This is a genomic window from Pseudodesulfovibrio sediminis, from assembly GCF_020886695.1.
Taxonomy (GTDB): Bacteria; Desulfobacterota; Desulfovibrionia; order Desulfovibrionales; family Desulfovibrionaceae; genus Pseudodesulfovibrio; species Pseudodesulfovibrio sediminis.
On the sequence record NZ_AP024485.1, the window covers coordinates 2852672 to 3083357 of the forward strand.

The 230686-nt window shown below is 54.0% G+C and carries 207 protein-coding genes and 3 tRNA genes (2 of these 210 cut by a window edge); 108 read left to right on the forward strand and 102 right to left on the reverse strand.

Annotated features, from left to right (window positions below; genetic code table 11):
- Both SRBAKS_RS13575 and SRBAKS_RS13580 read right to left on the reverse strand, forming a co-directional pair.
- Positions 1-857: the 5' portion of an AMP-binding protein gene (locus tag SRBAKS_RS13575; protein WP_229591425.1), read on the reverse strand. The gene continues 784 nt to the left of window position 1, outside the view; only the first 857 of its 1641 coding nucleotides appear in the window; its start codon is at positions 855-857; its stop codon lies beyond the left edge, outside the window.
- 9 nt (positions 858-866) lie between these two features.
- Entirely contained in the window at positions 867-1427 is a 561-nt protein-coding gene (locus tag SRBAKS_RS13580; RefSeq protein WP_229591426.1) for a helix-turn-helix domain-containing protein, read from the reverse strand.
- A 213-nt stretch (positions 1428-1640) separates the two neighbouring features.
- Here SRBAKS_RS13580 and SRBAKS_RS13585 point away from each other — a divergent pair, with 213 nt between their 5' ends.
- The 4 genes from SRBAKS_RS13585 (at position 1641) to SRBAKS_RS13600 (ending at position 4548) form a co-directional block, all read left to right on the forward strand.
- Entirely contained in the window at positions 1641-2489 is an 849-nt protein-coding gene (locus SRBAKS_RS13585) for a tetratricopeptide repeat protein (protein WP_229591427.1), read from the forward strand.
- A 3-nt stretch (positions 2490-2492) separates the two neighbouring features.
- Entirely contained in the window at positions 2493-3146 is a 654-nt protein-coding gene (locus SRBAKS_RS13590; RefSeq protein WP_229591428.1) for an ABC transporter ATP-binding protein, read from the forward strand.
- Complete coding sequence (locus SRBAKS_RS13595) at positions 3143-3925, forward strand: ABC transporter permease (RefSeq protein ID WP_229591429.1); 783 nt, start codon at positions 3143-3145, stop codon at positions 3923-3925. The genes SRBAKS_RS13590 and SRBAKS_RS13595 overlap by 4 nt, the downstream gene beginning before the upstream one ends.
- Before the next feature lie 128 nt (positions 3926-4053).
- A complete protein-coding gene (locus SRBAKS_RS13600) occupies positions 4054-4548 on the forward strand; it encodes a hypothetical protein (protein ID WP_229591430.1) in 495 nt (164 codons plus the stop codon).
- A gap of 66 nt (positions 4549-4614) precedes the next feature.
- Here the strand turns inward: SRBAKS_RS13600 and SRBAKS_RS13605 are convergent, their stop codons facing one another.
- From SRBAKS_RS13605 to SRBAKS_RS13615, 3 genes are read right to left on the reverse strand one after another with little or no spacing between them, the layout of a single operon-like run.
- Positions 4615-5178, reverse strand: a complete 564-nt coding sequence (locus tag SRBAKS_RS13605) for a YbhB/YbcL family Raf kinase inhibitor-like protein (RefSeq protein ID WP_229591431.1) — start codon at positions 5176-5178, stop codon at positions 4615-4617.
- Positions 5179-5233: 55 nt separating this feature from the next.
- The gene (locus tag SRBAKS_RS13610) at positions 5234-6118 is read right to left on the reverse strand and encodes an AraC family transcriptional regulator (protein WP_229591432.1); all 885 of its coding nucleotides are present in this window, start codon (positions 6116-6118) and stop codon (positions 5234-5236) included.
- Between the two features lie 42 nt (positions 6119-6160).
- Positions 6161-6844 carry a DUF554 domain-containing protein gene (locus SRBAKS_RS13615; protein WP_229591433.1) on the reverse strand — a complete coding sequence of 228 codons (684 nt, stop codon included), beginning with the start codon at positions 6842-6844 and terminating at the stop codon, positions 6161-6163.
- Between the two features lie 405 nt (positions 6845-7249).
- Here SRBAKS_RS13615 and SRBAKS_RS13620 point away from each other — a divergent pair.
- Positions 7250-7336 (forward strand) — tRNA-Leu (locus SRBAKS_RS13620).
- 124 nt (positions 7337-7460) lie between these two features.
- Here the strand turns inward: SRBAKS_RS13620 and SRBAKS_RS13625 are convergent.
- The 6 genes from SRBAKS_RS13625 to SRBAKS_RS13650 all read right to left on the reverse strand — a co-directional run bounded on the left by SRBAKS_RS13625 (position 7461) and on the right by SRBAKS_RS13650 (position 16169).
- The gene (locus tag SRBAKS_RS13625; RefSeq protein ID WP_229591434.1) at positions 7461-8381 is read right to left on the reverse strand and encodes a restriction endonuclease; all 921 of its coding nucleotides are present in this window, start codon (positions 8379-8381) and stop codon (positions 7461-7463) included.
- Positions 8382-8409: 28 nt separating this feature from the next.
- A complete protein-coding gene (locus SRBAKS_RS13630) occupies positions 8410-9135 on the reverse strand; it encodes a M48 family metallopeptidase (RefSeq protein ID WP_229591435.1) in 726 nt (241 codons plus the stop codon).
- A 1-nt stretch (position 9136) separates the two neighbouring features.
- Positions 9137-12217: a type I restriction endonuclease subunit R gene (locus SRBAKS_RS13635; protein ID WP_229591436.1), complete on the reverse strand. Its 3081-nt coding sequence runs from the start codon at positions 12215-12217 to the stop codon at positions 9137-9139.
- 188 nt (positions 12218-12405) lie between these two features.
- The gene (locus SRBAKS_RS13640) at positions 12406-13539 is read right to left on the reverse strand and encodes a Fic family protein (RefSeq protein ID WP_229591437.1); all 1134 of its coding nucleotides are present in this window, start codon (positions 13537-13539) and stop codon (positions 12406-12408) included.
- A gap of 16 nt (positions 13540-13555) precedes the next feature.
- Positions 13556-14692 carry a restriction endonuclease subunit S gene (locus SRBAKS_RS13645; RefSeq protein WP_229591438.1) on the reverse strand — a complete coding sequence of 379 codons (1137 nt, stop codon included), beginning with the start codon at positions 14690-14692 and terminating at the stop codon, positions 13556-13558.
- The gene (locus SRBAKS_RS13650) at positions 14685-16169 is read right to left on the reverse strand and encodes a type I restriction-modification system subunit M (protein WP_229591439.1); all 1485 of its coding nucleotides are present in this window, start codon (positions 16167-16169) and stop codon (positions 14685-14687) included. The genes SRBAKS_RS13645 and SRBAKS_RS13650 overlap by 8 nt, the downstream gene beginning before the upstream one ends.
- Before the next feature lie 128 nt (positions 16170-16297).
- Here SRBAKS_RS13650 and SRBAKS_RS13655 point away from each other — a divergent pair, with 128 nt between their 5' ends.
- Positions 16298-16504: a hypothetical protein gene (locus tag SRBAKS_RS13655; protein ID WP_229591440.1), complete on the forward strand. Its 207-nt coding sequence runs from the start codon at positions 16298-16300 to the stop codon at positions 16502-16504.
- On the opposite strand, the gene SRBAKS_RS13660 is transcribed toward SRBAKS_RS13655, so the two are convergent.
- Positions 16501-17157 carry a recombinase family protein gene (locus tag SRBAKS_RS13660; protein ID WP_229591441.1) on the reverse strand — a complete coding sequence of 219 codons (657 nt, stop codon included), beginning with the start codon at positions 17155-17157 and terminating at the stop codon, positions 16501-16503. The two genes, SRBAKS_RS13655 and SRBAKS_RS13660, sit on opposite strands and share 4 nt — an antisense overlap.
- 188 nt (positions 17158-17345) lie before the next feature.
- Here SRBAKS_RS13660 and SRBAKS_RS13665 point away from each other — a divergent pair, with 188 nt between their 5' ends.
- The 3 genes from SRBAKS_RS13665 (at position 17346) to SRBAKS_RS13675 (ending at position 26315) form a co-directional block, all read left to right on the forward strand.
- Entirely contained in the window at positions 17346-22433 is a 5088-nt protein-coding gene (locus SRBAKS_RS13665; protein ID WP_229591442.1) for an alpha-2-macroglobulin family protein, read from the forward strand.
- Between the two features lie 6 nt (positions 22434-22439).
- A complete protein-coding gene (gene pbpC, locus SRBAKS_RS13670; protein WP_229591443.1) occupies positions 22440-24761 on the forward strand; it encodes a penicillin-binding protein 1C in 2322 nt (773 codons plus the stop codon).
- 603 nt (positions 24762-25364) lie between these two features.
- On the forward strand, positions 25365-26315 hold the full coding sequence (locus SRBAKS_RS13675; RefSeq protein WP_229591444.1) for an AEC family transporter: 951 nt from the start codon (positions 25365-25367) through the stop codon (positions 26313-26315).
- A 196-nt stretch (positions 26316-26511) separates the two neighbouring features.
- On the opposite strand, the gene SRBAKS_RS13680 is transcribed toward SRBAKS_RS13675, so the two are convergent.
- From SRBAKS_RS13680 to SRBAKS_RS13695, 4 genes are all read right to left on the reverse strand, one after another.
- The gene (locus tag SRBAKS_RS13680; protein ID WP_229591445.1) at positions 26512-27912 is read right to left on the reverse strand and encodes an alanine/glycine:cation symporter family protein; all 1401 of its coding nucleotides are present in this window, start codon (positions 27910-27912) and stop codon (positions 26512-26514) included.
- Positions 27913-27996: 84 nt separating this feature from the next.
- On the reverse strand, positions 27997-29109 hold the full coding sequence (gene ald / locus SRBAKS_RS13685; protein WP_229591446.1) for an alanine dehydrogenase: 1113 nt from the start codon (positions 29107-29109) through the stop codon (positions 27997-27999).
- Between the two features lie 457 nt (positions 29110-29566).
- Positions 29567-31189 carry a sigma 54-interacting transcriptional regulator gene (locus tag SRBAKS_RS13690; RefSeq protein WP_229591447.1) on the reverse strand — a complete coding sequence of 541 codons (1623 nt, stop codon included), beginning with the start codon at positions 31187-31189 and terminating at the stop codon, positions 29567-29569.
- Between the two features lie 671 nt (positions 31190-31860).
- Positions 31861-32994 (reverse strand): glycosyltransferase, encoded by a 1134-nt coding sequence (locus SRBAKS_RS13695; protein WP_229591448.1) that lies wholly within the window; start codon positions 32992-32994, stop codon positions 31861-31863.
- A gap of 89 nt (positions 32995-33083) precedes the next feature.
- Between SRBAKS_RS13695 and SRBAKS_RS13700 the strand changes: the two genes are divergently transcribed.
- The 6 genes from SRBAKS_RS13700 (at position 33084) to SRBAKS_RS13725 (ending at position 39386) form a co-directional block, all read left to right on the forward strand.
- Positions 33084-34196, forward strand: a complete 1113-nt coding sequence (locus tag SRBAKS_RS13700; protein ID WP_229591449.1) for a glycosyltransferase family 4 protein — start codon at positions 33084-33086, stop codon at positions 34194-34196.
- Positions 34197-34328: 132 nt separating this feature from the next.
- Positions 34329-35357, forward strand: coding sequence for an autotransporter outer membrane beta-barrel domain-containing protein (locus tag SRBAKS_RS13705; protein WP_229591450.1), 1029 nt, complete (start codon positions 34329-34331; stop codon positions 35355-35357).
- Positions 35358-35474: 117 nt separating this feature from the next.
- A complete protein-coding gene (locus SRBAKS_RS13710) occupies positions 35475-36197 on the forward strand; it encodes a glycosyltransferase family 2 protein (protein ID WP_229591451.1) in 723 nt (240 codons plus the stop codon).
- Positions 36184-36570, forward strand: a complete 387-nt coding sequence (locus tag SRBAKS_RS13715) for a DUF2304 domain-containing protein (RefSeq protein ID WP_229591452.1) — start codon at positions 36184-36186, stop codon at positions 36568-36570. The genes SRBAKS_RS13710 and SRBAKS_RS13715 overlap by 14 nt, the downstream gene beginning before the upstream one ends.
- Positions 36571-36594: 24 nt before the next feature.
- A complete protein-coding gene (locus SRBAKS_RS13720) occupies positions 36595-37434 on the forward strand; it encodes an alpha/beta fold hydrolase (protein ID WP_229591453.1) in 840 nt (279 codons plus the stop codon).
- Positions 37428-39386, forward strand: coding sequence for a hypothetical protein (locus SRBAKS_RS13725; protein ID WP_229591454.1), 1959 nt, complete (start codon positions 37428-37430; stop codon positions 39384-39386). Before SRBAKS_RS13720 ends, SRBAKS_RS13725 begins: the two co-directional genes overlap by 7 nt.
- Here SRBAKS_RS13725 and SRBAKS_RS13730 read toward each other — a convergent pair.
- Complete coding sequence (locus SRBAKS_RS13730; RefSeq protein ID WP_229591455.1) at positions 39383-40123, reverse strand: FecR family protein; 741 nt, start codon at positions 40121-40123, stop codon at positions 39383-39385. The two genes, SRBAKS_RS13725 and SRBAKS_RS13730, sit on opposite strands and share 4 nt — an antisense overlap.
- Positions 40124-40504: 381 nt before the next feature.
- On the opposite strand from SRBAKS_RS13730, the gene SRBAKS_RS13735 reads away from it, so the two are divergent.
- Positions 40505-40741, forward strand: coding sequence for a hypothetical protein (locus SRBAKS_RS13735; protein ID WP_229591456.1), 237 nt, complete (start codon positions 40505-40507; stop codon positions 40739-40741).
- A 47-nt stretch (positions 40742-40788) separates the two neighbouring features.
- Here SRBAKS_RS13735 and SRBAKS_RS13740 read toward each other — a convergent pair whose 3' ends face one another.
- Together SRBAKS_RS13740 and ercA are read right to left on the reverse strand one after the other, a co-directional pair.
- On the reverse strand, positions 40789-42066 hold the full coding sequence (locus SRBAKS_RS13740) for a PAS domain-containing sensor histidine kinase (RefSeq protein ID WP_229591457.1): 1278 nt from the start codon (positions 42064-42066) through the stop codon (positions 40789-40791).
- Positions 42056-43225 (reverse strand): alcohol dehydrogenase-like regulatory protein ErcA, encoded by a 1170-nt coding sequence (ercA, locus tag SRBAKS_RS13745; RefSeq protein WP_229591458.1) that lies wholly within the window; start codon positions 43223-43225, stop codon positions 42056-42058. Before ercA ends, SRBAKS_RS13740 begins: the two co-directional genes overlap by 11 nt.
- 267 nt (positions 43226-43492) lie before the next feature.
- On the opposite strand from ercA, the gene SRBAKS_RS13750 reads away from it, so the two are divergent.
- Positions 43493-44146, forward strand: coding sequence for a nitrite/sulfite reductase domain-containing protein (locus SRBAKS_RS13750; RefSeq protein WP_229591459.1), 654 nt, complete (start codon positions 43493-43495; stop codon positions 44144-44146).
- Positions 44147-44222: 76 nt separating this feature from the next.
- On the opposite strand, the gene SRBAKS_RS13755 is transcribed toward SRBAKS_RS13750, so the two are convergent.
- The 9 genes from SRBAKS_RS13755 to SRBAKS_RS13795 form a co-directional block, all read right to left on the reverse strand.
- Entirely contained in the window at positions 44223-44606 is a 384-nt protein-coding gene (locus SRBAKS_RS13755) for a carboxymuconolactone decarboxylase family protein (protein WP_229591460.1), read from the reverse strand.
- Positions 44572-44958 (reverse strand): MerR family transcriptional regulator, encoded by a 387-nt coding sequence (locus SRBAKS_RS13760; RefSeq protein WP_229591461.1) that lies wholly within the window; start codon positions 44956-44958, stop codon positions 44572-44574. The genes SRBAKS_RS13755 and SRBAKS_RS13760 overlap by 35 nt, the downstream gene beginning before the upstream one ends.
- A gap of 203 nt (positions 44959-45161) precedes the next feature.
- Complete coding sequence (locus SRBAKS_RS13765) at positions 45162-46154, reverse strand: GGDEF domain-containing response regulator (protein WP_229591462.1); 993 nt, start codon at positions 46152-46154, stop codon at positions 45162-45164.
- 2 nt (positions 46155-46156) lie between these two features.
- Positions 46157-46744 carry a chemotaxis protein CheB gene (locus SRBAKS_RS13770; protein WP_229591463.1) on the reverse strand — a complete coding sequence of 196 codons (588 nt, stop codon included), beginning with the start codon at positions 46742-46744 and terminating at the stop codon, positions 46157-46159.
- 3 nt (positions 46745-46747) lie between these two features.
- Entirely contained in the window at positions 46748-47587 is an 840-nt protein-coding gene (locus SRBAKS_RS13775) for a CheR family methyltransferase (protein WP_229591464.1), read from the reverse strand.
- Between the two features lies 1 nt (position 47588).
- Positions 47589-51761, reverse strand: a complete 4173-nt coding sequence (locus tag SRBAKS_RS13780) for a response regulator (RefSeq protein ID WP_229591465.1) — start codon at positions 51759-51761, stop codon at positions 47589-47591.
- A gap of 198 nt (positions 51762-51959) precedes the next feature.
- Entirely contained in the window at positions 51960-53006 is a 1047-nt protein-coding gene (locus SRBAKS_RS13785) for an FUSC family protein (RefSeq protein ID WP_229591466.1), read from the reverse strand.
- A gap of 406 nt (positions 53007-53412) precedes the next feature.
- Positions 53413-53670 (reverse strand): hypothetical protein, encoded by a 258-nt coding sequence (locus SRBAKS_RS13790; RefSeq protein WP_229591467.1) that lies wholly within the window; start codon positions 53668-53670, stop codon positions 53413-53415.
- An 11-nt stretch (positions 53671-53681) separates the two neighbouring features.
- The gene (locus tag SRBAKS_RS13795; RefSeq protein ID WP_229591468.1) at positions 53682-54350 is read right to left on the reverse strand and encodes a YkgJ family cysteine cluster protein; all 669 of its coding nucleotides are present in this window, start codon (positions 54348-54350) and stop codon (positions 53682-53684) included.
- A gap of 375 nt (positions 54351-54725) precedes the next feature.
- Here SRBAKS_RS13795 and dsrA point away from each other — a divergent pair, with 375 nt between their 5' ends.
- The 7 genes from dsrA to SRBAKS_RS13830 all read left to right on the forward strand — a co-directional run bounded on the left by dsrA (position 54726) and on the right by SRBAKS_RS13830 (position 61185).
- Positions 54726-56042 (forward strand): dissimilatory-type sulfite reductase subunit alpha, encoded by a 1317-nt coding sequence (gene dsrA, locus SRBAKS_RS13800; protein WP_229591469.1) that lies wholly within the window; start codon positions 54726-54728, stop codon positions 56040-56042.
- Positions 56043-56060: 18 nt separating this feature from the next.
- Complete coding sequence (gene dsrB, locus SRBAKS_RS13805) at positions 56061-57206, forward strand: dissimilatory-type sulfite reductase subunit beta (protein ID WP_229591470.1); 1146 nt, start codon at positions 56061-56063, stop codon at positions 57204-57206.
- Between the two features lie 68 nt (positions 57207-57274).
- Positions 57275-57523, forward strand: coding sequence for a dissimilatory sulfite reductase D family protein (locus SRBAKS_RS13810; RefSeq protein WP_229591471.1), 249 nt, complete (start codon positions 57275-57277; stop codon positions 57521-57523).
- A 70-nt stretch (positions 57524-57593) separates the two neighbouring features.
- On the forward strand, positions 57594-58994 hold the full coding sequence (locus SRBAKS_RS13815) for a cobyrinic acid a,c-diamide synthase CobB (protein ID WP_229591472.1): 1401 nt from the start codon (positions 57594-57596) through the stop codon (positions 58992-58994).
- Between the two features lie 72 nt (positions 58995-59066).
- Complete coding sequence (locus tag SRBAKS_RS13820) at positions 59067-60197, forward strand: DegT/DnrJ/EryC1/StrS family aminotransferase (protein WP_229591473.1); 1131 nt, start codon at positions 59067-59069, stop codon at positions 60195-60197.
- Positions 60198-60200: 3 nt separating this feature from the next.
- Positions 60201-60584: a hypothetical protein gene (locus tag SRBAKS_RS13825; protein ID WP_229591474.1), complete on the forward strand. Its 384-nt coding sequence runs from the start codon at positions 60201-60203 to the stop codon at positions 60582-60584.
- Positions 60585-60687: 103 nt separating this feature from the next.
- Positions 60688-61185, forward strand: coding sequence for a peptidylprolyl isomerase (locus tag SRBAKS_RS13830; RefSeq protein ID WP_229591475.1), 498 nt, complete (start codon positions 60688-60690; stop codon positions 61183-61185).
- A 150-nt stretch (positions 61186-61335) separates the two neighbouring features.
- Here SRBAKS_RS13830 and SRBAKS_RS13835 read toward each other — a convergent pair whose 3' ends face one another.
- The 7 genes from SRBAKS_RS13835 to SRBAKS_RS13865 form a co-directional block, all read right to left on the reverse strand.
- On the reverse strand, positions 61336-61944 hold the full coding sequence (locus tag SRBAKS_RS13835; protein WP_229591476.1) for a hypothetical protein: 609 nt from the start codon (positions 61942-61944) through the stop codon (positions 61336-61338).
- Positions 61945-62144: 200 nt separating this feature from the next.
- Positions 62145-62882: an ABC transporter ATP-binding protein gene (locus SRBAKS_RS13840; protein ID WP_229591477.1), complete on the reverse strand. Its 738-nt coding sequence runs from the start codon at positions 62880-62882 to the stop codon at positions 62145-62147.
- A complete protein-coding gene (locus SRBAKS_RS13845) occupies positions 62879-63646 on the reverse strand; it encodes an ABC transporter ATP-binding protein (protein WP_229591478.1) in 768 nt (255 codons plus the stop codon). Before SRBAKS_RS13845 ends, SRBAKS_RS13840 begins: the two co-directional genes overlap by 4 nt.
- 9 nt (positions 63647-63655) lie before the next feature.
- Positions 63656-64726: a branched-chain amino acid ABC transporter permease gene (locus SRBAKS_RS13850; RefSeq protein WP_229591479.1), complete on the reverse strand. Its 1071-nt coding sequence runs from the start codon at positions 64724-64726 to the stop codon at positions 63656-63658.
- A 12-nt stretch (positions 64727-64738) separates the two neighbouring features.
- Positions 64739-65656, reverse strand: coding sequence for a branched-chain amino acid ABC transporter permease (locus SRBAKS_RS13855; RefSeq protein WP_229591480.1), 918 nt, complete (start codon positions 65654-65656; stop codon positions 64739-64741).
- A 125-nt stretch (positions 65657-65781) separates the two neighbouring features.
- Complete coding sequence (locus SRBAKS_RS13860) at positions 65782-66963, reverse strand: ABC transporter substrate-binding protein (RefSeq protein ID WP_229591481.1); 1182 nt, start codon at positions 66961-66963, stop codon at positions 65782-65784.
- A gap of 295 nt (positions 66964-67258) precedes the next feature.
- Positions 67259-68992 (reverse strand): long-chain-fatty-acid--CoA ligase, encoded by a 1734-nt coding sequence (locus SRBAKS_RS13865; protein WP_229591482.1) that lies wholly within the window; start codon positions 68990-68992, stop codon positions 67259-67261.
- 511 nt (positions 68993-69503) lie between these two features.
- On the opposite strand from SRBAKS_RS13865, the gene SRBAKS_RS13870 reads away from it, so the two are divergent.
- From SRBAKS_RS13870 to SRBAKS_RS13880, 3 genes are all read left to right on the forward strand, one after another.
- Positions 69504-70151 carry a winged helix-turn-helix transcriptional regulator gene (locus tag SRBAKS_RS13870; protein ID WP_229591483.1) on the forward strand — a complete coding sequence of 216 codons (648 nt, stop codon included), beginning with the start codon at positions 69504-69506 and terminating at the stop codon, positions 70149-70151.
- Between the two features lies 1 nt (position 70152).
- Positions 70153-71244, forward strand: a complete 1092-nt coding sequence (locus SRBAKS_RS13875) for an N-acetylneuraminate synthase family protein (protein ID WP_229591484.1) — start codon at positions 70153-70155, stop codon at positions 71242-71244.
- 162 nt (positions 71245-71406) lie between these two features.
- Entirely contained in the window at positions 71407-72357 is a 951-nt protein-coding gene (locus SRBAKS_RS13880) for a chemotaxis protein (protein ID WP_229591485.1), read from the forward strand.
- Between the two features lie 126 nt (positions 72358-72483).
- On the opposite strand, the gene SRBAKS_RS13885 is transcribed toward SRBAKS_RS13880, so the two are convergent.
- Together SRBAKS_RS13885 and SRBAKS_RS13890 are read right to left on the reverse strand one after the other, a co-directional pair.
- Positions 72484-73065, reverse strand: a complete 582-nt coding sequence (locus SRBAKS_RS13885) for a class I SAM-dependent methyltransferase (protein WP_229591486.1) — start codon at positions 73063-73065, stop codon at positions 72484-72486.
- Positions 73066-73212: 147 nt separating this feature from the next.
- Complete coding sequence (locus SRBAKS_RS13890) at positions 73213-73494, reverse strand: DUF2325 domain-containing protein (RefSeq protein WP_229591487.1); 282 nt, start codon at positions 73492-73494, stop codon at positions 73213-73215.
- 327 nt (positions 73495-73821) lie between these two features.
- On the opposite strand from SRBAKS_RS13890, the gene SRBAKS_RS13895 reads away from it, so the two are divergent.
- Positions 73822-74031, forward strand: a complete 210-nt coding sequence (locus SRBAKS_RS13895) for a TOBE domain-containing protein (RefSeq protein ID WP_229591488.1) — start codon at positions 73822-73824, stop codon at positions 74029-74031.
- A 280-nt stretch (positions 74032-74311) separates the two neighbouring features.
- Here SRBAKS_RS13895 and SRBAKS_RS13900 read toward each other — a convergent pair whose 3' ends face one another.
- On the reverse strand, positions 74312-75658 hold the full coding sequence (locus SRBAKS_RS13900; RefSeq protein ID WP_229591489.1) for a right-handed parallel beta-helix repeat-containing protein: 1347 nt from the start codon (positions 75656-75658) through the stop codon (positions 74312-74314).
- An 8-nt stretch (positions 75659-75666) separates the two neighbouring features.
- The gene (locus tag SRBAKS_RS13905; RefSeq protein ID WP_229591490.1) at positions 75667-76224 is read right to left on the reverse strand and encodes a tetratricopeptide repeat protein; all 558 of its coding nucleotides are present in this window, start codon (positions 76222-76224) and stop codon (positions 75667-75669) included.
- 155 nt (positions 76225-76379) lie between these two features.
- On the opposite strand from SRBAKS_RS13905, the gene SRBAKS_RS13910 reads away from it, so the two are divergent.
- Together SRBAKS_RS13910 and SRBAKS_RS13915 are read left to right on the forward strand one after the other, a co-directional pair.
- On the forward strand, positions 76380-76682 hold the full coding sequence (locus SRBAKS_RS13910) for a hypothetical protein (RefSeq protein ID WP_229591491.1): 303 nt from the start codon (positions 76380-76382) through the stop codon (positions 76680-76682).
- The gene (locus tag SRBAKS_RS13915) at positions 76682-77338 is read left to right on the forward strand and encodes a hypothetical protein (RefSeq protein WP_229591492.1); all 657 of its coding nucleotides are present in this window, start codon (positions 76682-76684) and stop codon (positions 77336-77338) included. The genes SRBAKS_RS13910 and SRBAKS_RS13915 overlap by 1 nt, the downstream gene beginning before the upstream one ends.
- 81 nt (positions 77339-77419) lie before the next feature.
- On the opposite strand, the gene groL is transcribed toward SRBAKS_RS13915, so the two are convergent.
- Positions 77420-79006, reverse strand: a complete 1587-nt coding sequence (gene groL, locus SRBAKS_RS13920) for a chaperonin GroEL (RefSeq protein WP_229591493.1) — start codon at positions 79004-79006, stop codon at positions 77420-77422.
- A 173-nt stretch (positions 79007-79179) separates the two neighbouring features.
- Positions 79180-79440, reverse strand: coding sequence for a co-chaperone GroES (locus tag SRBAKS_RS13925; RefSeq protein WP_229591494.1), 261 nt, complete (start codon positions 79438-79440; stop codon positions 79180-79182).
- Between the two features lie 208 nt (positions 79441-79648).
- Between SRBAKS_RS13925 and SRBAKS_RS13930 the strand changes: the two genes are divergently transcribed.
- Positions 79649-81133: an alpha,alpha-trehalose-phosphate synthase (UDP-forming) gene (locus SRBAKS_RS13930; RefSeq protein ID WP_229591495.1), complete on the forward strand. Its 1485-nt coding sequence runs from the start codon at positions 79649-79651 to the stop codon at positions 81131-81133.
- 137 nt (positions 81134-81270) lie between these two features.
- Here the strand turns inward: SRBAKS_RS13930 and SRBAKS_RS13935 are convergent, their stop codons facing one another.
- Entirely contained in the window at positions 81271-82083 is an 813-nt protein-coding gene (locus SRBAKS_RS13935) for a hypothetical protein (protein WP_229591496.1), read from the reverse strand.
- 190 nt (positions 82084-82273) lie between these two features.
- Here SRBAKS_RS13935 and SRBAKS_RS13940 point away from each other — a divergent pair, with 190 nt between their 5' ends.
- From SRBAKS_RS13940 to SRBAKS_RS13950, 3 genes are all read left to right on the forward strand, one after another.
- Positions 82274-82507 (forward strand): hypothetical protein, encoded by a 234-nt coding sequence (locus SRBAKS_RS13940; protein WP_229591497.1) that lies wholly within the window; start codon positions 82274-82276, stop codon positions 82505-82507.
- A 60-nt stretch (positions 82508-82567) separates the two neighbouring features.
- Positions 82568-83017 (forward strand): hypothetical protein, encoded by a 450-nt coding sequence (locus SRBAKS_RS13945; RefSeq protein WP_229591498.1) that lies wholly within the window; start codon positions 82568-82570, stop codon positions 83015-83017.
- A gap of 194 nt (positions 83018-83211) precedes the next feature.
- A complete protein-coding gene (locus SRBAKS_RS13950) occupies positions 83212-84537 on the forward strand; it encodes a DUF697 domain-containing protein (RefSeq protein ID WP_229591499.1) in 1326 nt (441 codons plus the stop codon).
- On the opposite strand, the gene SRBAKS_RS13955 is transcribed toward SRBAKS_RS13950, so the two are convergent.
- Positions 84534-85022: a C40 family peptidase gene (locus SRBAKS_RS13955; protein WP_229591500.1), complete on the reverse strand. Its 489-nt coding sequence runs from the start codon at positions 85020-85022 to the stop codon at positions 84534-84536. The two genes, SRBAKS_RS13950 and SRBAKS_RS13955, sit on opposite strands and share 4 nt — an antisense overlap.
- Before the next feature lie 41 nt (positions 85023-85063).
- Positions 85064-85615, reverse strand: coding sequence for a BON domain-containing protein (locus SRBAKS_RS13960; RefSeq protein WP_229591501.1), 552 nt, complete (start codon positions 85613-85615; stop codon positions 85064-85066).
- A gap of 151 nt (positions 85616-85766) precedes the next feature.
- Between SRBAKS_RS13960 and SRBAKS_RS13965 the strand changes: the two genes are divergently transcribed.
- Both SRBAKS_RS13965 and SRBAKS_RS13970 read left to right on the forward strand, forming a co-directional pair.
- Positions 85767-86195: a hypothetical protein gene (locus SRBAKS_RS13965; RefSeq protein ID WP_229591502.1), complete on the forward strand. Its 429-nt coding sequence runs from the start codon at positions 85767-85769 to the stop codon at positions 86193-86195.
- A gap of 10 nt (positions 86196-86205) precedes the next feature.
- On the forward strand, positions 86206-86760 hold the full coding sequence (locus tag SRBAKS_RS13970) for a hypothetical protein (protein ID WP_229591503.1): 555 nt from the start codon (positions 86206-86208) through the stop codon (positions 86758-86760).
- A 6-nt stretch (positions 86761-86766) separates the two neighbouring features.
- Here SRBAKS_RS13970 and SRBAKS_RS13975 read toward each other — a convergent pair whose 3' ends face one another.
- From SRBAKS_RS13975 to SRBAKS_RS14015, 9 genes are all read right to left on the reverse strand, one after another.
- Entirely contained in the window at positions 86767-87666 is a 900-nt protein-coding gene (locus tag SRBAKS_RS13975; protein ID WP_229591504.1) for a pseudouridine synthase, read from the reverse strand.
- Positions 87667-87740: 74 nt separating this feature from the next.
- Entirely contained in the window at positions 87741-88103 is a 363-nt protein-coding gene (locus SRBAKS_RS13980; RefSeq protein WP_229591505.1) for a YdbL family probable chaperone protein, read from the reverse strand.
- On the reverse strand, positions 88093-88302 hold the full coding sequence (locus SRBAKS_RS13985) for a hypothetical protein (protein ID WP_229591506.1): 210 nt from the start codon (positions 88300-88302) through the stop codon (positions 88093-88095). The genes SRBAKS_RS13980 and SRBAKS_RS13985 overlap by 11 nt, the downstream gene beginning before the upstream one ends.
- A gap of 13 nt (positions 88303-88315) precedes the next feature.
- Positions 88316-90691 carry an intermembrane phospholipid transport protein YdbH family protein gene (locus tag SRBAKS_RS13990; RefSeq protein WP_229591507.1) on the reverse strand — a complete coding sequence of 792 codons (2376 nt, stop codon included), beginning with the start codon at positions 90689-90691 and terminating at the stop codon, positions 88316-88318.
- 60 nt (positions 90692-90751) lie between these two features.
- Positions 90752-92155: a hypothetical protein gene (locus tag SRBAKS_RS13995; protein WP_229591508.1), complete on the reverse strand. Its 1404-nt coding sequence runs from the start codon at positions 92153-92155 to the stop codon at positions 90752-90754.
- Between the two features lie 58 nt (positions 92156-92213).
- Entirely contained in the window at positions 92214-93515 is a 1302-nt protein-coding gene (locus SRBAKS_RS14000; protein WP_229591509.1) for a TRAP transporter large permease, read from the reverse strand.
- Positions 93515-94003, reverse strand: coding sequence for a TRAP transporter small permease (locus SRBAKS_RS14005; protein ID WP_229591510.1), 489 nt, complete (start codon positions 94001-94003; stop codon positions 93515-93517). Before SRBAKS_RS14005 ends, SRBAKS_RS14000 begins: the two co-directional genes overlap by 1 nt.
- 57 nt (positions 94004-94060) lie before the next feature.
- Positions 94061-95071, reverse strand: coding sequence for a TRAP transporter substrate-binding protein (locus SRBAKS_RS14010; protein ID WP_229596981.1), 1011 nt, complete (start codon positions 95069-95071; stop codon positions 94061-94063).
- A gap of 59 nt (positions 95072-95130) precedes the next feature.
- Complete coding sequence (locus tag SRBAKS_RS14015; protein ID WP_229591511.1) at positions 95131-96777, reverse strand: FG-GAP repeat domain-containing protein; 1647 nt, start codon at positions 96775-96777, stop codon at positions 95131-95133.
- Between the two features lie 213 nt (positions 96778-96990).
- On the opposite strand from SRBAKS_RS14015, the gene SRBAKS_RS14020 reads away from it, so the two are divergent.
- The 3 genes from SRBAKS_RS14020 (at position 96991) to SRBAKS_RS14030 (ending at position 98653) form a co-directional block, all read left to right on the forward strand.
- Positions 96991-98274, forward strand: coding sequence for a class I SAM-dependent methyltransferase (locus SRBAKS_RS14020; protein ID WP_229591512.1), 1284 nt, complete (start codon positions 96991-96993; stop codon positions 98272-98274).
- 182 nt (positions 98275-98456) lie between these two features.
- Positions 98457-98532: transfer RNA gene (locus SRBAKS_RS14025), tRNA-Val, on the forward strand.
- 44 nt (positions 98533-98576) lie between these two features.
- A tRNA-Asp gene (locus SRBAKS_RS14030) sits at positions 98577-98653 on the forward strand.
- A gap of 16 nt (positions 98654-98669) precedes the next feature.
- Here SRBAKS_RS14030 and SRBAKS_RS14035 read toward each other — a convergent pair.
- The 3 genes from SRBAKS_RS14035 to SRBAKS_RS14045 form a co-directional block, all read right to left on the reverse strand.
- Positions 98670-99764, reverse strand: a complete 1095-nt coding sequence (locus SRBAKS_RS14035) for a tyrosine-type recombinase/integrase (RefSeq protein WP_229591513.1) — start codon at positions 99762-99764, stop codon at positions 98670-98672.
- A gap of 155 nt (positions 99765-99919) precedes the next feature.
- On the reverse strand, positions 99920-101179 hold the full coding sequence (locus SRBAKS_RS14040) for a hypothetical protein (protein WP_229591514.1): 1260 nt from the start codon (positions 101177-101179) through the stop codon (positions 99920-99922).
- A 163-nt stretch (positions 101180-101342) separates the two neighbouring features.
- The gene (locus SRBAKS_RS14045; RefSeq protein WP_229591515.1) at positions 101343-102194 is read right to left on the reverse strand and encodes a hypothetical protein; all 852 of its coding nucleotides are present in this window, start codon (positions 102192-102194) and stop codon (positions 101343-101345) included.
- Positions 102195-102508: 314 nt separating this feature from the next.
- Between SRBAKS_RS14045 and SRBAKS_RS14050 the strand changes: the two genes are divergently transcribed.
- A complete protein-coding gene (locus SRBAKS_RS14050) occupies positions 102509-103204 on the forward strand; it encodes a hypothetical protein (RefSeq protein ID WP_229591516.1) in 696 nt (231 codons plus the stop codon).
- A gap of 39 nt (positions 103205-103243) precedes the next feature.
- Here the strand turns inward: SRBAKS_RS14050 and qatD are convergent, their stop codons facing one another.
- From qatD to SRBAKS_RS14070, 4 genes are read right to left on the reverse strand one after another with little or no spacing between them, the layout of a single operon-like run.
- Positions 103244-103972: a Qat anti-phage system TatD family nuclease QatD gene (gene qatD / locus SRBAKS_RS14055; protein ID WP_283816564.1), complete on the reverse strand. Its 729-nt coding sequence runs from the start codon at positions 103970-103972 to the stop codon at positions 103244-103246.
- Between the two features lie 9 nt (positions 103973-103981).
- Positions 103982-105244: a Qat anti-phage system QueC-like protein QatC gene (gene qatC / locus SRBAKS_RS14060; RefSeq protein ID WP_229591518.1), complete on the reverse strand. Its 1263-nt coding sequence runs from the start codon at positions 105242-105244 to the stop codon at positions 103982-103984.
- A 1-nt stretch (position 105245) separates the two neighbouring features.
- The gene (locus SRBAKS_RS14065) at positions 105246-105995 is read right to left on the reverse strand and encodes a hypothetical protein (RefSeq protein WP_229591519.1); all 750 of its coding nucleotides are present in this window, start codon (positions 105993-105995) and stop codon (positions 105246-105248) included.
- A gap of 12 nt (positions 105996-106007) precedes the next feature.
- Positions 106008-107861 carry a KAP family P-loop NTPase fold protein gene (locus SRBAKS_RS14070; RefSeq protein WP_229591520.1) on the reverse strand — a complete coding sequence of 618 codons (1854 nt, stop codon included), beginning with the start codon at positions 107859-107861 and terminating at the stop codon, positions 106008-106010.
- Positions 107862-108027: 166 nt separating this feature from the next.
- On the opposite strand from SRBAKS_RS14070, the gene SRBAKS_RS14075 reads away from it, so the two are divergent.
- The 3 genes from SRBAKS_RS14075 (at position 108028) to SRBAKS_RS14085 (ending at position 110647) form a co-directional block, all read left to right on the forward strand.
- Positions 108028-108684: a hypothetical protein gene (locus SRBAKS_RS14075; protein WP_229591521.1), complete on the forward strand. Its 657-nt coding sequence runs from the start codon at positions 108028-108030 to the stop codon at positions 108682-108684.
- 4 nt (positions 108685-108688) lie between these two features.
- The gene (locus tag SRBAKS_RS14080) at positions 108689-109450 is read left to right on the forward strand and encodes a hypothetical protein (protein ID WP_229591522.1); all 762 of its coding nucleotides are present in this window, start codon (positions 108689-108691) and stop codon (positions 109448-109450) included.
- Positions 109451-109960: 510 nt separating this feature from the next.
- Positions 109961-110647, forward strand: coding sequence for a polymorphic toxin type 44 domain-containing protein (locus SRBAKS_RS14085; RefSeq protein WP_229591523.1), 687 nt, complete (start codon positions 109961-109963; stop codon positions 110645-110647).
- 606 nt (positions 110648-111253) lie between these two features.
- Here SRBAKS_RS14085 and SRBAKS_RS14090 read toward each other — a convergent pair.
- The 3 genes from SRBAKS_RS14090 to SRBAKS_RS14100 form a co-directional block, all read right to left on the reverse strand.
- A complete protein-coding gene (locus SRBAKS_RS14090) occupies positions 111254-111562 on the reverse strand; it encodes a tyrosine-type recombinase/integrase (RefSeq protein WP_229591524.1) in 309 nt (102 codons plus the stop codon).
- Positions 111495-112409, reverse strand: coding sequence for a hypothetical protein (locus tag SRBAKS_RS14095; RefSeq protein ID WP_229591525.1), 915 nt, complete (start codon positions 112407-112409; stop codon positions 111495-111497). Before SRBAKS_RS14095 ends, SRBAKS_RS14090 begins: the two co-directional genes overlap by 68 nt.
- A gap of 313 nt (positions 112410-112722) precedes the next feature.
- Positions 112723-113487 carry a hypothetical protein gene (locus SRBAKS_RS14100; RefSeq protein WP_229591526.1) on the reverse strand — a complete coding sequence of 255 codons (765 nt, stop codon included), beginning with the start codon at positions 113485-113487 and terminating at the stop codon, positions 112723-112725.
- A gap of 303 nt (positions 113488-113790) precedes the next feature.
- Here SRBAKS_RS14100 and SRBAKS_RS14105 point away from each other — a divergent pair, with 303 nt between their 5' ends.
- From SRBAKS_RS14105 to SRBAKS_RS14125, 5 genes are read left to right on the forward strand one after another with little or no spacing between them, the layout of a single operon-like run.
- On the forward strand, positions 113791-114663 hold the full coding sequence (locus tag SRBAKS_RS14105; protein WP_229591527.1) for a hypothetical protein: 873 nt from the start codon (positions 113791-113793) through the stop codon (positions 114661-114663).
- Between the two features lie 12 nt (positions 114664-114675).
- Positions 114676-115368, forward strand: a complete 693-nt coding sequence (locus SRBAKS_RS14110; RefSeq protein ID WP_229591528.1) for a hypothetical protein — start codon at positions 114676-114678, stop codon at positions 115366-115368.
- Position 115369: 1 nt separating this feature from the next.
- Positions 115370-116656, forward strand: coding sequence for a DUF4350 domain-containing protein (locus SRBAKS_RS14115; protein ID WP_229591529.1), 1287 nt, complete (start codon positions 115370-115372; stop codon positions 116654-116656).
- A 17-nt stretch (positions 116657-116673) separates the two neighbouring features.
- A complete protein-coding gene (locus tag SRBAKS_RS14120; protein WP_283816565.1) occupies positions 116674-117594 on the forward strand; it encodes an AAA family ATPase in 921 nt (306 codons plus the stop codon).
- A 32-nt stretch (positions 117595-117626) separates the two neighbouring features.
- Positions 117627-118910 (forward strand): DUF58 domain-containing protein, encoded by a 1284-nt coding sequence (locus SRBAKS_RS14125; RefSeq protein WP_229591530.1) that lies wholly within the window; start codon positions 117627-117629, stop codon positions 118908-118910.
- Here the strand turns inward: SRBAKS_RS14125 and SRBAKS_RS14130 are convergent.
- Positions 118907-119905, reverse strand: coding sequence for a stage II sporulation protein M (locus SRBAKS_RS14130; RefSeq protein WP_229591531.1), 999 nt, complete (start codon positions 119903-119905; stop codon positions 118907-118909). The two genes, SRBAKS_RS14125 and SRBAKS_RS14130, sit on opposite strands and share 4 nt — an antisense overlap.
- A 32-nt stretch (positions 119906-119937) precedes the next feature.
- Here SRBAKS_RS14130 and SRBAKS_RS14135 point away from each other — a divergent pair, with 32 nt between their 5' ends.
- The 3 genes from SRBAKS_RS14135 to SRBAKS_RS14145 all read left to right on the forward strand — a co-directional run bounded on the left by SRBAKS_RS14135 (position 119938) and on the right by SRBAKS_RS14145 (position 124123).
- Positions 119938-120753: an RDD family protein gene (locus tag SRBAKS_RS14135; RefSeq protein ID WP_229591532.1), complete on the forward strand. Its 816-nt coding sequence runs from the start codon at positions 119938-119940 to the stop codon at positions 120751-120753.
- Positions 120754-121046: 293 nt separating this feature from the next.
- Entirely contained in the window at positions 121047-122387 is a 1341-nt protein-coding gene (locus SRBAKS_RS14140; RefSeq protein ID WP_229591533.1) for a hypothetical protein, read from the forward strand.
- 725 nt (positions 122388-123112) lie between these two features.
- A complete protein-coding gene (locus SRBAKS_RS14145; RefSeq protein ID WP_229591534.1) occupies positions 123113-124123 on the forward strand; it encodes a hypothetical protein in 1011 nt (336 codons plus the stop codon).
- 213 nt (positions 124124-124336) lie between these two features.
- Here SRBAKS_RS14145 and SRBAKS_RS14150 read toward each other — a convergent pair whose 3' ends face one another.
- On the reverse strand, positions 124337-125365 hold the full coding sequence (locus tag SRBAKS_RS14150; RefSeq protein WP_229591535.1) for a GNAT family N-acetyltransferase: 1029 nt from the start codon (positions 125363-125365) through the stop codon (positions 124337-124339).
- Between the two features lie 257 nt (positions 125366-125622).
- Between SRBAKS_RS14150 and SRBAKS_RS14155 the strand changes: the two genes are divergently transcribed.
- The 4 genes from SRBAKS_RS14155 (at position 125623) to SRBAKS_RS14170 (ending at position 128745) form a co-directional block, all read left to right on the forward strand.
- Positions 125623-125958: a zinc ribbon domain-containing protein YjdM gene (locus SRBAKS_RS14155; protein ID WP_229591536.1), complete on the forward strand. Its 336-nt coding sequence runs from the start codon at positions 125623-125625 to the stop codon at positions 125956-125958.
- A 241-nt stretch (positions 125959-126199) separates the two neighbouring features.
- Positions 126200-127009 carry a ZIP family metal transporter gene (locus tag SRBAKS_RS14160; RefSeq protein ID WP_229591537.1) on the forward strand — a complete coding sequence of 270 codons (810 nt, stop codon included), beginning with the start codon at positions 126200-126202 and terminating at the stop codon, positions 127007-127009.
- 247 nt (positions 127010-127256) lie between these two features.
- Entirely contained in the window at positions 127257-127919 is a 663-nt protein-coding gene (locus tag SRBAKS_RS14165) for a carbonic anhydrase (protein ID WP_229591538.1), read from the forward strand.
- Positions 127920-128214: 295 nt separating this feature from the next.
- On the forward strand, positions 128215-128745 hold the full coding sequence (locus SRBAKS_RS14170; RefSeq protein ID WP_229591539.1) for a DUF2087 domain-containing protein: 531 nt from the start codon (positions 128215-128217) through the stop codon (positions 128743-128745).
- 136 nt (positions 128746-128881) lie between these two features.
- Here the strand turns inward: SRBAKS_RS14170 and SRBAKS_RS14175 are convergent, their stop codons facing one another.
- The 7 genes from SRBAKS_RS14175 to SRBAKS_RS14205 all read right to left on the reverse strand — a co-directional run bounded on the left by SRBAKS_RS14175 (position 128882) and on the right by SRBAKS_RS14205 (position 137459).
- A complete protein-coding gene (locus SRBAKS_RS14175) occupies positions 128882-130477 on the reverse strand; it encodes an N-acyl-D-amino-acid deacylase family protein (protein WP_229591540.1) in 1596 nt (531 codons plus the stop codon).
- 42 nt (positions 130478-130519) lie between these two features.
- Positions 130520-131713 (reverse strand): YgeY family selenium metabolism-linked hydrolase, encoded by a 1194-nt coding sequence (locus SRBAKS_RS14180; protein WP_229591541.1) that lies wholly within the window; start codon positions 131711-131713, stop codon positions 130520-130522.
- Positions 131714-131721: 8 nt separating this feature from the next.
- Positions 131722-133197: a pyridoxal-phosphate dependent enzyme gene (locus SRBAKS_RS14185; protein WP_229591542.1), complete on the reverse strand. Its 1476-nt coding sequence runs from the start codon at positions 133195-133197 to the stop codon at positions 131722-131724.
- Positions 133198-133241: 44 nt separating this feature from the next.
- Complete coding sequence (thrC, locus tag SRBAKS_RS14190) at positions 133242-134507, reverse strand: threonine synthase (protein ID WP_229591543.1); 1266 nt, start codon at positions 134505-134507, stop codon at positions 133242-133244.
- 64 nt (positions 134508-134571) lie between these two features.
- A complete protein-coding gene (locus tag SRBAKS_RS14195; RefSeq protein ID WP_229591544.1) occupies positions 134572-135606 on the reverse strand; it encodes a TRAP transporter substrate-binding protein in 1035 nt (344 codons plus the stop codon).
- Between the two features lie 27 nt (positions 135607-135633).
- A complete protein-coding gene (locus SRBAKS_RS14200; RefSeq protein WP_229591545.1) occupies positions 135634-136917 on the reverse strand; it encodes a TRAP transporter large permease in 1284 nt (427 codons plus the stop codon).
- Complete coding sequence (locus tag SRBAKS_RS14205; RefSeq protein WP_229591546.1) at positions 136914-137459, reverse strand: TRAP transporter small permease; 546 nt, start codon at positions 137457-137459, stop codon at positions 136914-136916. The genes SRBAKS_RS14200 and SRBAKS_RS14205 overlap by 4 nt, the downstream gene beginning before the upstream one ends.
- Positions 137460-137844: 385 nt before the next feature.
- On the opposite strand from SRBAKS_RS14205, the gene SRBAKS_RS14210 reads away from it, so the two are divergent.
- A complete protein-coding gene (locus tag SRBAKS_RS14210; RefSeq protein WP_229591547.1) occupies positions 137845-139599 on the forward strand; it encodes a sigma 54-interacting transcriptional regulator in 1755 nt (584 codons plus the stop codon).
- Between the two features lie 114 nt (positions 139600-139713).
- Here the strand turns inward: SRBAKS_RS14210 and hydA are convergent, their stop codons facing one another.
- From hydA to SRBAKS_RS14235, 5 genes are read right to left on the reverse strand one after another with little or no spacing between them, the layout of a single operon-like run.
- On the reverse strand, positions 139714-141114 hold the full coding sequence (hydA, locus tag SRBAKS_RS14215) for a dihydropyrimidinase (protein ID WP_229591548.1): 1401 nt from the start codon (positions 141112-141114) through the stop codon (positions 139714-139716).
- 18 nt (positions 141115-141132) lie between these two features.
- The gene (locus SRBAKS_RS14220) at positions 141133-141918 is read right to left on the reverse strand and encodes an ABC transporter permease (protein WP_229591549.1); all 786 of its coding nucleotides are present in this window, start codon (positions 141916-141918) and stop codon (positions 141133-141135) included.
- On the reverse strand, positions 141918-142805 hold the full coding sequence (locus SRBAKS_RS14225) for an ABC transporter permease (protein ID WP_229591550.1): 888 nt from the start codon (positions 142803-142805) through the stop codon (positions 141918-141920). The genes SRBAKS_RS14220 and SRBAKS_RS14225 overlap by 1 nt, the downstream gene beginning before the upstream one ends.
- Positions 142802-143926 carry an ABC transporter ATP-binding protein gene (locus tag SRBAKS_RS14230; protein ID WP_229591551.1) on the reverse strand — a complete coding sequence of 375 codons (1125 nt, stop codon included), beginning with the start codon at positions 143924-143926 and terminating at the stop codon, positions 142802-142804. The genes SRBAKS_RS14225 and SRBAKS_RS14230 overlap by 4 nt, the downstream gene beginning before the upstream one ends.
- Before the next feature lie 3 nt (positions 143927-143929).
- Positions 143930-145006: an ABC transporter substrate-binding protein gene (locus SRBAKS_RS14235; RefSeq protein ID WP_229591552.1), complete on the reverse strand. Its 1077-nt coding sequence runs from the start codon at positions 145004-145006 to the stop codon at positions 143930-143932.
- A 629-nt stretch (positions 145007-145635) separates the two neighbouring features.
- On the opposite strand from SRBAKS_RS14235, the gene SRBAKS_RS14240 reads away from it, so the two are divergent.
- Together SRBAKS_RS14240 and SRBAKS_RS14245 are read left to right on the forward strand one after the other, a co-directional pair.
- On the forward strand, positions 145636-147513 hold the full coding sequence (locus SRBAKS_RS14240) for a sensor histidine kinase (protein ID WP_229591553.1): 1878 nt from the start codon (positions 145636-145638) through the stop codon (positions 147511-147513).
- Positions 147514-148001: 488 nt separating this feature from the next.
- Complete coding sequence (locus tag SRBAKS_RS14245) at positions 148002-148427, forward strand: hypothetical protein (protein WP_229591554.1); 426 nt, start codon at positions 148002-148004, stop codon at positions 148425-148427.
- Between the two features lie 125 nt (positions 148428-148552).
- Here the strand turns inward: SRBAKS_RS14245 and SRBAKS_RS14250 are convergent, their stop codons facing one another.
- From SRBAKS_RS14250 to SRBAKS_RS14270, 5 genes are all read right to left on the reverse strand, one after another.
- Complete coding sequence (locus tag SRBAKS_RS14250) at positions 148553-149728, reverse strand: hybrid sensor histidine kinase/response regulator (protein ID WP_229591555.1); 1176 nt, start codon at positions 149726-149728, stop codon at positions 148553-148555.
- A 107-nt stretch (positions 149729-149835) separates the two neighbouring features.
- Complete coding sequence (locus tag SRBAKS_RS14255) at positions 149836-150819, reverse strand: ABC transporter permease (RefSeq protein WP_229591556.1); 984 nt, start codon at positions 150817-150819, stop codon at positions 149836-149838.
- The gene (locus SRBAKS_RS14260) at positions 150820-151863 is read right to left on the reverse strand and encodes an ABC transporter permease (protein ID WP_229591557.1); all 1044 of its coding nucleotides are present in this window, start codon (positions 151861-151863) and stop codon (positions 150820-150822) included.
- On the reverse strand, positions 151860-153335 hold the full coding sequence (locus SRBAKS_RS14265) for an ATP-binding cassette domain-containing protein (RefSeq protein WP_229591558.1): 1476 nt from the start codon (positions 153333-153335) through the stop codon (positions 151860-151862). The genes SRBAKS_RS14260 and SRBAKS_RS14265 overlap by 4 nt, the downstream gene beginning before the upstream one ends.
- 3 nt (positions 153336-153338) lie before the next feature.
- Complete coding sequence (locus SRBAKS_RS14270; protein WP_229591559.1) at positions 153339-154574, reverse strand: BMP family ABC transporter substrate-binding protein; 1236 nt, start codon at positions 154572-154574, stop codon at positions 153339-153341.
- 342 nt (positions 154575-154916) lie between these two features.
- On the opposite strand from SRBAKS_RS14270, the gene greA reads away from it, so the two are divergent.
- The 6 genes from greA (at position 154917) to SRBAKS_RS14300 (ending at position 164281) form a co-directional block, all read left to right on the forward strand.
- On the forward strand, positions 154917-155411 hold the full coding sequence (gene greA / locus SRBAKS_RS14275) for a transcription elongation factor GreA (RefSeq protein ID WP_229591560.1): 495 nt from the start codon (positions 154917-154919) through the stop codon (positions 155409-155411).
- A 61-nt stretch (positions 155412-155472) separates the two neighbouring features.
- A complete protein-coding gene (locus SRBAKS_RS14280) occupies positions 155473-156255 on the forward strand; it encodes a hypothetical protein (RefSeq protein WP_229591561.1) in 783 nt (260 codons plus the stop codon).
- Positions 156252-156887 (forward strand): RluA family pseudouridine synthase, encoded by a 636-nt coding sequence (locus tag SRBAKS_RS14285; RefSeq protein ID WP_229591562.1) that lies wholly within the window; start codon positions 156252-156254, stop codon positions 156885-156887. The genes SRBAKS_RS14280 and SRBAKS_RS14285 overlap by 4 nt, the downstream gene beginning before the upstream one ends.
- A 432-nt stretch (positions 156888-157319) precedes the next feature.
- Positions 157320-159503 (forward strand): glutamine synthetase III family protein, encoded by a 2184-nt coding sequence (locus tag SRBAKS_RS14290; protein WP_229591563.1) that lies wholly within the window; start codon positions 157320-157322, stop codon positions 159501-159503.
- Between the two features lie 176 nt (positions 159504-159679).
- Positions 159680-161404: a bifunctional metallophosphatase/5'-nucleotidase gene (locus SRBAKS_RS14295; RefSeq protein ID WP_229591564.1), complete on the forward strand. Its 1725-nt coding sequence runs from the start codon at positions 159680-159682 to the stop codon at positions 161402-161404.
- A gap of 189 nt (positions 161405-161593) precedes the next feature.
- A complete protein-coding gene (locus tag SRBAKS_RS14300) occupies positions 161594-164281 on the forward strand; it encodes a PAS domain-containing hybrid sensor histidine kinase/response regulator (protein ID WP_229591565.1) in 2688 nt (895 codons plus the stop codon).
- A gap of 42 nt (positions 164282-164323) precedes the next feature.
- Here SRBAKS_RS14300 and SRBAKS_RS14305 read toward each other — a convergent pair whose 3' ends face one another.
- Entirely contained in the window at positions 164324-165313 is a 990-nt protein-coding gene (locus SRBAKS_RS14305) for a Gfo/Idh/MocA family protein (protein ID WP_229591566.1), read from the reverse strand.
- Between the two features lie 114 nt (positions 165314-165427).
- Between SRBAKS_RS14305 and ppnP the strand changes: the two genes are divergently transcribed.
- The 10 genes from ppnP (at position 165428) to SRBAKS_RS14355 (ending at position 175227) form a co-directional block, all read left to right on the forward strand.
- Positions 165428-165742 carry a pyrimidine/purine nucleoside phosphorylase gene (gene ppnP / locus SRBAKS_RS14310; RefSeq protein ID WP_229591567.1) on the forward strand — a complete coding sequence of 105 codons (315 nt, stop codon included), beginning with the start codon at positions 165428-165430 and terminating at the stop codon, positions 165740-165742.
- A gap of 12 nt (positions 165743-165754) precedes the next feature.
- Entirely contained in the window at positions 165755-166168 is a 414-nt protein-coding gene (locus SRBAKS_RS14315) for a hypothetical protein (RefSeq protein ID WP_229591568.1), read from the forward strand.
- Positions 166169-166256: 88 nt separating this feature from the next.
- Positions 166257-167030, forward strand: a complete 774-nt coding sequence (locus tag SRBAKS_RS14320) for a substrate-binding periplasmic protein (RefSeq protein WP_229591569.1) — start codon at positions 166257-166259, stop codon at positions 167028-167030.
- A 287-nt stretch (positions 167031-167317) separates the two neighbouring features.
- Complete coding sequence (locus tag SRBAKS_RS14325) at positions 167318-168367, forward strand: UDP-glucose--hexose-1-phosphate uridylyltransferase (protein WP_229591570.1); 1050 nt, start codon at positions 167318-167320, stop codon at positions 168365-168367.
- On the forward strand, positions 168367-169683 hold the full coding sequence (locus SRBAKS_RS14330) for a galactokinase (protein ID WP_229591571.1): 1317 nt from the start codon (positions 168367-168369) through the stop codon (positions 169681-169683). Before SRBAKS_RS14325 ends, SRBAKS_RS14330 begins: the two co-directional genes overlap by 1 nt.
- Positions 169680-170735 (forward strand): aldose epimerase family protein, encoded by a 1056-nt coding sequence (locus SRBAKS_RS14335; protein WP_229591572.1) that lies wholly within the window; start codon positions 169680-169682, stop codon positions 170733-170735. Before SRBAKS_RS14330 ends, SRBAKS_RS14335 begins: the two co-directional genes overlap by 4 nt.
- A 36-nt stretch (positions 170736-170771) precedes the next feature.
- The gene (locus SRBAKS_RS14340; RefSeq protein WP_229591573.1) at positions 170772-171869 is read left to right on the forward strand and encodes an ABC transporter ATP-binding protein; all 1098 of its coding nucleotides are present in this window, start codon (positions 170772-170774) and stop codon (positions 171867-171869) included.
- A gap of 76 nt (positions 171870-171945) precedes the next feature.
- Entirely contained in the window at positions 171946-173202 is a 1257-nt protein-coding gene (locus SRBAKS_RS14345) for an ABC transporter substrate-binding protein (RefSeq protein WP_229591574.1), read from the forward strand.
- Positions 173203-173332: 130 nt separating this feature from the next.
- Entirely contained in the window at positions 173333-174397 is a 1065-nt protein-coding gene (locus SRBAKS_RS14350; RefSeq protein WP_229591575.1) for a carbohydrate ABC transporter permease, read from the forward strand.
- A 2-nt stretch (positions 174398-174399) separates the two neighbouring features.
- Positions 174400-175227: a carbohydrate ABC transporter permease gene (locus SRBAKS_RS14355; RefSeq protein ID WP_229591576.1), complete on the forward strand. Its 828-nt coding sequence runs from the start codon at positions 174400-174402 to the stop codon at positions 175225-175227.
- A gap of 73 nt (positions 175228-175300) precedes the next feature.
- Here SRBAKS_RS14355 and SRBAKS_RS14360 read toward each other — a convergent pair whose 3' ends face one another.
- From SRBAKS_RS14360 to SRBAKS_RS14380, 5 genes are all read right to left on the reverse strand, one after another.
- Positions 175301-175465 (reverse strand): hypothetical protein, encoded by a 165-nt coding sequence (locus SRBAKS_RS14360; protein WP_229591577.1) that lies wholly within the window; start codon positions 175463-175465, stop codon positions 175301-175303.
- Positions 175466-175568: 103 nt separating this feature from the next.
- On the reverse strand, positions 175569-176297 hold the full coding sequence (locus tag SRBAKS_RS14365; protein ID WP_229591578.1) for a tetratricopeptide repeat protein: 729 nt from the start codon (positions 176295-176297) through the stop codon (positions 175569-175571).
- A 213-nt stretch (positions 176298-176510) separates the two neighbouring features.
- Positions 176511-176975 (reverse strand): TadE/TadG family type IV pilus assembly protein, encoded by a 465-nt coding sequence (locus SRBAKS_RS14370; RefSeq protein WP_229591579.1) that lies wholly within the window; start codon positions 176973-176975, stop codon positions 176511-176513.
- Positions 176976-176987: 12 nt separating this feature from the next.
- The gene (locus SRBAKS_RS14375; RefSeq protein ID WP_347339432.1) at positions 176988-178322 is read right to left on the reverse strand and encodes a vWA domain-containing protein; all 1335 of its coding nucleotides are present in this window, start codon (positions 178320-178322) and stop codon (positions 176988-176990) included.
- Positions 178222-178614, reverse strand: coding sequence for a TadE/TadG family type IV pilus assembly protein (locus tag SRBAKS_RS14380; RefSeq protein ID WP_229591580.1), 393 nt, complete (start codon positions 178612-178614; stop codon positions 178222-178224). Before SRBAKS_RS14380 ends, SRBAKS_RS14375 begins: the two co-directional genes overlap by 101 nt.
- Positions 178615-178881: 267 nt before the next feature.
- On the opposite strand from SRBAKS_RS14380, the gene SRBAKS_RS14385 reads away from it, so the two are divergent.
- From SRBAKS_RS14385 to SRBAKS_RS14445, 13 genes are all read left to right on the forward strand, one after another.
- Positions 178882-180267, forward strand: a complete 1386-nt coding sequence (locus tag SRBAKS_RS14385) for a sigma-54-dependent transcriptional regulator (RefSeq protein WP_229591581.1) — start codon at positions 178882-178884, stop codon at positions 180265-180267.
- Between the two features lie 453 nt (positions 180268-180720).
- Positions 180721-180900, forward strand: coding sequence for a Flp family type IVb pilin (locus SRBAKS_RS14390; protein ID WP_229591582.1), 180 nt, complete (start codon positions 180721-180723; stop codon positions 180898-180900).
- 147 nt (positions 180901-181047) lie between these two features.
- Complete coding sequence (locus tag SRBAKS_RS14395; protein ID WP_229591583.1) at positions 181048-181596, forward strand: A24 family peptidase; 549 nt, start codon at positions 181048-181050, stop codon at positions 181594-181596.
- Between the two features lie 13 nt (positions 181597-181609).
- Positions 181610-182428 carry a Flp pilus assembly protein CpaB gene (gene cpaB, locus SRBAKS_RS14400; protein WP_229591584.1) on the forward strand — a complete coding sequence of 273 codons (819 nt, stop codon included), beginning with the start codon at positions 181610-181612 and terminating at the stop codon, positions 182426-182428.
- A gap of 11 nt (positions 182429-182439) precedes the next feature.
- Complete coding sequence (locus tag SRBAKS_RS14405) at positions 182440-183855, forward strand: type II and III secretion system protein family protein (RefSeq protein WP_229591585.1); 1416 nt, start codon at positions 182440-182442, stop codon at positions 183853-183855.
- A gap of 16 nt (positions 183856-183871) precedes the next feature.
- Positions 183872-184150, forward strand: coding sequence for a hypothetical protein (locus tag SRBAKS_RS14410; RefSeq protein WP_229591586.1), 279 nt, complete (start codon positions 183872-183874; stop codon positions 184148-184150).
- The gene (locus SRBAKS_RS14415; RefSeq protein WP_229591587.1) at positions 184150-184311 is read left to right on the forward strand and encodes a hypothetical protein; all 162 of its coding nucleotides are present in this window, start codon (positions 184150-184152) and stop codon (positions 184309-184311) included. Before SRBAKS_RS14410 ends, SRBAKS_RS14415 begins: the two co-directional genes overlap by 1 nt.
- 17 nt (positions 184312-184328) lie before the next feature.
- Positions 184329-185522, forward strand: a complete 1194-nt coding sequence (locus tag SRBAKS_RS14420) for a CpaE/TadZ family protein (RefSeq protein WP_229591588.1) — start codon at positions 184329-184331, stop codon at positions 185520-185522.
- Positions 185519-186895, forward strand: coding sequence for a TadA family conjugal transfer-associated ATPase (locus SRBAKS_RS14425; RefSeq protein ID WP_229591589.1), 1377 nt, complete (start codon positions 185519-185521; stop codon positions 186893-186895). The genes SRBAKS_RS14420 and SRBAKS_RS14425 overlap by 4 nt, the downstream gene beginning before the upstream one ends.
- Positions 186896-186898: 3 nt before the next feature.
- Positions 186899-187870: a type II secretion system F family protein gene (locus SRBAKS_RS14430; protein WP_229591590.1), complete on the forward strand. Its 972-nt coding sequence runs from the start codon at positions 186899-186901 to the stop codon at positions 187868-187870.
- Between the two features lie 10 nt (positions 187871-187880).
- On the forward strand, positions 187881-188837 hold the full coding sequence (locus SRBAKS_RS14435) for a type II secretion system F family protein (RefSeq protein WP_229591591.1): 957 nt from the start codon (positions 187881-187883) through the stop codon (positions 188835-188837).
- 23 nt (positions 188838-188860) lie between these two features.
- Positions 188861-190207: an SPOR domain-containing protein gene (locus tag SRBAKS_RS14440; protein ID WP_229591592.1), complete on the forward strand. Its 1347-nt coding sequence runs from the start codon at positions 188861-188863 to the stop codon at positions 190205-190207.
- Between the two features lie 186 nt (positions 190208-190393).
- The gene (locus tag SRBAKS_RS14445; RefSeq protein ID WP_229591593.1) at positions 190394-192538 is read left to right on the forward strand and encodes a hybrid sensor histidine kinase/response regulator; all 2145 of its coding nucleotides are present in this window, start codon (positions 190394-190396) and stop codon (positions 192536-192538) included.
- 1530 nt (positions 192539-194068) lie between these two features.
- Here SRBAKS_RS14445 and SRBAKS_RS14450 read toward each other — a convergent pair.
- Complete coding sequence (locus SRBAKS_RS14450; RefSeq protein WP_229591594.1) at positions 194069-196603, reverse strand: ABC transporter ATP-binding protein/permease; 2535 nt, start codon at positions 196601-196603, stop codon at positions 194069-194071.
- A gap of 282 nt (positions 196604-196885) precedes the next feature.
- Here SRBAKS_RS14450 and SRBAKS_RS14455 point away from each other — a divergent pair, with 282 nt between their 5' ends.
- The 5 genes from SRBAKS_RS14455 to SRBAKS_RS14475 all read left to right on the forward strand — a co-directional run bounded on the left by SRBAKS_RS14455 (position 196886) and on the right by SRBAKS_RS14475 (position 204059).
- A complete protein-coding gene (locus SRBAKS_RS14455; RefSeq protein WP_229591595.1) occupies positions 196886-199360 on the forward strand; it encodes a SpoIIE family protein phosphatase in 2475 nt (824 codons plus the stop codon).
- Positions 199361-199379: 19 nt separating this feature from the next.
- A complete protein-coding gene (locus tag SRBAKS_RS14460) occupies positions 199380-199712 on the forward strand; it encodes an STAS domain-containing protein (protein ID WP_229591596.1) in 333 nt (110 codons plus the stop codon).
- Between the two features lie 154 nt (positions 199713-199866).
- Positions 199867-200805: a zinc dependent phospholipase C family protein gene (locus SRBAKS_RS14465; protein WP_229591597.1), complete on the forward strand. Its 939-nt coding sequence runs from the start codon at positions 199867-199869 to the stop codon at positions 200803-200805.
- Position 200806: 1 nt separating this feature from the next.
- Positions 200807-201220 (forward strand): hypothetical protein, encoded by a 414-nt coding sequence (locus SRBAKS_RS14470; protein WP_229591598.1) that lies wholly within the window; start codon positions 200807-200809, stop codon positions 201218-201220.
- 157 nt (positions 201221-201377) lie between these two features.
- Entirely contained in the window at positions 201378-204059 is a 2682-nt protein-coding gene (locus SRBAKS_RS14475) for a cobyric acid synthase (RefSeq protein WP_229591599.1), read from the forward strand.
- Positions 204060-204082: 23 nt separating this feature from the next.
- Here the strand turns inward: SRBAKS_RS14475 and SRBAKS_RS14480 are convergent, their stop codons facing one another.
- Positions 204083-205747, reverse strand: a complete 1665-nt coding sequence (locus tag SRBAKS_RS14480) for a bifunctional diguanylate cyclase/phosphodiesterase (protein WP_229591600.1) — start codon at positions 205745-205747, stop codon at positions 204083-204085.
- A gap of 501 nt (positions 205748-206248) precedes the next feature.
- Here SRBAKS_RS14480 and SRBAKS_RS14485 point away from each other — a divergent pair.
- The 8 genes from SRBAKS_RS14485 (at position 206249) to SRBAKS_RS14520 (ending at position 215385) form a co-directional block, all read left to right on the forward strand.
- Positions 206249-206905, forward strand: coding sequence for a CBS domain-containing protein (locus SRBAKS_RS14485; protein ID WP_229591601.1), 657 nt, complete (start codon positions 206249-206251; stop codon positions 206903-206905).
- A 114-nt stretch (positions 206906-207019) separates the two neighbouring features.
- A complete protein-coding gene (locus SRBAKS_RS14490) occupies positions 207020-207817 on the forward strand; it encodes an ABC transporter ATP-binding protein (RefSeq protein ID WP_229591602.1) in 798 nt (265 codons plus the stop codon).
- 57 nt (positions 207818-207874) lie between these two features.
- On the forward strand, positions 207875-209788 hold the full coding sequence (locus tag SRBAKS_RS14495) for an AMP-binding protein (protein WP_229591603.1): 1914 nt from the start codon (positions 207875-207877) through the stop codon (positions 209786-209788).
- Positions 209789-210676, forward strand: a complete 888-nt coding sequence (locus SRBAKS_RS14500) for a branched-chain amino acid ABC transporter permease (protein WP_229591604.1) — start codon at positions 209789-209791, stop codon at positions 210674-210676. It abuts the gene before it with no gap.
- A gap of 2 nt (positions 210677-210678) precedes the next feature.
- On the forward strand, positions 210679-211725 hold the full coding sequence (locus SRBAKS_RS14505; RefSeq protein WP_229591605.1) for a branched-chain amino acid ABC transporter permease: 1047 nt from the start codon (positions 210679-210681) through the stop codon (positions 211723-211725).
- Between the two features lie 93 nt (positions 211726-211818).
- Positions 211819-213048 (forward strand): ABC transporter substrate-binding protein, encoded by a 1230-nt coding sequence (locus SRBAKS_RS14510; RefSeq protein ID WP_229591606.1) that lies wholly within the window; start codon positions 211819-211821, stop codon positions 213046-213048.
- Between the two features lie 181 nt (positions 213049-213229).
- Positions 213230-214030, forward strand: coding sequence for an ABC transporter ATP-binding protein (locus tag SRBAKS_RS14515; RefSeq protein ID WP_229591607.1), 801 nt, complete (start codon positions 213230-213232; stop codon positions 214028-214030).
- Positions 214031-214146: 116 nt separating this feature from the next.
- On the forward strand, positions 214147-215385 hold the full coding sequence (locus SRBAKS_RS14520; RefSeq protein ID WP_229591608.1) for a phenylacetate--CoA ligase family protein: 1239 nt from the start codon (positions 214147-214149) through the stop codon (positions 215383-215385).
- 185 nt (positions 215386-215570) lie between these two features.
- Here SRBAKS_RS14520 and SRBAKS_RS14525 read toward each other — a convergent pair whose 3' ends face one another.
- The 5 genes from SRBAKS_RS14525 to SRBAKS_RS14545 form a co-directional block, all read right to left on the reverse strand.
- Positions 215571-216218: an isochorismatase family protein gene (locus SRBAKS_RS14525; protein WP_229591609.1), complete on the reverse strand. Its 648-nt coding sequence runs from the start codon at positions 216216-216218 to the stop codon at positions 215571-215573.
- Positions 216219-216474: 256 nt separating this feature from the next.
- The gene (locus SRBAKS_RS14530) at positions 216475-216789 is read right to left on the reverse strand and encodes an IscA/HesB family protein (protein WP_229591610.1); all 315 of its coding nucleotides are present in this window, start codon (positions 216787-216789) and stop codon (positions 216475-216477) included.
- A gap of 806 nt (positions 216790-217595) precedes the next feature.
- A complete protein-coding gene (locus tag SRBAKS_RS14535; RefSeq protein ID WP_229591611.1) occupies positions 217596-217937 on the reverse strand; it encodes an IscA/HesB family protein in 342 nt (113 codons plus the stop codon).
- Between the two features lie 292 nt (positions 217938-218229).
- Positions 218230-218571: an iron-sulfur cluster biosynthesis family protein gene (locus SRBAKS_RS14540; protein ID WP_229591612.1), complete on the reverse strand. Its 342-nt coding sequence runs from the start codon at positions 218569-218571 to the stop codon at positions 218230-218232.
- A gap of 257 nt (positions 218572-218828) precedes the next feature.
- Entirely contained in the window at positions 218829-219176 is a 348-nt protein-coding gene (locus tag SRBAKS_RS14545) for an IscA/HesB family protein (RefSeq protein ID WP_229591613.1), read from the reverse strand.
- 170 nt (positions 219177-219346) lie between these two features.
- Here SRBAKS_RS14545 and pyrR point away from each other — a divergent pair, with 170 nt between their 5' ends.
- The 4 genes from pyrR (at position 219347) to SRBAKS_RS14565 (ending at position 221425) form a co-directional block, all read left to right on the forward strand.
- Entirely contained in the window at positions 219347-219889 is a 543-nt protein-coding gene (pyrR, locus tag SRBAKS_RS14550; RefSeq protein ID WP_229591614.1) for a bifunctional pyr operon transcriptional regulator/uracil phosphoribosyltransferase PyrR, read from the forward strand.
- A 1-nt stretch (position 219890) separates the two neighbouring features.
- Positions 219891-220427 carry a homoserine kinase gene (gene thrB, locus SRBAKS_RS14555; RefSeq protein ID WP_229591615.1) on the forward strand — a complete coding sequence of 179 codons (537 nt, stop codon included), beginning with the start codon at positions 219891-219893 and terminating at the stop codon, positions 220425-220427.
- Positions 220424-221026: a hypothetical protein gene (locus SRBAKS_RS14560; protein WP_229591616.1), complete on the forward strand. Its 603-nt coding sequence runs from the start codon at positions 220424-220426 to the stop codon at positions 221024-221026. The genes thrB and SRBAKS_RS14560 overlap by 4 nt, the downstream gene beginning before the upstream one ends.
- A gap of 144 nt (positions 221027-221170) precedes the next feature.
- On the forward strand, positions 221171-221425 hold the full coding sequence (locus SRBAKS_RS14565; protein WP_229591617.1) for an Ada metal-binding domain-containing protein: 255 nt from the start codon (positions 221171-221173) through the stop codon (positions 221423-221425).
- A 5-nt stretch (positions 221426-221430) separates the two neighbouring features.
- Here the strand turns inward: SRBAKS_RS14565 and SRBAKS_RS14570 are convergent, their stop codons facing one another.
- The gene (locus tag SRBAKS_RS14570) at positions 221431-221787 is read right to left on the reverse strand and encodes a hypothetical protein (protein ID WP_229591618.1); all 357 of its coding nucleotides are present in this window, start codon (positions 221785-221787) and stop codon (positions 221431-221433) included.
- 177 nt (positions 221788-221964) lie between these two features.
- Between SRBAKS_RS14570 and SRBAKS_RS14575 the strand changes: the two genes are divergently transcribed.
- Positions 221965-222807 carry a methyltransferase domain-containing protein gene (locus tag SRBAKS_RS14575; protein ID WP_229591619.1) on the forward strand — a complete coding sequence of 281 codons (843 nt, stop codon included), beginning with the start codon at positions 221965-221967 and terminating at the stop codon, positions 222805-222807.
- A 45-nt stretch (positions 222808-222852) separates the two neighbouring features.
- Here the strand turns inward: SRBAKS_RS14575 and SRBAKS_RS14580 are convergent, their stop codons facing one another.
- The gene (locus SRBAKS_RS14580; protein ID WP_229591620.1) at positions 222853-223686 is read right to left on the reverse strand and encodes a WcbI family polysaccharide biosynthesis putative acetyltransferase; all 834 of its coding nucleotides are present in this window, start codon (positions 223684-223686) and stop codon (positions 222853-222855) included.
- Between the two features lie 142 nt (positions 223687-223828).
- Here SRBAKS_RS14580 and cobT point away from each other — a divergent pair, with 142 nt between their 5' ends.
- Entirely contained in the window at positions 223829-224896 is a 1068-nt protein-coding gene (gene cobT / locus SRBAKS_RS14585; protein ID WP_229591621.1) for a nicotinate-nucleotide--dimethylbenzimidazole phosphoribosyltransferase, read from the forward strand.
- A gap of 113 nt (positions 224897-225009) precedes the next feature.
- Here cobT and SRBAKS_RS14590 read toward each other — a convergent pair whose 3' ends face one another.
- The 4 genes from SRBAKS_RS14590 to SRBAKS_RS14605 all read right to left on the reverse strand — a co-directional run bounded on the left by SRBAKS_RS14590 (position 225010) and on the right by SRBAKS_RS14605 (position 226819).
- Complete coding sequence (locus SRBAKS_RS14590) at positions 225010-225207, reverse strand: hypothetical protein (RefSeq protein WP_229591622.1); 198 nt, start codon at positions 225205-225207, stop codon at positions 225010-225012.
- A gap of 134 nt (positions 225208-225341) precedes the next feature.
- On the reverse strand, positions 225342-225602 hold the full coding sequence (locus tag SRBAKS_RS14595) for a helix-hairpin-helix domain-containing protein (RefSeq protein ID WP_229591623.1): 261 nt from the start codon (positions 225600-225602) through the stop codon (positions 225342-225344).
- A 7-nt stretch (positions 225603-225609) separates the two neighbouring features.
- Positions 225610-226542 (reverse strand): hydroxymethylbilane synthase, encoded by a 933-nt coding sequence (gene hemC / locus SRBAKS_RS14600; protein WP_229591624.1) that lies wholly within the window; start codon positions 226540-226542, stop codon positions 225610-225612.
- 25 nt (positions 226543-226567) lie between these two features.
- Complete coding sequence (locus tag SRBAKS_RS14605; protein ID WP_229591625.1) at positions 226568-226819, reverse strand: FmdB family zinc ribbon protein; 252 nt, start codon at positions 226817-226819, stop codon at positions 226568-226570.
- Positions 226820-227058: 239 nt separating this feature from the next.
- Here SRBAKS_RS14605 and SRBAKS_RS14610 point away from each other — a divergent pair, with 239 nt between their 5' ends.
- The gene (locus SRBAKS_RS14610) at positions 227059-228006 is read left to right on the forward strand and encodes a tetratricopeptide repeat protein (protein WP_229591626.1); all 948 of its coding nucleotides are present in this window, start codon (positions 227059-227061) and stop codon (positions 228004-228006) included.
- A 333-nt stretch (positions 228007-228339) separates the two neighbouring features.
- On the forward strand, positions 228340-229299 hold the full coding sequence (locus SRBAKS_RS14615; RefSeq protein ID WP_229591627.1) for a tetratricopeptide repeat protein: 960 nt from the start codon (positions 228340-228342) through the stop codon (positions 229297-229299).
- Between the two features lie 66 nt (positions 229300-229365).
- On the opposite strand, the gene lon is transcribed toward SRBAKS_RS14615, so the two are convergent.
- Positions 229366-230686, reverse strand: partial view of an endopeptidase La gene (gene lon, locus SRBAKS_RS14620; protein WP_229591628.1) — the 3' portion only. It continues 1214 nt past the right edge of the window; 1321 of the gene's 2535 nt are visible here — the last part of the coding sequence; its start codon lies beyond the right edge, outside the window; it ends in the stop codon at positions 229366-229368.

The window sequence follows — 230686 nt, forward strand, 5'->3', positions numbered from 1 at the left end:
ACGCCGTACACGGCGGTACAGTTTTCCACGTCAATGGCGTGCATGACCTCAAGGGGAACGAAGTCCTCTTTTATGACCATGGTCACGCCGTGGTTGATGCAGGCGAGCACGCCGAGCACGCAGCCGAAACAGTGGAAGAGCGGCACGGTGAGACAGAGCCTGTCCCCGGCCTGAAATGCCTGGTTCTGGCCGATCCAGTACCCGTTGTTGCCGATGTTGTAGTGGGTCAGCTGGACCCCTTTGGGGAACCCGGTGGTACCGGAGGTGTATTGCATGTTGACCACGTCATGCGGAGTGAGTTCTGCCTGACGGGCGGCGTAGTCTTCATGGGTAACCATGGAGGACATGGCCTGGAGTTCCGGGATGGAATACAGGCCGCGATGTTTTTCATGGCCGAGGTAGAAGACACGTTTGAGCTTGGGAAACTTGTTGGTCTTGAGCTGGCCCCGTTCCTGAATCCTGAGTTCGGGGACAAGGTCGTACACGGTCTGGAGATAGTCGTGGTTCCGGTATTCGCCGATGATGAACAGGTTTTCGGTCTCGGAATGCTCCAGCAGATATTTGAGTTCATGGGACTGGTAGTGCGTGTTGACCGTGAGCATGATGGCCCCGATCTTGGCCGTGGCGAATTGCAGGGCCACCCAGTAGGGGACGTTGTTGGCCCAGACCGCGACCTTTTCACCTTTCTGGACGCCGAGGCCCATGAGTCCCTTGGCAATGGTGTCCACCAATTCACCGAACTCCCTGTATGTCAGGCGAAAGCCGCGGTCCACATAGACGACCGCTTCCTGATCAGGGTGTTTCTCGATTGTTTCATCCAGGATCTGGCCGAGAGTCATCTCGCGAAGTGCTGTCATGTTCACCGCCTACACCGGGAAATAGAGGACAGCGTAGATTTCGGCCTTTTCGTCTCCGCCGCAGGCCACGTTGTGGGGCACGATGGAATTGAAATAGATGGAGTCACCCGGTTCGAGTACGGATTCTTCCTGGCCGTAAGTGACACGCACCTTACCGCTTTGACAGATGATGAACTCTTCACCTTCATGCGAGGACAGCGAGACGTCCTTGGCAGATTCGGGCATCAGTTCGACAAAAAAAGGTTCCATGTGGCGGTCGGTCTTGCCTTTGCCCAGAGAGTGGAACTTCATGCCCGGCTCCTTGCCGTCGGGGTGCATGGTCAGTTCCTCTTCGCGTTCGGCCAGCTTGATGATAAGCGGGTCACTGGAAACATGGTCGTCCATGAAGGTGCCCAGTCTTACGCCCAGAGCGCGGGCCATTTTCACCAGCGGTTGCAGCGAAGGGTACATGTCCTCTTCTTCAACGGCCTCGATGAAGTCCTGATCCAGGGTCGTCCGATTGGCCAGATCTTCAATGCTGAGATTTTGTTTTTCCCGGTAGGATCGGATGCGTTTTCCGATAGTGCTCATGATTCTTCTCCATAACAGTGTGAGACGGTGTTTCGGTGGTTCAGGGACAGGCGAAAATGCGATTTGTGATCGCCGTCCATGGCTTTATATAATATATGGTGGATTGTCACCTGCATGAGTCCGTTTATTGTGTCTATGAGATGAGTTGCCTTCGTTTCCGGCCCGGTGTATCTTCATACCCTCATTACTACGAGTTCAAAACGAGGAAAAACAGTGACCCAAGACGAAAATCGGCCAGACGAAAAGCCCGCTCCCCCGGGTGGACAATCGGCTTCCAAGGTGGAGCAGGACCCGCTTCCGTCAGTGGATATCCCCGGTGACGTGGAGATCGAAAAAATTTCCGGTGCGTTTTCCTCTCAAACCGTGTCCAAAGTCGGTACAGGGACCACCCAGCGCAAAGCCGTGCAAAAAGCCTTCTGGTATGCCGAGGAAGGGGAACCTGACGCGGAAGGAAATCGCTTGGTACTGGTACAGCCGCTGAACAACAACAATGTGCCGTCCGGTCCCAAGGAATCCGTGCCTTTGGTCGACTTTCTGGAACGGTACAACCCGGAAATCGAATATTATCAGGAGCACGTCTTTCCGCGTATCAAGGAGATGAACTCCACACTGAAGCGCGCCGAAGCGCAGCGGGAGCAGGGGGCGTTGTATTCCGCCCAGTTCGAGTTTGAAGCGGCACTCAGTTTTGACGAGAAGAATGTGCGGGCCAACTTTGGTCTGGGCCTGACATATATGGAGCGTGGCGAATCCGAAAAAGCGGGTGATATTTTCGAGCGGCTCGTTTCTCTGGACGCGGCGTTTTCCCCCGAACACAAGCACCTTTTCAACGAGTTCGGCATCAACCTGCGCAAATCAAAGCTGCTGGATCAGGCCGTGGACTATTATTCTCGTGCCCTGGAAATTACCGAAGACGACGACAATCTCTACTACAACGTCGCCAGAGCCTACTTCGAGCGGGGTGACCTGGATGAGTGTCGTGAGAGCCTGCGCAAGGCCCTTGCACTCAATCCGACGCATGAGGCCGCCACCAAGTTCATGGCATACCTGGACAAGGATGCCTGATCAATGTGTCTGACCCTCGACACCGTCTCCTTTGCCTACGATCGAGGGCCGACCATTTTGCGAGAGACCTCACTGACATTCGAGCAGGGTGGTTATTATCTTGTGCGCGGCCCGTCCGGGTCGGGCAAGTCAACGCTGCTCCGGCTGCTCTGTCGGCTGGAGGAATCCACCGGCGGCACCATCCGGTACAAGGATTGTGACATCAGCGACATGGCCCCGCACGTACTGCGTCGATGCGTTGCCTATGTCCAGCAGATGCCCACACTGCTACCCGGCACGGTGCGCGACAACCTCCTGCTGCCGTTCTCTTTTCAGGCGAACAAGATTCTTTCCGTTCCTTCCGATCTGGAACTTTCCGCATTCCTCGACTCCTTTCTGCTCAATGGCGTGCGCCTTGATTCCGCTGCGGACAGACTGTCCGTGGGCCAGTCGCAGCGCATCTGTCTGATCCGCAGCCTGCTGCTCAATCCCGAGGTCATATTGTTGGATGAACCCACGGCTTCGCTGGACGCGAAAAGCGCGGAAGTGGTGCTGCACAAGGCGCAGGCATTGAGCGACAAAGGAGTGACCGTGATCATGATATCCCACACCGAGACCGTGCCCGAAGGGGTGACCGATATCGTCACCATCAACGATTTGCGGCTGGTGCGCCAATGACACAACCCATCATCGAAATAGGGCCGCTGCAACTCGCGCTCTGCCTTGGCTTCGTGCTGCTCGCGGGCGTCACGTCCTTCTCGTATAAGCTCAAGCTGGAAAAGGACCTGTTCATCGGCACGGTCCGTACCTTTGCCCAGCTTTTTCTCATGGGCTATGTGCTCAAGTTCGTGTTCGAAGTCCATGTGAGTTGGCTGGTCCTGCTCATGTTTATCGGCATGGTGGCCGCCGCGGTCCACATCATCCGGGGGCGTGTGTCCGAGCGGAGCATCCCGTTCGTGATCCCGACCTTTGTGTCCATGATCATCTCCTACACGCTGGTGACCATGCTTGTGACCGGCGTTGTGGTAGGAGCCAGGCCGTGGTGGACGCCGCAGTATTTCATCCCGTTGGCAGGCATGATCGTGGGCAATTCCATGACCGCCATCTCCATCTGTCTTGATCGGTTGTTTTCCGATCTCAAGGCGCGCCGTACCGAGGTGGAGATGAAGCTTGCGCTCGGCGCGGACTATCGCGAGGCGTCGCAGGATATCCTGCGTGCGGCCATCAAGGCGGGCATGATCCCCTCCATCAACTCGCTCATGGCCGTGGGGCTGGTCTCCCTGCCGGGAATGATGACCGGTCAGATCCTGTCCGGCACGGACCCGCTTATCGCCATCCGCTACCAGATCATCGTGATGCTGATGCTGGTTGCCTCGACCTCACTGGGGGCGCTGGTCGTCACCAGCCTTGTGCGGAAGCGGTGTTTCTCTGCTGCGCAGAGACTGCTTTTGCGATAAGCTGCCGATACTGTCTTTATCCCGTGTGCCGTTGTTCAGCGACATTTCCGAAAACCCCTTGATTATGAAGGACAATTGGGTGATTATGTCGCTACTTTTCTGTTTACGGCACTGATAAGGAGTATCTAATGGCTAATGATTTCAGAGAATATCTTGTTGAGGCGTCACGCCACGAAGATTTTGGACGGGTGTTCAAGGAATTGGCTGTCGGCCCCAATATAATGATTTCCTTTCAGGCAAGCGCGACCCACGGCTGCTACCCGGAAGAGACCCTGGACGATATTTATGGGTACACCCGCTGGGAGGTCTCTCTGCGTGCTGTCAAACCGGCCATTGATGTCCCCAACGCCGGCGCCTGGAGTTTCCTGAAGAACAATTACTGGGCCAGACCTTTTGACAAGCCGGAATTTCAAAGAGCCATGGCTGCCGACAATATCGTGGTTATGGATTGTCAGCGTATTCTCGAAGACGTCATTGAGTACGCCCTTATCAAAAAGCAGATCGAATCCGAAGATGACATCCGTGTTCTTGAACCGGAGGAAGAAGTTAAAGAGGTCGCGCCCGCCAAGGTCGGAGCCGCTGGAGCCGGTGGTGGTTGCGGTGGCTGTGGCTGCGGCAGATAGACAGACTGAAAGCTTTGATACTGATACGACAAAAGCCCCGTCCTCCTGAGAGGACGGGGCTTTTCATTATCGACCGTATTGTGCGGTCAGGCTTGCTGATCCGAGTGAATGGGCGTGCAGGAAAAAGCCGACCATGGCCGCGGAGCTGTCGGGCGTGAGACCAAGGGTTTCAATATCCAGGGCGTGGATCGTGAAGATATACCGATGGGCTTTGTCCTGCTCCGGAGGGCAGGCCCCGCCGAATCCCGGGGCGCCGAAGTCGGTACGGCTCTGGATCGCGCCAGCAGGGAGCTGGCCGTTTCCGGTAGCATCTTCAGCAAGCCCGGTGGTTGTTTTGGGGATGTCGAACACCACCCAATGCCACCAGCCGCTGCCGGTGGGCGCATCCGGGTCGTAGACCGTGATTGCAAAGCTCTTGGTCCCGGCAGGCGGGTTCTGCCATTCAAGGGCGGGCGAGATATTGTCGCCGGTGCAGCCGAAGCCGTTGAGCAGGTGTTTTTCAATCAGGGTGCCGCCATCGGTGATGGTCGGGCTGGTCAGCGTGAAACCGTCAGCCAGGCAGACTGGAGCAAGGGTCAGAATGAGGGCGATGGCCAGTGCCATGGAAAGGAAAAAACGGGTCTTGTGCATAAAAGTCTCCTTGTGTGTTGAAGGAGTATGTACCCAACCGCAGGCAAGCACGCTGTCATGATCCGGCCAAATGTTGATCCAAAACGGCATTGTACTGCAATATCTGGCTCGGGCTGACGCCGAAGCGTTCCTTGAACAGCCCGGCGAAACGGGAGGCGGAGTTGTAGCCGCATCGGTAGGCGGTCTCCCCTACGTTGGCGCTGCCGGACTGGAGCATGGCCAGACCGGAGTTGAGTCTGACTTCCCGGAAAATATCCCTGAGCGACGTGTCTTCTTCTTTCAGGTGCCGCCGCAGAGAGCGTTCACTGGTCCCCAATCTGGCCGCGATAATTTCTGCGGTCCAGGCTCGGCCCGGCTCCATGCCTATGAGACGGCAGCAGCGGGAGCTCCAGGTCGAAACCGCATTCCAGAGCAGGGGCAGACAGTCGGTCCGTTCCGATGCCAACAGGAGCAGCTCTTCGCGGCAGAGAGACAGGAGTCGTTCGTTTTTGGAGTTGGCGGAGGCCATGTGGAGCAGATGGTTCAGCGAGGATTCCACAAGAGCGTCACAGTCCATTTTCAGCCTTTCCAAAGAGAAGGAGGGCGCGCGGTCACTGCCGGAACATCCAGAGGCGACTCTGCCGAGCATGTCCTCCTCATAGGTCAGGCAGAGGGCCAGATAGCGGCAGTTTTCCTTGTCCGGGCAGTTTTCGATGATTGTTTCCAAGCGGGCGGGGTACAGGAAACCTTCGCCTGCTTTCACTACCAGTCGCTCTTGACCTTGAATGATGGTCTTGGTCCCCGAAAGGACAAAGACAAGGGCTGTTTGCGGCAGGGAGACCGAACGCAATCGGTGCGATGTGACGCTGGAAACCATGCCCAGAAACGGGAGTTGGCAGCTATCAGGTTTTGTTGCGCCCAGAACTTTGTGCAGGTGTCGTGTGGTCGCCGGGGTATCCATGCTCGGAGCGTAGCAGCAGTCTGGCTGGTGCTCAAGTGGCGGCTAGGCGAAGAAAAAGGTCAGCACGACCACATACACCAACGCGGGCAGCAGATTGGCCAGCCTGATCTCTGTCAGCTCCAGCAGGTTGATGCTGATGCCGACAATGAGCAGTCCGCCGCAACCGGTGATCTGGGCAATCATCAGGTCAGAGAAATACTGTTGGAAAAAGGACGCCCCGATGGTGATGGCTCCTTGATAAAGCAGCACCGGTATGAAGGAGAAGATGACGCCGGTGCCATAGGTGGCGGCAAAGGCGATGGACGCGAATCCATCAAGGATGGCCTTGGTATAGATGATGGTGGGGTTGCCCCGGATACCTTCTTCCAAAGAGCCGACAATGGCCATGGCTCCTATGCAGAAGAGCAGGGACGTGGTGACCAGCCCGTCCGTGAAGGTCGCGTTCTTTGATCGGACGAGTTTCTTGAATCGGTTCCCAAGCCGGTCGAGGAGCGTGTCGAGACGAAGCAGCTCCCCGGTTATCCCGCCCAACAGGATGGCGAAAATGACGATAAGGATGTTCTCCACCTTCAGCGCCATCTGGATGCCGATGAGCAGAACGCATAACCCCAGGCCTTGAAAAACAATGGTCCGAATGCGTTCGGGAAAGCGGGATTGCAGCCAGCACCCGATCAGGGAGCCGCCGATAATTGCCAGGGCGTTGACGATAGAACCGATGGGAAGCATGTTGTATCCTTATTGAAACAGGGACTGATCCGCATCAGCCTGCTACCACCATGCATTGACTATGACAAGGCAGAAACAGCGATTTGCGTCATACGAAACAGGGTTTTTCTGTCGGTCACACTGATTGTGGCAGGAAATGCGTTGTGCATCGTATTGCAATGCCACGGGGTATATTTATGCAGATCAGTCATGACATGGAGGCCGGAGTTTATTGAGCTGATTTGATTTAGTATAATATATCAGGTGGTTTTAAGTTCATAAAGCGGAGGCGTGTCAACGGAGAAGATACCCCAGCGCCTCAAAGACACGCATACCCGCCACTGCAACGACTCCACACAGGCGTACAGGAAGTTCACAAGGATATTGACAGCGTACCCCGCCTGCCATATGAAGAACGTCACCCGTGCCAGGGTGGCGGAATTGGTAGACGCAGCGGATTCAAAATCCGCCGGCGGTAACGCTGTGGGGGTTCGAGTCCCCCCCTTGGTACCATAGGAAAATTAACGGCTTACGCTTTTGCGTAGGCCGTTTTTTTGTTGTTTGGGAAGCTTCGGGGGGAATTTTGGGGGAACTCAGGGGGAATCAGCTTCCCCTTTTTGCGAGTCGAATCTCATCACTAGAGGTCATGGAAATAGTCAGAATCGATGCGCTTGATGACGTAAGTATCAGAGGTTGAAACTCCTACGTTGTGCTCAATCATCAGCTTGGACAATCGAATGCCATCAATCAGGATTATTTTGCTGTCGATGCTTTTAGTAAAGTCATAAGCAGCATTGCTGAAGGTCGATGTGGTGATGAAGATTCCTTTCTTTGCACGCTGTCCTTGCAAGGCCCCTGCAAATTTTTGGATTTCCGGGCGCGAAACAGCTCCTTCCCAGCGTTTAGCCTGAACATAAATAACATCCAACCCCAGGCGGTCTTCATTGATGATTCCATCAATTCCTTCATCGCTACCTTGACGGGTTACAGTACCGGCTTCTTGGCGCGAACCGCCGTACCCCATGGCTAGTAATAGGTCGACAACCAGACGTTCAAAGAACTCAGGAGAGCAATTCTTGACAGTTGAGAGAATGGTATCAGCAAGTTCGTCAACTATCTTTTGATAGCCATCGTCGATTAGCTCCTGCGGGGTGCTAGGGGTGTCATCAGCTGCTGACGCGGAAGTTTGTGTATCGCTACTTGTTTTTGAATTGTTGGGGGTAATGAATTTTACAAACTCAGGGTATTGCATCAAAAGCTGTCTGTCGATTTGAGAAGGATTGGTGCCGAGAAGGTCTCGTCCCCGGTTGGTGATTTTGTATACGCCCCTCCTTACGGCTTCAACGAGCATTGCTTGTTTGAAATACGCAACAGACCAGTTCACCCGGTCTACATATCGAGGGCATTTACCGCTAGGCACCATGTCAGAGCGGTCTTCAGGTGAAATGTCGAGCATGTCAGCCACAGTCTCTCGTATCTCATTTAACGATTTTTCCTGACCATCAGAAAGGGTTTCCAACGTAGGCAGCATGTGTTCATGAAATGTAGGTAGGGTCATTGATTATCCTTTCTCAAACGAGGGCTGTTTAGCTAGACAGGATTTTTTCGTTATTATCCAGCCACTGTTTTCGCTCTTCATAGTCTGGCAGCACAGACCTCACAAACTTCCAAAATTGGTCAACGTGATTACGGTGCTTCAAATGACATAGCTCATGGACCACAGCGTATTCAAGCACTGGCTTCGGCGCAAAAATGAGTTGCCAATTCAGGTTGATGATGTCGTCCCTTCCACAGCTTCCCCAGAGGTGCTTTTGTTCCTTGATGCGGATGGCCTTTGGAGTGAGGCTCCATCGCTTGCCATGCTTCCTGGCAAACTCCTCAGCATCTTTTTCGACCCGCTTTTTGAACCACTCTGTGAGGGCGTATTTCACATACTCCTCAGTGGTCATTTTGAACGGTTTGCTGGGTGCGTCTACGTAGAAGCCGTTACGATAGGTTACGTCACCGTATAGCCCGTCAACCTCTTGCACATTGAGCCGCATGCGTCTGCCTCGATACAGTACCTTGGCTCCAGTGACGAAGCGTCCAGGCCAGGGGCTTTGCTGTTCGCGCAGTTCGCGCACTTCTTCCAGCTTGTCAAAGACCCACTTGCGGCGTGCTTGGATAAAGCTATGAGCGCCGTCCTGAGTCGTTCCTGTAGGTATAACCACATCTACCCGGTCGGGTGTCACGACGATGCGTCTGCGCTTAGAATGAGCACTTTCTTGGATGGCATATGGTATTTCGGTCTTGCCGATGACAAGTGTGTGCATATCAGATGAGCTTCGCATACTTCCCCAGCGCGTAATCCTCGACCTTCGGCGGGATGCTCTTCCAATGCTCCTTCAAGCCACCATCAATGACGATGCGGCGTACCTGCTGGCGCAAATCCTTCTTCACCTGTTCCATGGTGTGCCAGCCGGGAGGCGCGTGCTCGTCGGATGCGTACAGCTCGTCGATTTGAACAGCAAGCTCTTGTAAGTGGTTCAAGCCTTCTCCGTCCTCTGCGCTTTCGCCATCACCGTTTCCGCTGGGTGTGCTTGCTTGTCCTTCGGGCATGAACGCTTCAAGGATTTTGTAGATACCGTGTGCGTTGGCTTCGAGCGGACCGTCAGGGTTGATTTCGGCGGTCAGTTCTTTGGAGAGTCGTTCGAGGTTTTTCAGCTCTTCGGCGAAGTCGATTTGCATTGAGCGCATCCGTTCCAGCACCTCTTTGACCTTTTCTGAGAAGGGACCAAATTGGAGTGGATTCTCTGCCGTTTTTTGGACGAGGATTTTTTTAAGCTCGGTTGCCTTGCGGATGGCGGCTTCTTTGATTTCGTTTTCGTCCTTGCCTCCAGGCTCAAAGTCTTTCCAGTATTCCGGGTCGGTGAGAGTTCGCAGCTTGATGACTGTCGATATGCCCGTAGCGTGCAACTGGTCTTCAAGGATGTCCCGAATCTTTGCACTGTAGTTTCTCAGGCTGACGTCTTGCTTCTTTTCGAAGTGTTGGGTTGCGTATGGCAAGAACATGGCGACCCATTTCATATCGTCGGTGTAATCGAGGATAGCCGGATCTGGGCTCAGCACTTCGTATGCTTTGATGAAAATTCGTGCTTTGCGTCGGAAGGTAAACCACGCATCTTCTGTCGCAAGGGCCTGTATGAAGGCCCGGAATTCTTCTTTGATACCCTCGCCTTTTGCGCCTTTCTTGAAGTCTTTCACAACGGCCATGACGTCTTTGTGGGCTGCCTTGAGTTGCTGGCGCAGCACGTCGATGTTGCGCATAGCATTCTGGACGTCCTCAGAGCGGTACGACTCCAGCGCCTTGTTCAGCTTTTGGGTCACGCCGATGTAGTCGACGATAAGGCCGTTTTGTTTGGCTGCACCACAAAGCCTGTTGGTCCGGGCAATGGCTTGAAGCAGGTTGTGCTCCTTGAGCGGGTTATCCAGGTACATGACGTTCTCAACAGGGGCGTCGAAGCCGGTGAGAAGTTTGCTGCACACGAGCAGGAAGTAGGGTGGTTGTCCCTGTACCTTGAAGTCAGTTTTTACGTCTGCTTCGGTTCTGTCTGCACGCGGCAGGGCGTACTTCACCAAATCCTTGCGAATTGAATCAATATGCTTGTCCTCACTCGTTTTCCCGTCTTCCTGATTTGATGAGTAGACTGGTTCACAGTAGCGTTCTGCTTCCTTGAAAGCTGCGTCCTGTTCCATCCCGTCCTGAATCAAATCTTCGGCAATGACTTTGGTGAGTGCTCGCTGATAAAGGATGATGGCCTCGCGGTCGATACCGACCACCTGCGCCTTGAATCCATCGGGGAGCGCATACGCTTTGAAATGCGTCCACATGTCGAAGGCAATGAGTTCAACACGGCTGGAAACTTTGGCAAGGGATGCAACGGACACGCCTTTGGCTTTGGCCTCCTGCACCACTTCGTCCGGCTCGTTGGCGAGAAGCTGGTCGAACATGATGTCCAGCTTGGCCTCGTCTATCTGCATGTTCGCCATGCGTGAGGTGTAGTTGATGGGTATGGTTGCACCATCCGCCACGGCATCGTCTATGCCGTACTTATCGAGGTAGGCTTCGCCTTCGGGACTGAAATTTGCGTAGGTGTCAGTATCGTTTTTCTTCACTGGCGTTCCGGTGAAGCCGAAGAAGCGGGCGTCTGGCAATGTCGCACGAAGATATGCGCCTAGGTCTTTTTCCTGTGTGCGGTGGCATTCGTCTACCAATAGAATCCACTTGTCGCTGTTTGCAACGGGGGCAGTTGAGCCGTCGAATTTGAAGATGGTGGAGAGGAGCGTCAGGCCGTTGGTCCCTTGATGCAGGTTGCGTCGAAGAGCATTGAGGGATTTTATCTGTGTGGGGTTGGGCAGTCCACATGCCTGGAAGGTTGCGGAAATCTGGTCGTCGAGGTCGATGCGGTCAGTGAGAACGAGGATGTTCGGGCTTTCAAGCTCCGGTGAATCAATAGTCAGGTGGCTTTTCAGCTTGAGGGCAGCCATAGCCATGGTCAGGGATTTTCCGCTGCCCTGGGTGTGCCAGACCAGCCCCTTGCGGTGTTCGCCTTCGACCACGCGGTCCACGATTTTGTTGACGGCGCGGTACTGCTGATAGCGGCACATCTTTTTGACGACCTCACCGTCCCGTTTTTCGAAGACGATGAAGTGCGCCACGATGTCCAAGAGGCGTGAAGGTTCAAGCAGGGACCACAGGCCGCGCTCGAAGTCGGACGGGAACTCGTCGCGTTTGCGCGGGTACGGGTCTTTCCATGCGCCCCAATAGTCGGCGGGGGAGCCGGTGGCACCGTAGAGCAGATACTCGCCGTTGGTGATGATGTTGAAAATATTGGAATAGAAAAGGCGCGGAATCTGTTCTTGATATTGGTTTATCTGGTCGTAGGCTTCGGATGCTTTGGATTTGTATGAAACCGGGCTTTTGGCTTCAATGACCACCAGTGGGATGCCGTTGACGTAGACGACGAGGTCGGGCCGCCGGGTCTGTTGCGCTTGTACCGTAAGCTGATTCGTGACGGTGAAGGTGTTGTTTTCGGGGTTCTTGAAATCAATGAGATTGACGGTCTGCTTCTTGGCTTCGCCCTCAACGTTGCGACTGTAATCGCCCCGCAAGAGCTGGGTCCAGCGTTCGTTGTCCTGAACGTGGAGCATGTCGCCATACACGGCGCGGGCATCGGAATCAGACAGGCCATTGATACGCTTGATTGCCGTGAGGAAAACGTCGCGCAGCATGACATGGTTCAGGCCATCGCGTGCAGCGTGGTTGTCTTCGGGGCGCAGCCAATCGTAGTCCAGTGTTTGCAGATATTCTATACAGGGGGTTTCCGCGAACCAATCTTCCGGGCCTGTGACCATGATGAATTCTCTTAGTTAAGTTTGAAGCCGTTTTTGTAAGTATGATTTGGATTAGTAAAAGTTTTGCCGGTTTTTTTTATTATGAACTTCCATAATAAAATTTAGCGTGGGTTTTTTAACTATAGAAACTCATATTTAAGGTTTGGCGGGTTTTTTTTACCATGCCACGAATTAAGCAAATGGTGCCACTAGTCCATGAAGAGGCTGAAATAGTCTCGGAAGAAATACTGTCGGTTTCTGCGGTAGCCAGTTATTTCGTGCAATATTTCCATCTCGACGAATTCTTTTATAAGGATATTTGCCGTGGGCTGGGAGATACCAAGGCGTTCCGCGATTTGCGGCCCGGTTAGGATTGGGCTGCCGTACAGTTCTTCCAATAATTTTATCCCATTATGCATGCGCTTTCCAAGTACTTGGATGCGTGCCTGCATTTCGTCGCGCATTTCCATGATGTTTTGGAATGTCTGAACACCTTTTTTGGCTGTGTCGCGTACTGCTACGAGAAAGAATCGTATCCACTGACCCAAATCGTTTGATTCGCGCACCGCCGTTAGAGAGTCGTAGTACAGGCCTTTATGTTTCGCCAGATGTGCGGAAAGGTAGAGCGAAGGCTTGGTTAGTAGTCCCTTGTCGAGCAAGTAGAGGGCGATGAGTAAACGACCAATCCTGCCATTACCATCAAGGAATGGGTGAATGGTTTCGAATTGATAGTGACTTATAGCAATGCGAATGAGGTGTGGCACATTTATTTGCTCGTTGTGCCAGAAATTTTCTAAATCACTCAGGAGGTCAGGTAGTTCATCCTGATGGGGTGGGATGAAAGTCGCATCAGCAATGGTTGCGCCTCCAATCCAGTTCTGGGAACGTCGGAATTCGCCAGGGGTTTTGCGTTCTCCTCTGACTCCTTCGAGTAGACGGGCATGTGTTTGTTTCAGAAGGCGGTTGGAGAGCGGAAGGTCGTTGAGTTCATCAATGGCGGTATTCATGGCGGTGATGTAATTCTGGACTTCTTGCCAGTCGTCACGCTTTTCATCCGCGATGTATTCCTTTTCGACGATATCTTCGTCCATTTCTGTCTGAGTGCCCTCAATGCGGCTTGAGGTGTTGGCTTCCTTAACAACGTGCATTCGAATGAAGCGGTCCACTTCCGGGACAAAGCTGGAGAAGGTGGCAAGCTGGGTGAGCGCCGTCGTCGCTTCTTCCAGCAAGCTGTTGATACGGGCGTCATCCCATGTCCATTCATGATTGATGGGAACAGGACTGAAGCTTTTGTATTCAAATTGCTGTTTGTACTTGCCAGATTCAAAGTCTTCAAATTTCATTGGGCCTCCAATTCATCTATATATGTACCCGCACGTCGCCGGAAAGCAAGTCTTGCATGAGGCCGCGTTTGGTTTGTTGGAGCTGGGCGAGTTTGGCTTCTTCTGCTTGGATTGAGTTGTCTACTTCATCAAGTATCACCGTTATCGCTTTTTGCTCTTCTATTGGGGGGAATGCGGCAGGTTCTCGATGAACAACGTTCCTATTTAGGGTGGGGACTGCTGTGGCTGCATCAAACTTTTCAAGGCCGAATCCTATCAGATACCAGTATATGAAACGAGGGTCATTGCCTTTGAAATCTTTTACCCAAAGCGTTGTATCATGCGGCCAAAAATCTTGAGTCATGTAGTGTACTAGACCCAGCTTGCCTTTCCTCCCAGTGACAACGCCAGGGTGAGAAACTTTGTACTCATTATGGTAGTATGCGACGCCTGATGATGAAACAACGGGTACACTCCCTTGGCCTCTTTGCTTCTTGGTTATGTCGAATCCACGTTGTAGCACTATGAAGTCGTCCACCTTACCATCTACCCACTCCTCAGGAATCTCCCCAATCTCGGTCTGTTTGAAGCGGGTATGCCCGATGCCGCGTGTGAGCAGGTCTTGCAGCAGCCCTTCCTTGACCTTGCGGGTCTGGTCGATGACCGCCTGCGTGGCATTGATGGCTTCGTCCACGCTGCTCAGGATGGCGGCGATTTTCTTTTGCTCGTGGAGAGGGGGGGTCGGAACAGAGAGGTGCATTAGGTCAGGAATAGAAATTTGCTTTCCATCTCTTATGCCAATGGTCACCCTATAGAGTTCTTTTTCGATAAATGCCGACGACTTAAAATAATGCCTGTAGAAGTCTGGGCATATTTCGGTGGTGGGGCGAAGAACTGTATAAGCGGGGCTGATGAGCCCTTTAAATTTTGAAAATTCAATGCCTCCCTGAAATGAGCGTAAGCTTACAGCAAAATCACCAGACTCGATAAGCTTGTATGAGTTCGTTCCACCTTGGGGGGCCATGACCCGTCCTTCAAGCATACGTCGAGGTATGACTCCATGGTTTTGGGTGACCGACAACAATTCTTCTTGTTGGTGGCCCTTGCTGGTGAATTTTTTGAACAGTTCTTTGAACTTGGGAGCGCCCCAGTTTTGAGGCGAGGGGCTACTCATACCCGAGCTCCTTAATTTTCCGCAGCATCCCAGTCTCGGCTTCATCGCGCTTGGCGGTCAGCTCCTGGAGCTTGCGCAGTTCGGCTGCCGTATCAATCGGCTCCGGCGGCGGGGTCGTGTCCACATAGCGGGCGATGTTCAGATTCCAGTCGTTCTTTTCGATTTCTTCCAAGCCCACCACGCGGGCAAAGAGGTCTTCGTCTTCGTATGAACGGAACGCATCGACCAGTCGGGCCACGTTGTCGTCGGACAGGGTGTTCTGATTCTTGCCGTCAACGTAATCCTTCTCGCCGTTGACAATGAGCACCTTGCCCTTGTGTTCGGCAGACTTGTCCTTGTTGAGCACCAGCACACAGGCCGGGATGCCTGTGCCATAAAAAAGATTGGTAGGAAGGCCGATGACTGCTTCTACTAAGTCCTTTTCCAACAGCCCTTGGCGAATTTTGCCCTCACCGCCGCCACGGAACAGGATGCCGTGGGGTAGTACAACGCCCATCTTGCCCTGCTCGTTCAGGCTGGCGACCATGTGCTGCACAAAGGCGAGGTCACCATAGGACTTGGGCGGGCAACCGTATGTGTCACGCATGAACGGGTCGCCCTTGCTCCAGACTTCATGCCCCCAGTCCTTGAGGGAGAATGGGGGATTGGCAATGACGCGGTCAAAGGTCATCAGAGATTTTGATTCGCCCACCAGATGCTTGGGGTTGCGCAGGGTGTCACCACGTTTAATTTGGGCATCTTCGATGTCATGCAGGAACAGGTTCATTTTGCAGATGGCCCAGGTGTTGAGGTTCATCTCCTGCCCGTACAGTCGAAGCGACTTGGCGTTCTTGCCTTGCCGTTCAATGGAATGAAATGCTTCGAGCAACATGCCGCCAGACCCGCAAGTGGGGTCATAGATAGACATGCTGGCGTCCGGGGCCAGAACCTCGACAATGAGCTTCACAATCTGCTTGGGGGTATAGAATTCGCCGCCTTTCTTGCCAGCGTCATCCGCGAACTGGGCAATCAGGTATTCATAGGCATTGCCGAGCATATCCGCCGCCACTTCGCTTTTGCGCAGCCGGTATTTGTCGAAGTGCTGGAGAAGCCGTTCCAGGGTTTCATCCGGGAAGCGTTCCTTGTTGTTGAAATCAACGTCCTGAAAGATGCCCTGCAAGCGCAGGTTGGCGTCTTCAACGGCATGAAAGGCGTTGTTCAACTCCTGCCCGATGTCCGTGGTCCTCTTGCGTACATCGTTCCAGAATGCACCCTTCGGGATATGAAACCGATGCTCGTCCGGGTCGGCGGCCAGTTCCGAGTCGTTGTACTCGGCCATGCGCAGTTCGTATTCTTCTTCCCACACATCCGAGAGGCGTTTGAAGAAGAGCAAACCAAAAATATAGTGCTTGTAATCAGAGCTATCAATCTTGCCGCGAAGTATATCTGCTGCGCCCCAAAGGTGGCGCTCAAGTTTCTGCTGTGTGAGTTGGGTCATCGTATCTCCTGATGAGTAATGAGCTACGCATGCTCATACTCCAATTCAGGCACGGAGCAAAGCGGAATACTCAGCACATGATACCAATAACCACTTGCCCTCATTGCTCATATTGCTAGAGCTATGGGATGGATAGAAAATGTGCGGTAGATAAATCAGAACAGGCTACCCGTTTGGAGGCGCTCTTTGCTGAACAAGGCGTTTTGCTTGAAGTGGGTGGCATGCCGGTCCAGCGCATACGCGAAGGGCTGGTAGAGGTCGGCAGCTGGGGTATGGTCGGCAAGTACATGCCAGTCGAAGAAGCGGAAGAATTGCTGTTCGGCGGTAGCGATTAAGTCAAAGCCAATCGCTTGAGTGTCCGGTTCAATTGGGGCAGATGCCACCGCTTGTCGAGCGGCGTTTTGATGCCAAGTTGATTCAGCTCCTCAACCATCCTCCGCTGGGTCATTCCACATGCCAGAAATCCTTCCAAAATTGGCCGTAGGCGCTCTGCAAAGACCTTGGCCTCGTCGTGCCTCGGTTTGTTAATCAAAGGCAGTCTGGGGTTGCCTAGGCGCACTCCTCTGAGTTTGGCCTGGGCAAGTGCTTCCTTGGTTCGTTCACTAATCCGTCGAGACTCATACTGGGCCATGGCCGCCATGATGTGCAGGGTCAGTTCATTCGCTTCTGGTATGTCAGCGCAAACGAATTTCACGTTGCTTTCCATGAGGCCAGTAACGAAGTGAACATTACGGGCAAGCCTGTCGAGTTTGGCAATCAGGAGTACGGCCTTGGCTTTCTTGGCTTTGGCAATTGCTTCACGAAGCTGGGGTCGCTTGCTCAGTGCATTGGCTCCCTTGCCGGTTTCGACTTCGACGTATTCGTTGAGTAGCTTACCGTTCACTTGCTCAACGTAGTTAATCACCGACTGCTTTTGGGCATCCAGCCCGAGTCCACTACGTCCTTGTCGCTGTGTGCTCACTCTGTAGTAAGCTATAAAGTCGTGCATTCGTATTTAACCGCCTGTTAAAATTGTATCTGTTACAGCCTCTACACGGTGGTATGAAAAAAAGTCGATTAATGAACCTATAGCTTCTTGATTCAGCGAGAATATACGAATATGTATTCAACTGTTTTGTAGGAAATCCATTAAGTTTAATATTGTACGCAGATTGAAAAAAAGAAGCCAGGTCTCTCATGAAACTACCTAATGTGAAAAAAGTTGGCATCGGTTTTCTTGTCTTAGTCGTCATTATCCAAGCAGCGTGGATATTCAAAGATTACATACCCAAGCTTCAAACGCCCTCTGGAAATGAACAACAAGTCAGCGGCTTTCAGCTAACGTCTATTGATTTGTCTGAAAATGCCGGAGAGAGCCCTGGGTATTCCTCTATCTATGCAAACCTTTCATTTACTCAGCCGGTTTCCCCCGAGGACCTTTTGGCTCATGTCCGTCTCGTTGATGAATCTGATGATAAAGAGCTGTCGTTGCAAGTAACGACTTCTTGGAGCTCTCGAAGCTTGGCTGTGCGTTCTGAAGATGTGAAAAAATCGATAAAAGGGAAAAGGTACAAGCTTCTTGTAGACGCGAAGCTCAGGCAGGCTGGCAGCGATGCCGAACTAGGTCAAGCGTGCTTCAAGGAGATAACACTTATTCAAAATCCGGTTTTGACGTTTAAGGAGGGGCGAGCAGAATCAAGTACTTCAGGTGGAACGCTTTGGTTGGCATTTTCAACACCAATGGCCCCCGCTACAGCGAAGTCTTTTCTCAATGTTGGACCCAATGTGGATTACTCTCTGAGTTCGTCAGGCAAAGAGCTTGTTGTCATGGGTAATTTTAAGCCTGGCAAAACCTATATGGTGACCATGAGATCCGGCCTGACTGCCGCCGATGGCGCTGTCCTGAAATCAGACGTAAAGGGAACAGTTGTTATGCCTGATCTGAAGGCTTCGGTTGATTTTGTTGGGTCTGGTATTTTTTTGCCTTTGTCCATACCGCATAAAGCAGCGATGGTGGTTGAAGCGGTGAATACCTCAAAAGCCGTTTTGCAGATAGATCGAGTGTTTCCTAACAACCTGTTTTCAATGCTCAGTCACTATGGGCAAAGAATTTTTGATGATGATTGGATTTATGAAGAAATCCCACAGTCGCTTGGCGGGAAGGTATATGAAAAAGAAATCACCTTTCCTGAGAAAAAGAACCAAATCATACGTGTTCCGGTTAAACTTGATTATGATCTGTCTCGCAAAGGCAATGGGCTGTATCGCTTAAGTCTGTCGACTCATGATGATAAAGTGACGAAGCGTTGGGCCCTTATCACTGATATAGGACTGGTTGCCAAAAGAGATAAAACGCATTTTACGGTTTGGGCTGTTTCGAACAAAACGTTAAAACCAATCAGTGGAATCTACATTGATCTCATAAGTGATAAAAATCAGAAGCTTGCTCAGAAACTGACGAATGCACAAGGAGTGGCGAAACTTAAGCTGCCGCAGGATAGCCCGAAAGGAACCCCCTATCTGATCGTTGCGAAGAATAATACAGGTGATTTTTCCTTTCTATTACCTTCTCGTTTCAGAGTGGATACTGCTGGGCTTGATGTAGCCGGTGCAACCATATCTTCCACCGGTGTGAGAGGGTATATCTATGGCGAAAGGACGCTTTACCGTCCGGGAGAGGTTTTAAAGGCTGTCGCAGTCGTCAGAAATGATGATTTCTCCATTCCGTCTAATATGCCGTTGGTTCTCTCACAGAAAGATCCTAAAGGGCGTGAGATTCGCAAAATAAAACTCACCGCTGATGCGCACGGCATTTCAGATATCAACATCCCCGTCCCTGAGTTTGCTTTAACTGGGGGATACTCTCTTTCCTTGAGCGTTGGGGAGAAAGTCGTAGGCACATACGAGTTCAATGTCGAGGAGTTCATTCCTGACCGCATCAAGGTTGAAATCGAAACAGGAGTAGAGGCTTTTGAGCCTGGGCAATCGATTTCTGCTGAGGTGAAAAGTCATTACTTGTTTGGTCCACCTGCGGCGAATCTTCCAGTCTCCACACGTGCCGTCCTTAAGGCCATTCCGTTCACGTCTTCTAAATACCCCGGATACTCATTCGGCGACTCTGATAGAACGTTTCAGCCACAGGAGTTCTACGCCAAGGAAAGTTCTTTGGATGGGGCAGGTAATGGGTCGTTTTCTATACAGATTCCCAACAAGTTGATGCCGCCTTCCGCCCTTGAAGCCGTCATTTATGGGCGAGTTAGTGAGAACGGCGGGCGTGGTGTGACCGCGCGGAAACGAGTGCTTGTACATCCGTACAGCTATTATTTGGGCGTTAAAAACCTGGAAAGAAATGGCTTCGAATACGGTAAACCTGTCAAATTCGATTTCGTGGCGGTCAGCAAGGATGGAACCCCCGTAGAATTTGATGAGTTGCAGGCGGAGTTGTATAAAAATCGATGGCGTACTGTTGTTCGGAGAACTCCATCAGGGGAGTACCGATATCAATCGGTCAATGATCCGAAGTTGATTGAATCCATCAAAGTCCCATCTGGGGTTGGCAAACAGATTGTCGAATTCACTCCCCCGACCTACGGCAGCTACACAATGAAGATACTGTCTCCTACTACGGGAGCTGCAGCAGGTACCAACTTTTATTGTGGCGGTTGGGGCTACTCCCCTTGGGCTCTTGAAAATCCGGCACGGATAGAGCTGGCTTTGGACAAGGAACAGTATGACGCTGGCGATATAGCTGTTGTTCAGTTGCGGGCCCCTTTCTCTGGCCGGGTGATTGTCAGCATTGAAGGGGAAAACGTCCTTGAGAGTAAAGTGGTAGAGCTTGAAGGCAATACTGGTGAAGTTCGATTCCCGGTAAAAAAAGAGTATGTGCCCAATGTTTATGTGACCGCACTACTTATGCGCAAGGCCAGCGATATTACCGAAGGCTCTGTTGGCCGCGCCTTTGGTGCAGTCCCGCTCCTTGTCGATAACAAATCAAACAAAATTGATTTGCATGTCTCTGCTCCGAGTGAGGTCAGGCCTGAATCTGATTTCATGGTCGAAATTGAAGCTGAGCCTGGGGCTATTGTGACCGTTGCTGCTGTTGATGAGGGAATAATGCAGCTTGCCGGTTCAAAAGATCCAGACCCGTTTGACTACTTCTATGCTCGACGCGCTCTTGGCGTAGATAGTTTTGATACATTCGCCATGTTGTACCCTGATATGGCCAAAATTCTAGGAAAGATCGAAGTCGGCGGCGACATGGCCATGAAGGCAGAAAGTCAATTCATGCGCACGGAAGGTATCCGCCGAGTTAAGCCTGTTTCCTTCTGGTCCGGGCCTCTTGTGGCCGACAAAGATGGCATTGTTCGTTATGCAATGACGCTTCCGGATTTCCAAGGAGCCTTGCGGGTTGTTGCCGTTGCTGCTGACGGTAAACGGTTTGGACAAGCGAGGACAATGACACTGGTTCGTTCGCCTCTGGCTGTTACGCCGACATTGCCCCGCTTCCTCTCGCCTGGCGATTCTATTGAAATGCCTGTCACGGTTCGAAACGACATAGGGAACAAAGCAGCAGTTTCTGTTGAGATAGTCGCCGAGGGTGCGGTTGAGATCAGTGGAGATTACCCCAAGGATTTACAGCTTGAGGATGGCGAGGAGAAGACCCTTTATATACCGCTGCTTGCCAGGTTTGGAGCTGGCGGTGCTGCTAAAATAACAGTTCGTGCATCGACTTCAAATGAATCTCGTCGAGTCGTTACCGAGCTCCCGGTCCGGCCTGCTGTCCCGTATCGTAGAGAACTTGCGTTCGGGGCTTTTTCGGAAGGCAGTGGACAACTTGTTGCATCCCCAGAAGGCTACATGCCGGGGACTGTCACGAGATCGGTTGCTTTGAGTCGACTTCCCATGGCGCGTTTTACAGGTAAGTTGGAATATTTGTTGGGCTATCCGTATGGATGTGCCGAGCAGACGACTTCCAAGGCTTTCCCTCTTATTAGGTTTGGTGATCTAGCTAAGGCTTTTGCGCCCCACCTGATCAACAAGCAAGGCCCAGCACGTACAGTACAGGCAGCGATCACACGGTTGAGAACCATGCAAACCAACAATGGTGGTTTTGCGTACTGGCCTGGCGAAGATAGCCCTCGTCCGTGGGTTAGTGCCTATGTGACCCACTTCCTTCTTGAAGGAGAGCAGGCTGGGTTTGTGTCAGGCATGTCGGTTCGGGCTTTGGATTATATGGGACAGCTCAGTAACGAGCGTAGCGATTTGGACACAACAGCATATGCCCTTTACAATCTCTCCAAGGCCGGTCGTCCCAATCGAGGTGCAATGGATGAGCTACGTGACAAGCATATGAAAAAGCTCTCGGCAACAGCTCGCGTCTTGCTGGCTTGCGCTTATTCACTGGCTGGCGATGTGGATTCATTCAACCTCCTTCTTGTGGACTTACCTGGAGTAAGCTCCGGTAGATATTGGGGGGACATGCGCTCAGACTTAAGTGAATATGCTCTCATGCTAATGGTTCTCGCTGATGCACATCCCGGTGATAGTCTGGTCCCGGAATTGACTGCGAAAGTGTCCCAATTGATGGAAGGGTATTACTGGACAACGACTTTGGAAAACGGCCTGACATTCTCAGCATTGGGAAAAATGGCTGGTAACGCAGGGCCCTTGAGCGGCCAGCTTGTCTCGGGAAAAAGCGAGTACGCCTTCCTGGATGAGATGGCTTTCACCGAGGATGCCATTCCTGGTGATGCTCCGATTATGGCTGAATTCTCCACTGGAGACTCTCCGGTTTATTGGTCGGTCACTTCAAGAGGTATTCCAACACCTGGCTCGTTGAAGCCTATCAGTGAGGGACTTTCTGTTGAAAGGTTCTTCCTTGACAGAGATGGTGCCCCGCTTGATCTCTCTAATGTCCAGCAGGGAGATTTGGTGATTATGCGGACACGCATCAAGGCAACAGAAAGAAACGTAAAAGACACCGTTGTGCAATTGCTTCTCCCCGCCGGTCTGGAGGTGGAGAATGCCCGTCTTGCCACTACTGAATCAGCTGCTTTCATAGAAGGCAATGAAAAGACCATCTCAGGGCATCAGGATCTCAGGGATGATCGAATCCTGTTTTTCACAGATGTTTATAAAGATGCATGGCGCGTGGGGTATACGCAACTCCGTGCTGTAACGCCTGGCGTATACAATCTGCCTCCTGTGCAGGCTGAGGCGATGTATGATCCTTCTATCAAAGCTCTGGGAGAGCTTGGGAAAATGACGGTTACCCGAAAGGAATAGCCTGTCATGAAATGGAATCGTCGCTTTCTTTATGGAGGTTTGATTCTTTCAAGCTTCCCATTGGTGGCCGCATTGGCTTTCGGCCTGCTTGATGCTTTATTTCCTCTCCCGGAGGAGTGGCTTTCGCCTCCCTCCGGGACGCGGGTTTTGGATCGTTCCGGCATTGAGTTGCGACGATTTTTGGCCACAGATTCAATGTGGCGTTTTCCCGTCACTCTGCAAGACGTCTCACCAGATTTGGTAAAGGCTTTGATAGAGTCTGAGGACAGGTGGTTTTATGAGCATCCGGGGGTCAATCCATTCGCCATCGTCCGTGCTGCGTGGGGTAATCTGGTTGCCGGACGAGTCGTTTCTGGAGCCTCCACGATTCCTATGCAGATAGCCCGGATGTCTGATCCTCGGTCGCGCACTTTGGAAGCTAAAGTAATAGAGGCCTTTCGGGCTATTCAACTCTCAATAAAATATTCAAAAACCGAGCTGCTTGAGGCATATTTGAATGTAGCCCCCTTTGGCGGCAACATTATGGGGGTGGGGGCTGCTTCACTGTTGTATTTTGATAAGCCCCCTAGCCAACTTTCTCTTGGTGAGAGTGCTTTGTTGGCGGTCTTGCCGCGTGCTCCGAATTGGTACAATCCTGCGCGGCACCCTGACCGGGCAATGGTGATTCGGAATCAGGTGCTTGAGTTGCTTACAAGTCGTAAGGTCGTTGATTTAGCTGAGGCGAAGAGAGCTATGCGGCAGCCCATGGTCGCGCATCGTCGTCCTTCACCCATGCTGGCCCCACATTTTTCTCTTTTTGTCAAACATCGCTTAGGAGCAGAACCTAATCTGGTTACTACGCTGGATATTTCCAAACAACGAACTCTTGAGCAGCTTTTGTTCAGGCATGTGTTACGAATTAGGCAGGAAGGGATCTCTAATGCTGCTGCCGTCATCCTTGATAGGAAAACACGTGAAGTGCTTGCGATGGTCGGCTCTGTTGATTTTTTTGATGACCAAACACAAGGCCAAGTCAATAATGCAATTTCTCGTCGTTCTCCTGGGTCGACGCTCAAGCCTTTCCTATACGCGTTGGCATTTGATCAAGGGCTCGCAATACCTGAATCACGTATGCTTGATGTTCCGACGGATTTTGCTGGATACACACCTGAAAATTATTCAGGCACATTTTCCGGGCAAGTCACCATTGCCGAAGCATTGTCCCGTTCACTGAATGTTCCTGCTGTTCGCCAGCTTACTCGTGTCGGGTTAAACAAGTTTTATGATTTGTTGAAAAGAGGCGGACTTGAGACCATTAACCGCCCGCCCTCATTTTACGGTTTGCCCCTGGCCTTGGGGACATGCGAGGTCCGTCTATTAGACCTTGCCAACCTCTATGCAACCCTTGCCGAAGGAGGGAGGCATCGACCATGGCGTATCGTTAGCCACTCTGATGAAGTGGAGCAGCAACTGTTCAGCCCGGAAGCCTCTCACACCATCTCCCAAATCCTGACAAGAGTTACGCGACCTGACATGCCAGACTCCTGGCGGTTGACTCAGGATCGTCCTATTGCAGCATGGAAAACCGGTACTTCCTTTGGGCATCGGGATGCATGGGCTGTCGGCTTTGACGATACTCTTGCCGTCGGGGTCTGGGTGGGTAATCCTGATGGCAAAGTCGTGAAAGGAATTTCAGGAGCAGTCCATGCCGGTCCGCTTTTTTTTGATATTCTCCGTGCGTTTACTACCGGTTCTCGCGACCTGCGCTTAGCTGATGCGCCTAACTTGCGACCTGTCAAGATCTGCAAGGCCAGTCATCTTCTTGCAGGGCCTGATTGTCCTGAAACATATACGGCGTTAGCTGGACCAAAGTTGAAAATTGGTCGTTGCTCCGATCACAAACGGATTTTGGTTGATGCTGAAACCGGTGATTTGCTTGAAGGTGATTGTGTTATGGCTAGGCCTGCAACTTCCACGGTTGTCCGCACCGTCCCGCCAGAGTTGGCGGCATGGCTGGCCTCGCAGGGCAAATCTGTGCCCAAGCTGCCCCCATTGAGTTCTTATTGCTCGGATGTACCGAGCGGAAGGCCTCCAACCATTATCTCGCCCTCGGCCACAACCACATACGTTGTGCGTCATGATACACCTTCTCGGTTTCAGAAAATCAACCTGAAGGCCGTATCTTCCGATCCTTCGCAAATCCTTTGGTGGTATGTTGATGGTGTTTTTATTGGCACAACTTCGGACAAGAAAACACTTTTTTATTCAATGCAGCTTGGCAAACACCAAGCCTCAGTCTCAGATGGTTTTGGGCGGAGTCATACATTGGAATTTAATGTGATTCGATAACTGGATAGTTCTACCGGAAGAATCGTGATGGCATACAAAACAGCATCTAAGCATGGCCAATGGGTCGCTCGCCTTTCCACTGGAGCAGGGTGTTTTGTCGGGCAGAAAAGCAAAAACAGCCGGAAGAAGATGTTGATTCGAAGAAGGTCAAACTCCGAAAGCCTTCTGGCGAAGAACGTGTGAGAAGTTACTCGGAAGAAGAGTCTGATGAAAAATTCGCCACGCAGAAGTTTAGGCGACAGCGAAATGGCCTGCCCCTCGAAAGCTGGCCCACATCAGATGGTAGTAGAATGGGCCTATTATTCGGGTGCTTTACATCTGGATATGATGCAAAGTTGAGAGGTAGACCTGATCGACCTTTGCGCCGAGGGAGGAGGACGAGCCCCATCCGATAGACGGTGTCGCCCAGATTGGAGGACCCGCTTCCAAATCGTTGATCTCAGGTGAGCGATGCCCAGGTTTTGTCCGGATATTCTTGTGCAGGTTGCCAAAATCAGTAGCGGAATGGTATGCGAGTATGGAAAACACGGATATTCCAACTGGCTGGTATACCTTTCTGTTTCCCTTCAGCCGTGACTCTCCGGACAAATCAAGGAGTTCCTCATGCCCATCACCGGCCGTCTTGTCGCCTCAATCGCTGTCCTGCTCGGCCTGATCTGTCTCGCTTCCTTTTTTCGGCATAAAGGATTTCTCAAGGACGAACACGCCGGCGTGTTTGCGAAGCTCGTCACTCACTGCACTTTACCCGCGCTGATCTTCGTATCTCTGGCCCATACGAAAATCGTCTGGTCGCAGGCGTGGCTGGCGCTGATAATGTTCGTTGCGGAACTGTTCGCCCTGACGCTTGGCTGGATTGCGGCCCGGGTGCTGAGGCTGGATCGCCCGGCTACCGGAGCCATGATTCTGGTCTCCGGGTTTGGCAGCTCGTCACTTCTGGGCTACGCGCTCATAAGTCAGGTGTTTCCCGGTAACCTGGCAGCCATGACCGAGGCCGTCATGGTCTCGGAGATCGGCGTTGGACCGGCGCTGTTCACCCTGGGCACCATGATCGCAATTTACTACGGCAGGGAAACGGCCTCGCCGGACGCCCGCATCAGGGCAGCGCTGGCGTTTTTCAAGTCACCGATTTTTGTTTCCGTGGTGGCGGGACTTGCATGGTCCACTTTCAAGCTGCCCGTGGACGGCCCTGTCGTCGGGACCGTTGTCCAGGCGCTCAAGGCCGCGGGCACGGCCAATACCCTGATGGTCACACTGCTTGTCGGCGTGCTGCTCAAGTTCGAGAACATCCGTAGCGTGGTCGTGGTGGGCGCGGCCGTGGCGCTGAACAAGCTTATCCTGAAGCCGGTGATAATCTGGTTGCCGACCTCGTTCATGACGTTTCATCATTGGGAGGTTCATGTGCTGGTGCTTGAGGCGGCCATGCCGTCGGCGTTGCTGACCGTGGCGCTGTCGCGTTCCTATGGTTGTGACGCAGGGTTGGCATCACGAATGGTTTTTCTTACCACGACGCTTTCCGTGCTGACCATTCCGCTGATGTTCGGCATGTTGCGGTGATCGGATAAGTTTACCCTTGATCGGGATTTTTCAGATCGGTTCGGCTGTCGAGGAGCAATCCCGGCCCAGCCTGAAGGTGCTGAGCCGTGATGAACCCGGCATAAGCGCACGTTGCAATACAAAGAGCGGCTTACGGTACTGTACCGTAAGCCGCTTTTTTGTTTGGTGAGCGAGGGGGAGGGCAGGATATCCTGACCTATTCTTCCCCTTGCGGTACCGCTGGTGATTGGATGGCCTCGACCTCTTTCGTCTTTTTGATCGACTCGAAATACTTTTTCGTTTCCGAGACAACAACTGGACTCAGCAGGATCAGGCCGATGAGGTTGGGGATGGCCATCAGGCCGTTCAGGGTGTCTGAGATGTTCCAGACAAGGCTGAGTTTTGCAATGGCTCCCGCCCCTACGAAGAAGATGAACAGAAGGCGGTACGGGAGTATCGCTTTCACACCGAGCAGATATTCGATGGATTTTTCTCCGTAGTAGCTCCAACCCAGTATGGTCGAATAGGCGAACAGGATCAGGCCGATGGTCACGACATGTGCGCCGCCGGGCATGCCTGTTGCGAAACTGATGGTTGTGAGTTCCGCGCCGGTGGTTCCGTTTGACCAGGCCCCGGTAAGGATCAGGACGAGGCCGGTCATGGTACAGACCACCAGGGTGTCGATGAAGGTCTGGGTCATGGACACCAGCGCCTGGGTGACAGGGCTTTTGGTCTGGGCTGCGGCCGCCGCGATAGGGGCGCTTCCCAGGCCTGATTCATTGGAGAAAACCCCGCGGGCCACGCCCATCCTGATACACATCATTATGGATGCTCCGGCAAACCCGCCGACCGCGGCGGTGGGATTGAATGCCTGCTCGAAAATGAGGTTCAGAGCGGCAGGAATGCCTGCCATGTTTGTAATGATGATGTATGATGCGCCAGCCATGTAGAATATGATCATGATGGGGACAAAGAAACCGGTCACCTGACCGATTTTCTTGATGCCCCCAAGGATGACGACGGAGATGCACACCATGAGAACGATACCGGTAACAACCGGGGAGATCTGATAGGTTGCTTTGACCGCTTGTGCGATAGAGTTTGATTGGACCATGTTACCGATGCCAAAGGCCGCCACTGAGGCGCAGCAGGCAAACATAGCTCCAAGCCATGGCTTTTTCAGCCCTTTCGAGATGTAGTACATCGGGCCGCCGCTCATCTCGCCGTTTTCGTCTATTACACGATACTTAACGGCCAGAACCGCTTCGGCGTATTTGGTGGCCATGCCGACGAGGCCGGTGACCCACATCCAGAACAGGGCACCCGGGCCACCCATTGCAATTGCAGTGGCGACACCCGCGATGTTTCCTGTCCCGACTGTTGCCGAGAGCGCTGTCATCAAGGCTTGGAAGTGGGTGATGTCTCCTGGTTCGTCCGTTTCTTCCTTGCGTTTGATGAGGGCAAGATAGAGCGCGTATCCCAGTTTTCGTATTTGAATCCCACGCAGTGCAAGCGTCAGCCATACACCTGTTCCAACCAGCAGGATCAGCATGGGGGGACCCCAGGCAAATGCTCCCACTTTACCAACTAATTCGTCCAATACAGTCAAAAAATCCATATGATCTCCTTGGTCGTGTTACCTTGGATTCCCAGAGCAAACTCCTTCCATATTCAATGCGTATATGGTGTTGATCGGCGCCGATTACAGAACGTTCTCGACAGGCACATATTCAAGGTCAAAGGCGTCGGCGACACCCTTGTAGGTTACCTGACCGTTGACGATGTTCAGTCCGGTCTTGATGGGGTTGCTCTCAATGGCGGCCTGCTTCCAGCCCTTGTTGGCGATTTCAAGAGCATAGGGGAGGGTGGCGTTGGTCAGTGCCATGGTGGACGTCACGGGAACGGCACCAGGCATGTTGGCGACACAGTAGTGGATGACGCCTTCGACATCGAAGACCGGGTCCTGGTGCGTGGTGGCCTTGGAAGTTTCGAAACAGCCGCCCTGGTCAATGGCGACATCGACGATCACGGCGCCGTCTTTCATGGACTTCAGCATCTCGCGTGTGACAAGCTTGGGCGCTTTGGCACCGGCGACGAGGACCGCGCCAATGACGACATCGGCTTCGAGCAGCAGCTCGCGCAGCAGGGCCGGGCTGCTCATCATGGGGAAACAGTTCTTGGGCATGACTTCGGAGAGGTAGCGGAGTCTGTCCAGATTCATGTCGAGCAGGGAGACTTTTGCTCCGAGGCCACAGGCCATCTGAGCCGCGTTGGTTCCGACAACACCGCCGCCGATGACGACCACGTTCGCGGGCGCGACACCGGTCACACCGCCCATGAGGAGGCCGCGGCCACCAAAGTCGCGTTCAAGGTACTTAGCGCCTTCCTGAATGGACATGCGACCGGCGACTTCACTCATGGGAGTGAGCAGCGGCAGGTCTCCGGCAGGGCCTTCAACGGTTTCATAGGCGATGGCGATGGACTTGTTCTTGATGAACGCGCGGGTCAGCGGCTCATCAGGGGCGAAGTGGAAATAGGTGAAGACGATCTGTCCTTCGCGGACCATGTCGTATTCGGAGGGTTGCGGCTCCTTGACGTGCATCACCATGTCGGCTGTGGCGTAAATTTCGGCAGGTGTGTCGATAATCTTGGCCCCGGCAGCCACGTACTCTTCATTCGAAAATCCGCTTCCCACGCCAGCGGCCGTTTCGACAACGACATCGTGGCCGTTTGCACAGAGGACTTCGACTCCGGTGGGCGTCATGGATACTCTGTTCTCTGCTGCTTTAATTTCTTTCAAGATTCCGACTTTCATTCTGTGTTCTCCTTAAAATTGGGTGCTTGTAATAGTGCCAGGGCATTTTCCTGCCTTGGCGGTTCGTGGCTCCCCTTTGGCAATCCTCATGCCAACTTCCTGAGTATCTGGTTTTTTCGAGCATAATGCCTCAAAAAGAATATGATATCAGTGTGTTGTAATTGTGCTCTGCGGACAGGATGTAGAGGCGGGGCGGTTTGATCCCAGACCATGTACTGGTTCGTTATGTTTCCAGCAGAAAGGGCTTTCGAGAGTAATGTGTCGGATTAAAAGACTTTATGTTCAGTGGTCCGATTTGGTTCCACTTTGTGCTTTTGTTACCGCTGTTGAAGGGCGGTTCAATTCGGGGGCGGATTGTCTCATGCTGAAGGAGCCTGTGCTTCCATCACGCACAGTATGGTGGGGTGTGGGAGGGGCAGGCAGGGTGCGCCTTTGAGCGCTTCTCGGTGAGTCTGTGTCAGCGGATGGAATCGGGGGATTCCCAGGGACTGTTTTCCATAGTGTTTCGCAGTTGATATTTCTGGATTTTGCGCAGCAGCGCGGTGTGGGAAAGATCAAGCTTTTTTGCCGCGCTTCGGATGCTGGTAGTGGAGTTCAGTGCGTCAAGCAGCAGCTCCCGCTCATATTTGCCAATCAATTCTTTGAGGGGTTTGTCCGTTTCGATGGGCGGGATTGTTCTGCATCGCTGCCCGCATCCCAGAGGCTTGGTGTTGAAGTGTATCACTTCAGTCGTGATCTTGCTGGAATCGCTCAGGATGGAGGCGCGTTCAATGACGTTTCTCAGTTCGCGCACATTTCCCGGCCAATTGTAGTTGGACAGTTGTTCCAGCGCTTCCACGGTAATGGTCTGGTCTTCTTTCTGGAGTTTCCGGTTGAACTGCTGGAGGAATGAAGCGACCAACTGAGAGATGTCGCTCAACCTTTCCCGTAGCGGAGGGATCTGGATCGTCAACACGTTGATGCGATAGAACAGGTCTTCCCGAAAATCGTTTGTCGCAACCATGTTGTGGAGGTTTTTGTTGGTGGCGGTAATGACCCTGGCGTTCACGGGAATGTGTTTGACGCCGCCAATTCTGCGCACAAAGCCGTCCTGAAGGACACGGAGTATCTTGGCTTGTGTGTTGATGGGCATGTCGCCGATTTCATCCAGAAAAATGGTGCCGTTTTTGGCGGCTTCAAACAGGCCGGGCTTGCCTTTCTTTTTGGCGCCGGTAAAGGCGCCGTCAACATAACCGAAGAGTTCGCTCTCGATGAGGGCTTCCGGCAGAGCGGCGCAGTTGATGGGGATGAACGGGCCTTTCCTGCCGCTTTCAAAGTGAATGGCCTGGGCAAAAAGCTCCTTGCCGGTGCCGCTCTCGCCCGTGATGGAGATGGTTGTTTCCAGCTTTGCGGTCTTTTTGGCAAAAGAAATCAGGTTCTTGATGTCACGACTTTCTCCGATGAAGTCATTGAAATTGATTTCAATGGGCGTCATGACGGCATCGACCATTGCCTTGACTTCTTTGAGGTCCTTCATCAGCAGGACCGCGCCCACAAAGCCTCCCTTGGAATTGAGGATCGGTTTTGCCGACCCGTAAAATTCGACTCGGCCCGTGCTGGTAACGGCAGACTTTCTCCTGCTCACAGGAATGCGTTTCTCGACACAATCCAACAGGATGTTGTCTTTGGGGTTGACCTCGCGGACGTGGGTGTTGATCAACGCCTCGTATGGCATGTCCAGGATGCGGCACGCCACACTGTTGACCGTGCTGATGATTCCTCTGGAGTCCACGGAGATGATCCCTTCACTCATGCCGTCAAACAGAATGCGAAACCACAGTTCTCTTTTCTCCTGTGGAAGTCGCTTCAATTCGATCTGGTTTTTTATGCCGGGAAGTGTGGAAAAGAGCTTCAGGAGCGTGTCGGTGTCCACCGTCTTGTCCCGGTCATCTATCTCCAGTGCAACCTGCGCATAGCCGTCCTGTTGCTCGACTTCCATGGAGACGATGTTCATCTCATGCCGTTGAATAAGCTTCGTAATATCAAATACAATGCCTATCCGATCTTTGAAGATAAGTTCAAATTTCTTGTTTTTGTGCATGGCGATCTTGGGTTCTACGCTGTGGTTTATACCGAGCGCATCAGGAGGCATACGCTTGGATGATGTGCGGCCAGAAGAGCGGCACACACGCTTTCAGGGAGTTGAAAAAAAGGTCTAAGGGTTTGAAATACAGCTGTTTTCCGGGCGGCTCTTGTCTCGCCCTGGCACTTCCCTGCGTGAGCTGTCACTTCCTCTGTATTGATTTGTGTTTATTCGTATATGGCTTGGCTTGGAAGTCAAGAAGATAATTTTGTGAAACTTGGCCTTGGCGGATGGATGTTCTGTTATTGGCGTAATATACGTGTGGATACATCTATTTTGGTGCGGAAACAGAAGTGGCATGTCTGTTGTCTACTGTGCTTGCTAAAGATTCTGACCGTATCCGTCATTCCCATAAACAACCACAGTAGGACAGGGAGCGCGTTTCTCAGGTCGAGCAAAAATATGCCATTGTCGTGAGTAAATGCAGATTGAAGAGGCATGGCGAACACACAGGGGCCGTCCCGGTCTTGAAATACGTGGATCGATCTTGTTGGTTGCCGATGCGCTTCAGCAGGTACCAATTGGCTTGAAAGTCAACCGACACGTTCTGATTCCTGCCCCTGAGCCGATGTGTGTGGGGGCGGGCCAGGAGATCCTTTTGTTCACCATACTTGATACCCTGTTCTGCTTTAGGCAGTGGGGTTGGCGATAACCTCCCGGTACAGAGCTTGAAATGACTGAGCAACGGCTTGTATCGTGAATGTTTCTTCGAGTCGGGCGCGGGCGGCCTTGCCCATTTCCTCGGTTCGCTGCGTGTTGTGGAGCATATCCTTGATGGCCTGCGCCAGTGCGGATGGTGATGCGGGTGGGACCACGATTCCGGTGTGTCCATCCATGTTTACCCAGGCGGCACCTGATCCGGGGATGGCCGTGGAGATCAGGGGCAACCCGTAGCGCATGGCCTCAAGGAGGACAACGCCGAAGGCTTCGCTGCGGTCAACGGACGGCAGACAGAAGAGGGAGGCCTGCTTGTAGTACTGCCGCAGTTGGCTGTCAGACACCGCTCCGGGCAGGTGCACGCGATCGGATAGGGCAAGGCGGTCGATTTCCCGGAGCAGGTCCCAGCGCCGAGAGCCGTCTCCCGCAATGACGAAGTCCGCCTCTGGTACTGCGGCAGCTGCCCTGACAAGGTGCTCGAATCCTTTGTAAAATGAACATCTTCCCACGCTGAGGACGAGCGGCCTGTCGGGTTGCTCCACCGTGTCGTGTGCCGGGTATCTATTCAGATCAATGCCAAGTGGGATGACTGCGGTCTTGGTGTGCCACCTGCGCAACGAAGGGCTGGACTGCCTGTAGGGTGGAGAGGTGGTCACAATGCGGCTGGCCCGGGACAGGCACGGTGTTTCGAAAAGACGATAGAGCGGGTACAAGGCCCGGACCGCGGCGCTCGGTGTTCCCTGCACATCGGCATGCCAATGGGCTATGACAGGGACGTTGGCAGGAAATATTCGGGAATAGAGCACGGCAGGATTGGGCAGATGCAGGTGTATGACATCCGGGCGTGCCCGCTTGATTGCGGTCCGCAGATGCAGGGGAAAGACAGGCGACAGCGGTGCAAAGGCACAGGTCCCGAGCGTTGCGCACCGGGTGATCGCTACCCCGTCTTCAAGCGTGGTTGTCGTGCCTTTCAATGGGGTCGGCTGATGACAGAGGACCGTAATGTCGTGTCCCTGACGTACCTGTTCCGTGGACAGGTCCCTGACACAGGTTTCTATGCCGCCTCTGACCGGGTAGGCGTATTTGCTGATGTGAAGAATGCGCATTCCATGGCAGTGGTTACGCGAGACACGATGGTGAAGCAAGCCTCGCGGGTGTTGCGCTTGGTTCGCAGATAAGGAATGATGCAGGTTCAATGAAAAGGATTCTTATCAATGCACTACCCATGACTGTTGTGGGGACCGGGATCGGACGCTATCTGCGCGGGTTGGCCAACGCCTGTGAGAGAGAGTGTCGTGACACGGTTGCGTTGTCCTATTTCGTTGGCGATCGTATTGTGGAGCTACCGCCCGTGGTTCAAGGGGCCGGATGGCAGGAGCGTATGGGGCAATTATTGTGGAAACTGCCCACTCCCATTGCCTACGGCGCGCGGTTGCTGCGGCATTTCAGGACAGAAAAGCACTTCTGTGAGTTGTGCGAGGGGTTTGATGTCTACCATGAGGCGGGCTATTTCCCGTATATTCCGCAGGAGCGCATACGGACGATCTTGACCGTCCATGATTTGTCGTTGCTGCGGTTTCCTCAATGGCATCCGCCCGAGCGGGTTCGGTATGCCAACCGATACTTCCGGGAGCGGCTACCTCTGGTGGACGGGTTCTGTGCGGTTTCGGCGTTCACCAAACAGGAGATGGTCGAACATCTGGGCGTTGCCCCTGAAATGATCACGGTGACACCTCTGGGAGTCGACCCGGAGCAGTTCAATGAAACGCCCGATCCCATCGCGATACAGGCTCTTGATGCGTTCGGTCTTCCAGATGAATTTATGTTGTTCGTCGGTAGCGGCGATCCGAGGAAAAATCGGGAACTGCTTGTCGCTGCCCTGGGCGCTGCCCGCACGGCTCTTCCGCTCGTGACCGTGGGGTGGAGCGGCTGGAGCGACGATGATTTGAGCGGCTGCGTGAATATGGGCTATGTCTCGGATGCAACGCTGGCGCAACTCTATCGGTCAGCAAAAATGCTTGTTATGCCAAGTGAATATGAAGGGTTCGGGTTGCCTGTTGTCGAAGCGATGGCCTGTGGCTGCCCGGTCCTGACATCGGATGCCGGGGCATTGCGGGAAGTTGGCGGGGATGCCGTCGAGGTTGTTGCCGATATTCATGATGCCAAGGCGTTCGGTGCCTGTCTTGACGCGCTCTTTGCTGAACCGGAGCAGTTGAGGGGCATGTCGGAGAGGGGGCTTGCCCTGGCCGCCCGGTACACATGGACTCGAACAAGCCTGCAAACGGTAGCGACCTGGCAAAGGGGGTGACACTTTGTCTGGTCTTTCTCTAAAATTTTTTGGGTATTACTTGACTTGCTTGAATAATGAGGCATAAAGAACTAAATGTTGTTAATTAATAATGATTATATTAAATTTAAAATAAACGTTGGAGTTGGAACCGTGAACCGCATCCTTTTCCTTTCCCTGTTACTTGTCTGCCTGCTTTGGGCTGTGGCGGCATCTGCAGAGACGAACGGACAGGAGCAGTCCACCAGTGACGTTGTCCGTACCAGTAGTCAGGCCCTCACCACAATGGTGCAGGGACGAGTTGCGACCATTGCGGCTCCCATACCTGCGGGCGTCGAGCAGAGCGCCAACAACACAATTGATAGCAAGGGTAATTTCGCCTATTCCACGAATGTTGAAGAACTCGGCCTCGCCTCTGGTGAGGAGGCCATGGGAATCGGTATCTGGGCCATGGGTGCCTATACCAATTTCAAAAGCACGACCTCTGGCGCTAAGTACGACGCTGATGCGTACAACCTCATGGTCGGCGCCGACTACCGGGCTACCGATGAATTGCTGGTCGGCCTTGCCGCCGGGTTCGGTGTCCTTGATCTCGACAAGAAAGACTGGAACGGCGGGGCTGATACCGGCTCTCTCAAGACCGATCACGAATGGACGATCATGCCGTATGCAGCGTATAATCTGACGGATTTTACTGTTGTTGACGGGGCGTTTGCCTACACCGATTCGCGCTACAAGGATGATGACGGCACCAATGTCGGTCGGTATGACTCCGAGCGGTATCTGACCAACATCGGTATTTCACAGTACTTCATGTATGAGGAATGGACCTTCAGTGGTCGAGCCGGATACATGTATGTGCATGGTGATCTGTCTTCCTACTCCCGCGGCGGAACCAATGTCGCCAACCCGGACAGCTACCTCGGTCAGTTGAACCTGGAAGGCAAGGCCGCCTACTACTTCGAGAACGGCCTGCAGCCGTATACGGCTCTGCGGTATTTCGTGGATACCAGCTCTTCGACACGGCCGACGAATTCAGACTATGACGAATTCGGCGCTGTCCTGGGTGTCAACTGGTACGTAACCGATCAGTGGATCTTCAATCTTGAGGGCAGCAGCTCACTGGATCGTTCCGACTTCGAATCCTATAGCGGCCATCTGAACGTCCGCTATGAATTCTAGTCCCTGTATGCATACAAGTGAAAAGGGGTGGCTCTGAGCCACCCCTTTTTTTGTCTGTGCCGTGTGATTGCATAATCGGGTTGTCAGTGTGTTGCATTTCAGAGTATTGGCAGATGAATGAAAGAGTGTAAGAATCTCGCTGTTATTATCCCCGCCCTCAATGAAGCGGACACCGTGGGCGACGTGGTGAAAGGAGCCCTGCGTTACGGGTGCGATGTCTTTGTCGTCGACGATTGCAGCGATGATGCGACCCGTGAACAGGCGCTGGAAGCAGGGGCCACGGTCTTGAGTTCTCCCTTTGTCACCGGTGCCTGGTGCGCTACCCAGGCCGGGCTGTTGTATGCCATGAAAAAAGGCCGGTATGATTTTTTTCTCACCATGGATGCGGACGGACAGCATGACCCTGATTCGCTCCCTCAGTTGATGGAGCGGTACGGGGAAACAGAGGCCAATATGCTTATCGGGAGTTGTCCTGACCGGGGGAGTATGGGCAGACGCCTGGTCTGGCGGTTGTTCATCTTCCTGACACGGTTGAAAATAGACGATATCACATCAGGATTGCGATTGTATGATCGTGAGAGCGTGAAAGCCGTGCTCTCAAAAGAGGCTTCCCTTTACGATTATCAGGACCTGGGCGTCCTGCTCCTGCTCCGCCGGAGGGGGCTGCATTGCGAAGAGCTGCCTGTCTCCATGTGCTCCAGAAGCAACGGCTGTTCGCGGGTTTTCCGTTCGTGGTCAGCGGTCGCCATGTATATGTTCAAGACGTGCGTGTCGATCGGTGCCGATTGGGTCACGGACTCGAAGCAGCGGGACAACTGGAGAGAGTATGATGGTATTTAATCTTCCTGCCGCGGTGATCGCGTTGCTTTTTGCCGCCAGTGTCCTCTTGCTCGTCAGACGGCAGCGTCTGGGCGTACTCCATACCCTGTGGTGGATGGTGTTGGTGGCAGGCACGCTTGTTCTCGGTTTATTCCCAGCCGTTGCCGACTGGATCGGGGAGAGCGTCGGTATTCATTATCCTCCGGTCCTGCCCATTGTTCTGGCCCTTTGTCTTTTGTTCGTGAAAGTGCTGACCATGGATATGGAGAGAACCCGGCAGGAAATGCAGATCCGTATCCTTGCGCAGAAGATGGCTGCATATGAAGCGGAATTGCAGGAACTCAAAGGGCGGCAGTCCGAGACTGCAGCCAAAGAGACTGACACGCAGCGTTAATACGCTGGATAACCGGAGTCGGATATGGGGTTGAGGACGTGTGCCACATCAAGGATGCTTTCGGTCGGGCTGTTGCTGCTGGCCGTGCTCTGGCTCAGTGGGTGTGGTCGAAATTTCCAGGCGGATTCCTTTGCACATGACCACGGCTTTTCCGCGAATCTCTTTCTTGGCGACATCTTTGACATGCAAGGGTATCTGCGCGGAGAAGGGGATGTCTTGCGGGTCTATATCGAAGGAGATGGGCTGGCGTGGCTGTCGCGTAAACGGCCTTCATCGGACCCTACACCACATGAAGCGACCGCATTTGTTCTGGCCGCTGCCGACACCAGCACAGCCGTCCTGTATCTCGCCCGTCCCTGCCAGTTTGTGGAAGGGGAGAACCTGAGAAATTGCGCGACGTCATTCTGGACCTCTGCCCGGTTTTCCGAACAGGTTGTTGCGGATATGTCCCTGGCGCTTGATCAGGCCAAGGTCATGGCCGGGGCTCGCGAGCTTGAGCTGGTGGGGTATTCCGGCGGTGGTGCCGTGGCCGTGCTCCTCGCTGCCCGACGGAGTGACGTGCGTGCCATCGTGACTGCGGCAGGAAATCTGGATCACCGTTTCTGGACGGCATTTCATGGGGTTTCGCCGTTGCGGCATTCATTGAACCCGGCCGATGTGGCCGAACAGGTCCAGGGCATCCGGCAGGTGCATATCGTGAGCCGTGATGATTCCATCATTCCTCCTGCCGAGGTCCGTTCGTACGTCGATCGCATGTCGGATACGAGCATGGTTCGCATCAGGGAAATTCGTGGTATCGACCACGATGGAGACTGGAGCGGGGCTGTGGCCGCTGCCTTGCGGGATGTGGAGCAGTCATGGTGACCGTGCGCCTGGGATTGACCCCATGGCTTGTTGCGGTGTGTCTGTGCGCTGTCACGCTTTCAGGCCTGCTCGCCATGGACCATACGCATTTTTTTGCGGATCGTGATTTGTGCTGGAGCGGCGTGCCGGTGGTGGGCAACAATGACGGCTATTTCTATCTGGATCAGGCCCGAACTCTGGCCCGAGAGGGAAAAACGCTCATGGATGTCCTGAGCGATTCCAGGCCGTCCATGTTGCTGGCCTACCTGTTGGCGTCGGTAGCAGGAACCGACACGGATACGCTGCATCTGTTGGGAGCGTATCTTGGCCCTGTATTCGGGCTGTCCATGCTGCTCGGGGTTTTGCCCTGGGCCATGGAAACTCGCTCCCGGTTCGTGGTGCTTGTCTCTCCTCTGCTCGCACTGCTCGCACCCTACTGGCTCAGTCGCACTCACGTGGGGTTTCTCGACACCGACAGTCTCGTGCCCGGTCTGTGTTTTTGCGCCCTGTATGCGCTGTATCGCTTTTCCATTGGCAGAAAACACCGCGCTGGGTGGGGTGGGCTGTATGTGGTGCTTCTCTTCTTTCTCTGGGAATGGTGGCGTCCCGGCGGATATCTGGTCGCCGGGTTTGTGCTGTTATATCTCCTCTATCCCGTACACAGCCGGTTTGATCATGTCCTCAAACTGCTCCTGCTCGGCGGTCTCCTATGCGTGGTGGGATTGGCTGTGGGTGGGGTCAAACCGTGGAGCGGCTATGGTGCATACGCCCTGGCTCATTTGAAGCTGGTCTTTGGCGGCACCGAGTATTCGCTTGTGAGCAGTGCCATCACGGAGCTTGGCAGGATAGGTCTTGTGGAGCTGGGGGACAAAAGCCTGGGGAGTGTCTGGTTGTTCATCCTCGCAGCTCTCGGCACCATGGTGTATGGATGCCGCGCCCGCTGGCAGGCGATGTTTATCGTGTCCACCTGGAGTTTCGGTGTGGCGTCGCTGTTCTCGTTGCGGTTCATTCCGTTGTTTGTCCCTGTTGCCGCGCTGTTTTCGGTCTATGGGGTGGTCGTGACCATCCAGTGGCTGGGAGCTTTGTGCGATCGTTTTATGAGGGTTGATCCTCGGGCTTCTGCCGTTTTGCTGGCCCTCAGCCTGCCAGTACTCTTTGTGGGCGCGGGGAGCAATGCGGCTCGCTTTGAACCCGAATCGTATTTTAGCCGTGACGATTTCGCGCTGGCCGATACCGTACGGGAAACATTCTCACAGGATACCTTGATCTGGACATGGTGGGATTATGGGTATTTTTTCAAATATCTGACAGGGATGGATACGTTTTTTGATGGCGGCTCCCAGACGGACGCAACCTGTTTCATTGCGGCGTATCCATTGGTGCAGGCAGATATGGGCGCGGCAGCCCGCTGGATGCACCATTTTGCCGACACATCCTCCAGAGCATTTGATACCAGCCGCAGGGGTGAACAGTGGGCCGGATATATCAAGCAATTCAGCGCAGCTCTTGAATCCGAGGAAACGCCTTTCCCCTGTCCGGTCGCGCTGGTTCTCCCGGCACGGGTCAATACCACTGTCGGCTATCTGTATGCCTTTGCGCATGTCTTTGACGAGCACCCGCCACAGGTGCTGAATCGTCTCGACCTCTTCCCCAAGACCGGGTTCCGGTATTTGCCGGAAGAAAATTCTGTCGTTGTGCCTGAGGCCATGATTGACAAAGGGTACGCGTCTTTTGGCAGTGTTGTTGATGCCACGGGCAAGACGCCCGGCGATATTGATTTCACCTCGCTGCCAGACCCCTATCTGGTCTTTTCAGACGGAACGGATTTCCTCGCAGTAACGGATCAGACCATGGTCACGTCCGTCTATTTTCGACTGCTCGGCCTCTTTGAGGGAGCGCCTGGCACGATCGAACCTATACGCGTCAGCCCTTTTTCAGGGAGTCTCTGGCGTGTTTCAGTGCCCTCAGATTAGAAATTATCGAATCGGGGACGCTGCTTCACGGTAGGTGGTTTGACCACCTGGTTTGGGGTGGTAGTGGGCGTTTTGATTACAGGCGGCGTGTTAGGCGATGACGTTGAGCGGGCTCCCAGCTTCAACATGGCTTTGGAGCGGTCCTCTGGTATGGGGGTAGGACCGACAATGACCCCGGTCGGAAAGATCTGCGCCCGCAGGCCGCTGCTCTTAATGCTCAAGGTCTGTTTTGCCGTCTTGATTTCGAGCGTGTGGTTCTCTCCCAGGTGGAGCGCACCGGTCTCTTCTCCTCCGCTCTGTATGATGGCGTAGATATCAGAACCCCGTATGCCGATGGTGGTCAAAGGCGTTTGTATATTGAACCCATCGGGGTTGTTTTTCACGATTTCGCCGGTGATGGTCCTGAATGTTCCCTTGGTAAATTCGAACAGCACGTCGGCTGCGTCGTCACTGTAAACATAGGTGTCAATGGAGGCCTGGCTTGACTCGGCAATAATGAGCTCGGTGTCGTCGTTGAAGACAATGCGGATTTGGGCGTCTGAGCCGGTGGAGACAGTGTCGTTGAGCACTATCGGCAGATCCTCGACAGCTTTGAGAATGCTGTCCCCCCTGTGCACGCGACATTCCCCCTCGGCTGTTTGAACGACCCCGATCTGGTCATTGGCGTATGCCGGTAAGACAAGGAGCATCAGCGCAAAGATGACGAGCGCTGTAATCATGTGTTGTTTGACGAGCATGGCGGTTCTCATGGTTTGCTAAAGTTTGTCATCGAATCAGAGGCTGGCCTCCAATTGGAGCAAGCCTGTTTGTTTATACCTCTAAACGGTTCTTTACGTCAAAGTGAAGGTGATGGCAGTCGGTGCCGGGGGCGTAAAATGCACTTTTTCTTGTCGTATTTGGCTGGTTGTGATTAAATAAAAGAGGTGGGAAAAGTTCATACTGGGTGCGGAAGGTGTGTCATGGTACATTCATATGACTTCAAATGTGAAGAAGGGTATTTGCTTTGCACAACAACAGGAGAAACATCTTCTGTTGAAGACATTTTCACGTATGCACGTGCCGTCACGGACGCAGCGCGCAAGGCGCGATGTACATCCATCTTTCTTGATGAGAGAAACATGGCATCCATGCTGGACTCGTTTGATATCTATACGGCATGTGAAGTGCTTGCTGGTGGAGACCTCCTGCGTGGATTCCGCTTTGCTTCCCTGCGGACGGGATTAAATGACGAGACAGCCCGGAATTTTGAAACAATGTTTCGAAACAGATCAATAAATTATCGGTTCTTTGTCGAGTATGAAGCCGCCAAGTCATGGCTGTGCGGCACCCAGGATCAGGAAGAGTCAAAGACATGATTCGTGATTCCGTCCTGCCGTGTGTCAGCTTTTGATGTGAACAGCGATTATTTGTCGGATGTGACCGGCAGGATGAATATGAACGTACTGCCTTTGTTCACTTGACTTTCTACCCATATATGTCCGTTGTGGGCATGGACGATATGCTTGCATATGGAGAGTCCAAGCCCGGTCCCCTGGGGCTTGTGATGCTGCTCCGGCTGCACCTGGGTAAATTTGTCGAAGATGGTTTCGGCCACGTCCTTTTCAATGCCCACGCCGGTGTCGCTGACCGAGATGCGTACACTCTTTGCCACGTGGCGCGCCTTGCAGGTGATGCTCCCCTTGGGGGTGAATTTGACCCCGTTGGAGATGAGATTCACCATGACCTGAATTAATCGGTCCATATCTCCGTTGACCTTGGGAAGGTCGGGTTCGAGATCCAGCAGCATGACCAGATTTGAATCCTTGAACAGCGCCTCCGTGACCTCCAGTGATCTGTTGATGAAGTCTTTCGGGTTGATGGGGGCGAACTTGTAATCGATCTTGTTGGCTTCGAGCTTGGCCAGATCGAGGACGTCATTGATGAGGGCCGTCAGCCGGGCACCTTCGTTTGAAATGATGTCGATGTTGTTTTTTACCCGTTCCATTTCCTTGATCAACTTCTCGTCACCCTTGTGGTCCACTGCGGGATAGATGGCCTTGACCAGCTTTTTGCGGATGATTTTCGAAAAGCCGAGAATGGACGTCAGCGGGGTGCGCAGCTCATGGGAGACAATTGCCAGAAATTCGGATTTGGCGCGGTTGGCGCGAGCGAGTTCCCTGGTCCGCTCTCTGACCCTGATCTCCAGCAGATCATGACTCTTCTTGAGCCGACGTTCATTGGCTTTGCGTTCACTGATGTCACGAGCCACGATGATGGCCCGCCGTCTTTCGCCAAGATGAGTCAACTGGACGGTCAGATCCACGGGGACAGCGCGCAGTTTGCAATCCGGATGACGGAGTTCCGTCTCAAGTTGCAGGTTTTCCGTGTCGGTATGAAAGAGATTGTTCGCGTGTCGTTTCAAGTGACGGGGCAGGAATCTTTTGAAGGGAGAACCGACTATGTCCGCATTGCCACAGCCGATCATGGATTGTGTGGAACCGGAGATATCAAGGATGATACCAGTGTCTGCGTCGACCACGAAAATGGCATCGTTCACAAGATCCAGCAGGGCGCGAAACTGCTCCAATTCGTCAAGGCGGGTTTTGAGTTCAGGGTAATAGCTTTTACTGACTGAACGTTTGCCAAGTCCAATGAGCTTCTCTCTTTCGCTCGCTTGATTGTTGTTTGAATCAGCAGGCATTCTTGAATATTTCCGTTATTTCCTGGACGGAGAGCTCTTTGGGGTTGGTCAGCATGCAGGCATCGGCCATTGCGTGTTCTGCCAGCAAGGGGAAGTCGGCCTTGGTCACTCCGAGATCACAGAGCGAACTCTGGACTCCTACGGATTGTTTGAACGAGGTATACGCGCCCACGACCCTTTCGCACATTTCATCCAACGGGAGATCCTTGGGGATATCCGCATCCAGGGCAATGCCGAGCTTGCGATATTTTTCCGGGGCTGCAGAAAAATTATACCGGATCACATGTTCCAGAAGGATCGCGTTGCATAAACCGTGGGGCAGGTCGAGGAGACCTCCCAGGCTGTGGGCCATGGCATGCACCGCGCCGAGGATGGCGTTGGAGAAGGCCAGCCCCGCATAGGTCGAAGCGAGCATCATGCCGCTTCGTGCCAAAAGATTGTCCGGTTCGTTGACTGCTGTGACCAGATGCCTCTTGGTCATCCGAACGGCCTCCAGGGCATTCAGGTCGGTGATGGCCGACGACGCGTTGGAGACATAGGCTTCTGTGGCGTGCGTCAGGGCATCAAGGCCGGTGTACGCCGTAAGATTACGGTCCATGGACATGGTCAGCACGGGGTCGATGAGCGCGACATCGGGAAGTGCGCTCTTGGAAACAATAGCTATTTTTGCCTTTCTGTCCAGAGCGGTGATGATGCAGAACTGGGAGACATCAGCCGCGCTGCCTGCTGTGGTGGGAATGCAGATCAGGGGTGGGCCGGGGCGATCGACCTTGTCCACGCCCTCAAATTCGAGCACGTGTCGTTTGTTGGTACAGACGATGCCGATTGCCTTGGCGCAATCCATGGGAGAGCCGCCGCCGATGGCGATGAGCGCGTCACATCCTTCCTTGTCGAAGAGCGCGGCGCCAGCCATGACCTCGTCTTCACGCGGGTTGGGGCTGACGTCGGAGAACATGACACAGGTGATCCCTTCACTTTTGAGGGTGTCGAGTATCCTGTCCGAAAAATCCAGCGACATCAGGGTCGAATCCGTGACGACCAGGGCCTTTGAAACGGAAAGGTTGGCGGCAAATTGCCCAGCCAGCATGGAAGCGTCGGCTCCGAAAATGAATTCGGGAGCAACAAATTTTCTCAGTTTGGAAATATAGGCTGTGTCCATAGCTATTCCCTCATGGTTAAAGCGCAGTATGTGTTATACAGCTTTTGCGGAGAAATTTACAGATATTTAACACATCGTGAAGGTAGTAGGAATTATAATAAAGGCTCTTATGGGGCATCCATAGTCCGGTGTGGGGGGCGTATTCCTGGTATACTTTGGCAATGGGCGTCACGCAGAGAGGAGGGGGTGAGCGTCTACGCTGTCTGGACTGTTCCCCGCTGACGGCTTATAGGGTTTGCTCAAAGAATGAATGAAGGAGTTTTCGTTATGGATACTGTTGATACGTTGAGTGTCATGCCCATTGCACGCAAGGACGGCACACATGTCCTGCGTTTGTGTGTCAATCAGGGGCTGCTGACCCCGGATATGGTCAGGAAGATCATGGATGTCATGACCAAATACGCGTTACCCTCCTTGAGAGCCACGACAGGTCAGCGTTTCAACCTTGAAGGCATCCCGTCGGACAAGGTGGACGAGATCGCGGCTGCGCTCGGTACGCCTGTGGACAAGTGTCCCCCCGGCGTTTCCGTCTGTCCCGGCGGAGACCAATGCAAATACGGCATGCAGGACACCCGCGCCATGGGGGACGCGCTGCTGGATCTGATCAAGGCCAACGGTCCGTATCCTTTCAAGATCAAGAGCGGCGTGTCCGGGTGCGCCATGGCCTGTGGCTTGAGCTTTGTCCGTGACGTAGGGCTGGTGGGCGGAGCCAAGGGATGGAATGTATACTATGGCGGAGCCGCCAATCGCCATGCGTGTACCGGTATCGTGCTGGGCAAGAAAGTCAGCAAAGCCGAAGCGCTTGAATCCATTGCCAAAGGACTGACCTACTACAAGGAAAACGCCAAGAAGTTCGAGCGGATCGGAGCCATGGTTCGCCGTCTGGGCCGTGACGTGGTGGCGGCTGCCCTGACTGAATAAAGACACTTTTGCATGAAGCAGCCCCAGAATATCTGCTGACGTTCCGGGGCTTTTTCATGTCTTTTCAGTGGATTTCCTAACAGGTGGTATCCGGCTCAAGCGATTCGAACACGTCCTGGGCCGCAAACAACCCGTTGAGTGCGGCAGGGAACCCCGCATACACGGCCATCTGCATGATGGTCTCCACGATCTGCTCCCGGCTCAACCCCACGTTGAGTCCGGCTGTGATATGCACCTTGAGCTGTGGCGTGGCCGTGCCCATGGCGGTCAGGGCCGCGATGGTGGCGATTTCCCGTGATTGGAGATCCAGCCCGGGGCGTGCATAAATATCGCCGAAAGGGAACTCGATCAGATAGGTTGCAAAGTCCGGTGCAATGTCTTTCAGGCTCTCGATCACGTTGGTTCCGGCCTGTCCGTCTATTTCTTCAAGTTTTTTCAATCCCAGCTCGTAGCGCGTCATACTCTTTCTCCAATGTCTCGTAGATTTCAATTTTCTGGTCCAGTGCGACCAGATGGGATTGGAGTTGATTGATATTCTCCTCCAGATCCTGCCGGTGAGAAAGGAGCATGGCCTTGCGTTCCGATAGCGTACTATCCCCTTTGTGCCGGAGATCAGAATACCGTTGAATTTTTTTCAGCGGCATCCCGGTCTGTTTGAGGCGCAGGATGAAGCGCATCCAGTTCAGGGCGTTTTCAGTGTAGACCCGCCGCCCTCCGGCCCTGTCCACATCCCGGATCAAACCGATTTTTTCGTAGTAGCGCAGGGTGTGGGGCGAGACGTCGAGTCGTTGAGCCAGTTCGCTGATCTTCATGTCCTTTCTCCATTCATGGGATGAGTGTACAAGTTGGAGTTTACTCTAAGTCAAGCGCAAATAAAAGCATTTGAAAGCGGGGAGGGGGAAAGGGTTTTTTTCCCGTTTAAACAGAGTGTTCGCGGGCAGAATGTCATCGTGCCATGAGAAAAGCTCCGGTCAAAAACCGGAGCCCTGTCTTTCTGGAGTGGGAGAGCGCGGGATCAGAGCTGGACATTGAAGCTGGCGTTTCGCCCTGCGGATTTGGCCTGATACATGGCCTGGTCCGCCCTGATCATGAAGTCTTTGCTGCTGTTGGTCATGTTCGGGATGGTCGAGCAGGTGCCGACACTTGCGGTGACGAATTCACAGACAGTGGAACTCTGGTGGATCACGCACAGATCTTCGATGCAGGACCTGACCCGTTCGCCGATGAGCTGTGCGCCTTCAATATCCGTGTCTGGGAGTATGATGGCGAACTCCTCGCCGCCCACGCGGGCGACTTTGTCCTGTCCGCGTTTGACGACATCGGTGAGGGCGGCCGCCACCTTTCTGAGGCATTCATCCCCGACGGCGTGGCCGTAGGTGTCGTTGTACTCCTTGAACAGGTCGATATCCATCAGGACGACAGAGAAGGGAGATTTGTGACGCATTGAGCGGCTCCACTCATCTGCCATGAGTTGATTGAACTGTCGTTTGTTGTACAGACCTGTCAGGCCATCGGTGATGGAGAGCATGTGCAGCTGTTCATTGGTCTCTTCAAGCTGCTGCTGGAGCTCTTCCAGTTCCACCAGCTTTCTGTCGAGTTCGCGGGCGTTGCGCTCAAGCGCTTCCTTTTGGCGAAAAATCTTGAGGAAGACATTCACCTTGCTGCGGAAAACCACGGGTTCCAGCGGCTTGAACAGATAGTCCACGGCACCGGATTCATAGCCTTTGAAAATATGCTGCTGATTACTGACCTCGGCGGTCACGAAGATGATCGGAATGTTGCGGGTCTTCTTGTTGCCGCGCATGAGTTCGGCCACTTCATACCCGCTCATGTCCGGCATGTGGACATCGAGAAGCACCAGCGCGAAATCATGGTCCAGAATCTGGGCCAATGCCTCTGCGCCGGAGTCCGCCCTGACAAGCTCCAGATCTGGGTAATCCAGCAGACTCTCCAGTGTAAGCAGGTTCTCAGGTTTGTCGTCGACGATGAGTATTTTTGCGATTCCCATGATTATCCTTGATCGTTCACTGAATTGAGGAACGTGCTGATTTCTTCCAGCGGAAGAATATGATCCACCCTGGTGGCGGCGATGGCCGCCTTGGGCATGGTGTCGGTGTTCGCCGTTTTCGGCGATTGGACCACGGTCAGGCCGCCGAGCCGCTTGATCTTGGCCAGTCCTTTGGCTCCGTCTGAGTTGGCGCCGGTAAGGACGATGCCGATGAGTTCCGGCCCGTACACCTCTGCGGCGGTTTCGAAAAGGACATCTACCGAAGGGCGTGAAAAGTTGACGCGGGGAGCAATGGAAAGCGCGATACTACGGTCGCATTCCACCATCAAATGGTAGTTGGGAGGAGAAAAGTAGATGGTGCCCGCTTTCAGTGGGACCTTGTCTTCGGCTTCCTTGACCTCAAGGGGGCAACGGAGATTGTAGTGCTGGGGAAGATAGCTCTCCGAGTCGGGTTTGATGTGTTGCACCACGAGGACCGGCATGGCGAAATCCTTTCGCAGCTTGGGCAGAATCTGATCCAGGGCTGCCAGTCCACCGGCAGAAACGCCGATGACCACGGCTGCATAGCGGGGGGTGTTACTCGCACTCATATCCTAGGCCGTCCGTTTCTTCCTGTAGATTTTCTCTCTGTCCGCAATCACTTCGAATTTGTTTGCGACACTGGAGAACTTAATGTTTTCCTTGGACCCGAGGCAAAGAAATCCGCCTGGGCACAGGCTGTCACAGAAGAGTTCCAGAACCCTGTTCTGCAAGTCTCTGTTGAAATAAATCAACACGTTCCGGCAGAAGATGACGTTCATCTCACCAAAGACGCCGTCGGTGACCAGATTGTGGGAGGAGAAGAGCACCTGCTTGCGCAGCGTGCTGCTCATGACCACGTTGTCATAGTCGGCCGTGTAGTAGTCGGAAAAGGAGTTGTTGCCGCCGGACTTCTGATAATTGGCGGTGTATTCGCGGACCAGGTCCATGGGGTATATGCCGTCTTTGGCCTTGGCCAGGATCATCTCGTTGAAGTCGGTCGCGTAAATCTGGGAGCGGCTTGCCATGTTCTCCTCCTGCAGGAGAACGGCCATGGAGTAGACCTCCTGCCCGGCGGAACACCCTGCATGCCATACCTTGATATACGGATATGTCTGGAGATGGGGGATGACCGCTTCCCGGACCTTCTTGTAGAACCACGGGTCGCGGAACATCTCGGTGACATTGATGGACAGGTCTAGCAGCAGCTTCTCAAAGAAGTCCTGGTTGTATATCAGCCTGTGCAGCATGGCAGAGTAGTTGCTGATTTTCTCCAGGTTCATCCGGTGTTCAAGACGGCGCTTGGTATGGGCGCAGGAGTAATCCCGGAAGTCATAGCCGTATTTGATGTATATGGCCTCCAGGAGAAGCTGAATCTCCAGGCGTTCGTTGTCAATGTCGGTGAAGTCACTCATCTTAGTACAGCCATACCCGCATCATGGAGAGCAGTTTGTCAGTGTTTACAGGTTTTGCCAGATAATCACTGGCTCCGGCTTCGATGCACTTGCTGCGGTCACCCTTCATGGCCTTGGCGGTCAGGGCGATTATCGGCAGCTTTTCATACTGTCGTTGCTTGCGAATCTCGGTCATGGCCTCATAGCCGTCCATTTCGGGCATCATGATATCCATGAGGATGCAGTCTATGGCGGCATTCTCTTTCAGTTTGTCCAGACACTCCAGGCCGTTCTTCGCGGCGATGACATCCATGTTCTTTTCTTCGAGTACGCTGGTCAGGGCAAAGACGTTGCGCATGTCGTCATCCACCAGCAGGACCGTCTTGTTGCTCAGCACGGACTCCTTGTCGTGGACCATCTGGAGCATCTTCTGTTTGTCTGCGGGCAGGTCGGCCTCGATGCGGTGGAGGAAGAGCGCGGATTCTTCGAGCAGCCGTTCCGGTGATTTGGCGCCCTTGATAATGATACTCTCCGCATATCTGTTCAGCTGTTTTTCCTCGTCCACGGTCAGGTCGCGGCCTGTATAAATGATGACCGGGACGCGGCAGGCCGTTTCATCGAGCCGGATTTTTTCCAGGAGGTCGAAGCCGGACATGTCCTCCAGGCCGAGGTCCAGGATCATGCAGTCATAGTTGCCCCGCACGAGTTCCTCAAAGGCTTCGTGGCCACTGCTGACAGCCGTGGTCCTGACGTCGCCATTGCCGATGAGGAGTTCTATGCTCTGGCGCTGAATGGTGTCGTCTTCCACCAGCAGCAGATTGCTGACAGGGCGGGAGATGGTGTCTTCCAGTCTGCTGAAGGCTTCCTCTATGTTCTCCATGGTCACGGGTTTGGACAGGAAACCGATGGCGCCCATGCGCATGGCATCCAGTGAGCTGTCCTTGGCCGACATGAAGTGGACCGGGATGTGCCGGAGGTCGGGGTTGTCCTTGAGCCGTTCCATGACAGTCCACCCGTCGATGCCGGGCAGGCCGATATCAAGGATGATGGCACTGGGTTTGTAATAGTCCGCGAAGTGGAGACCGGTTTCGCCGTCTTCCGCGACCAGACACAGGAACCCGCGTTCACGACCGAAGTCCCGCATGACTTTGGCAAAGGTGCGGTCGTCTTCGATAATCAGCAGGCTGCGGGCCTCAGGCGTCGCGTGTTCCCGGTCATCTTCAAGAAATTCCTGTTCGCATGGGGGCACTTTGGATGAGATCGTCGGATTCTGGTCGATTTCCTCCGGTGGTGCGCATGCTTTGAACGCTTCGGTGCCGCTGTCTTCCTCTTCCTGTTCGCTGGTGTCCGGAGGCGCGGCAGGGCTGCTCTGTTGCTCTGCTTTTTCCGGGATGAGCCCTGCGGGCAGGATGCGGTTCCGTCGGGATTGTTCGGTATAGGTCTCAGGCAGGATGATGGTGAAGGTGCTGCCTTGGTTCTCGATACTCTGGAGACGGATAATGCCGCCAAGCAGTGCGGTCAACTCCTTGGAAATGGACAGGCCCAGACCGGTCCCGCCATAGGTGCGGCTGGTGCTCCCGTCCGCCTGCTGGAACGCCTGGAATATGGCTTCCTGCTTCTCCAGCGGGATTCCAATGCCATCGTCCTTGACGGAAAAGGCCAGCGAGGTCGCAGGGTCGAGCTCGGAGTTGACGAGGAGGGCTGGCGAAGGCCGGGAAATGGAAACCGAGACTATGCCCTGCCGGGTGAATTTGAAGGCATTGGCCAGCAGGTTGCGGAGCACCTGTTGTAGCCGCTGTGAATCGGTCCTGATGCTGTTCGGCAGGTCGTTGGTTACGGTGATGTCAAAGGTGATGCCTTTCTCTGCGGCCATGTCATTGAACAGGCGTTGCAGGTCGGTGATGAGCGTCTCGATCTGCAGGTCGTCGATGACCAGTTCGATCTTGCCTGCTTCAACCTTGGAGAGATCAAGCACTTCGTTGATCAGTGTCAGGAGATCGGAGCCGGACGAGTGAATGGCCTTGGAAGATTCGACCTGACGTGTGGTCAAGTTGCCTTCCTTGTTCTGGCCCAGCAGTTGGGACAGAATGAGGATGGAGTTCAAAGGTGTCCTGAGTTCATGGGACATGTTGGCCAGGAACTCGGATTTGTATTTGCTGGCCTGTTCCAGATCATGCGCTTTCTGGCGTACAATTTCCTGAGCTTTGACCAGATCGGCGTTTTTGCTGACGATCGCTGCTTTCTGTTCTTCCAGCGCCAGAGTCCGTTCCTCCAGCTCTTCGTTGGTGACGCGCAGTTCTTCCTGTTGCGCCTGGAGTTCGGCCTCGGATTCCTTCAGGGCGGAGGTTTGCTCCTCGAGCTCTTCGTTGGTGACGCGCAGCTCTTCCTGCTGTGCCTGAAGCTCGGCCTCGGATTCCTTGAGGACCTCGGCCTGCGCTTCCAGTTCGTCATTGGTGACACGGAGCTCTTCCTGCTGTTCCTGAGCCTGATGGAGCAGGTCCTGAATGACCTGACGCGACCTGGCCGTGTTCAGCAGGATGGCGGCGCTCTCCATGTTCTGATCAATAAACAGCAGTTGCAGCGGTGAGAAGGCGTGGACCGATCCAAGCAGCAATACGCCCACAACCTGCTCTTCAAAAGCGATGGGGGCGGCCATGAAATGCGAGGGGATACCCTCTCCGGCGCCATAGTTGAGGGCAGGAACTTCCTTGCGGATATTGCTGTAGGATAACGTCTCGTTTGTCTTGGCAGCCTGACCAACCATGCCTTCGCCGAACTGGATTCGGTCGAAAATTCCATCCCGGTCGCTGAAGGCGTAGCTCGCCTTGAGTTTCAGGTCCGTGTCGGTGAGGAGATAGAGCGCGCCGAGTTGGGCGTTCATATGTTTGGTCACGAACGTCACCAGCCGCTGGCATAAAACCTCGACCTCCATCTCTCCGGTCATTTCGTCGTGCAGACCTTCCTTTCCCCGTTTGAGCCAGTCGAGTTCGTGGAGGTTCTTCGCCATACTGTTCAATGCCCTGGCGAGATCGCCCAGTTCATCCTTTTGCGGCAATTCAAGCTTGGCTTCGAGGTTGCCTTCGGAGATGGCCTGGGCAAAGCGCATATCAGCAACAATGGGGGTCGTGATCGTCTTGGAAAAATACAAGGCCCAGCCGGTAATGAGGGCGAGCATGAATCCGGCCAGAATCACCATAAGTTCAAACGTCCGATCAATGGGTGCAGTGACTTCATCCTTGTTGATCTTGGAGACCAGGTACCAGTCAAGGCCGGGTATTTCGAGCTGATCAAAGGCGACCAGTACGGGATTGCCCACGCTGTCAATGTAGGTCTTGTGTCCTCCGGCCCGGCCCGCGGCGACAGCGTCCTGCCAATAGCTCAGGGGGGTTTTGAATGTGTGGCCGACGACATATGCGTCGTTCCCCATGGTGCGCAGATTGCTGCGGAGTTCGTAAGCGCCTGTTTTGGCGGAGATGCCGAACAGGTAGGACTCGCCTGTCTCTCCCATGCCTTTTCTGGAGTCGACCGCGTGGGTGATCTCCTCGGCGGTCAATTGCAGGACCAGTACGGCCTGTATCGTGCCGTCTGTGTCGCGAACGGGTTCGGCAATGAAGGCGGATTGCTGGTTGGCGCTCGGACTGTAGGCGTGAAAATCAGTGATGGCGGTTGCCCCGGTGTCCAGCGCCTTGCGCCAGGCAGTGGCCAGCCCGGAGTTCTTGAATTGGCCTGTACTCAGACTGGTTCCCAGATCGGCTTCCTCGGTCACGGAAAACAGGACGTTTCCCTTGTCGGCGTCGATCAGGATCAGATTGTTGTAGCGATAGGTTGCCACATAGTGGGTCAGCGGTCTTACAAAGGGCTCTATGGTGTCGAGATAGTGCTTGTTTCGGGTGACGATCGACGTCTTGATGTCACTGGTCGTGGCCTTGTATTCCTCAAGCTTGTTGACGAGACCTTCGATCCGTTCGGCCTCGGCCAGAACCTGTATGTCGGCAAAACAGCGGGTAAAGTAGTCCTCGATCTGTCCTTTTCGGATGGACTGGATGGTGAGCAGGTGGTTGAAGGATTTCTCCATCAAGGATTGCGTGTTCAGTTTGGCACTGAAAAAACCGACTGCCACCAGTGGAATGACACCAGTTATGAGAAAAAACAGAACAAGTTTTGGTCTGATACGGATGTCTGACAGGCGGATCATGAAAGCTCCAAAAGGTGGTGTCTGCGGTATTGACTTGAATTGTCTAGTGATTTTTTGCGTTGCTTTGTTTCTTGCAACTATACCTATTTATTCTGCTCCATACTGGTAATCGTTCTTGGCCCGGTGATCAACCTTATTAGGCAAGGCCTATAGAGAGTCTCTGCCGTGACGGCCCGATATGCAATGGAAGAGGCCGCGTCAGGGTTGGTTCAGTTCGGGCTTGTTAAGGGTGGCGAGCACATATTCACCGAGGTGCTGGGAGGCGTTGATGAAGCTGAGTACCTGAAAGAGGCGGCGGACCTGAAACCGTTCGGTCACCCCCTGGCGGCGCAGCTCAAGAAAACGGTTCTCGATGGCGTCCACGGCAGCGGCGAGGGCATGGGTGTCGTGCTTTTCGCCAGAGCCTATGGCGCGCAGGGCGGCTGACGTGGTTCTGGTCAGTTCCGTGAGTTCCGGAGCCATGATGATATCAAACCCGTCGCCTTCCACATCGTTGAGCAGAAGGGGCATGGATTGCAGCCGTTCCAGAACCGAATGGAGAACGTTGACCTGTAATGACAGCAGGTTGACGTCGTCGCGGAAAAACCGTCGCTCCAATGCATAGACCTTGTGAAACATGGCCCTGTTCTCCTGGGTCTGCCCCACCAGATCAAAAAAGAGGTCAGGGTCGGTCTTTTGCTGGCGATTGAGAAAGTTGCTCATGAGCAGGGCGTAATGGTCCGCCAGCTCTTTATATTGAATTTGTACCCGCTCCCGGAGCACGGCTCCTGTTCGGCTGGGCCAGATGACCACGGAAACAAAGAAGGCACACAGGACGCCGATGCCGATCTCCGCCACGCGCAGGAGCGTGAACATGATGCGATGGTCTTCGCCAAGGCTGGTCAGGAAGACGATGGACAAGGTAATGGCCGCCATGCGGTATCGGGCGTTATACCGTGTCAGATAGGCGCAAACCCCGGTTCCGATGAATATGGCCAGGAGTGTGTAGAGCGGGGTGGGGGGGAAGATCAGGATGCAGAGTATGCCGATGGCCGCGCCCAGGGCGGTGCCTGTAAAGCGGTAGACGCACATCTGAATGGAGTCCGCGACATGCATCTGCATGACGATAACGGTAGTGATGACAGCCCAGTACGCATACGGAAGTTGTATCTGGTTTGACACGAAATAGGCGAGCACACTGGCTATTCCGACCTTGATGCCGTGTCGTACATGATTCTGGGTGATGCTCTTCGTGAACTGGGACATGGTTCTTCTTGTGGCACATGTTATGGGGGAGTGCCAGACGGCTGTGCTTTCCGTTGACGCCGACACGCTTTGTCACAACTGGTGCAGCAGGTCAACCTTATCGCTCCTTGACGGAGGGATTCAGGGATGTCGATAAATTGTTGTGTACGCCACAAAGAGAAAGGCTCCATGGCGGTGATTGGAGCCTTTCTGGGGGAGTTCCCGGCGGGATGCCGGGAAAACGATGTGATTGTGTGGTGTCGATAGTAAACACCTTAGCTTTCCGCGAGACAATAGGGGAAGTTCCCTTTATGTGCTCATGAGCTGGGACAATGTCCCGATCGTGCGGCCTGATACGAAAAAGCCGCTCTTCCTCGACAGAAGAGCGGCTTGTATCTTGTAGTAAATAGTGCTGAATACCGGGTGGTTATCCTTCGGTCAGCAGCTTTTTGGCAATGTCCAGATCATACAGCGCCATGGGGTTCCGGTCCGTGCCCTTTTCTCGGAACATGGCCGCAGCCTGTTCAATGACATCAAAGGGCATCCAGCCGTGCTTTTCCCAGATGATCGGTTCGGTCGGATTGTAGAGGCGGAACTGAATCTGGTCATCTTCTTCCCGAACATACATCCGCACCTCGGGGTGCTGAAGAACAGGTGTATAATAATGGCCGCGTTCGTCTTTCATATCGTTATCTCCTAAGAATTGAATCCAAAGCGGAGGGTACCGCCTGTTTCATAGACCTTGATATTCATGTTTGCCAGCAACACGCGCATGGGCCTGCCGAACAGAAAGTCGTTCAACTCAGGAGCCATGCCCGCCTTTTCCGTTACCAGGCGGCGGACTTCAGTGTCGAAAACCACCATCTCCTTGAGCTCCTTGCCTGCCTCGGTGTCGCCTTCGCGGGCGGCCATGCCGAGCGCTTCCATGCGGACGGGATTGCATTTGGCATCGTGCTCGGTGATAAGCTCGAGCAGAGGGTGTCCTTCGGGCAGGACGTCGGTGCGGCTCAGGCGGCCCTTGTCATACATGGCGCTCAATGGAGCCGTGTCCTGGCAGAAGAGCATTTCGCATTCAATGGGGCGGGTGGAATACACGCCGCACATGTTTGATTCGGGGCTGAAGAAAAGACAGGTCCAGTTGCCGTCGCGGCCCTTGATTTTCAGCACCTCGGATTCAAGGGGGACGACCTTCTCGCCGGGCTGGTCATAGGCGCGTTCACCAGATCTGAGGGTGACGATGTCGGCAAGGGCGATGGTGCCGTTTTCGATCAGCGGAAGATCCTCGATATGGAGGGCGGGACCGCCTTTACGACAGCATTCCCCACATTGTCTGCATTGCGGTGTATTCGAGTCTGATTGTTGCAAGTTTGTATTGCTCCTCATATGCTTTTGCGGTAACGATTATAGCGTTCCACAACCTGCGCAATGGGACCGATACTCCGGGAAGGCTGTAATGGCAACCCCCTGATGACGGTTCCTGTCTCGCACAGGTTGGTGCATAGGTTATATTAATGAGGATGGACAATGTTTTCTTGGATATTTCGGTTGACATAAAACCGTTATGTTCAGTACGTTGGCGGTCCTGCATACCTTGTGAATAATGGTGCAAAGCTGTTATTCGGGGGTATTTGCGTTAAGTAGGAAAGGCGTTCTGGCTCATGGTGAACTTTCACCGCTTGCCGGCCTGAGCGCAATAATGGTTGATGGCAACATCTTAATCAAACTATGGAGGTTAAGGGAATGGCGAAACACAAAACTCCTCTGTTGGATCAGCTGGAAAGCGGCCCGTGGCCCAGCTTTGTATCCGACATCAAACAGGAGGCTGAAGCTCGAGCCAAGAACGAAAAGGGTCTGGACTACCAGATTCCTGTCGATTGTCCTGACGATTTGCTGGGCGTTCTCGAAATGTCCTACACTGATGGTGAGACTCACTGGAAACACGGCGGCATCGTTGGCGTTTTCGGTTACGGCGGCGGCGTTATCGGTCGTTACTGTGACCAGCCCGAAATGTTCCCCGGCGTTGCACATTTTCACACCGTTCGTGTGGCACAGCCCAATGGTAAGTGGTACAGCACCAAGTTGCTCCGCGACTTGATGGACATCTGGGACCTTCGCGGTTCCGGTCTCACCAACATGCATGGCGCCACCGGCGACATCGTGTTCCTGGGCACCACTACCCCCCAGTTGGAAGAAATTTTCTTCGAGCTGACCCACAACCTGGACATCGACCTCGGTGGTTCCGGTTCCAACCTGCGTACCCCTGCTTCCTGCATGGGTATGTCCCGTTGTGAGTACGCCTGTTACGATTCTCAGGAGCTGTGCTACAACCTGACCATGGAATTCCAGGACGAACTTCACCGTCCCGCATTCCCCTACAAGTTCAAGTTCAAGTTCGACGCCTGCCCCAACGGCTGTGTCGCAGCTATTGCTCGTTCTGACCTGTCCTTCATCGGTACCTGGAAAGACGGCATCCGCATTAATCAGGAAGCAGTCGCTGCTTACGTCGGTGGCGAAATCGCCCCCAACGCAGGCGCACACGCCGGTAGAGACTGGGGTGCATTCGACATTCAGAAAGAAGTCGTTGATCTCTGTCCGTCCGGTTGCATCAGCTATGATGGCAAACTGACCATTGACAACAAAGAATGTGTTCGTTGCATGCACTGCATCAACACCATGCCTCGCGCACTGAAGATCGGTGAAGAGACCGGCTGTTCCATCCTTTGTGGTGCAAAAGCCCCGATCCTCGACGGTCCCCAGATGGGTTCCCTCCTTATTCCCTTCATCGAAGTGAACAAGGACGACGACTTCCAGGACATCAAGGATGTCGTTGAGAACGTGTGGGATTGGTGGATGGAAGAAGGCAAAAACCGTGAACGTATCGGTGAGACCATGAAGCGTCTCGGCCTGGCTGCATTGATCAACGCCGTTGGTGTTGATGTCGATGCCCGTCACGTTCAGGAGCCTCGCCACAACCCCTACATCTTCTGGAAAGCAGAAGACGTTGACGGTGGTTGGGAACGCGACATCAACGATTTCCGCAAGCGCCACCAGCGCTAAAAAGAGGAGTGAAATAATATGGCTTTTATTTCTTCCGGGTACAATCCCGACAAACCGATGGAAGGTCGGATCTCCGACATTGGCCCTCGTCACTTCGGCGAGTACCTGCCCCCGGTTATCAAAGACAACTTTGGTAAATGGGACTACCATGAGATCATCGAACCCGGCGTTCTGCTGCACGTAGGCCTCTCCGGCGACAAGACTTACACAGTCCGTGCTGCTACCGCTCGTCTGATGACCGTTACCATGATCCGTGAAATCTGCGACATCGCCGACAAGTTCTGCGGCGGCTTCGTTCGTTTCACCACTCGTAACAACCTCGAATTCCAGGTTGAGACCGAAGAAGCAGCCAAGGAACTCAAAGCCTTCCTGAACGAACAGAAGTTCGCAGCTGGCTCCATGAAGTTCCCTGTTGGCGGCACCGGCGCTGGTGTGACCAATATCGTTCACACCCAGGGTTGGGTCCACTGCCACACGCCTGCTACTGACGCTTCCGGTACCGTCAAGGCTACCATGGACGTCGTCTTTGATGACTTCACTGACATGAAGCTGCCTGCTCCGGTGCGCATTTCCATGGCTTGCTGTCTCAACATGTGTGGTGCAGTTCACTGCTCCGATATCGCAATCCTCGGTATTCACCGTAAGCCTCCCATCATTGACCACGAATACCTCGACAACCTGTGCGAGATTCCCCTGGCCGTCGCAGCCTGCCCCACCGGTGCAGTCCGCCCGTCCAAGGTCGAAATTGATGGCAAGACCTACAAGACCGTTGCCCTTAAGGAAGAGCGCTGCATGTTCTGTGGTAACTGCTACACCATGTGCCCCTCCCTGCCCCTGTCCGATGGTGAAGGCGACGGTATCGCCATCATGGTCGGTGGTAAGATCTCCAACCGTATCACCAAGCCCGCCTTCTCCAAGGTCGTGGTTCCCTTCGTACCCAACGAGCCTCCTCGCTGGCCTACGATGACCAAAGTGATCAAGAAGATCCTCGACACCTACGCTGCTGAAGCTAACAAATACGAACGTCTGGGCGACTGGGCTAACCGTATTGGTTGGGAACGTTTCTTCGAGAAATGCGACCTGCCCTTCTCCGAGCACCTGATCGATGACTTCCGTGATCCTGCTTACTACACCTGGCGTCAGACCACTCAATTCAAGTGGTAAGATAAATACACTCGGGATACGGTTTTCTTATACCGTATCCCGTTCTTTTTTAACGAAAGGAGTCCATCATGGCACTCGACGTCGATTCCGCTAAAGCAACGATCATTGCCTACTGCGAAGAGAAGTCCAAAAACAAGTCGAAGTTTTACTTCAATGACTTCACAAAGCTCTTTCCAGATGAGAAAGCTCGTGCAGTCAAAAAAGTTTTGACCGCCCTGATTCAGGAAGAAAAACTGGTATTCTGGTCCTCCGGGTCCACCACCATGTACGGTCTCACCGGCGCTGGAAAACAGGCCGCATCCGAGGGTGAAGACTAGACTCTAGCCTGACCCGGTACTTGAGGCCTTGCCCTTACCTTGTGGTAATGGGCAAGGCTTTTCTCAGTTTATGGGCTCCATCATAGTGCACACATTTCTTTCTCGTATAGTTCTTGCCGGGCTTTCCGGTGGCACAGGAAAGACTATTGTCTCCCTGGCCCTGGCCCGTGCCTTTTCCAGGGCGGGTAAAAAAGTCGCTCCCTTTAAAAAGGGGCCGGACTATATCGACGCCAAATGGCTTGGTCTTGCCGCCAAAAGTCCCTGTTCGAATCTCGACCCTTTCTTTCATTCCTCAGAAGCGATTCGCTCACTTTTCTTTCATAAATCGCAAGGGTTTGACGTCAGCCTCATTGAAGGCAACCGGGGGTTGTTCGACGGCAAGGACGAACAGGGCTCCTGCTCCACGGCAGAGCTGGCCCGCGTGCTCGATGCTCCGGTGATACTGGCTATCGACTGCACCAAGATGACCCGAACCGTGGCGGCCATTGTTCAAGGCTGCGTTCACTTTGAAAAAGGGGTGAACCTGGCCGGAGTGATCCTGAACAGAACCGCTGGGGAACGCCATCGTTCCATTCTCAAGAAGTCCATTGAAACGCATACGGATGTGCCGGTGCTCGGCATGCTGCCCAAAATCGGAGAGAATCCCATTCCGGAACGTCACATGGGGCTCATGTCCGATCAGGAGTATACCGGGAGCGGCCATGACGCACTTGACGCACTGGCCGATATGGCAGAAGAATGGCTGGACATGGACGCAATCTTGAAAGTGGCCGAGTCCGCCTCGGATTTCGGTCCGGTTACACAACCGATCTTTTCCGGTCAGCCTGCAGCGAAGTCCGTACGCATAGGCTATGTGCACGACGCCGCGCTCTGGTTCTATTATCCCGAAAATCTCGAGGCTTTGGAGCACGCCGGAGCAGAGATGGTTCGGGTCAGCCTGCTTGACGACACGCCGTGGCCCGAGCTGGACGGTCTGTATCTCGGTGGTGGGTTCCCCGAGGTTTTCTGTTCGGAAATTGCGGCCAATTCGTCTATTCTGAAACATATCTACGCTTTGGCAGAGAGCGGATTGCCGATCTACGCCGAGTGCGGAGGCTTCATGGTGCTGTGCGATTCTCTGCAGATTGAGGGTGCTTCCCACAAAATGGCAGGGGTTTTCCCCTTGTCCACCTCATTCTGTCCTCGGCCTCAAGGGCTTGGCTATACCGAGGCTGAAGTCATTGCCGAGAATCCGTTCTATCCGGTGGGTTCAACCATTCAGGGACATGAGTTTCATTATTCAATGTGTGTCTCCGACAATGCGCCCGACCTGGAATTCGGTCTGCGAATGCGCCGTGGAAAGGGGAGTGCCATCGGTCACGACGGGTTCCTCTATAAAAACACCATGGCAGGGTACAATCACATTCATGCGTTGGCTGTGCCTGGCTGGGCCGAGCGCTTCGTGGCCGCTGCCCGCAAGCATCAATCCTAAATTTCTTGTTCAGGCACCCGATACTATGAGACAGTGCCAAAGAACAAAACGTTAACACCAAGTGAGATACATATGAGCATTCCATTTATTGATTTGAAAACGCAGTACAAGCAAGTTGAAGAGTCTGTGAAGAAGGGCATCGAAGGTGTTCTGGAACACGGCGCCTATATCATGGGACCGGAAATCAGCGGTCTGGAAGCCACTCTTGCCGAGTTCAGCAATGTGAGCCACGCTGTCGGATGTTCCTCCGGTACGGACGCGCTGATGATGGCCCTCATGGCCCAGAATATCGGTCCGGGTGATGCCGTCTTTACCACGCCGTTCACGTTCATTGCCACGGCTGAAGTCGTCGCGCTCCTGGGAGCTACCCCGGTGTTCGTCGACGTGGACCCGGTGACCTTCAACATTGACGCGGACGACCTGCGCCGCAAGATTCGTGACGTCAAGGAGAACCGCTCCGACCTCAAGCCCAAGGGCGTTATCTCGGTGGATATTTTTGGTCAGCCAGCTGACTATGATGTCATCCAGCCCCTTGCGCAGAACTCCGGCCTGTTCCTCATCGTGGACGCAGCCCAGTCTTTTGGCGCCACCTACAAGGGTAAGCCTGTCTGCTCTTTCGGCGATATGGCCTGTACCTCCTTTTTCCCGGCAAAGCCGCTGGGTTGTTACGGCGACGGCGGTATGGTCTTCTGCCACAGCGACGAGACCTACAAGCTGCTGACCTCCATCCGAGTGCATGGCATGGGCGTGGAGAAATATGACAATGATCGTCTCGGTCTCACCGCGCGCCTTGATTCCATGCAGGCTGCCGTGCTCCAGGCCAAGTTCGAGATCTTCCCTGACGAGATCGCCAAGCGCCAGATCGTGGCGGATCGCTACGCCGAACTGTTGTCCGGTATTGACGGTCTGACCCCGCCATCCGTGCCCGAGGGCAATGTCTCTGTCTGGGCTCAGTACTGCGTGCTGGCTCGGGACACAGAACATCGCACCGAGATAATGGGCCGACTCGCCGAGGCATCCATTCCCAGCGTGATCTACTACCCCAAACCGTTGCACCTGCAGAAAGCCTTTGATTCCCTGGGCTATTCCATGGGTGATTTTCCGGTATCAGAAGATCTCGCCAGCCGCATCTTTGCCTTGCCCATGCATCCCTACCTCGCCGCAGAGGATCAGGAGACCATCGCACAGGTCATCAAGGGGTAGAGCATGGCCATTGCCTGGAAGGGTCTTATCAGGATTCTCAAACCAGTCGGGGCGGGATTGGCGTTAGCCTTTCTCGCCACCGCTCTGGTGGACAAGCCTGCACCCGTGCACTTCCAGCCCGAGAATCCGTATGCGGCCAAGCAGACGGAGATACTTGAACCACAGGCTGATCTGGTTATCGAGCGTAATATCATGAAACTCGGCTCACCGTTTTCCGTGCAGCCAGCCGGAGATGTGGTAGAACCCGTCAAGGAACCGGTACAGCCGATCAAGCCGGAAACAGAAGTCCTGTCCGGCTCGACAGTCGAGTCCGATTTGTTACCTGATCCCCCTCCCCAGGGCAGTTCTTCCGTCAAGGGAGCGGTGACCGAAACTCCGGAGTTCTGATTTGGCCAGATGGCCGCATTTGCCAGCCAGCCCGGCCTCTGGTACACGGTGGCACCAGAAATGACATTACGCCGGGAACGAACCGGCACAAAGGAGCAGTTTTATGATCAAAATGGAAACCAGCATGGGCGATATCGTCATTGAACTCGATTTCGACAAGGCACCGAAATCCGCTGCCAACTTTCAGCAGTATGTCGAAGAGGGCTTCTACGACGGCCTCATCTTTCACCGCGTCATCTCCAATTTCATGGTGCAGGGCGGCGGCATGGATGAGAACATGAACGAGAAGGCCACTCGTGCCCCCATTGAGAACGAAGCCAACAACGGTCTCAAGAATGACATCTACACTCTGGCCATGGCGCGTACCATGGACCCGCATTCCGCTTCCTCCCAGTTTTTCATCAACGTCAAGGACAACGGTTTCCTGAACTTCTCTTCCGAGACTCCGCAGGGCTGGGGCTACGCAGTCTTCGGCAAGGTCGTCGAGGGCACTGAGATCGTTGACGAGATCAAAGGCGTTGCCACAGGTCGTAACGGCTTCCATGACGATGTCCCGGTCGAGCCTGTGTTCATCAACAAGGCCACTGTGATCGAGGATTAGTCTGCGGCTGCCTGCACGCAGCATGAAAGCCCCCGGAACCCGTTTCGGTTGAAACGCGATTTGGGGGAAAGAAAAAGACGTAACGGCGCATTCTGTTCTACAGAGTGCGCCGTTTTTGTATGGATGAATCTGAAGAAGACCTTGGCTATGCTACACAAGCAGGTTCAGCCCCGTGTAGCTGGATTGCCCGGTGCCGGTCAGCATGCCACCGCCGCTGAACCAGTCTGTGGGGTCGGAGTTGTCTTCATACCACCATGCGAGCGACTCCTGTTGCAGTGACTGCATGAAGGACGCCTGCGTCAACTGAGTGCTGGCCGTTGTGGTCAGTTTGCCCAGCTGCAGGATGGTGTTGAAATCCTCAACCTTGTCAGGATTGTTTTCGAAATACTGGTCGATGACGGCCTTGTCCTCGTTGCCGCTGGCAACAGTGACTTTGCCTGTTGTGGTGTCATAGGTCAGGGGGATTTTGGTTGAGACGTCGACGCCGAGCTTTTTGAGGTCAGCCATGACCGCAGCGTCCCACTCTTCTTCCAGGGTCGTGCGGTAGTCGTCCACTTCTTGAAATGACAACTTGCCGTCAGACCCTTTGGGGACTTTATCGAGGTAGGACATGATATCGTTACCCATGGCTGTCCCGCTGGCTTTCGCTTCCTGGTCAACCTTTTTGGCCTGAGCAACAAGCTGCTCCTCTTCATTGGCTGCCCGCAGCAGCGAATACGCGTTCGTATACCCACCAGAACCAATTGCCTGCGTTGACATGGCACTACTCCATTCAGTTGATATGAAGAAAGGTAAATTTTACCTACTCAATATCAAGAAGCATAACCCGTGCCAGCAGGGCGAACTGAAATCGGCTGAGAACAGTGGAGAAGAAGAAAGGAAAGAGCCGGGAGAAGGGAAGAAAAAGGGGCTGCCCAATATGCGTCAGGCAGCCCCTTATTTGTTGGTGTCTATGCGTTCTAGCCGCCGAGGTAGGCTTTCTTCACTTCAGGATCTTCCATGAGTTCGTCGCACGGGCCTTCGGCAACGATTTCACCGGTATCGATGACATAGCCGCGGTGAGCGAACTTGAGAGCCAGGTTGGCGTTCTGTTCGATGAGCAGGATGGTCATGCCTTCGGCATTGAGATCCTTGAGTGTGCGGAACATGTCGTACATGAGCAGCGGGGCAAGCCCCATGGATGGCTCGTCAAGCATGATGAACTTGGTACCGGACATGAGAGCGCGGCCCACGGCGAGCATCTGCTGTTCACCACCGGACAGTGACTCGGAGCGCTGCTTCTTCCGTTCGTCGAGGCGAGGGAAGAGGGTGTAAACGCGCTTGTAGTCGCGGTTGATTTCGGTCTGTCCGTCCTTGCGGGCAAAGGTCGCCAGCTTGAGGTTTTCTTCAACGGTCAGGTTGCCGAAGATGTGACGGCCTTCCGGCACCAGGGCCAGATGCAGGTCTGAGACGATCTTGTCCGGGGCCATGCCGAGTATCGACTTGCCGCGGAACTTGATGTCGCCGCTGATGACCTTGGGAGCTTCGGGCGGCGGCAGTTGCGACACGGACATGAGTGTCGTGGATTTGCCTGCGCCGTTCGCACCGATGAGGGTGACGATCTCGCCTTCACCCACGGTAAAGGAGATGCCGTGCAGGGCCTCGATATTGCCGTATTTGACGTAGAGGTCGGAGACCTCGAGAAGTGGCGTACTCATATGTTGTCGTCTCCAAGATAGGCCTTGATGACGGCCGGGTTGCTTTGGATGTCTTCTGCCGTCCCCTCTGCGATGGTGGCACCGAAGTCGATGACCTTGATCCACTGGCAGAGTGAGGTGACAACCTTCATTTGGTGCTCGATCATGAAGATGGTGATGTCGAAGTTGTCGTGAATCCAGCGCACCAGCTTGATGAGGTCTTCCACGTCTGCGGAGTTCAGTCCGGCTGCGGGTTCGTCAAGAAGCAGCAGCTTGGGCCGGATGGACATGGCCCGGGCGATCTCCACACGACGTTGCAGGCCGTAGGGGAGGTTTTTGGGGAACTCCATGGCCACGTCAGTGAGCGACATGGCTTCAAGCAGTTCCTCGGCAATCTCCAGGATGCGGGCTTCGCGCTTGCGGTATTTCTTGCCCCGAAGGATGGAATCGAGCACACCATATCCCATGCGGTAGTGCTGGGCGATACGGATGTTGTCGAGCACCGTCATGTCATGCCAGAGGCGAATGTTCTGGAAGGTGCGCGCGATACCCATGGAGGTGACCTGATGCGGCCTGAGGCCTGCAGTGGGGTTGCCATCCAGGGTGATGGTGCCCTCCGTGGGCTGGTAGAAACCGGATATCAGGTTGAAGATGGTGGTCTTGCCTGCGCCGTTGGGGCCGATAAGGCCCATGAGTTCGCCGCCTTTCATATCCACACTGAATTCGGACACGGCCTGGAGGCCACCGAATCGTTGTGTCAGAGAGTCGATTTTAAGAAGTGACATATCGACCCCCTATTTGAATGTGTAGAATTTTTTGAGTTTCGGGAACACGTCCGACAATTCGCGGTTGCCGAGGATACCTTCCGGCCTGAACTGCATGATCAGCACGAGGAGCAGCGGAATGATGATCCACTTGATGACACCGGCCGACGGCTCCCAGTCCGGGAACACGAAGGTGGCGGGAGCCAGCAGGAAGTCCATGAGGGGTTGCGATCTGAGCACTTCCATGAGGAAGGTGAAGACCACGGCAGAGATGACTGCGCCGGAGAGCGAGCCCATACCGCCGAGATAGACCATGACCATGGCCTCGGTGGATTTCAGGATATTGAAGGACTGCGGGTTGACGTAGCCGACGATGTGGGCGAACAGACCGCCCGCGCAACCGGCCAGGCCAGCGGATAGCATGAAGTTGACGGTTTTGATCTTGTTGGTGTTCACGGACATGATCTCGGCTGCGACCTCATCCTGACAGATGGCGTTGACGCCCTTGCCGAAGGTGGATGTGATGAAGCGCCGGATCACCCAGACATTGAAGGCGGTGAACAGCATGACCCAGAAAAGCATCCAGGGTGCGTTCAGGGTGCCCTTCATGGCCCAGACCGTGTCCTTCATACCCTGGAAGCCGCGGGAGCCTCCGACAAAGTCCATGTTCTCGATGGCCGAGATGACAATGTAGTTCACGGCAATGGTGATGATGGCCAGGTAGTCGTCGCGTGTCTTGAAGGACGGGACGGCAACGAGAATGGCAACCAGCGACGCCAGAAAACCGCCGATGAGTATGATGATAGGGAACACGACTACAGCCATGTCTGCCGGAAGCAGAGGCGCGCCGAGTTTGTTGCCGAAGCAGAATACGGACAGCACGGATGAGATGTACGCGCCGACACACATGTACGCGGCGTGACCACAGGTGAACTCTCCCATGTTGCCGTTCACCAGGTTCAGACTGGTGGACATGATGATGTTGATGCCCACATACATGAGGGTGGCCTGAATGTAGCCATCAATAATTCTGTATTGTGCCAGGACCAGCAGCACGACCGCAATGGCTGCCATGAGCACGTTGAGGGAGTATCTTTGCATGTAATGGACTCCCTAAATTTTTGTGGATTGCGGCATGCCGAACAGGCCCGTGGGTTTGACCCAGAGGATGATCAGCAGAATCGAGAAGGCGAACAGGTCACGGTAGGTGGACTCCAGGCCGGGCATGGCAACAACGCCGACTTCGATGAAGCCGAGCAGGAAGCCGCCCACGAATGCGCCCTTGATGTCCCCGATGCCGCCCACGACTGCGGCGATGAATGCCTTCCAGCCGATAAGCATGCCCATGAATGGTTCCAGTATGGGGTAGGACATGGCGTAGAGCAGTCCGGCCAGTCCGGCGAAGGCGGATCCCAGCACAAAGGTGAATACAATGATGAAGTCAATGGGAATGCCCATGAGCGGGATGGCGAATTTATCGTACGAGATGCCGCGCATGGCCATGCCGATTTTTGTCTTTGTCACGATGAAGTTCAACAGGACAAAAACCGCGATGGCAGCCACGATAACGATGACCTTCAGGTTGGTGATGGTCACGTCACCCATATGCCAGATGGATTTTTGAATCAGTTCCGGAAATTTCAGGCGTTCGGCACCGAGCACGGCCAGGTTGGAGTACTCAAGGATGAAGCCGCACATGAGTGCCGTGATAACCACATACAGTCGGTGCGCGCCTTTTCGGCGCAGGGGGCGATAGGCGATACGCTCCAGCGTGACACCGACACAGGCGGTCAGGGCCATGGTCAGTGGTACGGCGACGACGAATGTCCACAGGGGGGACAGGCCGATTGACGGTCCGAGCAGAACCCCGGAGATTCCAAATGCGATGTACGCTCCCACCATGAAAATGTCGCCATGGGCGAAGTTGATGAGACGCAGAACACCGTACACCAGGGTGTAGCCCAGCGCGATAAGCGCATAGAAGCTCCCCCACTGCAGGGCGTTCAGTATGTTCTGAATTAAAAAGTCCACTTTATGTCTTCCCCAGAAAAATATTTGGGCCTTTTGCGGTTTTAGAGAATAAGTTAGCCCGTTTACTTAGTAAAAGGGCGGGGACCAGAAGGTCCCCGCCCTGGTGTTTCAATAACAACAGCTGCTTACGGGCAGACAGATTCTTCAAAGACGAATTCGCCCTTGTCGTTGATCTTGACGACCACGGCGCACTTGATGGGGTCACCCTGTGCGTCGAACTTGGAGGAACCGGTGATGCCGTCAAAGGACTTGATGGCGGACAGGCCCTCGCGGACAGCTTCACGCATGGCAACGGGGTCGGCTTCGACCTTGCCAGCGTTCTTGATGGCTTCGATCATGATGCCGATGGAGTCCCAGGTCAGCGCTGCGTAGTCAGCAGGGGTGGAACCGTAGGCGGCTTCGTAACGGTCGATGAAGACCTTGGTTGCACCCTTGGCACCGGCAGCGGCGTAGTGGGTGGAGAAGTAGTTGTTGTAGCACTGGTCGCCGCACAGCTTGATCAGGTCAGGAGTACCCCAGGCGTCGGAGCCCATGAAGGGACCGGTGTAGCCGAGGTCGCGAGCCTGCTGGATGATCAGGGCAACCTGGTTGTAGTTGTCAGGCACGAAGATGAAGTCCGGGTTGGCAGCGATGACGGTGGTCAGCTGAGCGGAGAAATCCTGGTCCTTGGTACCATGGGATTCGAAAGCGACGACAGGGCCGAGGCCTTTGGCTTCCCAGGAGGACTTGAAGATTTCAGCCAGACCCTTGGAGTAGTCGTTGGACACGTCGAAGATGACGGCAGCGGTCTTGGCACCGAATTTCTTGGCAGCGAAGTCAGCAACAACAGGACCCTGGAAAGGATCGAGGAAGGCTGCACGGAAAACCCAGGGACGGTCCAGGGTGGTGTTCGGGTTGGTGGACCAGGGGGAGATCATGGGGGTGTGGTTGTCGTTGCAGGTACCACCGGCAGGCACAGCCTGCTTGGAGGAGTTGGGGCCGATGATGGCAATGACATTGTCCTGCTCGATGAGCTTCAGAGCGACGTTAGTAGCGGATTCAGCTTTGGACTCGTTGTCCATGTAGATGAATTCGAGGGGGTATTTCTTGCCGCCGACTTCCAGGCCACCGGCGTCGTTGATGTCTTTGAGATACATTTCGGCTGCGTTCTTGGAACCTTCACCAACTTCCGGGATATCACCGGTCAGGGGCAGGTTGAAACCGATCTTGATGGTTTTGGGGGCGTCGTCCCCGCAACCGGCCAACAGGAAGGCGCTACAAACCAGCATAATGGTCAGCAGGCCAACACTTTTAAGAAAACCTTTCATCATTTCCTCCTCTCATAGGAATTTTCAATTGCAACAGTAAAAAAACAGTTTTTAGTGCATACACCAATTAGAATTTGAGTGAAAGGGTTTTTCCCTTCCGACATTTTTGCAAATGGTGCGGTATGGTTGAATAAATTGCTTATTTGTTGAGCTTCTTTCGAATTTTAGTTGGTCAAATAGCGTTAAAAAAAATTTACGGTTGCCATAAATGTAAAAAGCCCTCTGTCTCCAGAGGGCTTCGTGAGGCTTAAATGCCCAGTTGTATACATCATTATGTCCGTCTGCGCACAGTGGATCATGCACAATTCTGCGTTGAGTTTTCCTTGGACTTCTTCTTTTTTTTCTTCAAATCGATATTGGCTTTCTCTTCATCCCTGAGGGCGCGACGGAGGACTTTGCCAACCATGGTCTTGGGCAGCTCGGTTCTGAACTCCACCTGACGGGGTACTTTGTAGTTGGCCAGCTTCTCTCTGCAGTAGGCGATGACGTCTCCTCTGGTCAGCTCCTCGCCGGGTTGGGTCACCACAAAGGCCTTGACGATTTCGCCTCGGGAGGCATGGGGAATGCCCACTGAGACCGCTTCTTTGACCTTGGGGTGCGCGTGCAACACTTCGTCTATTTCGCGTGGGTAGATGTTGTAGCCGCCGGAGATGATGAGATCCTTTTTGCGGTCCACAATGTAAAAGTAGCCTTCCTCGTCCATGGTGGCGATGTCGCCGGTGTAGAGCCAGCCGTTCCTGAGCACGTCGGCCGTGGCGTCCGGGCGATTGTAGTATCCCTTCATGACCTGGGGGCCGCGGATGACCAGTTCGCCGCGCTTGCCCGCAGGCAGCGGCTCGCCGCCCACGTCCATATCCACGATCTTGGCATCGGTGTCCGGGAAGGGGAGGCCGATGGAGCCGTTCTTGCTCAGCCCGAGCAGTGGGTTGAAGTGGGTCACGGGAGAGGCCTCTGTCAGGCCGTAGCCTTCGGTTATGGACGACCCCCCCGAGCGGGCCTGAAACTGCTCCATGTATTCCACCGGCATGGGGGCCGAACCGGACACACAGACCTCGATGGACTTGAGGTCGTATTTATCGATGTCCTTTTGTTGGAGCAGGGAAATATACACGGAAGGGGCACCCGGAAACACCGTGGGTTTGAGCTTGTCTATGCCCTTGAGCACATCCAGGGGCACATAGCGCGGGAAGGGAGCCAGTGTCGCGCCGATGCTGGTGGGCCAGGCCAGACAGACCGTCAGCCCATATATATGGAAATAGGGCAGGATGCCGAGAAAGGTCTCCCGCTTTTTGCCCAGCGTGTGCATCATGGCGTGGCACTGCTGCATGTTCGCACTGATATTGAAATGGGTCAGTACGCACCCCTTGGCCACGCCCGTGGTGCCGCCGGTGTACTGAAGCAGGGCGGTGTCTTCGGGGTCCACCCGTTCGTCGGTGTACCGCTCCCGCCCCTTAGTAAGATCCTTGAAAGGCAATATGGATTTGCCGTCAAAGGGGATGGAGGGGGATGAACCGGATTTTTTCTGTTGGAGTTTGTAGAGAACGTTCAGGGGGAATTTCAGGCCTTCCCCAATGGTGGTGATGAAGAATTTCTCTACCGGGATGGAGTCGCGCAGTTTGGAGAGTTTGGGCCAGAGCAGGTCCAGCGTGATACAGTGGCGCACCCCGGCGTCGTTGAATTGATGAACGATTTCCGTTTCCATATAGAGGGGGTTGGTCATGACGACCACGGCCCCTGCCCGGAGGACCCCCCACAAGGCGATGATGGTCTGCGGCAGGTTGGGCAGCATCATCGCCACACGGTCACCCCTGCGGACCCCTTGCGCCTTGAGGTTTGCCGCGAATATCTCGCTCTGCATTTTGAGCTTGCCGTACGTTATCGACCAGTTCTTGAAAATGATGGCTTTCCGTTTGGGCCACTTGTGCGCGGCGCGGTCCAGGAACGTGAACAAAGGAATTTTGTCATAGTCCAGAGTGGGCGGAACATCAGGGTCGTATGATTTGAGCCAGGGGCGGTCGATAAGCTCCATGGAGATAGTCCTTATGGGTTGGTTCAAGCGAGTTTGGAGAACGTATAATAGGCTGCCAATGTGGTCAATATGGCTGGCCTGAACTGTTCGGAGACGGAGTTTTGACGCAAAAAAGAGGGGGGCGCAACCCCAATTTCCGCGCAAAGGGAAGGCGATGAATCGATCACAAAATTAATGATTTTTATTTACAGTATGTTACGGTGGTTGTCTCTGGCAATGCCTTCGTGTGTTCCAGCCTTGGCAGAGTCCTTGCATTTTCTCCCTCGTCTTGAAAAGTGGAAATGATTGCCTGTTTCACTAAAGTGACTGGTGAAAAAGGCCGATTATTCAATATGTCAACGATTGGTTTTATTGAGACTTGGGGTGTCCGTCGGGGCTGAATCCGGCGGAAAGCGTTGCAGGTCGGGCAAGTTGACAGGGTGACGGAGCATGTCTAGAGTGACACACTCAGCATTGTAACTCACCGCTCGAACAGATGAATCATTGACCGAACGAATGACCGAGAGAATGCATGACAGATCAAGTTGAAAATGTGGTTACCGGGATGCTGATAACAGACGGATACTATCTCAAGCCGAGTAAAAGTACCCGTGTTCTCGCCATTTTGGATGCCCTCTCCAGAGATTCCAGCCTGTCCCAGTTCGAGCTTGGCAAGCAGCTGCATTTGTCCGGGGCTATGGTCAACCAGTACCTCAAGCAGTTGCAAAGCGAGGGATTGGTGGAATACCTTCCCATCAATGGGAAAAGTTACAATTATACGCTCACCGAAGAGGGGCAGCAGTCCAGACAGCGCATGTTCTCCGATTACTCGTCGGAAACGGTCCGCCTGTACTCGACCATCAAGGAGTTCGTGCTGGATAAATTGAACGTCCTGGAAACTGCCGACAAAAGAAAGCTGGCGTTGTTCGGCGCGTCCGAGACCTGCGAAGTTGTTCTGTCCGCATTGCGGGAAACCTCTTTCAAGGTTATGGCTCTTCTGGATAATGATACGAATAAACAGGGGCAGATTTTCAATGGACACGTGGTTTCCGCGCCGCATGTCCTCGACCAGATGGACTGCGATGCCGTGGTTATCACCTCTTTTGGCAAGCAAGGTGAGATCTATGAGCAACTCAAGCCCTATTCCAACAAGCGCGGTTTTCAAATTGTGAGATTCTGATATGAAACAGATTCAGTCCGTCACACTTCGTTCAGGTATCACCATCGGCGCAGGCCATCCCTGTTTTGTTGTCGCTGAAATAGGCAACAACCATCAGGGCGAGTTCGAGATTGCCAAGCAGATGATTGATGAGGCTGCAGCCGCAGGCGTTCAGGGTGTCAAATTTCAAAAACGGGACAATGAAGCGCTGCTGACCCGCGAAGGCAGGGCCGCACCATATACCGGTCCCAATTCCTTTGGTCCCACCTATGGTGAGCATCGTGATACTCTGGAGCTGTCCATTGAAGAAATGGCGCAGCTCAAGGAGTACAGCGAGTCCAGAGGATTGGTCTTTTTTGCTTCGGCCTGGGATGATCCGAGTCTGGCTCAGATTCTTGACCTGGATGTGGATCTGCTCAAAATCAGTTCCGCAGAGCTGGTCAACGTGCCCCTGGTCCGCAAATATGCTGCGGCCAAAATTCCCATCATTCTTTCTACGGGCATGAGCGGGCTGGAAGACATTGACGTGGCCATGGCAGAGATCAACGCCTACCACGATCAGGTTGTGCTTCTGCATTGCAATTCCACCTATCCCTGCCCCGAAGACCAGATAGGTCTGCCGGTCATGGAGGCTCTCTCCGAGAGGTACGGCGTACCCGTAGGGTATTCCGGTCATGAAAAAGGCATCGGTCCCAGCGTGGGGGCGGCCGCACTTGGAGCCTCCGTGGTGGAGCGTCATTTCACCCTGGACAAGAGCCTGAAAGGCACTGATCATCAGGCCTCCCTTGAGCCAAAGGAACTGGCTGACATGGTGACCATGATTCGCGAGGTTGAGAAAGCCACGCAGATCAAGGGAAAGGTCGTGTTCCCTGAAGAACAGGCCGCTGCCAAAAAACTCAGAAAGTGCATTGTTTTCTCCCGAGAACTGCCCGCAGGGCATGTGCTGACAGTCGCGGACCTGACCACCCGTTGTCCGCGTGTCGGGGTCTCGCCTGTCCATTGGGACGAGGTTATCGGTGCCACGCTCAATCGTTCGGTCAAACATGAAGAACCGGTTCAGTGGGATACCCTGAGTCAGGCCGCCACAGAGTGCGCGGACGCGGCGTCGTCCTAACTCTCGTAGATAAAAACAGAATAAAAGCACCGCAATATTGTGGTGCTTTTTTTATACCTTCATTGAAAAAAATCACTGAAAATGAAAATAATCATTCATTTAAATGACCCCATCATGGTACATGTTTGTGGAGTCATGCAGAGTGTGCTCTAAGGAGGGAGAATGAGTCAAACGGATATTTTGTTGGAAACAGGCACCAATGAACTTGAAATAATTGAGTTTTTTATCAATGAAGAGACGTCTAAGGGACCGATGACGTATTATTTTGGCGTCAACGTGGCCAAGGTGCTTGAAGTCGTTGAAGCGCCGGAAGGACTGGAGTCTTCCGAGGCAGCAGTTCATCCGAGTTTCCTTGGCACCATTCCCCTGCGCGATCTTATTCTGCCGGTTGTGGATTTGAGTGTGTGGTTGAAGATCGACAGAAGCCACGCAGAGAATGAACCGGTCATTGTCACCGAGTTCAATGGCATGATCACGGGATTTCTCGTCTCCGGTGTGACCCAGATTCATCGTGTGAACTGGGCAGATGTGGAGCCGCCGAGCAAATATTTTTCGACCATGGATACCAACTGCATTACCGGGACGGTCAAGATCAACGACCGGTTTGTGCTCATGCTCGACCTTGAACAGGTGCTGGCCGATCTCGACGAATCAGGGCAAACCCAGGCCAACTTGAGCAATGTTGTGTCTGAAGAGCGCTACCATGCCCTGATTGCTGATGATTCAACGTCTGTCCGGCAACTGCTGGAAAAGAATTTTACCGATGCGAATTTTGAAGTCACCATCGTAGGTGATGGCGCCGAAGCATGGAACAAGCTTGAACTCATCAAGAAGCAATGCCTGAGTGAAGGGAAGAGTCCGTTGGATTTCATTGACGCCGTTGTTTCAGACGTGGAAATGCCGCAGATGGATGGCTACACGCTGACCAGGCGCATCAAGGAGGACCCGGTTCTCAAGATATTGCCGGTAACCCTGTTTTCCTCCCTCATCTCAAAATCAGTTTTGCACAAGGGCAAGGCGGTCATGGCGGATGAGCAGGTGACCAAGCCGGAATTCGACGGGTTGACGCAGAAGGTGATCAATCTGATCCAGCGATGGGATCCGAGCGCGTAATTACCGGCCAATTACCGGTCGGCGAGTACTGTTTTGAAGAGAAGACGCCGTTGCCTTGCGAGGCAACGGCGTCTTTTTTCGTGCATTCGGGCTAGTGTGCTGCCCCCGTGAGAGAAGTGGTACTATTCATTGTGCAGGCATTTGAAAAATTTGCAGATAGAAATGGTCGGCCACGGGGACGGTATCAAGCGGATCCAGCGGAATGGCTTCCTGGAGTTCCTCCGGGGAGTAGCGTTGTTTCAAGGGCGGCCCAAACGCGGTGTGGTGTTTGGCGATTTCCACCACAGCCAGCAAACCGCCCGGGTAAAGCAGGCGTTGTACCTCCCGGACCAATCCCTGGAGTTCTTCTTTTGACAGGGAATGAATGACTGTTGATACATACAGCAAATCGACACTTGCGCTGCGCAGCGGGGTCGATCTGGTTACATCGCACGTCTGTGCTCTGATGTTTGTGTCTGTGGTTTCCTCACAGAGTGTATTGATGAAATGTTCATTGAGATCAAATGCATGGACCGTTCCTGATGGCCCGATTCTTTCGGAGAAAAGTCGGGTCATGTATCCGTTACCGCAACCGGCATCAACCAATGTCTGCCCCGGCAGGATATTCAGCTCAAGAAGAATCCGATCCGTATCCAGCATGCCTTCGGTAAAGCGTTTTCTTCGTCCGGGACTTTGACGCCTCATGGTCAGGTGTTCATTCTGTGCCACGGTTACACCTCCTTTGCGTTCAGTACATAAACAGGTTCGCTTGTTGAAGATGGATATGCCGTCGCAATCATGTTCTCAAGGAAGAGATAAAGTCTGCACATCGTATGTGTATGTTGGCAGACGGGCTTTGTGTTTCTGAACAAGCCGCTATCCGTTGGCTTCACCCAGGCACTTGCGCAGCGTGCTGATTCCACAGGAGTGATGCATGTATACGGGAACGCCTGTTCCGCGCACAGCGGCCAACACTTCCTTGCGCGCCTTGTGAGAAACCTTGTTGGTGAAAAGAACCACAAAATCGACTTTGCCGAGCGCGCTGGAGATGGTGCGCTCCTTGCCTGTAAAATGCTTGAGCTTCACGCCGTTCTTTTTTGCTTCGGTCATGTATTCTCGCTTTAACCTGTCCATTCCGCCGACTAATGCTGCGCACATGCTTTCCTCTCATTTGTTGAAATTGAAAATCGTTATCATTAAATACAAAGTGATCGTGCGGATGTCAACGGGAAAATTCCAATCCAGCATGATTGGCGGCATTGTTAACGCAGTGTTGATCTTTTCTCATATGGAAACAATATGTTGGACGAATTCTTTCAGTGTATTTCGAGGTGCGCCGTGATGTTTATGGCGAGTATTTTCATATGAGGTATTTTACATATATAGAATCTATATTAGTTATTGACATCCCTGATCCGTTGTCGATAAACAAAAGACGCCAATTGGTATTGTTGTTTTTACTACTACAACCTCAAGGTGGAAAAAATGAAATTAAGCGCACGTAATCTGGTCCCCGGCAAGGTCAAGGAAGTAACTGTTGGTATGGTCAACGCTGAAGTCGTCATCGAAGTTGCTCCCGGTGTGGAAGTTGCTTCGGTCATCACAAAGAATTCTGTTGATCGGATGGACATCAAGGTCGGTGACGAAGTCAAGGCCATGATCAAGGCCACAAGTGTCATGATCGCAAAAGATTAGTTCTCAGGTACCAGAAACGCCCTTGAAATGCTGTTTCAGGGGCGTTCTTATTTTAACTGGCTGTGCGTCTATGCTGTTGAAATTCCAGGTCTACCGCACCGGCTTCCCAGAACGCTTGGGCCTCGTTCCCCCGCAGGGCAGAACCGATTGTAGGGCATAGTCCACAATGGGTTCCCATATTTCCTCTCTATCGAGTCGCTGGTCGTACTGTTTTGCTTCCAGTCAACGCGGGCGTCAGTGCATCGCAATGGATCCAGGCATCGTTCAGCCGATGCGCTCTTTAATCATCGACCGGTTCCCAGGTGTCGCCTTCCGGGTCTATTTCGGGCAGTGCGCAGGAGGGCGTGTTGACCAGTCGGTTGCCTTTTCCCTTGTCATTGATCGCCACGTCCGTTCCCACCACGAGATTCACGGTCCCGCCGAGCAGAATCTGTCCCTTGATGGCGGTGAAGTTGTTCAGCTCTGTCCAGGCAAAGGTGTTTGCCGTGGCCGCGAGCGCTTCGAAAGGATAGCAGAAAATGGCGTACCGGGCCTCGCCGCGTACTCGATTGTTGGCGAAAAAGCCTCGGGAGCCTGTCTGGACGATGCCCCGCGCATTGGTTCCGCCGGCCATGATGATGTCATTGCAGGTGACCACCATGTCGTTGGCGTAGAGCAGCAGACCGGTGGACGCTTCGCCGCGTGCCTCAATACGGTTGCCGCTGATGCCAATACGGCTGTTGCGGACAAAGTCGGCGCCGCCTGACGTATTGAAAAACCAACCCGCCACAATGCCGTTGGGACCGTATTTGTTGGGATAGTTGATGCCTTCATCGTCGGTGACGATGCGGTTATCGGAAATTTCTATCGTTCCTTCGCCCTTGTCTCCACGAATATTATCAAGCACCTCGATGCCGTTTCTGGAGGAACGGTTGATGATATTCTGGCTGATCGTGATCTCCGTGCCCCAGGTCCAGTCCACAAGAACGCCATACCCTGCGGTTGCATGCGGTCTGTTGTTTTCCATGTAGAAGCGGTTGTCTTCAATGCGGATAGTTCCGGTGACGGCCCGTTTGAGCGCTTCCTTGGTATAATCGATGCGGTTGCCGACAATGATGCCGGCCTGGAAAGGCAAGGTGTCGCCATCGCTCCATTCGATGTCCACGCTTTGGGGGATGACGTCCATGACGGTGCAGCCGCGCACGTCCAGCCCGCCCACATGCGGAAAGTGGAGGGGCGTGCCTTTGGCCCCGTCAAAGCGGAGGGCTTCAATGGCCACGATGGGCCCCTTGTTCGCCGGCGGAGCACCCTTGACGGGCAGGGGAGAATAGAATGTCCAGAATCCGCCCGTAATGGTGGTCAACGGTTCGCCAATGGAATCGGCTTCGCCCTTGATGCGGACATTTTTGCGAATGATGACACGCCCTTCAGGGCCGAAGTTGAACGTGCCCTTGAGCAGTATATTGCCGCCTTTTTCTACGGCGGTCTGTACATTGGCCACGTCCTGGGACGGCTGTCCGGTGCCGACAACTGTGATGTCGTCGGCCATGGCCGGCAGGGTGAGCAGGAGGACGGCGCAGATGAGCAGGAAGGTGCGGGTTGTCGATTTCATGAGCATGAAATTACCTGTTTTGTCAGGGTTTTTCAAATGGAGCCTCAATACCCCTGCCTGAACTCGGAGTGCTTGTGGCCTCGGTCCCGAAAACGGCGGTCTCGCTGGTTGGTCTTGTCCTGTTTGGCCACTGCCAGGGCCACGGCTTCACACGCTCCCTGCAGGTCTGGATTTTCCTGCTTGCGTATGGCTTTGACCAGATCCGTAAGCGTGTTGGCTATGACCCGCTGACCAGCCCAGTCAGGATACGCCTGCCAGTACGCCACGGTCCGGTCTGCCAGACCAAGCTTTGCTGCGGCGTATCCCGCATTGAGAAAGGCGTCAGGGATTTTCTTGCGCTCAATGCACGCATCCAGCACCCGCAGGGCGTCCTCGAATCGGCCGGTGCGGGTATAGCAGATACCGGCCATGACCAGGTGCGAAGGCCGCGCTTCTTCTCCCTCGGTTTCCAGCAAGGTCAGGTGCGCGTCAAACGCCTCGGCCGCCGTGGTGAAATACGCCTCTGCCTTGGAATAGTCCGCACGAAGTTCTGCGGCCCGGCCTCGTTCAAAATTCTTGTGCCCCTTGCGTGAGGGCGGGATCAATTTGGAGAAGAATGACATGACTTGATTCATCGCTTTTTTACGGTGTATTCAACACTGGATTATAAAGATGTCAATAATTGATTGCATATCACGAGTCGGCTTTTTAAGAGCAAAAGAATTCGTTCTGGTTTGATCTTGTCGATGTAGAATGTCATTTAACTATGGGGTGATAAGTGGAATATATTAATCACATACTGCTGGTCGTTTCGTGGTTGCTTGGGGCAGGGGTTTGCGTGTTTCTGATATATCGTGGACTGGTGCTGATAAAATCCAATCAATCCTGTGATGTTTCCCTCGTTTTTAAGGAAGGTAACCCGGAGATTAGCGGCAAACTCAAAGCAGGTTTTTTCCTTTTGGCGTTGGGCCTTTTGGGACTGCTCTTTTTAATTGTTCAGTTTTGGCAGGCGTTATATGCCTTTGCATTGCTTGGCATTGGGGCATCGATAGTTGCCCTGATCAAGAAACGGGAAGTATAATGAATTTCATGAAAAGTTTGTATTCCTGGTTGCAGGAGAGTGCAAATAAACATGAAATCGGCTGTACGCGGATGTTGATATACACAGTAGCCATATCACATCTTATGGCGCTGGGTGGTTGGCTGAAAGAAAAGTATCCTCAAGAAACCAAAAAGTTCATAACCCTTTTTGTTGAGAGAATATATGTTGGCCTGGCAACTGTGACCGGCTGGACAGAGGAGAGGAGCTTCTTGTTCGCTTTCTTCCTGGTGGTCGTGTTTATATTTCTTCTGCTTGTCTATTATACCTACCTTGTTCAAAGAAAAAAATTGAGAATGGCACGTCATCAGACGATGTATGTCGTCTCTGCCCTTTCCTATGCTCAGTATCGATATCTATCAAATTCACAATATGGTAACCATCTACAAATATTAGATTTCATAGCGATTTATCTCGTTGCTTCAGTGGTCCTTTTTTCCGTGTTGCCAGGTGAAGAGACAAATAAATTTCTGGTAAAAGGCTTTTTTGTCGCTGCGATCGTTTACGCGTTGCCGCTTTATATATCTTCGCTGCTTGTATTTGCCATTCTGCTGGGAGTATACCTGATGAATAAGGATGCTATTGATTCAGAACTGTTGGCGATGGTGAAAATTCTGCCGTTGGGAAGAAATGTGTAAATACGAACTTCGGGATAGGAGAATATAAAAAAAGGCCGGACGCGAACGTCCGGCCTTGTGTATTCAAAGCGGTGGAGAAGCTTAGTCTTCTTCTGCCACGAATTCGGAGATGGCGCATTCGGTGGTCAGCAGCATGCTGGACACGGAAGAGGCATTCTGCAGGGCGATGCGGGTCACCTTCTTGGGATCGATGACGCCTTCCTTCACCAGATTGGTGAATTCGCCGGTAGCGGCATTGAAGCCGTTGTTGCCTTTCTGTTCCTTGACCTTGGCGACGATGACGGTGCCTTCGAGGCCGCAGTTGTTGGCGATCTGCTTGAGAGGCTCTTCAATGGCCTTGGCGATGATGTCCACGCCGGCCTGCTCGGTGTCGTCAGCGACCTTGAGCTTGGCCAGGACCTTGCCTGCACGCACCAGAGCGGTGCCGCCGCCGGGGATGATGCCCTCGTCAACGGCTGCGCGGGTTGCGTTCAGTGCGTCGTCGACGCGATCCTTGCGCTCTTTCATTTCGATCTCGGTGGGGGCGCCCACTTTGATCACTGCAACGCCGCCGACCATCTTGGCGAGGCGCTCCTGGAGCTTTTCGCGGTCGTAGTCGGAGGAGGAGTTCTGCGCCATGTTGGAGATTTCTTCGCAACGCTGTGCAATGGCTTTCTTGTCGCCAGCACCGTCAACGATGAGGGTGTTGTTCTTGTCGACCACGACTTTTTTGGCAGTACCGAAGTCGCCGGGCTGGATGGACTCCAGGGTGGTGGCGGTGTCTTCGGAGACCGGGGTGGCGCCGGTCATGATGGCGATGTCGCGGATCATGTCCTTGCGGCGGTCGCCGAAACCGGGGGCCTTGACGGCGCAGGCTTTCAGGGAGCCGCGCATGGCGTTGATGGTCAGACCGGCCAGAGCGTCGTTTTCAACGGTCTCTGCGATGATGAGCAGAGGACGTTCAGCCTTGGCCACGGCTTCCAGAATGGGAACCAGCGGCTTGATGCTGGAGATTTTGCCCTCGGAAAGCAGGATGAAAGGATTCTCGTATACAGCGGCCTGTTTGTCGGCATCGTTGACAAAGTAGGGGGAGAGGTAGCCCTGATCCCACTGCATGCCTTCAACAACGTCCAACTCGGTGGTCAGTCCCTGGGACTCTTCCACGGTGATGACGCCGTTGTCGCCGACCTTGTCCACAGCCTGGGCGAGGATGTCGCCGATGGTGGTGTCGTTGTTGGCGGAGATGGCACCGACCTGGGCGATTTCGGAGGTCTTCTTGACCGGCTTGGCCATGGCGTCGAGTTCGGCAACCACGGCTTCAACGGCTTTGTCGATGCCGCGTTTGAGGGACATGGGGTTGCGACCGGCGGCCAGCAGTTTGACGCCTTCGTTGAAAATGGCCTGAGCCAGAACCGTGGCGGTGGTGGTGCCGTCACCGGCGATTTCATTGGTTTTGGAAGCGACTTCCTTGACCATCTGAGCGCCCATGTTTTCGAGCTTGTCTTCCAGGTCGATCTTCTCGGCTACGGTCACGCCGTCCTTGGTGACCTGAGGAGCGCCCCATGCTTTTTCCAGCATGACGTTGCGGCCCTTGGGACCAAGGGTGACCCTGACAGCATTGGCCAGGATGTTGACGCCGTTCTGCATGCCCTCACGGGCGACCGCTTTGTAATCAATTGCTTTTGCCATTGTTATACAATCCTATTGAAATTGAGTTGTGAATTTCTTCGTCAAATGTCTGTGAAAACTGGTCGGAAGGCTGTGCGTCCCGGCGGGATACGGATTCAAGAGCGGAGCGATGCGCTCCCGGTGCGAGATATTGAATCAATCGTGGCCGTGAGAGAGTCTCCAGACGTCCAGCTTTATGCAAATACGCCGAGGATGTCGTCTTCGCGCATGATGATCAGCTCGTCGCCGTCCATGCTGAATTCGCTGCCAGCATACTTGGCAAACAGGATGATGTCGCCTTCGGCAACGGTCTTGCACTCGGGACCTGCGGCCACGATGATACCGCCCTGCGGTTTCTCTTTGGCGGAATCCGGGATGTAGATGCCCCCGGCTGTTTTTTCTTCTTCTGCCTTTCTCTGAACAATGACGCGATCATGCAATGGTTTCAAACCCATGGTGTATTCTCCTTTATGTTCTCTTCACCGCAACTGTGTTGCGGCGTGTGATATCGACTGCGGCAAAGGATAAGTACGGGTGCGCCAGTGTCAACAGGGAACAGGGATGTTTTTTGCCATCTGTTTGAATATGACCATTGAATTCCTGACCATTGAACGGTAATGTCTGTTCAATCAAGAAAAATATAGCAGAAAGGTGCGCAAGAGAATGAGTGATACACAGCCCGGATTACAGCGACTTGTAGTGGTATCAAATCGTTTGCCTGTGGCCTTGAAGAAAGTTGATGATGCATGGGCCGTCAAGCAGGGGGCCGGTGGGCTGGTTACAGCCATGGCTCCGGTGCTCAAGAACCGCGGTGGTGCCTGGATCGGCTGGGCCGGGGCGTCGTCTGACCCGGACATGGATGTTGATGGCCTGTTGAGTGATTTTTGTAGTGATGCCGGGTATGATCTGGCCACGGTACCGCTGACGAAGCAGGAAGTGGATGACTACTATTTCGGTTTTTCCAATGAGATAATCTGGCCGCTTTTCCACGATCTGCAGACCCGTTGTCGGTTCCACCCGCGCTATTGGCGTGCCTATCTGGACGTGAACTTCAAGTTTGCGGAGGTGGTGGCCCGCAAATCGACACCGGACGATTACATCTGGGTGCAGGATTACCACCTCATGCACCAGGCGTTTTTTCTCAAATCCATGGGCGTGAAGCGGAACACCGGGTTCTTCCTGCATATTCCGTTTCCTCCGCCGGACATCTTCATGAAACTGCCATGGCGCTGGAAGGTCATTCAGGCGTTGACGGAGTATGATCTGGTGGGTTTTCAGACCGTACAGGACAGGCGTAACTTCATGGGTTGCCTTCAGCGTCTCATGCCCGAGGCCAAGGCGGAGGGGCGTGGGGCCGTGGTTACTGTGACCGTGGGCAACCGTCGGTTCCGTCTGGGGGCGTTCCCCATCTCCATTGATTACAATCAATTTTCCGGTCTGGCCAAGCGGCCCGAGGTGGCCCAGCAGGCGTTTGATGTGAAGGAGGCCCTCCGGCATCGCAAGATCATTCTCGGCGTGGATCGTCTTGATTATACCAAGGGCATCCCGGAGCGCATTCAATCGTTCCATACCCTGTTGCGGCGGTACCCGGACATGGTTGGCAAGGTGAATTTCATCCAGATAGCCGTGCCGAGCCGCGAGGAAGTGGACGAGTACAAGGAGCTGCGTCAGGAGATTGAACAGCTGGTTGGCCGGGTCAATGGAGAGTTCTCCTTTCCCGGTTGGGTGCCGGTTCATTATCATTATCGCAGTCTGCCCCATGAGGAATTGGTGGCCTATTATTCGGCCGCCGACATCGGCCTGGTCACGCCGCTGCGGGATGGCATGAATCTGGTGGCCAAGGAGTATTGCGCATGCAACAACTCAGGGAGCGGCGTGTTGGTCCTGAGCGAGTTTGCCGGTGCCGCTGCCCAGCTTCAGAAGCACGCCTATCTGGTCAACCCGTATGACATGGAAGGTATTGCCAAGGCCCTGCACCGCGCTCTGCACTGGGGCAGAGATGAGCGGAAGGCGAGCATGTTGAAACTCCGTGAGCAGGTGCGAAAAAACAACATCTTCTGGTGGGTGGATTCCTTTCTCCAGGCAGGTATCTCCAAGAAGCTCGATGACTTCCCGGAGATCGAGACGGTGCAGTTCGAGCGACAATAGCCACAGAAATTCGGAGAACATGAAGAAGCCCCGGCCAACAGGTCGGGGCTTTTTGTGTACAGGCGTATATGATGTAATCAGGAAGACGGTATGCTGTGGGTGTCTCCCTGCCCGGCGGTGTACGGATTGCTCTGCGTTTATTGTTTTTGCCACCGGGCTGTTACAGTGACAAAATTTTTGATGCCGGGAGTAGAGCCGTTGATTTCCATGGTCATGTCGACCAATTCCATATTTGTTTTTTGGTATATGGATTTTCCCGAAATCGTCATTGTGACAGGCAGATCTTCTACAGAGAAGGTGAAATCCTCATCAATGGTTGAAGCGACATATTGAATGCCGTTGGTCATGAACTCACCCTGTAATGTGTTTTTCACCATTTGGTCTTCGCGTATCGTTACTCCTTCGATGTTCTGAATGTCTTTCATCGTATTTAGTGATTTTTCCCAAAGAGATTGACCTGAGACAATTGGTTTCAAAGACAATTGGGCAATCATGTCTGCCAAACGGGATGCGAGTTGATCAATCTTTTCCTTTTGCTCTTCATTATAATCGGGGAGTGATTCCAGCCAGGGAGAAGACAGGTACGCATCCTTCTGCATTTCCCCGTGTGTGTTGGTAATCAGGGTTGCGTGCGCAATGAGTTTTTCAGGTCTGACTTCTACTGCATCAACTTTGATTTTCGGAATGTCGATATTCCAGGAAATCAAATCAGCCTTGCGCGTCACAGTATACTGCATCTCCATGTCAATATTCATTATTTTGGAGGAGATCTTTTCCGCGGTTTTTATTGTATATAAATACGTCCCGGAACTGGGGCCGTAGCTATATAGCGTGGGAGTGGTAACCGGCTTAATGGGAATGTCCATATAAACGGTGGGCTTTTTGGCGTTGCAACCAAAGGCGGACAGCAGCATCAGCAGAAGAACCAAAAGAAAGATGTTTTTTCGCATGACAGACCTATGTGTGAGCTTGGAGTTCATGAAATCAATATAGATGGTTGGTCGTAAGGGCTTTTGTGCCAGTAAAAACGAGGTAGCACAAGTCTCAACACAAGTACCCTCCCTGTCTTTTCCCCTCCCGCTTCTGGACCAAGGTTTTTCCCTTCTGGCCGCCGAAGGCAAAATCATCTATATTCAGCCGATGCTTACACTTAAATGTTCAGCCTGTCGGCGCAAGCTCTGGAAGTATTACAAGATCGGTCAGGGGGAGGTACACCGTTGTCACAAGGACCGTATCAAAAAGGTATGGAATATGGAGGAGCGGGGCGGCAAGGTGTATTGTTCGTGCGGCAATGCCGTGGGCATTGACAGGGGCTCGTATTATACCATGGATAAAAAGGCGTTCACCTATAAGGGAACAAAAACGAACAGTTGACACCGCTGCCTTCGTCCGTGAGAGTGGTATTATACAGACTTCAATATCAAGGAGATCGGTTTGAAAATTCTCGCATCATTTTTTGCTGTTATGTTGACGCTTGCCTGCGCTGTGGCGACCTTTGCCGGGGCTGAGTGCAATGCCGTACCATGGGGGCAACCCATTTCCGCTGTTGAGAAGATCACGTTTGATAGGGCTGCCGGAGACGTGAAGTATTACACGGTTTCCAAGGTGGAACCGTGCGGTATTTTCGAAATCGAAAAAGCGGAGGTCACCTACGCCTTCATCAACGGCAAACTCTATGCATCCATCGTGGAGATCGACAAGGCCATTGACATCAAGCGGGTGGTCTCCAACCTCATGGACAAGTATGGCCTGCCTGATCACAAGAAAGAAAAAGATTGGGATGTCTACCGTTGGGAAACCGACACGTTGAAGGTGAAGCTCAAAAGCCAGTACTCCACTGATCGTGTCAAAATCGGCACCTATTACAAACCATTGATTCCATAGGATTCGTTGCTTTTAATTTGCTTTTTTGGGCCGCTGTTGACTGCTGTTCGGGTATGTCGAGGCGGCCTTTTTTTGCACATGTCTACTGCATGTTATTGCACAATCTGGACTTTGCTCCGGAGTTGCGTCTTGCTGAAACAGGCGTATGTATGCAGTGACGCTGCAGACGCGTAAAATGGAGCACAGTAGTAGCTATGTCGAGAGCCATGAAGAATTTCCTGACCATCGCAGGGGTCGTCATCATCGGGGCATTTCTTGCCTTCTTGTATGATTGCGTTGTGGGGCTGTCCGACTTTGCCGGGCGGATACACCCGGAACTGCCCTCGTTTGTTTTCTGGATTCTGTTCACGCTGGTTTTCGGCACGTTGGGCTGGCTGGTGGCGGTTGCCCTGGTGCGCCCCCGACCGATCATGGTGCATGCCGATCCTACCGAAGAGGAGCTGCGGCAGTTCCGTTCGCAGTTGATGAAACGACTGTCCAGAAACCGCATCCTCAAGGACAACGGGGTGGTGGTCAATGACGAGACCGGGATGGAGGTGGGGCTCAACGTACTCCGGTCCCGGGCCGATGAAGAGATTCGTACCACGGCCAAACGTGTCTTCGTGGGCACGGCCATCTCCCAGAACGGGCGGCTGGATGCGCTGGTGGTTCTGTTTCTCATTGCGCGTTTGGTCTGGCGCATCTCAAAGCTGTATAATCAACGGCCGCACAGTCGCGAGCTGATCAACCTGTATGCCAATATTGCGATCACGGCGTTTTTGGCCGGGAGCATAGACGAGTTCGGCATAGAGGAATATGTCCATGAACTCATGGGACCGCTGGTGGCCACCTCGGCCATCGGGGCCATGCCCGGCGCCGAGGCTGTGGCCGGCACCGTAACCGCCTCCATTCTGAGCGGCTCGACAAACTCCCTGCTCGCCACCCGCTGTGGTATCGTGGCGCGCAATTATATGAGCCTTGAGCTCGATACACGGGGCCGTATGCGTCGCAGTGCCACGCTGGAAGCGGCCAAAATGTTTGTGTCCGTCAGTGGGGAATCCATCACCCGCGTGACCAAGCTTCTGCTCAAGGGATCGTCCGGTGCGGTGAAGAACGGCGCGAAAAAGGCGGCCAAGTCCATGGGCAAGACCTTTACCGGTGCGGCCGGAAATGTCGGTACGGGTGCCAGAACTGTTGGACGGGGCGTCAAGGATTCTGCCAAATCCATGGGGCGCGAAGTCAAGGACTCGGCAAAGGCCATGGGACGAGAGGTGCGCTATTCGGCCAGGACCGTAGTGGATGGCGTGGACAAGGTCGTGGACAAGACCGCAGACGGAATCAAACGTTCGGCTCGTAAGGTGGAAGAGACCGTCAAAGAGGTCTCTCGTGAGATTTCTCCGGCCGTGGGCAAGGCGGAAGCAGCCGTTGCCAGGGCTGGCGGGTTCTTTTCCAAGGCGGGAAAATCTGTGGAGAAGCGGGTGCGGAAGACGCGTGATGCCGTGCTACGGAAAAAGAAGGGATCTGATGGGAAAGAGGGCTAGAAAACTCGACGCGCCCCGATATAATGTCTTTTCCAGTATTGGAGGTTCAGGTTCGATTCCATGACCTGTTTGCCGGAGCTGGGCGCATGGATAAACGTGCCCCGGTCCGTCACAATGCCCACATGCAGTGTTTTCCCTGATTTATTGACTTTGTAGAAGACCAGATCACCAGGCCTGATTTCGCTTTTGTGTATGGCGGTGCCGACGCCGAACTGCTGCCAGGACATCCTGGGCAGGTTGATGCCGTGCTGGTGGTAGACGAACCAGATCAATCCCGAACAATCAAAGCCGGTTTCCGGTGAGTAGCCGCCCCATTTGTAGGGCGCTCCCTTGAGCACGCTCGCCGTGCGGACAATGGCTGCGGCCTGTTTCGTGTCCGGCGTTGCCCGTACGGCAGGCGTGGCCCCCGGCGGGATGTCAGCCGTGTGGGACGCGCACCCGACCATGGACGCGAGAGCTGCCAGCAAGAGGCAGCTCAGAAGCATGTGCGAACGGAGGCGTCCGCGAGGCCGGGGAGGCGCGTCGTTCATCGCGGTTGAGCCTTGAGATAGGATTTGACAGAACGGACGCCTGCCACGCTCTTGGCATGGGCAATGACCCTGTTGATCTCAGCCTTGGACCCGACAATACCAAGCAGGACCACGTTGCACTGGACCACCTTGATGTTCACATTGGTGGACCAGGTGTCGCCGTCGCTGATGAGCTTTTCCTTGAGCCTGGCATAGATTTCAAGGTTGTCGGTGGTGCCGCAGTGATCGTCTGGTCGCTTGGGAAGCATGTATCGCGTGACGTCGCGCACTCCATCGACGCTGCGGGCTATCTGCACGGCCCTGTCGATCTGGGTGGTGCTTTCATACTCGCCGACGATGTAGACGTGCCCATAATAGCTGGCCGCGTCAAAATCGAGATATTTGACGCTGTCGTCTTCCAGAAATTTCCCCTTGATTTGGAACGTGATCTGTTCATCAGAGGCCTGATCGCCCACGCTTCTCTCGTCCATGCTCACGTTGTATATCGTACAACCAGACGCCATGAACAACATGTTCAACACTATGAAAAGACACAATATTTTTCGCATATAAGCCTCCCTAAGGATTTCTAGACTTTTTCAATATATCGTCTTTTTCTTCCTGATGCAAGAAAGTGCGTGTTTGGCGAAATCCCTTTTTTGGCATTGACCCTGTGACACTTTACGGTATTGTTACCGCAAGAATTCTTGGAGGATTATAATGAAAGAACTTCGACCCCTGCTCCTCCTGGCCTTGATCGGGCTCGTGCTCATGGCGGCAGGATGCGGCAAGAAGCGCCCGGTTCTCTATCCCAATGCGCACCTGGAGTCGGTGGGCATGCAGGTGGCGCAGGCGGATATTGATGCGTGTATCCTCAAGGCCGAAGAGGCCGGGGCTGCTGCAATTGATGGCAACGAGGCCGCGGGCAAAGTCGCGACTTCGGCAGGTATAGCCGCAGCCGCAGGCGCGGTGTTTGCGGCGATTATCGGCAACGATGTAGGGCGAACTGCGGCGGCGGCCGGTGGAGCGGCAGCAGCGGGGCAGACTGTGTCGGAAGCGGTTAATTCCGGTGATCCGGCAGCCATTCATAAGCAATTCGTCGATAGGTGCCTGCGTGACAAAGGGTACGACGTGATCGGTTGGAAATAAGGAGATGAGTATGAAACGAGTGTTGACAGTACTGATGGTGAGCCTGCTTGTCTCACTGTTCGCCGGGTGCGCGGCCAAAACAACCATGATTGAGAACCGGGTGGAGAACACGGTGACGTACACGCTACCTGAGACCGGACAATTCGTGACGGTGCAGCTGGGGGACAGCTATACCTATGAGCATTATATGGAGCGCACTTTCAGAGGCGTGGATGTCAAAGGGTATTTGTTCATGGATGACAGCGGGTCTGCGATTCTGGTCTCCAAGATGCCCCGTGAAAAATTCGAGCAGCTTGTCAGGAGAAAGTTGGCGATCCCGGCAAAGGGTATCCAGGCGCTCGCTCCACGGACAATTTATGGATCAAAATTTTGTGATCTCGTGCGCGCCTATGTCGTCACGGTGGAGAATGATGTGGTGGCAGCGGTCAAGGTGAAGACCCTGGTTGATTATACCGAGGAATGCGCCAAATGGACCACGCTGGACGATGTCATGGCCGCTGAAATGGAGCTGGTCACCGAGTTCGATACCAGCGCCGACGAAGCGATCACCCTGACCTGGCACTAGACCGGGTTATTTCTGTATCAACGCAAGCGCCTCTCGCACAGTGTCGGGAGGCGCTTCCCATTTTCCGGTCCACGGCGGGGCCAGTGAGAGGGCCTTTCCTTCAATGTGCATGGCGGAGCAGTGCAGGCGCATGGCGCCGCGTTCGTTGCCCTTTCCGTACTTGCGATCTCCCACGACCGGATGGTTGCGCGAGGCGAGCTGCACGCGGATCTGATGCGTGCGTCCCGTGATCAGGCAGATGGCCACCAGACTGTATTTCTGTCCGACAATGAGTCCCGTTACCTCGGCAAGGGCGGTCTTGCCCGAACCGGCGCGGACTCTTTCTTCGCCGGGCATTCCTGATTTCTCCAATTGATCTTCGAGCAGGGTTGTTCCGGCTGCACTCCACCTTCCCTTGACCCAGGCAAGATAGAGCTTGCCCACGCCGCCGGAGGCGAAACACTCGTTGAGCCTGCGCAGGGCTGCATAGTTCTTGGCTGCCAGCAGGAGGCCGGAGGTGTCCCGGTCCAGCCGGTGGGGCAGAGTGGGCATGAAGTCCGCCTCGGCGTGGATGGCGCGCAGACGGGCCATGACCGAATCGGTGATGCCGTCCCCGCCATGCGCTGCCAGTCCGGCAGGCTTGGCGATGGCAATGATATCGTCATCTTCATAGACAGTCTCCAGCGGGCCGGTGGTTACGGTCGCGGAGCTTTCGCCCGGCGTATAGGGAGGGATGCGCACGATTTGCCCGCTTTGGATGCGGTCGAACGGTTTTTTGCGCCCCTTGTCCACACGTACCTGTCCCTTGCGAATCCATCGCTGGATGGCCGAGCGCGGCACATCGCCGGTCAGTCGCCGTTCAAGGAATTGAAGGAGCTTCTGGCCGGATTCGGCGTCCGTGACAGTGATGAACTGGGCTGCAGGCATGGGGAGGAGAGTAAAGGGAAGGCGGCGTCATGTCGAGATGTCATGACGCCGCCGATGGATTCCATGTGAATCGACTATTTCTTGTACCAACTGCCGTCGGGCTTTTGCAGCCATGTGCCGGGTGCAGCCTGCTGGGCGATCTGGGCCGCTCTGCGCTGGGCCACGATATCCGGTGTGGCACCGGTCTTTCGGGCAATGGCCTGATAGACGGTAACCCTGTCCTTGTTCTCTGCGGCAATAACGTCTGCCTGCTTTTTCGGGCCCTTGAATTCGAGGAAGCCCTGATTGTTTTCGCCCACGGTGCCGTCAGCCAGCAACGCGGCCACTGCGGGTCTGCGTGCGATCATGCGGTCCTTGAGACTTCCGGCCAGAGCCACGCTTGCCATCAGGCAGACAGCGAGAGTGACGATGAGGATGAGTGGTGTTTTATTGCGCATTGGTTGCCTCCGGGGTGACTGGGACATCATCGATGTCAGAGAAGAAATCATCCAGTGCCTTGTCAACCTTGACGTTGACGTCGATTGTGATGTGGATGGGCTTGACCTCCACAGGGGCTACTTCCACCTTGTGACTGGTGGAGCAACTCCAGGCAGATAATAGCAAGAGGCATGCCGCGAGTGTCAGTATGTGTTTCATGTCCCGTTTCTCCCTATTCGATCATGTTGACAATATCCTTATAAAGCAAAATGCGGTCCAAGGGTACGCTGAAATTCACATCCAGCCGGATGCCCTGAAAGTTCGACCCCTGAACATTGCCTGTGACCTTCATGAATCCGCCGAACTCCTTTTTGTAGACAAAGGGTAATGTCCCGGCCGGTTTGCCGTCAACTGAGAGGCGCACTACCAGATCTTCCCCCACGGTGTCCGCCTTGATGCGTACCCACTTGTATTCGAAATTCTTCACGGCCGCCTGCGCCAGCTCTATCTGGCCGCGCTGAGGGGTGCCTTCGGGAATGGCAGCCACCAGGTCGGCCATGGCCTCTACCTGAATGGTGCCGCTTTCGCCCGGAGTGGAGTGCAGGAAGCCCTTGTTGAAGGTGATCTTGCCACGCTCCCACGACACGGGCAGCTCGCCGGAGAGCGAGGCTTCGCCCTCGGCCTGAGCCAGGCCCAGCTGCGCCAGTATCGCCGACAGCTTGAGTTCGGAGCAGAACATGGTGATGTCATATTTTTGCGACCCCGGCGTTATGCGGAAAGCCCGGCTGGAGACATGGCCGCCCGCCCAGTTGAACCCGGCCTGTTCAAAGAGGATGATCCCGCCTGGCTCCAGTTGGTAGATGATCTTTCCGTTAGTGACGTCAATGGCGCCCGACTTGAGGGAGGTGAAGGTCAGCTCCTGTGCCGGACCGCTTCGCAGAGGATGCAGTTCCGGTGAATTGAAGGAGAGGTTGATGCCGGAGATGGACGTCTGCCCCCCGGCCAGCAGCACTTCGCCGTCGGAAAAGGTGGCCTGCACAGTGGATTGGACACCGTCAATATCGACCTTGACGGCCCCGTTGACGTTCAGCTTTCCGGCCACGGTCATATCGCCCGCGTCCGGGACAATGGACGAGGGGGTGAACCCCTTTGGCAGCGCATAGTCCTTGATGGCGAATTGTGCGGTGACGTTGCTGCTCACCAATGAGGTCAGGCCGGAGAGTCGAACGCGCAGACCGGGCAGGAGATTGGTTTTCAGGACACCGTTGTAGGTCACGTTGGTTCCCTGCTGGCGGACTGTGGCTGAGACGTTGCCGAGCATGCGTTTGTCCATGCGCAGGGAGTGCATGGTCACTGTGCCGGGGGTGTGCCGCTCGGGCGCGGGCCATTTGAGCGGCAGGGTGAGCCGCAAGGGGCCTGATCGAAAACCGGTGTTGCCCAGTGCCGCTCCTTTGGTGGCGCAATTGAGGACCATGTCGGCCTGTTCCGGGGTGGCGGTCCCTTGAAGGGAGAAAATGAGCGTTGCCAGGTGGAGCTGGCGGCCATCAATATTCAGGGTGATGTTTTCAGGGTTGGCGGCGGTCAGGGAAACATCCCAGAGCTCGCCGTTCCGGTTGGCGTCGAACCGCCCGCCCATCTTTGCCCCGGCACCATCCAGCGTGAATTGGGCGGACAGGGATTCGCTGGAGATCATCCCGTACCGGATGCCCACGGTAGCGGGGTAGGGTGCGGCAACAGCCACTTCATCCATGGAAAAGGTGATTTCTTTATCTGCCAGGCTGCCCTTGAGGTGGATGGCCTCGTCTTTTTTGAGGGTCACGTTCAGTCCGGAGAGGTCGGCCTGTGTCATGGTGGCGTCAAAGTCGGCTGTGAGCATGCCCGGATTGGCCAGATCAACTACGGCAGAGCAGTCGAGCGCCATGTCTCCGCTGATGGGGATGGGCATGAAATCGGCCAGGGCGCCGAGGCGGAACCGGGGGGTGACCAGACGGATGCCGAGATCGTCGAGCGTGGGGCCGAGGGAGCCTGTGACCTCCACCGCCTGATCGCGGAGGCTCAAGTCTACCTGAAAGTCGAGGACCGTGCCGGGGGAGATCGTGGCGGAAAAGGGGATGGAGAGCGGTTCGCCCTTGATATCGCAATGGAGGGTGGAGTCCCGCAGCACCAGACGCTCGAAGGGAAGATCGGGGATGGCGTTGTTCGCGGACGCGTCACCCTGTGATTGTGGCAGGAGATCAAGGGCCGGGATAATGAGGGTGGTGCCATCGTACTGGCAGGACAGTGTCACGCCGTCCAGTTCCACGGAGTTGACCTGCCCCTGTTTGAGCGAGGCCGGGGTATACGTGACATGCACGTTGGCGAGCCGGACACTGTTGTTGCCCTCGCCTATCTGTACAGGACCGATATCAGCGGAAAACAGCCCTGCGTTGCGGATCTGGAATTCGGTCAGGGGGATGGCCATCTCCGCAGCCAGTTGGGGGACCAGTTTCTCCAGATATCCCGGAGTCCACACGGTCAGCCCCCAGCCCGCTGCCAGCAGAAGCGCGAGCAGCCATGGAGTGATCAGGAGGGTCCATTTCAGGACACGTTTGCCAAGTGCAGCGGACATATTGAGATCTATACAGGTTCCACAACCTTATTGGCAAGCATATGCAGGGATTGATGAATTTTAGAACATTTTTTTTTGAAGGTCGCTATATGTGTTTAGACCAGCCCTGTAATCACTACTTGTTTTAGGGAGAACGACTGTATACCTGTTGTCATTTTTAAAATTTAATTTGTAGTGTTTACCTTCTTCTGATATGGAAAAAGCCATTCTATCAAGTTCTCCGCGTGTTTTTCCATCAAGCTTTTGGTATTTTTTAAAAGTTTCTTTTAAACGAGCAAGTAATTTCTTTCGGTTCCCATAACAACTGTTGGTACTAAGAATGTCTTCAATAATATCTTTTCTTCTTGTTCCAACTTCACAGCAGTGTATCTGCTTTTCTAATATTTCAAGCAGCATATCTGTCGTCTCTCCTTGGTATTTTTCATCTTCATTCCCCTTGATAAGAGCTGGAGTACCGGGAACTGGGGTGCTCATAGTGTTCGTGTATAATTTTGTATTAAGTTGTTCAATTTCTCTTCTAGCTAGATCTAATTCACTTTTTGTGGCTTCCAACTCCTCGTCAAAGGTATTGATATATTCTTCAAGCTTATTGGAGCCACTTTTTTTTAGATCTGATAGTTTGATTTTTGATTTAATTTCTTGAAGGTGAAACCAAGTACATTTTTTGATTCCGCGTTGAGAGAGAAGAGCCTGTCTAACTACCCGGCAGACATCATTGGCCACTCGATTTGGATTTATGTATTTTCCCCGCTGTACAAAATAGAGTCTATTCGTACCTCCTGGCCAATATATGCCAACAGCGCCATTATATGCATTGATATCGTCAACTTTAACTCTAAGGTTGCGCGAAAACTGAACGCTAGGTTCTACTAACACATGGGCCATGCCTGATAAACGTTCTGCGATTGCATTATATTTTATGTTGTGTTTTCCTGTATTCCGGACGCTTACATAAACGGTTGGCATTACACAACCTAGATTGGCACCCATCGCTTTTTGAGCAATGATTTCGTCCCCCGTCTTTAAGAAGATTGGTTTGTCGCCAACAGGCACATCCCCATCAAATCCAACTCCCATTTCTTTCATAATTAGTTTAACAATATGAGGTTTTTTGCTTTCGTGGTCATCCAACAAGGGGAGTGATGATTCTTTAAAAACTTTAATTGAAACCCAGTATGAAGTTTTGGTTTTATATCCAACTATTTCGGTTACCCAATTAATATCTCCCTCTAGTACGGTATGCCGGATACCACCTATTTCTGTTTGATCGTAGAAGTGCTTTTGGAAATGGAGCGATTCAGAGTTGTTTTCAATATGGCATTCATTTGCCGAACAAAAATGTAAGTCTATAAGCTCATTTATAGTTGAATGTGGACTATTACGCCGCCACGTTTTACCAATTAACAAGAGCTTATCAATGGTCGCGTCAATTGAAACAGGGAAACAGGTATTAAAGGAAAGCATAGTACCTCTGAATAAAAAAGTATTTAATTCTAAAAAATTTAGTATACGCTATTCTATCTTACATCAAGCTTGGCAGGAAGGTGATCAAAGCCGGAAACAGCATCATGATGGCCACGCAGATGACGTAGGAGACCATGAAATAGGTTACGCCCCTGAAGACGTCCGTCATGGGGACGTCCTTGGCCATGGAGGCCACGATAAAGGTGTTGACTCCGACCGGCGGCGTGATGGCGCCCATGGTGGTGACGACCGTGATGAGCACGCCGAACCACAGGGGATCGTAGCCCATGGCCGTGACCACGGGGAAAAAGATCGGGATGGTCACCAGCAGGAGCGCGAGGGCGTCCATGACCATGCCGCCGATGACGTAGATCAGGCAGATGACCATGATGATGGCCAAGGGCGGCACGGGCAGCCCGGCGACCCAACCCGCGGCCTCGAAGGGGAGCCGGGTCACGGCCAGGAAGCGGCCGAACAGGACCGCGCCCAGGACGATGACCATGATCATGCAGGAAATCTTGATGGAGTCATTGATCGCCATGGTGAATTTTTTCCAGCTCATCTTGCCCGAGATGGTGGCGATGAGCAGGGCCAGCGCCGCACCTGCCGCGCCCGCTTCGGTGGGGGTGAACAGACCGAGGAACAATCCTCCCATGACCAGAAAAAAGAGAATGACCATTTCAATGGAGCCGGGCAGGGACTTGAGCTTTTCGACCAGAGTGGTCCTGGGACCGGCCGGACCCCAGTCTGGGTTTTTCTTGCACAGATACCAGATGGTCGCCAGGAAAAGGAGCGTCAGCAGGACGCCGGGAATCATGCCGCCCACGAAGAGTTTGGCAATGGACTGGCTGGTCTGCAATCCGATGATGATCAGGACCACTGATGGCGGAATGACCACGCCGAGGGTCGCTCCTGCGGCCACTGAACCAGTGGACAGGATCGGGTTGTACTTGAATTTCTTCATTTCCGGCAGGGCCACGGTGCTCATGGTGGCGGCGGTGGCCGAGTTGGAACCGCAGATGGCCGCGAATCCGGCGCAGGCCAGGACCGTGGTCATGGCGATGCCGCCTTTGATCTGCCCCATCCAGGCGTAGGCCGACTTGTAGAGGCGTTCATTGACCCCGGAGTAGAAGCATATCTGGCCCATCAGAATGAACAGGGGGATGACGGTCAGGCCGTATTTGGAAAAGACATTCCACATCTCGGTGCCGAGCATGCCTGTGGCCGCGTTCCAGTTGAGGACGTAGGCGAACCCACCGAAGCCGATGATGCCCATGGCAAATCCCACGGGGATGCGTAATAGAAATATCGAGACCAGCAGGAGAAGGGTGCCGACGATTCCGGCAGTGATCGGATCCATTACGCCACCTTCTCAGCGGTCAGTGTTTTAAGGGTATCCACCACCAGCACAAAGGCTAGGGCAAAGCACCCGAAAGCGGCGGCGAACACAAAGGGGTAGTACACGATCTGGAGCGTCTCCGAGACTTCGTTTGTGGTTACCAGAAAGCTCCCCCATTTCCATGTCTCCAGCCCGATCAGGGCGAAGAAGGCACAGGATGCCGCGCTGGTGGCGGCGTCGGCAAGTCGACGGATTGGTGCGGGAAAACGGGAGAGCAGCATGCCCACGGCGATATGCGCCTTTTTGCGTTGGGCAAACGCCAGTGAGAAGGCGGCGACCACCGCTCCCATGAATCCCATGAGTTCAAATGTGCCCTGTACCGGAACCCACACGGCCCGAAGTACCATGTTGGCACAGGCCAGCAGCATCATGGCCACCAAAAAAACGCCGGCCAGGCCAGTGAGGATCTTGGCGAGGATGCCGGAGATCGTGTCCAGTATGTCTATCATGGGAGTCTCGAAAAAACGCCTCCGCCCGGGAAAGGCGGAGGCGTTTCAATGGTTGTGTTATTGAGCGGCTTCGTATTGAGTCTTGAGAGCGAGCATTTCGGCAAGAATGGCGTCGGCATCGAGACCGGCTTTGGTCGCTTCCGCCTTCCACGCCTTGATGCGCGGAGCTGTCTGCTTTTTGATTGTGGCGTGTTCGGCGGCGGTCAGCTCAAAGACTTCCACCTGGTATTTGTCCTTGGACCATGCCAGGGCTTCCTTGGTGTAGGCGTCCAGATACTTGCCGGTCCATTGGGCCTGTTCGCGGCCGAGGTCGTCGAGGACTTTTTGGGTTTCGGCCGGAAGGGAGTCCCACTTGGCCTTGTTCATGATGACGGCAAAGGGATACACCGGCAGGTTGGTGATGGTTTCGTACCGGCACTGTTCCGCAAAGTTCATGTCCTTGAGGACATCGAAGGAGGAAACCAGTCCCTTGACCACGCCTTTCTGCAGTGATTCGGGGGTCTGGGACATGGGCATGCCCACGCCGCGTGCGCCCAGGTTGTCGAGGATCTCCAGGATGGTGCCGGAGGCACGCAGTTCCAGCCCCTTGAGGTCGGCCAGTGTTTTCACCGGAGTCTTGCTCATGACATGCGAAGGCGCCGAGGTGAACATGGTCAGGACCTTGACGTCCTTGAACTCCTCGGGCTGATATTTTTGGAACAGGTCCCACATGACCATGCTGGCCACCTCGGTGGACGTGAAGGCCACGGGCAGGTTGACGACGGACATGAGCGGGAACACGCCGGGGTAGTAGGCAGTGGAGATACAGCCGATGTCTGCCTGTCCGGTCTGGACGCCGCGCAGCATGTTCTTGGCACCCAGCAGCGTGGAGCCGGGGAACGTCTGTACTGCGACCGCGCTGTCGGTCCGTTTTTCGACCTCGGTTTTCCAGTGTTCCATCTGGACGCACGGGAAGGTCGGAGCCGACGGGAAGTTGGCATACGTCAGGGTCGTACCGGCCATGGCTGTTGCAGCCAGCAATCCGGTCAGTACAATGCTGAAGGTCAGCAGGGTCATCAATTTTCGCATCACGCTCTCTCCTTCATGAGTGCAGGTTGTCTCAGGCGGTCACTCTTTGTGTCCGGGTATTACATATTGAGATCGTATGCCAGAACCACGGTCTTGCGGTTGCCGTAGCCGATACCCGCAAAGGTGTTGATCAGCACGACGAGCTGCTTATCACCGTCATTATTCAGGTCGGCCAGGGCAATATCGACCACCTGTCCCTTGATGCGACGGGTCTTCCAGGCCAGGGTCAAGCCGACCTGGTCCCATGCCAGAGAGTGAATCTCTCCCTGGGTGAAGTACTTGTAGCTTTCGAATATCTGAGCCGCGGCAGACAAGTCCTTGTTGACCAGCAGTTCGTATTTATCCGAGGTCAGGGGGGCTGTAATCATGTGGAAGGGGATATTGTAGGTGACTTTGCGTTCTTCCGTCACCCCACCACCCATGCCGGGCATGAGGTCGGCTATGACAATGGCCGTGCCCGAGCTGTTGTATGTCGCATCGGTCTCGTTCAGCCTTTCCATGGTCTGGTTGTACGTCACGAGCTTGTGTGAATCGTTGATGACAACATAGTTGTAGCCCAGCTCCTGAGGCATGTAGATCATGTTATACACGTTGCCAAAGGGCGGGGTGTGTATCTTTTGTCCGAGTTCAACGGTGTCGCCCTTGATGAAGGCTTCATACATTCTTTGATCAAAGAGATGGCGTGTGCCCTTTTTCTGGGCCACGAGTATGGGCATATAGGTCGGAGGGATCCGCAGAACACCGAGGAATTTATTGTACTTCTTGACGATGTATTTGAATTTGCCCCCGTCAAAGGAAAGAATGCTGGAACGGGCTTGGCCGCGAGGGGCCTTGATGGCTTCCTGCTTTTCAATCTGGTACGCACCGATGACGAACTCGGGGAGCCCATCCCTGTTCAGGTCGGCTATTTCCAGGCGCATGTTGCTGGTGTTGGCCGGGAGTTCGAAGGTGGTCAGGTGCTGCAGCTGTCCCTCTTTAAAGCGATAGGCCGAGATGGCGGATTTCTGAAGGATGAAGACTTCGTTTTGTCCATCGGCATCGCCATCGGCAATGGCCATGCTGTAGGAAGAGTAGCGAAGGCTCTGACTTCTCCACCGTCCGGTAGAGCTTGTACCGCCCTCATACCTGAACTGGGGATTGAGTGTTGCTGCGGCAGTGGCATCATTGCCTCCCTGAATGAACGGGGACGCTGTGGGACCTTGTTGAGCGACCGCTTCCGCTTTCTTGGTCTCTACCTGAGTGCCATATCCGGGGCGATTAAAGATGTCTCCCTGAATGATCCTGCTCTGTTCATCCAGCCAGGGTACGATTTCATCGATATCCATCTCCCCTTTCTGAAGCCAGGAGTTGCCGTCCTTTGAAGTCACTTCCAGTTTCAGATGCGCTTTTCTGTTGAGGATGGCGATGTCGCCGTACACAAGGTGGTCCAGATTCAACGCCCTGAGGGAATTGAGGGCGTCGGCCTTGTTGGCAGGGAAGGTGACCTCGGACAGGTTTTGATGGGACTGTTCCACATGGCCTATCCATTCCAGCTTGCTGTTCAGGCTCGATTGAAAGGCTTTTGAATAATAGGAATATTTTTGTGGACCGTTATACTTGAACGGGAGAACCGCAAAACTTCGTGTACCTTGAGCCATGGCTGAAGCAGCCATGATCAGAACCGCCATAAAAACGGTTAAGGCAGTAAAAGTGTGTCGTTTTGCCATGTATGCCTCCAAAAAAGGGTGATGTCATTTCTATAAATAAAAGTATGATGCCGGACTCAGTGGCACGGCAGGTCCTTGTAACAGTTTCCTAGCCGGTATGCAAAGCCTCAAAGTGTTGATTAGCGGACAACAAGCCGGTATTGCTTCGTGTACGCCGTAGCGCTGATCCTCGATGGTCGAGGGCGGTTGCCGGTTGAAGACCAGGGAGATTGTGTGACGCAATTTGGACGAACATTCAGGCTGATTTGCTCCGAAAAAACGACTGTGCTTGTGGAGGGACTCCTTGAAGCGCAGGGGTTTGCCTTTGAACCTGAGCCATTCTACGGTTTTGCCCGCAGGCTGACGCATGAGCCTTTCCCCCTTGGTGAAAGCCTCGCGGCTCGTTTTGGCCTCATTTACATCCAAGATCGTTCCTCCATGTTGCCGCCCTTGACGCTTGATCCCCCTAGAGGGGCCAGCGTTCTGGACATGTGTTCAGCGCCCGGGAGCAAGACCAGCCTGCTTTCGCGACTGGTGGGACGGGACGGGTTCGTGTTTGCTTCGGAGCTGTCAGCAGACAGGCTGAGTACGCTCCGGGCCAACTTGCGCCGCACCAGCTCTGCCAACGCCGTGACCGCCAAGGCCATGGCCCAGGATCTTCCGTTTCCCGAAGAGTCCTGGGATTACATCCAGCTTGACCCTCCATGCAGCGGTTGGGGGACCGTGGACAAGAACCCCAAGGTCATGGAGTTGTGGTCCAGCTCCAAGACCGCGCCTCTGGTCACCTTGCAAAAGACACTCCTGGAAAAGGCCGCCGGACTGCTCCGTTCTGGCGGGGAAGTGCTGTATTCGACCTGCACGACGAATATTGAGGAGAACGAAGAGCAGGTTGCCTGGGCGCTGGATGCGTTCAACCTAGAGCTGGTACCGCTTGTCGAGCCAAAAGGGTTTGTTTTTGGTGCCCCCATGCTTTCGGGGATGGATGGTGTCTTGCGCGTGTCCATCGACTCCGCAGGCCAGGGTTTTTTTCTGGCAAAATTTCGCAAGACAGGAGAACCGAGTGCAATTGACGGCCCGGGTGTGCAAAAAAGGGAGCTGCCGGGCAGGCGGTTGAACCTCGCAAAGATGACCGGCGGCGATCAGATAGACCTGACACGGCTCCCCCCGGGCGAGGCGTATGAGTTTGGAGGCAAGGTCTTTTTTCTGCACGAGAGGGCTCTGGATGGCATACCAGGGACAATCCGCTGGCAGGGGTTTCCCCTTGGCAAGGTGGCGGGCAAAGGAGAGCGGGAGAAATTCAAACCCGGTGTACAGGCCAGAGTTTTGCTGCCGGAAGACCCGGATGATGGACGCTTGGACACATTCAATGTCGAAGACACGTCGATTTTAGAGAAGCTTTTCACAGGGCAGAGTGTCAGTTTCAGGCAGGGAAAAGGGCCGGTTGGACTCTATTATAGAGGCTTGCCTCTGGGGTGGTTGTCCAGAAAAGGGAGTCGTCTTTTGTGGTCTGCCAAATAGTTTATGTATTTCAGCAGATTACGGGTATTAATTTTTTTTGAAAAATCGTTGACAAACCAACGCGGTGTGGGCAGTATGCTCTTCGCTGAACGGAGGAGGGAGCTGGCGCCCCACCACTCGCAAGACCCTTGAAAAATAGGGTTGACAAGTGAAGGCAGTCAAGATAAACACTCCATTCCTACGGGCGCTTAGCTCAGCTGGGAGAGCATCGCCCTTACAAGGCGAGGGTCACAGGTTCGAGCCCTGTAGCGCCCACCAATTTGACATAGAGGGAACGCTTAACGCCCTTTATTATATAGTGCGGAGCCGTAGTTAAGCTGGTTATAACGCCGGCCTGTCACGCCGGAGGCCGCGAGTTCGAGTCTCGTCGGCTCCGCCACTAAAGATCAAGGATCTTAAGCAGTTAGCTTAAGGTCCTTTTTCTTTTGCCAATCGTTTTCCAGTCTGGTGGGCCCGCTGGTGGGCCCGATGTTCAAGCCGCCTTCCAATATTTTCAGGTGGGGCCTGATCGGTTCCATGCCTCGGACGTACCTCTCGGTGGTCGCGAGTTTCTTGTGCCGCAGGATTTGCTGGATAGCGATCATGGGCACATTATTATTTGCAAGTATGGATGCTGTAAGGTGCCTAATGGCATGGCAACCAAAGGGCTTTACCCCTGCGCTCTCACAGAGCTTTTGGGGGAATCCTCGGTTCTCGGTATAAGGTTTGCCCTCACACCGCCCTGAGGACTGTGTGAAGACCCATTCATTGATGGCCTCTTGCCTATGAGCAAGCAGGGTGTTGAAGAGCTCGTCCGTCATGGGGAGCCATTCATATTCCATAGAGCCATCTTGTCTCTTCTTGGTTCCAAGCCGAAGACGCTTCCCGCCAAAGTCAACATCCTTCCATTGAAGTTTATAGAGCTCACCGCGCCTTGCTGCCGTATGCAGAAAGGTCATGAGCATGACTTTGTCTTGGCCTTCAGAATGATCAAGTACCTTTCTGAAGTCCTTTTCAGGTGGAACATATCGGTTTTGTCGTACCTCTGGAAAACGAGGAACTGCCAAGAATGGATTCACAGCAGGGAAGCCTTCAAGGAATTTGATTCCAAAGTTCCAAGCTGCAGCCATATTTTTCCGCTCTTTGTTAACAGAGTATCCGCTACGCTTTTTGAAGAGCTTCTGAAGGTGCTTCAATGCGTCCACTTTGCGGAATGTCTGAACATCTGCATCAGGCTGGACAGCCTTGAGAAGCCGTTTTAATGCACTTTTCTTTTCGCTGTAAGTCTTTGGGCTGTACCTGACTGAATGGTCCAGATAGAGCGTTGCCCACTCAAGAAAGGAGGTCGTGGGGATCGTCGGTTCTGGCGGTAGTGCCGCCTGATCCTTTCGTTCGATTTCCCATCTCTTCGCATCTTCTTTCTTGGTGAACTGTCGTCGTAGTTTCTTGCCGTCTATTTTGACTTGCGCCATCCAAACGGTCTTCCCGTTCTTCTTTTGCTTGTAAGGCATACTGCCTCCTGATCGCTTCGCCTATGAGGTTTTCAAAGAACAGGACACGGCGGCCTAGCTTTACCCCACCGTATCTTGAAGGATGCCGCAATATGGTGGACTCGGCAACCTCGAAAAAAATTGCAGCGTCTTCTGAACTCATTTTCTTTCCAAGATTAGGGAGCGTCATCGTATAACTCCCATGTTAAATCATCTTGAATGGCAAGTGTTAGCTTGTCTGCTGGGAGCCCCAGTTCAAGTCGATCACAATTTTTAACTTGATAATTGAGCTTTCCACGATGGTTTTTCGCCCGTTTGTTGTTCACCTTTTCAATAACTTTTTCATTGGTGATCTTGGTCAGTCTGACAGCTTTCCAGAAGACCTTTGAGAGGTGTTCCAAAGTATAGACATCAAAAAGGGAGGGGCGTCCAAAATCATCATCGGTGGCTGCTAGTGAGGTTGCTATGCCCAAAAGTTGATGGGAAAGTTGGAGTTGTGTCGTCCTGACTGCTTTGGCTCGTATGGCAGGAACGGGGTCACATGTGCCTTGAAATGAGTTTTGGACCATAGACCACCAAGGCAGTGTTTTCCGTTGAGTGTGGTGTTTGCCTGGATTTGATCTGAACTTGAGCCATTTCTTTGTGCAGTATCCCCATAGGGCATCCATAAACCCAATGCCATCAACAAGGTCATCAATGCCTAATTCCTTGATGGCTTCTCGCATGATTTGGAATTCGACTCGTATGACCTTTTTGTTTTCTGGGACTTTATCAATGCGCCAAACCTTATGCATCCAAAGCTTTTTCGATATGGTTTGAATTTCGAGCTCTTTGTCATAAAGGCGAGCAGAAAGTTTGCCCTTTCCTATGGTTACACCGGTCAACATATTGCTTTTGAAGTAGTGATTGATATTTCGAGAACGCGTAACAGTGTGATCAAATAATTCAACACCCCAATAGTGGCTGGGAATGAAGAGGTCCATACAGAGGTCAATTCTATTTGGCTTTATCTTCATGATATGCGCGCTCCACTCTTTGAGAGCTGCCAGACTCACATCAATTGAATTTGGAACTCCACGCCGCCAGAGCGTTTCAGAACGGATTTCCACAATTGCATTTGGTCTTGAATTTGGCCTGAGTTGATTTGAAAACCGAATCGAAAATTCGTTTCCTGAAATAATCCATTTATATCCAGCGCTTCCATTTGGGAGGACATTGAAAAGCAACCGGTCATCCATTTCTGGGATTTCGATGAAGATGGGTTGGGGCATTCCCGTTTTGCGGGCTTGATCTTGGAACATGTCCAAAACTTGGAAAAATAGGTCGTTGGGCCATACGAGATCTAGAGTGAAATAGAGTGAATCCACTCCAGAACATAGTACCTCCGGTTCCAAGGGAAGCCCCGTGTTCACCTTTGAAGGGGGGCTGATAGTCATCAGCCCCCTCTTAGGCTTGTCCTTGCTCCGTTGTTTCGTCTTCGTTTTTGGTTTTGTCATGTGGCAGGAATATGAAATCGGGCAAAAGAGTACCCGGTCGTTTTGGAAATTAAAAATGACCGGGTGCTAGAAGAGATAGTAAAACGCTATTTGAATAGTGATTTTATGTGCGCCGATATTTGAGTAGGCCGCTAAGAGGCTTCTTTCTTTTTGCTAGAGCCTGATAAAAGGCGTCATCTGTCATTTCAGATAAATCCGGGTCGTGCATACCAATCCCAGAGTCCTGTGCATGGGCGTCAAAGAGGGCACGGACGTCTGGGGCGTTTAGGGGCATCCCAAAACTGCGGGACGAGTCGTATACGTATTGTGCCCAAGCTAGTTTGATTTTTACTAGAGGTGTTTCTGATAGGCCTGTTCGAAATGCCGTTCCAATTTTTTCAAGTGTGTCCATTTGTGAATCTAAGGTCCATTCATGAACTCGTTTAGAAATGATTGAATCGAAAAGGACAGAACGGTCTAACCGGATAAGGTCGCAGAGAACTTTTTCATTGCCATGTCTGGCCTTTCTCAGGAGAACACACGGGTAATCTCCATAAAAGACCATGCAGGGGAGCCACACGAGGATATTGAAAGCAACCGCGAGAGGGAAAATATGGTCTTCCATATCTGGTAATTCGAAAGAGTCGGCGTGTGGGGCACTTTCGAGGATGCCATTGATTGAATCTTCTGAAAGTTGTTCTGACTTTCCGTAAAGATTGCCAAGCAGAGAAGTGTCGAAGCTACTAGCGGTTGCTTGAGAGTAATACGCTTCAGATTCATCGGTAAGCTGTCTATGCTTATGGTAGAAGCCTAACCACTTTTTCAGGTTGGGCTTTGTGAATCGAAGCTCTTGTTGTTGAGTGTTCCCTTGAAGGGACTGCATCTCATGGGTGTACTTCCATAAAGAAGCCAACCTGACCAAAAGGTCGGCCTGTGGCTGGGGGCGGTTTCGAGTCCATTCTGAAGTCGCAGACATGCTGATGATCTACAGTGAAGTTTATGGTCTGTAAATCCATCTACTCAGAACAAGGAGTATCTCTTTTGCATTTTAATCGACAATTCATCTTAAGGGCTTTGGTTAGTGAGGAGTTGGTTAAATGTGATTGGCTCGAATACTTGTTTTATGGTGTTTGGACTAGGCGACGTGTTTTTGGTGCTTAAGCGTTTTTCGGAGGTTGCTGATCTTAGCCGTTTTACGCTCTTTACTGGCTTTGCGACTTGTATAGCCTTGTTTTAATTGAAAAATAGTGTATGAGGTGAGCTTCTAATCTTTTAAGCAGGAGACATCTTATGAAGACTTTATTTGCGGTTGTTATGACAGACAATATGGACAAATATCAGCCCGGATTTATGGGGGATGGTTTGTTAGAAAGGACACCTCCTAAAATTAAGCTTTGCTGTGTGCATGATCCATTACAAGAGCAGCTTTGGTATTATGAAGAGGCTGAGGTTGAGACGTTTATCCAAACACTAAAGCAGGCCGATAAAATTTACACAGTTCAGGGAGGCGTCGACGTTGCATCCCTTGTTTATCGATACGGTATGCCGCAAGAGATAATGTGTGAGAGAAACCATTTTGATTTGTTGCAAGTGATTAACAACACCATGGGAAGAAGATTGTCATATCGCGGAATCGGCGAGATTCACTGGAACGCGATTAGATGGATTTACAGAGTGAAAGGTCACCCTTCTGATGTTGATTGGAAGAGAGCATGCCAAGTTGAAGCTGCCCTTGCGTGGGAGTTATGGAATAAGTGGAGTTGTGGCGGGCATGATGAAGTTATGGAGAAAATTGAATTAGCTTTGGGACTTGAAACAGGATTTAAACCTACTTTCTGTTCGAAGTGCGGCGCATGGGGGGAATTCGAAGAACAGGAATGGGATTGTGATGATATGAGTGATGGTGAAATGGGCGATTATTTAGCCGGTTCATTTGGATCGCTGGTTTGTAAAGGGTGTAATCATAGTTTTGATTATGGTTTTTAACTTAGCTCAAGCGCTTTAGGCGCTATGTGCAAGAGTTTACTAAATGTCTAAAATGGCATTGAGGTTTTCAATTATTATTGAATCAGTTGTTGGCAGATTGGTTTGCCAAATATCAGCAATCAATTGAACGGTGTTGCCAATACTTAATGGGGAGGAAGGTTTGTCTTTGTCTAAAATAAAAGGACCATCTGACTCAGTGACAATATGATCTTTTGGAATTGTTTCGAAGACAGATTTTGCCCTTTGAGATTGAAGCATTGCAGCATTTACTGAGAACCAACAACCAAGGTCTATTGCTCGTTTTGCGTCTTTTTTTGAACCTGTAAACCAATGCAATACAACATGTCCGCAGTAGGGGTGCTGCTCAATAAGGTCTAATACTTTTTGAGTGGCTCCTCTACTGTGAACACTTAATACTTTTCCTTCGGACTGTTCGCAGAGTTCTAAGATTCTTGAAAAAACAATTTCCTGTTCAGGGAGATGGTCTTTGAATTCTTTGGAGCCATCTAATCCAACTTCTCCGATATATTTTGTTTCGTCCATCAGTGCTTCAAATAGAGGGAGTTCATTTTTTCTGGAATGCGCAAGCTGCGGATGAAGCCCCAGAGCTGGCTTGATCCTTGGACATTTGCTTACGATTCGACATGTTCCCCTCCACGCCTTGGGTGTAGTCGTCACAGCTAGAACATAGGTTTTAGTCTGGTTGATTTGCTCTACTATCCTTAAAGGGTCCGGATACAAATCTATGTGGCAGTGTAAATCAACCAGAGCGGGCTCCTATGGTATGAAGTTGTCAATCTCTTCGAGTCCTCGTTTAAAAACGTCGACATACGAATTTTGAATAACTTCACTAAAGCGAAGTGGGGCGGAACGCAATACCATTCGTTTTATGTTTGCTTCTCGGCTCTTCGCGATTGCAAATTGAACTGATTTGAGATCGTCAAGTTCAGAGTGGACCGAATAAGCCTGTGTTCGTCTTAAGTCAGGGTGTAAATACTTTGTTTGATCTTCTATTCCTGCTGCTTTGTATGCCGCTCTTCGGATAATACAAGGAATACATTTTCCACATTGGCAGTTTTTCCTCTTCCATTTACCACATGAGACTGAGCGTGCTCCCTCCGCTATCAAGATATTCTGGTCTGAACATTCTGCTAGCATTTCCCCTTTAGTTTTAAATCCGTATGGGTTTTGTATCGAAACAGGGATTCCTGCTTCTTCAATTATTCTTTGTAATGAAGATATGAAAAATGGGTGGGTTGTTTTGGTGCTCAGACTAGCAATTCTTCTTGTTGTTAGTGGTATATTGAGAGAAATGAATCCATTTTCTGGAATGTATAGAGTTCTGTTATTTGCATCTAACCCTGATGCGACAAGTATGCCCATACCAAGAAATAGCATGGATCGAGCTCGCATTGACGTTTCATTGTCTCCGTTCCATCGAGGATGAATGTTTTCAATGAAATGGGATAAGTTAGCAGGGATGACTTTGCTTGCTAGTGCTACCTGCTTTTCGCGATCCTTTGGGTACGCATGACTAACAAGGGCTGGTGACTTGCCGCTTGAAATTAAATCAATGCTACCAATTAAACTATCCAATCCACCAGAGAAGAGGCAGGCACAATCTTCTGTAATAAGTTGTGGTTTCTTTACAGTTGGAACAGGTTCGCCTTCTCCAATTATTGAGATTCTCCATTGGTCACCGCTTAAAAACCGCAGTGTTTGCTCTAAGCTTTCAATTGTCTTTTGCCATGGGGTAGGATCATAGACTGCTACTATCAATTCGATTTCACGAGTCCAGCCTTCGGCAGCAGCATCCCTTTTTACAAAGGTGTCTGCAGCGATTACAGCTAATGATATCGAGAGAAAGTCCCATGCCGTTTGTGTTGGTTGGTAATGCCATTTTTTAACTGCTGGAATAAGGCGGCTTCCTAAACCCGCAGTGTGTTCACTGTTTTGCTGGAATAAGTTAACGCCAATAGTATTGATTTGGCGTGAGCTCTTTTCATTTAATGCAACGTTAGGTGTACAAAAAACTTTCATACTAGTACGCTCCATATGTTTGAAAAACTTCTGTTATGATTTCAGAAATTATTTTTTCGACTGAGCCTGAATCAATTCGATCCAATCCTTCTTCAAGCCTTGGGCCAGCACATACATCAACCGTGCTTTTTACGAATTCTCGTAATTCATTTTCTCTTTGGACAGCATTGTCTGCTCTATTAAATGCATTTTTTGAGTCTGCAATAATGCGATTTGAAACTTCTTCTGAGATAAATTCAGAATAGAGCTGGACGAGCATGTCGGGAGTTAGGTTACTTGGGTCAAAGAACTCATCCTCTTGCAAACAATTGGATAAGGCTTGGTCCAGTCCTAGGCGCAGGAGTTCATCGTCAATTGTTCCGAGTTCAGGACAAACTGCGTCAACGATTATGTCAATGAACCTATCAACACTTATCCCTTCTAAATCTCCTAAGCTTTCGCCTAAGGTTTGGGTTCCGTCTCCGCCGCTAGCAATCTCAGAAAGGAGTGAATGGAGTTTTGCTCCAGTAGTTGGGACCGAGGATAACCTCTGGGCTGCTGTACGGCTTCCCCCATATCCTTTGCGGGTATAACTCCCTAGTGCACTCTTTAAGCTGTTTTGATTTCCTGATTTTCCCCAATTCCCAAGTGCAGTCCTAAAAGGGCCGAATCGGCCAGCCGGTGCTGCTTGCAATGGCGCATCAGGGTCAACCCACGGAGGTAGGAGTGGAGATTTATTATTGGGGCCGGGGTTTGATGATGAAGTTCCCATATTCTACTCCTGTTATTTCTTAAGCTTGAATGGCTTAATTGGATTTTTCTCTGAACATTTCCATTGTGCAGCCATCTCCTTTGCCCAAACTGTCTTGCTAATAAGAGGGAAAGCCCATGAACCTACGGTGGCTGGTGGAAGACCGTTAAGGAACAGGATCAGTTGTTCTCCTAGGTTGGGAGTTGTGTTGGCGAGTACAACTGCTCCATGAAAACCTGGAGGTGGGACATCCCACACCGTGACTTTTCTTAATTCATCAATGAGGAGGCGCATTACTTGATTTTGAAGGTCTCCAGCACATTCATTAATCATTTCTTGCGCTGCTTTTGATGTAACTCTCTTAAGTGAAAGAAGAGCTTTGAATAAGGATCGACCTTGTTTCGTAAGGCCGTTTTCAGTGGAGATAAGTCGGACACTCTCTTTACTAAGGTAAACAGCAGGCCGTATGTCTCTTTCAGATAAGGGGGGGGCTAATTTGAACCATTTTAAAAGAAATGCTCCCGATGTTTTCCATAGTTCCGGGAGCTCATGGGTAAATTCATTGGGATCATCTGTTAGGCTTTCTAAGTGCTTTAGTAGCGCCGGTTGTCCTTTCTCAGATTCTAGAACTGTTTTAGCCAAGAGTTCATAGCTTTTATCAGAGGTGCACCGTTCAAAGACTGCTAGTTTGGTTAATAGGGCTTCGTCCACGGGCATTCCTCTTTTCTCTGCCAGCCGACACCGCATTTTGATTGTGTTGAGAAGCCTTTTTATAATTCGTGGATTCCCAGAAATGTTGGGGGCAGATGTTAATATAGGGGCAAGTCGCTCAGATAAATCTAGGGAGGATTTTAGCTCGTCGGAGTTAATGCTAAATTCTGATATAATTTCAGACGATTCAATTTTTCCTTCGTTCCATGAATTCATTAGTTGCTGGCTAAGGTACGGTCGGACATCGTTAAGGACTTCCCTCCCTGCTACATCTGCAGATATAAAAAGAAGAGAGGTGTATGCTTGAACCTCTTGAACACCGAGTAAGGGGACTCTCATTGGCACTTGGATCAGCTTATCAAGATAGTCAGTTGTATGTTGACTATCAATTCCAACATAATGTCTTTGTACTGATGCTCGTATCATATCTTCATCTGCAGCAATAACAAACGCGGTGCTCTCCAAGAACAGGAAAAGTCTTATTGCTTCAAGTGTTTCTATCGCAACATCGGGGAGGCATCTGTCTAGATTGTCGATAAACACAACAAGCGTTTTATCAAGCCCTTGGAGGACTTCAGCGAAATGTTCTCTAAATGCTACAATTTGTTGTGGAGGTGTGTTTTCATTTCCATTTATGAAACTTTGCGCGAAAGTTGTGCCTTCTTTAGCGGCTTCTTTAGCTTCTTCGAGTGCGGCTTCGGGGGGGGCTTCACTCGAAAGGAGGTTGCCAACAGCATCAACTCCTCTTTTGAAAAAGCCCAAGGGGGGAATGCCTAATGCCAGGCTGGCCCCAATTTCCACAGTTGTACCGATTGCCCTCAAATAGTTGACTCGTTTGAGTAGTCCATTGGCTTTTTCAAGGAGGCTTGCGTCAGACTTTGCTGATTCGATCAGCTTTCGTGCGATAACTTCCATCAATGATGCCCGTGCATCATCATAGTTTTGGAATAGCCATGCATCGAATTCAATTACGATATATTTCGAATCATTTGCCGTCTCTTCTTCGACAATTTCTTTTCTGATGAGCTGAAGCATAGAGGACTTGCCAGCACCCCAGCCGCCAAAAACTCCTAGTGATAGAGGCAGCATGTTTGGGTCCCGGATTATATCTGCTGCAATTTCAGCTGTTTCGGCATAGTTTATGTAGTCGTTGCCAGTATCTTTGTCGGCCCACATTTCATTGTCTCCAAAATTTTGATTTCTATAGCGATGGAGCGTACACACAGAGTGTTTTATAGACAATCTTTTATCTTATTCAGACTAAAGTTGTCTGGAATTGAAGTTGGTCAGGTCGAGGAAGGATGATGAGACAATGAAAGTAAACTATTAAGGAAATAGAGATATGAGTGATGCTCGAGACAAGAAGGTGAAAGGCGGAGTCGTATTACTGAGTGCCTTTAAATCACGAATTGAACACCAATTTAGTGACAATGAGGAATTCATTATTAACACGAAGCGCATGTTCAAAGATGAGTTGGACCAAATTGAAGCTATGGCGGATGGTGCAGATGAAGATACTGCCGAATTGCTTTTCGATGATTATCGTAAAAAGGAGAAAATCTTTCCCGAAATGTTTATGACAGCTTGGATTATTACAACTTTTTCTTACTTCGAACATTGGCTTGATCGACTTGTAATTGTTGTACCTGATTTGCTTGATATGGAATTAGGAAAATGGCCGAAGGTGCAAGGTAAGTTCAATCGTGCAGAGAGACATCTTCAAAGGGATTGTTCATTGAAAATTCAAGGCGATTTATTTGATAAAATGGCATTCTATAAGAGGCTTAGAAACCAGCTTGCTCATGCTGGTCGAATCCTTTCATCCAAGAAGACTCTTGTCCGTGAACTGGAAGCTTATAATGATATTGAATGCCGAGAAAGTCATGGTTCAAAGGTTAAAATTGTAGTCCAAAAACAATTTGCTCGGACAATGAATAATGACTTGAGGGAATTGTTATTGGCAATTGTAGAGAATTCCAAACAGGCAATTAGAGGGTAGATGTGTGGTCGTGCGTTTGAAGAATAGGCAAATAAAAAATGTTAAAACGGAAACAATTTCTAGATATTTTGGCAAGGTGAGGAGATGCTTAGAAGTTAGTGCAGAGGATGTTGTTGCATTTGTAACCCTAACAACAGTTGTTCTATTCGCAGTAAGGCAAATACTAATTATCAATGGGCTGAAGTCGATTGGTATTAGTAAGAGTATGAGATACTTTATCGAGTCAGATAAGGTGATTGTCGATTATTGGAATCTGTTTTCCAGTATAACAATGCTTGCAATGATTGCATCGCTCTTGGTCTGTTTTGTGTTTGGACTGTTGTTCTGTCAGGTCAAAAAAAAATCTAGTTCAATCGAATTTTTCTTCAATAAAAAGGAGAATTTTAAGTATCTCATGGGCGGAATAGCTTGCTTTGTGGTCCTTTTCGCTTGGCAGAAAGCTATTGTTTCTCTCTTGGTGATACTAGCTTCAACATATATGTTCAAAATGAGAGTATTGGTTCGGTATGCAATAATCAACGCTCTAATGATGTTTGCTGTAACTGGATATTTGTCCCCCTCCATTCCCAAAGATGTTGTTGCCGCAAATAAAAATGGGAATGATATTATTCAGCTAACTCTGCAGAGAGGATATGCTCAAAATGCGAGTATTATTGCCTCATCCAGCGACTGGGTTTTGTTTGATATTGAGGGGAGAGAAATCTTAGTTCCTAGCACGAGTATTGTGAAAATCGATCTTGGTGAAGTGTTTGATGTGAAGAAGTAGTTTGTTTTGGTGGGCCCAATGGTGGGCCCTTTAAACGCGTTGGACTACATTGAGGCTACGTTAAGCGACAAAAAGTCCAATAAAAACAGGTGGGGTAAAGTTTTCCGCTTGCCTGTCACGCCGGAGGCCGCGAGTTCGAGTCTCGTCGGCTCCGCCACTAAAGATCAAGGACACCTACCATTTAGGTCGGTGTCCTTTTTCTTTTGTATTGATGCTGAAACGGCATGTGTAAATAAATGTGTAAAAGGCACTAAAAAGTCCCCGAAAACGAGTGTTTTCAGGGGCTTTTTCCTGTTTAAGGGCTCATTTTTAAAACCCTTCAAGGGAAATCTACCGACCAAGGCAAGTATTTTGCCGACCACTCTCTGCGTATGACCGACATAAGGCTGTATTTGGCCGACATCCAGGCGTTCCGTCCTTTTTCTTCCAAAAACCCGTGTTAAGATTTTCGCAACTTTGAACGACGCATTGGGCGTTGTCCTGAAAACCACTCATAAGGAGAATACGGGAATGGCAGAGAAATGGATTCAACACATTGGAGACGATCAACTTGTTTATGGTATGCCCAAGCACATGAGTGCCGTCGCTGGAAGCGGGGAAAGCGCAGTCGGTGGTCGGGCGACCTACTGGCGATATCATCCGAAGCCGCAGGCTTGCGAAAAATGCCAAGCAATGAAGGGACTCTGGTTCGAAAAGAACCCCGGACCAGTTCATCCGAATTGCAAGTGTGAGATCGAAGAGGTTCAGGCAATTAGAGTAACGGGGCGCTCGGACGCAATCACCGTACCCCCCGGAGTCGATCTTGCTGCGAATATTTCCGAAGCGCGTCGGGTTGCCAAGGAATGCGAGGCGAAGGCGCGAAAGATTGTATCCCAATCTGCAGGCCATTACAGTTCCGAGAAAGCAGTCGAGTACTTGACGTTTGGGTTTAAATGCAAGTGGATTTATGACAACTTCGCAGCAGGTATGCGGTATGACTACAAAAAGGATGGGCATCCTGAATATGAAGACTTCGGCAATTATCACTACGGGCTTTACACGAGGGCCATGGGGATCAATGTAACCCTGGCTCAGGCTGCTGCGGGTGCCTGGCAGATAAAACGGGGTACCTCGGATTGGAGCTTTGTTGACACTTGGTTTGATGATCCCAGAGACAACAGGAGGATCCGTGAGGGGCAGCAGTATCCCTTGGATTAGAAGGAAGGGGCTGACAAAGCCCCTTCCTTCCTTTACAAATATCGTTGTTCGATATCGGACGAGTCTTTCAGGCCGCTCACAGTGAATTAATCAAGTCAACCCACTTGAGATGATACATAGGCGCAACATCATACCTTCCGTTCTCCGAAAGAGCATATTTATCTACCTGTTCTGTCAGGGGGTGGTTTCATTTTTGTGGATGATGTTTTTTTTGGTGCTTGCTGGTTGGGACAGGCGTCTTACTCAACCTCCAGTTGAAAATCATTGGTATGGCACCATACTCTGTGGAATTGTCGTAACTTCAAGCATCGTCCTTTATCGCGGTTTTTCTCTTCGTGCGATACGGGGGAAATGGCGAAACATGTTTCTAACTTTTGCCACCCTCAGTGCATTGGCCTGCATAAATCCGATCATCCTTATCTATGAGGTCGGCAGCACCTCATTGTCAGGGCTCCTGAGCTATGGATTCCCATTGATATTCAACACATTGATTCTGTTAGTTGTGTTTTCCAAGCGTGCCTACTCTTCTCTTTTTGAGAACCCTGCATAAGCCCCTTTCATCAATACAAAAGCCCCCGACGGCATATGCTGTCGGGGGCTTCAGGTTTACTTGCCGAACACTTTTTCCAGGGCGTTTTCTGTTATGCCTAGTCGATGAATGTACTGGGTCGTGGTCATTGAGTTTTTGTGCCGTAGGATGGCCTGGATGGTGGGTATGTCCACTCCCTCCTGGGCCAGCATGGACGCTGTGAGGTGCCGAATGCCGTGATAGTTGAACCGTGGCACTCCCGCCTTGTCGCACACGCGAGGTATCAACTTCTGCCGTTCGGCGTATGGGGTGCCGTCGTCATGGCAGAAGACGTATTCGCCACGTTTTGACTTGGCATGGTCGGCCAGGGCGTCCAAAATCATCATCGGTGGCTGCTAGTGAGGTTGCTATGCCCAAAAGTTGATGGGAAAGTTGGAGTTGTGTCGTCCTGACTGCTTTGGCTCGTATGGCAGGAACGGGGTCACATGTGCCTTGAAATGAGTTTTGGACCATAGACCACCAAGGCAGTGTTTTCCGTTGAGTGTGGTGCTTGCCTGGATTTGATCTGAACTTGAGCCATTTCTTTGTGCAGTATCCCCATAGGGCATCCATAAACCCAATACCATCAACAAGGTCATCAATGCCTAATTCCTTGATGGCTTCTCGCATGATTTGGAATTCGACTCGTATTACCTTCTTGTTCTCTGGGACTTTTTCAATACGCCAAACCTTATGCATCCAAAGCTTCTTCGATATGGTTTGAATTTCGAGCTCTTTGTCATAGAGGCGAGCAGAGAGTTTCCCCTTTCCTATGGTTACACCGGTCAACATATTACTTTTGAAATAGTGATTGATATTTCGAGAGCGCGTAACAGTGTGATCAAATAATTCAACGCCCCAATAGTGGCTGGGAATGAAGAGGTCCATGCAGGGGTCAATTCTATTTGGCTTTATCTTCATGATATGTGCGCTCCACTCTTTGAGAGCTGCCAAACTCACATCAATTGAATTTGGAACTCCACGCCGCCAGAGCGTTTCAGATCGGATTTCTACAATTGCATTTGGTCTGAGTTGATTTGAAAACCGAATCGAAAATTCGTTTCCTGAAATAATCCATTTATATCCAGCGCTTCCATTTGGGAGGACATTGAAAAGCAACCGGTCATCCATTTCAGGGATTTCGATGAAGATGGGTTGGGGCATTCCCGTTTTGCGGGCTTGATCTTGGAACATGTCCAAAACTTGGAAAAATAGGTCGTTGGGCCATACGAGATCTAGAGTGAAATAGAGTGAATCCACTCCAGAACATAGTACCTCCGGTTCCAAGGGAAGCCCCGTGTTCACCTTTGAAGGGGGGGCTGATAGTCATCAGCCCCCTCTTAGGCTTGTCCTTGCTCCGTTGTTTCTTCTTCGTATTTGATTTTCCATGTGGCGAAAATATGGAAACGGAATTAAAAACACTTGGACACATAAAAAGAAAAATGTGTCCGGGTGAAATGGAAAGCGGGATGCTATGCTGGTGGATTTCCCTGAATGGGAGGACAGATTATGGCTTAGTTCTGGGTGCTAGTTGCCAAAAGCCATTTTTTCTATTCAGAGCCTTGGCGAATGATTCTGGGCTCATTTCTCCAATGTCAGGGTCTTGGATGCCCCTTCCTGAGTCTTGAGCAACTGCATTGAATAGCCCTTGAATCTTTGGGGCACTGAATGGGGTTCCATCTCGTTGTGATGCTTTGAGTATGAATCGCGCCCATGTGATTTTGACCTGTTGCAAGGAGACTCTGGGAATTGTCTCGCCTAAGTAGCTACCGAGCTTGGTAAGGTTCTCGGTTTCTCCGTTTGCAGACCATTGCTGTATTTTTCTTGCTATTCCAGACTCAGTCATAAGACTTTTATCTAGTCGAATGAGTTTGCGTGCGGCTTTAAGGTCTCCGTGCCTTGCCCGAAAGAAAAGCTCAGGGGGATTCTCCCCGTATAGGCAATTGCAAGGAACCCAAATGAGCAAGAAGAACAACATAGCAGGAGGTGAGGTGTCCCATTCAAGCTCACCTGTTTCTGATCCTTGTTGAGGGATAAAGGCATGAACTATGGAACTGACTCCTCCACCCGGTGCAATTGGTCCTTTCCCAGTCTGTATTTCCTTGAAACTGAATTCAGCTGTGCCATTTTGCCATGACATATTGGGAACGAGAACTGCAATCAACTCAGAAAAGAGCCTTTTGTTGTTTCTATAATACGAAAACCATATTTTAAGGTTGGGAATGTTGGATGAGTCTATTCCGATTTCCCCTGAATGGATTGCATTTAGCATATGGAAAAGAGGTTCTGAGTTGCAAGCATGGAAAAGTGCAATTTCTGCAAGAAGTGGGTCAACGCCTTTCTTCTATGCTTCCACGTTTTGCCCTTCAATTAGGCTGAATTTAGAGTGGTCTGTCTCAACTTCCATGGCTGCCGTTTATACTAGCTGAATAGCATCAGTAAAGAGATCTTATGAAGTGGTCTTACTTCTTGGTTATAGTTCTTACTAGTTTCAAATTCGGTTTATTGCATTCATCTTATACATATTATATGACAGGCAAACTATTTCAATATCCGTTATTATTAAGGGGTGCATATGGACTACGAAATTAAGGAACTGGGGATCGGCGGCGTTCTGGATCAGAGCTTGGGGCTTATCAAAGACAACCTGGGCATGATTCTAAAAATTACTGTTGTTAGCTTACTGGTTATGGCTGTCATAGTTGGACTAGCTATGTGGAACTCGGTTTACATCGTAACTATAAATGAATGGTCTGCGACTCTCCCTTGGCCCAAGGCGGCATGGTTGTTCCCTGCTTTCTTGTTAGCAATTGGCGTCTACCTATCTTCAATTGCAGCAGTCGTTGCTTTTTTTTCAAAGCGATATCTTGGTGAACTCATGACCTTGAAACAGGCTTTTGCCGAAGGCTTTAAGCGATCATTTGCTCTAGGTTGGACCAACTTATTGAAAATCCTGGCCATAGGCTTGGTCGTTGGTGCATGTATTGGCGGACAATTCGCTATTCAGCTTAAGATTGCATCTACCTTTGCTTTTCTCCCACACATTGTAGTCCCTTTGGTTTTTCTTTTTGCCATATACATGTTCATGCGATGGGGTATCGCAGATCAGGTTGTTGTCATTGAACGGATCAGTGGGCCAAAGGCATTGAAGCGCAGTAGCTTTCTTATGAAGAAGAATAAATGGAAGCTCCTTGTCATATCCATACTGCTCATTGTTTTTGTGGCTTTGACTAGGCTTTCAGCTCTTCTGTTCCCCAACGATGTTGTAAGGCTCGCCATCGTATTTAGCACTCAGTTTGTTTCTTTCTTCGTCGGTACTATTGCAACGACCGTGCTCTACTTCTCGGCCCGCTGCCAGAAGGAGAGTTTCGACCTTCAAATGCTAGCGGACTCTTTGGCTGCAACTGATGGGCCGGAAACGCAAGCAGAAACGGCTCCAGTTGAGTAATCGGTTACTGCGTTGAAACACCAAGCTTCTATCGCTTTACAAAACACCTCTCCACCGCCTGAAGACATTTGTCGGGCAGTGGAAGAGGTCCTTTCGCGTCCCTACTATGAAGACAAGCCCTCCTTAGCTGAGGGGGTGATCAATGGTTTTTTTCAATCGATAACTGAAGTTATTGAAAAGTATCTCGCCCCTATAATCTCAGCACTTGATCGAACCATAAACCTAGCCTTTTCGTTCCGCGATGATTCTCCCATCTTGTTTTGGACTGTCGTGGGGTGCCTGAGCCTACTGTTGGTTGTCATTGTGACCCGTCTAGCCTTGAAACTATACAAGGCAATCAAGGCCCGACGCCTTGAGCGTACATACCCTGATACGCTTCTTTCATCCAAGGCCGTCACCCCTGAGATGCTGGAAGCCGAAGCTGCTGAGGCAGGCGACGAGGGAGACTTAATCCTGGCGCTACGTTTGTTGTTCATGGCTGGCGTTATGCGTCTGGAAAAAGCCTCGGACAATTTCTATAAGCCAGCTTTGACCAATGCAGAGTACCTACGGAGATTTTCAAAGACTGATGCGGAAGCCCCCCTGACATTCATGGCTCAGGCCCTGAACCGTTGGTATGCGGGAGAAACTTGTGATCAAGCTGTTTACGAGAAGGGCTTAGCCGCGCACAAGCAGCTTGTAATATTGGCTCAGGAGCAAAACTGAGATGTCGGCTGCAAGAAAATCTCTCATAGGCATCGTGGCGTTGATGTTGCTCTCGGTGCTGCTGACAGTTCTCGACGGAGCAAGAGCTCCTCAAGGGACTGGCCGGGAGCACGACAGTTTTGGGCTACTTGGGCATGGCCTGCGTGGCCTATACGAAACCTTGGAAACGCTTGGCATGGACGTACATCGAATCCATGTCCCTCCATCTGCCGTCGACACCTTATACCCTGATGCGAATTTGGTTTTATGGAGTCCAGAGTCTCACAGGGTCCAAAAAGAACTCCGGCATATTGAGCAACTAGGGCAGTGGGTAAAGGAAGGAGGACGCTTGATTATCGCTCCTCCGACGATCAATGGAGTAAGGGCGGACTCCGAGGGAAAAGAAACCCTGTTCAAGTACCTCGGTTTGAAACGCCAGATTTTCTTTGATGTCGATGCCCCCCATGTAGCCCCTACCCCCAATGAGGGATTGCCGAATTTTGAGAAGTCAGTCTGGGGCGGAGCTCTCAACGAATCGGCAGTCGTGAGCATTGTTGCCAAGGGGAAAATGGACACGTTGCTGCGCGGTGTGGATTCATTGGTCCTACCCGTCGAGTCGATCATTACCCTGGGAAGAGCAGGGGATTTGGTGAGCCCGGACCGGCTCGATTTCATCGACAAGGACGGCAAGGAGAGCACCCTTATTGCCGCGCTGCCGCTCGGCAAGGGCGAAGTTGTGATCGTGGCTGACCCCAGACTGGCGGTAAACAAGTTTCTTGGGCTGGAGGACAATGCTGTCGTAATGACGCTGTTGCTCGGAGGAGAGTCCGGCCCAATAGTATTCGATGAATTTCTGCACGGCATTGGCTCAAGGGGGAATCCTATTCACCTCCTATCAAGACAGCCATATGGATACATTGCCTTGGGCTTCTTGCTTACCGTCTTGCTCTGGTGCTGGAGAAGCGCTATCTTCTTGGGGCCGCCTCTTCCAGAGGGCAGAACTTCGAGGAGAGACATTTCGGATTACATCGACGCCATGGCCAACCTGTTCATGAAAAAAAGGGCCTACCGATTCGCATTGGGCGAAGTAAGGGAAGGAGTGATGAGACGCCTGGCCAAGAAATACCATCTGCCTCCATCTAAAGCCGATGCAAAGAGTATCGCGAAAGCGATGGGCAAAAGAGATCCTGACGCAGCAAAACGATTCATGGAATCTGTTGCTGCTGTCGATACAATTCTTAAGAAAAAAAGAGAACCGTCAGCCAAGCGCCTGGCACAGATCACGAGGAAGTTTACCAAGTGTCAATAGAAGCAACGCACAAGAAAGTGTGCACTGAAGTGCAAAAAGTCTTTTTTGGACAGGATGATACCTTGAATCTTTGCCTTGCAGCCCTGTTTTGTGGAGGCCATGTATTGCTGGAAGGAGTTCCTGGTACGGCGAAGACCCTCTTGGTACAAACATTGGCAACAACTCTGAGCATGGATTCGTGTCGCATCCAGATGACCGCCGACCGGCTGCCCAACGAAATTACCGGATCAAGTGTTTTCCATCCAGATGACAAAGAGTTCACCTTCAAGCCAGGGCCGGTCTTTACCAATTTTCTGCTGGCCGATGAATTGAACCGCGCTTCACCCAAGACACAGTCTGCACTCTTGGAAGCCATGCAAGAATGCACAGTCAGCCAGGACAAAACGACCCACCCCCTTCCCGATCCATTCATGGTCTTTGCAACGCAAAACCCCGTCGATCAAGATGGGACCTACCCTCTGCCTTTGGCTCAGTTGGACCGCTTCATGTTCAAGATCATCATCGACTATCCTGATGTTGAAGCAGAAAAAAGAATGCTGAACAGTCATCATGCAACAGCAGGCCTGCGGGATAGGGGAGAGCTTGGCATCAACCCCGTTCTTTCGGCTGAGGAGCTGCTTGAGGCTCGGGAAGTGATCCGCTCAACCTTTGTGCGTGACGAAGTCGTCGAGTACGTCCAGTCGTTGATGGCCGCAACCAGGGACGAGGACCTGCTCAGCGTGGGGGCAAGCCCTCGTGCCGGATTGATGCTGATGATGGGTGCAAAGAGTATAGCACGCTTTGCTGGTCGGGATTACGTCATCCCGGATGACGTGAAAGAGGTCTTCTGTCCGGCCATGCGTCATAGAGTGGTTCGCGCTCCCATGGCCGAAATCGAAGAGATAGAACCTGACGAAATACTCACCAACATACTGGAAACGGTAAAGGTGCCCCGGTGAGGATTCGACCCGGTAGGAACTCTATATGGCTCATGGGAGCCATTATTCCATTCGGACTCATCTCAACCATTTGGCCGGTGGCCGTATGGTTGATGTTGGCAACGGTACTCTTTGTTTTGGCTCTGGCTGTAGCTGACTACCGTTTTCTTATAGACGCTTTCAATGCAATACGGTTTAAACGTACCTTGCCAAACAGTGCCGGGCGTGGTGCTTCTTGTAACGTCGGCCTTGAACTCATCAATATCATCCAACGCCGCCTTTCAGGATCACTCCGCGATTTACCACCTGAAGGAGTTACCCCTGAGACATGGCAGTATGATATCCTACTGGAGCCGAACGGGGCAATACAAGAAAACTACTCTTGCATCATTCCGGAGCGCGGAGTGCATCACTGGGGGCTAACTCACCTCCGTCTCAAAGGCTTCCTCGGCTTTCTTGAAGGACAGATGGCCTTGGGCGAACCCCAGAGCGTAAAGGTATACCCTGAAAGCGCGGTTCCTGATGGAGAGTATCAAGTATTCACACAAATCGAATATGACCTGAAAAAGAGCTCTTCAACTCGTCGACGTGGTGAAGGCATGGATTTCGAAACAATTGATCGTTTTGTCGAGGGTGATGATCCACGCCACATCGACTGGTTCTCCACAGCCCGTAGCGGAGAATTCATGGTACGGCGTTATCAGCAGGACCAGCACCGTGAGGTCGTTATCCTGCTTGATTGCGGACGATTGATGGGTGCCCAGACATCTGCTGGAAATAAACTTGATCGGGCAGTGGATGCCGCTTTGCTGCTCTTTAGGATAGCCGGGCATCGCGGAGACAGCTGTTCCTTTGGCGTCTATGACAATCAGGTAAGGAGCTTTCTGCTCCCTCAACGGGGAATCGGTGCATACAAGCGAGTTCTGGAAAATGTATATGACGTGGAGTGCTCATTTATCGAAAGCGACTTTTCAGTCATGTTCTCCAAGCTACAACAGAAGCAACGTAAACGTTCTTTGGTCGTGATTATTTCTGATGTTGTTGATTCCAATACCTCTGGGCGGATGAAAAGGGCTTTGGCTGAACTCAAGAAACAACATATGGTGGTCTTTGCTGCAATGAGAACGCCAGCTCTAAGCAATTATGCAAATCAGGTTGTTGACAGCACAAGAGGTGTAATGCGCCAAGCAGTAGCCATGCAGCTTGAGCAAGAGCGGGAAAAAGCCCTCCACCAGATAAGCAAGTTGGGCGTAACCGTTTTGGACACAGAGCCTGAAGGGCTTACCGTGCCATTACTTAATCAGTACATTCGGATTCGGGAGCAGGGCCTGCTCTAATCTGCTTTTTCTTTTCTGGTCAGCTCGAAATAGAATCCTGCCGCTATATAGCTTGCGAGAAAGGCTGCACTGATTGCGGCAAAAATGAGCCGTTCAGTTGACGGCAAATGACTTTGTCTAAGGAAACTCTCCACCAAACTGGCAAGTACCAGCAAAACACCCCCACCGAGAATGGTTAGCATTGCATCCTTTGATGCGCTGACAATGCTTCGTCTACGAGAAAGAAGGCCAGGAGCAACAACTGCCCACCCCAGACGTAAACCGACTCCGGAGAAGAGTATGATGGCGCTTATCTCAGGAACACCATGAGGAAGTATCCAAGCCCAGTACTCGACGAATATTCCTACGCTGTGGTGGGTAGCCGTGAAGGCTCCCAGAATCATGCCATTGTATATGGTGAGAAGAATTGTGGGAATCCCAGCCAGCACCCCCATTGTCAAACTCATCAGTCCTACTTTGATATTGTGCTGAGACAAATATGAGGCGAAAAAAATCTTCTTGCCTTGGCCCGTGTCTCTTCCTGATCGAAGGGCTTCTACTAATTGCTCAGCTGTTGCTCCCATGGTTCTATGCTCGCCATCGGGCATGATCATATATGACGCTAGGGGATCGTGAAACGATGCGAAGTAGCCAAGAAATAGTCCACCGAGAAATAGCAAGAGGGCAATCAAATGAAAGCGCCAGTTCCTTGCGATGGCCCTTGGGAAGCCTTCAATGAAGAAACGTCCCACTTTGCCCAGGAAGGGAGACTTGTCGGAAATGTAGATGATACTGTGAGTGGTCGATGTCAGATTGTTGAGGTATTGTATCAAAGCATCATCATTCGACCTGGATAAGACTTGAGCCAAGTGAACTGTCGTTCGTCTATAGAGCTGGTCGAGACGGCTCAATTCTGCGGGCTTAAGCCGCTTAATCCCGCGACCTTTCCGAGCACGGACCATCAGCTTTTCCAGCTCTTGCCAGGTGCTTTTATTTCGGCTTATGAAGGACTGCATCTATTAAACCACTATACCTATTTGGCTATACTATGACTGCACGAATTGAATTCGAAACTCCCGAGAACATTCTCGTCAATTACCAACCTGCAGGGCTTGGCACCCGTTTCATGGCTTGGATCGTTGACTCAATTATCTCCTATCTCATTGTCTTCCTACTAATCGTGTGTCTGATTGCTCTAGGAGTAGCTTATGACGGGCTGTTTGAATTCGTAGAAGAGCGTATAGCATACAGCTTGGGCGATGACAAAGAAACGAAGAACCTGATGGTGGGCATATACTTTAGTCTTTTCCTTCTCATTCTCAACACCGTCTCATTCGTCTATTTCTTTATGTTTGAATACTTTGGGCACGGAAGAACCCTGGGCAAGCGTTGGATGTCTATCCGGGTCATTGGAGAGGAAGGGATAGCCCTGAACTCGACCAAAGTCTTCCTACGTAGCGTCTTTCGTATAGTCGACTCAATTCCCATCGCATGGCTGGTTCCGCTTTTCTCAAAGCGCTCGAAAAGACTTGGTGACATGGTTGCTGGCACCCTGATTGTCGTGGACCAACCAGGAACCCTTGAAGAGGTCCGTGAAGAATTGGAGGAAGGGGCCCAGCGAGAATTCCGTTTTGTACGAATTGGGCTGGACGAATTGAAACAAAAGGAAGTCCATTTGATCGCTCAACTTCTAGAACGAGCTGAATCAATGGATGAATCTATCAGGAAAGACCTTTACCATAAAACGGTCGACTCAATGGCAGTGCATTTTGATCATGAGTTGCCGGAAGCATCTTCCTATGAGCGTTATCTAAGAGAACTCCTGCAAAGTTACTATGAGCGGCAGCACAGGCGTCTTGGTTGATATCTTCACTTCGTAATTAGTGGGCTCGCTGGTGGGCCCTTTAACCTCATTGAGGCTACTTGGGACTACTTGAAGCGACAAAAAGTCCAATAAAAACAGGTGGGATAAAGCTTTCCACTTGCATGCCACGCCGGAGGCCGCGAGTTCGAGTCTCGTCGGCTCCGCCACTAAAGAACTAGGACATTACTCAATTTGAGTAATGTCCTTTTCTTTTTGTATCTTGTTTGAGTTTGTAGTTGTATGCAGTAATTGTTAAGTCATCTTTTTAATAAGCATACGGATGGTTGCTGTCAGTGAAGTTGTCATTAGGTGATAGGCAGTGTGAATTGTTGGATGTTTCACAGGATGTTGCTCTTTTTTTTGAGCAACCGAGCGATTCCTCTGTAGAGAAGTGGAATAAGTTCCATCAGGAACTGGTCGATCAATATAGCTATGACACGAAGTTTTATGTGGGTTCCCTTTCACTCTGTGGAGCTCGACTCAAAACAGGTGTGCACTTTCAAAATGTGGTTTTCGATTTGTTGGATTTGCAAGGTGCCGATTTGGGAGGTCTTCTCCTTAACGGCGCATACGTCAAAGAACAGCTAAAATGCCGCCGCCTTGTGGTGCACAACGAGTTCTCTTGCGCAGGCGCAATGATATGTGGCGATTTTTATTTAAATTTCGCTGCGATTCACTGCAGAGCAAACTTCAACGAACTGCAGGTTGATGGCTGTCTGCAGGTCGTGTCGTCCCTGTTTCATGACAGGCTTACTTTTAGTGAAGCGAGATTGGAGCAGGTTGTTTTCCAAAGCAGTTCTTTTTTGGGACAAACGAGTTTTGAAAATACTCATTTCAGTGGTGCTGCTCAGTTTGAAGTCTGTGACTTCCGAGGAGATGTCGTCTTCCGGAGTATGAAAAAAGATAAGGATGCCACTGTTGGGTTTTGTGAGGATGCCTTTTTCGCTGGTTCGCGGTTCTGGGGGGCTGTTGAGTTTTCGAATCTTGTTATGAACGATGTGTCATTCGCCCGGACACAGTTCAACAAAGAAGCTATCTTTTCTTCGCTTTCGCTGAAAGATGTCTCTTTCTTGTATGTGGATCTTTCAAGAAATGTAAGATTTTATAATGTTGTGTGGGAAGAAAGGCATGGCAGGTATTATTTGAAAGATGAATTGGAAAGTGGAGTTCTGGAAACAGAACACGAAAGACTTGATGCAGTCAAAAAACAATATGGCGAACTTGTCAGCTACTATGATGACGTCAGGGATTCCGAGAGTGGGGAGAAGTTTTTTATATCTGAAATGCAGGTTAAGGCTAAGAAAGCGAAATTTTATGAGAAGCCCGTATTCGCCCTGTATAACATTACATCAAAATTTGGTACATCGTGGTTAAGAGCTGCGTCATTGCTTTTGTTTTTGATATTTATCTTTTCCCCGACTGTTGTTTGTTTTTCAAGTGAAGTGGATGGCTACCTGTCTGCACTGGTGAAAACCATTCAGCTGCTCTTGCTTCATAAAAATGCATATGTTGAGTTGAAATCGGATGCGATTTTTTTTGTTTATGTCTTGCTTCAACTGGCTATGCTCTCCCAAGTCGCACTGTTTTCTTTGGCGATTCGGCGTCGGTTTCGAAGGGGAGGAGTACCCAGTTAGTTTCTCATCTGGATAACATCTTGTCACGCCGGAGGCCGCGAGTTCGAGTCTCGTCGGCTCCGCCACTAAAAGAACCAGGACATTGATCATTGAGGTCAATGTCCTAGTTCTTTTGCCTAATTGTAAAACGATTTAGGAAAGCCCTTTGATTTAGTTCAAAGGGCTTTCTTGTGAGTTTTGATAGCCATCGCTAAAGGGGCTGGTTTCAATAAAATAATCGAGGCTCAGTTACTTCGGCCACCAATCGTAGGGTTGGTGGTTTTTGGGGTTTAGGAGCTGGCAAAAGAAATGACCGGGCACATCCGTAGGGCACAGTGTCTGGTTCAGGATAAATAACAGATGGTTAGCTTGTGCTGCTTTCTTGCGGTCTCTGGTTGGCTGTTTTTGTCCTGGTCAGTTTGTTTGGGGGAAGAATTGTGTCAAACCGAGCATAACTCCGGCTGACTGTACTTAGGTTCGTTTTTCAACTTAGCTTTCGTGCGAGAGAGTCTTTATGCAACAGAGAAAAGCTTCAATCCCTCTCATTCCTCTTTTTGTTAATCAATGAACGCTGTCCATTGTTTAACTTGAGGAAGTGGGGGCATATACTGGGTGGCCTTTTTGAGCTCTTGATATTTCCACTGCTCGTAAAGGAGGCGGTGCTCCGATGACCAGGTGGTGCACGTAGTTTTACTGGTGGAAACAGAGCATTTCAAACTCTTCCCATTTGGCATACGGAGTGAAAGATGGATATGGAAATTAGTGATTTAATAAGATTTAATGAACTCCTAGATTCAGCAATAGCTCAAAAGAGTTTGGATGAGGACTTTCTTGCCTTAAGACAGTCTGAGCTAGATGGTATATCCAAGAGTTGTGATGTTAAACATATCCCATTTATTGCCTTGAGTTATGCAAAATTAATGGAGTTGACCATTTTATTGGCTGGAACATACGCAGATAATTGTCAAAGCATGAAATTTGGTGATCTTGTAGTAAATCCGAGGCACATAGATGTCTGTATCTTAAATGTTGGATTGATAAATAACGATTATGGTATTGAGGAGAGTATTCCTCTTTGGTTCAAGCAACAAGTACGTGAGTGTGTTGGTAGCCAATACTCTGAAGATCTTGGAAGAATGGTTATTGACCCCTCTTTGCTATTTCATTTTGTTGAACAAGGTTTACTGCTGAGTATAGTTAAGAAAGAAAGACATGGGAGATTAAGTGATCAGTTTCAGGGCGTTATTTCAGGTCATGTTCAGTTAGCTTTTTCAAATAATATTGAGGACGCTCAAGCCGTCGCATGCAACCCCGTAGAAGAGCTTGGCTGCGGAGGCGGAAGGGGTGAATGTCGCGATGTTGCATCATGGCTCGCCAGCAACACAGTATTGAATGTAGTTAAAGATACATTGAGATCTGATCTCATGGATGTATTGAGCGAAACCATGTCTGATGATTACCTGAAATCAATTGATAAAAGGTTTGAAAAGGCACTTCATTCTCTGAATTATGTAGAGATTGGAAGGAAAAGTTTTGTTAATTTTCCATATGATGATGAAGTGCCCATAGCAGAGTGGGGTGAGATTAATAACACCTTGTGCCAGTTCACGCTAGACGGTTATGGCATGATTCAGTCAGAGTTGGATAAGAGCCTTACCAATCCATGTTACGAAAGTCCTTTTCTGAACAGGTTGTTGTACAACGTACCCGAACACAGGGCACAAGTCGGACACAACTGGTCACAGCCATCATGTTAAATTTTAACATCATCTGACATGCCCCAAATTATTGAGATGTAAAGCCCCCCCCAGCAGGGCCAGCTAGTAGTAGAGATTTCCCGCCGATTTTTGGTGAGAGCCCGGAGGGCAGGGGCAATGATGTTACGTTGTCGGAGTGGGAGCGGTTCGGATGTTGTCGGTCTGTGTGCGCGGAGTCTGCGTCCGTAGCAAGCCAGCATGCTGCTGAAGTCGCTATCTTCGTTTCACGAGAATCCATGTCTGGAGGCGGATTTCTTTTTCTGTCCAGTGGTTCTTGTATGCCATTTTGGGGCCGACCAGCGGGCCCATATCATAGCGTTTGGCCTTTTCCTGGCAGAGCCAACGAATTTGTTCCAGTTGCATGATGTTACCGATGGAGTAGTGTTTCCACGCTTCATCATAGCTGAATTGCTGACCACGATATATCCGGCCAGCCATGCCGCCGAATATGAAGCCGATATCCTTGTTGTCGTGCCGGGCAAAGATGACCCTACCGCTTTGTGCGGAGGCGAGGCGTTTGAGCAGGAAATCATAGAATTCCTTGGCCGGTGTCTCGGCCATGCCGCATTTGCCTATCCCTTTCCAGCTTTTCAATTCAACAGCGATCATGCGGGCGTAGGTCGTTTCGGCCTCTTCAGCGGAAGCCGGAGCAACGCGTTCGAAGCTGACTCCCTGTTCCAGGGCTTTTCGGGCCTGCTTGCGGAGTTTCTTTCGATGATTGCCGGACCGCCGGGAAAGATAGCCATCAACGCCCCCTGCCAACGACGCAGCGCACTGTGCCCCCGAAGAGTGGAGGTAGATGTCAAAGCGGTCGATAAAGGTGCGGATAAGGCGCTGGGAAAGTGCACCGCCGGGCCGGATGCCGCTGATGACGATTTGGGGGAATGCCGGGGCGTAGAGCCGTGCGATGTCGTCCATCAAGCCGTTGAACAACTGGACCGCCTGGCTGCCGAGCAGCGGGCATCCGAAAAACCAGTGAGACTCAATGGGCGTCAGATATGTTTCTCCCTGTGGTGAGACATGTTCGGCCAATGCGACCAGAGAGTTGGAACGGGACACTATGAGGATACGACGATCGGGGCTGAATGCGTCGTGAAACGCCATCTGCCATGCGGGTGATGAGCAGAATGGGTCTGCCTGGTTCGTGCTGACAGCCGCTTTTTCCCAGGCCGTCTGATGATCCGGCTGGGAGTTCGGCTGGGAGAATTTGAAGTCCATGAATCGGGTTGATCGAAGGTGCATTTGACTCGTCTGTGTTTTGGCGACTGTATGGGATGATGAGGGCACAATCAACTGCCGTCTTGCATCTCGTTCTGACGTTGGCTAGTCTATCCGGTCTCGCAGTCGTGCAAGTGCTTCGTTGCTTATGGACTATTCCAATGGTCTGGATGCTGGTGGCGGCGCGGGGTCCCCTTTTTTTGATTTGATTAGCCTGCGCCTTTTGGGGTACTCCCTGTGCTTCGAAAGAATGAAATCACTTAACAAACAGTTGGGAAGTTATGGAAGATACACCAAATTGTCCTCAGTGTAATTGCGAGTATGTGTATTCTGACGGCAGTATTCTGATCTGCCCGGAATGTGGACACGAGTTTCAGCCCGGAGATGTGGCGGAAAAAGTCTATAAGGACATGAACGGTACTGTTCTTGTTGATGGCGACACTGTCATCGTGGCGCAGAACTTGAAGGTGAAAGGCGCGTCCTCCCCGATCAAGAAGGGGACGAAGGTCAAGAATATCAGGCTGGTCGAGCCGGAAGATGGCGTTCATGACATCTCCTGCAAGATCCCGGGGTTCGGCTCAATGATGCTGAAAACCTCGGTTGTCAAAAAGGGCTGATACGCCCCTGTCTGCCGGGATACACAAGCAAGGCCTTCCGTTTTTCGGAGGGCCTTGCTTGTTTTCGGGGCCAAGCCTGCCTCTTGGTTAACGGGTTTTGCGCGGAGCGCCTTTGTGCCCTGTGGGTTTCTATCACCCCGCGCTTGTTCTCTCTTTCATTCTATTGCATACTCTTGATTGATACGTAGAGTTGTCGTTGCCGATCGTGTTCCCGGTATTGAACTGTAATAGGAGGCCGTGCGTGGACTTTTTTCTGAATCTTTCTCCCGTTATGCAGGCTTTTCTGGCGACGCTGTTTACCTGGGGCGTGACCGCTCTTGGTGCAGCGGTTGTCTTTACGGCCAAAGATATCAGTAAACGTGTGTTGGATATCATGCTGGGCTTTGCCGGTGGTGTGATGATCGCGGCCAGCTATTGGTCTTTGCTTGCCCCGGCCATTGAGATGAGCGAGCACATGGGCGCATTCAAATTTGTCCCGGCAACCATCGGCTTCATTCTCGGCGCCGTGTTTTTGCGTCTTGTGGACATGTTCCTGCCCCATTTGCATATCAACGCCCCCCGCTCCGAGGCAGAAGGAGTTGAAACCGACTGGAACAGCTCGATTCTGCTCGTTTTGGCTATTACTCTGCACAACATACCGGAAGGGCTGGCCGTGGGCGTTGCCTTTGGTGCCGTGGGCGTGGGCTATGAGAGCGCCTCGATCGGCGGGGCCATCGCGCTGGCCCTGGGCATCGGTATTCAGAACTTTCCCGAGGGGGCTGCCGTGTCCGTTCCACTGCGCAGACAGGGACTCTCGCGGTTCAAGAGCTTCCTGTACGGACAGGCTTCCGCCATTGTCGAGCCGATTGCTGCCGTGGTGGGCGCGGCCGCAGTGGTCGTGGCCAAACCCCTCCTTCCCTATGCCCTGGCGTTTGCCGCAGGGGCCATGATCTTTGTGGTCGTGGAAGAGGTCATCCCGGAATCGCAGGCTTCAGGCTATGGAGACCAGGCGACCATGGGATGCATCATCGGTTTTGCTGTCATGATGACGCTCGATGTCGCGCTTGGGTGATCCCAGCCATAGACTCGCGACTGTTGATGAACCTGTGGTGCAGAACCGTTTTTTCATGACTCCAACTCGACTTTTTGCCCCGTTCCAGGGGCGTTCCGCATGGTTCAGCGGGCGTGTTTTGTCCTGAAAAAGTAGGGATATTCTTCTATCTTTTCAGCGCGCTTTTTCTTACCTTTCCAGGAACGCGAGAGTTCAACGGCGGCGGGCGCAGTCCGCTGCCTCTATTTTATTGGGAGACAAGAAAGCGATGCAGGATATTCAGAAGTTCATTTCCGGGTTCAGGAGTTTTCGCGACGAGTATTTTTGTCGGGAAGATTCTCCCTTTCGGGAGCTGCGCAACGGCCAGCACCCGACCACAATGGTTGTTGCCTGTAGCGATTCGCGCACCGATCCTTCGTTGATCATGCAGTGCGAGCCGGGCGAGATCTTCGTGGTCCGCAACGTGGCCAACATCGTGCCGCCATACGAGTGTGACTCCGGTTATCACGGTGTGTCGTCGGCCATCGAATACGCGGTCAAAATCCTCAAGGTCGCCAATATCATCGTGCTCGGTCACAGTTATTGCGGCGGCATTTCGGCCTTGATGAAGCATGATGCCCATGATGATACCGAATTCATCAATAGATGGCTGTCTGTCATGAATCCTGTCCGAGACGAGGTCATGGAGCACTTCGGCGAAGTGAACAAAAAGTCCTGCACGGCCTGCGAGATGGCGGGGATTCTCCGCTCGGTGGAAAATCTCATGACTTTTCCCTGGATTGAGGAGCGCGTCACCAACGGCTCCCTCAACGTGCATGGCTGGTATTTTGAAATGGAAACCGGTCAGCTGCTCAGCTACCTGTGCCAGACCAAGTCCTTTGAACCCCTGACATTTCCGTGTCCCAAGCGGAAAAAAATGGTCAAGGAGTAGCTTGTAATCGCACGGTGGTGCGCCCTTGTTCAATGCACTGATGACACGCCCCTGCATGTGAGTGCGGGGGCGTTGTATTTGAAGGCGCGGTCGATGAAAGCGTGGTCTTGCACGGGGCCGCAATATTGACTATGTTCTTGGCTGGTCGGCAGTTCACCAAGGCGTCGCTGCCCCGTTTGGGGAGCTAAACCTGCCTTCTTATCATTCCACACGACACCTTCTTCGCGTGCCGAGTCGGAAGCCAGCGACCACCGGCAATCCTTCTTTTTGGTAGGCGCGAAAGCGAGGATACGTCATGTCCAAATCCCCAATGCCCCTGTATGTGGGCGATATCTCTGCATTGGCGCGCAATGTGCGTGGTCGGTTGCAGGATTCAGAAACAATTCCCAGTCATGTCGAGATGTTGAACCTGCTGGTCAAGGCCAGTGGATATCGCAATTTTCAACATTTCAAGGCGCAGTTCGAGGCGCGCAAAGGGCTTGATCTCCCCAAACCGCACGGGGCCGAGATCAACTTCAAGCGTGTGAAACGGGTCCTTCGGCTGTTTGATGCCGATGGCTACCTGACTCACTGGCCCAAGAAGTATAGCGAGCGCGTCATCTGTCTGTGGGTCATGTGGTCCCGGATTTCAGCCAGGAAAACCTACACCGAATGCGAAATAAGCGAATTGCTCGAACAGCAGCACCTGTTTGAGGATCATGCCCTTTTGCGGCGGCAGCTGGTTGATCTCAAGCTGATGAACAGAACCCCGGACGGCCGGGAATACCAGCGGATCGAGGCACAGCCTCCTGCCGAGGCCCTGGAGGTCCTTGCCCGTATGCGGTAGGAGCGATTAGAGTGGGCGATGCCTACGCAGGCCCGCGTGGTGCGGCTTCACCTGCAAAAAAAACGAGGACACCAGCGATGATCGTTGGTGTCCTTTTTGCGTACTTGCGTTGTTCGCCCCAAAGGGAGCGATTGGTTTATTGAGGCTGCTTCATGCGCAGCACACAGCCGCTGGCGGTCACTGGGGCGGAGCCGTTGATGTCGTAGGCGATCGAGCCGTTTATCATGACCATATCCACGCCAACAGGGTGTTGTCTGGAGTCGGTGTAGGTGCCTGTGTCCCGTATGGTCTCCGGGTCAAAGAGCACCAGGTCGGCATAGTGGCCGGGTTTTAGGAAGCCCCGTTTTTCGATGCCGAATGTGGTGGCGGGGGTGCCGGTCATTTTTTGGACCGCTGTTTCCAGAGGCATGACCTGTTCTTCGCGCACGTATTTCCCCAGTACACGCGGAAACGCGCCGTACGTGCGGGGATGCGGCGTGCCGCCGAGCAGACCGTCGGTGCAGACATTCATTTCCGGCCGCGACATGAAGGCTTTCACATGTTCTTCCAGTCCGTAAAAATCGACCATGCCCACGGCGTTTTCCTCTGCGAGCATGATATCCAGAGCTGCTTCCAGCGGAGAGGTGCCGCGCAGTTCACCGAGCTCTACCAGGCTCTTGCCCACCGCGTCCTGATTGGCTTCGGTCTTGACGCTGGTGACAAAAATGCCGTCCACCCCGGCAAAGGCCACGAAATTGTCCCAGCCGTGCAGGCCGTGCTCTATGTCGTGGAGCATGCGGGCGCGGGCGTCCGTGTCAGCAAGGCGTTCCAGCAGTTTTTCGGTGCCCCCGGCGTGTGCCCACGGAGGCAGGATGGCGCCGAGCATGGTGCTGCCGGCCACATAGGGGTATTGATCAAGGGTGACGGTCAGCTTTTCTTCTCGGGCGCGATCAAGGAGGTCGATGACCGGTTGGAATTTGTCGGCGTTGTTCTTGCCGCAGATCTTGAAATGGGAAAAGTGGACATGCACCCCGGTGGTGCGGGCGATGTCGAGCACCTCGGTCATGGATTCGACAATGGTGTCGGCCTCGCTGCGCTGGTGGATGACCAATGGGCGGCCGTATTCGGCGGCGACCGAGCACAGGGCCTCCATCTCCGCCTTGTCCGCATAGGTGCAGGGCGGGTAGATGAGTCCGGTGGACAGCCCAAAGGCCCCGGCGTCAAACTCTCTGCGCAGGACAGCGCACATGGCCTCACGGTCGGCCTCGGAGGCTGTCGTGTCGTCAAGGCCCATGGCTTCCATGCGGATATTGCCATGGGGCACGAGGTACGCCACGTTGGTGCCAACGCCGCTGCTCTCCATGCGGGAAAGGTAGCCGTCCGTGGTTTCGTAGGTCCAGTCCAGGGTCTCGGAGTCGCCGTCCAGCCCTGCCAGATTCTTGCGCCATGCCGGGATGTACGCACTGGGCAACGGTGCCATGGAGATGCCGTCCTGCCCGAGGATTTCCGTGGTCACGCCCTGACGGATTTTCGGCCAGATGAACGGGTCTTCCAGTATGGCGAGGTCCGAGTGGCTGTGCGTGTCGATGAAACCGGGACACACGGCCTTGCCCCGGGCGTCGATGACGGTGTCAGCTTCAGGCGTTTCGCGGCCCACGGACAGGATCATTTGGCCTTCAATAAAAACGGAGCCAGTGTGGGCAGGAGTGCCGGTGCCGTCGATGATGTGTGCGTTGTCTATGCGGATGCTCATAAAAAAGTGAGCGCCCGGAGGCTGAGTCCGGGCGCATTTGTTTTATTTGGTGTTCAGCAGGGCCTTGATGATCGCCTTGTAGCCGATGGTGGCCTTGTTCAGCTGATCGATCTCGATATGCTCATCAATGGTGTGGGCCAGGTTCTCGCGCGAAGGGCCGAACCCGATGGTCTTGATACCCGCCTCGCCAGCGTAGTGGCTGCCGTTGGTGCAGAATGCGTAATGCGATATTTCAGGCGTACCTCCGACGGCTCGGAGTTCAGCCAGGGTGTTGGTGATGAAGGGCTCATCGGCATCGTACAGCCAGCCTGGGAAGAACCGTTCTCCCTTCATGGCCGCGCCGGTGTAGCATTTTTCCTTGCCCTGGGCGAAGTATGCCTTTGCCTTGAAATCGGGGTCGGATTGCTGGAGTACGGCAATAACTTCGTTGAACGGGGCCAGCACGCTTTCCGGCGTCTCGCCCACCAGCAACCTGCGGTCATAGGTGACGCGGCAGCCGCTGGGGACCACCGATGCGCCGGGGTAGGGCGTGGATTTGATATCCGTGAGCACGCAGATGCCCTTGCCGAGCACTTCCTGTTGAGGAGCGGCTACTTTTTCGATGGCACGGGTCAACGTGGTCATCATGTGTACGGCGTTGACGCCCTTTTCCGGGTTGGCCGAGTGGGCAGGGACGCCGTAGGTCTCGACCACGATCTCGGCACGGCCGCGTTGGCCGATCTTGAGATTCAGCTCGGACGCCTCGCCGATGACCACATAGTCGGGGTTGACCGCTTTGGAGACCTCGCGGGCCGCGATGCCTTCGAAAAGCTCTTCGAAGACCCCGCCCGCCACGCAGACTTCTCCGGCAAAGTCCTTGCCGGTCTCCTTGGCAAACCACGCGGCAGCGCCGACCATGGCGGCCAGTGCGCCCTTCATGTCGGATGTGCCGCGGCCATAGATCTTGCCGTCCACGATGTCACCGCCAAGGGGAGCCTGGCTCCAGACGGTGGGGTCGGGCACGGGCACGGTGTCCATGTGGCCGTCAAAGAGGATGCAGGGACCGGGTTGGTTGCCCTTGATGCGGCCCACGACGTTGCCGTAGCGGTCCACGTCAACACTGTCGAACCCATTGGCTTTCATGGCAGCGGCCAGAGCCTTGGCCACGTCTTCCTCTTCTCCGGAGAGACTGGAGAGGGAAACCAGCTCCTGGCAAAGCGCGATACTCAACTGGCAGAATTCATTGTTGGCAGACATGGTGCACACTACTCCTGGATGCCGTCGAGAAGGCCGGTTTTCTTGTTGAATGCATTGATAAGCTCATCCACTTTCGGGGCCAGTTTCTGGATGTTTTCCCAGTATTCTTCGTCATACCACTGGGCCTGAATCTCTTCGAAGGTCATGCCCTGCTGTTCAATCCAGGTGTAGTATTTGAGGTTGTGGATGCGCTTGCGATCATAGTGGCTGAGCTCCTGCATGTTGTCGAGGGTCACGCTGTCGAGCACGGCACGGGAGTATGCGGCGTCGGTAGCCGTATATGCGCCGCGCTCTTCGTTCATCTCGACCAGGCGGCTCTGGTACATGTCCATGGAGTCCGTGGCCACGGACAGGACCACGTCCTCTTCGCCCAGCTCGTAGTATTTGGCGAACTTGATGGCCGAGACCATGTTGGCCACAGAAGAGATGCCCATCAGGTGCAGGTTGTCGGCGATCTCCGCAGGCACGCCGCTGTCCTTGAGCGCCTGCACGCCCATCGGATCGTTGAACAGGCGGATGAGATTCATGGGCACTTCATCGTCAATGGCGATGGCCATGTCAGTGTGGCGGACATTGTGTACCCAGGGGATGTGCTTGTCGCCGATGCCCTCGATGCGGTGGTCGCCGAACCCGTTGTTGAGCAGGGTCGGGCACTGGAGCGCTTCGCAGGCGCCGATCTTGACGTTGGGGAACTGCTGCTTGAGGTAGTCGCCGCTGGCCAGGGTGCCGCCGGAACCGGTGGACAGGATGACTCCCTTGAACCGCTTGTTCGGGTCGTCGGACAGTTCATTGACCAGCTCGGTCATGGCGCGGCCGGTGACGGTGTAGTGCCACAGGTAGTTGCCCATGTCGTCGAACTGGTTGAAGATCATGATATCATCGCCGGACTGGCGCAGCTCCCAGCATTTGTCGAATATTTCCTTTACGTTGGACTCTGAACCGGGCGTCTTGATGACCTCGCCGGCCACGTTGGCCAGCCAGTCGAACCGTTCCTGGCTCATGCCTTCGGGCAGGATGGCGATGGATTCGCAACCCAGCAGGTTGGAGTCGTAGGCGCCGCCACGGCAGTAGTTGCCGGTGGAGGGCCAGACTGCCTTCTGGCTGGACGGGTCGAACTGACCGGTGACCAGCCTCGGAGCCAGACAGCCGAAGGCCGCGCCGACCTTGTGCGCGCCGGTGGGAAACCACTTGCCCACCAGCATGACGATGCGGGCCGGGACGCCGGTCAGGGACGAGGGCAGCTCAATGTGATTGACGCCGGTGTAGGTGCCGCCTTTTTCCTTGGATTCGTTTTTCCAGGTGATGCGGAAGAGATTCAGGGGATCCAGATCCCACAGGCCGAGATCGCCGAGTTTCTCTTTGATGGCATCGGGAATACTGTCCGGGTTGCACATCTGTTCCAGCGTGGGGATGATGATATTTTTTTCACGCGCACAGGCCACGGCCTTTTCAAGGCCTTGTTCATTGATGGTGAGATCAAGCATATGTCTTTATCCTTTCTTGTGTGTCGTTACGGGGTAACGGTGATTTATATGTTGGGCATGGATGATTTGATGGCGGCCAGTGACGGAGGAATGACCGTCGCTTCGGTCGAACACGTCCTGATGGTCGCGTCCACGTCCTTGAGGCCGCTGCCCGTGACCAGGAGAACAACCTTTTCATTCGTCTCAATCAGCCCGTCGGCCATGGCGGCGTGCAGCCCGGCAAGGGGGGTGGCCCCGGCCGGTTCGGCAAAGACGCCGGTGGTCTGCGCCAGTTCGGGGATGGCCTTGAGGATGGCGTCATCCGAGACGCGCAGGAAGGCGCCGTCTGTTTGGGAGACGCTGTTCATGGCCTTGCGCCGATCGCGGGGAAGGCCTGCGGAAATACTGTCGGCCAATGTGTTGGCCTTGATGGGCGGGAACGTAACCGGATCGGCCTGTGCTTTCCACGCCTGATACATGAAGTCACTGCCTGTGGACTGTACTCCCATGAGTTTGGGGAGCTTGTTGATCCAGCCCAGCCGCAGCATATCGAAAAATCCTTTGTGCAGGGCGGAGATGATGCAACCGTCACCCACGCCGACGAACACGCGGTCCGGACACTGCCAGTCGAGCTGCTCGCATATTTCATAGGCCACGGTTTTCTTGCCTTCGGCCATGTACGGATTGAAACCGGTATTGCGATTGTACCAGCCAAACTCAGCGGCGGCTTCGAGGCAGAGCTCAAAGGCGTCGTCATAGCTCCCTTCCACAAGAAAGACATGTGCGCCGTAGGCCAGCAGCTGGGCCACCTTGGCGCGGGGGGCTGTCTGGGGGACGAAAATGACACAGGGCATGCCGTCTGCCGCACACATTCCGGCCAGAGCCGCAGCGGCGTTGCCCGTGCTGGCCGTGGTGATGACGGAGGCTCCGGCCTCGCGGGCCTTCATTACGGCCAGGGCGCTGGCCCTGTCCTTGAGAGAGCCGGTAGGCTGGCGGGAGTCGTCCTTGACCCACAGGGAGGAGAGCCCCATTGTCCGGCCCAGACGGGATGCGTTGTACAAGGGCGTCCAGCCCACGGAAAGAGGCGGGGCAGGGGTGTCCGGCAACACGGGCAGGATGGCGCGATATCGCCACTGGTTGCACATCTTGTTGTTGGCCAGCAGTCGAGGAGAAATACTCTGTCTGATCATCTCGTAGTCGTATTCGACATCGAGAATGCCCTCGTTGCCATGGTCGGGGCACACATAGGCGTGCTCCTCGGGGGCGTATGTTTTCCCACAGAGAGTGCAGCGCATTCTGAGGATGTGGGGTGGCTGAGTAGGTGTCTGCATGTGTATCCGCGTTTTTGGTTGAAGTCCGGGCGGACATGTTGCCCGCCCGGAGTGAATGTGCAGGTTACTTGGATGCCTTGGCGATGGCGTCGAGGAATGCGGTGAGCATTGCCTTGCCTTCTTCACCGAAGGCGCCTTCGAGGTATTCCTTGATCACAGGCAGAGAAGCGGCGCGGAAGCGGGCTTTCTCGGCCTCGGGCAGGGTGTAGACTTCCATCTTTTCACTCAGGAAAGGCAGGCCGCGATCAGATGCCTCGATGGCGTTGGCGATACCACGGCTGACCACGATGGCGGTCTTGGCTGCGCTTTCGACAACGGTACGCTCGGACTCGCTCAGGGAGTTGTAGAAGTCGGCGTTCATGAGCCAGACATGGGGAGCGAACAGGTGGTTGGAGATGGTCAGGTACTTCTGGACTTCATACAGCTTGGCGAATTCCACGATGGGCACCGGGTTCATCTGGCCGTCGGCAACGCCGGTCTGCAGGGAGGTGTAGACCTCGGACCAGGCAATGGACACGGGCTGTGCGCCCAGGCTGGCAACCAGCTTCTTGTGTGTCTCCAGACCCATGGTGCGGATCTTGAGGCCCTTCATGTCTTCCAGGGTCTTGATGGGGCGCTTGGAGTTGGTGAACTGGAAGAATCCGCCGGAGTCGCTGAAGCCCAGGGTCTTGAGACCGGTCTTGGCGGTGATGTCAGCGCCGAGTTTCTGGCCGAAGGGCCCGTCCAGAACTTCATAGGCGACGGCGTGGTTGGGGAAGGCGAAGGGCACGTCGAGCACGGAGATCATGGGGTATACACTGCCCACGCCGCCCACGGAGTGCACGCCGAGCTGGATGATGCCGGCCTTGACCTGCTGGACGACTTCAGCGTCCTTGCCGAGCTGGCCGCTGGGGAAGATCTGTACCGTGACGGAACCGTTGGTGCCGGATTCCACGAGGTTCTTGAAGACAACGGCGGCAGCGCCGGACGGGTTGTCAAAGGCACCGTTCTTGTTCAGGTGGTGCATTTTGAGCACTTTGGCTGCCAGGGCAACCTGGGCGAGCATCAGGATGGATGCGCACAGGGTGAGCGTCAAACCGATTTTTTTCATGGTTTTCATAGGGTCACTCTCTCTCTCTATTTTCGGTTAAAGGTTCAGAAGCATATTGGGAAAGAACATGGCCAGATCATCGAAGTAGGTGATCAGCAGAAGGATGCCCACTTCGACGAGTATAAAGGGCCACAGGGAGGCGCTGATCTTTTCGATGCTTTCACCCGTGACCGAGGAAAGGACAAAGAGACAGGCGCCGACCGGAGGCGTCATGAGCGAGATATTCAGAGCAAGGACGATGACCACACCCGCGTGTACGGGGTTCATGCCGATGGAGGCGGTCAGCGTGCCGAGCATGGGTGTAAGGATGATCAGGGCCGCGTTGATGTCCATGAACATGCCGATGGCGAGCAGCATGGCCAGGATCATGCCCTTGATGACCCATGGCGTGGTGGACAGGGACAGGAACCCGTCAGCGATCTGCTGGGGAATCTGCATGAAGGTCATCCACCAGCTCAGGATGGACGCGGAGGCGATGATCAAGAAGACCATGCCCGTGATGCGGGCGGTCTTGATGAGCATGTCGATGACAATGTCGAAGGTCAGGGTGCGCTCGATCACGATCCCCACGAAGAAGGCGTAGAAGACCGCAATGGCGGCCGCTTCTGTGGGAGTGACGATGCCGCCGAGGATGCCGCCGAGGATGATGGCGGGCATGATCAGGGCGATGATGGATCCCTTGAAGCTGCGCAGGATGACGCTCAGGCTGGGGCCGTCGCTGCTCTTGGGCAGGTTGAGCTTTCGGCTCAAGGCCACGATGAGCGCCATGCACAGGACGCAGATCAGGATGCCCGGCAGGATGCCTGCGGCAAACAGTCCGGCAATGGAGACACCGGCCAGCGAGCCGTAGATGACCATGAGGTTGGACGGCGGGATGGTGGGGCCGATGATGGACCCGGCCGCCGTGACCGCGCAGGCAAAGGGGCGGGTGTAGCCCTGTTTGACCATGGCCGGGACCAGCGTGTTGCCGAAGGCTGCGGTATCGGAGACCGCGGCGCCGGTCATGCCCGCGAACAGGACTGATGCGAGCATGTTCGAGTGGGCCAGACCGCCGCGCATGTACCCGACCAGCGCGTCGGCAAAGTCCGCCAGTTTTTTGGTCATGCCGACCCGGTTCATGGTTTCGCCAGCCAGGATGAAAAAGGGCATGGCCATGAAGGTGAAGAGATCGAGGCCTTCGAAAAATCGTTTGGGAGCCATGACCAGGAATTGATCTCCACCAATCTGGTAGAGGCCGAGCACGCCTGCGATGCCGAGGACGAACCCGATGGGAACGCCGATGATGAGCAGGCCGAAAAATGCTATGACGACGGCGATCATGCTGCTGCCTCCTTCTTCACGAAGAGTGGTTCGAGGCCGATGGTGTCGCGCACCATGGTGGCGAGAATCTGGAAGGCGGTCAGTACGGCGGTCACCGGAACGGAGATGAACGGCACGAGCATGGTCATGCCGAAGATGGTGGCGAACTGGTGCGCGCCCTGTTTGGCCATGGATATGCCGTAGTAGGCCAGGAAGAGAAAGAAGCACAGGCCGATGGCATCCAGAAGCAGCCGGGCATAGCGTTGCTTTTCCCGGGATATCCGCGAGAAAACCAGATCCAGGCCGATGTGCTCCCTGCGGTAGGCGCAACAGGGAACGGCCAGCAGTGCGGCCCATATCATTATGTATCGGGCGAGTTCTTCGGTCCAGGTCACGCCAAGGGCCAGGGCATACCGTTCGACAATACCGAACCAGACAACACCGATCATGGCCGCAACCAGCAGCGCGCAGACGCGCTCGGTCACATAGTTGATGCGGTAGGCGATCTGTTCGAGTGTTCGGGCCGCGCTGATAAGCGTGGAAGAGGAGTCATGTTCTTTCATATGTGTCCAGTGTGCGTGGTTTACGAGTTGTGAATAGTGATGACAAAGCATTATCTGTGCCACGGGGGGCGGCTGCAGATATGTTTTTTACAAAACTTGAAATTGCAGATTTAATCTTTTATTATAATATGTTGTATGAATACTGCCCGCCGTGCCCTATATTTTTTTCAGGGTGTACTGTTTCTTGAAAAATAGCTAAATTACGATTACGTTAAATGTGTTTTCATTTTGATACTGGTTTTGAGCCCGGGATGAAAACACCTAAAACCAAAGTCATTTGAAGTTGTTGAACATATCTTTAAGCCCTTGGGGCTCTTTCGTATTATCATATTGATACGACTGTGACGATCACAATGTGAAGGAAGAGTGAAAGCGGATGGAGAGTATGCAAACAGTGCCCGAGGATCTGTGGGGCATCAGCATGGCCGCCGGAAAATATGCGGCTGTCATATCCAAGGTCTTGCGCGTGGATGTGGAGATCGTGGACAGCCATCTTTACAGGGTCGCGGGCACCGGGCGTTTTGCCGGGACGGTTGGCAAACAGATGTCCGCGGCCAGCGGGGTCTATCAGCAGGTGCTCAAGACCGGGCGTCCGCTGGTCATCCGGGAACCGGGGTTCTCGGAGTTCTGCACGAACTGCCCCAACTGGCAGTCCTGTGACGAAACCTTCGAGATGAGCACGCCGATCCTCTACAACGGTACTGTGGTGGGCGTGATCGGTTTTGTCTGCTTTTCCGAAGAGCAGAAGGACCATATCGAGGATAATTTCGACATCTTTTTCGATTTTCTGTCCCAGATGGCTGATCTGCTGGCCTCAAAGGTTGTCGAATCCATGGAATACGCCCGCAGTCGGGCCTTGGGCGAATTGCTGGAAACCGTGGTCGACAAGGTGGACGAGGGGGTTCTGTTGCTCTCTGCGGACGGACACATCGTCCGCTCAAATCGGGCGGCGCAGCAGATTCTGGATTTTTCCCTTGCGGAGCAGGAGTCCATCCGGGTGACGCTGGAGCGCGGCCCCGGTCGGGTGCTGCAATACACCGAGTACACCATTCATCTCGGTGAAGGCCGCTACGACGTGGCGGGCAAGGAGTATGCCCTGCAACATGGAGACAGCACCTGCATGTTCATGTTTCGCGATGCGCAGGTCATGCATGACGATGCCCTGCGTCTGACGTCGTCCCATGAACGTCTGGGGCTGGACGCGATCCTCGGCACGTCGGAAGTCATCGTGTCTCTCAAGGAGCAGGTGGCCCGGTTCGCCGACTCCTCGTCTTCGGTGCTGGTGACGGGCGAGAGCGGCACCGGCAAGGAGCTGGTCGCCCGTGCCCTTAACGAGGAAGGTGGACGCAAGGACGGCCCTTTTGTGGCCATCAACTGCGGGGCCATCCCGGAGACGCTGCTGGAAAGCGAGCTGTTCGGGTATGTTGGCGGGGCGTTCACCGGAGCCAATCCCAAGGGAAAGATGGGGCGGTTTGAACAGGCGGACGGCGGGACGTTGTTTCTCGATGAAATCGGCGATATGCCATTGCATTTGCAGGCCAAGATGTTGCGTGCGCTCGAACAGCGTGAGGTCACCCGTCTCGGTGCCACTACCCCCACTGCCATTGACGTGCGGATAGTCTCCGCCACCAACCGTAACCTTGAGGAGATGGTGTTCAACGGCACCTTTCGCGAAGATCTGTTTTATCGCCTGAATGTCATCCCCATCCATATCCCGCCCCTGCGCGAGCGGCCGCGTGATATCCATCTGCTGGCCAAGGTGTTTCTGGAGCAGAGCATGGGAAGATTGGACAAGGAAATCCTGACAATTAAAGAGAGCTTCTGGAGCACGGTGAGCGAATATCACTGGCCGGGCAATGTGCGTGAACTCCAGAACTCCATCGAATACGTGGCCAATGTCGTGGACACGCACGCGGTGATCACGCGGGAAAGCCTGCCTGCCAAGGTTCGCTCCGGCATTCAGGAGTCCCGGTTTGTTGATTACAACCTGGAGACCATGGAACGCAATCTTATCCAGCAGGCCCTCACCGCCTACGGCGACGAGGGCGGAACCAAGGCAGCCAAGGAGCTGGTTGCCGCCAAGCTGGGCATCGGCGTCGCCACCCTGTACCGGAAGATCAAGAAGTACGGCTTTGAGTAGATTCTCATGTGTCGCCGTGAAAAGGTGTCATAGGTACCCTGTGAATGGCAGAGACGATACTACCCGGCGCGGTTTCCCGCCAACGGCGTCTGCCCAGAGCGTGGAGGCCGCTTTCTAGCTGTGACAGTGCGGGATGCGTTGACGTGCCGGTCGCGCGATGTATTTGCCCTGTCCAGCCAGTGCCGTGACCTGTCCGGCCGCAAACACAACTTCGCCGCCCAGTATGGTCGTGTGCGGTGAGCCTGTGAACGTCATGCCCTCGAAGATGCTGTAATCAATGGCCTGCATGTGGGTTGCGGCTGAAACCGTGTGTTGGGCCTCGGGGTCCCAGAGCACGATGTCGGCGTCCGCACCGGGGGTGATGACGCCCTTGTTCGGATAGATGTTGAATATCTTTGCCGCGTTGGTGGAGGTGACGGCAACGAACTCCTCCTGAGTCAATCGCCCGGAGACGACCCCTTCGCTCCAGATGATACGCATCCTGTCTTCCAGACCCGGTGAGCCGTTCGGGATTTTGGTGAAATCATGCAATCCCCGGTTTCTTTCCGCTTGGGTGAACGTACAGTTGTCGCTGCCCGTGGTCTGGATATGCCCTGCCTTGAACCCGTCCCAGAGCGCGTCCCTGTGTTCGGCGCTCCTGTACGGGGGGCTCATGACATACCGCGCCGCCACTTCCGGATCTTTGTGGTAATAGACGGATTCATCGAGCAGCAGGTGGCCGCACAGGCTCTCGGCGTACACTTCCTGCCCGGATTCGCGGGCCGTGATCACTGCCCGCAGCGCCTCGGCGCAGCTCATGTGCACGATATACAGGGGCACCCCCGCGACCTTGGCCAGTGCGATGGCACGGTTGGTGGCTTCGCCTTCGGCAATGGGAGGGCGCGAGAGCACATGCCCCTTGGGATGGGTGATTTTCTTGGCCAGCAGTTTGTGTTGCAGGTAACGTATGATCTCGTCGTTTTCTGCGTGCACGGTGCAGAGGCACCCCAGTTCGCGCGCCAGAGAGAAGCTCCGGAGCAGCTTGTCTGGGTCGAGCATGATCGTGTCACGGTAGGTGGTGAAATGCTTGAACGAGTTGACGCCGTGGTCTTTGGCCAGAAGGCGGATTTCCTGTTCCGCCTTCTCGTCAAGCCAGGTGACCGTCACGTGGAACGAGTAATTGCAGGTGGCGTTAGCGGCTCGTTCTTTCCATTGGTCGAACGCTTCCAGATAGGACTGGCTCCGTTTGGGATTGACGAAATCAATGATCGTGGTGGTCCCGCCGGACAGGGCGGCCCGTCCGCCGTTTTCAAAGCCGTCGGCAGTACGGATGTCGCCCACGGGCATCTCTAGGTGCGTGTGGGGGTCGATGCCGCCGGGCATGACGAGCAGGCCTTGTGCGTCGATGACCCTGCACCCTTGTTCAGGGTTCAGGTCCGTGCCCACGGTGAGGATGGTGCCGTCCTGAATCATTAGGTCAGCGCGGCGACTCTCGTCTGCATTGACGACCATGCCGTTCTTGATCAATGTTTTCATGCTATTCCCCATAGTACGCTACTCTGGCTGCACGCCGCGGCGGCGGAACCATTCACTGACCACGATGACCAGAATGTTGAAGACAACAATGAGCATGGCCAGCGCGTTCAGGCTGGGTGAGAGGTTGAACCGGAAGTCCGAGGCCACGAGCACGGACAGCGGTTGTGCCCGTCCGCTGGTGAAGTAGGATACCGTATACTCCGCGTTGGAGAGCACAAAGGAGATGAACGAGCCTGCCATGATGCCGTTCTTCATCAGGGGGAGCGTCACGCGGCAGAACGTCTGCCACGGGGTTGCTCCGAGGTCGCCGGACGCCTCTTCCAGTCGTTTGTCTATCCTGAAGAGAACGGATGCGATGATGATGGTGACAAAGGGAAGGATGATGAGCGCCTGGGATATCCAGACCGTATACAGCCCCTTGTGGATACCGATATCATTGAGGAACGTGACCTGTGCGATGGCAAAGATGAGCTTGGGCACGAAGAAGGGGAGCACCAGCAGAGCCAGGAACGCGACCTTGCCTTTGAACTGGTGGCGGGTCAGGACCAGCGCGGCCATGCTGCCGAAGACCGTGGTGATGATGGTCACCGGAAAGGCCACGGACATGGTGGTGAGCAGCCCCTTGAAGATGCGCTCGTCATGCAGGATCTGATTGTACCAGTCCAGCGTGAACCCCGTGAGCGGGAAGGCTATGAGGTCGGACGAGTTGAGTGAGAACAGTCCCATGAGCATGATGGGAAGATAGACAAAGCCATAGACCACGAAGGTGTAGCCGCGCAGGGCGGCCCAGCCGTTGATACGCATTATTTCGCCCCCCGGACGCCACGCCCCCAAGGGGATTTGTAGAACGCATAGGTCACGAGGGTGACGAACAGCGCCATGCTCAGGAGCAGGAGCCATGCAAGCGCCGAGCCGGTGGGCCAGTCAAAGGCCGCGCCGAACATGTCGTGAATGGCGCTGGTCACGGTGATGCCGGATGATCCGCCGATGAGCTGCGGGGTCAGGTAGTCGCCCACAACCAGCACGAAGACCATGAGAAATCCGGCCACCAGCCCTGCGCCAGTCAGGGGGAGCACGACCTTGAAAAAGACGGACAGGTTGCGGCAGCCGAGGTCCATGGCCGCTTCGATATACGAGTTGTCCAGGGCCTCGAATGCGGCCCAGAGCGGCAACACCATGAAGGGCAGGTAGTTGTAGGTCAGGACCACGATGGTCGCAAACGGGCTGAAGAGCAGGGCCCAGATGGGTTCGTGGATGATGCCCAGCCACATGAGTAGCGAGTTGAGCACGCCCTCTGCGCCGAGGACCACGCGCCAGGCAAAAATGCGGATCAGATCACCCGTGTACAGCGGAATCAGCAGCAACGTCAGCAGGGCCGCCTTGTATACCTTGACCTTCTTCGCAATGTAGAGGGCCAGTGGGTAGGCGATGGTCGCGCACAGTGAGGCGATGACAATGCCGTACAGGAGGGCCTTGAGTATCAGACCGCGGTAGGTGGCGTTCTCGGCCACCCGGATATAGTTGTCCCATGACGGTTCGCGGATGATGCTGACGAAATCGACCTGGTAAAAGCTGTAGCTGAAGAGCACCGCAAGGGGTGCAGCGCAAAAGAGACAGATGAAGACGATGTTGGGACCGGTGAGCGCGAGCAGCGACAACCGGCGTTTCATGTCGATTCGTTTCAGGCTCATAATGCGCTGCCTCCCTCCGGAGGTGTGCCGTGGACCACGCGGATGCGATGGTGCGGTACGGCGAGGGTGATGGCTTCCCCGACCGAAGCCGGGATGTCGTGATTCAGGCGGGCAACGATCTTTTGCCCTGCGACCTCGGTCTCGACCAGTTTGACGCTGCCCTGAAAGACGACGTGTGTAACGATTGCCTTGAATGCAAGGGTGTTGGGCTCCGGTTCCCCTATGGGCTGGGTGTCTTCGGCCCGGATGCACAGGCAGGCATCCTGTCCCATGCAGACGGCGTCACTGCATTGCGCCTCCACCGTGCCGATGGAGGTCTCGATGGTCGCCTGCCCCGTGGCGTCATCTCTGGAGACGATGGAACCCTGGATGAGGTTGGCGCCACCGATGAAATCGGCCACATAGGCGTTGGATGGAGAGTGGTAGATCTCTTCCGGGGAACCGATCTGCTCTATGTGTCCGCCGTTCATGACGATGATGATGTCACTGAGCGCAAAGGCTTCCTCCTGGTCATGGGTGACATAGAGGAAACTCATGCGGAGGCGCTGCTGCAGATCCTTGAGCTCCACCTGCATGTGGCGGCGCATTTTCAGGTCCAGCGCACCCAGCGGTTCATCGAGCAGCAGGAGCTTCGGCTCATTCACAAAGGCGCGGGCCAGGGCGACGCGCTGCTGCTGTCCGCCGGAAAGTTGCGAGGGGTAGCGGCGAGTCAACGACTGCATCTTGACTGTTTCCAGTGCACGGTCAACGCGCCGTTCGACATCGTCCTTGGGCAGCTTGCGCAGGTTGAGCCCGAAGGCCACGTTTTCGCCCACCCGAAGGTGCGGGAAGAGAGCGTAGTTCTGAAAGACAGTATTGATGGGGCGCTCGTAAGGCATGACGCCCATGAGTGGTTCCCCTTGCAGGACCAGGCTGCCGTCGGTCACGGATTCGAAACCGCCGATCATGCGAAGAATGGTTGTTTTTCCGCAGCCGGAAGGGCCTAGAATTGTGACGAAACAATTATCTGGGATGTCAAAATTGACTCCGTGAACAGCGCGGAATGAGCCGTAGTCCTTGGTGAGGCTTCGAGCCTCCAGCAGAATGCTGGAGGCTGAAGCCGTCTTGTGAGCGTTTGCCATTGGTTAGCTGGCCTTTACTTCGTTCCAGATGCGGACCCACTTGCCGTAGTCGGAGGGGTTCTCCTTCCAGACAAAGTTGTCCATGACGCTGAGGTCCTTGATGAAAATGCGATCCTGTTCTTCAGCGGACAGGGAGTCGCGGGCCGTGGAGGTGCTGATGGCATACGGACCGTCAAGCGCGAGCTTGTGGCCGTAGTCGGGGCCGAGCACGAAGTTGATGAGTTCGTGTGCCGCGGCAGCGCTTTCCGGTGTGGTGCCCTGCGGAATGGCGCAGGTGTCACACCAGCCGATGACGCCTTCCTTGGGTTTGGCCATGCCCATGTCGATGCCCTTGGCGCGGAGATCGTAGTAGGGCGGCACCCAGGAGAATGCGCAGACGACTTCGCCAGCTGCAAAGAGGTTGGTGAGGTCGGCAATGGAGTTCCAGTAGGTGCGCAGCAGTTTCTTCTGGGAGATGCAGGCCTTTTTGCATTCGGCCAGTTCCTTGTCGTCCATTTTGAAAATACGGTCGCGATCAATACCGACATACATGGCGGCGATGGCGATGCCTTCCAGTGCGTAGTCACGCATGGCCAGGCGGCCTTTGTATTTGGTGCCCTCGAACAGGGTGGACCAATCAGGCTCTTCATCCATCAGATCGGCACGGTATACGATGGGGTTGATGCCCCAATAGAAGGGGATGCCGTAGGTCTGGCCGTCTTTTTTGCCCAGCGAGGTGTTCTTGAACGGTGAATACAGTTTCGCGGCATTGGGGATTTTGGCGAGATCGAGCGGCTGGAGGAGACCCGCAGCGACATAGAGCTCAACCTTGTCCAGTCCGGGGGTGATGAGGTCCCAGTCGGAACCGCCACCGGCACGGATCTTGGCGAACTGTTCGTCATCGGAGCCGATAAAGCCTTTTTGAATGGAAATGCCTGAGCTTTTGACGAAATCCGCAATGTATTTGTCATAGGCGAGGTTCTCCCAGGTGAGCCAGTTCACCTCTTTGGCTGATGACGCCATGGACATGCCGGGGAGGCCGGCCATCAGTGCTCCAGTTGCTCCCATTGCCGCCAGTTTCATGAATTCTCTTCTACGCATGGTCCCTCCTTGGGAAGTGCTGAGTTGTGCGGGTGTTGTGATGTGAGCAATAAGAGCAAGTCGTATGCCATCTGGTGGATACGTTCTTGTTGAATTAGCTTTTTTTGAAAAAAAATTGGCGTCAAAATTGAATTTAATCACAATAAATTACAAAAAAAGCAAAATATGGTCAAATTGGTCGGAGTCAGTGGGCGCTCTTCGTCCTGATGGAGGCTTGAGCCCGGGGGTGAAGTTGAGGAAAGTTCTCGATGAAAGCGGTTTTGTATCATTTTGATACCAGATTGCGCCTCAGAGCTTGATTCAAACCGAGTAACACCATGATATACCGCCTGTTCTTGGATTTGAAAGGGGTAGATTTTTCATGGTATCGTTTTGATATTTCGATTAACAAAAATGTTGCAGTTTTGCCGAAATCCAGCGGTGGCGCGTTTTTAGTCAGAATATCTGGTGTTGTTTTAATATATTAATCGACTGAAATAATGAGGACAAAATATGACCAGCATGCTTGGGTACTTTTTTTGGAGTATCGACAAAACGAGAGTACATTGATAACTGGTTATTCAATGAAAATTGAGTACCTGTTTATAGAATAGTAGTGGTGGAATCTGGCGTGAATCAGGGATATGTGTATGGTTGTCATATTAGTTCTCATACGAGTCCTGTTATTGGTATCAGCCTTTTGTCTGTTGGTGTACGTGGGGCGGAAAGAGCATGTGCGGCGTGCCTCCGGTTGGATCTGGGTGATTCTCGGGTTCGGCGCTGTTGCGTTGGGAAGCCTTCTCCAGTTGGGCATGAATGTGCCCGCACTTCAAGAATACATCCTGTTCTCCGATCTGGAGACCAACAATCTGTTTGCGGAAATCTTTGGGTATTCCCTGGGTATTTGTTTTGTTCTGATGGGGGTCTGGAAGCTGGCGCCGACCCTGTATAAGTTTTATGTTTCAGAGCAAAAGCTGAAGGCAAGCGAACAGAGACTGCAGGCTATCGTCAACTCTTCCATCCAAGGTATTGTGATCGTTCAGGGAGGCAATATTGTCTTCACGAATCCAAGCATGGAAAAGATGTTCAATTGTACCAAAGAAGACTTGATCGGTGCCAGGGCGATAGATTTCATCGTCAAGGCTGATCAGGACAGGGTGTATGCTCGCCGGGATGCGATCCTTGCGCAAAAGAAGGACAAAAGCATCGGCAAATACAAACTCCTGACCAAGGATGGTGATATTCGTTCTGCACTCATCTCCGCTCAATACATCAAGTGGGACGGGGAAGACGCGTTTCTAAGCATCATCTCCGATGTCACGGAGTTGGAACAGATTGAAGAGAGCCTCTCGGCCATTGTCAATACGGCGACTGAAGCCATCGGCATATTTCAGGATGAGCACCTTGTGTATTGCAACCCGATCATGATCTCGATGTTCGGGTATTCATTCGAGGAATTGCAGAGCATACCGTTCTATGACTTTGTCCATCCGGAAGACAGGGAAATGCTCTACAGGCGATATGGCGATCGTCAGGCCGGAAAGGATGTGCCCAATCAGTATGATTGCCGTCTCCTTACGCGTGACGGTACCCTTGTCTGGGTCATGATCAGTGCCGGTATCATGAACTGGAAGGGCAGGGTGGCGACCATCACCATCCTGACCAACGTGACCGAACGCAAAAAGCATGAAGAGGAGATTCGTCTGGCCAAGAAAAACCTTGAGGCCCGGGTTGAGGAGAGAACACGGAATCTCAGTGAGATCAACGAACAGCTCATGGAGATCAACAATCAGAAATCCGCTTTTGTCTCTGCGGCATCGCATGAAGTGAGGACGCCCCTTGCCTCGATTCTCGGTTTCGCCATTCTCGTGAACAAGACGCTGAAGAAAACGGTTGTTCCTGCTGTCGAGGAAGACGCTGAAGTGCTTGCCAAGGTGGAGCGGGCCATTGGAAATCTCGATATTGTCAAGGAAGAGGGAGAGCGGCTGACCCGGCTTCTCGATGGAATACTGGACATCAGCGAGATCGAGGCTGGCAGAATGGAATGGCGGGACGAATCCCTGCTGATCCTGCCTCTTGTGGAAGTGGCCATGGCAGAGGCCAAATTGCAGCTGTCGCCCGGGGTTTCAATGCAGGTGAAGGCCGACAGCATCGCGTATCGCGTGTTTGCGGATCTGGATCGTATCACCCAGGTCGTCACCAACCTGCTCGACAACGCGGTCAAGTTCACGAACGAGGGCGAGATCATCGTGTCAATTTGTGAAAAGGAAACAGATGTTTTGGAGATCCGTGTTTCGGATACCGGAATCGGGATGACGTCTGAAGAACGGCAACTGGTTTTTCAGAAATATTATCAGGCTGATTCCTGTTTCAAGGGGATATCCATGGCTTCTAAGGGAGCCGGTCTCGGATTGGCGATATCCAAGGAGATCGTCGAATATTATGGTGGCGAAATCGGTGTTGAACCTGGTCCGGGAGGCGTTGGCTCAAGCTTTTATTTCACGTTACCGTTGTTGAGGACCGAGTAGACACCTGGTCATATCTCCAAGCTGATTCCATTGCCCTGTTTTGTCTTTTTGCCGATGCCAATGTGAGAGCGCGTTTCCATGAAGCTGTTTTATTCCTGCCTGATTGCGTGTTGCTGTTTCCTTGTCATTCACCCGCTGCGTTGTCTGGCGGTCGAGGAAGGTGATCCGCGTCACGTCATGGGTGTCGGTGCTTCATGGTTGCCGAGTCCTTTTTCCTGAGAGTGCAGTGTCGATTGGCGTCATCCTGTCCGCCTGCAACTGTGCATCGGTATCCTGACCATTACCACAAAGAGAGCACCGTCTTCTGGATACCGCGTGCCCCTAAGCGCAGACCGTGGAAGTCCTGGTTGGGGCAGGCCGAAAAACCGGGCTTGCATCGCTTTTGCCGACGGTGTTAAAGGAGGAACGCTTGAAGTGAGCATAGACAGCCTGTTCGGTGCCGCGCCCCTTCAAACGCTTTTTGAACACAGAACCTGGAGATTCTACTCATGGATACCAAACTGCTCGAAGAATTGACCACACTGATCGACAACTGGGATGCTGACCCGAACAAGACCAAGGAATGCTTCACCGGCCTGAAGGATCATCTGGAAGGATTGGATGGGGTCAACCTGGATTTCGTGGCCCGTCCCGGCATCACTTATTCATTGCGGGCCGCACATGCCAAACAGACCAAGCGCAGCCTGTTCGCCATGGTCGACGTCATTGATGACGATCCGGCTGATCGCTGGCTGTCTGTCTGTTTTTACAAGGAACTGGTAAGCGATCCTGACGAACTGGGTGATGAAGTCCCCGGCGGCCTGCTTGGGGAAGACGCCTGCTGTTTTGACGTTGATGCAAAGGACGACGCGCTGATGGCGTATATCAAGGATCGTCTGAGCGAAGCGTGTGAGGCGGCCTCCAAGGAAGCCTAGAACTCGTAATGAATCATTCTGGAGTGAAGTCCGATTCCGTTGCGGAGTCGGACTTTTTTGTGTGCAGGGGGCTGTAAAAGACCGGACGAGGCCTCGCCGGGGCCGTTCGCTCAGCGCAAATGGGATCAGTCTTCGATGGTGAAGGGGAGCGAGATATGAAAGGTGCTGCCCTGGCCAAACGTGCTTTCCACCCAGATTTTGCCTTTGAGCTTTTCGACGATATGCTTGGATATGGCCAGTCCGACACCAGAGCCCGAGAACCGTTTGGTTATGACTTTTTCACCGATTTCAAAACTGTTGAAGATAGTCTTCAGCTTATCTTCCTGTATACCGATGCCGGTGTCGGTCACCGTCATTTTGAGCATGGCCTTGTTCTCATCCAATCCGGCGAAATTGTCCGGGTCCACGCGGACATCCAGACGGACCGACCCCGCTTCAGTGTAGCGGAACGCATTGATCAGGACGTTGTTGAGAGCCTGTATGGTCTCCACTGGTGCGCCATACACGGTCTTCGGGAAATCCGCTTGAATGGTGAACTGAAAATCGAGGCCTTTTTTTTCGGCGTAGGTTTTGAAAATGGCTGCCTGTTGTGAAAGAGCCCGTTGGAAATCAAAGGTCTCGAACTCGATTTTGACGGCCTCGGATTCGAGGGTGGTCAGGTCGAGCAGCTGATCAAAGATGTTGGTCAGGTGTACGGCCCCTTCGTTGATGGGGCGGATCAGATCCAGCCGCTCGGTATCGGAGTCCATCTCGATGAGCAGGGTGGAGAGCCCCATGATATGGTTGAGGGGAGTGCGGAGCTCGTGGCTGATATTGGCCAGAAATGCGGATTTCGCTTTGCTCGCTACATCCGCCTTTTCCTTGCTGCTTTCCAGCTCGCGGGTGCGTTCCGCCACCCTGGATTCCAGTTCACGGTTCTGGTTGTACAAGGCCAGGTGCGTCTTGATGCGTGCCTGGACAATGGCCGGGTTGACCGGTTTGGTGATATAATCCACTGCGCCAAGGGCCAGGCCTTTGGCCTCATCTTCGACCTGCGCTTTTGCCGTGATGAAAATGATGGGGATTTTATTGGTGCGCTCATCGCTTTTGAGGCGTTTGCATACTTCGTAGCCATCCATGTCCGGCATCATGATGTCGAGCAGGACGAGATCAGGCGGAGTTTGCTGAATACGCTCCAGTGCTGTCTTGCCGTTAAGGGCGACCAGCAATTTGTAGTCATCCTTGAGGATATCCACCAGAAGGTCGATATTCATGCTGTTGTCATCGACCAGCAAAACGATTGGACGGTCAACCTGAGTCATATGAATCCCGTAAAAATAGGTTTATCCAAAGTGTTAATTTACCGGATTTTATACGTTTGAGCAAGCCGGATAGACTTTTTGTTTGCATAATCCCGTGGCGGCAGGGATCAGAGCCCCTTCTTGGGATCGAAATCCTGGCCGAGTGCAGCCGGTGCTTCAATGTTCCATCCTTTGGAAAACGTTTTGAGAATGGGATGGCGGCGTACCAGATCCTGCACCCACCCCATGCGGCCCATGTTCACGGCCAGCAGGGTAAGTATCATCATCGGGAAAGGCGCTACCTGGAAGACCGGAGCAGGAATGGAAGGGAAATATTCCTGCAGATAGATGCCCGAGACCTGTAGGGCGGCAAAGAAAAACGCGCCGAGTGCTGTGCGGACAGGGTGCCAGCCGCCGAAAATGACGATGGCCAGTGCTATCCAGCCCGCGCCTTCACATCCCTGTGGCCGCCCCCAGCCGGGCTTGACGGCCAGCGAGTATGCCGCGCCAGCCATGCCCACCAGTGCGCCACCGGCCAGACAGTAGTAGAGACGGACCAGCCGAACGCGAATGCCGCGTCCGAACGCGGCCCTGGGAGATTCGCCCACGGCCCGCAGGCGCATGCCGCCCTGGGTGCGGAACATCCACCACCAGCAGCAGAAGATGGCAGCCAGGGCGAGGTATACGATCGGCGATTGTGAACCGAAAATGGGACCGATGAAGGTGATGTCGCCCACGCCGGGAATGGTCCACAGACCGAGGTCCGGTCCGGGTTGCCGTGAATAATTGTGGCCGAGAAAATAGGCGAGATCACGGCAGAGCAGCGTCAGGATGAACCCCACCGCGAGTTGGGACTGGCCGAGATAGATGCCGACGATGCCGAGTATCCCGGCAATGGCAGCGCCCACGGCCATGCCCGCCAGCACGCCGAGCCATGGGTTGTCAAAGGCTGCCGAGCAGGCAAAGGCCGCCATGGCCGACAGCAGGATGGAGCCGTCCAGGGACAGATTGATGATGCCCGCCTTTTCGGTGAGCGTTTCTCCCAGCGTGGCCAGCACCAAGGGCGCACCGGCGACAAGGATGGCCGCAAGGGTCAATGCAAACGTTTCCATTTAGTTCGTCTCCCTTCTTTGTCTGAACCACAGTCGCATGCCCTGAATGATGAACAGCGACAGGACCATGACGCCCTGGATCACCCCGGACAGGGAAGAATCCAGCCCCATTTGAAGGGGGAGTTGGATGGAACCCACGTTGAGAATGGAGAAAAAGAGGCAGATAAAGGGCACCAGCGGCAACCGGAACGAGGCCATCATGCCGACCAGCAGGGCCGTGTAGCCGTAGTTGGAGGAAATGGCCGGCAGCAGGCGATGGTAGACGCCGAGCACCTGCGTGGCTCCAGCCAGTCCGGCCAGCGCGCCACAGAGCATGAAGGCCTGCAGCAAGCGACGGCGTGGTCCGAGGGAAAACAGTGTGGCGGCCTTGGTGTTTTCACCCACGGCGCGCATCTTCAACCCCCACGTTGTGCGGTGGAGCAGAATGTAGATACACAGGATGGCGGCGATGGCCAGAGCCAGTCCGACCCAACTGACCGAGAGCGTGCCGAGTCTGGGCAGCCAGAGCGAGATATCCAGCGGCTGCGTGCCGGACATGGAGGCCACACCGGGGCGCTTCCATGGACCGAAGATGAGCCACATGGTCACGCCCAGCGCGACGAAGTTGAGGCCAAGGCCGGAGAAGATTTCATGGACACGACCGAACACGCGCAGCAGTCCGGCCAGCAAGGCCCAGACCGCGCCGCCGAGCATGGCGGCGGCAAAGCCGAGGATGATTTGCACAACGCCGCCGCCTTCCGGGAAGAAGCGAAGCGCCGCGGTGCAGAACACCGCTCCCATGATGACCTGTCCTTCCACGCCGATGTTCCACAGCCGGGCAGTGAACGGCACGAGCAGTCCCACTGCGCACAGGGTGAGCGGCACCCAGCCCGCGAGCACGCGGCCTATTTTGGACATGGAGCCGAGGCCGCCCTTGAAGAGGACATAGATGGTCTCAAAGGGCGGGGCACCCGAGGGCAGGCAGACAATAATGGTCAGGATCAGAGCCAGTCCGAGGGCGGCGCAGAGCCAGCCGATCTGGGTCAGGAGGGATTCGCGGTTCATTGGCGGGCCTCCCGGATGTCGGCCATGGTCTTGCCCGCCATGAGCGCGCCGACCACTTCCATGCAGATATCGTCGCCTTCCACGATTGCGGCAATGGCCCGGTCGTAGAAGACGATGATCCGGTGGCTGTTTGCCAGCACTTCATCCAGATCGGGAGAGAAGAATATGAGCGTTGCGCCGTCAGCGCACCGGCCTTTCAGGTGGTTCCAGACCTGTCTGGCCGAACCGGCATCAAGACCTCGGGTGGGATGTTCCATGAGCAGCAGCTTGGCCTCGTCTGGCATCAGCGAGAGCAGGAGGCGTTGCTGGTTGCCCCCGGACAATTCGTTGGCCTGGGTGTCTGGATGTGCCTGCAGGTTGAAGGAGTCCACGCATTGGTTTCGGTAGAATTCGGTCAGGTCGCCCTTCTTGTCCGGGAAGGCCAGGGTGATGTGCTCCATGAGGTTGAGGGCCGGAAACAGGGCCATCTGCAACCTGTCGGCAGGGACGAACTGCACGCCTGCCTTGCGCAGGGTGTTGAAGTCATTGGAGCGATAGGCTGTTCCGTCCAGTTCCAATGCGCCTCCGGGCATGCGGTCCAGACCGCACAATCCTCTGAGGAACAGCTCCTGACCGGAACCGTCCAGTCCGGCCAGCCCGATACATTCACCGGGGCGGGCCGTAAAATTCAGGTGCTCCATGGAATATTTGGGACCGGCAAACATGGTGTCGAGCATGCGGAGCCGCGGTGAGGCCGTGTCCTCCAGCGTGGGCAGCTCGCTTTCGACGCCTTCGGCCGTTTCGCCGAACATGAGGTGGACCAGCTCCTTTTCGTCATAGGGCGGAGTGAGCGTACTCACCAGTGCTCCCTGCCGCATGATGAAAATGGAGTCCGCCATTTCAAAGGCTTCCGAGAGCTTGTGGGTCACCAGAATGATGGTGTGGCCTTCTTCCCGGGCCAGCTTTACGAGCAGGTCGAAGAGGTCCTGTTTCTGTTCCGGGGTGATGCCAGTGGTGGGCTCGTCAAGGATCAGCGTGGTTGCGCCGAGGTCCAGCAGACGCAGCAGTTCAAGCAACTGCCGTTCACCCACGGTCAGGCTTGAAACCGGTTCATCAGGCAGGAAACAGGCGTCCAGCCGATAGGAGAGTTCGCCGATGATGTCCACAACCTCGGCCTTGGTGCGCTTGGGCGCGCCGAGTTGGAAATTTTCCCATACGGGCATGGCCGGAAAATCGAGGGGGTCCTGATAGAGCATGCCCACGCCTTTCTGGCGGGCCAGCTTGGGGGTCAGGTGCGAGAGCGATTCACCGTTTATCTCCAGCGTGCCGGAAGTGGGGCGGGTGTGGCCTGCCAGTACGCGCATGAGGGTGGACTTGCCCGCGCCGTTTTCACCGACGAGAGCATAAATGCGGCCGGGTTCGAGAGTCAGGCTGATGCCGTCGTTGGCCCGAACCCGGCCGTAATGTTTGTGTATGTCTTTTAGAACGATCATTCGTTATTTGGCGGACGAGAGTCCTTCCATTCCTTCGAGCAGTTGGTGCATGTACCAGATCTTCTTGTCAGTACCCTTTTCGCCTGCTTCCAGGAAAGGCGTGCCGTCCTGATAGTTGAGCGGGCCGGTGAACAGGTCGATCTTGCCGGAGCCGAGGTCGGCGGTGAATGCGGCAAGCGCCTCTTTGGTGTCAGCGCTCATGCCTTCACCGGCCATGAAGCCCACAGGGGACTTGTCATGGTCATTGATATCTGCCCAGTAGGGGGCGTCCCACTCGAAAGCGGTCTTGTATGTGCCTTCGGCCACCTGTTTGGAGATGCGCAGGAAGCCCGGGCCCCAGTTGAAGTAGGGAACGCCGAGGCAGACATCGCCCTGACCTTCGCAGGCCTTTTCATAGTCGTACGGCAGCGCCCAGATCTTTTTGCCTGCGGCCCTGCGCTGTTTGGCGACAGTCACGACATCAGGGGTGTCGATGCCGGAGATGAGGACGTCGTACCCTTCGTCGACCAGAGAACCGGCCACCTGGGTCGGGTCAGAGGTCACGCCGGGAATATTGAACCAGAAACCGATCCATTTGACATTGAAGGAGAGGTCCTTGATGTCCTTGCCGCGAACCTCGGTCCAGGCATAGGCCGCGCCCAGATAGGCTGCGGACAGGAGACGGCGGGTCTCTTCGTTGATGAGCGGACCGACCACGCCGATCTTGCCGGTTTCGGTGGTCATGGCGGCGGTGAAACCGGCCATCATTTTGGAGTAGTACATCTTGCCGAAGAGGTTGCCGAGATTGCCGGGACCCTTGCCGGTCAGGGCGGCGTCACCGGATGCATGGATGAAAACGATCTCGGGATGCATGGAGGCCGCTTCGATGATGCCGTCTTTCATGTCGTCGGAACCGGCGATGATCAGGTTGGCGCCTTTTTCCACCAGATCGTCAACAACCTGGGGGATGGTCAGGCCGGGGCGATCCGCCGGGTTGACCTTGTCGAGATAGATGAGCTTTGCCCCGGGGAATTGGGCTTCCACGTACTTGGCGCCTTCGTACTGGGCCTGGCTGTATCCCTTGTCGTTATAGGGGCCGACCAGGATCAGCCCGATGGTCGGAGGCACACTCTCCTGTTTTGCCACCGTTTCCGCTTTCTCCGGTGCCTTGGCTTCTTCCTTCTTGGGCTCTGACGAACAACCAAAGGCCATGAGCAGGCATGCGCTCAGAGCGAGTACTATCAGTGTAAAACGTTTCATCCTCTCCTCCATATGTAGGTGTGTTCTCGTGGTCTCCAGGATCGGCTCACGATATCGTGATAAAAAGAGCAATCTGCTCAAAAAAATATTCTTGAATGAGAATACAGGGTCGTGTCAACCGATTCGTTGTCAAACCGGCGGAAAGTGCCTGTTGTCAATGTGCCGGTTTCTCTCTCTTGAAAAAGTGTTTTGACTGCCTCTTGACCGGAGTGTCTTGATGTCTTAATAAGAACACTGTCAGTTGGTATGACCCGTTTGCAGCCGTGCAGCTTGGAGCAAGTAGCGCGGCCTGCTTCTTTTTTTACTTTTTTCATTGTTATTGAATTGAGCGAGGTTTTGAAAATGGATCGCATCCCTATTTGTAAAGAAGGGTACGAGAAAATTACCCAAGAGTTGGCAGACCTGAAAGCCCAACGTCCGGCCATTATCCAGGCCATCAAGGAAGCTCGCGAGGAAGGCGACCTGTCCGAGAACGCCGGCTACGACGCTGCGCGTGAACGGCAGGGTATGCTTGAAGCCCGTATTACATATATTAACTCCAGGATGCCGCTGTTCGATGTGCTCGACCTGAACAAGCTGGACGGCGAACGCGCCACGTTCGGTGCCACCGTGGAGGTTGAAGACATCGACACCGACGAGAAGCGCACTTTCTTGCTGCTCGGCCCTGATGACGCTGATCACAAGAACGGCTCCATCTCCGTGCTTTCCCCTATGGGGCAGGCTCTCTTGGGCAAGGAAGTGGGCGACGAAGCCATTGTGGACGCTCCGCGTGGTCGGATCGAATATGAGATTCTGTCCGTGGATTTTAATGGCTCCGCAAGCTTGAAGATCAAATAGCCTCTCGGAACAAGACCGTGTACACTCGCCCCACCGCTTCAGCGCGGTGGGGTTTTTTATTATGATTGAACCAATTGAAATCACGGACATATCTGATCCTGACATTGCGTGCCGGGGCCTGTGCGACCACTGTGGCAGGGAGCATTCGCTGCCGGTCGGTCCGGCCATGGCGCCTGCCCTTGCGCTGTTTCACAGGCTCGAAAGGGAAGGGCGCATCGACTTTGACGTGCCCGTGTCCGAGGCCAGCCCCTGGATGACGACCGACTATGTGTGGTCCGAGGCCCGAGGGCAGATGTTCGGCGTGCTGGTTGTGCGTGATCAGTCTGGCAGGACAGGAGTGATCAAGGCTTTTTCAGGACAGTACAACTCCAGGTGGCGCGTGCCCGGTTGGGTCGGGCCGCTCCTTGATGTGGAGCGGTTCCGCATGGTCACGGCGCTGGAGGAAAAATGTATCAAACAGATGAGCCGCGAGTTTGAACAGTCTACGGACGCGGCATTGAAAAAAACATTGGCCGATGCCCGAAAAAAGGCATCCCGAAACCTGCAACGCCGGATCCATTCCATGTTTCTCATTCCGAGCTTTGCCCATGGCCGGTCTCCGTTGCCCATGGCGGCCTGTGGTACCGGAGGCATACCCACGGGAACCGGGGATTGCTGCGCGCCCAAGCTTCTGGGCTATGCGGCCCTGAACGGGTTGACCCCGCTCGGGCTGGCAGAGTTTTATTTCGGACGCACCAACCGCTCCGGGACCCGGGAGCACGGCACGTTCTATCCGTCCTGCAAGGACAAATGCGGCCGCATTCTCGGCTATATGCTCTGCGGCCTGGAGGACGCACGACAATGAACGACCTGATCATTCTGCATGAAGACCCTGTTCTCGTGGTGGTGGACAAACCCAGCGGGCTGTTGTCCGTACCCGGCAAAGGGGAGGCCAACCAGGATTGCGTGGTTTCCCGTATCAAGGAGATGTATCCCGGCTGCATAGATCAGCCGTCCGTGCATCGACTGGATCAGGATACCTCCGGTCTGTTGGTGCTGGCGCTGACCACCGAGGCCCATCGCAACCTGTCGGTCCAGTTCATGGATCGCCTCGTGGGCAAGCGGTATATCGCGCTTGTCGATGGTGTGGTCGAGGCGCAGAACGGTCTTATCGAGTTGAAGTTTCGACTGGACCCGGATAATCGCCCCTATCAGGTCTATGATCCTGAAAAGGGCAAGCTCGGCATCACCCGTTGGCGCAAGCTCGGTGTGGAAGACGGTCGGACCCGGGTGGAGTTCATGCCGCATACAGGCCGCACCCACCAGCTCAGGTTGCATTCGGCTCATGAGAAAGGGCTGGGGTTCCCCATTGTCGGTGACAGGCTGTACGGTACAGGCACGGGGCCGGGGCAGCTCAAGCTGCACGCGTCCACGCTTCGATTCCGCCATCCGAAGACCCGGCAACCTCTGGAGTTCACTTCTCCTGCGCCGTTTTGATCCGGCCCGTTTTCTGGCTTTGTCGCATGCGATGCGACTCTCCAACGGACCATGTGTTTTCATTCTTGTTTTATTGTGGATGGCGTTTTCTTGCTTAAAAGTGGAATTTCGACTGGGGAGTACCACTTTTGTCCTTTTCTGTTCCCATTTATGTCATTAAAAGAATCTTTTAAATCAGTATGTTGTAAAAAATACCTTTTTTTATTGCAAAATTGTAATAGCAAAGAGGGGTAAATCGGTGTCAAAACTACATTTTCGTAGTATTATGCGGTAAGTTCAAAAAGTCTAGACTCTTAACCACCTATTTATTCAGTCTTTTTATTGTTTGGCATATAACTTGGTATAGGGGTGGGATTAGATAATAAGGGTCAGGCGCCCTTTGGTCCGGGTGACGCCGGGAAACAATATTTACATGCCTGAAGGAGTATTTACATGAGCGGATACCAGACTCGTCAGAACGCAATCAATGCGGTGACAAATTACAAACCCATAGACAAGCCTCTCAACTTCGCCGAGACTTCCCCCGCGGAAATCTACGGTTCCAATGTCTTTAGCGATAAAGTCATGAAGAACATGCTGCCCAAGGACGTGTACAAGTCCCTGATGGCAACCAAAAAAAGCGGCGAAGCCATTGATTCGTCCATTGCGGGTCCTGTTGCTGCTGCCATGAAAGAATGGGCGCTTGCCAAAGGTGCCACCCACTACACCCATGTTTTTTACCCCCTGACTGGTTTGACTGCTGAGAAGCATGACGGTTTCCTCGCTCCTGACGGTGAGGGCGGCGCCATCGCCGAATTCGACGCCAAGCTGCTCATTCAGGGCGAGCCTGACGCTTCCTCCTTCCCGTCCGGCGGCCTGCGCGCCACCTTTGAAGCCCGCGGTTACACCGCCTGGGACGTGACCAACCCGGCCTACATCCTGGAAAATCCCAATGGCACCTTCCTGTGCATCCCGACCGCCTTCATTTCCTGGAAAGGGCATGCACTGGACAAAAAGACTCCGCTGCTGCGCGCCAATCAGGCCATCAACAAATCCGCAACCCGTTTCCTCGGCCTCTTCGGCACCGACAACGGCGAAATGGTTGTTTCCAACGCCGGTCCCGAGCAGGAGTACTTCCTGCTTGATCGCAATTTCTACTTCGCCCGTCCCGACCTCATGGTCTGCGGACGCACACTGTTCGGCGCCAAGCCTGCCAAGGGCCAGGAGCTGGACGATCACTACTTCGGCGCCATCCCGCGTCGCGTGCTGGCCTACATGCTGGAAGTCGAGCGCGAGCTGTACAAGCTGGGCGTGCCGGTCAAGACCCGTCACAACGAAGTCGCTCCCGGTCAGTTCGAGATCGCTCCGATCTTCGAGCAGGCCAACCTGGCCACCGACCACAACCAGATGGTCATGACCATCCTGAAGTCTGTTGCCAAAAAATACGGCATGGCCTGCCTGCTGCACGAAAAACCGTTCGCCAACATCAACGGTTCCGGTAAACACCTGAACTACTCCCTGTCCACTCCGTCTCAGGGCTCCCTGTACTCCCCCGGTGACACCCCGCACGAGAACATGCAGTTCCTGACACTGACCGCTGCCACCATCCGTGCAGTGGAAAAATACGGCAAGCTGCTCCGCGCTGTCGTCGCCTCCGCAGGCAACGACCACCGTCTGGGCGCCAACGAAGCTCCCCCGGCCATCCTGTCCATCTTCCTGGGCGGCGAGCTGGCTGAGATCTTCAACCAGATCGAACTGGGCGACCTCAAAGGCACCAAGGCCAAAGGCATGCTCCGTGTCGGCGTCGACACACTGCCTCCGCTGCCCATGGATTCCGGCGACCGTAACCGCACCTCTCCGTTTGCCTTCACCGGCAACCGCTTCGAGTTCCGCGCTGTCGGTTCCAACCAGTCCATCGCCGGAGCACAGGTTGCATTGAACACCATGCTGTCCGAATCCCTCGACTATGTCTGCGACGAGATCGAAAAGCTCACCAAAGGCAAGAAGGCCAAGCTCAACGAAGCCTGCCAGAAAGTTATTCAGGGCATCATGAAAAAACACGGTCATGTCATCTTCAACGGCGACGGCTATGCTGATGCATGGCAGAAAGAAGCCAAGAAGCGCGGCCTGCCCAACCTGAAGACCACTGCTGACGCGCTGCCGGTCCTCATGGACAAGGACGTCATCGAGATGTTCGAGAAGTACAGCGTCCTGAGCAAGGACGAACTGCATTCCCGTTGTGAAATCTACCATGAGCAGTACAACCAGATCATTCTGACCGAATCCCTGATGTGCGCGAAGGTCGCCAAGACCATCATCCTGCCCGCAGCCATTCGCTACCAGGGTGAGCTGGCCGACACCGCCGCCTCCATCAAGGCCGCCGGTATCGAGCCTCGCACTACGTTGCTCCAGGATATCACCGACAAGTTGCGTGATCTCCAGGAAAGCATCGTGGCTCTGGAAAAACTGATGGAGAAGGACAACTTCAAGTCTGTGGAAGCCGAAGCTGTCTACAAGACCAAGAAGGTCCTGCCCGCCATGCTGGCTGTCCGCGAAATCGTCGACGCTCTCGAAGGCGTTGTCGCAGATGACCTGTGGCCCCTGCCCAGCTACCAGGAAATGCTGTTCATCAAATAGTATTCCCCAGTAGAACTGATATTCAAGGACCCCGGTGCTCTGGCACCGGGGTCTTTTCGTGTTTCGGTTCGTGTGTATGAGATTCATTGCCGGGAGCTATGCAATTCATAACTACTTGTTCCCATCCGAGGCAAAGATTGGTATCAGGCCAACAGCTCTTTCAGGAGGAGATAATAATGAAAAAATGGTTTGCCGTTGTTGTGGTTTGTATTGCTCTGCTGGTTGCGCAGCCTTCGTGGAGTTTTGATTTGACGTTGTTGCATGTCAACGACACGCATTCGTATCTGGATACGACCAGGGACAAGCTCAAACCAGAGGGAAAGTCCACATATGTCGAGATGGGATCGTGGGCGCGATTGACCTCTGCGGTCAAGCAGGTGCGCAGAGAACGGCAGAATGTGGCGTTGCTGCACGCGGGCGACGTGATCCAGGGTGACCTCTACTTCATGAAGTACGGCGGACAGCCGGAAATGGAGTTCCTGAATCGTTTGCAGTTCGACGCCATGGTGCTTGGCAACCATGAGTTTGACAAAGGGCCGAATTTTCTTATCAAACTGCTACAGTACACACAGGTTTCCGTATTGTCGGCGAATATTGATGCAGGCCAGTTTCCCGCTCTGGAGGCTCAGTTCAAGCCCTATACCATCCTGAATTTCGGGACTGACAAGGTCGGCATCATCGGTTTGACGACCAAGGAGACGCCCACGATCTCCAGCCCCGGCGCTCTCCGTTTCGAGGATGAAGCGGCGACCGCCAGAAAATATGTCGCCATGCTCGAAAGGCAGGGCGTGAACAAGATCGTCCTGCTCACCCATGTCGGCTTTGGCCGCGACAAGGAGCTCGCCGCCAAGGTGCCCGGAGTGGATGTCGTTGTCGGTGGTCATTCGCATACCCTCCTGGGCGATCCCGCAACCATGAAGGCTCTTGGCAAGACGCCGGAAGACACCTATCCGGTCACGGTCAAAGGGGCGAACGGCGATCCGGTCTATGTCGTTACGGCCTGGAAGTGGGCCCGTATTTTGGGGCGTCTGGACGTGACGTTCAATAAAAAGGGCGTGATTACGGCTGCCGAAGGCAAGCCTATTTTGCTGTTGGCCGATTCCTTCCGCCGGAAGAATGCGGAAAAGAAGAAGGTCGAAGTACAGGGCGTGGAGCGTGAGGCCCTGCTGACTTTCATTCGCTCCAACCCCATGGCCACTATTGTCGCGCCGGATGCTGAAGCCGAGGTCTTTCTCACTCCCTTTAAGAAGGGTGTTCAGGCCATGCGTAACGAAGTCATAGGGGTGGCCGATGTCGCGTTGCCGCATATCAGGGAGCCCGGCGTGGATGAGGACGGTCAGGAATTGACGCAGGGCAGCCTGATCGCTCCCCTGGTCTGTCAGAGCATGTTGGATGCGCTGGCGACCACTGGCGAACCGGCGGACATTGCCTTGACCAACGGCGGTGGCGTGCGTGAGTCCGTGCCGCAGGGCAATATCTCTGTTGGTACGGCCTACACGCTTATGCCGTTCAATAATACGCTGGTCGTGTTGACCATGACGGGCGCGCAACTGACCAAGGCCCTGGAAGGTGGCGTTGAGCGCGGAGATGGAGCCTTTCCGTATGTGGCGGGTGCTCGATATAGTGCCAATATGAACCTGCCGGAAGGCAGCCGCGTGACAAGCGTTGACGTCATGATCGAGGATGGCCGGTGGGAACGGGTGCGGGCAACACGCGCCTATAGGGTCGTCACCAACTCATTTCTCGCTTCGGGTGGGGATGGGTATGTTGTCTTGAAGAATCTCAAATCCAAATACGACACCGGGTTTGGGGATGCCCAATCCTTCATCAAGTATGTAAAAAAGAAAAAGAACCTGATGCCTCTGCCATTTTCCGGTGTGACATATATCACGACAAAATAAGTAAATAGGCAGCAAAGCAGCGTATATACAGCGCAGAAATGCTCCCCCGAAGCGGTCTCCGCTTCGGGGGAGTTGTTTGTCGTGTGGTGCAGCCTGATATTATTCCTTGCAATTAATCACTGTGCCCAATAAATTGTTTGAGTATGGATTATAGTACAATCGAATATGAGACAAGGAATCGAGAGTTGTATGAGCGTTTACGATTTGCAAACCATATTTGACCAATCGAAGGATATTATTGCCGTTTTGGACTTGGATCTCCGATACGTCATGGCAAACCTGGAGTATTGCCGCTATTGGAGTAAAGAGCGGGACGAGGTGCTGGGCACGCATCTGGTGGACGTGATCGGCGAGAAGCCCTTTGACTCCCTGGTTCAGGGCTGCATGCAACGTTGCGTGAAGGGCGAAGTGGTGCATTTCGAGAAGTGGTTGGATTTCCCCGCAGTCGGCAGACGGTTCATGGACGTCAAATACACGCCATACAGAGATGAATCGGACACGATTATCGGGGTTTGTCTCATGTCCAGAGATGCAACGGAACGGATGGAGTATATCGAGGCTGTCAAAAATGAGCGAAATAAGTTTGATGGCATCCTGACCTCTCTCAATCTGGGAGTGGCGCTCTACAATCCTAACCTGACCATTCAATGGGCCAACAGGTTCATGTATGAAATGTATCCCTGTCAGGATATGGTCGGCCACAAGTGCCATGAAATGTTCTGGGGAAAAAAACATACCTGCGATGATTGTCCGGCCCTCAAGAGTTTGGAGTCTGGCGAGACGCACAGCGTGGAGCGGTATGTCGACAACCAGGATCGTTGGATTTCCCTGACCTCCATTCCCATCAAGAACGACCGAGGCGAGATCGTTCAGATTCTTGCCCATGTGGTTGATATCACCGAAAAGAAATGGTCATTGAATAAATTGGAGGCCCGGGAGGCAGAGCTGGCCAGCATTTTCAGGACAACGCAGGTGGGGATCGGCGTTGTCAAGGATCGCGTGGTTCTCCAGGGGAATGACTATTTCTTTTCCATGCTCGGATACGAAAGGAATGAACTGCTCGGGCAAAATGTTCGCGAGATTTATTCGACACAGGAGGAGTATGACTACGTCGGCTTCAGCGGGTATGCCAAGATGGAGGAAGAAACAACCGCCACGATGGAAACCCAACTGGTGTGCAAGGATGGTTCGCTTCGTGATGCCATGATCACCATTACGCCGCTGATTCCGGGACAGCCTGAGGCCGGGGTGACCTTTGTCGGTATGGATATCACCGACTTCAAACGGGCAGACAAGGCGCTGCATCAAAGCGAGCAGCGGTTCAAACAATTATTCGAAGATGTGAATATGATCGCGGTCCAGGGGTATGACCACAGTCGTCACGTCGTCTATTGGAATCCGGCCAGTGAGCATATGTATGGCTTCACGCGTGAAGAGGCCATGGGACAGTTGCTGGAAAATCTGATCATTCCCGATTTCATGCAAGACGCGGTCAAGCAGGGGCACGCAGCCTGGGTCAACGACGGGGTGGCAATCCCTGCCGGAGAGCTGGACCTGACACACAAGGACGGCCACCTCGTGCGGGTGTATTCCAGTCATGTCATGCAGGAGACGGCTTCGGGCGAGAAGATCATGTATTGCCTCGATGTGGACCTTACAGAGATCAAACGCATTCACAGCCAGCTCGTCCTGGCCAAGGAAGAGGCGGAGTTTGCCAACAAGGCGAAATCGGAATTCCTGGCCAACATGAGTCATGAAATCAGAACTCCGCTCAATGGTATCCAGGGAATGCTGACACTCATGCAGGGGACGAATCTTGATTCGGTTCAACGCGAGTACGCCCAGGCCGGGGTGGAGTCGGCAGTGCGGCTCAACCGGTTGCTTTCCGATATACTGGATATTTCCCGTGTGGAAGCGGGGATGATGGATGTTGAATATGTACCGTTTAATCTGCATGAAGCGGTGCAGCATGTGGGAACAATGTTCAAGCTGTCCTTTGAGGAAGCCCAAATTCACCTGCATTGCTCGGTGGCGGATGACGTGCCGGAATATGTTGTGGGTGACAGTGCCCGACTCCAGCAGGTGCTCACCAACCTTGTGGGAAACGCGCTCAAGTTTACGGAATCAGGAGAAGTTCGGGTGGAGGTGTCGCTGCTTCCATCGGTGAGTGAAGGGACGCACCGGGTGTACTTTTCCGTGTCCGATACCGGCATCGGCATCAGTGATGATAAATTGAAAACCCTGTTCGAGCCTTTTGTTCAAGGCAGTCAGGGATACGCCCGGAAATATCAGGGGGCCGGACTCGGGCTTTCCATCTGCAAGCGACTGATGAGTCTCATGAATGGACATATGGCCATGGAGAGTGTGCTGGGCCAGGGCAGCACGGTGCATATGGTCGTTACATTCGGTGAAAAGAAGTCGCAGGATACATCCGATTCACCTTATTTAACGCAGAATGACGGCTTGAGTTTCGGCCTGAACGTACTGCTTGCGGAAGACGACAACGTCAACCGGATGGTGGGGCAGCGGCAATTGGAAAAGGCCGGGTGCATGGTGTCCATCGCATCCAATGGCGTCGAGGCCATAGAAAAATTGCGCAAGCAACAGTTTGATGCGGTCTATATGGACATCCAGATGCCGGAGATGGATGGCGTTGATGCCACACGATGCGTTCGAGCGGGGGTCGCAGGGGTCGAGAACCGTGATGTTCCGATTTTTGCACTGACCGCCTACAGCATGATCGGTGATAAAGCCAAATTCATGAATGTCGGTATGGACGACTACATTCCCAAGCCCATGGAAGTGGAAGATCTGCTGCGTACGTTGCATCTTGCCATGCAGAAAAAATACGGAACAGGCGACGAGCCTGCTCCGTAAGAATATCCGTTTATCAGCGGGCGTGGTGGACGCCTGTAGACCTTAGCAGCCCTTCCAGCTTCCGGATTCGGCACTGGCGACCAACGCATCAAGAGTGTGCATGTTTTCGAAGGCGTCCATGATCGTTGTCGGCGGTGGTGTATCATCGAGAATGGCCTTGGCAAAGGCGTCTCCCTGCAATGTATATTGGTCGCAACTATCAAACGTGATGGAGCGGGACTCCTTGTCCTGCTGAAGGATGATCTCGCACGGCTGGTCCGGCGGGGCATTGAACGGGATCATGATCTCAATGCGACCGGTAGACCCTACGATGTTCACCCGTTGATAGGGTGCTGTCTGCGTTGAGCAGGTGAAGCTTGAGATCCTGCCGCCGAAATCCATCAATCCGGTAAATGTCCGGTCAGTGCCGAACTCCGGGGCCTTGTCCATGGAACCGAGCACTTTTCCCGGTTGTGCGCCAAAGATGAATCGGGACAGGGAGATCGGGTAGCAGCCGATATCCATAAGAGCGCCTCCGCCCATTTCAGGTTTGTTGCGAATGTTTCCGGGGTCAGTATTGCAATAGGAAAAGAATGACTGAATGGTGGTCAATTCGCCGATCTCGCCAGCGTCCACCAGCCGTTTGGCTTCGATCCACTGGGGGTGGTGCCGGTACATGAAGCCTTCCATGACTTTGACATCCGGGGCCATAACCGTGGCGTTGATGACCTTGTTGACCTCGTCACCGGTCAGCCCCATGGGCTTTTCGCACAAGACGTGCTTGTCCTTGTTCATGGCCTTGATGGTCCACTCCACATGCAGGTGGTTGGGCAGGGGGATATAGACGGCGTCGATGGATTTATCAGACAACAGCTTTTCGTAGCTGTCATATACTTTGGGGATGGAAAGTTCGTCAGCTACGGCCTGCGCGCTTTCCTTTGAACGGGACGCGATGGCGACGACTTCGGTATGATTGCCTTTTTGCAAGGCCGGGATGACTTTCTGGCGACCTATTTTGGCGGTGGAGAGTATGCCGAAACGTACTTTTTTCATGAGTTTTCCCTTGAAAGGTTGACGGTGGTTGGTGCCTGTCAGTATATATTTATTTGTGTCCCGCGCAAGTGGGATATGCACACACCCGCAACCTTGTAATTCCCGGAGATACTCATGTCTACATTCAATAATGTCACGGTCACGAAAGCGGCCAACATCTACTATGACGGCAAGGTTACCAGCCGCGTGGTCTCTTTTGCCGACGGCAGTACCAAAACGCTTGGTATTATGCTGCCAGGCGACTATGAATTCGGCACGGAAAAGGCTGAACTCATGGAGATTCTGGCCGGTGATCTGACAGTGAAACTCCCCGGCTCCGATGCGTGGCAGACGATCAAGGGCGGCGATTCTTTCGATGTACCGGCCAACTCTAAATTTCAACTGAAAGTTTCAGCCGTTGTCGATTACTGCTGTTCTTACCTCGATTAAAGGGAGCGTGCCATGAGTGATGATGGTCAGAGAATAGAATTCGGAACCAAAGGTCCGTACCTCCTGCAGGAGTTGACAGAACAGCCTCAGGCCATGCTCCTTGAGGACCACGCTGTCTGTCTTCTTCAGTTCGGTCAGCTCTATCTGCCTGTGGCGGTTGACGCCTGTGCGGTTGTGGCTGGTGCGTTGTCCAATATGAGTCAGGCTGACATCGGACCGGAAAAGGAAGGCATGATCCCGCTTGATTTTGATCTTTCAGAGACCACGGAACTGCCGCTTCTGACAGGAGCGGCCGGTGAGAGTTTCCAGCATGGCGAGATGGTTTATCTGGATGTCCATTTCGGTGACACCGAAGCCAGGCTCTGTTTTTCCATCATGGCCGCAGCCACTGTTGGTCAGGTCCTGTCACAAGTGCCTGCCGAATAGGGCTGGAGGCAACGAGCCAATGGCCTCTTGGTCAGCGACAGGCGGCGTACCCTCTCTTCGTCTGAGAGGGTGGCCCGGGGGAGTCCGTATGATTCAGCGACTAAGCGTTCTGTGTGGGCTGTGTTTGCTCTTCACGGTGTGTTTGTGGTCACCGGGTCGGGCCGAGTCCATTCTGCTGACCACCGGCGAATGGCCCCCGTATTATTCTGCCTCCATGTTACATGGCGGCATCGCCAATCAGATTGTTGCCGAAAGCTTTGCCTTGGTCGGTATAGATGTGCAGTTTCAGTTTCTTCCGTGGAAAAGGGCTTTGGTAGAAGCGAGTCAGAAACCGTATCAGGGGAGTGCTGGCTGGCTGTGGACTCCGGAACGGGAAGAGACCTTCTTGTTCAGTTATCCGCTTTTTTCGTCATCCCGCGTCTTTTTCCACCGCAAGGATTTCCCCTTTGACTGGAATACCCTGGAAGATCTCAGGAATCTGCGCATTGCTGTGACCCTCGGAAGTGAGGACGAGTTTTCATTGAAGGAGATTGTTGCCCGGGGGAAAGGGGAGATTGACGTTGCCCAGACCTATCGGTCCGGTTTGAAGAAGCTGCTTGCCGGTCGGGTGCATGTGTACGCCTGTAATCGAGAGGTTGGGTTGCATATCCTGCGCAACGAGTTTGAACAATACGAAGCACGCCTGCTTACATTTCATTTGAAATCGATATTCGAGGAAACGAACCATCTGCTTATTTCAAAACGATTGGACAATGCCAATGAGTTGATGGAACGCTTCAATGAAGGGCTTCGCCAATTGCGCGAGTCCGGAAGATATTACGACATTCTGGATACCTTCTATCGTTTGGAACCAGGCTGGTAGCCGGGCTGCATGCAACTCCTTTTTATTTCATCGTGTTCGACCTGCTTTCCAGATTCATCCTGTCCGAGGCATACAATTCAGTGCCTGACAGGAATCCCATGCAGGCGTGTTTACATGAATTATTGGTATGGATGTTCAACTGTTCCGGGTGTGATTAAGGGGACAGCCTTTTGAGGAGAGCATATACTTGATGAAATCATTTGCCGAGAAATTCATGGCAGGATACTATCGTGGTCCCATGCGTGGGATTATGATTTTTTTGAATACTCTAGCGCAGAAGGCATTCAATGAATTTTGAAGAGAGTCCACATAGGCGGTTGAATCAGCTCACCGGTGAGTGGGTGTTGGTCTCCCCTCATCGCACCAAGCGGCCCTGGCAGGGGCAGCAGGAGAAGCCTGACATGGCGACTCTGCCAACGCACGACCCTGAATGTTATCTCTGTCCCGGCAATGAGCGGGCAGGTGGGGCTGTGAACCCGGAATATGCGTATACATTCGTCTTTACTAATGATTTTGCGTCATTGTTGCCAGATATGCCCGTGGGCGATTTTGAGACATCCAGCGCGGATGATTTGCTTGTGGCCGAGCCGGAGACCGGTGTCTGCCGGGTGATATGCTATTCACCCCGTCATGATCTGACCATGGCGCGTCTGGGCGTCGGTCAGGCCAGAAAGGTGGTTGATCTGTGGTGTGAGGAATTCGAGGAATTGGGCAATCGTGACACCATCGGTCATGTGCAGATCTTTGAAAACCGGGGGGCGGTCATGGGCTGCTCGAATCCCCATCCCCACGGTCAGATCTGGGCCACGCGGAACGTCCCCATGTTCCCGGCCGCCGAGGACCTGCGGCAGGATGCATACATGAAGGAGCACGATGGATGTCTGCTCTGTCGGTATCTGGAAACAGAGCTTGCCAAAGGTGATCGGATCATCTTTGAAAACGATTCCTTTGTGGTGCTGGTACCGTTCTGGGCGACCTGGCCTTTCGAGACCATGATTCTGCCCAAGGAGCATATGGGGTCCATCCTTGCAATGAGCCCGGCTCAGCGGGATGACCTCGCCGACGCCATGGTCCGGCTGAATATCCGTTACGACAATCTTTTTCAGACGTCTTTCCCCTACTCCATGGGAATTCATCAGGTTCCCACGGATGGCGGTGATCATCTCCACTGGCATTTCCACCTTCATTATTATCCGCCGCTTCTTCGTTCCAAATCAGTCAAGAAGTTCATGGTCGGCTTTGAAATGATGGCCATGCCGCAACGCGATCTGACAGCTGAAGGGGCGGCTGCGCGTATCCGTGAACAGCTGGAAACGCATTACATGGAGGCCGAATAATGGAATCCACCGGAGTCTTGTTACGCGCTCTTGGCGCGGGAAAACTCAATGCGACTTTGATTGAAATGTATGGTGAATCCGCACTCCAGTTTCAATTGCAGCGGTATAATAACCTGTTGTTGCGAATGGAGAAATATGGAAACGACCCCCGCTGTGTCGTGGTGTCGACTCCAGGGCGCACCGAGCTTGGCGGTAACCATACGGATCACAATAACGGCGTGGTGCTCGCTGCGGGTATTCATTTTGACTGCCTTGCTGTGGCGACCCCCACAGATTCCTCCCTCGTTCATTTGCGCTCGGAAGGGTTCAGTGCGGAAATAGAAGTTGATCTGGCTGAACTGGACATGAAGTCCGGCGAAGAAGGAACCTCAACGGCATTGGTGCGCGGCGTACTCGCCGGGTTCCAATCCAGAGGGTGGCCCATTGGCGGTTTTGATGCCTGTGTGGCTGGAGATGTGCCCATGGGGGCGGGGTTGAGCTCCTCGGCTGCCTTTGAAGTTTGTGTGGGACAGATTCTCAATCAGCTTTTCAATGACGGCGCACGGACACCGCTCGAACTGGCGGAAGTCGGGCGTGAGGCTGAAAACACGTATTTTGGCAAACCGTGCGGGTTCATGGACCAGATCGCCTGCGCGGCACAAGGGATTCTGTCCATTGATTTTGAAACCCCGGAACGCCCGCAAGTAAAAGAGGTCGATTTTGACTTTGCAGAGACCGACTATCAGCTCATGGTGGTGGATACCGGCGGCAGCCATGCGGACCTGACATCGGAGTACGCGGCCATCACCGTGGAAATGGGGCAGGCCGCGCAAGTGCTTGGGCGGGAGAAGGCGCGTGGGTTGACGCTGGAACAGGTCATGGATGCCGCACCGGAGATCCGGCGAGAAGCCGGTGATCGCGCCTTGCTCAGGTTGATCCATTTTGTTGAAGAAAATAAGCGGGCGGAACGGCAGGCTGCTGCGCTGAAAGCCGGGGACATGCGGTTTTTCCTACATCTGGTCAAACAGTCCGGTGATTCGTCATGGCGGCTGCTGCAAAACTGCGTCAGCACTAAACGGTTTCTAGAGCAGGGCATCCCTGTGGCCCTCACGTTGACGGAACGATTTCTGGAAGGCGAAGGGGCCTGGCGCATGCAGGGCGGCGGGTTTGCCGGGACCATTCAGGCGTATGTTCCCAAATCCAGAGTGGGTGCCTACATGGCCTACATGGAAAACGTCTTTGGCAGGCGATCGGTCCTGCCGTTGCGGATCCGCAAGCCCGGGCATGAACGTCTTCGGCTGTATGCAGACAGCGCTCGATATCCAGGCCAGCAATGACCATCACAAGTACGCAGTGGGGAGCACTCCCTGATGGGACGCCTGTAGAGCTGTATACCCTGACCAATGACCATGGACTGGAAGTGTCCATTGCCACATACGGTGGCGCGATTACGCGCCTGCTGGTACCTGACGGTGCCGGAAATCGGGTGAATGTCACGCTCGGGTATGACTCCCTTGCCGGGTATTGTGCGGATCAGTCCTGTATGGGGGTTTTGGTCGGGCGTGTGGCCAACCGAATCGCACAGGCCCGGTTTACGTTGAATGGGACCAGGCATGTCTTGGATCGAAATCATGGGAAGCATCAATTGCACGGGGGCAGTCGAGGCTTCAACTCCCGGGTCTGGGAGGCGGAAGCCAATGAGACGGACGCCGGTCCACAGATCACATTGACCCGGGTCAGCCCGGACGGGGAGCAGGGGTTTCCCGGTACACTCCGGGTTGCGGTCGATTTCACCTTGGTAGGTGACAGCCTGCACCTTGATTTCGGGGCTATCACGGACGCCCCCACCATGGTTTCCATGACCAATCATAGTTATTTCAATCTGGCTGGCCGCCCTGGAGCGGACTGTCTGGATCATTGCCTGCGCCTGGCATCCGGTCAGTATCTGGAAACGGATGCAGACCTCGTGCCCACCGGCGCGGTGGTGAGAAGCTTTGGAACTCCCCTGGATTTCAGGGAGTTGACGCCAATAGGCAAGCGGATTAAGGCCCCCTGTGCGGCACTCACCAATGGTGCAGGTTATGACCATTACCACGTACTCGCGGACACGACCCTAGGTCTCAAGTTCGCGGCACAGGTGCTGGAGCCGGAGTCACGACGCGAGATGGAAGTCTGGACGACCGCACCAGGAATTCATTTTTATTCCGGAAATCATCTTCATGAAGCATTGTCGGATAAGCACGGTATGGTGTATGGTCCTCATTCCGGTTTTTGCCTGGAGGCACACGGATATGTGGATGCGCCTAATCAGCCGGGATTCCCTTCGATTCAGTTGGATCCAGGCGTGGCATATTCTCAGACTACGCTGTACAAATTTCCGGTGAAATAGCATAGTCGAAATTGAAAAAGAGAGAGATGGACGTATATGGCAAATGTACAGTTAAAGAAAGTCGTCAAGAAGTATGGTGACGTGGAGGTTGTTCACGGTATCGATCTCAATATCGAGGACAATGAATTTATTGTACTTGTCGGGCCGTCCGGCTGCGGCAAATCCACGGTATTGAGGATGGTCGCGGGACTTGAGGCTATCAGTGGCGGTGAGGTCTTCATCGGTGACAGGATGGTCAATCAGGTGTCGCCCAAGGACCGCAACGTGGCCATGGTCTTTCAGAACTACGCCCTGTACCCACACATGTCCGTGCGGGACAACATGGGCTTCTCCTTGAAAATGCGCGGCCAGACCAAGGATGAAATCGCCTCAAAGGTGAATGACGCCGCGACTATTCTCGAGTTGGAACCATACCTGGATCGCAAACCATCAGAACTCTCCGGCGGTCAGCGTCAACGTGTGGCCATGGGACGCGCCATGGTCCGCAATCCCGATGTGTTTCTGTTTGACGAGCCGTTGTCCAATCTGGACGCACAGCTCCGCACCCAGATGCGCATGGAGCTGCGCAAGATGCATTTGCGTTTGGCCACCACCACTATTTATGTCACGCACGATCAGATCGAGGCCATGACCCTGGCTGATCGTATCGTCATCCTGAAAGACGGGTATATTCAGCAGGTTGGCACGCCCATCGATGTTTTTGAACGGCCTGACAACGTGTTCGTGGCCCAGTTCATCGGCAACCCTCCCATGAATATTCTTGAGGGCACGTTCAAGGTGGCTGACGGCAAACGAAGCGTGCAGGTCGGCCCGTCCTCCTTCCCTGTTGTTGACGGCAGAGCCGAGTCGCTGGCTGACGGCGCATCGGTCCTGGTCGGTCTCCGGCCCGACGCCATCAAGATGGGGGAACATGTCGAGAAACTGCCCAAGGATTGGCTTTGTCAGGGAGAAGTGGTGGTCTCGGAAATTCTGGGTGGGCATTCCCATCTGGAGATCGTGGTGGACGGCCAGAATGAACTCCTCGCCGAGGTTGAAGGGCGCATTGTCGCTCACCCGGGCGAGGTGGTTCCCATTGGCTTCGAGTTTGATCGCATGGTCCTGTTCGACCCAGAGTCTACCAACGCTGTTTATTGATTCATCAGCTACGGAAGTAGCTGTTATTGTAGTTAATTGATTATGTGTGGTCTGTTTGCAAACCTTAGGAGGTATCATGAAAATGAGCTTTGCGAAAATTCTTGTTGTTCTTGTTGCCGCGCTGGTGCTGGCTGCTCCGCAGTCTGTGCAGGCTGCGGATTTGAAAGGGGATCTGGAGATCTTTTCCTGGTGGGCAGGTGACGAAGGCCCGGCACTGGCAGCTCTGGTCGAAATTTATAAAAAACAGAACCCCGGTGTGAATGTCATCAACGCGACCGTCACTGGTGGCTCCGGCGTCAATGCCAAGGCCGTTCTGAAGACCCGCATGCTCGGTGGTGAGCCGCCGGATTCCTTCCAGGTGCACGCCGGTCAGGAACTTATCGGTACCTGGGTCAAGTCTGACCGCATGGAAGACCTGACCCCCCTGTTCAAGGAAATGGGCTGGATGGAAGTGTTCCCCGAAGGACTGATCAAGCTGATCGGTACTGACAAGGGTATCTGGTCCGTGCCTGTCAACATCCACCGCTCCAACGTCATGTGGTATGTCCCTGCCAACCTGCAGAAGTGGGGCGTGAATGTCCCACAGAACTGGGACGAATTCTTCGTTGCTGCCGACAAGCTGAAGGCCGAAGGCGTCGTGCCTCTGGCACTGGCTCAGAACTGGACTGCCAACCACCTGTGGGAATCCGTTGCGCTGGCTTCCATGGGCGGAGACAAGTGGGACGCTCTGTGGTCCGGCAAGCTCGCCTTTGATTCTCCTGAAGTCGTCAAGGCATGGGAACTCTTCGGCAAGGTGCTTTCCTACACCAACACCGACGCCTCCTCCCTGTCCTGGCAGCAGGCTACCGATATGGTTATCAACGGCAAGGCCGCTTTCAACATCATGGGTGACTGGGCAGCCGGTTACATGACCGTGACCAAGAAGCTCGTGCCTGGCGAAGGCTACGGTTGGGCCGCATCTCCCGGTACCGCCGGACAGTTCATGTTCCTGGCCGACTCCTTTTGCCTGCCCAAGGGCGTGAAGCATCGCGATAACGCCATTGCCTGGCTCAAGGTGCTTGGTTCCAAGGAAGGTTCTGACACCTTCAACCCGATCAAGGGTTCCATCTCCGCTCGTATTGACTCCGATCTGAGCAAGTACAATGCCTACCTCCAGTCCGCTGCCTCTGATTTCGGCAAGGACCATGTGGTTGGTTCCCTGGCTCATGGCGTTGCCGCCAATGAGACCTTCATGGGTGGTTTTGCTTCCGTTATGGAAATGTTCTTGAAGTCCAAGAACCCCACCGCAGCCGCCAAGGCATGCGCACAGCTCGCCAAGAAGGCCGGCATCTAGTTAATTCAGGGCATGTGTGCGCCGGGGCTTGTCGCTCCCGGCGCACGCTCCCCTTTAACCTCTTGAGTTGAGAACTATGCGGGAAGCTTCGTTAGATAGAGTCAAAGCCTTCTTGGCGCTGTTGCCGTCCATGATCCTGATTGGGATTTTCGTGTATGGCTTCATCGGCGAGACCATCTGGACCTCCATGACCGATTGGGGCGGAACTGGCGCACTGGCTCTGGAACCCCAGAAGAATTTTGTTGGTCTGGAGAATTATGTCGAACTGTTCACCGGATTTCTGGGCGGGAATTTCCGTCAGGATCTGGTCAATGCGGTCTACTATTCCGTCATGTTGCTGGTGGGCGCCATCGGTCTGGGCATGTTCATCGCCATCCTGCTCGACCAGAAGCCCAAGGGCGAAGATGTCTTTCGGACGATCTTTCTCTACCCCATGTCGCTTTCCTTCATCGTCACCGGTACCATCTGGCGCTGGCTGCTCGCTCCACAGGGCGGGGTCAATGTCCTGCCGACATATTTGGGGATGAAACCCCTGACATTTGAATGGCTCTCCAGTCAGTCTGCCATTCTGGTCTTCAACTGGCAGGATATCCTTCGGATCATGGTCTACATCGCGTCCTTTGTGCTGATCATGGTCGGGGTGTTCGTGCTCAGGAAAGACGTCAATCGCGCCATGAAACGGTGGCTTGTCCCCGGCATAGTGCTCGGCGTAGCGGTCTGGCTCTTTGGCGACGTGCTGCCCGATGCCCTGTTCATGGAAGAGGATCACGGCTTTAACATGGCCACGCTGGGTATCATCATGGCTACGGTCTGGCAGTACGCTGGGTATACAATGGCCCTGTACCTGGCCGGGTTCAACGGTATTTCCCAGGACCTTCGTGACGCGGCCATGCTCGATGGCGCTTCCCAGGTGGGGTACTACAGGTTTGTGGCCATCCCAATGCTCAAGCCCATCACCATCTCAGCGGTCATCATTCTGTCTCATATTTCACTCAAGATGTTCGACCTTGTCTTTGCCATGACCGGCCCGGACAACGCCGAGACCGGCCATCCGGCCCTGAACATGTATCTGACCACGTTTCGGGGAAATGAATTTTCCAAGGGCGCGGCCATCGCCATCGTGCTTTTCCTGATCGCGGCCATGTTCATTGTGCCGTACCTGATCGGCCAATACCGGCAGAGAGGGAGGCGGTAATCATGGAAAACAGAAAAATAACTCCGGGCACCATTCTGCTCTACGGGACGTTGATCGTTCTGGCGCTTCTTTTCCTTATGCCCGCCTACATGGCAACCGTGACCGCGCTCAAGATGCCGGTGGACATTGATCTGCCCACATCATGGGAGTTCCCGTCCGTCATCAACTGGGCGAGCTTTTCCGAGGCCATCACGCTGCTCAAGCCCAACTTCGTGAACTCGATCATCCTGACCATCTGCGCCACCATAGGCTCCACGATGCTCGGTTCGATCAACGGCTATGTCTTTTCAAAGTGGAAGTTCAAGGGCTCGGATATCATATTCACCCTGTTCCTGTTCGGCATGTTCATCCCGTATCAGGTCATTCTGATTCCTCTGTTCCAGACATTGCGGGCCATGAACCTGTATGGCGGACTGCCGGGCCTGATCCTGGCGCACATCGTGTATGGCCTGCCCATCACGTCGCTCATCTTCAGAAACTTTTATTCGCAGATTCCCACCGCGCTTATCGAGTCCGGTCGGCTGGACGGAGCAGGTTTCTTCTCCATTTATCTGCGCATCGTGTTTCCGCTGTCCATTCCCGGATTCGTGGTCACCAGCCTGTGGCAGTTTACCCAGATATGGAACGAGTTCCTCTGGGGCATCTGCCTGACCCGGCATGCGGACAATCCCATTACCGTTGGATTGGCCAACCTGGCTGGCGGTCAGGCGGTCTCGTGGAACCTGCCCATGGCCGGGTCCATCATGGCGGCTGTCCCTGTTCTGTGCATCTATATCTTCCTCGGCCGCTATTTCATCCGGGGCCTGCTCGCAGGGTCTGTGAAAGAGTAATCACTTCATTTACACGTCATAAAAAAAGCCCGGACAATGCGTCCGGGCTTTTTTTATGACGTGTAAAGTGGGGTTACTTCTTTTCATCCTTGTTATCGCGCTTCTTTTCGTCCTTCCTCTCAGAGAGGTTCTCATCCCACAAGCCACAGGTGTGGTCGATGCAGGAGAGACACGGTCCGGGATAATCCATGTTGGGCATAGCGTCCTCCACAGTGTATGCTTTGAGGTTTCGGGTCATGCAGCCCGGCCTCGTTTTTTAAATGAATACTCATTCAAATATAAGCACCGTGTCGGGTTTGGCAAGAGGGCGCGCTACACCTGGATGCACCGGAAGGTGACCGTCAGGCGTGCTTTTGACAATACTTGAGGAATTTCTGCGCTTCTACGAATGCGGGATTGATTTTCAAGGCATCTTCCAGACGTTGTATACACATGTCATTCTGTCCCTTTTCAAAAAAGACACGGGCCAGGTTGAAATAGACGTTCTCATCTGATTTCTCTATTTCAAGCGATTTTTCATAGTAGCGGATGGACTCGTCATAGTGTCCGTTCTTGCGCAATGAGATGCCGAAGTGATTGAACTTTTGGCGATGTTCCTGTTTGAAGGCTTCGTCCAGGCCGAGCAGGGTGTTGAGCACTTTTTTCAGCTTGTCGAATTCTTTTCTCTCGGAGTAGACTTCGCCCAAGCCGTAGTTGGCTTCGATGTTCTTGTCATCAATCATCAGCGCCTTGATGAACTGGGCTTCTGCTTCGTCGAGTTTGCCTTCGGAAAAGGCTTTTTGCCCCATGTCTATCTTGCGGATCAGCGTTTCCATTGCCGGAACGGTGTGCAGGCGATAATAGCTCGGTTCGGGGGTGTACTGTTTGAGAAAGTCCATCTCGTTGAGCGTGCTGCGAATGCCGGATGGAACATGGTGCGCATTGAGCGGTTGTATCTCGAATATGTTGTCTGCGAGATGGCGTGCATACCAGTAGGTGATGGTCTCTCGGGCGTTGGCTGTCGTGCCAGTTCCAACCTCAGCTTCAACCTGAAGTGAATATACACCGAGTATTTCGGGGAAGTCGTTCACCTTCCATGTCTCCTTATCATCCGCACAAACACAGATGGATATATTTAATTTATGTGTAAATATATCTTACTGACTTTTGAAAATCAATAATTCTTCATGTTTATTCACATACTATATATAGGCGCATGATGGTAGACTTGGGACGGTGTTTGCCGTCCTCTCCAAAAAAAGCCCCATGCGGGGCTTTTTTTGGAGGGTGGGAAGCGGTGTGGATTAGTCACAAGGCTTCCACGGTTCGTTCACCTTTCGATCGTACCCACGCAGAGGAATGGAGTCTGGCAGGAGTGGGCTGATCAAGGGGGTGAATGGCTCATAGTTGTAAACCACGGCGACTTCCACCATCTGGCAGGGAGCGCCCGGGTCGTTTTCAATGCCGTCACCTGCGGCAGTCAGGTCGGGCCAGGAGCGGACGGTGACGACCAGTTTGTCCTGTTCCAGAGAGCGGGCTCCGGCTTCAGTGGCCGTGATGATCTGCGAGAGGCGTGTGCCTTCATCCTCACCGCGCCCGGTGACGGCGAAGTGTGCTCCGATCTGGGCGGATTTTTGTACGGTCAGCCATGCGTAGAAGCCGTTTCCGCCTTCCACTATGGCCATGGTCACCATGAACAGGATGGGCAGGATCAGGGCTGTCTCGACGGCAGCCAGTCCCCGGCGGGAGTTTTTTGAACGTATATGCATTGTCATGCCTCCCTACAGCAGGCGCCAGCCGAGTTGCTTGCCTATCTGCTTGAATATTTCTGGAATGTCGTACACGGACGGCGCATCGAAATAGTGATCGTCGGTCCCTTCCTTGCTGGAGGCGATCGCCTTCATGAGGTTGATGTCCGTGTTGTCCGAGTTGCCGAAGCGGATTGCGAATATTTCGATCCCTTCATCCTTGGCTGTTTGGGCTTCAGTAATCATATCGGCATTGAGTACGCCGCCATCTTCGCAGTGTGCCGTGTCGACGCCCATGCCGAAGTAGGCGTTGGTCCAATAGTTGTTAGGGCGATATGAGGCCCGGTAACTTCCGCCGCATTCTCCATCTTCCGTGTCGCCATCAGTCAGTACGATCATGATTTTGCGGTAGTCATCCTTGTCTCCACCCTGAGTATACGGGGCTTCGGGAGTCAGTATGTGGCGAGCCCACTTGATGCCTTCGGGAATGACTGTTCCCGACCATGCGCCTGTGGCGGTCTGCGTGTTGATGGAGTTGATTATCTGGCCTTTGTCCTGACTGAGCGGGAGGGTTTCGGGCAGGTCGGAGCAGGTGTCCAAGGTTATATATCTTCTCTGATAATCGGAAAGTGCCCAGTAGTCGTCCATGAAGTCTTCATGAATCCCTTCGTTGAGGCTTCCGTCGGCGTTGTGGCAGCCAGCTTCAAACCCTTCAACACCTTCTCCGAGACGCACCTTGCCCCTGAAGGCGACCATGCCGACCTTGGTGTCTGGCGTGGTGCCGTCGGGAATAAGCAGATCGGTGAGCGCTATGGAAGCCTCTTTGACCATGGTGATGGGGGTTCCCTTCATTGAGCCGGAGTTGTCCACGACAAAAACGACTTCGAGCTTGTTGAATCCGGCGGAAGCCTCTGCTTCAACAGCTGAGTCCGCCAGGCCGAGGACGGACATGAGGATCATGTTGACCTCGGCCGTCCCTTTGACGATGACGCTCCGGACTTCGGTTCCGGCGGTGACGGATTCGACGACAGCGGAGTCCATGTTGGCGGCGACCATATCCTCTACAGCCTGCTGCACGATGCCTTTGGACAGATCCGGGTCATATGGAAGCTCCAGGCTTCCGGCCAGAGCCCCGGCATCCACTGCGGCCTGGAGGCGCGTATGGGTCATGTACATGTTGCCCATATCCACGGCGATACCCGCTATCCCTATGAGGATAGGGAGGAGCATTGCCACGATCGCGCTTGTTGAACCTCGGCGGGACTGCTTAGGGGAGGGGCATTGTGGTCTGTGCGACCAACTGGATCGAGTCATTTTCGCCTCCGAGTATGCCGGCGCCATCATTGCTTCCGAACGGTTGATAGTCATAGGAAACCTCTACGGTAACGGTGTTGGCAACAGGGTCTGTGACCACATTGGTGGTGATGTCCTGGGTGTCGAGATCGTTGATCAGTGCGGCGATGAGCGCTTCGACATTGGCGGAGTCTCCCTCCATGATCACATGGCGGGCACCTTCCCGGCTGGCTTCCACCAGTGAGGAATAGGTGTGCATCGCTGTGGCGCCTTCGGCCAGGAGCATGATGAGCAGAAGCATGATCGGCATGAGCAATGCGAATTCGACAGCTGCCAATCCCCTGCGCTTTTCGTTCTTGTTTATCATTCCCCTCACTCCTTGTTGTTCGGTAAGCTGCGGATGTGTATCTGCATGCGGTGTAATAACAGCAATAGGCATGCCTAGTGGTGGCGACAGGTTGGTATAATGGTGTTTACTCGCTTAAGATAAAAGAATAAAAAAAATTGTGACCAACCACAAAGTTTGATCGTATGGCTTAGTATTGGTCTCGTGGTCTATTTTTTGTGGATAGCTGCAGTCTATTCATGTATACTGAAAGCGCGAGAGGGACTTATACTAATGAGGGGCAGTTGAATGACAGAGCGAATTCTTGTGGTCGATGATGATCGCGCTTTTCAGGGGATGTTGGTCGAGGCATTGACTGACAAGGGGTACGATGTTGATACCGCCTCCACGGCCGAAGAGGGAATCAAGAAGGCCGGATCTGGCAAATTTGATCTCATAGTGCATGATATCAAGCTGCCAGGCATGTCCGGCCTGGATGCGCTTCCTCATCTCGCAGAGGCTGCCCCCGGCGTGGATGTGATTGTCATGACAGGATATTCCTCCAAGGATTCCGGTGTGGTCGCTATGCAGCGCGGGGCCTACGATTACTTCTCCAAGCCGTTTTCCCTGAGTGAAATGGAAGTGGTGGTCCGCCGAGCTTTGGAAAAGCGGCGGCTCCAGGTAGAGCTGTCCGAACTGAAGCGGCAGGGCGGTTCCAGCCCGTTGAACACTATCATCGGGCAATCTGCTCCCATGATAGCCGTGAAGGAGCGGATCGCCCGTGTGGCCGGTCTCAATACGGACGTTCTGGTCATGGGAGAAACCGGAACGGGTAAGGAACTGGTCTCCGATACCATTCACGCCCTGTCCAGCCGCGCCAAGGGACCGTTTATCAAGATCAATTGTGCCGCAATTCCTGAGAATCTCATTGAATCCGAGCTGTTCGGTCATGAAAAAGGCGCCTTTACCGGTGCCACCACCATGAAGCAGGGCAAGTTCGAGCTGGCCAAAGGCGGCTCGGTCATGCTGGATGAAATCGGCGATATGCCCATTCACCTGCAGCCGAAGTTGCTGCGTGCAGTGGAGCAGAAGGCTGCCGAGCGCGTGGGCGGAGCCAAGCCCATTCAATACGATGTGCGTATCATCGCGGCCACCAACCAGGAATTGGAACAGCGGGTTGAAGAGGGCAAGTTCCGTAGCGATCTATATTATAGACTGAATGTGGCCACCTTGATTTTGCCGCCGCTTCGGGAACGCATATCCGACCTGCCGCAGTTGGCCGAGTTCTTTCTTGAGCGTGCCAACAGACGGTTGGGAACTGATATTGCGGGGTTCTCTTCCGACGCCATGGAGATATTCTTCAACTATAGCTGGCCGGGTAATGTCCGGCAGTTTGCCAATGCCGTGGAGCGGGCAGCCATCTTCTGCACCTCCACCATGATCACTCCGGCAGAAGTGGATCAGGCCTTTTCCAATGCCCAGCCCGTGGTAGATACAGGGATGCATATGCCCACAGGTGAAGGGCTGTCGCTGAAGCAGGCCCTTATGGAGTATGAAAAGGCGCTCATTCAGAATGCACTGCGCGCCTGTTCCGGTACCCAGACAGAGGCTGCAAGCTCCCTGGGCATCTCTGCGAAGAATCTGTGGAACAAGCTCAAAAAACACAGTATCGATCCGGTATTATTTAAGAATTAGTCTTCCTCTCGTCCCCTTTTCCACCTCCGTTTGCTGAGAACGGGCTGATAGCGTCTATCTTTTGTGGTTTTTTGCCCTCAAGATAGGCGCTGTTTTGTTTAAAACACGCCGTATTTTCGCGAAATCCTCCTTCAATAGTGGGGAAACGGGCGAAACTCCATAATTTGTGGATGCATGGAACTAGCTGAAATATAACGGTAAAAAAATATAATTCAGAGCTTTTAGGTAGAAATTGAATCTATTATTTGTGGATTACTGGCTATCACTATCCGTGTTGTCAATGGGTTTTGTTAGTTTGAAATTTTTTATAGTCAATTATTCCAAACATTTAGAAATTAATTTTTGGAATTCTGTTTTAGTCTGGCACACGGGTTGCTTTATGGAGTGCGAGGCTGGTGAACAACACCAAAAACAAATTTCAATTTTTAACGCAAAAAACCGAGGAGAAACACAATGACAAAGCTTATCAATCTGATCCTGGATGAAGAAGGCGCAACCGCTATTGAATACGGTCTGATCGCAGCCCTGATCGCAGCCGGTATCGTCGCAGCTACTTCTGCCCTGGGTGACCAGGTTGTCGCAACCTTCGACTACATCACTGCCCAGATGCTGGCAGCTACGACCACTCCGTAGTCGAAAAACAAAGTATAGAGCTAACCGTTTAACGGAAGCAGCCAGAGCAGCCGAATCGGGGCTTGCGGGACGGTCCCGTCAGCCCCGATTTTGTCTTCAAGGGAAAGTGGAGACAACGAGGGCAGCCCTGGCACCATCGGGGGAACCATGAATCTTATCGTCACGAGCGTACTCGCAGTCGCACTCGTCACTGCTACCATCACAGATATCAAGAGCCAGCGTATTCCGAATTGGCTTACATTTCCGCTCATGCTGTCCGGGCTTGCCACACATACCGTGTTTGGCGGCTGGGACGGTCTCTACTTCTCCGCAGTCGGGTACGCCTTCGGATTTATCGTCATGGCCATCCCGTATTTCTTCGGGGTCATGGGCGCCGGAGATGTCAAGCTCATGGGCGCCATAGGCGCATGGCTCGGCCTGAACGCAACCCTGACCGCTTTCCTGTTTACCTGCATCGCAGGCGGCATCTACGGCCTGGCTGTTCTGGCCATGAACTGGCAGCTGCTCGTCGCCGTACTCCGCAATATCGGCAATACATTTTCTGTCCTGGTGGCAACCCACAAGTTCAATTTCGCCCCCATCGCAACGGAAAAGACCCTGCCGAGATTGTGTTACGGCGTAGCAATCGCCGTCGGTACAGTCACTTCCATGGCGCTGCATGCGTGGATGACCGGTTCCATCCATACCGGTTACTAGAAGGAGGCATGACATGAGTAAGTCCAAGAGAGCCCTCATCCAAATCACCCTGTCCCTGATCCTGGCCGTGGTCGCCGGTGTCCTGATTTTCAAGTGGACCAGCGGCGTTTCCACCAAGGCCCCTGTGGCTCAGGTTGCCAAGACGGTTCCCGTGGTCGTGGCCAAGGCGGACATGACTCGTGGTATCAAGCTGACCTCCGATATGGTTGAAGTCCGAGAATTTACTGCCGACTCCCGTCCTACTGGCGCGTTTGCCAAGTTGGAAGACCTTGAAGGGCGCGTGCTCAACCAGGCCGTCGGAGTCAATGAAGCCGTGACCGCCATGAAGCTGGCTGATGAATCCGTCATCGGCGGTGGCGTCAGCGCATTGATCGAGCCCGGCAAGCGGGCCATGGCGGTCAAGGGTAATGAGGTTATGGGGCTGTCCGGTTTCGTCCGTCCCGGCGACAGGGTCGACGTCATCGTCACGCTGACCGTTGGCAAGGATGACGATCCCGTGACCAAGCTCGTACTGGAGCGGGTCAAGGTCATCGCTACCGGCACGCAGCTCACCCCGCCCAATGAAGAAGGCAAGACCGCCTCGGTCGACGTGTACACCCTGGAACTGACCCCGCCTCAGAGCGAGCGTCTGGCACTGGCCGCCACACAGGGAACCCTCCATTTCGCACTGCGCAACGAGCAGGATGAAGAGAACATCCTGACCACCGGCTCCACCATCCCCAAGACCCTGGCTGCGCTCAGGCCCATGTCCAATGTCGTCCACGTCAAGAGAAAGCCTGCCGAGCAGGTCGAAGTAATTACCGGAACCGCCCGTCACTCGGTCAAGTTCTAGGGGGAATGGACATGCGTACTCATTTTACACATCATATCCTGACCGCGCTGGTCTGCTGCCTGGTTCTGCTGGCAGCCGTTCAGGTGCAGGCCAAGGCTGTTGACAAGACTCCCGAGATGCTCTCGCTGGTCATCGGCAAGTCCACGGTGATAAGCACCGATTTCAAGGTCAGCCGGGTCTCCCTGGCGTCCGAGAGTCATGTCTCCATGGTTGTCCTGTCTCCGTGGCAGATCTACCTGACCGGCAACGCGCTTGGTTCCACCACCATGACCCTGTGGGCCGAAGGTGAAGTGGCCGGCGTATACGATATCACCGTGGTCCCGGACATGACCCATCTCAAGCGCATGATCCATCAGATCATGCCTGACGAGAAGAACGTCAATGTCCTCTCATCCGGTGATTCCGTAACCCTGTCCGGCTACGTGTCCAATACGACCAACCTGACCTCTGTTCTTGCGCTGGCCGAATCCGCGGCTCCGGGCAAGGTGGTCAACCTGCTGTCCGTGGACGGCATCCAACAGGTCATGCTGGAAGTTCGAGTGGCCGAGATGTCCCGTTCCGTGACCAAGCGGCTCGGCATCAACTTTGCGGCTATCGGCTCCAATTTCACCATCTATAATATCATTAACAACCTGACGAAGTTTGATGACGGCGTCTTCAACCTGACCGAGAACATCAACTTCACCGGGACGTACTCCTCCGGCAACACGCAGATTTACGGCATGATCGACGCGCTCAAGGCCAACGGTCTGGTCCGCATGCTGGCCGAACCGAACCTGACCTGCGTGTCCGGTGAAGCGGCCGACTTCCTGGTCGGTGGTGAAGTGCCCGTGCCCATGCCCGGTACGCTCGGCAATGTTTATATCGACTACAAGCCGTTCGGCATCGGTTTGAAGTTCACGGCCACGGTCATGAGCTCCGGCCGTATCAACCTCCAGGTCAATCCCGAGGTTTCCGAGCTCGACTATTCCAAGTCCGTGAACGTGTCCGGTTACGAAATTCCGACCATCTCCACCCGCCGCGCCAATACCGTGGTCGAGCTGGGCGACGGCCAGACCTTTGTCATCGCCGGATTGATCAGCGACACGCTCAAGGAAAATGCACAGAAGATTCCCGGTCTGGGTGAAATCCCCATGCTCGGAACCCTGTTCAGCTCCAAGGAATACGCCTCCAACAAGACCGAGCTGGTGGTCATGGTGACCGCTCATCTGGCCAAGCCCGTGGATATGGCCCACCAGACTCTGCCCACTGACGGTTTCAAGGAACCTTCGGACAGGGAGTTCTATCTGTTCGGTCTCATGGATGGTCAGGGAGAGTCCACGACTCCTGTCGGTTCCAGCGCCGGATACGGTGAGCCTCAGGGCGGTGCCGTGGTTCGTCCCGAATCGGGTTTTGACGGCGAAGTCGGTCATTCCTGGCCGCAATAAGCACAAGGAGAACGTCATGAAGAATATCAGAATATCACTCGTTATCATCGGAGCATTGCTCCTGTCGGGATGCGGCTCCCTGTACGAAGGCACGCCTTCCACACCCGAGTTCGGCAGTTCTGTCCGCATGGCCATTGCCAGTCAGACAGCCAACCCGGAAGCCGGATCAGATGCTCCGGTAGTGGGAATCGACGGCAGATATGCCGCTGCCGCTGCGGAGAATTATCAGTCGGGTCCCAAGGACAGGAAGGAACGTGAGTCCACGTCCACATTCGGAGTGGTGGAGGGCAAGTGATGATCAACCTGCGACGATTCGAATTCTGGCCGGAGCTTGTGCTCGTGCTCGTAATGCTGATCGTCCTGGTACTTGATTTTACACTGTTTGAAGGTCTGTGGTCGTCCGGGGAAGACGGCGGACAGGTCGCCACCACCATACAGGGAACGTCGCTTTTTTAGGGGATAAAGGGGGAACCATGAATACTAGAATCATTCCGATCACGCTGGCACTCAGCGACAAGGAACAGAACAAGCGCATCGAACAGATGATCGCCGCGAACCACATGGTCCGCCTTGTGGACGATGACGCCAGTGAGATGGGCGTCCTCATCTACGAACCGGGCGATCAGGTCGATGACGATCTGCCGCATATCATTCATGCCCTGGAATCCGGTGCAGCCGAAGACGTGTACCTGGCCGGTAATGTGGCCAACCCCGAAGTGTTGATTCGGGCCATGCGCAGCGGCATCCGTGAATTCCTCCAGTATCCCATAGAAGAAAACGATTTTCGCGCCGCCCTGATGCGGACCGCAATGCGGGGCAGCCTGACCGAGGATCAGGGCGAGAAGGGCAAGATCTTCACTCTGGTCGGCGGCAAGTCCGGCCTCGGCACCACCACGCTGGCAGTGAATCTGGCCTGTTGCCTCAACGCACAGGCTCCCGGAAGGACCGTGCTGCTGGACATGCGCCGTCCCGCCGGTGAAGTGCCGTATTTCCTGGACCTCAAGTATGAATACACCTGGGGCAATCTGACCGAGGACATCACTCGTCTCGACTCCACCTATCTGACAAGCGTCATGGCCCAGCATGAGTCCGGTCTGCACGTGCTGCCCGGTCCCAGCGGAACCGATCGGCCCGATGAACACTCCCTTTTGCTCATTCTCGAGCAGCTTCGCCGTCTTTATGACCATGTTATCGTGGATACCTCCTCTCCTCAGGGCGACAGCATCCCCAAGGAAGTGGAGCAGGCCAATGCCATCATCATGACGCTGCAGCTCTCCCTGCCGTGTCTGGCCCGGACATCCAAGCTGGTGGAAACCATCCGCAGCTATGACCCGGACGCGGAAAGACGGCTGCATCTCGTCGCCAATCGCGTGACAAAGAATTCCACCATCGGCGTGTCCGAAGCCGCCGAGGTCCTGGAACGGAAGATCCAGTGGATCATCCCCGAAGATGGCGACGCCACGCTGGCAGCCATCAATCAGGGAACACCGCTGGTGATTGCCTACCCCAAGTCTCCGGTCTCCAAGGCCATACACTCCATTGCCAAGTCTCTGGCCCCGAGGCCCAAGAAGACCCGCAAGGGTCTCTCCCTGCCGTTCGGTTCTCTTTTCAGGAAGAAGACCAAGTCGAGCGACAAGAACGATAACCTCGCCGGAGCAACCTTATGAACCTCGCACAACGACTGAATAGAAGCAGTGCCAAGCGCGGTCCTGTGACCGTGGACAAGGCGCAGGCCACCAAGGTCCAGGCGGAGAATCATTACTTCGAGATCAAGACCAGCATTCATGATCGTCTGATCGACATGATTGACCTGTCATTGCTGGACAGCCTGAAGGAAGAGGACATGCGCAGGGAGATTTCCAAGGTGGCCGAAGGGCTGCTGTGGGAAGAATTCCAGAATGCTCCGCTCAACCTGGCTGAACGCAAGCGCATGCTCTCCGAGATTCAGGACGAAGTCATCGGGCTGGGACCTCTGGAACCATTCATTAAGGATCCCACAGTCAACGATATTCTGGTCAACGGCCACAAGCAGGTCTATGTGGAACGTTCCGGCAAGCTGGAACTGACAACGGCCCGTTTCAAGGACGATAATCATCTGCGTAAGATCATTGACCGGATCGTGTCGTTGGTCGGTCGTCGCATTGATGAATCTCAGCCTTTGTGTGACGCTCGTCTGCTGGACGGCTCCCGTGTCAACGCGGTTATTCCGCCGCTGGCCATTGACGGTCCGTCGCTCTCCATTCGTAAGTTTTCCAAGGACCCGCTGGAGGTCGCCGACCTCATCGGGTTCAACTCCCTGACACCGCAGATGGCCGAACTCATGGACGGCATCGTCAAGACGCAGCTCAACGTGCTCATCTCCGGCGGTACCGGTTCCGGTAAGACCACCTTGTTGAACTGCCTGTCCCGTAATGTCCCCGAAGACGAACGTATCGTCACCATCGAGGATGCCGCGGAGCTGCAGCTCAAGCAGGAGCATGTGGTCCGACTGGAAACCCGGCCTGCCAATATCGAAGGCAAGGGCGAGATCGCCATGCGCGACCTGGTCAAGAACTGTTTGCGTATGCGTCCCGACCGTATCATCGTTGGTGAGGTCCGTTCCTCCGAGGCCCTGGACATGCTCCAGGCCATGAACACCGGTCATGACGGCTCCCTGACCACCATTCACGCCAATACCCCGCGCGATGCCCTGATGCGTCTCGAAACCATGATCTCCATGGCCGGGCTGAACCTCTCGCCCATCTCCATGAAGCGGTACATTTCCTCGGCCATCGACGTCATCATCCAGGCCACCCGTCTGGTGGACGGTTCCAGAAAGGTCATCTCCATTCAGGAAGTGACCGGCATGGAAGGCGAGATGATTACCATGCAGGAGATATTCGCATTCGAGCAGACCGGCGTCAGCAAGGAAGGCAAGGTGGAAGGGTACTTCACGGCTCGCGGCATCCGTCCCAAGTTTGCCGAAAAGCTGGAACGCATGGGGCATACCTTCCCCACAGAGATGTTTCATGCTGCTCCCCGTGGCATGGGGAAGGAGTAAGTCATGAACCTGACCATCATCATCTCCGTCATCGCCGTGTTCATCGTTTTCCTGCTTGTCATGGGTATCGGATCGCTGATGCAGTCCGGCTCGGACAAGGCAGACCAGCGCGTCAAGAGCAGATTGCAGGCTCTGGCCATGTCGGACGTTGACGCCGAGACCATTGATCTCGTTCTGCGCGAGAACGCCATGAGCGAAGTCCCCTGGTTCAACCGGATGCTTGAAAACATGCAATGGGCAGCCAAGTTGGAAAGACTCATCCAGCATGCAGATGCCAAGGGATCAGCGGGCGTGTACTTGCTCGTCTGCGCCACGCTGGCCGTCATCGGTTTCTACGTGGGCTCCTTCTCCGGTCGTCTGTGGGTCAGCATGGCCGCGTTCATTCTGCTCGGCGGCATCCCCATCTGGCGTCTCAACAGCATGAAGCGGAAGCGGATGGATCGTTTCCAGCAACAACTGCCCGAAGCCCTGGATCTCATGGCTCGTGCGCTCAAGGCCGGCCACACCTTTGGCGGCGGCATGCGCATGGTGGCAGATGAATTCGACACTCCCATCGGCCCCGAGTTCGGCAAGACCCTTGATGAAATCAACTACGGCATGGACGTGGACAAGGCTCTGGCAAACCTGCAGGAGCGCGTGGAATGTGCCGACCTCAAGTTTTTTACCGTGTCAGTGAACATTCAGCGTGAGACCGGCGGTAACCTGGCCGAGATCATCGCCAAGATTTCCGAGCTGGTGCGCGAACGGTTCGCCCTGTTCGGCAAGATCCGTGTCCTCTCTGCCGAGGGCCGTGTCTCCGCCTACATTCTCGTGGCCCTGCCGTTCGTGCTCGCCAGTATTCTGTACTTGGTCAACAAGGACTACATCAGCCTGTTGTGGACCCGTGAACTGGGGCAGAACATGATGTGGGGCGCGGGAATCTCCATCGTCTTCGGTATCATCGTCATCCGTAAGATCATCACCATCAAGGTCTAGGAGTACAGTCATGAACGAAGCACAAATGATCCCCCTGATCGCGGCTGGTATCGGCTTTATCTCCGTACTCCTGGCTGGTTACGGTCTCATCGGATATTTCGGTGGCGCAAGCGAATCCGCCCGCCTCAAGGAACGGGTCTCCGGCACCACGGTCAAGCGGTCCGCCGCGCTGACGGCCCCGGTGACCACAGCCCTCAAGAGCTCCGTGGATATCTTCAGCCGTATCGGCTCCAAGATCGGCCCTACCGAATCAGAAGAAATTGACAAGAACCGTATGCGTCTGGTCCAGGCCGGGCTGCGCAAGCCGGATTCCCTGAAGATTTTTCAGGGCGTCAAGGGGGGCCTGGCCCTGTTGCTGGGCGGTGGGTTCCTGCTTCTGCGGTACCTCTTTTTCCCGGACATGGGCATGGCTGCCATCGGTTTCGGTACGGTGCTCCTGGCAACTCTCGGCGTCTACGGCCCGGAATACTGGCTGTCCAAGAAGATCAACCAGCGCAAGCTCGCGCTGAGTGATGAGCTGCCTGACGCCCTCGACCTCCTCGTGGTCTGTGTGGAATCGGGGATGGGGCTTGATCAGGCCGTGGATCGCGTCTGTCACGAGATGCGTACTTCAGGCCCGGTCATCAGTTCCGAGTTCAAGCTGCTGACATTGGAACTCCGGGCAGGCAAGGCTCGCGGGCAGGCCCTGAGATCGCTGGCAGAGCGTGCGGGACTCGACGACCTGAACAGCCTCACTTCACTTCTCATCCAGGCCGACGCTTTCGGTATCAGCGTCGGACGAACCCTGCGGATTTACTCGGACGCCATGCGCACCAAGCGCTCGCAACGGGCCGAGGAAAAGGCCGCCAAGATGCCGGTGCTGCTGCTCCTTCCTCTTGTGATGTTCATTCTGCCGTCATTGTTCGTGGCCATCCTCGGACCGGCGATCATCATGTCCATGGACATGTTCACCCACATGAACAAGTAAAGTTTCAGTCAAGGAGAAAGAAAATGTATACGCGTATCACCACCACCATGATTCTGATCGTCGGACTCGCAATGATCGGATGTGTGCCCAAGTCCAATGATATGACCTTTAATGAACTGGCGTATGGCAACGGAAGCACCATAGATTTCACCAGTGCCCAGCATGAGCAGGTCGGCGACGGCTACATGCGTCGCGGTCAGCCAGAAATGGCCATCATGCACTACAACAAGGCCATCGAGAAGGACGAAAAGAATCTGGACGTCCGCGTCAAGCGGGGCAACCTGCTTATTTCCCAGCATCTGGATGAACAGGCCCTGGCTGAATTCAACAAGGTCCTGCAGATCAATCCCGATCACGCCATTGCCAATGAATCCATCGGCGGTGTCTACTTCCGTGCCGGTCTCTTTGATGAAGCCGAGATCTACCTGACCAAGGCCGTGAAGCTCAATCCCATGTTGTGGAAGGCCCACAATTACCTCGGCATTCTCTTTGATCGTCAGGGTAAGTATGCGCTGGCATCAGAGCATTTCTCCACCGCGCTGGAGTTGCATCAGGGTAATGGTACGGACGAGATCAACAACAATCTGGGCGTGGTCCACCTTGCCCAGAAGCAGTACGCGCAGGCAGTGGAATGTTTCCGCCGCGCCCTGAAGGCCGGTGGCGTTTCCGCCCGCACGTACAACAATCTGGGGCTGGCCCTGGCTCGCATGGGGCGTCTTGATGAAGCGCTTGAGTCCTTCAAGTATGCCGGTGGCGAAGCCAAGGCCAACAACAATCTGGGCTATGTGCTCCTGTCGGACAATCAGCCTGCCAAGGCCGTGCCGTATTTCGAGAAGGCGCTTGAGCTTTCTCCCAGTTACTATGTCAAGGCTGCTGACAACCTGAAGCGCGCCCGCTTGGCCGCTCGGTTTCAGGCAAACTCTGACCAAGAATTGAGTGGTTCCACCCCGAACCCTCTGCTTCGTAAGTCTTTCCCCGACACGAAGCAGATCCCCGGCGAGCCTGCGGCATCTCCCGCGTCCGCAGGTTCGCCTTCCCCTTCCGCCACAGTGCAGAATGTCGCGCTGGTGGTGCCGGGTGCCGGGGTTCCCAATATATCCGAAAAGTCCTACGGGCTGCATGTCAGCTCCCTGCGTGACCACAAAGATGCCTTTGATTACTGCGCCGTCTTGCGGAAGCAGGGCTTTGACACCTGGATCAATCAGGTGGATCTGGGCACAAAGGGCATCTGGTACCGCGTGTTGGTAGGCAAGTTCTCTACAATCAAGGAAGCGAAGGCTGAACGTCCTGACGTGCTCGACATCCTGAATCTTGGCCAGGCCCCTGTGTTTGAACGTGTGAACCCCAAGGTTGAGGGGACCTATATGTAAGGTAGATCCGTTGTGAGAACAGAGAAGAACAGAAAGATGAAGCGTACCCCGGGCGGGCGGATGATACCCGTTCGTTCCGGGGTGTTTCTTTTGGACCGCGATCTTCCCTTTTCCGGCAGATTTCAATATGTTCCATCTAGGAAAAGAACATTATCCGGGGATACTTCCCCACTTGGGAGGGCCTACTTGGGAGACAACGCACGTCGCTTTCGCGTTCTGGCCGTGGACCATGACGAGGACATGCTTACCCTGTACAGGGATATTCTCTGTTTTGAGAGCGAGGAACCCTCTGTGCTCAAGGCGCTCTTTGACGAGGACATCCGGCTCCCGTCCAGAGAAGAGATCAACGAAGACGCAGGACGACCTGTGTTCGAGGTCGTGCCTGCCACCAGCAGGAGTCAGGGCGCCAAGGTCATGCGTCAGGCCATTGAGCTGGATCAGCCCTTTACCATAGCGCTTATCGACCTGGATCTATCCGATAAAGAAAATGCAGAGGCCGGGCTGGAACTGGCTGCGGATATTCGGTCTCTGGACCCGCATATCGAGATCGTGCTCGTGTCCGGACAGCATGACATCCCGCTCAAGACAATCAACAAGCGCGTCCCGCCGCCCGAGAAACTGCTGTTCATACAAAAGCCGTTTCGTTCTCCCGAATTGAAGCAGCTCGCCACATCCCTGTGCTCAAAATGGAATGCGGAAAACCGACTGCGCGATCTGAACGAGACCTTGACCTCCAAAGTCGCGGCCCGTACCTCCGACCTCAATGCGGCCAACCGGCGGCTCCGTCTGGATATTTCCAAACGCGCTGCCGTGCTTCGGGAGCTTCAGGCCAGTGAACAGCGGTATCGTCTGTTGTTCGAGAAGGATATTACCGGCAACTTTGCCGCGGATCGGGGCGGACTCATTCTGGATTGCAATCAGGCCTTTGCCAAGCTGTTCAATTTCTCCTCTCCACAGGAAGCCCTTGGCGAAAATATTTTCATCTTGTGGGACACCATGGGTGCCGATGAATCCCTGCGTGATCTGGTGTCGGGTTCCGGTCGTCTCTCCAACTGTGAAGTGGTCTTCAAGAAGGGGGCCATCAGAAGACATCTGCTCCTGAGTTGTGATTCCGTGATCAACTCGGCAGGGGAAGTGGACGAGTTGCGCTGTTACCTCTTTGATATTTCCGAGCCGAAGCGGCTTGAGGATCAGCTCCGGCAATCCCAGAAGATGGAGGCGCTTGGTACACTGGCAGGAGGCATCGCGCATGATTTCAACAACATCCTTGGGGTCATTCTGGGGTATTCCGAGATTATTGAGGCCAGCGCCGAGCCTGATTCCGGGTTGGACAGGCGCATCAAGGAAGTTGCGCGTGCAGGCAGACGCGCCCGGGACCTCGTGACCCAGATTCTGAATTTCTCCCGTCAGGGACCTCAGGAGCGGCACGCCATGACGCTTACTCCGCTCATCAAGGAGGCCCTCAAGCTTCTGCGGTCGTCCGTGCCTTCCAATGTGGAGATCATCTCTCGTATGGAGACCGATTTTGATCATGTCATGGCCGACCCCACCCAGATGCACCAGATCATGCTCAATCTCTGCGGCAATGCTTCTCAGGCCATGCAGGAGACCGGTGGCACATTGACCGTGACCCTGGCCGACGTGCAGAATGCCGATCCGGTCACGCCCCCCAGTGATCTGGGCAAGCCCGAGCGGTTTGTGCGGCTGACGGTGTCGGATACCGGTCCCGGTATTGATCCTGATGTGGTGGGACGTATTTTCGATCCGTTTTTCACCACCAAGAAGCAGGGCGAAGGCACGGGTATGGGCCTGGCCATGGTGCATGGCATCGTAAAACGCCATGATGGCTATCTCGAATTGGAGAACGTTCCGGGCGAGGGTGCCGCTTTTCATGTCTTCCTGCCCAAGAGCTCCGAGATTGAACGGACGGAAACCGACATCCCCGCAGATCTGGTCTTTCGTGAAGGACGGATTCTGTTCGTGGATGACGAGAAGCCGCTCACGGATATCGGGCGCGAGATGCTCGAATCCTGCGGGTTCGATGTGGTCACTCGCACCTCATCCATCGAGGCGCTGGAAGCCTTCAAGTTCAAACCCAATGATTTCGACCTGATCATCACCGACCAGACCATGCCCAACATGACAGGTATGGAGTTTGCGAGGGAAGTGCTCAAACTGCGGCCTGGTCTGCCGATCATTCTGTGTACCGGGTTTTCTGACGCGGTGTCCTATGATCGGTTGCGGGATATCGGCATTGGCGATTTCATTATGAAGCCGATGCTGAAACAGGATCTTATGGCGTCTATCAGCCGGTTGTTAGCCAAGGTTTAGTATGGGTGGCCTGCGCGGCCGGCTATGAAGAATGAGAGGCACGCATCTGCGGTGCGAGAGCCTCTCTTGGGTGCGTGCCGCACCCAAATTGTTCCAGCCCTTCGCGGGCGGCGGTCTCTTTTTGAGGAGCAAAAAGAGACGCAAAAAGCTCCTTGCACTATCTTGCCCGCCCGGGGTTTGACGGCAAGAAGCTGATCAACTCGGGACGGCTCCATGCCGGAATAATCAAAGGATGCCCCCTCCGTAACCCGCCGGGGTGAGTTCGTGCATTCGTATTGCCTTACCGGAGCCGCCGTCCTTTCGTTGTCAGCTTCTAGGCCTTGCAAACAGGGCTAAGCTAGGGCGACTTGAGTAGATTACAGGCGAGATCCAAGGCTGCCCAATAAGTTGTCGATAGCCTAAAATCTACGCCTCGCATACCAAAAGTGCATCTCCTTCAACGACGAGTAATCGGAAGCGAATCTTAGAGCCTGTCTCGGGCGACGCAACGGAGCCCGACCGAGTTTGCGTCGCAGACATCCTGTCGGGCAGTGCAGTCGCCTACAGGCTCTTGGGTGCGCTTCCTCGCTCACACACAAAAAAGCGTTTTTTGCCTCCTTTTTGCCGCTTCGCAAAAAGCAGGTCGCCGTAAAGGCGAAATCTTTTGAATAAATTTGGATTGAACTCTCACCGCGTAGCGCGCAAATCCTTGAGATTAAAAGGCACGCACCTGCGGTGCGAGAGCCAGTTTTTGGGGCGTGCGCCCCAAAGCCCTTCCATGCCCTACGCGGGCGGCGGTCTCTTTTTGAGGAGCAAAAAGAGACGCAAAAAACTCCTTGCACTATCTTGCCCGCCCGGGGTTTGACGGCAAGAAGCTGATCAACTCGGGACGGCTCCATACCGGGAAAAGTACTGGGAAGGTCTCTCCGTTACCCGCCAGGTTGAGCTGGTGCATTCATATCTCCTTACCGGAGCCGCCGTCCCTTCGTTATCAGCTTCTAAGCCTTGTAAACAGGGCTAAGCTAGGGCGAATTGAGCAGACTGCATTCGGTACCCAACGCTGCCCACTAGGTCGCCGTAAAGGTGACAAATCCGCAGGACAGCAGATTTGGACGTCGGTTCCTGCCGACGCCCCGAAGGGGTGAGCCCCAGGCCGGGGCGAATCACAATTTTTGAATACATTTCGATTGAACTAATACCGCGTAGCGCGCAATCATGAAGAGCACAGAAAAGCCCCATCCCCTTTCAAAAAATGAATGAAAAGGGAACAATTATACGCATTGATATTGCCTGAAAAAAGAAAGAGCGAACGCCCTAAAAAATACAGCCCCGGTCCAAGAACAATTTCCTGGACCGGGCCTATGAGAGAGGGAGAGAGTCCCTATTGGGTAGAATAGTGCCTACATCCAAAAAAAACGGCTGTAAAGCGAAAAAGAAACACGAACAGGTCTTGTTTCGTGAATATAATTTCGCATTACAGACCAATGACCGTTGAGTGTGCTTTTTGGGCTTGTGTGGCGTCTAATGCACTGTTTGTCTTCAGTGCCGGACTCAGTCTTCCTTTCCGTGGATAAGCATATGCAGGGCCCCCCTTTTCTCAAGGAGTTCCTCGTAGTTGCCCTGTTCGACCACGCGACCGGCCTTGAGCACCACGATCTTGTCGTAGTAGGGGAGCATGTCGAGTCTATGGATGACCGCCAGCACTGTGGACTTGCCTTTCCAGTTGTTGGTCAGGATATTCTGCACACGTCCCTGCGACTTGTTGTCCAGTGCGGCCGTGGCTTCGTCCAGAATGAGAATGGGCGGCGTCTTGAGAAAGGTCCGTGCCAGGGCGACTTTCTGTCGTTGACCACCGGAGAGGCGGTCGCCCATGGAGCCGACCTGAAAGTTGAGTCCCATTTCGGCCACGGGTTCCAGCGCACCCTGCATGATCAACGCCTGCATGATGCGGTGGTTGATCTCGTCTTCTGTTCCTTCGACGCCGGTGCGCACGCGTCCGAACAGGATGTTGTCCTGAATATTCAATGAATCGATATACTCGTCATTGGTGAAGAAACTGAATGCCCCTGGATAATCGGACGTCACGCCTTCCATGAATTCCCGACGAGAGCGAACGACCCTGTTGGCGAAACCCTTGTCCAGTTCGGCCTGCTTGTGCACGCCGGGGGTATACGCCAGCGCGAGTTTGAAAATGAGGCTGGTTTCCTTTTCGGAGAGCGGTTCGCCGGAATCGAGTCGGTTGGCGACTTTCTGGTATTCGGTGTATTCGGCTTCCGGAATAGGGCAGTTGGTGAAGTCCTCGTGTTCCGGTTCCGGTCCCAGTTCATCCGTGACCACGCGGGCCAGGGTCTCACCGAGCACCTGAAGATGTGCCATCAATCCGTGATTCTCCACGAATTCCATGAAACGGGGGTGCTCGTGCAGGTGTTCCTGGTCGAATCGACCATCCGAAGCCGCGCCAAAGGCGATGTTTTCAGCAACGGTCATGTACCGGCTGTATTTGTCCATGTCGAAAAATTCGATGTACTCGGCGACATCGGCATACATGCCGTCCTGTCCTTCCTGGAATTCCTGTCGTGAAGCGAGGATGGCATCCTTGAGTGACGCATAGTTGGTTGCCTCGTCACAGAGCCTGGAGCGCAGGGCAAAGGCGAGTACGTCTGTGAACAGGCCTACCTGCTGGGTGATCTTGATGAGGTCGTCAAGTGAGGGCTCTTCGCCGCTGTTGCCGCATGCCCCGCCCTGCATGCTCAGGGATTTGCAGGAGTAGAGCAGGTTCTCTTTCACTGTGCCGTCAAAGATGAAGGGATGCTGGGCCACCATGCCGAGGTTGTAGGAGATGTCCTGCTTGGTCAGCTCCGAGACTTCTCGGCCGCCCACCAGGACATTGCCGCCGGTATACTTGTAGAGTTGGGCCACGCAGAGCGCCAGTGTGGACTTGCCGGACCCGGAAAAGCCCACCAGAGCCACATGCTCGCCGCCCTTGATCTTCAGGGACACATTGTCAAGCAGTCGAATGTTGCCGCCCACCACGAATGAGAGGTTGCGGATCTCGATGTCGTTGTCCAGCGCGTAGGGTTCGCGTCCTTCCGCCACCTGTTTGAATTCGGGATTGTGATCAAAGGCGCGCATGATCTGTTCGTAGCGCACCGAGCTGTCCTGATAGACCTGCCAGAACTCCATGAGTTCCTTCCACGGGTCATAGAGTTTTTCGTACGCTGTCAGGAAGGCCACGATGGCACCCACGTCAAAATGTCCCTGAATGGCGTAGTAACCGCCTATGAGAAAGAGGACGAACGGTCCGAGGCTCATGAAGAAGTTGTTCACGAACTTGATGCCGAATTTGATGCCGTTTTGTGTGACAGTGGCTTTGTACAGCTTTTCCAGCACTTCGGAGAAACGCCCTTTCTCAAGGGGAATGGATGCGTTCGAGTGTACTTCGTGCACGCCTGAAACGGCTTCACCGACCAGGCCGGACATGGCCTGTGTGTGGTGGATGCGGCTGCGATTCGCCCTGCGGAAATGTTTTTGGATGCGAGGCAGGATGAGGAGTTCGATGGGATAAATGGAAATGGAGATCAACCCGATGGTGGGGTTGAGGTGGATCATGTATCCGGCCATGGCCAGGAAGGTGAGCACGTTGACGGCCGGGACGGCCACGGCCTGCCCGATGAACGTGGCTACCGGGATGAACTCGGTGATGAGATAGGAAATGACATTACCGGGTGATGTGCGGCGATAAAACTGAATCGGGAGAGAGAGCAGGTGCTCATAGAGCCGTTCGCGGACCACTTTGAGGGTCTTCTCGCCGATATAGACCTGCATGAGATTGATGCAGTATTTCAGGATTCCGGCCAGGGTCACCGCGCCGATATACAGTGCGCAGTATCGCCACAGGGCCGGGAGGTCCTTCATGCCGATGGCTTCGTTGATAATCCGTTTCTGCATCTCCAGAGGGAGAACGCGCATGGCAACGGTGACGACGATTATTCCGACTATCGTAATCTGCAGAGAGAGGTTCTTGTAGAGAACCCACGAGTAGAGGGAGGTTTTTGTAATGCGTTTTTGTTCGTTGGGATGCGGCATGGAGGACCCTTTGGTTTCGTGCTTAATACCGCTTCCCTATAAACGTATTGATCGATTATTCCAAGTAGAATCATTAATTTGGCTCTTCCAAATAGTGGACATTTACACCGTCTTTATGTTCAAGATGAATGTGGTGTGCAGTGGTTCACACCGGATATAGGTACCGATATGAAAGTTTCCATTCGCATAAAATTCTTTGTTGTGCTCCTGGCCTTCAGCCTGGGGCCCATATTCATTACGCGTGGGCTCATGAGCAGAGTGTCAGAGGATGCTATCACAAACATGAGTGAGCAGACGCGTAAGGAACTGCTTCATATTGTGTCTGCCGAACTGGAGCAGAACGCCGTTTCCCTGCTTCTCCTTTTGGAGCGTGGGGGGCAGGTCATGACTCTGGCTGTACGAAATCTGGCCAAGGAGACGGGATATGCCTTGAGCCAGGAGCAACCTGAGTTCGGCGTTTTGCCTTATTTTACCATTGATTTTGCCGACCCTGACTATGAGCCTCCGGATGCAGAGAAAAATATTAAGTATTTCAAGCTGTCCAGGGGAGGCACGCATCGTCCCATAAAGATCAGCCTTGATCACCCTACCGCCTATATTGCTCCCGGGGTGTCGCAGAAAGCTGTGACAAAGGATCTCTATATGCTGCAACGCATGGAAGAGATGTTCAGGAGCGTGTATGGTGAATTGCCTGACCGCCCGTTTTGGCTCAATGTCGGGTTGGAGTCCGGTGTACTCATGACCTACCCCGGTCATGGAAACTTTCCGCATATGTATGATCAGCGGACCCAGGATTGGTACAAGAAAGCTTTCTGGGTTGACGGGAGCTGGGTCGCTCAGGTGAATCCCATTACCCGGACCACTGTGTCCACTGTCTCTTATGCGATTCGTGACCCAAAGGGCGGATTCCTGGGGGCAGCCTCCCTTGATGTCCCTGTCCATGCCATGTTGCCTGAAGATCAACTGGAGGAACAATGGCAGGGGAAAATCAAGACCGTCATGGTGTATCGTGATCCTGACGGCGATGCAGACGGCAAGGGCTTGCCCATATTGGCTCAGCAGGAGTCGAAGACCAATGGTCGTCATCACTGGATGTCCGGCGTGGAGCAGGAGTGGCTCACCTTTGATGATCCCGTCGGCTATGAGGTGTTGCTCAAGGCCATGGACATGCAGTCGTCCGGTGTGGTCGAGCTGACGTACAAGGGGGAGGATTCGGTTTGCGCTTTTGCATCCAATGATGTGTATTCATTTCTTCTTATCGCTCCAAAGACCGTCGTGCTTCGATTGCCCAATGATGTCGCTGATACCATGAATAGCGTCTTTGCCCAGGTGCGGAGCCTTTCCTTGATTGTTTCGGGCGTCATGTTCCTCGTTACCGGTCTCATCGCCTGGTTCGGTTCCCGGGCAATCACACAGCCGCTGCTTTCGATGACTCGTGTGGCTCGGAAGTTGGCCGGGGGTGACTTCTCTGCCCGTATTGCACAGAAAACGGGCGATGAACGCGATGACCTTATCGAGTCGTTCAACGAAATGGGGCCTCAGCTCGAAAAACTCATGCAGTTTCAGAAGGACATGGAGCTGGCCAAGGAAGTGCAACGGCTGCTCCTGCCACACTCGGAACCTTGTCTGGCTGGATACGATCTTTCCGGTGGTATTGCCTACTGCGATCAGACCGGGGGCGATTATTACGATTTCGTCGATGCTCTCAACGAAACAGGCAAGGGGCTGGGGGTCGTCCTCGGCGACGTGTCCGGTCACGGTGTCCCCTCGGCGCTGGTGATGGCTGCGGCCAGAGGACAGCTGCATACTTTGGCCAATGTGTCGCTGGCTCCGCATGAGCGCATGCAGTCCATCAACGAAGTGCTCAGCCGGGATCTGTTCGGGACAGGGCGTTTCCTGACCATGTTTTATCTGCGGCTCAGGGAGAATGACCCCAATGTGAAATGGGTGCGGGCAGGGCACGATCCAGCCGTTCGTTTCAACCCGGCCACCGGGGAATTTGGTGAGCTCAAAGGAGAAGGGCTTCCCCTTGGGGTCATGGAAGAGTATGAATATCAGTCTTATGAGACGACACTGGCCGATGGTGAGGTGCTGGTGGTTGCCACGGACGGCGTCTGGGAAGCCCGGAACAAAGAGGGCCAGATGTTTGGCAAGGAGAGAATGCTTGCCATTGTCAGGGAGAATGCACATAAAAGTGCTGAGACTATTCGTCTTGCAATAATGGACGCCGTGAACGACTATCACGGCGGCAACCAGGAAGACGACATCGCCGTGGTGGTAATAAAAACAGCAGAGAATCGGCAGATCATGAAGCGCGAAAGTATTTCTTTCAGGATGACCAACAAGGACAATTGCTTTAAGTGCTTCCAGCCCAAGGTGGAAGAGTTCGGCAACGCGCATGGCCTGCATCCGAAGATCGTCTTTCATCTCACGCTGGTTCTGGATGAACTCATCACCAATATCATCTCGTACGGGTATGCGGATTTTGATGAGCATCCCATTGATGTATCCATTTCCATTGACGGGGATATCCTGACCATTCAGGTGGAAGACGATTCAACGCCTTTCAATATCCTTGATGCGCCCCCCCCGGAACTGGACGTGCCGCTTGAAGAGCGGGGCAAGCCTGTTGGAGGCATGGGCATTCATCTGGTCAAGAATATGGTGCATCACATCGACTACAAGCGGGAAGGCGGCAAGAACGTCCTGACCCTGTCCAAAAATATCAGCAAAACGCATTGCCCCCTGAAGGGGTAAATTGCATACGGAGGCTCCAATGGCACTGACTCAAGCAGCGGAAAACGGCATCACCATCCTTACCGTGGATGGCAATCTCGACGGCGAAGGCACGCAGGCTCTGGAAGAGAAGGTTCTGGGTCTGCTCGAATCTGGTGAAACCAAAATCCTGTTCGATTTTTCAAGTCTTGATTATATCAACAGTTCGGGATTGCGTGTGCTGGTCCTTGCCTATCAGCGGCTGAAAAAGGCATCCGGCACGGTGGCCATTTGCGGCGTGAAGGATTATATTCAGGAAGTGTTCGAAGTCTCGGGATACGACAAGATCTTCCCGCTGTATCCGGCACAGACGGATGCCATCGGCAAAATGTAGACCGTACCGATACGACCGATTCTCCGGCCCTGCTCCTTATGAGCAGGGCCTTTTTTGTTTTTCCTACTCCGACAGTCGAGCTTTGAATAAAATATTTGACCATGAGTAAAAAAGGTTGCATATCGTATGTCAGACTTCATACCGAGGAGGATCAATGCCTGGAGCATATGCACATTTGACGATGGTCAATAGGTTTAAAACCCCTCAAGCCCTGGATGGCATTCCGGGCTTTACCGGGGAAATGGCGTTCCCTGTGACGCAGTGGCTGAAATTTCTGGAGTTGGGCGCAGTCAGCCCTGATTATCCGTACCTTAAGCTGCTCAATGACGAAGCCGAACATTGGGCCAATGCCATGCACCACCATAAGGTTGGAGATCGGTTGAAGGCGGGCATCAGGTATGTTCGCGATCTGGACGGCGTGGCCAAGTCGAAGTGCTTTGTCTGGCTGCTGGGGTTTGCCTCGCATATCGCCATGGATGTCACCATCCATCCCGTGGTCAACCTCAAGGTGGGCAAGTACGAGGACAACAAGACCGATCATCGCATTTGCGAGATGAATCAGGATGTCCATATCTTTCGGGAGCTGAATCTGGGTGCCATGGCGGAAGCCGAGATCATCCGTGCCAGGATAGCCAATTGCGGGGCACAGGACGACACGAACAACCTTGATCCCGACGTGAAGGAAGCCTGGACGCACATGATTGTGGAGACCTCCGATGCGCAGGAGCGGAAGAAATACCCGCTCAATGTGGGGGGGTGGCATGGCAACTTCGTGTCCATGCTCGACAATGTCGAGGACACATCCCGGCTTCCCGCCTTTGCGCGCCATGTCCTGTCCGGTTTGGGGGTGGGATATCCGAGAGAGGACGAGTTGCAGGAGACCTTTCTCCTCAATCTAAAGGTGCCTGGCAACAGGCGCATGGCCTATGACGATATTTTCGATAAGGCCCAGGGAAACGTGGCCATGCTCTGGTCGCTCATCGGCCGTGGATGCTACGGCGTTGATGATGATTTTGAGAGCAAAATTCATAACTGGGACCTGGATTCCGGTAAGGTGCAAGAAGATGAATCCTGCGTGTTTTGGAGGGATTGATATGAGAAAAGTTGCAGTGTTGTCGGCCTTGATAGTTGTCTCCCTGTTCGCGTTTGGCTGTGCGTGTCAGGCTGATGAGGATATGCGCAGTCTGGCCACAAAGTTGAACTCGCTGACCACGGCGGCGCAGGGCTATGAAACCTACATGAAACCGGACCCCGCCATGAGTGATCAGGCGTTCCTTGAGGCGGCCACAGCCAATGATCCCTCGCTGCTGACTCCTTTTGCCGACTACAAGCTCGACGTGGAACGGCAGGATGGATTCGTCAGTATTCTGGTCTGCACCCCGGACGGCAGCAAGGCGCTTCTACAGGATGTGGGATGCACCGGGGAATTCGACTTGCCTTTATGGGAAAATGATGAGCCTATTCCGTGTGATATGGTCCCTTCGGCCTTTTCGCTGTGTCCCCAATAGCGGGGACGGCGGGGCTGCCGGTCATACGTTTTTTCAATAAAAAGCCGCTCCATGGAGCGGCTTTTTTTATGCTTTGAAAGTGGACACCACAGATCATTCGGGGTAACAAATAAAAAGTCTCAAATTTATCTAGACTTTAATCACGGTTGGCGGATGTATGGTGAAACAGACTCTATTTGCGGGGATTCCCGATGTTCTGGATGAGCAGAAATATGCTCATGGGGGAAACGTGCGGCGACTGGCCGAAACTGCCGGATGCCTGCCCGAGGAGATTCTTGATTTTTCTGCCAACGTGAATCCGCTTGGTCCGCCGCCGTGGCTGGGACAGGTGGTTGGGCAGGCGTTGCAATCCGTGGATGCCTACCCGGACCCGGACTGTTATGATCTGCTCATGGCCGCGTCGGAATTGTACAAGGTCTGGCCGACACAGGTCATCGCCGGCAACGGCGCGTCCGAGCTGCTTTTTGCCATCGCGGGCATGGGCCAGCATCGACAGGCGATCATCCCTTCGCCCACCTATGTTGATTATGCACGGGCATGCAAGGCGCATCGACTGCCCATTGTCGAAGCGGGCATGACCGAGGACTTTCAGGTGGATTTCCCGGCCATGGCCTCGTTGTTGACCACCCCATCGGTGGTCTTTCTGTGCAATCCGAACAACCCCACGGGGACGACCATTTCTCCGGCCGACCTGAGGGAAGTGGCGACCATGTTTCCGCAGTCGCGGTTCGTGGTGGATGAATCCTTTGGCGAGTTCATGCCCGAGGACACGGACCGGCTGATCCGTAATCGCCCCTCCAATGTGATCACCGTCTTGTCGCTGACCAAATTTTACGCCATCCCCGGTATTCGGTTGGGGCTGGCTTTTGGCGACCCGGATGTGATCCTGCGACTCAAGCAGCGGCTCCCGGCCTGGTCCGTGAACCTCCTTGCCCAGAAAGTGGGCGAGCGGTGTCTTCGGGACAAGCAGTATGCTGCCGTCACCCGTGAAGAGACCGGGTTGTTACGCGAGAACCTTGCCTCGGGCCTGCGGCATATTCCGGGTATCAAGGTCATGCCCGGCGTGGCCAACTACCTGCTCTGTCGCATGGACCGTATCGGTCAGGACGCCACCGGGCTTCAGCAGCGTCTGCTGAAGGAGCACCATATCTCCATCCGCCTGTGCGGTAACTATACCGGACTGGACAACAACTGGTTCCGTGTGGCCGTGCGTGACAAGGATGACAACGAGCAGCTCATCCGGGCCATGGAAGCGGTCAGCGGGACCGCGCGCGGACCGGTTGTGAAACGCGCGAGGAAAACTCCCGCGCTCATGATCCAGGGAACCAGCTCCAATGCGGGCAAATCCGTTTTGGCCGCAGCGTTCTGCCGGATCATGCTTCAGGACGGGTACTCCGTGGCGCCGTTCAAGGCGCAGAACATGTCGCTCAATTCGTTTGTCACGGATCAGGGCGGCGAGATGGGACGCGCGCAGGTGACCCAGGCCATGGCCTGTCGCCTCAAACCGGATGTGCGCATGAACCCGGTACTGCTCAAGCCCGGCTCGGATACCGGCTCTCAGGTCATTGTCATGGGGCAGCCTGTGGGGCACATGGCCGTGCGGGAATATGTGGAGTACAAGCCGCGCGCCTGGGAGGCCGTTAAAACCGCCTACGACTCACTGGCCAACGAGCATGACATTATCGTGCTGGAAGGCGCTGGCAGTCCGGCGGAAGTGAATCTGAAACACCACGACATCGTGAACATGGCCATGGCCAGATTCGCCAACGCGCGCGTGCTGCTTACGGGCGACATCGACCGGGGCGGCGTGTTCGCGTCCATGGTCGGGACCATGCACCTGCTCACGCCCATGGAGCGCGATCTGGTGGAGGGTTTCCTCATCAATCGGTTCCGGGGTGATGCCAGCCTCCTTGATCCAGCCTTTGGACAGATGTTCGAGCACACGGGCAAGCCGGTCATGGGCACCATCCCGTACATCCATTCCCTCGGCCTGCCCGAAGAGGATTCGGTCTCCTTCAAGGAAGGATTCAGGCCGGAGCATACCTCCTTCCCGGACGACGAGTGTGTGGAGATCGTGGTGCTGGATCTGCCGCGTATCTCGAATTTCAACGATATTGATCCGCTGCACGCCGAGCCGGATGTGAAGATCCGTGTGGTTTCCGATGCGCGTGACGTGGGCACACCGGACGCCATCATCATTCCCGGCTCCAAGTCCACGGTGCCGGACATGAAGACTCTCAAAGGGACGGGCATGGCCGCAGTGTTGCGGGAACTCGCCAATGACGGGCACCGTACCCGTATTGTCGGTATCTGCGGTGGTTTTCAGATGCTCGGCCAGACCGTGGATGATCCGTATGGGCTGGAGTCGGAGACCACCCGCGTGGAAGGCTTCGGCCTGCTGCCGGTGCAGACGTCGCTCCTGCCGGACAAGACCCTGACCCGAACCTGGGGTGTCCATTCAGGGTCCGGCCATCCTGTGCACGGCTATGAAATTCACCATGGACAGACAACGCCGCTGGCAGACGACCTGCGTGTGGCGTTGCGTGACAACGCAGGGGAGCCGTTGGGTTATATGCGTGCCGATGGCCGCGTGGTCGGTTCGTATCTGCACGGCCTGTTTGATGCGGACGAGTTCCGGCGTTGGTTCATCAACCAGCTGCGCATGGACAAGGGGCTGTCGCCTCTGGATGGCGTACAGGTCACGTTTGATCTGGAGGACGCGCTGGATAACCTGGCCTCTGTGGTGCGGGAAGCCGTGTGCATGGACAAGGTCTACAAGGCGCTCGGTTTTTCCGGCTGCTGCAATCAGGCTAGCCTGTTCTACCGGATGGGCGGCTGATCCACGACAGGGAGAAACCGTTCCTAGGTCACTCCTTCGGAGTCGGAGGAGGTCGCCACCGTGCAGGTGTTTTTGCCCTTGGACTTGGATTCGTACATGGCCTGATCCGCGCTCTTGAGCAGTTCGGTCCCAGCGTCATTGTGGTCGGGGTGCACCGCCACGCCTATACTGGCTCCGATTTGTACCTGGGCGGCCTTCAGCGGGAACGGGCGACACAATTCCTTGACGATCTTTTCTCCCACCATGGCGGCTTCATCAACGCTTTTGATTTCACTCAGGATAATCGCGAATTCGTCGCCACCCAGTCGGGCAACGGTGTCGGTTTTGCGCACGGTGTTTGAGAGGGTGTCGCCGACCTTGATCAGCAGTTCATCTCCGGCTTCGTGTCCGTGGGTATCGTTGACTGCCTTGAACCCGTCCAGATCGATGAAGAGTATGGCGAGTTTGCGTTCGTACCGTTTGGCATGGGCTATGCCTGTGGTCAGCCTGTCAAAAAAGTTCTTGCGGTTGGGCAGGCCGGTCAGCGAGTCGAACAGGGCCATGGATATCAACTGCGTCTGATAAATCTTGCGTCGCGAAATGGCCATGGCCAGATGCCATGAGCCAAAGGCGATGAGCAGAAACAATCCGCCGCCGCCCAGGAAGAGCTTGAACATGAGGGTATGAGTATACCCCTGCATGACCTCAGCCGGAACATGGGAGAGCAGTACCCAGAAATACTGCGGCTTGTCTGTAGCGGTGTGTGTGACTTGGTCAGCAGGTATGTTCTTGCTGGCTTGGACAGCTTCTTCAATTGGGTAAATTGTTTTGAAGGTGAACAGACCATTTGTTGTTTGAATCTGTCCGGCTCCCATTTCGAGAATCCGCTGCCATTCGGTGGGATAGTCTCTGGCAAAGGTTGCGTTGGCCCGGTCTTTAAACATGAACCCCCATTCCTTGTCTTTTTCTGGACCAAGGAGCCAGTACCCATCAGAATTCAGGAGTGCCTTGGAGCCTTGGGAATTTGAGCCGGACCTGACAATTCGTCCCAGCAACTTGCGGGCGGCATAATTGATCAGAACGATACCTCTTTTTTTTCCGTCAGAGTCGAAGACCGGAGTACCTATCCTTATCATGGGATTCAGGGGGCGTTCCACATGACCGCCTTCCACATTGAGATCAAGCGGGGAAATAAAAAGATCTTGTTGGTTAAGGGCGAAACACTCCTTGAAGTAGTATCGATTGCCCTTGTTTTGCAATTTGTCTTTCGTCACAGCCATGGCCTTGCCGCTGTAATTTACGCGAACTGTCTCCATTCCGTTTTCATCCAGAAAGCGGATCTGGTCATAGATGTGTTTGCTTTCAGCCAGACGAGCGTATTCGCGTTCTATATCCGGGATCATACTCCTGGTACCGGAGTCGAGATGCAGGATGAGTTCGTTTTGTCGTGCAAGAAACAGTACGTCACTCACAATGTGGTCGAATTCATTGTAAATGGTGGCTTGTTGAAGTTCGATGGAAGTCGTTTGGCGAGACTTGATATCCGAGAGGAATGTCTTCAGATTGGATTGGTACATGACTGCGACGCTGCCGCCCAGTACGGCACCGATGGACAGGAACAGGATAAGAAAAAGGTTCATGGCCCTTTGGACGATTTTCACGTTGTCCGGTATACCGTTGGGTTGTGTCTTGCTGACGTTTTGGGGCATCAGGTTAACCATCCTTCCATGATGTTTTGATGTCGTGAATACTGACGGATATGTATTTCCCAATAGTCCTGTGTTTATCAGTAGTTGAAAACTAGACCTGTTTTCGGAATAAACCAATGATTTTATCCGGTGGGAGATATGATTTGGGCGCACTGTTAAGAATAAGGCACAGAATCTGCGCTTTGTTGGCCATGAGGATGCATGCGTAGTAACGCGCGCGCAATCCCTTCGGCATCCCTGTTTTACTGTTCTCTTCCAGAAATCAGGCCGGATATGCTGAAACTGTATTTGTAGACTGCCTCGGTCGACATTTTTTTCACAAACTGAGGTTTGAGTCTTGACTTGTGGGTCAAAAACAGGTTTTTAGGTGGGCCGCGAGGTTCTCTGGCCGTTTGCGGATGGAATTGCACCACTCAATGAAAACGTGTATCCATCCGTGACAACGTTATTTCATAACAGGCCATATAGAGACCGCCGAAGCGGCCATCCAAGGAGGATCACATGTACGTTGGACTGAAAATGCTGCGCGACTTTGTCAAAGTCACCCCCCAGACCTTGGTCAAGGATGCTCAAAAAGAGCTCGAGACCAATAAACTCTGGATGCTCTTGGTGGTGGATGACGACGGCAAGTTGCTTGGCTACGTGCGCAAGGAAGACATTTTCGCCGCGCTGCCGTCCATCATGACCTCTCTGGAGAAACACGAGATCAATTATCTCATGAGCAAGCTCACCGTGGAGAAGATCTACCGCACCGATATCAAGACCGTGGCCCCCGAGACGGAAATCGAGGGTGCCGCCGACATGATGTTCGAGATGGATCTTGCCGGCCTCGCAGTCGTCGACACGAACGGAGAGCTGATCGGTTATATCAACCGGAACGTCATGCTCGACGTATTGGCCGAGGAGATGGGATACCGCGAGGGCGGCAGTCGACTGACCATTGAAGTCGAGGACCGCTCCGGCGTACTGTATGAAGTCGCCGGTGTCATCGCCAATATGAAGATGTCCATCATCTCCACCGGGACCTTCTTTTTTAACGGACGCAGAGTAGTGGTCGTCCGTATAGATACCGAAGACCCGTCCACCGTTGCCACGGCACTGGAGGACAGGGGCTACAAACTGGTCACTCCCGACGATTTCAAGGGGGAGTGGACCTAAGGGCTCACCAGCCGACTCGGCAGCATATGGACCAGTAACGGTGTTCAGGAATTCACCGTCTGGCCGTGCATACGTCGTTTATGACGGTGTGTTCTCAACCATAATTGCAGGATTATGGCATATCTTGACGTCAGTGACGTAACACTCACCTTCAAGGGCATCGCAGCTCTTATGGGGGTGTCCTTCACCGTGGAACAGGGGACGATCGCATCCCTTATTGGTCCAAACGGTGCAGGCAAAACCTCCATGCTCAACTGTATCAGTGGTCGCTATATCCCCGATGGCGGGGCTAAGGGACCTTGCTCAATCACCCTCGACGACGAATGTCTGCTTTCTCTTCCGGCGCACAAACGCACGGAGCTCGGACTTTCGCGCACCTTTCAAAACATCGCCCTGTTCAAAGGCCTTTCGGTTCTGGACAACCTCATGGTCGGTCGGCACAGCCAGATCAACTACGGGTTGTTTTCCTCCATTTTCTATTGGGGAAAGACTGTCAGGACAGAGGACAAACACCGCCGTCGTGTGGAAGATGTCATCGATTTTCTCAATCTTTCACCCTATCGGCATCATCATGCGGGACGCCTTCCCTATGGTGTGCAGAAACGGGTGGAACTCGGCCGCGCACTCGCCGCGGAACCCAAGCTCATTTTACTCGATGAGCCCATGGCTGGCATGAACCTCGAAGAAACCGAGGACATGGCTCGATATATCCTGGACATAGCCGAAGAGTGGGGCGTGACCGTCCTGCTCGTGGAGCACGACATGGGAGTTGTCATGGACATCTCCGATAAAGTCGTGGTGCTCGACTTCGGGTCCAAGCTAGCCGAGGGCACACCGGATGAAGTGCAGGCAGATCCCAGCGTCATCGCTGCCTATCTGGGCACCGAAGAAGAGACGTTCACCAGGAGATGAGACAAATAGGTCCGGACCCTGATCAGGGGACGAGAACACTCAAAATACGGATTGCACATGCCGAAATCATATAAGACAACATTGCCCCGTCTGCTCATCAAGCAGGCCGAGGAGCGCGCCCGGAAGACCGCCCTGCGTGAAAAGGAATGGGGTGTCTGGCAGGCCGTTACCTGGCAGGAAAACCTCAAGATCACAGCGGAATTCGCCTGTGGGCTGGAGAAGCTGGGGCTGACCAAGGGCGACATCGTCATTCTCATCGGCGACAACCGCCCGGAATGGATCTGGGCCGAGCTCGCCATTCAGGCTCTAGGCGGCATCGCACTGGGGCTGTATCAGGACTCACCTGCCGAAGAAATCGAATATATTTTTGCGCTTTCAGAATGCAAACTCGTGGTTGCCGAAGACCAGGAGCAGGTGGACAAGATGTTGTCGTTCCGCGACAACCTGCCTCACCTGAAGCATATCATCTATCATGATCCCAAGGGCTTGGTCGCTTATGAAGCGGACGTGGACGGGCTGCAGGATTTCAAGGCCATTCGCCGTCTGGGACGTGAAGCCCAGTCCGATGTGGTGGGCCGATACAAGGAGCTGGCTCGCAAGCTCGATCCCAATGACGCCTGTCTCATCGCCACCACGTCTGGCACCACGGGACGGCCCAAGCTGGCCATGCTCTCCCACGTCAACCTGCTCTCCATGGCCCATAATCTGGGTCAGTTTGACCCCAAATCCGCCAGGGACGAGTTCGTCTCCTTCCTGCCGCTGGCATGGATGGGCGAACAGATGATGGCCGTGGCGTCAGCGCTGCTGTTCGGCTTCTGCGTCAATTTTCCGGAGACCCCGGACACGGCCTCTGCCGACTCCCGCGAGATCGGGCCGCATTTTATCTTCTCCCCGCCGCGCGTGTATGAATCCATTGCGGCAAAGGTGCAGGGCGACATAATGGAGACTACGCCCATTAAGCGGTTCCTGTATCACCTCTTCCTGCCCATCGGGTATGAATATGTGGACACGGTCTTTGCGGGCGAAACCCCGTCAGCCTGGCTCAAGTTCAAGTATTTCATCGCGGACAAGGGGCTGTTTCGCGCTCTGCGCGATCGCCTTGGGTTCTCGCGCATGCGCAGCGCCACTACCGGCGGTGCGGCGCTCGGCCCGGATATCTTCCGTTTCTTCCACGCCCTTGGCGTCCGGTTGAAGCAGATCTACGGCCAGACCGAGATCGCGGGTATTTCCTGTATTCACAAGGATGGCGAGGTCGACTTTACCTCGGTTGGCGCGCCGATTCCCGAGACCGAGGTCAGGATCACGGAAGAGGGCGAGATCATCTCCCGTTCCCCGGCGGTTTTTCTCGGCTACTACAAAAACGAGGAAGCGACACGGGAAACGGTCTCCGAAGACGGTTGGCTGCTGTCCGGCGACGCCGGGTATTTTGACGACAATGGCCGACTGGTGGTCATTGATCGCCTCAAGGACGTCATGCACCTCAACGACGGCACCCAGTTCTCGCCGCAGTTTCTGGAAAACAAGATCAAGTTCTCCCCATTCCTGCGCGAATCCGTGGTGCTCGGCGGCGGGCGCGATTATGTGTCAGCCATCCTGTGCATCGACATGGCCATCGTGGGCCACTGGGCAGAGACACAGATGGTCACCTACACCACGTATCAGGATCTGGCGGCCAAGGATGAGGTCTATCAACTCATCAAGGATGAGGTCGCCAAGACCAACGCGACCCTGCCTGCCGAAACGCAGATCAAACGGTTCTGCCTGCTGTACAAGGAACTCGACCCGGATGACGGCGAACTGACCCGCACGCGCAAGGTGCGGCGCAAGACCATCAACGAGCGATACGGCTCGCTCATCGAGGCGCTCTATACAGATGCCTGCGCCATGAATCTGGAAACCGAAATCACCTACCAGGATGGCCGGGTGCGAGAGATATGCGGTGCTATCCGCATTGAGGACATGGAGGCCTAAGTGGAATATTATCTGCAACTTATCGTTAACGGTCTGGTTGTCGGGAGTATTTACTCTCTGGTGGCACTCGGATTCGTCATCATCTACAAGGCCACCAAGGTCGTGAACTTTGCCCAGGGCGAGCTGGTCATGGTCGGTGCGTACATGTGCTTTGCCCTGACCGTTCAGTTCCATATCCCGTTCATCTGGGCCTTCTTCATCACGCTCGGCTTTTCGGTGCTGCTGGGGCTGGCCATCGAGCGCATGGTGCTCCGACCACTCATCGGCGAGGAGCATATCTCCGTCATCATGGTCACGGTGGGCATGAGCTCGGTGCTCAAATCCCTGGTCCAGCTTTTCTGGGGCACGCAGATCAAGGTCTACCCTCAGGTACTGCCGACCGATCCCATCATGATCGCAGGGCTGCCGGTTGCTCCGGTCTACATCGCGGCGTTCTGCCTGTCAGTGGTCCTGTTCCTGATTTTCTCCGTTTTCTTCAAATATTCGCGCACCGGCATTGCCATGCGTGCCACGGCCTTTGATCAGCAGGCCGCCCAATCCATGGGAATCGGCATCAAGAACATCTTTGCCATGAGCTGGTGCATCGCCTGCATCGTGTCTGCCGTGGGCGGCGTGATCCTCGGCAACATCAACGGCATCAACTCCCACATCGGCCATCTCGGTCTCAAGGTCTTTCCGGCGGTTATCCTCGGCGGTCTTGATTCCCTGCTCGGTGCAGCCCTTGGCGGGTTGATCATCGGCGTGCTGGAAAATGTCTGTGACGGGGCGGCGCGGCAACTGCTCGGCCTCGGAGGATTCAGGGAAGTCGCGGCCTTTATCGTGCTTGTCGTCATCCTCATGATCAAACCCTATGGTCTCTTCGGGACCAAGGAAATCGAGAGGGTGTAGTCATGCAGGGTAAATGCGGTCTCTTTTTCACTTCGTACAAAGGCGAAGCCCAGATATTCCAGTCGGGCTTTCAGAAGATCATGATTGTTCTGTTGATCATGGCGTTATGTGTGGCTCCGTTCGCACTCAACTCCTATCTGGTCTCGGTCATGAATCAGATATTCATTGCGGTTATCGCCGCGGTCTCGCTGAACCTGCTCACGGGCATGTGCGGTCAGATTTCACTGGGCCACGGCGCGTTCCTTGGCGTGGGGGCCTACGCTGCCGGGCAGTGCACCCTCCACGGCGTACCGTTTCCGCTGGCCATACTGGCCGGTGGGCTGGTCACGGCCATGGTGGGCATGGTCTTCGGCATCCCGTCGCTCAGGCTCAAGGGAATCTATCTGGCCATCGCCACCCTGGCGGCCCAGCTGGTGCTGGAATATTTCTTCCTGCACGGTGGTGCGCTGACAGGCGGTTCAAACGGGCTGCTGCTTGAATCGCCGCAGATCTTCGGGTTCACGTTCGACACTGAAGGGCGCATGTATTTCCTGCTCTTCTTTTGTGCGGCCATGGCGCTGCTCATGGTCTCCAACATCATGCGCAGCAAGCATGGCAGGGCATTCATCTCCATCCGGGACTTTTATCTGTCAGCCGAGATCGTGGGCGTGAACCTGTTCTGGTACAAGCTTATCGCCTTTGGCGTCAGCTCGTTTCTGGCTGGCGTGGCTGGCGGTCTGTGGGGGCACTATACCGGCTATATCTCTGCCGAGCAGTTCAATATCGGGCTGTCCATCTCCTATCTGGCCATGGTGGTCATCGGCGGGTTGGGCAGCGTTATCGGGTCGGTCTTCGGCGCGATCTTCATCACGCTGCTGCCCGAGGTGCTCAACGGCGTTGCCAACGGTCTGGGAGCCTTCTTCCCGGACGTGACCCAGTATATCGTGGCTCTGCGCGAAGGCGTGTTCGGCCTCGTGCTCATCCTCTTCCTGATTTATGAACCGGAAGGGCTGGCGCATCGCTGGAAATTGATCAAGGCGTACTGGAAGCTGTATCCGTTCGCCCATTAGGCACAATCCTGCACAGAGGTGCGGGTTCACCATAGAAATGACGCCCGATCGTTGCGGGAGGGCGTGGAACTTCAATCCCTTAGGAGATCGATAATGAGGGTAGGTAAAATCATAACTGCGGCTTGCATCATGCTTCTTGCCGGGCTGATGCTCTTTGGCTGTGGAGGCGAAGAGCAGAAACCGGCTGAAACCAAAACCGATTCACACAGTGAAGCCAAGGACGCGTCCCCGATTCTGGTGGGCGGTCTTGTTGACATGTCCGGTCCCACTTCGTCCGTGGGCGTCCCCTACGCCGCGGGCCTCAAGGCCGGCGTCAAATACGTCAACGACAACGGCGGCATTGACGGTCGCCCCATCGAATTTGATCTGCAGGACACTGCGTACAATGTCCAGACAGGTTTGTCCCTGTACAAGAAAATGGTCAACGAGAAGGTTGTCTGCATTCAGGGATACGGCTCGGCCGTGACCGAAGCGCTGACCCGCAGTCTGGCCAAGGACAAGATTCCCGATCTGTCCGCATCCTACTCGGCCCACCTGACCGATCCGGCCAAGGCTCCGTACAACTTCTTCATTGCCGCCGACTACTCCACGCAGGCCCGTGCTGCCATCAAGTACTTCCGCGACACCTGGACGGAAACACGCGCTCCCAAGATCGCGTTCATCTATCCTGACCACCCCTATGGTCTGGCTCCCATCAAGGGCGCCAAGGCCTATGCCGAAGAACTCGGCTTCGAGCTGGTGGGCGACGCCAACGTCTCCCTGAAGGCCATCGACGCCACCACCGAGCTGCTTCCCCTCAAGGATGCCGCCCCGGACTTCTGCTGGATCGGCGGAACCACACCGTCCACATCCGTTATCCTGAAATCCGCCAAGAACATCGGCATGGACACCGTCTTTTTCACCAATATCTGGGGATCGGACGAGAACCTGTACAAGCTGGCCGGTGACGATGCCAACGGGGCCTACTCCAACCAGGCCGCCGCTGTTTACGGAGACGACGTGCCCGGCATGAAGGCGATCATGGAGATCACCAACAACGAACCGCAGATGACGCACTTCACCCGTGGATTTGTGTCCATTCTGGTCATGGCCGAAGGCCTCAAGCGTGCTGGCGCCAACGGTCCCATCACCGGCGAAGCCGTCAAGACCGCACTGGAAACGTTGCGTGACTTCGATCCCATGGGATTGGCTCCGCTTATCTCCTACTTCCCGGATGATCACCGCCCGAATATGGCTGTCTTCCTGTACACCATCAAGGACGGCAAGCTGACCTTCGTGAAAGAGCAGATTCTGGAACGCCGCGCCGACTGGCTCGGTCACTAAAAAACAATAGAATTCGGTCGGGGGTGGCGAATCACCCCCGACCCCGTGTTCCAAAGATATTTTTGCGCCTCGCCGTCTAGCCAGCTCAAGAAGCTCGCATGGAGTTCCAGCGGCGCGACACACAGTTTTGGAGATGCTCTGACCTCTTTTCAAGAGGGGGCTTGAGCCGCCGGAGGCAAATTTGAGTGATGTTTTAAAAGTCGAGAACCTCGAAGTCGTCTACAACGACGTTGTCCTTGTCCTGAAAGGGTTGTCCCTGGCCTGCCCGGAGGGGGAGATCACGGCCCTGCTCGGTGCCAACGGTGCCGGAAAATCCACCACGCTGAAGGCCATCTCCGGCCTGCTGGAGACCGAGGACGGCGAGGTTACGGACGGCTCCATCCTGTATAAGGATGAGGCTATTCAGGGGACCATACCGGAAAAGATTGTGCGCAAGGGCATCTTCCAGGTCATGGAAGGGCGGCGCATTTTCGAAGACCTGACCGTGGAGGAGAACCTCAAGTGCGGGGCGTTTACCCGTCCTCGCAGCGAGATCGCCGAGTCCATGGAAAAGGTGTACGACTATTTCCCCCGACTCAAGGAGCGGCGCAAGCAGCTTGCGGGCTACATGTCCGGCGGCGAACAGCAGATGTGCGCCATTGGCAGGGCTGTCATGGCCAAGCCCGATCTGTTGCTGTTGGACGAACCCTCCCTGGGGCTGGCTCCGCTGCTGGTGGAAGAGATTTTCGCGATCATCAAGAAGTTCAATGCTGAAGAGGGCGTGACCATCCTGTTGGTGGAGCAGAACGCCCGGGCCGCGCTTTCCGTGGCCAAACAGGCGTACATCATGGAGAATGGCCGCGTGGTCATGGATGGCACGGCCAGCGACCTGCTCAATAACCCCGATGTTCAGGAATTTTATCTCGGCATGGGCCACGGCGGTGACAAAAAGAGCTATCGTGATGTAAAACACTATCGTCGCAGAAAGCGGTGGCTTGGATAACGATTGTCCTTGGCGGGGCATCAGCACAGCCCTGGAGATTGATTATTTGAGTGGATGTGGAGGCGGTTTTTTGCGAGACTGTGTTGGTAAGAATTTCACCGATTGCGGAGGTGGCTGTGTACTACAGTGAATATGAGACCGAACCGCGCGAAAAGCGCATGGCCCGTAAATGGAAAGCTGTCAGGAATGTGCTGGCCGAGGCCGAAAATTCTTCAGGCGAATTTCAGGCACGTCTCAGGAAATTGAATGCCTGCGCCAGGGATTTCAAGTCATTTGACGACTATGGGGCTATTCCGCCTCTGCGCAAAAAAGACCTTATCGACTGGCAGGCTGAGCACGGCATCGGTTGGTTCCTCAATTGTTCCCCCGGAGAACTCGGGCGCATCTATCAGTCCCCTGGCCCGCTCTTCGACCCCGAAGGCGTGGAGCCTGATTACTGGGCGTGGTCAGAAGGGTTTTTTGCTGCCGGTTTCCGTCCCGGAGACCTCGCGCAGATGACGTTCTCCTATCACATGACTCCGGCTGGCCTCATGCTCGAAGAGCCGCTGCGGGATATAGGCTGCGCTGTCATTCCCGCTGGTCCGGGCAACACGGAGAAGCAGATCGAATTCATGACCCAACTGCCGGTCACCGCGTTTGTGGGCATGACCAGCTATCTCAAGGTTATCGGCATGAAGGCCCGGGCGGCCGGGCTGGATCTCAGGCAGGACTTCAAGCTCGAAAAGGCCTATGTGGCTGCCGAACCCTTGTCCGAAGCCCTTCGTGCCGAGGTTGAGGACATGTTTGGCATTACTATCCGCCAGGGGTACGGCACCGCTGATGTGGGGTGTATCTCCTACGAATGCATGGAGCTTGGCGGCATGCACCTGTCCAACTACCGGCATGTGGAAATCTGTGATCCGGTTACCGGGGTTCCCCTGCCTGACGGGGAGCTTGGCGAGGTCGTGGTCACGCCGTTTTTTAATGATTATCCGCTGGTGCGCCTTGCCACGGGTGATCTGTCGTCCATGGACACATCCATGTGCGCCTGTGGCCGGACAGCCCGTAAGCTCACGGGATGGAAGGGGCGCGCTGATGATACAGTCAAGGTCAAGGGACAGTTCATCTATCCCGGACAGGCCGGTGCGGTCTTTGCCCAGTATTCTGATGTTTCCGGTTGGCAGATACAGGTAAAGAGTGTAAAGGGCATGGACGCGCTTGTCGTCGTGGTTGAGACCGCGCAGGCGTTCGATGAAGAGACTTTCGTCGCTGATTTTCAGGCGACCATGAAATTGAGACCTGTCGTCGAGATCGTTGCGCCCGGCACCCTGCCGGAAGGAGCACCCCGTCTCGTCGATGAGAGGACTTTTGATTAGCCGGCTTTTGGCCGGGTTGCGGTCCTAATTGGATGGGTCGGTGCCAAGAGCACCGGCCCTTTTTGTTTGTATGGGGGCGGCTCGGCTTGCGACTGCTGCGTTCCTGTGGCGTTGCCATGGTCGAGAATGTCCGTTCGCGCCTGTTCTTTTCTACGCTCCGAGATCCTTCTCGGGGAGCGTTCCTTTTATTTCTTGATGGCGATCATGTTGAAACGGGTGAGTTTGATGGATCGCCGTGTGCCCGGCCCTGTCTTCAGCAGCTGCACTGCGGCCTGTTCGGTATATAGGGTGGAGGCGGAAAGCCCATCTACCGGCAGAATGACCTCCAGCGTGCGTTGTCCTGCGGCCGTGGCGGTGTGCATGACGGCTCCATGTGCGGCTGTGCCACAGATGATGACCCTTTTTATACCCTGTTCGCGGATAAAGGCATCGAGCACGGTGCCATGAAATTTGTTCACACTGGCCTGGACGATGAGGTCTTTCTTTCTGGGTTTGACTTCCGGCAAAATGGTGTCTGGCGTGCCTCGGCTTGTGAGGCTGTAGATAACGGTCACACCTGCTGCTCGGATTTTTTGCAGAAATGTGGCTATGCTGGAAACGGTCTCCAGACAGCGAGGGCGCCGTTTGGCGTTGCACGTCAATTCTTCAATGTCGAGAATGAGCAGGGCGGTGTCGGTGGGATTGACGATGACTTCGACCAGTTCGGGAGGAGCGGGAGCCTCGGCCTGCGACCAGATCGTGACGATGTCGTCGTGGGCGCGCGTGGGGATGGCTGAGGCTGTCATGATCAGGCTGATGAGTGCCAGCACGATGAAGCCGTATTGTTTGCTCACGGTATGCTCCTTCTGAAAGATGATAGACGGACGCATACTATCAGAAATGGCGTTTTCTGGCACCTGCAATGTGCTTCCCCTGTCAGGCGGGGTCTATTGCGAGGTCTTTTTGATTGTGCCTTGGCTTGGCGATGGCTGTGGATGACGACTGGTCGGGCATAGAAAAAGCCCGGTTCCATCACGTATTATTATACGGGGAATCCGGGCTTTGGGTATCAACGCAGCACAAGGCCGCTTTAAGGATCAGAGGGAACGATTACTGGGCGCAACCGCCGCCGCAGCTGCCGCAACCGCCTCCGCCACCGACTTCGTTGACGGATTTGATGGTGAAGCCATACTTGGAAAGGTCAATGGTTACCTCGCCGGCTGCTTCGGCCAGTTCTTTGTTGATGACGAAGGTGAAGGCGTCGATTTCGACTGTGTTGTCGTCATCGCGTGCCTCGTCCAGAGCCAGGGTGAGCTGCATTCCAGCGCAGCCACCCCCACCAAGATGGACGCGGACCGGTTGGATTTCCTTGTCAGCAAAATATGTGGTGAGTTCCTGCTGTGCAGATTCAGTGACTGTGATCATTGGGTTTTCTCCTAATTGAATGAGTTTCTTTAAGTATATAAGTAGGAATCATTCCTTGTAAAGAGGTGGCAGTGAAAAAATATGAATTTAGTAAAAAAAGATGCATGAGCAGAGTGCGTTGCAAGGCGCAAAAAAAGCCCAGGCCCGTCGCGTATTTCCATACGCAAGGGTGTGGGCTTTATGAAGCATACCTGAGGCATGCGATCTTGTAAGCCTCGAAAAACGCAGTCGATTCTTTTTCAACACGAGATCAGGCTGCGTAGCAGCTGTACGATTGGTGATCTGGGAGTGGGCTAATTGGCGAGAAGTAGTGAGCTGCAAGGCGCAAAAAAAGCCCAGGCTCGCCGCGTATTTCCATACGCAAGGGTGTGGGCTTTATGAAGCATACCTGAGGCATGCGATCTTGTAAGCCTCGAAAAACGCAGTCGATTCTTTTTCAACACGAGATCAGGCTGCGTAGCAGCTGTACGATTGATGATCTGGGAGTGGGCTAATTGGCGAGAAGTAGTGAGCTGCAAGGCGCAAAAAAAGCCCAGGCCCGCCGCGTATTTCCATACGCAAGGGTGTGGGCTTTATGAAGCATACCTGAGGCATGCGATCTTGTAAGCCTCGAAAAACGCAGTCGATTCTTTTTCAACACGAGATCAGGCTGCGTAGCAGCTGTACGATTGGTGATCTGGGAGTGGGCTAATTGGCGAGAAGTAGTGAGCTGCAAGGCGCAAAAAAAGCCCAGGCCCGCCGCGTATTTCCATACGCAAGGGTCTGGGCTTTTTGAAGCAACGCAGCAGATCGCTACTTATCGCCAATTAGCAGTTGCAGCCGCCGCTGCCTGCGGAACCACAGGTGCCAGATGAAGCGCAGCCACAACCGCCGCCACCACCGACTTCATTTTCGGATTTGATGGTGAAGCCGTATTGGGAGAGGTCAATGGTGACCTTGCCGGCTGCTTCGGACAGTTCCTTGTTGATGACAAAGGTGAAGGCGTCGAGTTCGACAGTGTTGTCGTCATCGCGGACTTCATCCAGGGCCAATGTCAGCTGCACTCCGGCGCAGCCGCCGCCACCGAGGTGGACACGGATGGGCTGCATTTCCTTGCCTTCAAAATATGCGACGAGTTGCTGGGTTGCCGGTTCTGTGACTGTAATCATGTACTGTTCTCCTGATGTGGTTTGTTTTCATGTAGTATAGATATGAACGATGAGTTGTAAAGAGGTGATCTATTGAAAATCCCATAAAATCGAGATCGGTTCAAAGCGGTTGTTTGCGGCGCTGTTCATGCCTTGACTGATTTGCGAGAAGTCGTGAACGATGCGACGCACAAAAAGCCCATGATCATTGCGTGTTAGGGTGCGCAATGGTCCGGGCTTTTGAACGCTGCCGATGAGCTGCTTTTTGACTGTATCGGAGTCTCTGCTCCAACAGATTCCTGATCGCGGTGGATTAGTGGCCGCAGCTGCAGCTGCCCGAGCCACAGGGCTCGATGGCAAAGTCGGAGCTGGTATCTTTCACGCCACCGATAGGTCTGTCGGAGGTAACGACAAAACCGTTGTAAGTCATGTCAATGGTGACGTTGCCGATCTCGGCCTGGAGGTCCTTGTCGATAAAGAAGGTGAATCCATCAGTCTCGAAGACTTCGTCTTTGTCCGTGGGTGTATCCACCGTAAGCGTGAGTTGCTTGCCCTTGCAGTCACACTCGTCCGGGTAGATGCGAATGGGCTGCGCCTCTTTGCCTGCGAAATGCATAAGGAGTTGCTTGGTTGCAGATTCTGTTGCTGTGATCATATTCTTTTCTCCTGAAGGGGTTTGTTTCGCATGTATGTATAGACATATATTGTATCTTGTAAAGAGGCGGCCTATAAAAAGGCGTGGAGAAGGGCAATGCAACAGCAGGTGCGTGTGTACAAGTGCGTCACGGAGTGGCCGCATTCAGGAAAGATGCAGCGCTTGAGGATGTAAAAAAGCCCAGGTCCATCGCGTGGTTAACCACGCAAGGGCCTGGGCCTTCTGATGCAATTGCAGCGAATAGCTGCTGTCGCCAATTAGCAGTTGCAACCGCCGGAGCCTGCGGAACCACAGGAACTGGCAGAGGAGCAGCCGCAGCTTGCGCCTTCGCCGCCGCCAACGGGATTTTCGGACTCAACGACAAAACCGTAGTAGGTCATGTCAACTTTGACATTGCCGGTTTGAGTCTGCAGTTCTTTGTCGATAAGGAAGGTGAATCCACCAGCCTCAAACACTTCGTCTTTGTCGGTAGGCTCATCCAGAGCCAGTGTCAGGCGAGGGCCTGATCAGCCGCCGGCTGCGAGATATACGCGCACCGGGGAGGTGTCTTTATCCTGAAAATAGCCTTCCAGTTGCTTCTGGGCAGCTTCGGTAACTTCAAACATGGTATTAGTCCTCCTAATTGTGGTCGGGAAATGAAGAGGTAAGTTCAATAGTAGTAATTGTCAAATCGAAAAGTGCACATTCTCCTTTGCGGAAGTTGACCACCCCCCGTAGATGGGCTAATTTCCTAGGTTCCCTGAATCGCAAAAAAAAAGCCACGTGAGGCTCAATCATGAAAGAATGCGGCACTATTTTGTCCGAAAAAGAGATGGACAGGACGCTTGAGCGTCTGGCCTTTGAAGTCTACGAACGTCATGGTGACGATGAATCGCTCGCGATACTCGGCATCCAGCGGCGCGGCGCCGACCTGGCCGAGCGAGTGAAAATACTGCTCGATGAACGTCTTGGGCGCAAAGTCCCTCTGGGCAAGCTCGACATCAACCTGTACCGCGACGACTGGACCACCAATCTGGAGCTGACGCCGACCATCAGTTGTTCGGAGATCGGCTATGACGTGGAGGGCCGGTCCATCGTGCTGGTGGACGACGTGCTGTTTTCTGGTCGTACCATCCGGGCAGCGCTGGAGGCGATCCTCGACTATGGCCGCCCCAAGCGCGTAGAGCTGTTGGTGCTGGTGGATCGCGGGAACCGGGAGCTGCCTATTCAGGCCGATTATGTGGGCAAGAAGCTCAATACCATGGACAAAGAACATGTGAACGTGCTCGTGACCGAGCGCGATGGCGAAGACCGCGTTTGCCTTGTCAGGAGTGAATAGGGTGTCCTACACTCGCATCGAACGAGACGAAGTTCCTTTGCCGTGCATCACGCTGGTGGGCATGGCTTCAGCCGGCAAGTCCACGCTGGGCAGCCTGCTGGCCGCCCGTCTGGGATGGGGGCAGCTCGACACTGACCGGTATCTCGAATCCTACTACGCCCAACCGCTTCAGGGCATCATGGACGCCTATGGGCTGGAGCAGTTCCTGCGCATCGAGGAGCAGCTTGTCTCCGAATTGAATCTGACGCGCACGGTCATTTCCACAGGCGGATCGGTTATTTATGGGCCAAAGGCCATGGAACAGCTCAAGAAGCTGGGATCGGTGGTCATGCTGGATATTGATGAGGCCACCTTTATCGAGCGCGTGGGCAGCGGTGAAAACCGTGGGCTGGCCATTGGCCCCGGCAAGACCATGGCCGAGCTTTACAACGAGAGACAGCCGCTGTACCGTGCCGCCGCTGACATTCTGGTCAGCACGGACAAGAACACGCCCGAAGAATGCGTGGACATCATCCTCAATCAAATAGATTTCATATGAAAAAACTCACTCCCAAGGCGGCTTTCCGCAAGTTGGCCGCCATATACGACAAGATGGTCGACCGATATAATGAAGTGGCCGAACCCATCAACATGCAATGCGACGGGTGTCATGACAACTGTTGTCTCTCCTTTTTCCAGCATCACACCTACATCGAGTGGGCGTATATGTGGGAGGGGTTGAATCAGCTCCCCGCGGACCAGTTGGAAGCGATCAAGGCCAAGGCCGAGGAGTATGTGACCCAGGGCCAACAGGCGTTGGCGCAGGGGCAGCGGCCGCACATCATGTGCCCGCTCAACATCGACGAGAAGCAGGGCATCTGTGGTCTGTACAAGCACCGGCTCATGATCTGCCGCATGCACGGAGTTCCCAACAAGCTGGTCAAGCCCACGGGGCAGGAGATCAACTTTCCCGGCTGCTATCGGTGTCAGGAACTGACCGCAGGGCTGGACGTCATCCCCACTGTGGACCGCACGCCCATGTACAAGGATCTGGTCATGCTCGAAATGCAGTTTGTGGGCAATAATCTGCGCCAGATGCCCAAGGTCGATCATACCATCGCGGAGATGATCGTGTTGGGACCGCCGAGGTTGCGGTAAACACATCCCTCTGGCCGAGTTGTGAAAATACAAACGGACGTTCCCTTTAACAGAGAGCGTCCGTTTTGATTTGTATGGCCGGTTGATGGTGCCGAGGGGCGGTTCAGTCTGGATTGTTTCCTGTCAGGGGTGTACTGGTGAGGCATGAAAAAATATTCCACATCCATCCTTGCCCTGGTCCTGTTGGCGGGAGCGATTATGCTGGCGGGGAGTTTCCCGTCCCGGTTGGCGTGTGAGGCCCAGGCCGCTTCAAGCGTTTACCATGGAAACAGGAATTCCCACATCTTTCATCAGCCCGCTTGCAGGTACTTCAACTGCAAGAACTGCACGGTGGTCTTTTCCTCGCGAGAGCAGGCGCTGAATGCCGGGTTCCGGCCCTGTAAGATCTGCAAGCCGTAGCCAGGTCAGACCGTCTTTGAGAGACCGGCCTTGGCAAAGGTGAATTGTCCGGCCTGAAGGAGCGCGATCTCGTTCTCCTTGGTTGCAATCTGGCGGTACTTCTCTTCGTCGGGCAGGGCGGAATTCCAGACCTCGGCTATCTCGCCGCGGACCACATTGATGCGCTGCTCTATCTGCTCAAGGGAAAAAGAGCCGTTCCTGATAGGCTCGATGGCCGCTTCCTCGAATGCGGTAATGGCCTCGTCCGACAGTTCTATCATGTCGCCGAGAATCTTATCCGCCTGCTCATGCGCCAACTCATTGAGGTGCATCTCAAAGCTGTATTCGCCCGTAACAAGGGTCTGATCCATTTCTATATACATGAACCCTCCGTGGTTCGTGTGCAGAAATCATATCGACCAGTGTGTGGAATTTCTAAAGGGTCTTGAGTTGTGGAGGGTGTTTTTGTATACCTCACGGCATGTGCTCCTGAACAGATCATATGGACTTCGGTTGTGTGTTGATGAAAAACACCCTCTAACCATGTCATGGAGCATGTAATGAAAAATAGAATATACGATATAGTCGGCGTGACACCTGAAGCCGACTCCTTGTGGCAGGGTGAGCACAAGATCCCATGGAATGACCCTGCCTTCAGTGCACGAATTCTTGCGGAGCACCTCTCCCAGGAACACCATCTTGCCAGTCGAAAAAGAACGTTCATCGAAGCCCAGGCTTCGTGGATACGTTCCCGATTCTTGAACAGCGGGCCTGCCGCTATTCTCGACCTTGGCTGCGGGCCGGGGTTGTATTCCCGTCTGCTGGCCGATCAGCGACATCAGTATCTCGGCATTGATTTCAGCCCTGCATCCATCGAGTATGCGACTCAGGAATACGGCACGTCCGATCAGTGCGTGTTTCGACTTGGGAATGTGGTCGAGACTGATTTCGGCGGGCCTTTCGATGTGATCATGATGGTGTACGGTGAGTTGAACGTGTTTGCGCCCAGCCAGTGTCGGCAAATTTTGGCCAAGGCCCATGCTGCGTTGGCTCTCGGTGGAACATTGCTGATCGAACACCAATGCCTGCACGCGGTCAAAGGCGTCGGCGAGGCTCCCAATTCCTGGACCCGGGCCGAATCCGGCGGACTCTTTGCTGATGAGCCGTATGTCTGTCTCACGGAAAATCACTGGTTTGAAGAGGAGGCTGTTGCTCTGCAATGCTTCCATGTGCTGACATCCGGTCAGGACAAGCCTGTCAGCTACCGTTCAACGACAAAGGCGTGGAGTGACGAGGAAATGACTGCGTTGTTGATTGAATCGGGTTTCAGTGAAGTGCGCCATCACAGGGATTGGCCTGTGCCGGATGATGGTCTGGCGCTTGTGTCTGCGGTTAAAGAATAAAAGAGAGGCCTCCGGGATAGTTTTCGGAGGCCTTTTCAGTTGCGATCAGATTTCGATATAATCGCCCTGCAGGAAGCCGATGAAGTCCGAGATCCCGGCCCTGCGCGCAAAGACATAACTCGACACCCATCGGGCGAAGTTCATCTTTCGGCCATATATGGTGTAAAGACGATCCGTTTCGACAAAATCCCAGCCAAAGAACTCGGCGACCTTGGGGTTGATGGGCTGATCGAATTCGGCAAATGGTTCCGGCAGCGCATCGAATACAGAGGGTGCCGGCGGCGTGAATCCCAGCGCCTCCAGAATGCCTGTTGCAACATGGTTCATGAGCAGTGATCCGGGATGGTTGACGGTATGAAAAAGCTGTGTTTCCCGGTAGTTTTTCGTGATGACATCCAGATATTTGATAGGGGTGTGTGTCTCCCGTTCCCGTTCGGTCGCGATGGTTTCGGTCACCAGTGAGAGCAGGTCGAACCGGGTGGAAACATCCGTGTGCATGTACAGCAGGATGACCTCTTCCACCGGTAGGGCTGTTTCGATGAGCTCGTCAAGGAGCACACAGCGGTAATCAAATCCGGGTTCGTTTGACCATGTGGGCCAGTAGCCTTTGAAGAACATGTTCGGGATGCACAGGCTGCGTGTGGATTGCGGTAGATTGGCGAGCAAGGCGTCAGACGCCAGTTCGCCCCATTTATCCCCGAGGTGCTGGTAGAGAAACAGCGAGCAGTTGTTCAGCGCATAGTCTGGCACCGGTTCGTGAACATAGTTCGTATAGAGCAGACATTCGTACCGGGCATGGAATTCCGGACACGCCGTGAGTCGCTCCAGGAGCGGTTCGCCCTGGCAGTTGGCGTGTACGATGCAAAGTTCTTTTTCCATGACATCCCGTGTGTGAAAGGAGCGTGTGCAGCACTTCGGATAGCACGTATCAAAATGGCCTTCAATGCCCGGCGGTTGTTTACAGAAATCAGGCGACCGTGTATCTCTCCGAAACCGATAAACACACTGAGGAACTACTGATATGAAGAATGATTTTGAAGCTGTTGTGGCCGCCATCGCGCCTGTTGACCAGACCTTGTCCAAAGCGGGACAGGCCCATCTCGATGATCTGACCAAACCCCAGGGAAGCCTTGGGCGTCTGGAGGATCTGGCCCTGCAGATGTATCTTGTTCAGGAGGGCGGTCCGCTCTCTTCGGACCCCATGCGTATTTACACCGTGGCCGGGGATCACGGCGTCAATGCCGAGGGCGTCAGTGTGTACCCGCAGGAAGTCACCCGGCAGATGGTACTTAATTTTCTGAACGGCGGTGCGGGGATCAACGTGCTGGCGGAAACCGTGGGCGCACAGCTCTATGTGGTCGATGCCGGTTGCTGTGGCTCCACCTTTGACGAACATCCCAGCCTTATTCAGGCCAAGGTCGCCCCTGGTACGGCCAATCTTGCCGTGGGTCCGGCCATGACGCAGGAGCAGTGCCTGCAAGCGCTCATGCTCGGTGTCTCCCTGGCGGACAGGGCGCATGCGGACGGCGTCAAAGTGCTTGGCACAGGCGAAATGGGCATATCCAACACCACCCCGTCCACGGCACTGTATTGTGCCTACCTTGGCTTGAAGCCGGAAGCCATGACAGGGCTGGGTACCGGTCTGGATGCGGATGGCGTGTCAGCCAAGGCCAAAGTCATTTACAAAGGGCTTGAGGCCAACAAGGCAGTGGTCGAATCCGGGGATGCTCTCGATATCCTGACCGCGCTCGGTGGTCTTGAAATAGCTGCTTTGGCGGGCTTGATCCTGGGTGGTGCCAAAAATCGCCAGCTTATCTGTGTTGATGGATTCATTTCTACCGCGGCCTACCTCGCCGCCTGGAAGCTCTGTCCGGCAGTCAAGGAGTACTGCATCATCAGCCACTCCTCTGCCGAGGGCGGGCATGTGAGCGCGGTCAAGGCCATGGGGCTGAACCCCTACCTTGATCTCGGGTTCCGGCTTGGGGAAGGCACCGGTGCCGCCTGTGCCATGTTCCTGGTCAGGAGTGCCGTAAACATGTTCAATAATATGGCTACATTTTCGGATGCAGGCGTGTCCGAAGCCGAATAGACGAAGGTGGTGCCGATCCGCGTTGTCTCGCCGATCGGCATGCACGAAGCGCAAAAAAAATAGGCTGGTCAGTTTACTGACCAGCCTATTTTTTTTGCGTGCCATGCACGCGCCTAAGCATCACCAAGGTCTCCAGTGACAGCCTGGATGACATCGCCCTTGGCGTTATAGGTTCCGGTGGCTTCGACCTTGACGAGCTCGCGGGCCATTTCCGGATTTTCCAGAACCTCACGCTGCAGCCGAACCTTGCGGATGTTCTTGATGCTTTCCGCTTGGTTTGTTCCTTGAACTTCAAATCCAGCAACTTCCATAATCCTTACCTCCTTTAAAGGGGTATTGAGTATTGTTCCTGCTGTTTTTATCGGCTTGTATTCAGAAATCTTTAGGGGGAGCGATACATCGCGGGAATTCCGGTCCCCTGCAAGACGCACCTTCTTAACCTTTCTTAATCTTTCCATGTCCACCACTTGAGCTTTTCCGGTTCATGATTTTCAGTTGAAGCGAAATAGACGGCACAGCGAAATACGTAGAGCACGCACCGGTCAATGTGCGTTCCGGCCTGATCCATGAGCTGTTGATACATGGCCTCGGGGTTTTCCCCGACCAGCTCGGGCACGGAAGTGTACCCGAGACTGAGCAGGTCTCTGGACAGGCTCGGTCCCACTCCGGGGATCACCTGGAGACGTTTCAGAGCAGCGCTGTCCATCCGGTCCTTACTTGGATTCCCTGGCGTAGACTTCGTCGAGAATTGCCTTGCCGCCCGCTTCAAGCACCTGTCCGGCGAGAATCATGCCGACATCCCAGGCGTTGTCCACATGGCCTTCCACCATCTTGCGGATGGGACGGGAGCCGTCCACGTCGGCCACGAAACCGGTCAGGCGAATCTGGTCGCCCTCGATCTCGGACCAGGCCGCGATGGGCACCTGGCAGCCACCGTCCAGCCCGGTCAGGAAGCCGCGTTCGGCCATGACCTGATATTTTGTCTGGGTGTGGTCCAGGAAGGCGAGCATGTCGCGCACTTCCTGATTGTCGGCGTGGAACTCGATGCCGAGCGCGCCCTGAGCCACGGCGGGCAGAAAGTCCGGCGGCCCGAGGATTTCCATTTTGGGCGCGGAGAGCTTGAGGCGGTTGAGACCGGCGGTGGCAACCACGATGGCGTCGAATTCGCCGTTGAGGAGCTTGTTGACGCGGGTGTCCAGATTGCCGCGCAGGGATTCGATCTTGAGATCGGGGCGCAGGGTGGCGAGCTGGGACTGGCGACGCAGGCTGGAAGTGCCGACCACGGCGCCCTGAGGCAGTCCCTTGAGACCGTCGTATTTGACGGACAGCAGGGAGTCGGTGGATTCTTCGCGTTCGGGGATAATGCTTACTTCAAGGCCTTCGGGCAGCTCGGTGGGGACATCCTTCATGGAGTGGACCGCCAACTGGGCGCGGCCATCCAGAAGCGCCTCCTCGATCTCTTTGACAAAGAGTCCCTTGCCGCCGACCTTGGCCAGCGGAACGTCCAGAATCTTGTCGCCCTTGGTCTTGATCTTGAGCAGCTCCACGGTCAGGCCGGGGTGCTCGGTTTCAAGACAGTCCTTGATATGATTGGCCTGCCAGAGCGCGAGTGCGCTGCCTCTGGTGGCGATGGTCAGTTTCTTCATGCGTAACCTTGGTCTGTTGAAATATCTATCCGCAGCTGGAACAGTCGCCGCCGGAGCAACCGGAACATCCGCTGGGGGCCGAGGGGGCTGCGGCATTGCTGCCGGAGTCGCCACCGGTGTCAGGGGCAAACCCGCCCACCTTGGACCGGACCGCGCTCATGAGCTTACCGGTGTTGGCGGATTGACACTTGGGGCAGGGGGGGCATTCGTCTCTGTCGAAGACGAGTTCCTCGAATTCATTGTCACAATCACTGCATTTGTATTCAAAAATGGGCATAAAACGCTCCAGAACTAGTTTGGCCAAGTCGTCTTGGCGAAGGGTCTCAATAGCTGAAAAGGTCCGGGCTGGCAATGTTCCGGTCCGGGCGCTGAAGGTATGATAATACCGTGTATCGCGCTGTCCAGAGCCGGCGCTCCCAATAGAACACTTTACAGAGGCAGCGAGAGATGGAAGAGTGTATTTTGATGAGAGTGTCAGTGTGGATTCCATAGATACAATCACCGGACCGGTAGACAATGAGTGATGATCTTTCTTTTCTTGATTTGGGCAGCATTCCTGATGGAGATGCACCGCAACCGCCATCCGGGTGGAAGTATCTCACCAGGGGGGGAGCGCTCAAATGCGTGTTCTCCACGACCGTATCCGTAAAGATGGGAATGGGAGCCAGCGCGAGTTCCCATATGAACCAGACGTTCTGGTTCATCCGACAGGTGAGCAATGACATGTTCGAAGGGCAGCTCATCAACAACAGACACCTGCCGGCGGGCGAGGTCGAGACCATCCCTCTTGAAATTCTTATTCACAACTATGTTCCCGAAATCGCCTATTATGTCGGCCTGGTTTTGCCGGCCATGAAGGAGCAGGGGCTTTCTGACGGGACAGACTTGGACGAGCACAACCTCACCTCGTTGTTCGGCCTCGGCTTGATCTATGCCACACGCAATCAGATGAAGCTGGCGCAGAGCGTAATCAGTGAGATTGTGGAAGTGCAGGGAGACTTTGCCGGGCGCGGGCAGTTCCTGTTCAATGAATTCGGCATCGCTCTCAGAAAGAACGGTCTGGTGCCCGAAGCCGTGGAGTGTTTCAGGCGGGCGTCGGAGTTCGTCCATGACGATGAAAATCTGTACTACAATCTGGCGCGTGCCTGTTATGAAAATGACGACTGGCATGGCTGTATCGAGAATCTGGTCCAGTCGCATCGCCTCAATCCGCGACTGGAAGTGACCCGAAATCTTCTGGAGGTCGTGGTCGGGCTGGAAGAAAACGAATATCGGCTTTCGCAGTATGGCAAACCTCCGGTGCCGCCGGATGTGGCCTCTCGCGCTCGTGAGGTGCTGGCCTCCGATACGGTCAAGCTGCCTCTGGATGAAGGCCCGGTCATGCGTATCGAACCCGGTCGCGCCCGTTCAGGCGGTCCTCCGGTCGGCACGGTGCATGTGAAACGGCACGGGAGTGACGAATAAATGGTGTAACGGTTTTCCCCCATGCAGCAGGGATGAAGACGCGGAAGATCTCTTCCGCGTCTTTTTTTTCTTTGTGCGGATTGACACTAAAGGACTTTGTCGCGGTCACCGATAAGAGAGCAAGGTTTAGGGGTGGAAAGTCGTTCCCGGCCGCAGCGTCGGGAGGTGTATTGATCGTAAACGCGTTTGGTGTCAGCGGGAGCCCATGGCGCACGCACGGGAAACGGAAACCTGACCGGACCATCCACGGGTTGGCGGATTTGCTCCAGGGAAGAGCCAAGTCTGCCGAATGGATGCTGTCCGGGGTGACTGTCCTCTGCAAAGGGTTTGACTATGATACTGGACAGACATGTCTCTTTGGACAATGCCCGACGGCCGCACCGTGGCCTCAGACGAATCGGGTCCATACCAGTCTGCTGCATTTTTTCGACCACAAAGACGTTGGCCATTCGCCGGGGAACAACCCTGCGCGGCCACGGCCAGAGACATTACTGGCTCATCCGGCAGGTGGGCGAGACGACCTATGGCGTCCGTGGTGTGGACGGAGAGTTTCTGCCTTTTGGTGCCGAGTCACTCATTGCCGAGGAGGAGCTGCTGGGGAACTATACTCCCGAGGTGGAAGTTTTCGAGAAGCAGATGCTGCCCTTGGTCAGAAAACATCAATTCCGGCTCGATGAATCCATGGACCGAAGCCTGTCCGGCATGCGTGATCCGTTGTGCGTGGACGAGGCCAATGTGCGTGGGCTGTTCACGCTCGGCATGAAGTATATTCAAAACCGCAAGACGTCCCGTGGTCGCAAGTGCATCAATGAACTGGTACGGCTGGAAAGCGCGTACCCGGGAAAGAACCAATATCTTTTCAATGAGTTCGGCATCAAGCTGCGCAAGATCGGTTTTCTCGAAGGAGCGGTCGTCTGCTACAGGCGTGGTTTGCGATTCACGTCAGAAGATGATCACCTCTACTACAATCTCGCCCGTGCCTACTACGAACAGGGGCAGTGGTGGGATTGCATGGGCGTTCTCAGCGACTGTTTCGAACACAATCCGGCCCTGCCGCTGGCCCGGAATCTGGTGGAACTCATCATCGCCCTGGGTGACAATCCCGGTTTACGCGCCCGGCATGGAAAGTCGCCGGTGCCCGAAGGGGTGGTCCGTCGTGCCGCGCTCCTCAGTGAGGCCGTGGCTGAACACGAACCGGATGCGGAACTCCTCATGCGGGAGCGGGAAAAACGCCGGGCCGAGTTGCAGGAGGAATACCTCTGGCTGCCGGGACGGGACGCTGTGGGCATGTAGAAAACGACAACAGCCGTAGCGAATCATCGCTACGGCTGTTTTTTGCTTTTTTTCAGGATGCAGGAGCTAGCACTTCTTGGCCAGATCCCAAACCTCATCCACTTTTTCAATGGTGGTTATCTTGATGCGTTTCCTGAGTTCGTCAGGCACCTCGGCCAGATCTTTCTTGTTCTGGGCCGGGATGAGGACTTTCTTCATGCCACGGGACACTGCGGCCAGAATCTTTTCCTTGATGCCGCCCACAGGCAGGACCCGACCGCGCAGGCTGATCTCACCGGTCATGGCGAGGTCCGGGCAGATGGGCGTGTTGGTCAGTGCGGAAATGAGAGCCGTGACCAGGGTCACACCGGCCGATGGGCCATCCTTGGGCGTGGCACCTGCCGGGACGTGGACGTGAATATCCAGTTTGTCCGTGAAGTCGCAATCGATACCGTACTGGTCGGCATGCGCGCGGGCAATGGAAAGGGCGGCTTGCGCCGATTCCTTCATGACATCGCCGAGCTTGCCGGTGAGGATCAGCTTGCCCTTGCCGGGCATGGTGGTCACTTCGATATGGAGAATCTCGCCGCCTACCGGAGTCCAGGCCAGGCCCACTGCCACGCCCGGAGGCAGGGTGACTTCCTTTTCGTCATCCAGGAAGCGGGGCGGCCCGAGCAGGGTGTAAAGGTTCTTGGTCGTGACCTTGAACGGTCCCTTTTCGCCTTCGGCCTTTTTACGGGCCATCTTGCGGCACAAGGTACCTATCTCACGTTCCACGTTGCGCAGCCCGGCTTCGCGGGTGTATTCGCGCACCACTTTGGAAACCAGCTTGTCACTGATCACCAGTTCCGCTTCCTTGAGACCGTTTTCCACGGTTTGCCGGGGAAGGATGTAGCGGCGTGTGATGACGGTCTTTTCCTGCTCGGTGTATCCGGGGATACGGATGACTTCCATGCGGTCCAGAAGCGGGCCGGGCACAGAGTCGAGCATGTTGGCCGTGCACACGAACATGACCTTTGACAGGTCGAACGGGACGTTCAGGTAATGGTCGGTGAACGAGAAGTTCTGTTCCGGGTCGAGCACTTCGAGCAGCGCCGACGAGGGGTCGCCCCGGAAATCGGAACCGAGCTTGTCGATCTCGTCCAGCATGATCACCGGGTTGCGGGTGCCGCATTGCTTGATGGCCTGGATGATGCGGCCGGGCATGGCGCCGATGTAGGTGCGGCGGTGACCGCGGATCTCGGCTTCGTCACGCATGCCGCCAAGGGACATGCGGTGGAATTTACGACCCAGAGAGCGGGCGATGGAGCGTCCCAGCGAGGTCTTGCCGACACCGGGAGGGCCCACGAAGCACAGGATCGGCCCTTTCATCTTGGGGTTGAGCTTGCGCACGGAGAGATATTCGAGG

What these genes read in the sequence shown, in the direction of transcription:
- SRBAKS_RS13765 (WP_229591462.1), bottom strand. Translation starts at nt 46,154, where the DNA reads ATGGGAATCGCAAAAATACTCATCGTCGACGACAAACCTGAGAACCTG.
- SRBAKS_RS14335 (WP_229591572.1), top strand. Translation starts at nt 169,680, where the DNA reads ATGACCATCACAAGTACGCAGTGGGGAGCACTCCCTGATGGGACGCCT.
- SRBAKS_RS13630 (WP_229591435.1), bottom strand. Translation starts at nt 9,135, where the DNA reads ATGCACACACTTGTCATCGGCAAGACCGAAATACCATATGCCATCCAA.
- SRBAKS_RS13635 (WP_229591436.1), bottom strand. Translation starts at nt 12,217, where the DNA reads ATGGTCACAGGCCCGGAAGATTGGTTCGCGGAAACCCCCTGTATAGAA.
- SRBAKS_RS14505 (WP_229591605.1), top strand. Translation starts at nt 210,679, where the DNA reads ATGCAGGGTAAATGCGGTCTCTTTTTCACTTCGTACAAAGGCGAAGCC.
- SRBAKS_RS13775 (WP_229591464.1), bottom strand. Translation starts at nt 47,587, where the DNA reads ATGAGTGACTTCACCGACATTGACAACGAACGCCTGGAGATTCAGCTT.
- SRBAKS_RS14355 (WP_229591576.1), top strand. Translation starts at nt 174,400, where the DNA reads ATGGAAAACAGAAAAATAACTCCGGGCACCATTCTGCTCTACGGGACG.
- SRBAKS_RS14125 (WP_229591530.1), top strand. Translation starts at nt 117,627, where the DNA reads ATGGGAGCCATTATTCCATTCGGACTCATCTCAACCATTTGGCCGGTG.
- SRBAKS_RS13730 (WP_229591455.1), bottom strand. Translation starts at nt 40,123, where the DNA reads ATGCTCGTCAAACAACACATGATTACAGCGCTCGTCATCTTTGCGCTG.
- SRBAKS_RS13870 (WP_229591483.1), top strand. Translation starts at nt 69,504, where the DNA reads ATGACAGATCAAGTTGAAAATGTGGTTACCGGGATGCTGATAACAGAC.
- SRBAKS_RS13915 (WP_229591492.1), top strand. Translation starts at nt 76,682, where the DNA reads ATGAATTTCATGAAAAGTTTGTATTCCTGGTTGCAGGAGAGTGCAAAT.
- SRBAKS_RS13905 (WP_229591490.1), bottom strand. Translation starts at nt 76,224, where the DNA reads ATGTCATTCTTCTCCAAATTGATCCCGCCCTCACGCAAGGGGCACAAG.
- SRBAKS_RS14165 (WP_229591538.1), top strand. Translation starts at nt 127,257, where the DNA reads ATGCAGGATATTCAGAAGTTCATTTCCGGGTTCAGGAGTTTTCGCGAC.
- SRBAKS_RS13850 (WP_229591479.1), bottom strand. Translation starts at nt 64,726, where the DNA reads ATGCAAAGATACTCCCTCAACGTGCTCATGGCAGCCATTGCGGTCGTG.
- SRBAKS_RS13995 (WP_229591508.1), bottom strand. Translation starts at nt 92,155, where the DNA reads ATGCTTTCCTTTAATACCTGTTTCCCTGTTTCAATTGACGCGACCATT.
- SRBAKS_RS13595 (WP_229591429.1), top strand. Translation starts at nt 3,143, where the DNA reads ATGACACAACCCATCATCGAAATAGGGCCGCTGCAACTCGCGCTCTGC.
- hemC (WP_229591624.1), bottom strand. Translation starts at nt 226,542, where the DNA reads ATGAAGAAACTGACCATCGCCACCAGAGGCAGCGCACTCGCGCTCTGG.
- SRBAKS_RS13740 (WP_229591457.1), bottom strand. Translation starts at nt 42,066, where the DNA reads ATGCCTGCTGATTCAAACAACAATCAAGCGAGCGAAAGAGAGAAGCTC.
- SRBAKS_RS14575 (WP_229591619.1), top strand. Translation starts at nt 221,965, where the DNA reads ATGAAAAATAGAATATACGATATAGTCGGCGTGACACCTGAAGCCGAC.
- SRBAKS_RS14145 (WP_229591534.1), top strand. Translation starts at nt 123,113, where the DNA reads ATGGATATGGAAATTAGTGATTTAATAAGATTTAATGAACTCCTAGAT.
- SRBAKS_RS14075 (WP_229591521.1), top strand. Translation starts at nt 108,028, where the DNA reads ATGAGTGATGCTCGAGACAAGAAGGTGAAAGGCGGAGTCGTATTACTG.
- SRBAKS_RS14510 (WP_229591606.1), top strand. Translation starts at nt 211,819, where the DNA reads ATGAGGGTAGGTAAAATCATAACTGCGGCTTGCATCATGCTTCTTGCC.
- SRBAKS_RS14130 (WP_229591531.1), bottom strand. Translation starts at nt 119,905, where the DNA reads ATGCAGTCCTTCATAAGCCGAAATAAAAGCACCTGGCAAGAGCTGGAA.
- SRBAKS_RS13840 (WP_229591477.1), bottom strand. Translation starts at nt 62,882, where the DNA reads ATGAGTACGCCACTTCTCGAGGTCTCCGACCTCTACGTCAAATACGGC.
- SRBAKS_RS13975 (WP_229591504.1), bottom strand. Translation starts at nt 87,666, where the DNA reads ATGCCTGCAGCCCAGTTCATCACTGTCACGGACGCCGAATCCGGCCAG.
- SRBAKS_RS13965 (WP_229591502.1), top strand. Translation starts at nt 85,767, where the DNA reads ATGAAAGAACTTCGACCCCTGCTCCTCCTGGCCTTGATCGGGCTCGTG.
- SRBAKS_RS13980 (WP_229591505.1), bottom strand. Translation starts at nt 88,103, where the DNA reads ATGCGCAATAAAACACCACTCATCCTCATCGTCACTCTCGCTGTCTGC.
- SRBAKS_RS13960 (WP_229591501.1), bottom strand. Translation starts at nt 85,615, where the DNA reads ATGCGAAAAATATTGTGTCTTTTCATAGTGTTGAACATGTTGTTCATG.
- SRBAKS_RS14330 (WP_229591571.1), top strand. Translation starts at nt 168,367, where the DNA reads ATGGAATCCACCGGAGTCTTGTTACGCGCTCTTGGCGCGGGAAAACTC.
- SRBAKS_RS14135 (WP_229591532.1), top strand. Translation starts at nt 119,938, where the DNA reads ATGACTGCACGAATTGAATTCGAAACTCCCGAGAACATTCTCGTCAAT.
- SRBAKS_RS13985 (WP_229591506.1), bottom strand. Translation starts at nt 88,302, where the DNA reads ATGAAACACATACTGACACTCGCGGCATGCCTCTTGCTATTATCTGCC.
- SRBAKS_RS13580 (WP_229591426.1), bottom strand. Translation starts at nt 1,427, where the DNA reads ATGAGCACTATCGGAAAACGCATCCGATCCTACCGGGAAAAACAAAAT.
- SRBAKS_RS14235 (WP_229591552.1), bottom strand. Translation starts at nt 145,006, where the DNA reads ATGCGTAGAAGAGAATTCATGAAACTGGCGGCAATGGGAGCAACTGGA.
- SRBAKS_RS14410 (WP_229591586.1), top strand. Translation starts at nt 183,872, where the DNA reads ATGAAGAATATCAGAATATCACTCGTTATCATCGGAGCATTGCTCCTG.
- SRBAKS_RS14285 (WP_229591562.1), top strand. Translation starts at nt 156,252, where the DNA reads ATGAACGACCTGATCATTCTGCATGAAGACCCTGTTCTCGTGGTGGTG.
- SRBAKS_RS13990 (WP_229591507.1), bottom strand. Translation starts at nt 90,691, where the DNA reads ATGTCCGCTGCACTTGGCAAACGTGTCCTGAAATGGACCCTCCTGATC.
- SRBAKS_RS14610 (WP_229591626.1), top strand. Translation starts at nt 227,059, where the DNA reads ATGAGTGATGATCTTTCTTTTCTTGATTTGGGCAGCATTCCTGATGGA.
- SRBAKS_RS13865 (WP_229591482.1), bottom strand. Translation starts at nt 68,992, where the DNA reads ATGGAGCTTATCGACCGCCCCTGGCTCAAATCATACGACCCTGATGTT.
- SRBAKS_RS14475 (WP_229591599.1), top strand. Translation starts at nt 201,378, where the DNA reads ATGGTGAAACAGACTCTATTTGCGGGGATTCCCGATGTTCTGGATGAG.
- SRBAKS_RS13770 (WP_229591463.1), bottom strand. Translation starts at nt 46,744, where the DNA reads ATGAGTGCGAGTAACACCCCCCGCTATGCAGCCGTGGTCATCGGCGTT.
- SRBAKS_RS13820 (WP_229591473.1), top strand. Translation starts at nt 59,067, where the DNA reads ATGAGCATTCCATTTATTGATTTGAAAACGCAGTACAAGCAAGTTGAA.
- SRBAKS_RS14430 (WP_229591590.1), top strand. Translation starts at nt 186,899, where the DNA reads ATGAACCTGACCATCATCATCTCCGTCATCGCCGTGTTCATCGTTTTC.
- SRBAKS_RS14250 (WP_229591555.1), bottom strand. Translation starts at nt 149,728, where the DNA reads ATGACTCAGGTTGACCGTCCAATCGTTTTGCTGGTCGATGACAACAGC.
- SRBAKS_RS14220 (WP_229591549.1), bottom strand. Translation starts at nt 141,918, where the DNA reads ATGCGTATCAACGGCTGGGCCGCCCTGCGCGGCTACACCTTCGTGGTC.
- SRBAKS_RS13610 (WP_229591432.1), bottom strand. Translation starts at nt 6,118, where the DNA reads ATGGATACCCCGGCGACCACACGACACCTGCACAAAGTTCTGGGCGCA.
- SRBAKS_RS13735 (WP_229591456.1), top strand. Translation starts at nt 40,505, where the DNA reads ATGGCATCCATGCTGGACTCGTTTGATATCTATACGGCATGTGAAGTG.
- SRBAKS_RS14000 (WP_229591509.1), bottom strand. Translation starts at nt 93,515, where the DNA reads ATGGATCCGATCACTGCCGGAATCGTCGGCACCCTTCTCCTGCTGGTC.
- SRBAKS_RS14345 (WP_229591574.1), top strand. Translation starts at nt 171,946, where the DNA reads ATGAAAATGAGCTTTGCGAAAATTCTTGTTGTTCTTGTTGCCGCGCTG.
- SRBAKS_RS14425 (WP_229591589.1), top strand. Translation starts at nt 185,519, where the DNA reads ATGAACCTCGCACAACGACTGAATAGAAGCAGTGCCAAGCGCGGTCCT.
- SRBAKS_RS13625 (WP_229591434.1), bottom strand. Translation starts at nt 8,381, where the DNA reads ATGACCCTACCTACATTTCATGAACACATGCTGCCTACGTTGGAAACC.
- SRBAKS_RS14360 (WP_229591577.1), bottom strand. Translation starts at nt 175,465, where the DNA reads ATGACCCGAAACCTCAAAGCATACACTGTGGAGGACGCTATGCCCAAC.
- SRBAKS_RS14455 (WP_229591595.1), top strand. Translation starts at nt 196,886, where the DNA reads ATGAGTGAGCAGACGCGTAAGGAACTGCTTCATATTGTGTCTGCCGAA.
- SRBAKS_RS14045 (WP_229591515.1), bottom strand. Translation starts at nt 102,194, where the DNA reads ATGTCTGCGACTTCAGAATGGACTCGAAACCGCCCCCAGCCACAGGCC.
- SRBAKS_RS13875 (WP_229591484.1), top strand. Translation starts at nt 70,153, where the DNA reads ATGAAACAGATTCAGTCCGTCACACTTCGTTCAGGTATCACCATCGGC.
- SRBAKS_RS13845 (WP_229591478.1), bottom strand. Translation starts at nt 63,646, where the DNA reads ATGTCACTTCTTAAAATCGACTCTCTGACACAACGATTCGGTGGCCTC.
- SRBAKS_RS14085 (WP_229591523.1), top strand. Translation starts at nt 109,961, where the DNA reads ATGGCAGAGAAATGGATTCAACACATTGGAGACGATCAACTTGTTTAT.
- SRBAKS_RS14540 (WP_229591612.1), bottom strand. Translation starts at nt 218,571, where the DNA reads ATGATCACAGCAACAGAATCTGCAACCAAGCAACTCCTTATGCATTTC.
- SRBAKS_RS13790 (WP_229591467.1), bottom strand. Translation starts at nt 53,670, where the DNA reads ATGAAAGACGAACGCGGCCATTATTATACACCTGTTCTTCAGCACCCC.
- SRBAKS_RS14270 (WP_229591559.1), bottom strand. Translation starts at nt 154,574, where the DNA reads ATGAAACGTTTTACACTGATAGTACTCGCTCTGAGCGCATGCCTGCTC.
- groL (WP_229591493.1), bottom strand. Translation starts at nt 79,006, where the DNA reads ATGGCAAAAGCAATTGATTACAAAGCGGTCGCCCGTGAGGGCATGCAG.
- SRBAKS_RS13925 (WP_229591494.1), bottom strand. Translation starts at nt 79,440, where the DNA reads ATGGGTTTGAAACCATTGCATGATCGCGTCATTGTTCAGAGAAAGGCA.
- thrC (WP_229591543.1), bottom strand. Translation starts at nt 134,507, where the DNA reads ATGCAGACACCTACTCAGCCACCCCACATCCTCAGAATGCGCTGCACT.
- SRBAKS_RS13710 (WP_229591451.1), top strand. Translation starts at nt 35,475, where the DNA reads ATGAAAGAGTGTAAGAATCTCGCTGTTATTATCCCCGCCCTCAATGAA.
- SRBAKS_RS14100 (WP_229591526.1), bottom strand. Translation starts at nt 113,487, where the DNA reads ATGCTAAATGCAATCCATTCAGGGGAAATCGGAATAGACTCATCCAAC.
- SRBAKS_RS14560 (WP_229591616.1), top strand. Translation starts at nt 220,424, where the DNA reads ATGAAAAAACTCACTCCCAAGGCGGCTTTCCGCAAGTTGGCCGCCATA.
- SRBAKS_RS13715 (WP_229591452.1), top strand. Translation starts at nt 36,184, where the DNA reads ATGATGGTATTTAATCTTCCTGCCGCGGTGATCGCGTTGCTTTTTGCC.
- SRBAKS_RS13785 (WP_229591466.1), bottom strand. Translation starts at nt 53,006, where the DNA reads ATGTCCCAGTTCACGAAGAGCATCACCCAGAATCATGTACGACACGGC.
- pyrR (WP_229591614.1), top strand. Translation starts at nt 219,347, where the DNA reads ATGAAAGAATGCGGCACTATTTTGTCCGAAAAAGAGATGGACAGGACG.
- SRBAKS_RS14580 (WP_229591620.1), bottom strand. Translation starts at nt 223,686, where the DNA reads ATGGAAAAAGAACTTTGCATCGTACACGCCAACTGCCAGGGCGAACCG.
- SRBAKS_RS13650 (WP_229591439.1), bottom strand. Translation starts at nt 16,169, where the DNA reads ATGACCCAACTCACACAGCAGAAACTTGAGCGCCACCTTTGGGGCGCA.
- SRBAKS_RS14225 (WP_229591550.1), bottom strand. Translation starts at nt 142,805, where the DNA reads ATGAGCCTGAAACGAATCGACATGAAACGCCGGTTGTCGCTGCTCGCG.
- ppnP (WP_229591567.1), top strand. Translation starts at nt 165,428, where the DNA reads ATGTCTACATTCAATAATGTCACGGTCACGAAAGCGGCCAACATCTAC.
- SRBAKS_RS14185 (WP_229591542.1), bottom strand. Translation starts at nt 133,197, where the DNA reads ATGCTTGATCTCACCATCAATGAACAAGGCCTTGAAAAGGCCGTGGCC.
- hydA (WP_229591548.1), bottom strand. Translation starts at nt 141,114, where the DNA reads ATGAAAACATTGATCAAGAACGGCATGGTCGTCAATGCAGACGAGAGT.
- SRBAKS_RS14150 (WP_229591535.1), bottom strand. Translation starts at nt 125,365, where the DNA reads ATGCACCTTCGATCAACCCGATTCATGGACTTCAAATTCTCCCAGCCG.
- SRBAKS_RS14260 (WP_229591557.1), bottom strand. Translation starts at nt 151,863, where the DNA reads ATGAACCGCGAATCCCTCCTGACCCAGATCGGCTGGCTCTGCGCCGCC.
- greA (WP_229591560.1), top strand. Translation starts at nt 154,917, where the DNA reads ATGGATCGCATCCCTATTTGTAAAGAAGGGTACGAGAAAATTACCCAA.
- SRBAKS_RS14305 (WP_229591566.1), bottom strand. Translation starts at nt 165,313, where the DNA reads ATGAAAAAAGTACGTTTCGGCATACTCTCCACCGCCAAAATAGGTCGC.
- SRBAKS_RS14255 (WP_229591556.1), bottom strand. Translation starts at nt 150,819, where the DNA reads ATGGAAACGTTTGCATTGACCCTTGCGGCCATCCTTGTCGCCGGTGCG.
- SRBAKS_RS13615 (WP_229591433.1), bottom strand. Translation starts at nt 6,844, where the DNA reads ATGCTTCCCATCGGTTCTATCGTCAACGCCCTGGCAATTATCGGCGGC.
- dsrB (WP_229591470.1), top strand. Translation starts at nt 56,061, where the DNA reads ATGGCTTTTATTTCTTCCGGGTACAATCCCGACAAACCGATGGAAGGT.
- SRBAKS_RS14320 (WP_229591569.1), top strand. Translation starts at nt 166,257, where the DNA reads ATGATTCAGCGACTAAGCGTTCTGTGTGGGCTGTGTTTGCTCTTCACG.
- SRBAKS_RS13640 (WP_229591437.1), bottom strand. Translation starts at nt 13,539, where the DNA reads ATGAAATTTGAAGACTTTGAATCTGGCAAGTACAAACAGCAATTTGAA.
- SRBAKS_RS14095 (WP_229591525.1), bottom strand. Translation starts at nt 112,409, where the DNA reads ATGTTCCAAGATCAAGCCCGCAAAACGGGAATGCCCCAACCCATCTTC.
- SRBAKS_RS14180 (WP_229591541.1), bottom strand. Translation starts at nt 131,713, where the DNA reads ATGTCTGCCAACAATGAATTCTGCCAGTTGAGTATCGCGCTTTGCCAG.
- SRBAKS_RS14245 (WP_229591554.1), top strand. Translation starts at nt 148,002, where the DNA reads ATGGATACCAAACTGCTCGAAGAATTGACCACACTGATCGACAACTGG.
- qatC (WP_229591518.1), bottom strand. Translation starts at nt 105,244, where the DNA reads ATGAAAGTTTTTTGTACACCTAACGTTGCATTAAATGAAAAGAGCTCA.
- SRBAKS_RS13780 (WP_229591465.1), bottom strand. Translation starts at nt 51,761, where the DNA reads ATGATCCGCCTGTCAGACATCCGTATCAGACCAAAACTTGTTCTGTTT.
- SRBAKS_RS14605 (WP_229591625.1), bottom strand. Translation starts at nt 226,819, where the DNA reads ATGCCCATTTTTGAATACAAATGCAGTGATTGTGACAATGAATTCGAG.
- SRBAKS_RS14470 (WP_229591598.1), top strand. Translation starts at nt 200,807, where the DNA reads ATGAGAAAAGTTGCAGTGTTGTCGGCCTTGATAGTTGTCTCCCTGTTC.
- SRBAKS_RS14590 (WP_229591622.1), bottom strand. Translation starts at nt 225,207, where the DNA reads ATGGAAGTTGCTGGATTTGAAGTTCAAGGAACAAACCAAGCGGAAAGC.
- dsrA (WP_229591469.1), top strand. Translation starts at nt 54,726, where the DNA reads ATGGCGAAACACAAAACTCCTCTGTTGGATCAGCTGGAAAGCGGCCCG.
- SRBAKS_RS14405 (WP_229591585.1), top strand. Translation starts at nt 182,440, where the DNA reads ATGCGTACTCATTTTACACATCATATCCTGACCGCGCTGGTCTGCTGC.
- SRBAKS_RS14010 (WP_229596981.1), bottom strand. Translation starts at nt 95,071, where the DNA reads ATGCGAAAATTGATGACCCTGCTGACCTTCAGCATTGTACTGACCGGA.
- SRBAKS_RS14435 (WP_229591591.1), top strand. Translation starts at nt 187,881, where the DNA reads ATGAACGAAGCACAAATGATCCCCCTGATCGCGGCTGGTATCGGCTTT.
- SRBAKS_RS14395 (WP_229591583.1), top strand. Translation starts at nt 181,048, where the DNA reads ATGAATCTTATCGTCACGAGCGTACTCGCAGTCGCACTCGTCACTGCT.
- SRBAKS_RS14480 (WP_229591600.1), bottom strand. Translation starts at nt 205,747, where the DNA reads ATGCCCCAAAACGTCAGCAAGACACAACCCAACGGTATACCGGACAAC.
- SRBAKS_RS13760 (WP_229591461.1), bottom strand. Translation starts at nt 44,958, where the DNA reads ATGAAGATCAGCGAACTGGCTCAACGACTCGACGTCTCGCCCCACACC.
- SRBAKS_RS14195 (WP_229591544.1), bottom strand. Translation starts at nt 135,606, where the DNA reads ATGAAAACCATGAAAAAAATCGGTTTGACGCTCACCCTGTGCGCATCC.
- SRBAKS_RS14450 (WP_229591594.1), bottom strand. Translation starts at nt 196,603, where the DNA reads ATGCCGCATCCCAACGAACAAAAACGCATTACAAAAACCTCCCTCTAC.
- SRBAKS_RS13645 (WP_229591438.1), bottom strand. Translation starts at nt 14,692, where the DNA reads ATGAGTAGCCCCTCGCCTCAAAACTGGGGCGCTCCCAAGTTCAAAGAA.
- SRBAKS_RS14420 (WP_229591588.1), top strand. Translation starts at nt 184,329, where the DNA reads ATGAATACTAGAATCATTCCGATCACGCTGGCACTCAGCGACAAGGAA.
- SRBAKS_RS13700 (WP_229591449.1), top strand. Translation starts at nt 33,084, where the DNA reads ATGAAAAGGATTCTTATCAATGCACTACCCATGACTGTTGTGGGGACC.
- SRBAKS_RS14385 (WP_229591581.1), top strand. Translation starts at nt 178,882, where the DNA reads ATGACAGAGCGAATTCTTGTGGTCGATGATGATCGCGCTTTTCAGGGG.
- SRBAKS_RS13825 (WP_229591474.1), top strand. Translation starts at nt 60,201, where the DNA reads ATGGCCATTGCCTGGAAGGGTCTTATCAGGATTCTCAAACCAGTCGGG.
- SRBAKS_RS14315 (WP_229591568.1), top strand. Translation starts at nt 165,755, where the DNA reads ATGAGTGATGATGGTCAGAGAATAGAATTCGGAACCAAAGGTCCGTAC.
- SRBAKS_RS13655 (WP_229591440.1), top strand. Translation starts at nt 16,298, where the DNA reads ATGGATAGAAAATGTGCGGTAGATAAATCAGAACAGGCTACCCGTTTG.
- ercA (WP_229591458.1), bottom strand. Translation starts at nt 43,225, where the DNA reads ATGGACACAGCCTATATTTCCAAACTGAGAAAATTTGTTGCTCCCGAA.
- SRBAKS_RS14290 (WP_229591563.1), top strand. Translation starts at nt 157,320, where the DNA reads ATGAGCGGATACCAGACTCGTCAGAACGCAATCAATGCGGTGACAAAT.
- SRBAKS_RS14570 (WP_229591618.1), bottom strand. Translation starts at nt 221,787, where the DNA reads ATGTATATAGAAATGGATCAGACCCTTGTTACGGGCGAATACAGCTTT.
- SRBAKS_RS14325 (WP_229591570.1), top strand. Translation starts at nt 167,318, where the DNA reads ATGAATTTTGAAGAGAGTCCACATAGGCGGTTGAATCAGCTCACCGGT.
- SRBAKS_RS14615 (WP_229591627.1), top strand. Translation starts at nt 228,340, where the DNA reads ATGATACTGGACAGACATGTCTCTTTGGACAATGCCCGACGGCCGCAC.
- SRBAKS_RS13880 (WP_229591485.1), top strand. Translation starts at nt 71,407, where the DNA reads ATGAGTCAAACGGATATTTTGTTGGAAACAGGCACCAATGAACTTGAA.
- SRBAKS_RS14065 (WP_229591519.1), bottom strand. Translation starts at nt 105,995, where the DNA reads ATGGGAACTTCATCATCAAACCCCGGCCCCAATAATAAATCTCCACTC.
- SRBAKS_RS14465 (WP_229591597.1), top strand. Translation starts at nt 199,867, where the DNA reads ATGCCTGGAGCATATGCACATTTGACGATGGTCAATAGGTTTAAAACC.
- SRBAKS_RS14370 (WP_229591579.1), bottom strand. Translation starts at nt 176,975, where the DNA reads ATGCATATACGTTCAAAAAACTCCCGCCGGGGACTGGCTGCCGTCGAG.
- SRBAKS_RS13725 (WP_229591454.1), top strand. Translation starts at nt 37,428, where the DNA reads ATGGTGACCGTGCGCCTGGGATTGACCCCATGGCTTGTTGCGGTGTGT.
- SRBAKS_RS14390 (WP_229591582.1), top strand. Translation starts at nt 180,721, where the DNA reads ATGACAAAGCTTATCAATCTGATCCTGGATGAAGAAGGCGCAACCGCT.
- SRBAKS_RS13950 (WP_229591499.1), top strand. Translation starts at nt 83,212, where the DNA reads ATGTCGAGAGCCATGAAGAATTTCCTGACCATCGCAGGGGTCGTCATC.
- SRBAKS_RS13970 (WP_229591503.1), top strand. Translation starts at nt 86,206, where the DNA reads ATGAAACGAGTGTTGACAGTACTGATGGTGAGCCTGCTTGTCTCACTG.
- ald (WP_229591446.1), bottom strand. Translation starts at nt 29,109, where the DNA reads ATGAAAGTCGGAATCTTGAAAGAAATTAAAGCAGCAGAGAACAGAGTA.
- SRBAKS_RS13890 (WP_229591487.1), bottom strand. Translation starts at nt 73,494, where the DNA reads ATGTGCGCAGCATTAGTCGGCGGAATGGACAGGTTAAAGCGAGAATAC.
- SRBAKS_RS13690 (WP_229591447.1), bottom strand. Translation starts at nt 31,189, where the DNA reads ATGCACAAAAACAAGAAATTTGAACTTATCTTCAAAGATCGGATAGGC.
- SRBAKS_RS14170 (WP_229591539.1), top strand. Translation starts at nt 128,215, where the DNA reads ATGTCCAAATCCCCAATGCCCCTGTATGTGGGCGATATCTCTGCATTG.
- SRBAKS_RS14595 (WP_229591623.1), bottom strand. Translation starts at nt 225,602, where the DNA reads ATGGACAGCGCTGCTCTGAAACGTCTCCAGGTGATCCCCGGAGTGGGA.
- SRBAKS_RS14115 (WP_229591529.1), top strand. Translation starts at nt 115,370, where the DNA reads ATGTCGGCTGCAAGAAAATCTCTCATAGGCATCGTGGCGTTGATGTTG.
- SRBAKS_RS14350 (WP_229591575.1), top strand. Translation starts at nt 173,333, where the DNA reads ATGATCCTGATTGGGATTTTCGTGTATGGCTTCATCGGCGAGACCATC.
- SRBAKS_RS14070 (WP_229591520.1), bottom strand. Translation starts at nt 107,861, where the DNA reads ATGTGGGCCGACAAAGATACTGGCAACGACTACATAAACTATGCCGAA.
- SRBAKS_RS14175 (WP_229591540.1), bottom strand. Translation starts at nt 130,477, where the DNA reads ATGAGCATCCGCATAGACAACGCACACATCATCGACGGCACCGGCACT.
- SRBAKS_RS13590 (WP_229591428.1), top strand. Translation starts at nt 2,493, where the DNA reads ATGTGTCTGACCCTCGACACCGTCTCCTTTGCCTACGATCGAGGGCCG.
- SRBAKS_RS14535 (WP_229591611.1), bottom strand. Translation starts at nt 217,937, where the DNA reads ATGATTACAGTCACAGAACCGGCAACCCAGCAACTCGTCGCATATTTT.
- SRBAKS_RS14530 (WP_229591610.1), bottom strand. Translation starts at nt 216,789, where the DNA reads ATGATCACAGTCACTGAATCTGCACAGCAGGAACTCACCACATATTTT.
- SRBAKS_RS14005 (WP_229591510.1), bottom strand. Translation starts at nt 94,003, where the DNA reads ATGATAGACATACTGGACACGATCTCCGGCATCCTCGCCAAGATCCTC.
- SRBAKS_RS14040 (WP_229591514.1), bottom strand. Translation starts at nt 101,179, where the DNA reads ATGACTATCAGCCCCCCTTCAAAGGTGAACACGGGGCTTCCCTTGGAA.
- SRBAKS_RS14485 (WP_229591601.1), top strand. Translation starts at nt 206,249, where the DNA reads ATGTACGTTGGACTGAAAATGCTGCGCGACTTTGTCAAAGTCACCCCC.
- SRBAKS_RS13600 (WP_229591430.1), top strand. Translation starts at nt 4,054, where the DNA reads ATGGCTAATGATTTCAGAGAATATCTTGTTGAGGCGTCACGCCACGAA.
- SRBAKS_RS14280 (WP_229591561.1), top strand. Translation starts at nt 155,473, where the DNA reads ATGATTGAACCAATTGAAATCACGGACATATCTGATCCTGACATTGCG.
- SRBAKS_RS14155 (WP_229591536.1), top strand. Translation starts at nt 125,623, where the DNA reads ATGGAAGATACACCAAATTGTCCTCAGTGTAATTGCGAGTATGTGTAT.
- cobT (WP_229591621.1), top strand. Translation starts at nt 223,829, where the DNA reads ATGAAGAATGATTTTGAAGCTGTTGTGGCCGCCATCGCGCCTGTTGAC.
- SRBAKS_RS13930 (WP_229591495.1), top strand. Translation starts at nt 79,649, where the DNA reads ATGAGTGATACACAGCCCGGATTACAGCGACTTGTAGTGGTATCAAAT.
- SRBAKS_RS14565 (WP_229591617.1), top strand. Translation starts at nt 221,171, where the DNA reads ATGAAAAAATATTCCACATCCATCCTTGCCCTGGTCCTGTTGGCGGGA.
- SRBAKS_RS13940 (WP_229591497.1), top strand. Translation starts at nt 82,274, where the DNA reads ATGCTTACACTTAAATGTTCAGCCTGTCGGCGCAAGCTCTGGAAGTAT.
- SRBAKS_RS14460 (WP_229591596.1), top strand. Translation starts at nt 199,380, where the DNA reads ATGGCACTGACTCAAGCAGCGGAAAACGGCATCACCATCCTTACCGTG.
- SRBAKS_RS13720 (WP_229591453.1), top strand. Translation starts at nt 36,595, where the DNA reads ATGGGGTTGAGGACGTGTGCCACATCAAGGATGCTTTCGGTCGGGCTG.
- SRBAKS_RS14495 (WP_229591603.1), top strand. Translation starts at nt 207,875, where the DNA reads ATGCCGAAATCATATAAGACAACATTGCCCCGTCTGCTCATCAAGCAG.
- SRBAKS_RS13665 (WP_229591442.1), top strand. Translation starts at nt 17,346, where the DNA reads ATGAAACTACCTAATGTGAAAAAAGTTGGCATCGGTTTTCTTGTCTTA.
- SRBAKS_RS13750 (WP_229591459.1), top strand. Translation starts at nt 43,493, where the DNA reads ATGGATACTGTTGATACGTTGAGTGTCATGCCCATTGCACGCAAGGAC.
- SRBAKS_RS14090 (WP_229591524.1), bottom strand. Translation starts at nt 111,562, where the DNA reads ATGATGATTTTGGACGCCCTGGCCGACCATGCCAAGTCAAAACGTGGC.
- SRBAKS_RS13895 (WP_229591488.1), top strand. Translation starts at nt 73,822, where the DNA reads ATGAAATTAAGCGCACGTAATCTGGTCCCCGGCAAGGTCAAGGAAGTA.
- SRBAKS_RS13680 (WP_229591445.1), bottom strand. Translation starts at nt 27,912, where the DNA reads ATGGATTTTTTGACTGTATTGGACGAATTAGTTGGTAAAGTGGGAGCA.
- pbpC (WP_229591443.1), top strand. Translation starts at nt 22,440, where the DNA reads ATGAAATGGAATCGTCGCTTTCTTTATGGAGGTTTGATTCTTTCAAGC.
- SRBAKS_RS14230 (WP_229591551.1), bottom strand. Translation starts at nt 143,926, where the DNA reads ATGGCAAACGCTCACAAGACGGCTTCAGCCTCCAGCATTCTGCTGGAG.
- SRBAKS_RS14490 (WP_229591602.1), top strand. Translation starts at nt 207,020, where the DNA reads ATGGCATATCTTGACGTCAGTGACGTAACACTCACCTTCAAGGGCATC.
- SRBAKS_RS13810 (WP_229591471.1), top strand. Translation starts at nt 57,275, where the DNA reads ATGGCACTCGACGTCGATTCCGCTAAAGCAACGATCATTGCCTACTGC.
- SRBAKS_RS13605 (WP_229591431.1), bottom strand. Translation starts at nt 5,178, where the DNA reads ATGCACAAGACCCGTTTTTTCCTTTCCATGGCACTGGCCATCGCCCTC.
- SRBAKS_RS14415 (WP_229591587.1), top strand. Translation starts at nt 184,150, where the DNA reads ATGATCAACCTGCGACGATTCGAATTCTGGCCGGAGCTTGTGCTCGTG.
- SRBAKS_RS14035 (WP_229591513.1), bottom strand. Translation starts at nt 99,764, where the DNA reads ATGCCTTACAAGCAAAAGAAGAACGGGAAGACCGTTTGGATGGCGCAA.
- SRBAKS_RS14295 (WP_229591564.1), top strand. Translation starts at nt 159,680, where the DNA reads ATGAAAAAATGGTTTGCCGTTGTTGTGGTTTGTATTGCTCTGCTGGTT.
- SRBAKS_RS13675 (WP_229591444.1), top strand. Translation starts at nt 25,365, where the DNA reads ATGCCCATCACCGGCCGTCTTGTCGCCTCAATCGCTGTCCTGCTCGGC.
- SRBAKS_RS14340 (WP_229591573.1), top strand. Translation starts at nt 170,772, where the DNA reads ATGGCAAATGTACAGTTAAAGAAAGTCGTCAAGAAGTATGGTGACGTG.
- SRBAKS_RS14015 (WP_229591511.1), bottom strand. Translation starts at nt 96,777, where the DNA reads ATGGCAAAACGACACACTTTTACTGCCTTAACCGTTTTTATGGCGGTT.
- SRBAKS_RS14050 (WP_229591516.1), top strand. Translation starts at nt 102,509, where the DNA reads ATGAAGACTTTATTTGCGGTTGTTATGACAGACAATATGGACAAATAT.
- SRBAKS_RS14105 (WP_229591527.1), top strand. Translation starts at nt 113,791, where the DNA reads ATGGACTACGAAATTAAGGAACTGGGGATCGGCGGCGTTCTGGATCAG.
- SRBAKS_RS13695 (WP_229591448.1), bottom strand. Translation starts at nt 32,994, where the DNA reads ATGCGCATTCTTCACATCAGCAAATACGCCTACCCGGTCAGAGGCGGC.
- SRBAKS_RS13660 (WP_229591441.1), bottom strand. Translation starts at nt 17,157, where the DNA reads ATGCACGACTTTATAGCTTACTACAGAGTGAGCACACAGCGACAAGGA.
- SRBAKS_RS13815 (WP_229591472.1), top strand. Translation starts at nt 57,594, where the DNA reads ATGGGCTCCATCATAGTGCACACATTTCTTTCTCGTATAGTTCTTGCC.
- SRBAKS_RS14240 (WP_229591553.1), top strand. Translation starts at nt 145,636, where the DNA reads ATGGTTGTCATATTAGTTCTCATACGAGTCCTGTTATTGGTATCAGCC.
- SRBAKS_RS14200 (WP_229591545.1), bottom strand. Translation starts at nt 136,917, where the DNA reads ATGATCGCCGTCGTCATAGCATTTTTCGGCCTGCTCATCATCGGCGTT.
- cpaB (WP_229591584.1), top strand. Translation starts at nt 181,610, where the DNA reads ATGAGTAAGTCCAAGAGAGCCCTCATCCAAATCACCCTGTCCCTGATC.
- SRBAKS_RS14265 (WP_229591558.1), bottom strand. Translation starts at nt 153,335, where the DNA reads ATGATCGTTCTAAAAGACATACACAAACATTACGGCCGGGTTCGGGCC.
- SRBAKS_RS14300 (WP_229591565.1), top strand. Translation starts at nt 161,594, where the DNA reads ATGAGCGTTTACGATTTGCAAACCATATTTGACCAATCGAAGGATATT.
- SRBAKS_RS13755 (WP_229591460.1), bottom strand. Translation starts at nt 44,606, where the DNA reads ATGACGCGCTACGAGCTGGGATTGAAAAAACTTGAAGAAATAGACGGA.
- SRBAKS_RS14375 (WP_347339432.1), bottom strand. Translation starts at nt 178,322, where the DNA reads ATGACTATCAACCGTTCGGAAGCAATGATGGCGCCGGCATACTCGGAG.
- SRBAKS_RS13860 (WP_229591481.1), bottom strand. Translation starts at nt 66,963, where the DNA reads ATGAAAGGTTTTCTTAAAAGTGTTGGCCTGCTGACCATTATGCTGGTT.
- SRBAKS_RS13830 (WP_229591475.1), top strand. Translation starts at nt 60,688, where the DNA reads ATGATCAAAATGGAAACCAGCATGGGCGATATCGTCATTGAACTCGAT.
- SRBAKS_RS14380 (WP_229591580.1), bottom strand. Translation starts at nt 178,614, where the DNA reads ATGATAAACAAGAACGAAAAGCGCAGGGGATTGGCAGCTGTCGAATTC.
- SRBAKS_RS13955 (WP_229591500.1), bottom strand. Translation starts at nt 85,022, where the DNA reads ATGCTTCTGAGCTGCCTCTTGCTGGCAGCTCTCGCGTCCATGGTCGGG.
- SRBAKS_RS14210 (WP_229591547.1), top strand. Translation starts at nt 137,845, where the DNA reads ATGCAAACAGTGCCCGAGGATCTGTGGGGCATCAGCATGGCCGCCGGA.
- SRBAKS_RS13935 (WP_229591496.1), bottom strand. Translation starts at nt 82,083, where the DNA reads ATGCGAAAAAACATCTTTCTTTTGGTTCTTCTGCTGATGCTGCTGTCC.
- SRBAKS_RS13835 (WP_229591476.1), bottom strand. Translation starts at nt 61,944, where the DNA reads ATGTCAACGCAGGCAATTGGTTCTGGTGGGTATACGAACGCGTATTCG.
- SRBAKS_RS14205 (WP_229591546.1), bottom strand. Translation starts at nt 137,459, where the DNA reads ATGAAAGAACATGACTCCTCTTCCACGCTTATCAGCGCGGCCCGAACA.
- SRBAKS_RS14440 (WP_229591592.1), top strand. Translation starts at nt 188,861, where the DNA reads ATGTATACGCGTATCACCACCACCATGATTCTGATCGTCGGACTCGCA.